At 39.2% G+C, this 230,686-nt stretch carries 186 protein-coding genes, 6 tRNA genes and 2 pseudogenes (2 of these 194 cut by a window edge); 64 read left to right on the top strand and 130 right to left on the bottom strand.

Annotated features, from left to right (window positions below):
- Positions 1–382, top strand: partial view of an LTA synthase family protein gene (locus tag FCS21_RS04755; protein WP_171035628.1) — the final stretch only. 1,595 nt of this gene lie to the left of the window's left edge; the window shows 382 of its 1,977 coding nt (coding positions 1,596–1,977); the start codon falls outside the window, past its left edge; the stop codon is at positions 380–382.
- A 157-nt stretch (positions 383–539) separates the two neighbouring features.
- Entirely contained in the window at positions 540–1,343 is an 804-nt protein-coding gene (locus FCS21_RS04750; RefSeq protein WP_138620909.1) for a DUF3108 domain-containing protein, read from the top strand.
- Between the two features lie 143 nt (positions 1,344–1,486).
- Here FCS21_RS04750 and FCS21_RS04745 read toward each other — a convergent pair whose 3' ends face one another.
- The 6 genes from FCS21_RS04745 to FCS21_RS04720 all read right to left on the bottom strand — a co-directional run bounded on the left by FCS21_RS04745 (position 1,487) and on the right by FCS21_RS04720 (position 9,604).
- The gene (locus FCS21_RS04745; RefSeq protein ID WP_138620907.1) at positions 1,487–2,383 is read right to left on the bottom strand and encodes a cation diffusion facilitator family transporter; all 897 of its coding nucleotides are present in this window, start codon (positions 2,381–2,383) and stop codon (positions 1,487–1,489) included.
- A 115-nt stretch (positions 2,384–2,498) separates the two neighbouring features.
- Positions 2,499–5,699, bottom strand: coding sequence for an efflux RND transporter permease subunit (locus FCS21_RS04740; protein ID WP_138620905.1), 3,201 nt, complete (start codon positions 5,697–5,699; stop codon positions 2,499–2,501).
- 11 nt (positions 5,700–5,710) lie between these two features.
- Complete coding sequence (locus tag FCS21_RS04735; RefSeq protein ID WP_138620903.1) at positions 5,711–6,901, bottom strand: efflux RND transporter periplasmic adaptor subunit; 1,191 nt, start codon at positions 6,899–6,901, stop codon at positions 5,711–5,713.
- A 45-nt stretch (positions 6,902–6,946) separates the two neighbouring features.
- Complete coding sequence (locus FCS21_RS04730) at positions 6,947–8,164, bottom strand: TolC family protein (protein ID WP_138620901.1); 1,218 nt, start codon at positions 8,162–8,164, stop codon at positions 6,947–6,949.
- A gap of 53 nt (positions 8,165–8,217) precedes the next feature.
- Entirely contained in the window at positions 8,218–8,580 is a 363-nt protein-coding gene (locus FCS21_RS04725; RefSeq protein WP_138620899.1) for a hypothetical protein, read from the bottom strand.
- 136 nt (positions 8,581–8,716) lie between these two features.
- Complete coding sequence (locus FCS21_RS04720) at positions 8,717–9,604, bottom strand: cation efflux transmembrane domain-containing protein (protein WP_138620897.1); 888 nt, start codon at positions 9,602–9,604, stop codon at positions 8,717–8,719.
- Between the two features lie 119 nt (positions 9,605–9,723).
- On the opposite strand from FCS21_RS04720, the gene cadR reads away from it, so the two are divergent.
- Positions 9,724–10,134, top strand: coding sequence for a Cd(II)/Pb(II)-responsive transcriptional regulator (gene cadR, locus FCS21_RS04715; protein WP_138620895.1), 411 nt, complete (start codon positions 9,724–9,726; stop codon positions 10,132–10,134).
- Positions 10,135–10,137: 3 nt separating this feature from the next.
- On the opposite strand, the gene FCS21_RS04710 is transcribed toward cadR, so the two are convergent.
- Positions 10,138–12,093 (bottom strand): cytochrome c/FTR1 family iron permease, encoded by a 1,956-nt coding sequence (locus FCS21_RS04710; RefSeq protein WP_246047005.1) that lies wholly within the window; start codon positions 12,091–12,093, stop codon positions 10,138–10,140.
- Positions 12,094–12,230: 137 nt separating this feature from the next.
- On the opposite strand from FCS21_RS04710, the pseudogene FCS21_RS16995 reads away from it, so the two are divergent.
- The 3 genes and pseudogenes from FCS21_RS16995 to FCS21_RS04695 all read left to right on the top strand — a co-directional run.
- Positions 12,231–12,523: pseudogene (locus FCS21_RS16995) on the top strand (hypothetical protein); the annotation flags it as partial.
- Positions 12,524–12,533: 10 nt separating this feature from the next.
- Positions 12,534–12,731, top strand: a complete 198-nt coding sequence (locus tag FCS21_RS04700; protein WP_138620893.1) for a hypothetical protein — start codon at positions 12,534–12,536, stop codon at positions 12,729–12,731.
- A gap of 83 nt (positions 12,732–12,814) precedes the next feature.
- Entirely contained in the window at positions 12,815–13,333 is a 519-nt protein-coding gene (locus FCS21_RS04695) for a hypothetical protein (RefSeq protein WP_371287207.1), read from the top strand.
- On the opposite strand, the gene FCS21_RS04690 is transcribed toward FCS21_RS04695, so the two are convergent.
- From FCS21_RS04690 to FCS21_RS04670, 4 genes are all read right to left on the bottom strand, one after another.
- Positions 13,334–13,894 (bottom strand): transcriptional regulator, encoded by a 561-nt coding sequence (locus tag FCS21_RS04690; protein ID WP_138620889.1) that lies wholly within the window; start codon positions 13,892–13,894, stop codon positions 13,334–13,336.
- Positions 13,895–13,928: 34 nt separating this feature from the next.
- A complete protein-coding gene (locus tag FCS21_RS04685; protein WP_246047003.1) occupies positions 13,929–14,120 on the bottom strand; it encodes a hypothetical protein in 192 nt (63 codons plus the stop codon).
- A gap of 259 nt (positions 14,121–14,379) precedes the next feature.
- Entirely contained in the window at positions 14,380–14,925 is a 546-nt protein-coding gene (locus tag FCS21_RS17570; RefSeq protein WP_442548484.1) for a cold shock domain-containing protein, read from the bottom strand.
- 256 nt (positions 14,926–15,181) lie between these two features.
- Positions 15,182–15,415 carry a helix-turn-helix domain-containing protein gene (locus tag FCS21_RS04670; protein WP_138620887.1) on the bottom strand — a complete coding sequence of 78 codons (234 nt, stop codon included), beginning with the start codon at positions 15,413–15,415 and terminating at the stop codon, positions 15,182–15,184.
- 132 nt (positions 15,416–15,547) lie between these two features.
- On the opposite strand from FCS21_RS04670, the gene FCS21_RS04665 reads away from it, so the two are divergent.
- The 3 genes from FCS21_RS04665 to FCS21_RS04655 are packed head-to-tail and all read left to right on the top strand — an operon-like array spanning position 15,548 to position 17,919.
- Positions 15,548–15,799, top strand: a complete 252-nt coding sequence (locus FCS21_RS04665) for a hypothetical protein (protein WP_138620885.1) — start codon at positions 15,548–15,550, stop codon at positions 15,797–15,799.
- Complete coding sequence (locus tag FCS21_RS04660; RefSeq protein ID WP_138620883.1) at positions 15,792–17,018, top strand: tyrosine-type recombinase/integrase; 1,227 nt, start codon at positions 15,792–15,794, stop codon at positions 17,016–17,018. The genes FCS21_RS04665 and FCS21_RS04660 overlap by 8 nt, the downstream gene beginning before the upstream one ends.
- Entirely contained in the window at positions 17,011–17,919 is a 909-nt protein-coding gene (locus FCS21_RS04655) for an HD domain-containing protein (protein ID WP_138620881.1), read from the top strand. The genes FCS21_RS04660 and FCS21_RS04655 overlap by 8 nt, the downstream gene beginning before the upstream one ends.
- A 108-nt stretch (positions 17,920–18,027) precedes the next feature.
- On the opposite strand, the gene FCS21_RS04650 is transcribed toward FCS21_RS04655, so the two are convergent.
- From FCS21_RS04650 to FCS21_RS04620, 7 genes are all read right to left on the bottom strand, one after another.
- Entirely contained in the window at positions 18,028–18,783 is a 756-nt protein-coding gene (locus FCS21_RS04650) for a hypothetical protein (protein ID WP_138620879.1), read from the bottom strand.
- Positions 18,784–18,795: 12 nt separating this feature from the next.
- The gene (locus FCS21_RS04645) at positions 18,796–24,300 is read right to left on the bottom strand and encodes a tyrosine-type recombinase/integrase (RefSeq protein WP_138620877.1); all 5,505 of its coding nucleotides are present in this window, start codon (positions 24,298–24,300) and stop codon (positions 18,796–18,798) included.
- A gap of 1,395 nt (positions 24,301–25,695) precedes the next feature.
- Positions 25,696–26,649 carry a hypothetical protein gene (locus FCS21_RS04640; protein ID WP_138620875.1) on the bottom strand — a complete coding sequence of 318 codons (954 nt, stop codon included), beginning with the start codon at positions 26,647–26,649 and terminating at the stop codon, positions 25,696–25,698.
- Positions 26,650–26,833: 184 nt separating this feature from the next.
- The gene (locus FCS21_RS04635) at positions 26,834–27,394 is read right to left on the bottom strand and encodes a hypothetical protein (RefSeq protein WP_138620873.1); all 561 of its coding nucleotides are present in this window, start codon (positions 27,392–27,394) and stop codon (positions 26,834–26,836) included.
- Between the two features lie 936 nt (positions 27,395–28,330).
- Positions 28,331–29,191: an EamA family transporter gene (locus FCS21_RS04630; RefSeq protein ID WP_138620871.1), complete on the bottom strand. Its 861-nt coding sequence runs from the start codon at positions 29,189–29,191 to the stop codon at positions 28,331–28,333.
- A gap of 176 nt (positions 29,192–29,367) precedes the next feature.
- Positions 29,368–31,242: a TonB-dependent receptor plug domain-containing protein gene (locus FCS21_RS04625; protein ID WP_138620869.1), complete on the bottom strand. Its 1,875-nt coding sequence runs from the start codon at positions 31,240–31,242 to the stop codon at positions 29,368–29,370.
- Between the two features lie 202 nt (positions 31,243–31,444).
- Complete coding sequence (locus FCS21_RS04620) at positions 31,445–32,665, bottom strand: MFS transporter (protein WP_138620867.1); 1,221 nt, start codon at positions 32,663–32,665, stop codon at positions 31,445–31,447.
- A gap of 357 nt (positions 32,666–33,022) precedes the next feature.
- Between FCS21_RS04620 and FCS21_RS04615 the strand changes: the two genes are divergently transcribed.
- Both FCS21_RS04615 and FCS21_RS04610 read left to right on the top strand, forming a co-directional pair.
- A complete protein-coding gene (locus FCS21_RS04615) occupies positions 33,023–33,523 on the top strand; it encodes a hypothetical protein (RefSeq protein ID WP_138620865.1) in 501 nt (166 codons plus the stop codon).
- Positions 33,524–33,555: 32 nt separating this feature from the next.
- Positions 33,556–34,506: a DUF808 domain-containing protein gene (locus FCS21_RS04610; protein ID WP_138620863.1), complete on the top strand. Its 951-nt coding sequence runs from the start codon at positions 33,556–33,558 to the stop codon at positions 34,504–34,506.
- Between the two features lie 103 nt (positions 34,507–34,609).
- Here FCS21_RS04610 and FCS21_RS04605 read toward each other — a convergent pair whose 3' ends face one another.
- Together FCS21_RS04605 and FCS21_RS04600 are read right to left on the bottom strand one after the other, a co-directional pair.
- The gene (locus FCS21_RS04605) at positions 34,610–34,975 is read right to left on the bottom strand and encodes a HopJ type III effector protein (RefSeq protein ID WP_138620861.1); all 366 of its coding nucleotides are present in this window, start codon (positions 34,973–34,975) and stop codon (positions 34,610–34,612) included.
- Positions 34,975–35,235 carry a DUF2999 family protein gene (locus tag FCS21_RS04600; RefSeq protein ID WP_138620859.1) on the bottom strand — a complete coding sequence of 87 codons (261 nt, stop codon included), beginning with the start codon at positions 35,233–35,235 and terminating at the stop codon, positions 34,975–34,977. The genes FCS21_RS04605 and FCS21_RS04600 overlap by 1 nt, the downstream gene beginning before the upstream one ends.
- A gap of 240 nt (positions 35,236–35,475) precedes the next feature.
- On the opposite strand from FCS21_RS04600, the gene FCS21_RS04595 reads away from it, so the two are divergent.
- Positions 35,476–35,985, top strand: coding sequence for a M48 metallopeptidase family protein (locus tag FCS21_RS04595; RefSeq protein WP_138620857.1), 510 nt, complete (start codon positions 35,476–35,478; stop codon positions 35,983–35,985).
- Between the two features lie 113 nt (positions 35,986–36,098).
- Positions 36,099–36,293, top strand: a complete 195-nt coding sequence (locus tag FCS21_RS04590) for a hypothetical protein (RefSeq protein WP_138620855.1) — start codon at positions 36,099–36,101, stop codon at positions 36,291–36,293.
- A gap of 179 nt (positions 36,294–36,472) precedes the next feature.
- On the opposite strand, the gene FCS21_RS16755 is transcribed toward FCS21_RS04590, so the two are convergent.
- From FCS21_RS16755 to FCS21_RS04575, 4 genes are all read right to left on the bottom strand, one after another.
- On the bottom strand, positions 36,473–36,640 hold the full coding sequence (locus tag FCS21_RS16755) for a hypothetical protein (RefSeq protein ID WP_171035627.1): 168 nt from the start codon (positions 36,638–36,640) through the stop codon (positions 36,473–36,475).
- A gap of 359 nt (positions 36,641–36,999) precedes the next feature.
- Positions 37,000–37,938, bottom strand: coding sequence for a universal stress protein (locus FCS21_RS04585; protein WP_138620852.1), 939 nt, complete (start codon positions 37,936–37,938; stop codon positions 37,000–37,002).
- Between the two features lie 103 nt (positions 37,939–38,041).
- A complete protein-coding gene (locus tag FCS21_RS04580) occupies positions 38,042–39,214 on the bottom strand; it encodes a vWA domain-containing protein (protein WP_138620850.1) in 1,173 nt (390 codons plus the stop codon).
- Positions 39,215–39,239: 25 nt separating this feature from the next.
- The gene (locus tag FCS21_RS04575) at positions 39,240–40,085 is read right to left on the bottom strand and encodes an AAA family ATPase (RefSeq protein WP_138620849.1); all 846 of its coding nucleotides are present in this window, start codon (positions 40,083–40,085) and stop codon (positions 39,240–39,242) included.
- A gap of 266 nt (positions 40,086–40,351) precedes the next feature.
- Between FCS21_RS04575 and FCS21_RS04570 the strand changes: the two genes are divergently transcribed.
- Positions 40,352–41,959, top strand: coding sequence for a methyl-accepting chemotaxis protein (locus tag FCS21_RS04570; RefSeq protein WP_138620847.1), 1,608 nt, complete (start codon positions 40,352–40,354; stop codon positions 41,957–41,959).
- A 133-nt stretch (positions 41,960–42,092) separates the two neighbouring features.
- Here the strand turns inward: FCS21_RS04570 and FCS21_RS04565 are convergent, their stop codons facing one another.
- The 6 genes from FCS21_RS04565 to FCS21_RS04540 form a co-directional block, all read right to left on the bottom strand.
- Positions 42,093–43,550 (bottom strand): aldehyde dehydrogenase family protein, encoded by a 1,458-nt coding sequence (locus FCS21_RS04565; RefSeq protein WP_138620845.1) that lies wholly within the window; start codon positions 43,548–43,550, stop codon positions 42,093–42,095.
- 291 nt (positions 43,551–43,841) lie between these two features.
- The gene (locus FCS21_RS04560) at positions 43,842–44,252 is read right to left on the bottom strand and encodes a hypothetical protein (protein ID WP_138620843.1); all 411 of its coding nucleotides are present in this window, start codon (positions 44,250–44,252) and stop codon (positions 43,842–43,844) included.
- 1,084 nt (positions 44,253–45,336) lie between these two features.
- The gene (locus FCS21_RS04555) at positions 45,337–46,671 is read right to left on the bottom strand and encodes a DEAD/DEAH box helicase (protein WP_138620841.1); all 1,335 of its coding nucleotides are present in this window, start codon (positions 46,669–46,671) and stop codon (positions 45,337–45,339) included.
- Between the two features lie 217 nt (positions 46,672–46,888).
- A complete protein-coding gene (locus tag FCS21_RS04550) occupies positions 46,889–47,758 on the bottom strand; it encodes a toll/interleukin-1 receptor domain-containing protein (protein ID WP_138620839.1) in 870 nt (289 codons plus the stop codon).
- Between the two features lie 81 nt (positions 47,759–47,839).
- Complete coding sequence (locus FCS21_RS04545) at positions 47,840–50,212, bottom strand: WD40 repeat domain-containing protein (protein WP_138620837.1); 2,373 nt, start codon at positions 50,210–50,212, stop codon at positions 47,840–47,842.
- A 93-nt stretch (positions 50,213–50,305) separates the two neighbouring features.
- On the bottom strand, positions 50,306–52,279 hold the full coding sequence (locus tag FCS21_RS04540; RefSeq protein WP_138620836.1) for a hypothetical protein: 1,974 nt from the start codon (positions 52,277–52,279) through the stop codon (positions 50,306–50,308).
- Positions 52,280–52,779: 500 nt separating this feature from the next.
- Here FCS21_RS04540 and FCS21_RS04535 point away from each other — a divergent pair, with 500 nt between their 5' ends.
- Positions 52,780–53,223, top strand: a complete 444-nt coding sequence (locus tag FCS21_RS04535) for an ASCH domain-containing protein (RefSeq protein ID WP_138620834.1) — start codon at positions 52,780–52,782, stop codon at positions 53,221–53,223.
- A 1-nt stretch (position 53,224) separates the two neighbouring features.
- On the opposite strand, the gene FCS21_RS04530 is transcribed toward FCS21_RS04535, so the two are convergent.
- Together FCS21_RS04530 and FCS21_RS04525 are read right to left on the bottom strand one after the other, a co-directional pair.
- Complete coding sequence (locus FCS21_RS04530; RefSeq protein WP_138620832.1) at positions 53,225–53,986, bottom strand: hypothetical protein; 762 nt, start codon at positions 53,984–53,986, stop codon at positions 53,225–53,227.
- Between the two features lie 224 nt (positions 53,987–54,210).
- Positions 54,211–54,915: an Eco47II family restriction endonuclease gene (locus FCS21_RS04525; protein WP_138620830.1), complete on the bottom strand. Its 705-nt coding sequence runs from the start codon at positions 54,913–54,915 to the stop codon at positions 54,211–54,213.
- A gap of 150 nt (positions 54,916–55,065) precedes the next feature.
- On the opposite strand from FCS21_RS04525, the gene FCS21_RS04520 reads away from it, so the two are divergent.
- Positions 55,066–56,307, top strand: coding sequence for a DNA cytosine methyltransferase (locus FCS21_RS04520; RefSeq protein WP_138620828.1), 1,242 nt, complete (start codon positions 55,066–55,068; stop codon positions 56,305–56,307).
- Positions 56,308–56,656: 349 nt separating this feature from the next.
- On the opposite strand, the gene FCS21_RS04515 is transcribed toward FCS21_RS04520, so the two are convergent.
- The 3 genes from FCS21_RS04515 to FCS21_RS04505 form a co-directional block, all read right to left on the bottom strand.
- Positions 56,657–57,655, bottom strand: a complete 999-nt coding sequence (locus tag FCS21_RS04515) for a nuclease-related domain-containing protein (RefSeq protein WP_138620826.1) — start codon at positions 57,653–57,655, stop codon at positions 56,657–56,659.
- A gap of 59 nt (positions 57,656–57,714) precedes the next feature.
- Complete coding sequence (locus FCS21_RS04510) at positions 57,715–59,580, bottom strand: class I SAM-dependent methyltransferase (RefSeq protein WP_138620824.1); 1,866 nt, start codon at positions 59,578–59,580, stop codon at positions 57,715–57,717.
- A 143-nt stretch (positions 59,581–59,723) separates the two neighbouring features.
- Complete coding sequence (locus FCS21_RS04505; RefSeq protein WP_138620822.1) at positions 59,724–60,128, bottom strand: hypothetical protein; 405 nt, start codon at positions 60,126–60,128, stop codon at positions 59,724–59,726.
- Positions 60,129–60,512: 384 nt separating this feature from the next.
- Between FCS21_RS04505 and FCS21_RS04500 the strand changes: the two genes are divergently transcribed.
- Positions 60,513–63,821: a DEAD/DEAH box helicase gene (locus tag FCS21_RS04500; RefSeq protein ID WP_138620820.1), complete on the top strand. Its 3,309-nt coding sequence runs from the start codon at positions 60,513–60,515 to the stop codon at positions 63,819–63,821.
- A gap of 665 nt (positions 63,822–64,486) precedes the next feature.
- Here the strand turns inward: FCS21_RS04500 and FCS21_RS04495 are convergent.
- From FCS21_RS04495 to FCS21_RS04450, 10 genes are all read right to left on the bottom strand, one after another.
- Positions 64,487–65,074: an isochorismatase family protein gene (locus FCS21_RS04495; RefSeq protein ID WP_138620818.1), complete on the bottom strand. Its 588-nt coding sequence runs from the start codon at positions 65,072–65,074 to the stop codon at positions 64,487–64,489.
- Positions 65,075–65,144: 70 nt separating this feature from the next.
- Positions 65,145–65,654 (bottom strand): PaaI family thioesterase, encoded by a 510-nt coding sequence (locus FCS21_RS04490; protein ID WP_306461457.1) that lies wholly within the window; start codon positions 65,652–65,654, stop codon positions 65,145–65,147.
- A gap of 115 nt (positions 65,655–65,769) precedes the next feature.
- Positions 65,770–67,020, bottom strand: a complete 1,251-nt coding sequence (locus tag FCS21_RS04485; protein ID WP_138620816.1) for a phenylacetate--CoA ligase family protein — start codon at positions 67,018–67,020, stop codon at positions 65,770–65,772.
- Between the two features lie 699 nt (positions 67,021–67,719).
- Complete coding sequence (locus FCS21_RS04480; protein WP_138620814.1) at positions 67,720–68,541, bottom strand: ABC transporter ATP-binding protein; 822 nt, start codon at positions 68,539–68,541, stop codon at positions 67,720–67,722.
- An 81-nt stretch (positions 68,542–68,622) separates the two neighbouring features.
- Positions 68,623–69,882, bottom strand: coding sequence for an ABC transporter substrate-binding protein (locus FCS21_RS04475; protein WP_138620812.1), 1,260 nt, complete (start codon positions 69,880–69,882; stop codon positions 68,623–68,625).
- 168 nt (positions 69,883–70,050) lie between these two features.
- The gene (locus FCS21_RS04470) at positions 70,051–71,124 is read right to left on the bottom strand and encodes a branched-chain amino acid ABC transporter permease (protein ID WP_138620810.1); all 1,074 of its coding nucleotides are present in this window, start codon (positions 71,122–71,124) and stop codon (positions 70,051–70,053) included.
- Positions 71,125–71,247: 123 nt separating this feature from the next.
- Positions 71,248–72,141 (bottom strand): branched-chain amino acid ABC transporter permease, encoded by an 894-nt coding sequence (locus FCS21_RS04465; RefSeq protein ID WP_138620808.1) that lies wholly within the window; start codon positions 72,139–72,141, stop codon positions 71,248–71,250.
- Complete coding sequence (locus FCS21_RS04460; protein WP_138620806.1) at positions 72,138–74,120, bottom strand: long-chain fatty acid--CoA ligase; 1,983 nt, start codon at positions 74,118–74,120, stop codon at positions 72,138–72,140. The genes FCS21_RS04465 and FCS21_RS04460 overlap by 4 nt, the downstream gene beginning before the upstream one ends.
- Positions 74,120–74,929, bottom strand: coding sequence for an ABC transporter ATP-binding protein (locus FCS21_RS04455; RefSeq protein WP_138620804.1), 810 nt, complete (start codon positions 74,927–74,929; stop codon positions 74,120–74,122). The genes FCS21_RS04460 and FCS21_RS04455 overlap by 1 nt, the downstream gene beginning before the upstream one ends.
- A 127-nt stretch (positions 74,930–75,056) precedes the next feature.
- Positions 75,057–76,145, bottom strand: a complete 1,089-nt coding sequence (locus FCS21_RS04450; RefSeq protein WP_138620802.1) for a DcaP family trimeric outer membrane transporter — start codon at positions 76,143–76,145, stop codon at positions 75,057–75,059.
- 425 nt (positions 76,146–76,570) lie between these two features.
- Here FCS21_RS04450 and FCS21_RS04445 point away from each other — a divergent pair, with 425 nt between their 5' ends.
- The gene (locus tag FCS21_RS04445; protein WP_138620800.1) at positions 76,571–80,125 is read left to right on the top strand and encodes a hybrid sensor histidine kinase/response regulator; all 3,555 of its coding nucleotides are present in this window, start codon (positions 76,571–76,573) and stop codon (positions 80,123–80,125) included.
- 130 nt (positions 80,126–80,255) lie between these two features.
- Here FCS21_RS04445 and glcF read toward each other — a convergent pair whose 3' ends face one another.
- From glcF to FCS21_RS04430, 3 genes are read right to left on the bottom strand one after another with little or no spacing between them, the layout of a single operon-like run.
- Positions 80,256–81,467: a glycolate oxidase subunit GlcF gene (gene glcF / locus FCS21_RS04440; protein ID WP_138620798.1), complete on the bottom strand. Its 1,212-nt coding sequence runs from the start codon at positions 81,465–81,467 to the stop codon at positions 80,256–80,258.
- Between the two features lie 9 nt (positions 81,468–81,476).
- Positions 81,477–82,703 (bottom strand): glycolate oxidase subunit GlcE, encoded by a 1,227-nt coding sequence (gene glcE / locus FCS21_RS04435; RefSeq protein ID WP_138620796.1) that lies wholly within the window; start codon positions 82,701–82,703, stop codon positions 81,477–81,479.
- Positions 82,700–84,178, bottom strand: a complete 1,479-nt coding sequence (locus FCS21_RS04430) for an FAD-linked oxidase C-terminal domain-containing protein (protein ID WP_138620794.1) — start codon at positions 84,176–84,178, stop codon at positions 82,700–82,702. The genes glcE and FCS21_RS04430 overlap by 4 nt, the downstream gene beginning before the upstream one ends.
- 380 nt (positions 84,179–84,558) lie before the next feature.
- Between FCS21_RS04430 and FCS21_RS04425 the strand changes: the two genes are divergently transcribed.
- The gene (locus FCS21_RS04425; RefSeq protein ID WP_246047001.1) at positions 84,559–85,347 is read left to right on the top strand and encodes an FCD domain-containing protein; all 789 of its coding nucleotides are present in this window, start codon (positions 84,559–84,561) and stop codon (positions 85,345–85,347) included.
- A gap of 145 nt (positions 85,348–85,492) precedes the next feature.
- On the opposite strand, the gene FCS21_RS04420 is transcribed toward FCS21_RS04425, so the two are convergent.
- Together FCS21_RS04420 and FCS21_RS04415 are read right to left on the bottom strand one after the other, a co-directional pair.
- Complete coding sequence (locus tag FCS21_RS04420) at positions 85,493–86,140, bottom strand: response regulator transcription factor (RefSeq protein WP_138620967.1); 648 nt, start codon at positions 86,138–86,140, stop codon at positions 85,493–85,495.
- Between the two features lie 239 nt (positions 86,141–86,379).
- Entirely contained in the window at positions 86,380–87,312 is a 933-nt protein-coding gene (locus tag FCS21_RS04415; RefSeq protein WP_138620792.1) for a LysR family transcriptional regulator, read from the bottom strand.
- Positions 87,313–87,460: 148 nt separating this feature from the next.
- Here FCS21_RS04415 and FCS21_RS04410 point away from each other — a divergent pair, with 148 nt between their 5' ends.
- Together FCS21_RS04410 and mmsB are read left to right on the top strand one after the other, a co-directional pair.
- Positions 87,461–88,963, top strand: coding sequence for a CoA-acylating methylmalonate-semialdehyde dehydrogenase (locus FCS21_RS04410; protein WP_138620790.1), 1,503 nt, complete (start codon positions 87,461–87,463; stop codon positions 88,961–88,963).
- Positions 88,964–89,051: 88 nt separating this feature from the next.
- Positions 89,052–89,948: a 3-hydroxyisobutyrate dehydrogenase gene (gene mmsB / locus FCS21_RS04405; RefSeq protein WP_138620788.1), complete on the top strand. Its 897-nt coding sequence runs from the start codon at positions 89,052–89,054 to the stop codon at positions 89,946–89,948.
- A 279-nt stretch (positions 89,949–90,227) separates the two neighbouring features.
- Here the strand turns inward: mmsB and FCS21_RS04400 are convergent, their stop codons facing one another.
- Positions 90,228–90,659 (bottom strand): GlcG/HbpS family heme-binding protein, encoded by a 432-nt coding sequence (locus FCS21_RS04400; RefSeq protein WP_138620786.1) that lies wholly within the window; start codon positions 90,657–90,659, stop codon positions 90,228–90,230.
- 106 nt (positions 90,660–90,765) lie between these two features.
- Positions 90,766–91,539, bottom strand: a complete 774-nt coding sequence (locus FCS21_RS04395) for an IclR family transcriptional regulator (RefSeq protein ID WP_246046999.1) — start codon at positions 91,537–91,539, stop codon at positions 90,766–90,768.
- A 369-nt stretch (positions 91,540–91,908) separates the two neighbouring features.
- On the opposite strand from FCS21_RS04395, the gene FCS21_RS04390 reads away from it, so the two are divergent.
- Both FCS21_RS04390 and FCS21_RS04385 read left to right on the top strand, forming a co-directional pair.
- Complete coding sequence (locus tag FCS21_RS04390; protein ID WP_138620963.1) at positions 91,909–92,913, top strand: catalase; 1,005 nt, start codon at positions 91,909–91,911, stop codon at positions 92,911–92,913.
- Positions 92,914–93,021: 108 nt separating this feature from the next.
- Positions 93,022–93,507: a MarR family winged helix-turn-helix transcriptional regulator gene (locus FCS21_RS04385; RefSeq protein ID WP_138620784.1), complete on the top strand. Its 486-nt coding sequence runs from the start codon at positions 93,022–93,024 to the stop codon at positions 93,505–93,507.
- Between the two features lie 112 nt (positions 93,508–93,619).
- Here the strand turns inward: FCS21_RS04385 and FCS21_RS04380 are convergent, their stop codons facing one another.
- Both FCS21_RS04380 and FCS21_RS04375 read right to left on the bottom strand, forming a co-directional pair.
- Complete coding sequence (locus tag FCS21_RS04380) at positions 93,620–94,456, bottom strand: bifunctional allantoicase/(S)-ureidoglycine aminohydrolase (protein ID WP_138620782.1); 837 nt, start codon at positions 94,454–94,456, stop codon at positions 93,620–93,622.
- A gap of 14 nt (positions 94,457–94,470) precedes the next feature.
- Positions 94,471–96,645: a malate synthase G gene (locus FCS21_RS04375; RefSeq protein WP_138620780.1), complete on the bottom strand. Its 2,175-nt coding sequence runs from the start codon at positions 96,643–96,645 to the stop codon at positions 94,471–94,473.
- 878 nt (positions 96,646–97,523) lie between these two features.
- Between FCS21_RS04375 and FCS21_RS04370 the strand changes: the two genes are divergently transcribed.
- The 3 genes from FCS21_RS04370 to FCS21_RS04360 all read left to right on the top strand — a co-directional run bounded on the left by FCS21_RS04370 (position 97,524) and on the right by FCS21_RS04360 (position 100,109).
- Positions 97,524–97,901: a YtoQ family protein gene (locus FCS21_RS04370; protein ID WP_222927942.1), complete on the top strand. Its 378-nt coding sequence runs from the start codon at positions 97,524–97,526 to the stop codon at positions 97,899–97,901.
- A gap of 122 nt (positions 97,902–98,023) precedes the next feature.
- Positions 98,024–98,911 (top strand): universal stress protein UspE, encoded by an 888-nt coding sequence (uspE, locus tag FCS21_RS04365; protein ID WP_138620778.1) that lies wholly within the window; start codon positions 98,024–98,026, stop codon positions 98,909–98,911.
- A 4-nt stretch (positions 98,912–98,915) separates the two neighbouring features.
- Positions 98,916–100,109: an MFS transporter gene (locus tag FCS21_RS04360; protein WP_138620776.1), complete on the top strand. Its 1,194-nt coding sequence runs from the start codon at positions 98,916–98,918 to the stop codon at positions 100,107–100,109.
- A 248-nt stretch (positions 100,110–100,357) separates the two neighbouring features.
- Here the strand turns inward: FCS21_RS04360 and FCS21_RS04355 are convergent, their stop codons facing one another.
- The 10 genes from FCS21_RS04355 to FCS21_RS04310 all read right to left on the bottom strand — a co-directional run bounded on the left by FCS21_RS04355 (position 100,358) and on the right by FCS21_RS04310 (position 112,608).
- Positions 100,358–100,768: a universal stress protein gene (locus tag FCS21_RS04355; RefSeq protein WP_138620774.1), complete on the bottom strand. Its 411-nt coding sequence runs from the start codon at positions 100,766–100,768 to the stop codon at positions 100,358–100,360.
- 257 nt (positions 100,769–101,025) lie between these two features.
- The gene (locus FCS21_RS04350; protein WP_138620772.1) at positions 101,026–102,384 is read right to left on the bottom strand and encodes a uracil-xanthine permease family protein; all 1,359 of its coding nucleotides are present in this window, start codon (positions 102,382–102,384) and stop codon (positions 101,026–101,028) included.
- Positions 102,385–102,551: 167 nt separating this feature from the next.
- Complete coding sequence (locus FCS21_RS04345; RefSeq protein WP_138620770.1) at positions 102,552–104,171, bottom strand: methyl-accepting chemotaxis protein; 1,620 nt, start codon at positions 104,169–104,171, stop codon at positions 102,552–102,554.
- Positions 104,172–104,483: 312 nt separating this feature from the next.
- Entirely contained in the window at positions 104,484–105,404 is a 921-nt protein-coding gene (gene puuE / locus FCS21_RS04340) for an allantoinase PuuE (RefSeq protein WP_246046997.1), read from the bottom strand.
- Complete coding sequence (locus FCS21_RS04335) at positions 105,401–105,910, bottom strand: ureidoglycolate lyase (RefSeq protein WP_138620768.1); 510 nt, start codon at positions 105,908–105,910, stop codon at positions 105,401–105,403. The genes puuE and FCS21_RS04335 overlap by 4 nt, the downstream gene beginning before the upstream one ends.
- Before the next feature lie 354 nt (positions 105,911–106,264).
- Positions 106,265–107,614: a uracil-xanthine permease family protein gene (locus FCS21_RS04330; RefSeq protein ID WP_138620766.1), complete on the bottom strand. Its 1,350-nt coding sequence runs from the start codon at positions 107,612–107,614 to the stop codon at positions 106,265–106,267.
- Positions 107,615–107,644: 30 nt separating this feature from the next.
- Positions 107,645–108,379, bottom strand: a complete 735-nt coding sequence (locus tag FCS21_RS04325; protein WP_138620764.1) for a nucleoside-specific channel-forming Tsx family protein — start codon at positions 108,377–108,379, stop codon at positions 107,645–107,647.
- Positions 108,380–109,373: 994 nt separating this feature from the next.
- Positions 109,374–110,027 (bottom strand): TetR/AcrR family transcriptional regulator, encoded by a 654-nt coding sequence (locus FCS21_RS04320; protein ID WP_138620762.1) that lies wholly within the window; start codon positions 110,025–110,027, stop codon positions 109,374–109,376.
- A gap of 69 nt (positions 110,028–110,096) precedes the next feature.
- Positions 110,097–110,798 carry a GntR family transcriptional regulator gene (locus FCS21_RS04315; protein WP_138620760.1) on the bottom strand — a complete coding sequence of 234 codons (702 nt, stop codon included), beginning with the start codon at positions 110,796–110,798 and terminating at the stop codon, positions 110,097–110,099.
- 115 nt (positions 110,799–110,913) lie between these two features.
- Entirely contained in the window at positions 110,914–112,608 is a 1,695-nt protein-coding gene (locus FCS21_RS04310) for an NAD-dependent malic enzyme (RefSeq protein WP_138620758.1), read from the bottom strand.
- Positions 112,609–113,187: 579 nt separating this feature from the next.
- Here FCS21_RS04310 and FCS21_RS04305 point away from each other — a divergent pair.
- Together FCS21_RS04305 and FCS21_RS04300 are read left to right on the top strand one after the other, a co-directional pair.
- The gene (locus FCS21_RS04305; RefSeq protein WP_138620756.1) at positions 113,188–115,068 is read left to right on the top strand and encodes a methyl-accepting chemotaxis protein; all 1,881 of its coding nucleotides are present in this window, start codon (positions 113,188–113,190) and stop codon (positions 115,066–115,068) included.
- A gap of 138 nt (positions 115,069–115,206) precedes the next feature.
- Positions 115,207–116,724, top strand: coding sequence for an EAL domain-containing protein (locus tag FCS21_RS04300; protein ID WP_138620754.1), 1,518 nt, complete (start codon positions 115,207–115,209; stop codon positions 116,722–116,724).
- Between the two features lie 122 nt (positions 116,725–116,846).
- Here FCS21_RS04300 and FCS21_RS04295 read toward each other — a convergent pair whose 3' ends face one another.
- From FCS21_RS04295 to FCS21_RS04285, 3 genes are all read right to left on the bottom strand, one after another.
- A complete protein-coding gene (locus tag FCS21_RS04295) occupies positions 116,847–118,199 on the bottom strand; it encodes an 8-oxoguanine deaminase (protein WP_138620751.1) in 1,353 nt (450 codons plus the stop codon).
- 330 nt (positions 118,200–118,529) lie between these two features.
- A complete protein-coding gene (locus tag FCS21_RS04290; RefSeq protein WP_138620749.1) occupies positions 118,530–119,201 on the bottom strand; it encodes a glutathione S-transferase family protein in 672 nt (223 codons plus the stop codon).
- A 184-nt stretch (positions 119,202–119,385) separates the two neighbouring features.
- Positions 119,386–120,195 (bottom strand): phytanoyl-CoA dioxygenase family protein, encoded by an 810-nt coding sequence (locus FCS21_RS04285; RefSeq protein WP_138620959.1) that lies wholly within the window; start codon positions 120,193–120,195, stop codon positions 119,386–119,388.
- Positions 120,196–120,404: 209 nt separating this feature from the next.
- Between FCS21_RS04285 and FCS21_RS04280 the strand changes: the two genes are divergently transcribed.
- Complete coding sequence (locus FCS21_RS04280; RefSeq protein ID WP_246046996.1) at positions 120,405–121,535, top strand: TDT family transporter; 1,131 nt, start codon at positions 120,405–120,407, stop codon at positions 121,533–121,535.
- A gap of 200 nt (positions 121,536–121,735) precedes the next feature.
- Here FCS21_RS04280 and FCS21_RS04275 read toward each other — a convergent pair whose 3' ends face one another.
- The 3 genes from FCS21_RS04275 to FCS21_RS04265 form a co-directional block, all read right to left on the bottom strand.
- Positions 121,736–122,509, bottom strand: coding sequence for an EAL domain-containing protein (locus FCS21_RS04275; protein ID WP_138620748.1), 774 nt, complete (start codon positions 122,507–122,509; stop codon positions 121,736–121,738).
- A gap of 520 nt (positions 122,510–123,029) precedes the next feature.
- Entirely contained in the window at positions 123,030–125,198 is a 2,169-nt protein-coding gene (locus FCS21_RS04270) for a TonB-dependent receptor (protein ID WP_138620747.1), read from the bottom strand.
- Between the two features lie 734 nt (positions 125,199–125,932).
- Positions 125,933–127,372: an aldehyde dehydrogenase family protein gene (locus FCS21_RS04265; RefSeq protein WP_138620746.1), complete on the bottom strand. Its 1,440-nt coding sequence runs from the start codon at positions 127,370–127,372 to the stop codon at positions 125,933–125,935.
- Positions 127,373–127,720: 348 nt separating this feature from the next.
- On the opposite strand from FCS21_RS04265, the gene FCS21_RS04260 reads away from it, so the two are divergent.
- The 6 genes from FCS21_RS04260 to FCS21_RS04235 all read left to right on the top strand — a co-directional run bounded on the left by FCS21_RS04260 (position 127,721) and on the right by FCS21_RS04235 (position 133,878).
- The gene (locus tag FCS21_RS04260) at positions 127,721–128,698 is read left to right on the top strand and encodes a flavin reductase family protein (protein WP_138620745.1); all 978 of its coding nucleotides are present in this window, start codon (positions 127,721–127,723) and stop codon (positions 128,696–128,698) included.
- Positions 128,698–129,486, top strand: a complete 789-nt coding sequence (locus FCS21_RS04255; RefSeq protein ID WP_138620744.1) for a fumarylacetoacetate hydrolase family protein — start codon at positions 128,698–128,700, stop codon at positions 129,484–129,486. Before FCS21_RS04260 ends, FCS21_RS04255 begins: the two co-directional genes overlap by 1 nt.
- Before the next feature lie 290 nt (positions 129,487–129,776).
- Positions 129,777–130,691, top strand: coding sequence for an acetaldehyde dehydrogenase (acetylating) (locus tag FCS21_RS04250; protein WP_138620743.1), 915 nt, complete (start codon positions 129,777–129,779; stop codon positions 130,689–130,691).
- Between the two features lie 11 nt (positions 130,692–130,702).
- Complete coding sequence (gene dmpG, locus FCS21_RS04245; protein WP_138620742.1) at positions 130,703–131,737, top strand: 4-hydroxy-2-oxovalerate aldolase; 1,035 nt, start codon at positions 130,703–130,705, stop codon at positions 131,735–131,737.
- Positions 131,734–133,044, top strand: a complete 1,311-nt coding sequence (locus FCS21_RS04240) for an MFS transporter (RefSeq protein WP_138620741.1) — start codon at positions 131,734–131,736, stop codon at positions 133,042–133,044. Before dmpG ends, FCS21_RS04240 begins: the two co-directional genes overlap by 4 nt.
- Before the next feature lie 66 nt (positions 133,045–133,110).
- Positions 133,111–133,878 carry an SDR family oxidoreductase gene (locus FCS21_RS04235; RefSeq protein ID WP_138620740.1) on the top strand — a complete coding sequence of 256 codons (768 nt, stop codon included), beginning with the start codon at positions 133,111–133,113 and terminating at the stop codon, positions 133,876–133,878.
- Between the two features lie 138 nt (positions 133,879–134,016).
- Here FCS21_RS04235 and rnk read toward each other — a convergent pair whose 3' ends face one another.
- The gene (rnk, locus tag FCS21_RS04230) at positions 134,017–134,430 is read right to left on the bottom strand and encodes a nucleoside diphosphate kinase regulator (protein WP_138620739.1); all 414 of its coding nucleotides are present in this window, start codon (positions 134,428–134,430) and stop codon (positions 134,017–134,019) included.
- Between the two features lie 721 nt (positions 134,431–135,151).
- On the opposite strand from rnk, the gene FCS21_RS04225 reads away from it, so the two are divergent.
- Both FCS21_RS04225 and alr read left to right on the top strand, forming a co-directional pair.
- Positions 135,152–136,408, top strand: coding sequence for a D-amino acid dehydrogenase (locus tag FCS21_RS04225; RefSeq protein WP_138620738.1), 1,257 nt, complete (start codon positions 135,152–135,154; stop codon positions 136,406–136,408).
- An 11-nt stretch (positions 136,409–136,419) separates the two neighbouring features.
- On the top strand, positions 136,420–137,538 hold the full coding sequence (gene alr, locus FCS21_RS04220; RefSeq protein ID WP_138620737.1) for an alanine racemase: 1,119 nt from the start codon (positions 136,420–136,422) through the stop codon (positions 137,536–137,538).
- Positions 137,539–137,711: 173 nt separating this feature from the next.
- Here the strand turns inward: alr and FCS21_RS04215 are convergent, their stop codons facing one another.
- The 3 genes from FCS21_RS04215 to FCS21_RS04205 form a co-directional block, all read right to left on the bottom strand.
- Positions 137,712–138,326, bottom strand: coding sequence for a LysE family translocator (locus FCS21_RS04215; RefSeq protein ID WP_138620736.1), 615 nt, complete (start codon positions 138,324–138,326; stop codon positions 137,712–137,714).
- Positions 138,327–138,351: 25 nt separating this feature from the next.
- Positions 138,352–138,909 carry a GNAT family N-acetyltransferase gene (locus tag FCS21_RS04210; protein WP_138620735.1) on the bottom strand — a complete coding sequence of 186 codons (558 nt, stop codon included), beginning with the start codon at positions 138,907–138,909 and terminating at the stop codon, positions 138,352–138,354.
- Positions 138,910–139,077: 168 nt separating this feature from the next.
- On the bottom strand, positions 139,078–139,446 hold the full coding sequence (locus FCS21_RS04205) for a group I truncated hemoglobin (protein WP_138620734.1): 369 nt from the start codon (positions 139,444–139,446) through the stop codon (positions 139,078–139,080).
- A 431-nt stretch (positions 139,447–139,877) separates the two neighbouring features.
- On the opposite strand from FCS21_RS04205, the gene FCS21_RS04200 reads away from it, so the two are divergent.
- A complete protein-coding gene (locus FCS21_RS04200) occupies positions 139,878–140,873 on the top strand; it encodes a catalase family peroxidase (RefSeq protein ID WP_138620733.1) in 996 nt (331 codons plus the stop codon).
- A 1,030-nt stretch (positions 140,874–141,903) separates the two neighbouring features.
- Positions 141,904–143,202 (top strand): nucleobase:cation symporter-2 family protein, encoded by a 1,299-nt coding sequence (locus FCS21_RS04195; protein ID WP_138620732.1) that lies wholly within the window; start codon positions 141,904–141,906, stop codon positions 143,200–143,202.
- Positions 143,203–143,358: 156 nt separating this feature from the next.
- Here the strand turns inward: FCS21_RS04195 and FCS21_RS04190 are convergent, their stop codons facing one another.
- Entirely contained in the window at positions 143,359–143,934 is a 576-nt protein-coding gene (locus FCS21_RS04190) for a phosphoribosyltransferase (protein WP_138620731.1), read from the bottom strand.
- 130 nt (positions 143,935–144,064) lie between these two features.
- On the opposite strand from FCS21_RS04190, the gene FCS21_RS04185 reads away from it, so the two are divergent.
- A complete protein-coding gene (locus tag FCS21_RS04185; protein ID WP_246046993.1) occupies positions 144,065–144,661 on the top strand; it encodes a phosphoribosyltransferase in 597 nt (198 codons plus the stop codon).
- Between the two features lie 93 nt (positions 144,662–144,754).
- On the opposite strand, the gene FCS21_RS04180 is transcribed toward FCS21_RS04185, so the two are convergent.
- The 3 genes from FCS21_RS04180 to FCS21_RS04170 all read right to left on the bottom strand — a co-directional run bounded on the left by FCS21_RS04180 (position 144,755) and on the right by FCS21_RS04170 (position 148,204).
- Positions 144,755–146,170 (bottom strand): YjiH family protein, encoded by a 1,416-nt coding sequence (locus FCS21_RS04180; RefSeq protein ID WP_138620730.1) that lies wholly within the window; start codon positions 146,168–146,170, stop codon positions 144,755–144,757.
- A 672-nt stretch (positions 146,171–146,842) separates the two neighbouring features.
- On the bottom strand, positions 146,843–147,304 hold the full coding sequence (locus FCS21_RS04175; RefSeq protein ID WP_138620729.1) for a MaoC family dehydratase: 462 nt from the start codon (positions 147,302–147,304) through the stop codon (positions 146,843–146,845).
- A 114-nt stretch (positions 147,305–147,418) separates the two neighbouring features.
- A complete protein-coding gene (locus tag FCS21_RS04170) occupies positions 147,419–148,204 on the bottom strand; it encodes an SDR family oxidoreductase (protein WP_138620728.1) in 786 nt (261 codons plus the stop codon).
- A gap of 259 nt (positions 148,205–148,463) precedes the next feature.
- Between FCS21_RS04170 and FCS21_RS04165 the strand changes: the two genes are divergently transcribed.
- Positions 148,464–149,444 (top strand): transposase, encoded by a 981-nt coding sequence (locus FCS21_RS04165; protein ID WP_138620727.1) that lies wholly within the window; start codon positions 148,464–148,466, stop codon positions 149,442–149,444.
- A gap of 198 nt (positions 149,445–149,642) precedes the next feature.
- Here the strand turns inward: FCS21_RS04165 and FCS21_RS04160 are convergent.
- Positions 149,643–150,305 (bottom strand): annotated as a pseudogene (locus tag FCS21_RS04160) (oxidoreductase); the annotation flags it as partial.
- Positions 150,306–150,527: 222 nt separating this feature from the next.
- Between FCS21_RS04160 and FCS21_RS04155 the strand changes: the two are divergent.
- Entirely contained in the window at positions 150,528–151,427 is a 900-nt protein-coding gene (locus FCS21_RS04155; protein WP_138620726.1) for a LysR family transcriptional regulator, read from the top strand.
- 131 nt (positions 151,428–151,558) lie between these two features.
- Here the strand turns inward: FCS21_RS04155 and FCS21_RS04150 are convergent, their stop codons facing one another.
- From FCS21_RS04150 to FCS21_RS04075, 16 genes are all read right to left on the bottom strand, one after another.
- Complete coding sequence (locus FCS21_RS04150) at positions 151,559–153,121, bottom strand: amidase (protein ID WP_138620725.1); 1,563 nt, start codon at positions 153,119–153,121, stop codon at positions 151,559–151,561.
- Positions 153,121–154,002, bottom strand: coding sequence for an SDR family oxidoreductase (locus tag FCS21_RS04145; RefSeq protein ID WP_138620724.1), 882 nt, complete (start codon positions 154,000–154,002; stop codon positions 153,121–153,123). The genes FCS21_RS04150 and FCS21_RS04145 overlap by 1 nt, the downstream gene beginning before the upstream one ends.
- Before the next feature lie 26 nt (positions 154,003–154,028).
- Entirely contained in the window at positions 154,029–155,180 is a 1,152-nt protein-coding gene (locus FCS21_RS04140; protein WP_138620723.1) for an acetyl-CoA C-acetyltransferase, read from the bottom strand.
- Positions 155,180–156,241 (bottom strand): acyl-CoA dehydrogenase family protein, encoded by a 1,062-nt coding sequence (locus FCS21_RS04135; RefSeq protein WP_138620722.1) that lies wholly within the window; start codon positions 156,239–156,241, stop codon positions 155,180–155,182. Before FCS21_RS04135 ends, FCS21_RS04140 begins: the two co-directional genes overlap by 1 nt.
- 8 nt (positions 156,242–156,249) lie before the next feature.
- Entirely contained in the window at positions 156,250–157,416 is a 1,167-nt protein-coding gene (locus tag FCS21_RS04130) for an acyl-CoA dehydrogenase family protein (RefSeq protein ID WP_138620721.1), read from the bottom strand.
- 34 nt (positions 157,417–157,450) lie between these two features.
- On the bottom strand, positions 157,451–158,203 hold the full coding sequence (locus FCS21_RS04125; RefSeq protein WP_138620720.1) for an enoyl-CoA hydratase family protein: 753 nt from the start codon (positions 158,201–158,203) through the stop codon (positions 157,451–157,453).
- 1 nt (position 158,204) lies between these two features.
- Positions 158,205–159,359: an NAD(P)H-dependent flavin oxidoreductase gene (locus FCS21_RS04120; RefSeq protein WP_138620719.1), complete on the bottom strand. Its 1,155-nt coding sequence runs from the start codon at positions 159,357–159,359 to the stop codon at positions 158,205–158,207.
- Positions 159,360–159,361: 2 nt separating this feature from the next.
- Complete coding sequence (locus FCS21_RS04115) at positions 159,362–160,231, bottom strand: enoyl-CoA hydratase (RefSeq protein WP_138620718.1); 870 nt, start codon at positions 160,229–160,231, stop codon at positions 159,362–159,364.
- Positions 160,231–161,046, bottom strand: coding sequence for a CoA-transferase subunit beta (locus FCS21_RS04110; protein WP_246046991.1), 816 nt, complete (start codon positions 161,044–161,046; stop codon positions 160,231–160,233). Before FCS21_RS04110 ends, FCS21_RS04115 begins: the two co-directional genes overlap by 1 nt.
- A 14-nt stretch (positions 161,047–161,060) precedes the next feature.
- The gene (locus FCS21_RS04105) at positions 161,061–161,936 is read right to left on the bottom strand and encodes a CoA transferase subunit A (RefSeq protein WP_138620716.1); all 876 of its coding nucleotides are present in this window, start codon (positions 161,934–161,936) and stop codon (positions 161,061–161,063) included.
- Positions 161,936–162,826 carry a VOC family protein gene (locus FCS21_RS04100; RefSeq protein WP_138620715.1) on the bottom strand — a complete coding sequence of 297 codons (891 nt, stop codon included), beginning with the start codon at positions 162,824–162,826 and terminating at the stop codon, positions 161,936–161,938. The genes FCS21_RS04105 and FCS21_RS04100 overlap by 1 nt, the downstream gene beginning before the upstream one ends.
- Before the next feature lie 190 nt (positions 162,827–163,016).
- Entirely contained in the window at positions 163,017–163,952 is a 936-nt protein-coding gene (locus FCS21_RS04095; protein ID WP_138620714.1) for a bifunctional OB-fold nucleic acid binding domain-containing protein/MaoC family dehydratase, read from the bottom strand.
- A 1-nt stretch (position 163,953) separates the two neighbouring features.
- Positions 163,954–165,165 carry a thiolase family protein gene (locus FCS21_RS04090; protein ID WP_138620713.1) on the bottom strand — a complete coding sequence of 404 codons (1,212 nt, stop codon included), beginning with the start codon at positions 165,163–165,165 and terminating at the stop codon, positions 163,954–163,956.
- Positions 165,165–167,027, bottom strand: coding sequence for a long-chain-acyl-CoA synthetase (locus FCS21_RS04085; RefSeq protein ID WP_246046989.1), 1,863 nt, complete (start codon positions 167,025–167,027; stop codon positions 165,165–165,167). The genes FCS21_RS04090 and FCS21_RS04085 overlap by 1 nt, the downstream gene beginning before the upstream one ends.
- A 62-nt stretch (positions 167,028–167,089) precedes the next feature.
- Complete coding sequence (locus FCS21_RS04080) at positions 167,090–167,728, bottom strand: nuclear transport factor 2 family protein (protein ID WP_138620711.1); 639 nt, start codon at positions 167,726–167,728, stop codon at positions 167,090–167,092.
- A gap of 9 nt (positions 167,729–167,737) precedes the next feature.
- Complete coding sequence (locus tag FCS21_RS04075) at positions 167,738–168,481, bottom strand: SDR family NAD(P)-dependent oxidoreductase (protein WP_138620710.1); 744 nt, start codon at positions 168,479–168,481, stop codon at positions 167,738–167,740.
- Between the two features lie 409 nt (positions 168,482–168,890).
- On the opposite strand from FCS21_RS04075, the gene FCS21_RS04070 reads away from it, so the two are divergent.
- The 4 genes from FCS21_RS04070 (at position 168,891) to FCS21_RS04055 (ending at position 174,304) form a co-directional block, all read left to right on the top strand.
- Entirely contained in the window at positions 168,891–169,745 is an 855-nt protein-coding gene (locus FCS21_RS04070; RefSeq protein WP_138620709.1) for an alpha/beta fold hydrolase, read from the top strand.
- Positions 169,746–169,889: 144 nt separating this feature from the next.
- A complete protein-coding gene (locus tag FCS21_RS04065) occupies positions 169,890–172,010 on the top strand; it encodes an oxidoreductase (RefSeq protein WP_138620708.1) in 2,121 nt (706 codons plus the stop codon).
- A gap of 51 nt (positions 172,011–172,061) precedes the next feature.
- A complete protein-coding gene (locus FCS21_RS04060) occupies positions 172,062–172,850 on the top strand; it encodes an SDR family NAD(P)-dependent oxidoreductase (protein WP_138620707.1) in 789 nt (262 codons plus the stop codon).
- Between the two features lie 347 nt (positions 172,851–173,197).
- Positions 173,198–174,304 carry a transporter substrate-binding domain-containing protein gene (locus FCS21_RS04055; protein ID WP_246046987.1) on the top strand — a complete coding sequence of 369 codons (1,107 nt, stop codon included), beginning with the start codon at positions 173,198–173,200 and terminating at the stop codon, positions 174,302–174,304.
- Positions 174,305–174,413: 109 nt separating this feature from the next.
- On the opposite strand, the gene FCS21_RS17105 is transcribed toward FCS21_RS04055, so the two are convergent.
- The 10 genes from FCS21_RS17105 to FCS21_RS04010 all read right to left on the bottom strand — a co-directional run bounded on the left by FCS21_RS17105 (position 174,414) and on the right by FCS21_RS04010 (position 184,072).
- Positions 174,414–174,545 carry a hypothetical protein gene (locus FCS21_RS17105; RefSeq protein WP_281279955.1) on the bottom strand — a complete coding sequence of 44 codons (132 nt, stop codon included), beginning with the start codon at positions 174,543–174,545 and terminating at the stop codon, positions 174,414–174,416.
- Between the two features lie 592 nt (positions 174,546–175,137).
- Positions 175,138–175,878: an SDR family NAD(P)-dependent oxidoreductase gene (locus FCS21_RS04050; RefSeq protein WP_138620706.1), complete on the bottom strand. Its 741-nt coding sequence runs from the start codon at positions 175,876–175,878 to the stop codon at positions 175,138–175,140.
- 81 nt (positions 175,879–175,959) lie between these two features.
- Positions 175,960–177,072 carry an acyl-CoA dehydrogenase family protein gene (locus tag FCS21_RS04045; RefSeq protein WP_138620705.1) on the bottom strand — a complete coding sequence of 371 codons (1,113 nt, stop codon included), beginning with the start codon at positions 177,070–177,072 and terminating at the stop codon, positions 175,960–175,962.
- Positions 177,072–178,271 (bottom strand): acyl-CoA dehydrogenase family protein, encoded by a 1,200-nt coding sequence (locus FCS21_RS04040; RefSeq protein ID WP_138620704.1) that lies wholly within the window; start codon positions 178,269–178,271, stop codon positions 177,072–177,074. The genes FCS21_RS04045 and FCS21_RS04040 overlap by 1 nt, the downstream gene beginning before the upstream one ends.
- A gap of 12 nt (positions 178,272–178,283) precedes the next feature.
- On the bottom strand, positions 178,284–179,453 hold the full coding sequence (locus tag FCS21_RS04035) for an acyl-CoA dehydrogenase family protein (protein ID WP_138620703.1): 1,170 nt from the start codon (positions 179,451–179,453) through the stop codon (positions 178,284–178,286).
- Between the two features lie 9 nt (positions 179,454–179,462).
- Positions 179,463–180,638 carry a lipid-transfer protein gene (locus FCS21_RS04030; protein WP_138620702.1) on the bottom strand — a complete coding sequence of 392 codons (1,176 nt, stop codon included), beginning with the start codon at positions 180,636–180,638 and terminating at the stop codon, positions 179,463–179,465.
- Positions 180,639–180,655: 17 nt separating this feature from the next.
- Complete coding sequence (locus FCS21_RS04025) at positions 180,656–181,120, bottom strand: MaoC family dehydratase (protein WP_246046986.1); 465 nt, start codon at positions 181,118–181,120, stop codon at positions 180,656–180,658.
- Positions 181,092–182,225: an acyl-CoA dehydrogenase family protein gene (locus FCS21_RS04020; protein ID WP_138620701.1), complete on the bottom strand. Its 1,134-nt coding sequence runs from the start codon at positions 182,223–182,225 to the stop codon at positions 181,092–181,094. Before FCS21_RS04020 ends, FCS21_RS04025 begins: the two co-directional genes overlap by 29 nt.
- Positions 182,225–183,235 carry an OB-fold domain-containing protein gene (locus FCS21_RS04015; RefSeq protein WP_187695294.1) on the bottom strand — a complete coding sequence of 337 codons (1,011 nt, stop codon included), beginning with the start codon at positions 183,233–183,235 and terminating at the stop codon, positions 182,225–182,227. Before FCS21_RS04015 ends, FCS21_RS04020 begins: the two co-directional genes overlap by 1 nt.
- 51 nt (positions 183,236–183,286) lie before the next feature.
- The gene (locus FCS21_RS04010; RefSeq protein WP_138620700.1) at positions 183,287–184,072 is read right to left on the bottom strand and encodes an SDR family oxidoreductase; all 786 of its coding nucleotides are present in this window, start codon (positions 184,070–184,072) and stop codon (positions 183,287–183,289) included.
- 192 nt (positions 184,073–184,264) lie between these two features.
- On the opposite strand from FCS21_RS04010, the gene FCS21_RS04005 reads away from it, so the two are divergent.
- On the top strand, positions 184,265–185,050 hold the full coding sequence (locus FCS21_RS04005; protein ID WP_138620699.1) for an enoyl-CoA hydratase: 786 nt from the start codon (positions 184,265–184,267) through the stop codon (positions 185,048–185,050).
- 382 nt (positions 185,051–185,432) lie between these two features.
- Here the strand turns inward: FCS21_RS04005 and FCS21_RS04000 are convergent, their stop codons facing one another.
- The 6 genes from FCS21_RS04000 to FCS21_RS03975 form a co-directional block, all read right to left on the bottom strand.
- Entirely contained in the window at positions 185,433–186,779 is a 1,347-nt protein-coding gene (locus FCS21_RS04000) for a Fic family protein (protein ID WP_138620698.1), read from the bottom strand.
- Positions 186,780–187,400: 621 nt separating this feature from the next.
- Positions 187,401–188,561 carry a helix-turn-helix transcriptional regulator gene (locus FCS21_RS03995; RefSeq protein WP_138620697.1) on the bottom strand — a complete coding sequence of 387 codons (1,161 nt, stop codon included), beginning with the start codon at positions 188,559–188,561 and terminating at the stop codon, positions 187,401–187,403.
- Positions 188,562–188,790: 229 nt separating this feature from the next.
- Complete coding sequence (locus FCS21_RS03990) at positions 188,791–189,882, bottom strand: alkene reductase (protein ID WP_138620696.1); 1,092 nt, start codon at positions 189,880–189,882, stop codon at positions 188,791–188,793.
- Positions 189,883–189,892: 10 nt separating this feature from the next.
- Entirely contained in the window at positions 189,893–190,663 is a 771-nt protein-coding gene (locus tag FCS21_RS03985) for an SDR family NAD(P)-dependent oxidoreductase (protein ID WP_138620695.1), read from the bottom strand.
- Positions 190,664–190,760: 97 nt separating this feature from the next.
- On the bottom strand, positions 190,761–191,846 hold the full coding sequence (locus FCS21_RS03980) for a ferredoxin--NADP reductase (RefSeq protein ID WP_138620694.1): 1,086 nt from the start codon (positions 191,844–191,846) through the stop codon (positions 190,761–190,763).
- A gap of 14 nt (positions 191,847–191,860) precedes the next feature.
- A complete protein-coding gene (locus FCS21_RS03975; protein WP_138620693.1) occupies positions 191,861–193,081 on the bottom strand; it encodes an acyl-CoA dehydrogenase family protein in 1,221 nt (406 codons plus the stop codon).
- Positions 193,082–193,358: 277 nt separating this feature from the next.
- Between FCS21_RS03975 and FCS21_RS03970 the strand changes: the two genes are divergently transcribed.
- The 4 genes from FCS21_RS03970 (at position 193,359) to FCS21_RS03955 (ending at position 199,970) form a co-directional block, all read left to right on the top strand.
- Positions 193,359–194,183, top strand: a complete 825-nt coding sequence (locus tag FCS21_RS03970) for an SDR family NAD(P)-dependent oxidoreductase (RefSeq protein WP_138620692.1) — start codon at positions 193,359–193,361, stop codon at positions 194,181–194,183.
- Positions 194,184–194,467: 284 nt separating this feature from the next.
- Complete coding sequence (locus FCS21_RS03965; RefSeq protein ID WP_138620691.1) at positions 194,468–196,795, top strand: TonB-dependent receptor; 2,328 nt, start codon at positions 194,468–194,470, stop codon at positions 196,793–196,795.
- A 499-nt stretch (positions 196,796–197,294) separates the two neighbouring features.
- Positions 197,295–197,879 (top strand): YqaA family protein, encoded by a 585-nt coding sequence (locus tag FCS21_RS03960; RefSeq protein WP_138620690.1) that lies wholly within the window; start codon positions 197,295–197,297, stop codon positions 197,877–197,879.
- A gap of 51 nt (positions 197,880–197,930) precedes the next feature.
- Positions 197,931–199,970, top strand: coding sequence for a response regulator (locus FCS21_RS03955; RefSeq protein ID WP_171035626.1), 2,040 nt, complete (start codon positions 197,931–197,933; stop codon positions 199,968–199,970).
- Positions 199,971–200,115: 145 nt separating this feature from the next.
- Here the strand turns inward: FCS21_RS03955 and dmeF are convergent, their stop codons facing one another.
- Complete coding sequence (gene dmeF, locus FCS21_RS03950; protein ID WP_138620688.1) at positions 200,116–201,045, bottom strand: CDF family Co(II)/Ni(II) efflux transporter DmeF; 930 nt, start codon at positions 201,043–201,045, stop codon at positions 200,116–200,118.
- Between the two features lie 135 nt (positions 201,046–201,180).
- Here dmeF and FCS21_RS03945 point away from each other — a divergent pair, with 135 nt between their 5' ends.
- Together FCS21_RS03945 and FCS21_RS03940 are read left to right on the top strand one after the other, a co-directional pair.
- On the top strand, positions 201,181–201,456 hold the full coding sequence (locus FCS21_RS03945) for a metal/formaldehyde-sensitive transcriptional repressor (RefSeq protein WP_138620687.1): 276 nt from the start codon (positions 201,181–201,183) through the stop codon (positions 201,454–201,456).
- Between the two features lie 24 nt (positions 201,457–201,480).
- The gene (locus FCS21_RS03940) at positions 201,481–202,020 is read left to right on the top strand and encodes a manganese efflux pump MntP (RefSeq protein WP_138620686.1); all 540 of its coding nucleotides are present in this window, start codon (positions 201,481–201,483) and stop codon (positions 202,018–202,020) included.
- 485 nt (positions 202,021–202,505) lie between these two features.
- On the opposite strand, the gene FCS21_RS03935 is transcribed toward FCS21_RS03940, so the two are convergent.
- Positions 202,506–203,486, bottom strand: a complete 981-nt coding sequence (locus FCS21_RS03935; RefSeq protein WP_138620685.1) for a transposase — start codon at positions 203,484–203,486, stop codon at positions 202,506–202,508.
- A gap of 213 nt (positions 203,487–203,699) precedes the next feature.
- On the opposite strand from FCS21_RS03935, the gene radD reads away from it, so the two are divergent.
- On the top strand, positions 203,700–205,550 hold the full coding sequence (gene radD, locus FCS21_RS03930; RefSeq protein ID WP_138620684.1) for a DNA repair helicase RadD: 1,851 nt from the start codon (positions 203,700–203,702) through the stop codon (positions 205,548–205,550).
- A gap of 111 nt (positions 205,551–205,661) precedes the next feature.
- Here radD and FCS21_RS03925 read toward each other — a convergent pair.
- From FCS21_RS03925 to FCS21_RS03845, 17 genes are all read right to left on the bottom strand, one after another.
- Positions 205,662–205,751 (bottom strand) — tRNA-Ser (locus FCS21_RS03925).
- A 130-nt stretch (positions 205,752–205,881) separates the two neighbouring features.
- A complete protein-coding gene (nadA, locus tag FCS21_RS03920) occupies positions 205,882–206,940 on the bottom strand; it encodes a quinolinate synthase NadA (protein WP_138620683.1) in 1,059 nt (352 codons plus the stop codon).
- A gap of 417 nt (positions 206,941–207,357) precedes the next feature.
- Positions 207,358–207,433 (bottom strand) — tRNA-Lys (locus tag FCS21_RS03915).
- 38 nt (positions 207,434–207,471) lie between these two features.
- Positions 207,472–207,547, bottom strand: a tRNA-Lys gene (locus FCS21_RS03910).
- A 174-nt stretch (positions 207,548–207,721) separates the two neighbouring features.
- A tRNA-Lys gene (locus FCS21_RS03905) sits at positions 207,722–207,797 on the bottom strand.
- Positions 207,798–207,833: 36 nt separating this feature from the next.
- Positions 207,834–207,909: transfer RNA gene (locus FCS21_RS03900), tRNA-Lys, on the bottom strand.
- A gap of 119 nt (positions 207,910–208,028) precedes the next feature.
- Positions 208,029–208,104: transfer RNA gene (locus FCS21_RS03895), tRNA-Lys, on the bottom strand.
- Positions 208,105–208,277: 173 nt separating this feature from the next.
- Positions 208,278–209,081: a tol-pal system protein YbgF gene (gene ybgF / locus FCS21_RS03890; protein WP_138620682.1), complete on the bottom strand. Its 804-nt coding sequence runs from the start codon at positions 209,079–209,081 to the stop codon at positions 208,278–208,280.
- 101 nt (positions 209,082–209,182) lie between these two features.
- Positions 209,183–209,728, bottom strand: a complete 546-nt coding sequence (gene pal, locus FCS21_RS03885) for a peptidoglycan-associated lipoprotein Pal (protein ID WP_138620681.1) — start codon at positions 209,726–209,728, stop codon at positions 209,183–209,185.
- Positions 209,729–209,789: 61 nt separating this feature from the next.
- Positions 209,790–211,139 carry a Tol-Pal system beta propeller repeat protein TolB gene (gene tolB / locus FCS21_RS03880; RefSeq protein WP_138620680.1) on the bottom strand — a complete coding sequence of 450 codons (1,350 nt, stop codon included), beginning with the start codon at positions 211,137–211,139 and terminating at the stop codon, positions 209,790–209,792.
- Positions 211,140–211,314: 175 nt separating this feature from the next.
- Entirely contained in the window at positions 211,315–212,277 is a 963-nt protein-coding gene (gene tolA / locus FCS21_RS03875) for a cell envelope integrity protein TolA (protein WP_246046984.1), read from the bottom strand.
- A gap of 1 nt (position 212,278) precedes the next feature.
- Positions 212,279–212,704 carry a protein TolR gene (gene tolR / locus FCS21_RS03870; RefSeq protein ID WP_138620679.1) on the bottom strand — a complete coding sequence of 142 codons (426 nt, stop codon included), beginning with the start codon at positions 212,702–212,704 and terminating at the stop codon, positions 212,279–212,281.
- Between the two features lie 9 nt (positions 212,705–212,713).
- Positions 212,714–213,400 (bottom strand): protein TolQ, encoded by a 687-nt coding sequence (gene tolQ, locus FCS21_RS03865; RefSeq protein WP_138620678.1) that lies wholly within the window; start codon positions 213,398–213,400, stop codon positions 212,714–212,716.
- The gene (ybgC, locus tag FCS21_RS03860) at positions 213,390–213,824 is read right to left on the bottom strand and encodes a tol-pal system-associated acyl-CoA thioesterase (RefSeq protein WP_138620677.1); all 435 of its coding nucleotides are present in this window, start codon (positions 213,822–213,824) and stop codon (positions 213,390–213,392) included. The genes tolQ and ybgC overlap by 11 nt, the downstream gene beginning before the upstream one ends.
- 198 nt (positions 213,825–214,022) lie before the next feature.
- Complete coding sequence (locus FCS21_RS03855) at positions 214,023–215,855, bottom strand: DEAD/DEAH box helicase (RefSeq protein WP_138620676.1); 1,833 nt, start codon at positions 215,853–215,855, stop codon at positions 214,023–214,025.
- 706 nt (positions 215,856–216,561) lie between these two features.
- Positions 216,562–218,979 carry a Lon protease family protein gene (locus FCS21_RS03850; RefSeq protein WP_138620675.1) on the bottom strand — a complete coding sequence of 806 codons (2,418 nt, stop codon included), beginning with the start codon at positions 218,977–218,979 and terminating at the stop codon, positions 216,562–216,564.
- A 212-nt stretch (positions 218,980–219,191) separates the two neighbouring features.
- Complete coding sequence (locus FCS21_RS03845) at positions 219,192–219,677, bottom strand: zinc ribbon-containing protein (protein ID WP_138620674.1); 486 nt, start codon at positions 219,675–219,677, stop codon at positions 219,192–219,194.
- A 397-nt stretch (positions 219,678–220,074) separates the two neighbouring features.
- Between FCS21_RS03845 and leuS the strand changes: the two genes are divergently transcribed.
- The 10 genes from leuS to FCS21_RS03795 all read left to right on the top strand — a co-directional run.
- Complete coding sequence (gene leuS, locus FCS21_RS03840; RefSeq protein WP_138620673.1) at positions 220,075–222,666, top strand: leucine--tRNA ligase; 2,592 nt, start codon at positions 220,075–220,077, stop codon at positions 222,664–222,666.
- Positions 222,667–222,746: 80 nt separating this feature from the next.
- Positions 222,747–223,265, top strand: a complete 519-nt coding sequence (locus tag FCS21_RS03835; protein ID WP_246046982.1) for an LPS-assembly lipoprotein LptE — start codon at positions 222,747–222,749, stop codon at positions 223,263–223,265.
- Between the two features lie 197 nt (positions 223,266–223,462).
- Positions 223,463–224,527, top strand: a complete 1,065-nt coding sequence (gene holA / locus FCS21_RS03830) for a DNA polymerase III subunit delta (protein ID WP_138620672.1) — start codon at positions 223,463–223,465, stop codon at positions 224,525–224,527.
- Positions 224,528–224,591: 64 nt separating this feature from the next.
- Entirely contained in the window at positions 224,592–225,281 is a 690-nt protein-coding gene (gene nadD, locus FCS21_RS03825) for a nicotinate-nucleotide adenylyltransferase (RefSeq protein ID WP_138620671.1), read from the top strand.
- Positions 225,282–225,373: 92 nt separating this feature from the next.
- Entirely contained in the window at positions 225,374–225,694 is a 321-nt protein-coding gene (gene rsfS / locus FCS21_RS03820) for a ribosome silencing factor (protein WP_138620670.1), read from the top strand.
- Positions 225,695–225,891: 197 nt separating this feature from the next.
- Entirely contained in the window at positions 225,892–226,362 is a 471-nt protein-coding gene (gene rlmH, locus FCS21_RS03815; protein ID WP_138620669.1) for a 23S rRNA (pseudouridine(1915)-N(3))-methyltransferase RlmH, read from the top strand.
- A 63-nt stretch (positions 226,363–226,425) separates the two neighbouring features.
- Complete coding sequence (mrdA, locus tag FCS21_RS03810; protein ID WP_138620668.1) at positions 226,426–228,390, top strand: penicillin-binding protein 2; 1,965 nt, start codon at positions 226,426–226,428, stop codon at positions 228,388–228,390.
- Positions 228,391–228,402: 12 nt separating this feature from the next.
- Positions 228,403–229,518, top strand: a complete 1,116-nt coding sequence (rodA, locus tag FCS21_RS03805; protein ID WP_138620667.1) for a rod shape-determining protein RodA — start codon at positions 228,403–228,405, stop codon at positions 229,516–229,518.
- A 54-nt stretch (positions 229,519–229,572) separates the two neighbouring features.
- Positions 229,573–230,445: a septal ring lytic transglycosylase RlpA family protein gene (locus tag FCS21_RS03800; RefSeq protein ID WP_138620666.1), complete on the top strand. Its 873-nt coding sequence runs from the start codon at positions 229,573–229,575 to the stop codon at positions 230,443–230,445.
- Between the two features lie 126 nt (positions 230,446–230,571).
- On the top strand, positions 230,572–230,686 hold the 5' portion of the coding sequence (locus tag FCS21_RS03795) for a serine hydrolase (RefSeq protein WP_138620665.1). It continues 1,100 nt past the right edge of the window; only the first 115 of its 1,215 coding nucleotides appear in the window; it begins with the start codon at positions 230,572–230,574; its stop codon lies beyond the right edge, outside the window.

Below are 230,686 nucleotides of genomic sequence, written 5' to 3'. Positions count from 1 at the left end.
TCATATTCCTGCTGTAATACTTAATTCAGGCCACGGACCTACTTCTGATGAAAGAGTTGTTAGCCAAATTGATTTGGCACCTACGCTATTATCTTTAATGGGTGTTACGAATGATTCACCTATGCTTGGCCATGATCTTAATAATCGTAATGCTCCTGGGCGAGCTATGATGCAATATGCCGATAACTTTGCTTATATGGAAGGTAATGAAGTCACTATCCTTCAGCCACAAAAAGAGCCACTTAATTTTGTTTATGATTTCAATGAAAAAAAACTAACATCTAAACAAATCAATCCTAGGTTAGCTGAAATAGCATTAGCGCATGTTTTATGGGGTAGCTTGGCTTACGAAAAGGAGTGGTATTCTAGTAAAGGTGATTAAGCCTTTGTGAAGCTCTCGCTAAATTCAATTTGCTTGAGCTTCATAGCTAAAAGCGCCATTCGTCAGATATAATATGTATTCTTTTTAAATTTAGCGATTACTAAACATTCTTCCATTGATAGTATATTCACCACTCAAAAATGGTTTTAAATACGACATGGCTATTTTCATAAAACACCTTCTTCTTTTATTCTTACTAGGTGTAAATCTACTGAATATCTCTTTGGCTCAACAATTACAGAAAGATGTATTGCAACAACCTATAAGTAGCGAGGAGTTTATTTCTCTTCACCAGTGTGAAAAAGAGTTCGAGTATGATGTGTTTTTAGCAGGTGCTAACGTTGGCAATTTTCATCGAGTAATAAAGTGGAACGGTATCGATAGTAAAATTAGTGCAGAAGTAAGCTCTACCGGACGTATTAGTATTCTTTGGCTCGATTCAACTTATATGCAAACAAGTTCGATGCTTTGGTTACCACAACATAATTATTTTATTACTCCTAATTTCACTCAAAAAATCACAGGTATAAGGGCAAGAGAAATGAAAGCTGTTACTTCTGATGAGGGAATTTTATCTACCGTTAACCTTGATGATGATATTAATATTTATCAGAATAATTACCCACTATATGACATTGATACTTTAGGGGCGCAGATAAGGGTTAATTTAATACAAAATAAAAAGAACTTCATACTATATCGTCAAGCAACTGATCAGATTAAAAAGTATCATTTTATAGTGGCAGCTAGAGAGGTTATTCACCATAAAAAGTGGGGGGAATTAAACGTAATTAAAATAAAAGAAGTGGGTGAATACAATAAAATGGTCTTATGGTTTTCTCCAAAACTTGACTATCAACTTGTTAAAGCAAAACTGGATGGATTTATTTCACCAATGATCTTTCTATCAAAATTCGCTACACAATGTGATATTAATAAATCATTACAGCATCAGCCTTAACAAGTCACACATAACTATTTTTCCCTGATGTAACCATCAGAACATCTCTATTATTAATAACAGTCGATTGCCCTCCTTTGAAATATGCACATTGATTATTGTAGAGTTATCATCTGCAAATTATATTCAATAAAACTGACTCACTACGGGTGATAACAACTATCTAAGCTTTCTTGATTATCGATATACCTTTCTATAGTCGAGTGGTCAATGCCATATTGGTTAACAAGAATTTTTTTAATTTGAGCTATACCATTATCGATTTGGTCTATCTCTAAAGTAACATGAGCTTCCAAGAATTTCTTATTGTCATCGAGTTGCCACACATGAATATGATTAACTTTTTTTACGCTAGTGATAGATTCAATCACAGTGCATAATTCATCAATATCAATGTCATCTGGTACTGCCTGCATTAGAATTTTAATAGTCTGTTTAGCCAATGATAAACCGTGGTATATCACATACATGGATATTGCGATTGTCGCGATGATATCAACAAAATACCATTGGTATAGAATAATAAGCGTACCTGCAACAATAACCACAATAGACGCAAAAGCATCTGACATGTTATGAATAAATACGGCTTTTAAATTTAAGTTGTTTTTCACCCCCGATCTATAGGTTAACCATGCTGTTACCGCATCTATTACCAAGGCAATTGTCGCAATCCAAACAACAATCCATCCATTTATCGGCTCTGGGTTAAAATATTTAGATATAGCTTCATAAATAAGATAAAAACCAACAATAATCAGCGTTGTACTATTGATTAACGCACCTATAATTTCAGCACGCTTAAATCCATAAGTCATATTACTATTAGCAGGCTTTCGAGCTATTTTTCTTGCGACAATGGCGATGAGAATAGCACCTGCATCGCTTAAATTATGTAGTGCGTCTGCTATAAGAGATAAACTACCTGATACAAGCCCACCAATTATTTGTACTACCGTTAGCAAAATATTAATAAAAACAGCAAAACTTAGTTTACCGTCATGTGTGTGGGAATGATCGTGACCATGGTGGTGCCCCATAAAAATAGTCCTTATTTGTTAACTTTACTTAAATTGTTGTAAGTATATTTAGCGTTCTAACCGAGGAAACAATCCCATAACTATTAAGAAATGGGATTGTTATTTATCTACCTCATTAACGACTTAACTCTTCTATTTTTTTCTTTGAAAACCAAGGATACAACACAGGTAAAACAAAGAGTGTCAGTAAGGTTGCAGTAACCAATCCTCCTACGATCACACTTGCCAGCGGTCTTTGTATTTCTGCGCCAACACCGTTAGACATTAACATAGGGATCAATCCTAAAGCCGAGGTGATTGCCGTCATAAGTACAGGTCTCAATCTTGAAGTGGCACCTTCAAATATTGCTTTAGAACTGTCCAAACCATCATTAATACGTTGATTAATACTTTCAACCATCACGACACCATTTAAAACAGCAACACCGAACAGCGTAATAAAACCAACAGAGCTTGGCACCGATAAATACTGCCCAGAGAGATAAAGCGAGAAAACACCACCAATAACAGCCAGAGGAACATTAACTAATATCAGCATTGCCTGACCCACCGAGCCAAAAGCAAAATAAAGCAGTAATGCGATTAGCGCTAAAGAAATAGGCACAACAATACCCAGTCGTTTTTGCGCTCGTTGCTGATTTTCAAACTGACCACCTACCACAATGGAATACCCGGTGGGTAGCTCAACCTTCTCTGCAATTGCCGTCCTAATGTCAGCAACGACACTGCCCATATCACGGCCTTGAACATTGGCCTGAATAACCACTCTGCGTTGAACATCATCACGTCTAATTTGCGGAGGACCCGATTGATAAGTCACAGTTGCCACATCACCTAAACGTACCCATGCACCACTAGGAGATTGCAGTCTAATATCAGCAATAGCCTCTATATTTTTACGATACTCCTCTGCTATGCGAACATAAATACTATAACGTTCATTACCGTTGATAATTTGTCCTGCTTCTATTCCACCAATACCATTTTGAACTACGTCCATAATGTCACCCACCGAAAGACCAAATCGCGATAATTGTAGTCTGTTTGGATCAATGACGAGTTGTGCCTCACCCACTATCTGCTCTAGTGCAACATCACGTGTACCATTAATAGTTTTGATTGCCGCTTCAATCTCTTGGCCTTTACTCGCCAATACATCGAGTTCTGGTCCAAAGAGCTTAATTGCCAGTTGCGCTTTCACGCCTGATAAAAGCTCATCGACACGTGTTGCTATGGGCTGAGAAAAGTTTAATAAAAGTCCAGGATGAACTTCTAATGCTCGTTCCATTAAATCTTGTAAATCATATCGATTAGAAGCGCTTGTCCATTGTGAAACAGGTTTTAAGCCGATGTAAATTTCAATGTTATTAACTGGCTCTGGATCTCCACCAATTTCCGCTCGACCAATTCGACTTAATGCATACGTTACTTCTGGAAACGCCATTAATTTTTCTTCAAGTATAGGCGCTACCGACAAGGCAGTTTCCAAACTAGATGATGGCGCTAACGTGGCTCTCAAGTTAATGGTGCCTTCCTCCAATTCAGGTACAAATTCAGTGCCTATTTGAGGAATAATTGCTAGCGCTGATATCACAAGCAGAACAGAGGTAATAATGACCAACTTTGTTCTGGTTAGTGCAATTTCAAGCCCTTTCTTATACCATTTATCTAACGGTTTAAGCACAAAGCTTTCCCGTTGTTTTACGCCTTTTTTAAACATAAACGTTGCTAAAGCCGGAACGACTAATAGTGCAACCATAATGGCAGAGACTACCGCTAATATTATGCTAATAGCCATCGGCTGAAATAGCTTAGCCTCAACACCTTCAAAGCTAAATAATGGCATAAAAACAACAATAATAATGGACGCTGCAAAAAAGACAGGACGAGCAACTTCTTTACCTGCCTGTTTTAATCGTAAGTCTATACCATGGTCATCTCCCTCTACTCGGTGAGGATCTTCATCTTCATGAGGGACACGTGACTCTACATTTTTTAGATGGGTCGCATCTGGCCTATTAAGATGGTTAAACATATTCTCAACCATCACCACAGAGCCATCAACCAACATACCAATGGCAACAGCGATACCACCTAAAGACATTAAATTAGCAGAAATCCCCCACCAAGCCATCACCATCAAGGCAATACTAATTGATATTGGGATAGAGATAAGCACTAGAAACGTAGCTCTTAAATTCATTAAGAACAAAGCAATTACAATGACAATGAAGATAAAAGCGAGTGCCAATGCTTCAACAACCGTATTAACTGCTTTTTCTATTAAGTCGCCCTGGTCATAAAATGCTTCAAATCTCACCCCATCAGGCAACGCTTGATTAATCAAATCAATCCGCGAGTTGATGCCATCAATAGTCGCCTTGGTATTGGAACCCATTCGCTTTAAGACAATACCTGAGACTACTTCACCTAGTTGCTCAACATTACCGTTTTCAGCTCGCCTGGTCATTGTGGCTGCACCTTGGCGAATTTCACTGCCTAACTCAACTTTAGCAACATCAGCTACCGTAACAACGGTTCCATCGACACTTTTTACAGGGACTTGTTTAATGTTTTCTATGCCTGCTTCACCACTTTTAAACCAACCAGTACCCCTAACGACTAACTGTTCTTGGCCTCGGTTCATATACCAACCGCCCACATTAGCATTATTGCGATCTAACGCTTGAACAACATCGTCTTGAGTTATTTGATAAGAAAGTAATTTAGAGGGATCTACATTGACTTGATATTGTCTAACATTACCACCAAATGACAGTACATCCGTGACACCATCTACTGGCATTACCAGTAATTTAACAATCCAATCATTTAAGCTTCTTAAAGACATTGAATCATATTCAGAGCCTTTGTCTGCGATAAGTAAGTATTGATAAACTTGGCCTAACCCCGATGTATTTGGCCCCATATCCGGTGTACCAACACCCTTTGGAATGAGTTCTTTTGCTGCTTGTAGCCGCTCAAACACTAGCTGCCTAGCAAAATAAATATCTGTGCCTTCCTTAAAGACAACAGTTACACCAGATAATCCTGTTTTAGATATAGAACGCACTTGCTCAACATCGGGTAAAGCATACATTACCGCTTCAATAGGATAAGTAATTAGCTGCTCAACTTCCTCCGCAGCTAACCCTGGAGCCTCTGTATTTACGGCTACTTGCACGTTTGTGACATCAGGAAAAGCATCTAAATTAAGCTTAGGGATAACCATAACCGCACCAATTAAGGTGACAATTAAAGCAATTAATACCAGTAGTCTATTATTGATAGACCAATCAATCATTTTATTAAACATATTGATTACTCCTAGTGATTGTGCGGATCAAATCCGCCTTTAGCTATTTCAGAAGCAACAAAGAAAGCACCTTTTGTCACCACTTTACTACCGCTTGGTAAACCAATAATTTCTCGGTAATCGCTGAATGTTTGCCCTAATTCAACCTCTATAGCGTTAAACTCACCTGGGTGGTCTTCAACAAAAACGGTCCAATCACCATCAGCCCCACGTATTAAAGCATCTTCAGGTACAGCCATCACTTGAGTATCAGTTTCAAACTGAAAATTTACTTTGACGAACATGCCTGAATGTAAATTGTCATCCTTGTTTTTGACCGATAATCTTACAATCCGTGTTCGAGTAATCGGATCGATAGTGTGTGCTTCTTGAATGACTTTAGCCTCATAATCCTGCCCATCTAAATTCACAATAGCAGGTGAATTTATAGATAAACTCAGTTTTTTGCTAGGCGCAACTTTAGCCTCTACCCACAAGTCATTTTCATCGGCTAAAAGCATAATTTCATCACCCGGTGCAACACGCTGTCCTTGAGAGAAATCATCACTTAACACAATACCCGCACGTTGAGCGGTTAAAGAATATTGCCCAAATGAAGTGGTATTACTCTTTGAAATGGTTTTAATCGCATCATCTGTTAAACCAAACGCAATAAGTCTCCCATAGGATGCATTAAACGTTGTTTCCGCATTCAGTAATCGACTCTCACTTATTGTTTGTTTTCCAAGCTTTTTAATACGCTGCCACTCAGTTGAAGCAATGAGGTAGTCAGCTTGAGCTTGAGCCATTGCTTCACTAAAAAGCGTAACTAAATTTTGATCTTTATTAACATGCTCACCCAATATTGCGTGTCTTTTTATGATGACAGACTCAGTTCGAGGCGATACAACATAGCTTTTATAACCATTAACTTTTATTTCACCTGGGGCATAGACAGTGTTGAAATGTACCTTAGGTAAGATCGACTCAACAAGAATGTTAGCTACCGACATTTTTTCTGGTGATAGCGTTATGCCTTCTTCAGACTCCGTATGCCCTTTATCTTCCGTTTCACCATTATGTTCCTCTTTCTGCACCGATGTGACTTGAGATTTCGGCAATGAAGCATCAATAGCTTCTGCCGAGTAGGCATTGCTAGTTACTCCCATAAAAACGGAAATAAGTGTAATAATTGATATTTTTTTTCTGTTAAATTTTTTCATAATTCTCACCAATAGCGTTATCTACTAATTTTAGATAACGAGGTTTTATATTTTTAAATGGGATATTTGGCCGATGCTTAAAAGAAAAGAAATTTCTCTTAACTTAAACTGCATCTCCAATTCAATACCTGAATAAAGGCCATCAGCTCGTTGAGATAAGCCAGTAAGGTAATCTGACGTACTAATGTCACCCGATTCCCAGCTAACGTTTAAAAGCTTGGCACTGTTATCTGCTCGTCCTGCCGTTAAAGTACGCCATTGTTCAAAGTACTTTTTACTCGTCAAGAGTGACTCGTAATTCGCCTTTGCAACAAAGGTTTGTTGGCGGTAGACAGATTGAAATTTTGCTTCAGCAGCTAACGCTTCACTATAGGAAGCTTTGATCTCATCAGAGTAGTTATTTCTAATATTGATAGGCATAGAGAAGGTAATACCGACAATATTTTCTCGGTCATTTTTCCCTGCACTTAACCCTATGGTTGGATCAGCCTTAGACGTTTTCTCAATGAGTTGAGTGGATATTTGTTTAACTTTCCACTCTGTTTTGGCCAACTCTACAACAGGGTGTTGAACAATCCAATTCGGATCGATTCTGTAATTAGAAAGACCTAAGCCATTTACAGGTATAACCACTTTCTCAGGAGTCCAATCAGGCAATAATTCCTTAATTTTCACTTCTGTTTCTTTCAATTTCATTTGGTTTTCTGAAATTGAGATGAGTGTTTTGGAAAGGTTCAGGTAGATTAACTCAACATCGAGAGGCTCTAATATGCCTGCCGATTTTTTTTCGTCAACGATGGTCAAAAGCCGCTGCAATTGGCGTTCTTGTTCAAAAGCCAACGCTGCATTCTTTTGAGCGAACTGCCACTTTATCAATGCAGTTAATGCATCAGCTTTCGTTTGTTCAAAAATTGCTTTGAAGCTGTTTTGATCAGCAACATAGGATAACTTTCCAATATTTTCATTGATGGATTTTTTATCATTTAAATCGATGGTTTGACTGAAACCGATTGAATAATTATTGCCATCACCTTCTCTTTCATAACTTGTTTCAAGATTAGGATTATAAATTGGCTGATTTAAACTTTTCGCTTTAAATGCTGAAGAATTTAATAATTCTCTCGCTTCTATTACTGCCGGATTTTTATTAACTTGGGAATCCACCCAAGTATCATTTTGGCGGTTTTGTGCAACCGATTCAAATGATAGAGCAGCAAAGCTCACAAGCAGGACAAAACCTGCATAAATTTTAAATATACACATATAATATTTTCTTAATTTGAATTAAAAATTTAGCCGAAAACGGCCCAAAAAAGTTAAGTCAAATAAAAAATGGGAGGACGGAACGTTGTTTCTATATATGTTGAAGGGGATTTCACAAGATAAAGAGAAGATTCAAAGGATTTAGCACTAAAAATTTCAATTGCGTTTTTAACCGTCATCCAGACTGAGTGAGAGGCACTACAATGGCCGCAGTGATGACAATCTTTAATATCATGTCCAGCTTCGTCTGCTTCCTGAAATGCATTATCGTTGGCATGTACATGCACAGATTGAAGGTGCTCAACATCTACTTGATGGTTTTCAGCAGGTGAAGCAATAGAAGCGAACGATTGTAAAACAATCGACACTAATAAGAATATGCTTACTAACAACCTATTTTTCAAAAAGTATTCCAATGAAATGTTATTTCCTAATATAGTCTGTCAAGCTATTAACCTAAAGTCAAAACTTAACGTGATTTTCAAGTATGATTTTTCAATAATATAATTTAAGAGAAATTTTTTACACCTTAAATGTTACAACAACATTAAGCTAAGATTTCAATTTCAAGATACGTCTTGCCCCGTTGAGAACCACCATAGCAATGATGAAACCAATGATAAGATCTGGATAACGTGAACCAGTAAACGCCACTATCACTCCCGCAATTATAACCCCGACATTAGCAATAACGTCATTGGCTGAGAATATCCAACTGGCTTGCATATGAGCACCTGTATCTTTTTTATTAAAAATTAAAAACAAACAAACGACATTCGCAAATAAAGCTAATAAACCAATGGTAATCATTAAGCTAGAAACGGGTTCACTACCATAAATAAAGCGCCTGACCACTTCGCTTAACGCGCCTAAAGCTAAAATAATTTGTAGCCAACCCGATGCATGGGCTATTGATAGTTTACCCTTAACACTTCGACCAACCGCTATAATGGCTAGACCATAAACCGCAGCATCAGCTAACATGTCAAGTGAGTCCGCAATTAAACCCGTTGATTGTGCTATCCAGCCCAGAATAATTTCTACAAAAAACATCAAACCATTAATGATTAACAACCAGCGCAATACGCGAAATTCTTGAGCTTCATTGTCTTTTGCTGCGTCATGTACCGCTAAAGTTTCTTCATGACTACTCTCTTTTGTGCTGGATAAGCTTGCACCATAAGAGAGTGATTCAAGCTTAGTTGTTATTTCTGCTAAATTATCATCGTGGTACACGGCAAGTTTTCGGTTAGGAATATCAAAGACTAACCCCACTTTTGGCACAACATCTTCAAGTATCAAACGGATCATTCGCTCTTCTGAAGGACAGTCCATTTTGGGAATAGTGAATTCACTGACAAATTTACCCGACAGTACTTCTTGAATATCATTTTCGGGTGTCATTTTTGTTTGGCATGAATCGCTACAGCATTTTGACATACTTAAATTCTCTGTTATTTCTCCGCCAAGGAGGAAGTGAAGCAATTAAAAACAATATTTGTCTAGCAAGTTACGCTAGCTTACACTCTATTGTTACTATAGAGTCAACAAGGTATTTTATGAAAATAGGTGAACTTGCAAAGTTGTCAGGTTGTTCAATTCAAACCATTCGTTATTACGAAACACAGCAATTATTATTTGCTGTTGAACGCAGTGAAGGTAATTTTAGGTTATACAACAAGCAAACAATTAAACAACTCTTATTCATAAAACAGTGTCGATCATTAGATTTATCGTTAACTGAAATTAGGCAACTTATTAGTCTCAGACAAGATGCCGACAATAGCTGTAATTCAGTTAATAGCATGATAAATACTCATATTGAACAAGTTGAACACCGCATTAATCAGTTACAAGGTTTACGCAAAGAATTAAAAGAACTCAGTATGAGCTGTTCAACAAACAAAGCAGTGAACGAATGCGGTATATTGAAAAATATAACCGCACATTCTTCTCTGAAAGATAGCTAGGCGTTATGCACTGCGATTTTTTAATTTATTTTGATAGTAGTAAACCATGAAAAAACCTACAACCGCTACTTGTGCCAATAGCCCTTGCCAAGTTGAACCTATACCAATCCAACTGATCTCAATATGAATGGGTAAAGGTGATATGGTCACTATCGCAGCCTCCTGTAGAGCTGATATCGCTTTTCCCATTAAAATAAACGCTAGGGCTAATAATAAATAAGTCGTTGTTGAGAAAAAACGCGCAATGGGTAATTTAATTGAATATTTTAATAAGCCCCAAGCAACAATCGCTAATAATCCACAACCGATTATAAAGCCCCCTAGAACGACTGAAAACTGTGTAGGTGAAGCTTGTGTTAACAGTGATTGATAAAATAGTACGGTTTCAAACACTTCTCGGTATACAGCAATAAATGACAAAGCTGCTAAGCCCCACAAGGTGCCTGTCTTTAGCTGACTATTAATATGTTTTTCAATATAAGCTTGCCACTGCTGTGCATTGGTTTTGCTGTGCATCCAAATACCTACATACAACAACATAATGGCGGCAATCATTGCTGCTACGCCTTCCATCACTTCACGGCTAGCACCACTTATGCTGATTAACGACTGGGCTGCTGCCCAAGTAATAACACCCGCCACTAACGCACCTAACCAACCAAAATGAACAAATTTGATGGCATCTTTACGCTGAGTACGCACTAATACGGTCATTAGCGCGATAATAACCAGCAAAGCTTCAAGACCTTCTCGCAGTAATATAATTAAACTCGCACTAAAGAGTGCTGTATTAGACAAGGATTGCTCTGATAACAGTTGTTCTGCTTGTGTAAGCTGATTAAATATTTTATCTGCAAGTTTGAAAAGTTGTGTTTCTTTATCTGCATTACTAATAAATTGGCGCAAAGCAATTAAATCTATTTCAATACTTTTTCTTAGTACAGGATCATAAGCATTTAGACTATTTTCAACTAACTCAAAGCCATCTAAATAGGCACTGATAGCAAGTGTGCTTGCTACGGAATAATTCTTATCTTTATATTCCCTTAAAGCCAGTTGTAACTGGCTTTTCGCAATTTCTATTGGGCTTTTCTGTTGGTCAAATAAAGTTAAGGGCTGTGCTCTAAGGAACTCTACTTGCTGCTGGGTTAATTGTTTTGAGTTTGCTTGGCTCATTTGAGCTATTTGGTTTGGGCTATAACGTACCCAGTTCATTATATTAGGTAAGTCATTAACCTTAATTTTTTTTTCGATCAGTTTGTTATCCCTAAACGCTAAGCTGCCTACATAAAAAGCTAAAGACCAACGTTGTTGCTCTTTTAACTGAGTAAAAGCAGGCATTGCGGTATTATCTAAACCATTGGAAATAGCGTCAAACAAGCCAAGTAATGAACGATTTTGTGCCCGTTCTTTATTGACAAAATTGGTGGGTTCTGGATTTAATTGTTTCGCTAAAGTGCCATCTCCTTGACCTGAAACGCCATGACAGCTTGCGCAATTTGTTTGAAATAGTGCTTGGGTATTTTCTAATGACATTAAATTTTGAGGTAATAGAGTGGCTGGCATAAACGTTAATAATGAGCTGCGTAATTTGGCGGCTAATTGCCTCACGTCAACTAATGCTGACTTTTCTGATACTGCTTGCTGTAACCTCTCTGCTTGCGGTAATAATAGAGGCTCATTTAGCGCTTTGAGTGCTGAAATTTTGTTCACTATGATGGCTGAAAACTCAACCATCTCTTGATATTCGTCAGTATTGATCACTTTGCCTTGATCAACTGCTGCTGCGTAATCGACACCAATATACTCGGCTAACTGACTTAATTGCCTAAGTTGTATTTGCTGACTTTCTTGTATAGCTTGCATGTTATCTTGAGACGTTTGGCTAACTTGTGAAAAGCTTGGCCATGAACATAAAAAAAAATAACTCAAAAATACTATTAATAAATAACGGGTCATTGAAGATCTCTTAAACATTAAATGATAACTATTCTCAATTATAAACTCTCTAGTGACTATAGTGTCAACTTAATTATTTATATTAAGCACAATTTAAGTTTATAAGCAGCAAGATCAAATGTTGATTAAGTTACCTAACACACCTAATAATTAACTATGCAGGAAAAGGTGATGTTTCACTGGATGTTGGCTTTTATTATATGGCTATGCAATAGGAAAATTAATTGATACAGTGCTTTCATGTTCGATCTATCAATAATATGGTTTAGAAGCCTGCTTATGGATATCAAGTGCGTTTGTGGCAATAATATCTCTATTATCATTAAAGCTTCTCGTTTATCTGAATAAAATAAATTATTCACTTCACCATAACTATTTTTTCCCTGATGTAACCATCAGAACATCTCTATTATTAATAACAGTCGATTGATCTTGATCTAATGGAACTAGCAGATTTTACGAACCCGAAAACAATAGTTAAAGAAATACTTAGCCAAAATCCAAATATCAAATTACCAATCCCATTAGAAGAAATAGCAAGTGCTGCCAGGATTAGCGAAATTCAATACCGGTCACTCGATGGTTTGGAAGGCGCTTTAGTTGCAAATAAAAAAAGAGTGAAGGTATTATTGCTATAAATAACAAAACAATACTATCAAAACAACGTTTTACTTTAGGACATGAACTTGGGCACTTCCTCATCCCTAGTCACGGACATAAAATGCAATGCACGGTTAAAGATTTGGGTAAAAAGACAAGTTCAAAGTCTAAAGTATTTTCATCACAATTATTAATGCCACCCCAACTACTGACAAAAAGAGGTTTATTAGATGCCTCTCCTAATGTTAGTAACATTATCCAGCTTAAAGATATTTGTGACGTTAGCTTTCAAGCTTGTGCTAATAATTATATTAATATTCATGGCGATTATTTAGCTGTTGTTTATTCTCATAATAGTATTATTAAGTACGGGTTAAATGCCGATGCTAACCCACTTTGGCTAAATGCCGACAGAGGTAAGGCACTCCCTAGAGGTAAGGCACTCCCTAGAGGTAGCCATACTTCAACAGTCGATCTTACTAAATATCAAAGCATTAGCTCCGATGAAGTAGATACTGAATTATGGTTTAGCCCCAATAACAACTTTGAATACCCTGATACATTGGTTGAAGAAACATACGTTCAAGAAGACGGTTGGGTTGCAACACTATTATGGATTGATGACATCGAAGAACTATAACTAAAGGTTAACCCAATCAACGTTAACCCTTTTATCAATTTCTGCTTTGTTACACCTTTGGACGTGTATAGGAAACACATCTACGCCAGTAACTTTAGCAATAGCGTAACGATGGTGTCCTCCTTGGAAAATAACCTCGCCATTATCGACAGACTTTACTAAAGGAGGCGAAATCGCTCTACCCTCTGATAAATATACGATTAAATTAGCTAAACTGTATTTACTGCCAAGTTCCCAAAGTTCACCATCATCTATGCGACTATAGTGGCATAATATTTTATCGAACTCCGACAATGAAACATAACCAAAAATAAATCCATCAGGATAATATTCTTTAAAGTCACCTTGAGTCACACCATCTAAAGAGAATCTTTGTGATTCAAGCGACACATCCCAATTAAAAATAATATCAGGCCATAATATTACTGGAGAATCTATATACTGCTCTGCTTCTTTTGATATTCTAGCCCTTAATGCAGCTTGTTTTTTTGCATCAATAGGGTCTTCTCCATCAATCAAAGTATGTAACTCTACTGTAGATAACTTAATAGATCCTGACATTACTCACCTGAGGCTTAACGGACTGACTTAATTTTTATTTGCTTTCGGATAAATGTTCGGCATTACTTTGTATACCAGTGGTTAATTGCACTGGCGTTTTAAATCTAACACTATATAGTTTATCTTCCGCTGTACTATTTTCTTGGTCAAAATGTAAATATACTTGTTCAGGAAATTCTCTAAACAAAGTTGCTTGCCAAGAAGACTTCTGTTCTCTTAACGACAATGTATTGAATTTTCAGCACTAAATTCTTCACGGGCCAATTTCCATGCGTGATTAATAGTGATAATGCGTTCTAAAATACAAGTAATACTGATTTATTAACAATAATTATATTCTCAACTTTCTATTGAGCATAGCTCAGTACATTGACATAACAGCACTTTACTAAACAATGCACCTATACAGATAAAACCATCCCCCTCCTGAGTTGGCGACAACTGTAAACCAGAAGAGCACTCTAAACTCTCTTTTTTATCAGACGTTAACTAACTTGTCCAGTCAGCCAAGTTAGTTGACGCCTAATACTTTTTTTGAGATTTGTGCCTAAGAAGCTGTTGTGCAATGACTGCTCCAAGCCATCCACCAATGAGTGAAAATAGATGTAATCACTTTCAGGTATTAGCCAAGCGGCTCGCTGAACTTTGGATTTATCAAATGCGTAAGCTAAAAAGGTAATAACGCTAATACCAAAGTAATCAACAATTAATTTTTGAGGGATATGATCAAGGAAATAAGCACTAGTCATCAGTACAAAGAATGAGACTGATAGGTATATCGAGAACTTACTGATTTTTTTAACCTGTTCTTTCTTTATTTTTTCACATGTAAATGTTGCATCATCAGCACAATAACGGCTCTGCCTCTCTTTGGATATTAAAAAGGTAACGCCATCATTTATTTTAGGTGAGCGACTTCGATTTGAAAATACGTTTTTATGAATAAAAACATGATCTCCCCCACCGTTGGGTGCAATAAAACCAAAAGCTTTAGCTTGATTCCATTTGATTAATTTCCCTTTTAACTGCACCTTAGTCCTCCTTGAACAAACACAAAAATATACCTTAACTCATTATTTTCATTTGTTAAACTTAATAACTAGTTACCCTTGATTTAAAGCAAAGTCTCCTAGTTAGCAGTTAACCAACTTTTTAACTACTTTTGAATAATACCTTAATGAATAGCTTAGAATAATTATACTCCTCATTTTTATTCACACTTATAAGATATATAAAAAAGCCCAAAAATTTCTTGAGCTATTTCAATAATAATTATACCACTACAAACTAATCATCTTGATCGAGTGGTACATGAAGAACTAAGTCTTCAATTTTACAATCGAAATAATTACACAGTTTATCTAAGTTATCAGTAACCGTGCTATATCCCTTTTGGTTGCAAATTTTAGTTAATGTCATCCTATTCATTCCGCAAGCCTCAGCAACCTCAGAGATTGTGACTTTTCTTTCTTCATTAAACTCTTTATCAGCAATAAGCTCTTTCACTTTAAAACGTAACACTATTCCCCCTAAGAAAACATTTATCCTAAAAATACATTGACAAACCTCATTGATTGATTGATTATATATTTAATCACAGTGATTAAATATATAATCAATTAACTCAAATAAACCAACTTAAAGGTGATTAATATGAGCATAGAAAAGTATAGCACTTATCTTACAACGGATCAGCTGTCTGACCGAATTCATTATACCGCTAGGACAATACGTAATGAATTACTTGATGCATGCCTGATAGAAGGCACTCATTACATTAGACCTTTTGGTCGTAGAAAAATCCTATTTATCTGGGAAGCAATTGAATCAGACATGCTTAGCATTGCTCACGATTCTTTAGCACTTGCATATGAAAATCAAAAGGAAATAACAAAACATGGCTAAATTATCCGCACGTAAAGATACCAACAAGCTCTATTTTGACTTTAGCTTTGATGGTCGTCGTTGTAGAGAAAAAACGAATTTAATTGATACAAAAATTAACCGCCGGCGTTTACAAAAAAAATTGGACCAAATTAATGCCGAGCTACTCACAGGGCAGTTTAGTTATTTAGGTCATTTCCCATCAAGTAAAGTAGCTTTGAAGCTTGAACAGACAGAGGCTGATAAATACGATGTGACCGATATGCCTTTATTTGTAGATTTTATTGACGAGTGGTTTGCCGAAAGTATTGTGAAATGGAGACCATCACACCTGAGAAACATGCTGAGTATGAAGAACAAATATTATCTGCCTAGCTTTTCAGAAAGAACGATCGACAGCATCACTCGCGCTGATTTACTTAAATTTCGAACCTCTCTCGCCAAAGAACCGGGTCGAAATGGACGCTTAACTCTGAGTAATAATCGCATTAATAAAATAATGGATCCATTACGAAGAGTTTTTGAGGAAGCCGCCGATCGATTTGATTTTAACACGCCTTTTGTTCGTATCAAGCCCCTTAAAATAGAAAAAACAGATGTAAACCCTTTTTCGTTTGAGGAAGTAAAAAAAATTGTTGATAAAGTAAGGCCAGATTACAGCCGCTACTATTTAGTGAGATTTCTAACTGGCATGCGAACCGGCGAAGTGGACGGGTTGAAGTGGAAGTATGTAGATTTTACTAACCGTTTGATAAAGATACGCGAAACGATTGTCGCTGGTACTTGTGATTATACGAAAAATGATTTTTCTCAACGTGAAATTTCGATGAGTGAGCCTGTTTTTAATGCTTTACAAGAGCAGCATGCTGCTAGCGCAGGTTTGTCTGATTATGTTTTTTGTAATCAAACAGGATCTCCAGTTGATCATAACAATGTTACGAAGCGTATTTGGTATCCCTTATTAAAACGCCTTGGGCTTGAAAAACGCCGACCTTATCAAACTCGCCATACTGCTGCTACATTGTGGTTAGCAAGTGGAGAATCGCCAGAGTGGATTGCTCGGCAGATGGGCCATAGTAATACGCAGATGTTGTTTCAGGTGTATTCACGCTTTGTTCCTAATCTTACCCGACAAGATGGCAGTGCTTTTGAGAAGTTATTAAAGAATACCTTTATTGAATGTAATAGTGAATTAGATATAAAGGTAGCGATAAAACTAGGTGGAGAATGTGATGAATAACCTTTCTGTAAATTCAGTAATACCGATGTCCGATCAGCCAAACTTAAACAACTTTGCTCATTTAAAGCGTTTTAAGGGATGTTACCGTTTGGTAGGTTTGTCTGCCAAAATTGATCGTAATAAACAACCTTACTGGGTTGTACAATTGTCTGATTTGCATCACTGCGTTGCGGCTTACCTTTTTACTGTACCTCTTAATATGCATGATTTTCATCATGGCGCTATGCTACAGTGTGAGATGACGATTAAACTTCATAAACACAATAAGTATTTACATTTAGTTTATATAGAAAAGGCGAGTAATGCGCTTTGCATCAAAAAATCGGGTTTACATTCATTACCTTGTGCATTGAGCCCTGATAAATCGCTATTACCCCTATTTTTTTCATTAGTTGAGTCTATAGAAAACAATGCACTTAAGGAATTTATTGCTGAGGTGCTTATGCCAAGTAATGTTTGTGTGCCTTTTATACAAGCGCCAGCGAGTTTAAATTATCACCATAACTACCCTGGTGGTTTGTTAGCACATTCTATCGAAGTTGCTCAAATTGTTTCAAATATCCCCTGGCAAGAGTCGAACAGCCGAGACTTAGCTATTACTGCAGCATTGCTTCATGACATTGGCAAAGTAAAAACATTAACCGCAAACATGCGCCGAACTCCTATCGGTCACTGGGTTGACCATGATGCGTTAACATTAGAAATATGTAGTAAGGCACTGGCAACGTTAGAACGACTTGATGAAAACAGTGCTACTTTGTTACGCCATATTTGGACTTGTGCATCACCTGGCGCGCGTTATGGTTATAAAGCGGCAACACCAATTGCAAGTGCAATTCAAGGTGCAGATAGATTAAGTGCCGATATGGCGAAACCTGCTAATGCATTGTGCTATCAGTAATGGATCATAAGTATTTATTGGCATATTTTAAAAACTCGGCCGTAAGCAAGCGACCGAGTTTTTTACAATAGTTCCAAACTTAAAAACTAGCACTTTAGCTTCACTATGTTAAAAATCTAGTTCAATATTCGTATCAATAATTTTTGATGCTTTTATTGAAGTGAGAGTACCGTTATATCGATTCGATTTTTTTAAATTTTCTGAATATTCAAATTCAATATCTACCTTCTTTTTATTAAAAGCCATGTCGCAAACAAGCTTTACATACTCCCGAGGTATAATTAATCGAGCAATAACTTTTTTCTTATCTATCGTCGCCCAAAACTCGGCCACCATTGTCCCAATTAATTCTGGCTTTGTGATACGACAACCTTCCAGTAACATTTTTTTGTAAGTACTGTTATTAATCGCTATTTTTCGAATTTTTGACAGTTTAACGCTAGCATTTTCAGTGACTAATTTTATATCGTTTTCTTCTAATTTACTTAAAAGATCAGCGGCTTTTGCTGGGAGTTCGTTGTTAGAGAAGTTAAACTCTTTCGCGGGCCCTACACCTTCTTCTTCGATGAGTTCATGATATTGATGCGCTTTTTTTATAGTTTCTTCCAGACCATTTATAAGTACTTGCTCTATGTTGTGTCTATCAAAATCATCTTGCCCATTACTATCATCATCGTACGTGACTAAAATCTTATGATTTTCAATGAAAAAAATTAGTTTATCTTTATCATGTAAGCATGACATTTGTAGTTCTAATAGGTTTTTTACCTGCAATGATACATGACTAAACTTATCACGGTCTATTTGATATCGTCCGTCGACATTTGCTTTATTAATGAAGTCAGCTTCTATTTCTATACTCATTTTCGTAATCCTTTAATATTGTTGTTGTGCTACATTCAAGACATTTAAAAGAAAAATAGCGTGAAGTATTTTGTGATCATTGTTGATTTTATTTTTGTCGTTCTTTTGCATTAATGTCAGTATATTCCCTCGTCTTTTACTGTATTGATCTCGAACTGTTATCGATTTTTCAGTGTCAATAACACTACAATGAATCAGTAATAGTAGTTTTTTGAATTTATCCCTCATGCTGCAATCAATTACAATTCCATAACGAGAGTTGTAACTTTTATTAAAAATGTCACTAATTTCCATGCGCTGGTGTGCATCTAATTTTGCTAGTTTTTCAAGTAGTTTTTGAAAATCTGCGTGCTTGATATATTTTGTTGAGGTAAATTGCTTTTTCTTACAAGATGGGAAAACTACATTTGATATATCTGAGCTGATGCTTGTACCTGTGTATCCTGTTTCAAGTTTTATTTTTCGAGTGGCTTTAATCACTGATAATACAAAGTTAAAGTCTAGTTGCAGCTGATAAGCGATTTCAGTGCTGATCTGTCCGTTTTCAGCCAATCGAATAATACGTTCGATGTTATTGAGTTGGTTGTAAATAGCACGTGTATCATTAGTTGAAATAGGCGTTAAGATAATCCCCATATCTTTACGCATACATGCTAATTGTTGATAACCTTGCCACGTTTTACCAATGTACGAACACAGTGGTAAGAAACCAAAACGGTCGCTATTACCACGAGCCAATATTTTATAAAAATGTGTTCTCTCTATGTTAACGATTGGCGTAATAGCTGACTTATCAACCGTATTAATGAGTAAGCTTTCATTTTCAGCGGCACTAATTAATCCCAGTATATGAATGTAACTGGAGAGAGTAGTTTTAGGACTCACGTGGCCGAGCAATAATGAAATAGCATTCAGAAATCGTTCTTTCGCATTTTGTGTTCCTAGAAGTTGAGTTATGACTTGCTGCGATAGTTCTACAATATCCTCAGTTCTACACCACGCTTGTAGTTCTTTGTACATCACTTGTGTGTAAACTATTTGAGACATTAACAACAACAGATAATTGGCAAAACTATGCCTTCCGTGATGCAGCTTAACGCTGTTATCACCAGTTGCAATGCGCAATGCTTCTATCACTCGACTGATATGATTATTAATAGGCACAAGGCATTTAGCAGACGTTTTATCACAGAAAAACCAAGGATTTTCACAGTCAGGATGAAATGATTTTATAAGGTTTATTTGTTCACAGATGAGTGCTTTTTCTTCGTCCGATAAAAAATATCCCACCGGAACTCTACGATTAGAGCGAACTGTTTTTGTTCTGTAAAAATAACTGGTTCGCACATGAATGACCCAGTTTATTGTATCAATATCCTTAATTTTTAGATGTGTTGCCTCACCAGAGCGAAGTCCTGCGCGATAGCATAATATTAAAATGAGCTGGTTAATTTTTTGCTCATAGGTAGTGACATGCCCATCATTTATCAATAACTTTAGGGCGCTATTATATTCGCGCATTGAAATAATATTAGCATCTGCTTCACGGTTTTTATTGCCAACACTTGGTTCAACATCGAACCAATCAACAGGTGCACAATAATAGCTACGCATAACAAAATTGTGAAAATTACGCATACTTTCAGCTCTGTGGGCACGGTCTTCTATATTTCTCGCATCTAACGCATCACTGTAAATTTCGCCTAACTCTTCTGACGATAAATTTAAAAATGAACAGCCGACAGCCTGCTCTACTAATGGTTTGGCTACATTCGACATGTAGGTTTTTAGCGTGCTTGCTGCTGTTCTTTTACGCCCTCCCCTCCCTGGCCTTTTAGAAACATCTATCAACCATTGTAAAATTAATATCATGATTTGATCTAACTGAGTAGAACCATCAATTAATTTATCGACTTGAGTTTCTCCGGACATATCGATAAATTTAGCCCAAGTTTCAATCACAATTTTCGTTGTATTAGAACAGCCTGCACCTTGTTGTTTTAATTTATTTAAATTCGTTTGTAACATCCGTAATAATAACCGCGATGCTTGGTAGTTTTCGTTAATATTAGTGCTTTGCTCAAAACTTAACTGAGCGGTACCGTGAAGGCTAATATCTGGCTGTTCAAGTATGGTCGGCTTAAATACCAATGGTATAGGCGACAACCATCTGCATAGCTTTTCCTTGGATAAATTGGTGGTTTGAATACGCCCATTTTGATATGCGTGAGTTAATGCGCTGGTGGAATCACTTCTTGCTTGGCGTAAATATTCACCTGTCGTATCAATATTTCTTAGCGCCTTTACTGCGTGAACATCAAGGATGTTTTGTTTACTGACTTTGTTTAATACGAACTTATAAATACTATTTTTAACGCCCTTGGCACTTTTTATCTCGACATCTTCAACATTATATTTTTGTATTAACAGCAGCGAAATAGAATCAATATGAATAACTTTAACTTTATTGGTTTTGCTGTCTATAATTTCAAAAAACGCCATACCGTTTTCATAAAATGGCGGTGATGTAATAACTTTCAAACTGTCAATCGTTGTTGGGATATTCATGGTGCTATTAATCACTAAGCTGCACCATATGTGGCCCAACTGATCTATCGCCGTTATTTTTTGACTGGACGTTTTTTTAGGTGCTAGTAACCATTTATTAATTTCATTTTTAATTTGAATGCCTTGACGCATATTTAAAAGTAAATTTGCATCAACGTTGAGTAGCTCTATTTCACTTTGTGTGCTGAACCATCGGCTACTGTTTGCCACTTTATCGATAAAGCGGTTGAGTAAGAATACCCGTCGTTTGAGTGTTATGCCTGATTCATGATCAGATACCGCTGCTTGCAATAACGTATCAACCATTTTTTCGTGTGTTTTTACATCATGTAAGGATTTTATATAAGGACTAACCAGTTTTCGAACCCAACGAAGTTGCTGGGAGCGCTCTGTCGACTCTGAACGTTTTAAATATGAAGGGCTATAGGATTGTTCAATTATTTGATCAGGTAACCTAAATGCAGGTCCTTTGATTATAGAAAACTCAATCGCTTCAATTCCGATTTCTTTTAATACTAGATCAATTTTATCCCCTGTCGCCCCCCTATCATTCAAGGCTATCAATGAATGATCTGATAAAATATGTTCCCCATTATCAACATGTCCCATCAAAAATTTTGCAGCGTCATACTCACCAAATTCTCGCATGGCAGAACAAAAATAGTGTCGTAAAAAGTTTAACGGTAGATTTAATTCGGGCGCTAGGTAATATTCAATATCCTTGTAGCCAACAGGGAATGTTTTCAGCTGATTTAGATCTGAACCTTTACTGACGTGATTACTGATATGAAAAAATACCGGCTCATCATTCAGGTTTAGTGTTGCAACTTTGGCTAATTTGGTTGCTACTTCGATGCTATAAGGTTTTATTGCTCTAGCTAGCTCTGCACAATGATTTTTGTATGCCTGTAACTGATGCTTAATCGTCATACATTGCGGGATTAACCTAACTGCACTATCCACAAAGTTAATTTTATCACTGAGCAAGACAAACCCATTGACATCATCAAACGTTGAAGAAGTGAAGCCAAATTCTGTTCGACTACGATGTCCTGTTCCTGCAACTAAGGTTAATAGCGTATAATTAACCCACTCATTATGATCCTCGACAAGCTGCTCAACAGGCAAGTTGTTTTGTGCTACAAAAGTTAATAGCTTGGCCCTTTTAGCTGTTATTACCTTAGCTATTTTGTCTTTGTCAATAGTTAACCGACTGCCTACAACTACATTATTATTATTTTCTGTTAAAGGGGTTACATCGATAAAATCATTGCCGTTGTTTATTGTAAAACCGAACGATGAAACGGCGAAGGCATAGTCATTTTTTAATTTATCAGCCTGTGCGGACAAATAGTATAAACTGGTTGTGGTATCAAATTCTGTGTTTGCCAGCATTAGCGCGGCATATCCCCCGTCAAACTTATGGGTTATTTTATCAAAGAGTGTTGCTCTTATAGAGGCAGCGGTAATTCTTCGGTTTACCAATTCACTGTTTTTCCAAAATGGTTTTAAGAAACGTGCTAATACACTACTAATAGCTTCACTTTTATGTAAACACATATCCTCCACTGTCATTACTGACTTTATTACTATCTTTGACCTTTGTTCTTTTATGGCATTAATCAACTCTATGGGCAGTGGCAAGCTTAACCATTCACTATGCGCTGCTAATAAATGCTTTTGTTCTGGTGCTGGTACAAAAGCGTTTGGCATTTCAATGCTTTTACGATTCCAAGTCCCCAATGTGAGGTCGATAAAGTCATGATGTGTTTTTGCTAAATCTGGCGTTTTGGAATAGATATCAATAGCTAATATGTCGGTAAAAGGTTTAGATGTTAAGAGTATTAGCGATGCAAAAATAGCTACTGGTTCTTCATTTTTTAATGTTAAATGCAAATATAAAACGAGCGCCGATATTTCATATTCTGTTAAAGCAATTGTTCGCCAACAAAGATGCATTTTTTCGATTAAATTTAACCGGCTACCGTATATTCCTGCAGCTTGCTTTGTTCTATGATCTAACTCAATATTACTTGGTGAATGCACTTCAACCAGATCAATAATTTCAGTTTCATCACCACTAACTGTATCCTCAGTAACCACAAAAAGTCGCTTTTCTTTTAGCTTTGTACCATTCCGGGTGGTGGTTATGTTTGTTTTCACATGTCCATTTTTTTGATCGGTGGGATTGATGTCGTGTTTCACAGGTATTGCTGTTTGACTTTGTACTTTTGTAGGGGCAGCTATACGTGTATTTTTTGCTTTTCTGACAAAAGGTTGATTTTCATAAAATTCTGACCATGCCCTTAAAAACTGCTCTTGAAAATCAATATGTCGTTCATTACTCAATAGCAACAATAAATTAGTTAGTCTCTTATAAGTGACGTTTTCAATGCTTAAGTTTATTTCAAGTCGAGCATTACAAGTGACTATTTTACGAAGTAAGTTTGCTGCATGAGTGAGTAATGCTGTTTTTTTAATTGCATCCCAATTATTGTGCTGTGAAATCTGGAGTAAAATAAAATGGAGTAAGTAAATTAGCAGTATTTGATTAGATTGAATATCGCTCCCAAAATTTTGACAAAACAATGCCGCAACAGGGTACTCTTCGAGGCGACCATATAATGGATTCAAGGCTGTGTGCCTTTCTTTTACTAATGTGTCTTTGAAGTGATCTGATTTTTCTATTTTCGTGAGAGCCGATAATAAAGCGACATTCGATTTTTTAATATTAGCAGGCCAATCAATTTCTTCTACTGTTTTTATAACATCGTGCAATTTTAATAATACGCTGCAAATATAAGTAAGCTCGATAGGGAAACCTACAGCCTTGATGATATTAATAAATGCTTCTGACTCACTTTCTTGATCTAAGCTAGTCATAAATTTTTTAATAATAGCGTTTGCTAAAAGTTTTTTTGTTGTCCAAATAGGTTCCAACATTTTCATTTTTTATCTCGGTTTTCAATAGTGTTTAATACGCTAAGATTTCTACGTAAAAATATTCGTTATAGGACATATGTAACGTTTTTTATAAAAAGGCGGTAAAATGATGGAATAAAATTAAATAATTTTATTCCTCTCTCTAAATTAGTATTTTATCATCCCTGATCAGAGTTCAAATGCTGATTCTTCTATGGTTAGTCCAGAATCCCCCCAAGCAAGCCCCTTTTCGAATATTCAACCCTTTAAGTTCTATATGTGTGCTTTAAAAATAAAAGTATGTAAATTTAGTAAATTATTATCACAATACAAATCGGTGTAAAAACACACGATAAAGCACTCTGTTAATAATTAAAGTTAAAAGTGATTATATGCTCAATTAGTTTATTGATTTGGCTTTAGCATAAGTGGATTTAGAAGGCGGTTTTTTTACTATATGTGTGACTTTTTGGAAGACGTTGGTGTTAATATCTTTTTCTTTCATGCCTATGCACTTTACTCAGAAAGTAATATAAATATGAGTTACCATGGCACTTAAATTGGTAATCCAGCTGATTTTTAGTATGCCATGCGTTAACAACTAAGGTTTGTAACCGCCTTGCTGTCTCTATGCGACACCACCTGAGTAAAGTGCATAGTGAAGTGGGCATGTTTTATTGTAATTTTTAATTTGAGGTGTATTACGTTATATCAAAGAAAATGTTATGGGGTATCAATAGCTTTTTAGTTACGCTTACAAATAATATATTTAATGATGCGTAATTATGTAAACAGAGTTTCATCGTGATTCAATATTTGTTGTAATTTTTAAGTTCAGCTTAAGCAAATAAACTTATAATATTTACTTAGAGTGAGGAATAGACTAAATGGGATAGGTAGACACAGTCAATATATGTCCGGCCTGAGCCTTAAAAGCTCATAGAACTTGTTAAATAATAATCATGAGGGGAAATATTTAATCTGTATTTACTAATTCCTGAATACCTGGTTTAAGCTCATTGCGGTCGTTAGCAAGTCATTTTGGAACGTTAATTATTACCACGCTGTTGACCTAAATTAGTCTCCAGAGTTAGGCAAGTTTATGTTTACTTAGAGCGTTCAACGGACGGTCAAGATAATATGATGTAATTGGTTAAATCCTACAAAACAGACGTCACCTAACTTATTTGTGCCTCTAAGCATATACGCACGTGTGCTTTGTAAAGCTTCTGATGCCTGTAGGAATGTTTCAAACGGCATAGGAAATCGGTATGAAATGATCGGAGAATCGACCCATGCTGATGCGATCCTAGATCGGCTTGAATGGTATTCACCGATCGGCATCATAGTATTACGCATCGGTCCCGAAAATCAAAAGCACGAAAGGCTAAAATGTGTTTATTCATATCAGGCTTCCCCCATTTATATGTTTAACGATTTTAGTTTTTCTTTAAACATCGCGCTAAACGAATGCATGTATTGTTTATGGATATTCACTTGCGGTGCATCAAATTTTGTGAAACTGCTTTCAAATTTTCTTAACTCAATTTGAATGGCAGCATGCTCGTTATTAACAACAAGAATGAAATATCGCTCATCACGGTTATCATTTTCTAAGCGTATACTGATTGATGCAGGCTCAGTTATTAGTTGCTGATGATATTGTTCGGTTAGCTGCTTTATACTCTCTCGGCAAAAACTTTCTAATTCAGCTAATTGTTGTTCTTTTCCATGGGCATTTACCGTTATATTCATTTCTGTCGCTTCTTCACCTTTTGTATTTTCCAATCCCTCCACATCGGTAACCGTATCAAGCTCAGTCATATCAATACTGTGAGGAATAACTTGCTCAACCAATGCTCGGGCGTGGTCTTCCAGCAGCCAGTACAAATCTATATCGGCTGAGCGCAGTGTGCCGTAAACCAGTTCATGATTTTTGTTTATATAACGGATCCAATAATCACAACTAAAGGCGTAAGGTCGTTTGTTATAATTATCACTATGTTGAGCAAAACATTTTTCTTGATAAGCATGATCACGTTGGCAGTAATCATTCAGTGTTTTACTTTTCCTAATATCTTCAATAAGCGTACTTTCGTTAAAGAAAAAATGATTATCGCCAATGCCTTGGAAAAATAATTTATACGTATTTAATGCATTAACGTGCTCATTACTAAGCTCATCGTCAGCATCATAGGGCTTATTAAACAACACCAGCGAAATAGCGTTATCTAAATCCTGGCGATCTTCAAATAAATAATAAAGCCGTGTATTCTCATCTGACTCGTTAAGCAAGCCATTTATTTTTACAGGTTTCGTTAGTTTTTCATTGATACTTTGCAGGTGTTTTTCAGACAATTTTATTGGGGGTAACATGGCCTTTTCCTTATTAGGGTTATGCTCAAACATTAATGGTTCATTACAATTAAACGAATAAAAATACATATCGATTTAAGCCATATGAATTCAGAAATACATTCTCTCTTTCATGTTAACTGCCCTTATTTTATATCAATATTTAGTGATTGAATCGTAAATTATACGCATTTGTTATCACGTGCTATTCATCATAAGTATATTCGTCATTCACTCTATTTTCTTCTTCGGCAATTAAATAAATCTCATTATAAATACTATTGCCGATACTCCAGTAACACATGCCATGCGCTTTAGCGAACGCCAAAACATTTAGATCATCGATGTCTTGGCCTAACTCATCAGGTACATCGTAAATTTCATCAATAGAGTCATCGGCAAAAAGCCAAAGCAGTGTTTTAATTTCAATCGTTAGTTTGTAAGTATACTTTTCTATTAAGCTATACAGACAGTTACTGAACGTTTCACTCATCATCATTGGGCCATTTCGCTCTTCATCGAGTATCGTCAACCAAGCATCTTCATCAAAACATTGAGGGTGTTTATTGTCGCTCAGTACTAAACCAATAGAATGGGCGATATTATTTTTATATTTGCTGGCAATAGTACGGGCATTTTGACTCTTTTGGTAATTAGAGTGCTTGAATGATTCTTTATAAACTTTGAAGGTTAAATCACTAAAAAAATTATTTATTGCGAGTTTATCTTCAAACTCTGTATTTTCTAAAAATAATGGGATAGTCATAAATATGTCCTTAATATGTTTTATTTTAAATAGGTATATGAGAGCATTATTTTGCTGTCATCATTAATATACCCCTTTAAATTTATCCTGCAGAAAAACCCCCTACCTTGAAGGCCTCGTAAAATAAGGATCCCTTATAAACCCTAAAAATAATTACAAATAAATTCTCAGCTAAGAGAGTAAATCTTACTGCTTTATCACAACTTTATATTAGAAACGCCTGAGGCATATTAGCTAAGGTAATAGAGAGAAATTATTGGAGTAATTGATGTAAACATGAAAAAAATTTGAAAATTGACAATAAATAATTATCTTTTTCCGCACTACTTATTTTAGATGAAAATATAATAGTCTATCTTTTACTATTATTAACTAAAAAAAACTGGTAAAGTGCGCTCCGAATCGGGTTAAGGTCGTTTATAGGTTGAAAATTGAATAAAGTAATAGTTAGATTTTGTGACAATTATTTTATTTAACTTCGGTACAGTAAAGTTATATTTGTCACTAAATTACTATACAAAAAGCTTATTAAACAAATGGTTGACATAAATACTTATTTTAAGGTACATTAGAGTAAGTTAAGAACTTGTTGAAAAATAAGCCTCATAACCCGAAGGTCGTCAGTTCAAATCTGGCTCCCGCAACCAACTTGTTTATTACAAATATATAAGTATAAAATTAGGTCGTCAGTTCACTCTCTTCAGAAAAGTGGCTCCCGCAACCAATCTACATAGTTAACCCCCAATACTATCCAATACTATCAAAGCTTAGCTCGTCGTGCTGTCTCTTATAAATAGCCGAAAGTCGTCATTGTCTTTTTCAAATATGGCTCTCGCAAGCAATTTATTTTGCAAATTTAGTCCTGCTTTTTATCATCTTGTCTTTAAGGCTTTACATTCTCACTAAGTGATCACTTTAATTGTACCTATTGAACCATTATTTACGTTTGGCTATCAACAACGCAATGACAATAAGCAATGAGCCAATAGCAAGTCTACTAAGCTCTTCCGCCGTTCCGCCTTTTGCTTCACTAAAAATAAATAAAGAGGTAAACATCCCCAGTGGTACAACCGCATTGTTAAACGTTGCTAATACCCCTACGCTGGTTTGAGTTCCGCCTTTATTCCAAAGGAAGAAACTAACCCCTGAGGCAATAACGCCCATATAAATTAACACCAACCACTGTGTTACTGTGGCATTAATTACCATGGGTGGCTCGTTAGTAATGAATAGTGTCGCTAAAGTGGTAAAGATGAGTGCACCCAAATATAAAAAACCAAATACGGAACTATCGCTAATATGTGGTCTCGCTAGCTTCCAATCTCGATAATAGACTTGTCCAAAAGCAAAAGCGACATTAGCTATTTGCATCAGAGCAAACCCTAACCAAATTTCATTGGAGTCTATCTTGCCCATTTTTATAATGGCCGCACCACAAACAGAAAACACAGTGGCCAATAGATACCAAGGGGTGAAGCAACGTTGCCTAAGATCGTTAATAATAACGATATAAAGCGGCGTTAGTACGCTAAATAGCGCAACTAGATGAGAGGGTAAAAAATTAAAAGCGGAAAGATAACAGGTATACATTATCCCAAACTGAACCGCACCAAGCAGTATGAGTTGCCATCTTTCCTTACCATTGGTATTTGCTAGCTTAATGAAAGGAAGAAAAACAATGGCTGCAAATAATAGTCGAATATCTGCTACCTGCAGTGGATCAATACCTTTAAGTATATTACCAATCAAACCAAAAGAAAAAGCCCAAATCAGTGTGGGAATGAGTAGATAAATCATGAAAAACTCTAATAATTAGTGGCAATTTATGCAAAGAAACAGCAATAGCAATTAAAACAAACAGAGTAATAACCTAACCCCATAAACTGAAATCATTGAGCGATTAGGTTCACTGTTAGGATGTTACTCTGATGCCTATCTTTTTAAGGGGCTTATTTTTAAGGCGCTTTAGAGGGTTACCAATGATAACTAGCACTGATAGTATATTGCTCACCTCTACCTGGCGTACCTGGTATTTCTTCAAAAGCTTCATCCCAAAGGTTATCAGCCGCCAGCATAATATCTAAACCGTCAAACTGCGATGGAGAAATTTTTAGCGTTAAGTGGGTAAATAAAGCATCATCATCGCCATTGCGTAGCGCATTTTCTTCTTGTTTACGCCATTCGTTATCAACACGTACTTCAACAATATCAAAAGGACGCCAAATAAGGCCCAATGTTACTCGGTGATCGGGGTAATTTAAGGCATAAAAACTAGCATCTATATCAGCAGCGCCATACTCTTCAGATTTTTCAAGAAAGGTATAACTGGTAATAATGTCTAGGTTATCAAAGTGCTTCACCGCTAGTAACTCTACACCTAAGGTGTCAATATCAACCGCATTTGCCGAGCGAGCAGACGTTGAATCAAAGCTATAGGTCCAATCAGTTAAATCATCATCTTGTCGATAAAAAATAGCCGAATCAAGACGCCAGCTTGCCCGATCAAGTGTAAAACCTAGTTCAATATTTTCAGTACTTTCGCGACCAAGATCATAGTTACTTCTAAATAAACCGCCAGTTTCACTTCCGCCTATCGCGGTATAACCCGGTACTTGGCTCGCTTGTGCGTACGACAAGTAAAATGTTTGAGAGCTGTTATCTGTATTTATTTTATTCCAGGTTATATCACCAATCAGTGACACCTGTGAATGATCTCGATTGGTGTCGTCAAAGGCTGCACCAAGACGAAAAGTTAACTGTTGCTCATTTTGTAGCGCCATCTGGTATTCAGGTAAAACACTCAACTTATAATAATTACGTGAGGTAAAGTTATTTTCAAGCGTGGTTGAGGTAATCTCATCCGTAATAAATTGTGAAGAGTAATTTACTGCAAAAGCAGCCGTTTGAGCATGACGACCAGATAATGCTATCGATTTAACCTCAGTTTCGTGAAAAGCTTGAAACATACTAGGGTTTTCACGAGACAACACATAGTCGTCATTGTGACGACGATAATAAGTAGAAACTTCAAAGGTGCTATCTTGCCCATAATATTGTTTATGATTAAGTATGAATAGTTTTGTTTCAAGGTCTTCTGTTTCATTAAAATTAAAAGGCGTGTACATATTTGGCCAGCCAAAGAATTTTTCTTGCGAGCCATAAAACAAGTCAGTCTGTGATGAAGGGCCAACTAACTGAATACGCCCAGAAACACGTTCAAAGTCGTGATCACCGTTTTCTATAGTACCGTCACTTTCAGAGCGTGAATATTCCCCTTCTAAACCAAGCGTCCAATCGCTAGCATCTCCCAGTGCCACACTGACGCCACTGTATATTCGTTGTAGATTGAAGTTATTATTACCTGCGCCAATGGCAGCATTACCTGCTGTTTTTATTTCTTTCCAGTCACGCGACACTGTACCTACCGAGCTATTAACGCCCATAAGCGCATTATCAACGCCAGTAAGTACATCAGCACTACTTAACATTTCCTGAGCAATAGGAATTTCAGCAGAATAATGCCCGGTTTGCGGATCAAATAACGTTGCGCTGCCTACCCTAAAGCCTGTGCTTTCGAAAATACCACCACGAATGGTGACATCGGCTTGCGCTTCAGCCATATTACGAGATTGTAAATCAACACGTGGATCATATTCTAAATTCGATACAGGCGAGTCAAAGGTGCCTACTGGCTTAGTATTAGCGGTCGTTGAACTCTTAACAGTAATTTTTTCAATAGCATTGGTTGCTATCTTAGTCGTTTGCTGATGACTCTCATCAGCAGCCAATAAACTAGGTGATATGCTAAGCAATAACGTAGGCAAAGCACTGTATAAAACTCGAATCATGTCGTTTCTCTATTTAGTTTTTCTATTTTATTGAACGATAGAAGCAATCATACTTACCTTGCTAAAAGGTAGAATGGCTATAATAATCAATATTGTATAGCAGCAAGTAACATATTGCACATGATAACCATCCGTAATGGAAAGGCGTTTTGATGTAAACCGACTACCGTAACTAAGGAATTGCTGGGGTATCACTAAGGCATTATTTACCTACCACAGGTTTAAGTATTTCAGGTAACACAATGCCTCGCGAGGCAACATAGGCAATGACCACACTAAATAACCCGATAGTAATCAAGGTAAAGGAATAACCCATAACATCAGTTAACACACCAAATAACAAACCACCTAATGCGCCACCGCCAACATTAATAGAGCCCCACAAACTCAGCACCCTGCCCCTAAAAGCACTGTCTACCGAAACTTGAATAAGTGATTGCGTACCTACGCCGCATATTGTGGCACAAAAACCTAAGCCACCAACAATCAGTAGTCCTAATTCAAAACTACTGGTGTAACTAAACATAATCAGCAATAAGCCCGAGCTAATGATCCCCAAACGCGTGGCAAATAATAATCGTTTTGAACTCGACGCAGATAAAATAAAGCCCGCAATAATAGCGCCAATACCCGCTGCTGAATTTAGCCAAGCTAAGCCCTCTACTCCTCGGCTATAAAGAACATCAACCGCGGCAGGTAAAATCTCTAATAAACCTCGCCCTAAAATAGCAGAGACCGCAATCAGCATTAATAAACGCAAAATTAAATCGTTATTAAGGGCGTAATGAAATCCTGCCTTAATGTCCATAAAAAAAGTAAATTGCTTGGCTACATCACGAGGTTGATAGGGTTCAAGTTTTAATAATAAATAAGCAAAAACTAAAGGGATATAGCAAAAAGAAACCACCATAAAAGCAAAAGCGTTACTTTCATACTTAATTAACAGTCCCGCAAGAATAGGGCCGATAAAGCGAGAGGTATTATATAAAATAGCGTTAATAGCAACGGCTCTGGGTAAGTTAGCCGAACTAACTAAATCAGGCACTATTGATAATCGTATTGCTTGATAAGCACTATTAGCAATACCAATAACAAAAGCAAAACACACTAATATCAATTCATTCACTAATTGTTGCCCGGCTAATACAGACAACAACAGTGATACTAACGCAAGTATCACCGTGGTAATAACCGCAGCCGTTCTGCGATTAATACGATCGACCATAACGCCAAACAACGGCCCGACGACAATAGAGGGGAAAAACATTAAAAAAGCCAGTATGCCTAACCAGGTTTCTGAGTGAGTTTGATCCCACATCATCCAACCCAGTGTCATTCGCTGTACCCAAACCCCTTGAGTAGAGAATATACTGCCACATAAAAAGGTTAGATAATTACGTTCAGAAAAAATAGAGCGTTGCACAGTTTTTTAGTCTCCTTAAAAATGTCGACATCATACAGTAAAATAATCCCGTGATTTACTTAACGCGTATTAAATTGCCTAGTTTATCCGGATCGGTTGGTGTTTAAAGGTTACTTTTTTGCTTTTGTTGGGGTATTCAGGACAAGAAATATAGCATGGTCGACATAAGCTACATGCTATTGGGCGTGATTAAAGCCCTACTCTCGTTTGACTCGCTATGATATAAAAGGCAAACAGATATAATCTCGACAGTTCAACAGCGCCTAGAGATGAGGTTTAATTTTATCCTATTATTTATAAAATATATCACCTACTTTTACATCAGTTAATAAATACATCAATAGGGAGTTAACAAACATGAAACGTAAATTTATTATCGTATCACTGGTTACATTACTGATTAGCAGCCGCGCTTTTGCAATAGATGCTCAGTTTTCTAATGCAAAATGGGAAGGTAATCATATACCACAAGGACAACAATGCTTGAAATTTGGTGGCGTAAACCCGTCAACACCTGAGTTGCTTATAACCAATATTCCTAAAAATACCAATGCCTTATCATTTGAATATAGTGATCGTGATTATAAAAAAATGGATAATGGCGGACACGGCATAATACGTTTAGCATTACCGACTTCAACAAATAAAATAGTCGTGCCGCAAGTACCTGGCCATAGCTTTGAACTCCCTGATAACTTTACAATGACTAGCCCGCACTTAAGCCCCGCTTGGGATAAAGCCGGCGCTTATATGCCACCTTGCTCTGGTGGTAAGGGGCATGCTTATTATGTCACTATCAAAGCCATGCAAGACAATAAAACCATTGCATCTACCGTCTTAGAGCTCGGTAAGTATTAGCAACTAGTGACTGATAATTTACAAGGATTTATATGGCCGGTGCAAGTTTACTCACCCTATTAGATGATATTGCTATGCTCCTCGATGACATAGCCGTTTTATCTAAAGTTGCCGCTAAAAAAACGGCCGGGGTTTTAGGTGATGATTTAGCGGTAAATGCCGAAAAACTCTCAGGCGGGATAAAAGCAGACCGAGAGTTACCCGTTGTTTGGGCGGTATTTAAAGGCTCTATGCTTAACAAAGCTATTTTAGTGCCTATTGCGTTATTACTCAGTTACTTTTTACCTATGCTCATCATGCCGTTACTCATGCTCGGTGGTGCTTATTTATGTTATGAAGGCTTTGAGAAAGTATGGCATAACCTCTCCCATAAAGAGGAAATATCACAGCAACATGCCGCGCGAATGAACGCACTTCAAGATAAAAACATCGATATTACCCTTATGGAAAAAGATAAAATAAAAGGGGCTATTCGTACCGATTTTATCCTCTCAGCAGAAATTATTATTATTGCCTTAGGTACTGTTGCTGATAAACCGATAACAACTCAAATATCAGTGTTAATTTTTATTGCGGTATTAATGACAATAGGCGTTTATGGTTTAGTCGCCGGTATTGTAAAAATTGATGATGGTGGCTTGTTACTTATTAAAGATAAGTCTGTCAGCCTTTGGGGCACAGCAAAACGTGCTTTAGGATACTTTATGATTGCTTTTGCACCTAAACTAATGAAGTTTTTAGCTGTTGCTGGTACCCTTGCTATGTGGCTTGTCGGTGGTTCACTTATTACCCATGGTGTTTCATTTTTGCATCACACGATTGAAGCCGCTACCAGTTTTGCCGGTAATGTAGCACTATTTCCGGGGTTATTCGTGGTGATTACACCGTTACTCATTAACTTATTCGTTGGCTTTATGTTGGGAGCAGTACTGGTATTTACCGCGTTAGCGTTTATGAAAGTAACAAAATTAATTGCTAAATAAATCGCTAAGTCATTACAAATACGAGCCTATACCGCTAATGAATACTTAAGGCTATCATAGTTAACTGACTAATAGCCTTAAGCAATTCAACACTTGAAAGACTTTAGTTAAGGGCCGTTAACGCCACAGAATTAAAGTCAAGCTTACTCCAGCCACTTACCATAAAGTTACGAATATTACCGTGGTCTGTACCTGTTGGGTTATTTAGCACATCACGAAAATACTGGCCATAACAAACTAACGTCTGCTGCTCAGTTAAGTGATTCAGCTTAGCAAAATAAAATATCTTACATGAGCCTTCATTCGTGCCTGCTTCATTAACTAAATCACCATTACTAAATGTTGCGGGTACATAGCGATAGTGTTCGCTAATCACTTGCATCGTTTGCTCAAAGCTGACCTTTTCAGGGGCTGAACTTAACTGACTAATGAAGTCAGTTAAGTGACTTGTTGTTTTTTGCGCTGTCATTAAGCATCACCTGCTTTTAATCGCGCTTTAGCTTCTTCTACTTTAGAAAAATCTAAACCAAGTTCAACAACCGCTTGTTCAATAAGCCCAGGGTCTGCCATCACTAAACTCATAATAGATTGTAATTTTTCTGGTGGGATCTCAAGCTGTGCAATATAAGCCATTGCCATCATAGGGTTTTCGGTGAGCGCCTGAAACAACTCATTAATTTTTTCATCGCTGATATTTAGTTCTTTTAACGTTTCAATGATCGGGTTCATTAATTATCTCAATGTAATAGTAGGGTTTGTAATAAGCTGGCTGGATTAATAAACAACCTTAAAATAAGGCTGATTATAATATCAAATAATGAATACTTTTACAGACTGCTATCGATGAATAAATAAAATAATTACTGAATTAAAACCACATAACAACTTCACTCACGTAAAAGAAAAAGTATAATAGCGCGCAATTAACGTCATTTTATTTAATGAACTATCACCATTGATACCCTATTTATGTCAGCCAAGTTAAAATACATTGCTCATTATTCTGCACAAATACAAGTACAAGTGCAGCAAATGATTGAACAAAAAACCTTAGCGCAGTATTTGTTAAAAAAATATCCAAGTACTCACGAAATCACTAGCGACAAAGCTTTACGTGGTTATGTTATGTCACTGAAGAATCAATATTTAAAAAAATCAGCGCCGTTAAGTCAAATAAAGTATGACGATAAAATTCATGTTATTAATAATGCTTTAGGCTTACACACTTATGTTTCTCGCGTACAGGGCAATAAACTTAAAAGTAAGCATGAAATTCGCATTGGTAGTTTATTTAAAAAATCCCCTGAAGCATTTCTAGCCATGATAGTAGTCCATGAATTGGCCCATTTAAAAGAAAAAGAACATAACAAAGCGTTTTATAAATTATGCCAAAGCATGTTGCCTGATTATCACCAGTTAGAACTAGATTTACGGATTTACCTGACCCAATTAGCGTTAGTTGGCCCAATTTATAACTAGTTGTTAGTACAATGTGATCCTCCATTATCTAATAAGCTAGCTCCTTGTAGTGTTAATAAATAAATCAGCAAACCAAAAACATAAACGCCAATCATTACACATGGAATATTAAGATGTCAGACACTGAAAAGAGTACTCAGGTTAATACCAAAGTTACCTTCGAACTTGAAAAAGAAAATAAAAATAGTGTGCGCTATAAAGAAGTGCCTAAAGACGGTATGCCGCCTATTTTAGGATCTATTTATGTACAAAAATGGTATGCGGGAAATAGCAAATACCTAGAAGTGACCCTAACTAAAGTAGAGTGATAGGTACAGTGACAAAGTAGATTACGTTTAATACCATTTCGTATAAAAAAGTGATCACTTGCTTAGAAAAATTGGGATAACAACGGCTTTAAAAACTAAAAAACCAGAACTCCTTATTAAGGATATTCTGGTTTTTTGTTTAACCGCGAGTAAAACTCGCGGTTATGATTTCTGGCTTGTTATGCTTGATATAACATAGCTAGAAAATCTTTAGACTCATTCAATTGGGTAAATTTAAACAATTTTGAACCAGTTTGATCTTTAACAACAACATTTAATTTGTTGATTGAAATAGATTTTACAGGTGCTTTAATAGCGTAAACCTTACCTTGATAAGTATAAGACATAATATAACTCCTTTAATCGCGTACAAACACGATATTAAAAAGCCGGTAACTGCATATACATATGGTAATAATACTATGAAATGGTCGAGAACTACTCGAGATTTCATGCAGTAAAAAGCTTTAAATAAATAACTTTTTATATAGGGTATTGGCTGACTGTGAAAGGGAAAGACAAAACACGAAAAAATCACTGGGGATGAACGTTAACCTACTGAGTTAATACTTTATTAGTACCTACTAACAAGTTAACGACGACAATATACCTAGCTTCATAGTAGAAGTAAACACTTATCTAATAATAAAGTGAAAATAGTGTGAATCAGGCTTTCTGCTGGGCTCCCCCTACTAGACAACAGGCCCTAGCTATCGTGTTTAATAGATAACACATCACACTTAACATTATCGAGTATATTTTCAATGGTATTGCCAATAAACTTACCATTATTACTCATTCCCATTACTAATAAGTCTATATCATGCTCTTTTACCAACTCTGGTAACTTATCTTCTGCTGTTCCTATGACTAGGTGCGTTAAGTCTTCTTCAAAGTCAAAGCCACTAAGTAACTCATTAAAGGCCTCTTTATGGTGGTTTTTTATTGCGTCTTTGTAGTCATTAAAATCACCGTTAACTAAGCTATAATTCATGCCTACCGAGCTCATGCCAATTGAACTCATGCCTTGCCATAATTCTATGCCAATAGGTTGAAAGCAATGACAAACGTGCGCGCTAGCATCAAATAATTCTGCCATTGCTACGCCTTCTTGTAATACCTTAATATCTAACTTTTCACCATTATCATCCACTTTATCAGGTTCAACGGCCGCCATAATATTATAATATGAGTGCTGCTTAATATTTTTAGTCAGTAATAAAGGAATAGAGCAATGCTCAAGCAACTGCCAATCACTGGGAGTAAAAAATATTTTATTAATGGTCGAATCTTTTTTGGTCGATTTAATAACCATAGAAAAATCATTACTCGCTATTTTAGCTAATATTGCGCAACTCACATCAGAATGCCAAACCACATCAATCTTAACCACAATATCTTGTGCTTTTATTTCTGGTAAATAACTTTCTAACCAACGCCTTTTAGAAGCAATATATTCTTCTTGTAAAGCAGCTAACTGCGCTTGGCTAAAACTCCAATGACTGACAAAATCACTATGATAAGCGACTAAAAAAAGCTCCAACGTGGCAGAGGTTTTCTCGGCAATATTAATTGCTTGCACTAATGATGCTTGATGATCAGTGCTAGAGTCCATCACCACTAAAATTCGTTTAATTGCTTCCATTAAAATCTCCTCATCAAAACATCTATTATGCAGTTATAAAATGATAACTTACTTAAAAGTAACGCTATAGTTACCCTACTCAAAAGTCAGGGTAATGGCAACGTTATAACAGCGTTTTTATTCCCTGAGTTAAGCCCTCAAGTGTCAACGGATACATCTTGTTCGTCATAATATTTTTCATAATATCAATAGAGGCATAATAGCGCCAATCGCTTTCTTGCTGTGGGTTTAGCCAAATGCATTTATCAAAGTGCGATAACAGCCTTTTCATCCAAACACTGCCAGGCTCTTCATTCCAGTGCTCAACACTGCCACCAGGGTAAGTGATTTCATAAGGTCCCATAGTGGCATCGCCAATAAATATTACTTTATAATCACTACCATAAGTATGAATAACTTTTTGTATATCAACCGGTTCACTATTACGGCGGTTATTGTCTCGCCATACCTGCTCATAAATACAATTATGAAAATAAAAAAACTCTAAATGCTTAAACTCGGTGTGAACAGCTGAAAATAATTGCTCACAAACGCGAATATGATCATCCATTGAGCCGCCAACATCAAAAAACATCAATACCTTAATGGCATTATGACGCTCAGGTTTCATCTTAATATCAAGATAACCAGCATTACGGGCAGTCGCGGCAATAGTATCGTCTAGTGCTAATACATCACTGGCGCCACTGCGGGCAAACTTACGTAATTTTCGCAAAGCGACTTTAATATTACGGGTACCAATTTCAACATTATCATCTAAATTTCTAAACTCGCGCTTATCCCATACTTTTACCGCTTGGCGATGACGAGAATTTTCTTGGCCAATTCTTATTCCTTCAGGATTATAACCATTAGCGCCAAAAGGTGAGGTACCGCCAGTGCCTATCCATTTATTGCCGCCTTCATGGCGTTTTTCTTGCTCTTTTAACCGTTCAGCCAAAGTTTCCATTAACTTGTCTAAACCACCTAACGCGGCAATTTTTTCTTTTTCTTCCGCTGAAAGCATTTTTTCAAAATGTTTCTTGAGCCAATCTTCTGGTATTGCTGATAAATCAAGCTCAATGGTTGACACACCTTTAAAATAATCGGCAAAAGCGCGGTCAAACTTATCAAAATAACTTTCATCTTTTACCAGTACCGCACGACTAACAATATAAAAGTCGTCAATATTGGCAAACACAACATGCTGCTCTAATACGCGAATTAAATCTAATAACTCACGTATAGTACAAGGCACCTTGTAGTCTCGTACTTTGCAAAAAAAATCAATTAACATCTGTTATAACCTCTAATGATGTTATTTATCGGTGTGAACGATGCATAAAAGCGAGTTTTTCAAACAAATGTACATCTTGCTCATTTTTCAATAAAGCGCCATGTAATGGTGGTATCACTTTTTTAGTGCGGGTTTCGCGTAACACGTCAATATCAATATCTTCAGCGAGTAATAATTTTAACCAGTCAATCAGTTCTGAAGTCGATGGTTTTTTCTTAAGGCCTGGCATCTCGCGCAGATCAAAAAATAAGGCTAACGCTTCATCAAGCAACCTTTGTTTAATATTAGGAAAATGAACATCAACAATGGCTTTCATCTCTTGTGCTTCAGGAAAACTAATATAGTGGAAGAAACAACGACGTAAAAAGGCGTCTGGCAACTCTTTTTCATTGTTTGAGGTAATAATAATAATAGGTCTTTGCTTAGCGACTACTTTCTCTTGCGTTTCATAAACAAAAAATTCCATTTTGTCTAATTCTAATAACAGGTCATTTGGAAATTCAATATCCGCTTTATCAATTTCATCAATTAATAACACCGGTCTTTGATCTGCCTCAAAGGCATGCCACAGTTTCCCTTTTACAATATAGTTACTAATATCATGCACTTTTGCATCACCTAACTGGCTATCTCTAAGACGTGACACCGCATCATATTCATATAATCCTTGTTGAGCTTTAGTGGTTGATTTTATATGCCACGGAATTAATTCGGTGCCCAAACTTATCGCTAATTCTTCAGCCAACATAGTCTTACCCGTACCTGGCTCACCTTTAATCAACAAAGGTCGCTCTAGTGTGATGGCAGCGTTTACGGCAAGTTGTAGGGCTTTAGAGGCAATATAATTACCCGTGCCATTAAATGATTTCATGTTTTTCTCACTTATTATTTGCAATGTAGATCAAGATATTGTTTAGATATACCATTTTTTTATATAAAAAGGAAAATAGCATTTATTTTTTATTAACTGTCACAGACTCTTGAGTAAAGTAAGTTAACGTTATATGTTAGAGTCGTTTGTTACATCAATTCATAACTCGCTAACTAACGGTTATGTTTATATTTTATAGCTAAGTACCATTGCATTGATGCGCAGGAGCTTAGAAAATATTTATTGTTATATTAGGAAAGGTCAATATGTTAAAAAATGTGTCATTAGCTAAAAAAATACACCTCGCTCTTACCTTGATTGGGGTCGTATTTTTAAGCACCACCGTTTTCGTTTTTTATCATGACGAGAAAGATTTAGCAGAGCACTTTATTGAGCGTAACCTTGAAAACTTAGCACTGACTTATTTTGACTCTGTTAATACTATGATGCTTACCGGCACTATGGCTAATAGACAGCTAATTCAAAAGAAAATTCTTAGCCAAGACGATCTAGTAGAAGCAAGAATATTACGCAGCCAAGCAATTATTAATGTTTTTGGTGAAGGTTTTGCCGATCAAAAAGCAAAAAACAGCTTTGAAGAAGCAGGTCTAACAGGGACGAAAGCATTTGAAAAATTTACCCTCGATGGTAAATCAATGATGAGCTTTATTATCCCCATTAGAGCCAGTGAAGATTATCGAGGCACTAACTGCTTAACCTGTCATCAGGTCAGTGAAAATGAAATATTAGGCGCAGTAAAACTGACCTACGACTTATCAACGGTAAATAAAGAAATTACCAGCTCTATTACTCATGCGGCAATTTTGCAACTGATCATCACCTTGGTCAGCTTTATCCTGTTAAGCCTTATCTTAAAGAAACTTATTTTTAATCGTTTAAAGTTACTAAGTAGTACTATTAAAAGTGCGGCACAAGATCTTGATTTGAAAAAAGAAATGGAAGTCACTCATCGCGATGAATTAGGCTCGGTAAGCATAGCGCTTAATGAAATGATGAATAAATTTAAAATGAGCTTTATGTCCATAGCTCAAGCAAGTAGTCAATTAACAGAATCAGCTAAAGAAGTAGATGATATATCTACGCTAACACTGCAAGCCGTATTAGAGCAGAAAAATGGTACTGACTCGGTCGCTGCCGCCATTAACGAGTTAGATGCTTCAGCTAATGAAGTACAACAAAATACCCAAAGTGCAGCTGATAAGTCGGTCTCTGCTAATGAAAGAACTTCACAAGGTTTAGTGTTAGTAGAACAAGCAAGAATTGGCATTAATGATCTAAGAGATAAGGTCATTGAAAACACCGCGATGATCACCGACTTAAGCGATAAAACTAATGAAGTCAGTAGCGTATTAGAAGTGATTACCGCCATTGCTGAACAAACCAACTTGTTAGCGCTAAATGCCGCGATAGAAGCAGCAAGAGCCGGTGAACAGGGCCGAGGCTTTGCGGTAGTAGCCGATGAAGTACGTTCATTAGCCACCCGTACCCGTGAATCTATTGAAGAAATACACGCCACTATGAGCCGTTTACAAGTAGGTGCAAAAGGTGCTGTGGAGTCAATGAATATTGTTAGCCAGCAAGCCAGTGAAAAAGCAGAAGACGTGTCTAATGTTGCTGACTTATTAACCGACATTAGTGGTCAAATTCGCGAGTTAGACGATCTTAACTGTCAAATCTCTGATGCAGCAATGCAGCAAAACATAGCCGCTGATGAAATTAATGTTAATGTGGTCAATATCAGTAATGTCGCTGAAAAAGCCAGTGATGATGCACTACGAGGTAAAACCATCAGCGAGAATTTATTGTCACTATCTTACGAATTAAATACTCAGTTATCAAAATTCAAACTGTAGAATTCAAACTGTAGTGAACGGCTATCACACTATAATTTAGTGCTAGCAAAATAGTCATAGCAAAAAGGTCAACATAAGTTGACCTTTTTTTTGCTCGTAAATACCAAGCTAAATAAAACTATAGCTCAATAAACTATAGCTTAATCACCGCCATTTTATCTTGCGACATATCCTGCATAGTATACGCAATACCGCCTGTGTTATAGCCAGAATGTTTACGCCCAGCAAAAGGCATCCAGTCAACACGAAAAGCGCTATGGTCATTGACCATAACCGCAGTAGCATCTAAAGCACGTATTGTTTTCATCGCCACATCAAGATCTTTAGTAAACACCGAAGCTTGAAAGGCATAGTCTAATGAGTTTGCTTGAGCAATAGCCTTGTTAATATCGCTATAACCATACACACAAACGACCGGACCAAAAATTTCCATGGTAGATACTTTGGCATCAACAGGTGGATCAAGTAATACGGTTGGCGCATAAGTGGTATTACTTAAACGTTTACCACCCGTTAATAGTTTTGCACCTGCCGCTACGGCTTCATCAACCCAGGCTTCAACGCGGTCAACTTCTTTAGGACGAATAAGCGGACCACACTCGGTAAACTCATCAATAGCATTACCAACAATCAATTTTGCTGCACCGTCAGCGAGTAATTGGGCAATGGCTTTTACGTTACTTTTTGGCGCAAAAATACGCTGCACCGAGACACACACCTGACCAGAATGATAAAAGCCCCCTTTAAGTAAACTTGGGATCATCTCCTCAATGTCTGCACTTTCGTCAATAATAACTGGCGCAACACCGCCATGCTCTAACGCACAACGCGTACCGGGGGCTAACTTAGCGCGCAACATCCAACCTACGTTAGCTGATCCAATAAAGCTGAAAAAAGCGACACGGGGATCAGTAATCATTTTTTCAGACGTAGCGGTATCACAAACAACAAAATGACACCACGGTGGTGGTAAGCCAGCTTCATGCAACATATCAACAAAAACCTTACAGGATAATGGTGTATCGCGCGCCGGTTTAACTAACACCGGACAGCCAGTAGCAATAGCAGGAGCCACTTGGTGAACAATTAAGTTTAACGGATGATTAAACGCAGAAACCGCAACGACCACACCAGTAGGCTCTTTAGTGCTATAGGCTATCCTACCCGCCCCTGCTTGGGTTAAATCCATCGGGATTTGACTACCCGTTAAGTGAGCAATTTCTTGTACACAAAGCCCTACCCCATCAATAGCGCGAGCTACTTCAACGCGTGCATCGGCAAGTGGTTTCCCCCCCTCGTTAGCAATTAACAACGCTAACTCATCCGCTCTTTGTGACATTAATACGGCTGTTTTTTTAAGAATACTTATTCGTTCAAAAGCGGGTAACCACTGCTCTGTATCTTTATGTAGCTGATAAGACGTTGCTAAAAGCTTGTCAATATTATTCCAGGTTACCGTAGGCACCGAGCCGATAATAGATTGGTCAAAAGGATTGACCACATTGAGTATTTTCGAGGCTTTAGCTGCTTTAGGCACTTTTTTAGGGGCTGTACTTTTTTCAGCGGCACTACTTTTTTTCGAATCAGTCATAATATTACTCATTGATAAATTAAATGCGTTTTACTCTTTGTTCGCTGACGTTTATTTACTAAGCTTTAGACAACTAAAAGCTTTACCTCAACATAACAAGAGCGATAACCCCATTCTAGTTCAAAAGCAGTGCGCGCACAGCCCATTAGGGTAAATCTTTAGTCTACAGCACGTATAAAAACGTTAAGAAGGGGGATATATCAATGGGTTATTATTTACGGCAACGAATAACAGTAGTAATACTAAGAATGTGAAGAGGCAAGAGAAGTGAGCGATAACATAGCAAGACGATTAGCTTTTTTGATTAGGCACAGTCCACACATCAACATTAAGTTTATTATCAACAATGGCTTTATTTAAACGCTTTAAAAAGCGTTCTTTGGTTCTTGGGTTAACAATTAACACAATGCCGGCTTTTTTACCGGTCATCGCCGAATAAAACAGTGCTTGGCCTAACGATTCAGCCCACTTTTTGCCCCAATCATACTCAATGGCATGTGTATCGGTTAAACAATCTACCCGCGTTCTATCGGGCAATATATGCTCAATTTCACCTGAACAATAAGCCTTAACAAAATCAGCCTCATGCCACTTATCTGGTACTGCCAACTCAGTAGGCTTAGCTTGTGCCAAGCTGTTGCTAGATAAAAACACAAGTAAGGTTAATAACGCCATAGGCATTGAGGAAAGCGGTTTAATCATTTATCTGTGTCTAATTTATTATTGTTATTGGTTTAAAAATCAGCTCTTTGTCGAGGCAAGCATCAATCACACTTTCAGCAAAAGCCACAACCTACGCCTTGTGTAGGTCGGCCTTTAGGCCGTCATGGTAACCATTCCAGTCTTTGACGGGGTAAACCCCGACCTACAAAAAACAACGAACAACGTCATCCTGAACAAATCTCCATCACCTGAATATGCATTACCACGCGGAGCGTGGGAACGAGACACCTGATCTACAAATATCACAACCGTCTGCACAGCCTTGTGTAGGTCGGCCTTTAGGCCGTCATGGTAACCATTCCAGTCTTTGACGGGGTAAACCCCGACCTACAAAAAACAACGAACAACGTCATCCTGAACAAATCTCCATCACCTGAATATGCATTACCACGCAGAGCGTGGGAACGAGACAGATTTTGACGGGCTAAAGCCCGACCTACAAATACCACAACCGTCTGCACAGCCTTTGTAGGTCGGCCTTTAGGCCGTCATGGTAACCATTCCAGTCTTTGACGGGGTAAACCCCGACCTACAAAAAACAACTAACAACGTCATCCTGAACAAATCTCCATCACCTGAATATGCATTACCACGCGGAGCGTGGGAACGAGACACCTGACCTACAAATACCACAACCGTCTGCACAGCCTTGTGTAGGTCGGCCTTTAGGCCGTCATGGTAACCATTCCAGTCTTTGACGGGGTAAACCCCGACCTACAAAAAACAACTAACAACGTCATCCTGAACAAATCTCCATCACCTGAATATGCATTACCACGCGGAGCGTGGGAACGAGACAGATTTTGACGGGCTAAAGCCCGACCTACAAATACCACAACCGTCTGCACAGCCTTGTGTAGGTCGGCCTTTAGGCCGTCATGGTAACCATTCCAATCTTTGACGGGGTAAACCCCGACCTACAAATACCACAACCGTCTGCACAGCCTTTGTAGGTTGGCCTTTAGGCCATCACGGTAATATTATTTTTGTCTTCTCGGTGAGCGCAGCCTCTGTGACCTTGGTGGTTTAACCTTTAAGCTTTAAAAAGCTAAAACTTTAATGGCTATTCTGACTTAGAATATCCTGACCAAATATCGGCATTAACACTTGCTTTCTTTTTACGCTTTTTCTTACCTGTACCTTCAGGCTTAGCCATGGGTTTTTCTACCGCTAAAATTGAATCTTCGGTAATTTCATCCACTTCAAAGCCTTCAACCTGCTCACGTTCAAGACGAATTTTATTTTTCTTTTCGATCACTGTAAAGTGATGATAATCTTCATGATCAATTAAAGACAAAGCCAAGCCCACCTCACCAGCACGGCCACTTCGACCAATACGATGCATATAATCTGCCGGGCTTCGGGGTAAGTTAAAGTTAATTACCACCGGTAGTTTTTCAATATCTAAACCACGCGCGGCAATATCCGTGGCAATTAACACATCTATCTCACCCGCTTTAAAACCATCAAGTACGCGACTACGTTCGCTTTGGCCTTTATCACCATGAAAAACCGCGGCGGTAATACCACGTTTAGCCAGTTTTTCTGCCAAATGCTCACAATGATGCTTAGCATTAACAAAAATAAGCGCTTGTCGCCATTGATGTAAAGTGATCAAATGCGCTAATAATGCGGTTTTCTCACCTTTATTAACGGTAAAAACTCGCTGTACTAGTGTACTAGCATCACTACTTTGTAACTGTATTTCAACTGGGTTATTCAGTAACTCTTGCGTTAAGCTTTGTACTTGCTCAGGAAAAGTCGCAGAAAACAATAAAGTTTGTTTTTTCTTTGGGCATAACGCTAACAACGCCGACAACTCTTCAGTAAAACCTAGACTTAGCATTCTGTCGGCTTCATCAAGCACTAAGGTTTGCACCAAATCAAGCTTAATAGCGTTACTCGCAATTAAATCGAGTAATCGTCCTGGCGTTGCCACCAAAATATCAGCACCACCGCGTAAAGCAAGCATTTGCTTATTAACGGATACCCCACCAAACACAGCAACGGTTTTAATAGCACCGTTAAAATGTGCCGAATACGATTGAATACTATCAGCCACTTGCTTCGCTAATTCACGGGTAGGCACCAAAATTAACCCAGCAACATAATTACCTTTACTGCCTTTACTCGCCAATGACTTATCAGCCGATTGTTGACCAAAAAGTTGCTGTAACAGCGGCAATGCAAACGTAGCTGTTTTACCCGAGCCAGTATTGGCGCCAGCAATTAAATCACGCCCCGCAAAAACACTTGGAATAGCTTGTGCTTGAATAGGCGTTGGCTGATGGTACTCCAGCTCAGTTAGTCGAGCTAATAACGGGGAAATAAGGCCTAACTCGCTAAAGGAAGTGGCAAAAGAAGTGGTAAAGTTTGCAGGGTCGGTAACAGAGGTCATCAAATAAAAGGGCTCAAAAGGTAAAAATTACCGCTATTTTAACGTAGTTATGGCCTGTTAGTTAGTTAATTCTATCAACAAAAAATTATCACCAGCCCTTTGCCCTGTTAAACACATGAACAATAAAAAAGCCTAACTGTTTATTAATACAATTAGGCTTATGTTTTTAATACGTTTACTACTTACGATACTATTAAGTTGTTTACCTTAAAAGTAACTATATCAACCATTCAATAGCAAACTGACTATCTGCCGGTAACAATTTATCGGCAACAAAGCGATATTTAACCTCAATAGGTTCAAATGATTTTACTGAATTTTTTAATGCAGAAAAATCCTCAATGGTATTTTTAAAACCTTTAGGTTGGTAACAAAAGAGCTTCAATATTGCTAACATATAGGCTGCCGACGAGGCCATTTTAGTATGACGTAATCGCTCGAACTCAGCAGTAAACTCGTCTGCTTCACTAATATTAAGATTTTTTATACCTTTACGTAATAAATTGGCAATTAACCTAATAAACTCTACTCGCGCAACATGCTTATCGGCAAAACTGTATTGCCCTAGTGCACGAATAGATTGCTCAAAATCACCAATAATCAAATCTCTCTCTGCTGTTTCTATATATTGTAAATCTAAACTTTTAGTCTCAATGGCATCTGCTGTTGCTATGATTTTTTCAATAATAGGGGAAAAATCACCTGAGTCTAATGAAACGGCGATATCTATGCGTTGTTTACGACTAAAATGATAATTATTTCCGCCTTTAGCGCCTGACACCAAGCTATTATCCAATGTTAACGGAATTATTTTTAACCCTTTATCTTTAGCTAGTTGTATTTCATTACCGACATCTTCAGATGCTTCTACCTTTAATAATTTATTACCAATAGAGTGCTTAGAAGCAAGTAGAACAAAAAGCTCACATTGTTCAATGCCCTCTTCAATATTTTCAGCGTAATTCTCACCACCTAAAATATTTTTTGGCGCAAACCACACTTTATGGCCAGCAACTTTTAATCCGTCAAAAATTTTGACTGCTGCGGCTGAATCTTTAGAGCTGTAACTTAAAAATATATTTTTCATCTGTCATTTTCCGTATATAAATTTTTAACATGTTCCGCTGCGATTAGCTTCACCTTGGGTAATAACTTAATAGACTGGCTATTAAGCTAAAGCCGCTTCAGATCTTTTATGACTTTCTATTTGACTACGAATATTTTTATAGGCTAAATCAACTAAACTATCTTTAGACTGAGCCGTAGCGATTAAATCACTGGCATCATAGTTGTTAGCAATACCCTTTTGGTCTTCGATATAACGCATTAACTTTTCTTGGGTTAGGTCTAACACTTTCACTAAATGACTATTATTGACTTCTTCAGCATGAGCGACGTCGTCTTGGTAGCTTGCCGTTAGCACTGCAGCTTCTGCTGCAAGTAAGTCTTTAACCGCATCGATAGCGCTGCTAGAGCCTGATTCAACTTCACCATTGCCATGCTCGGCTAAGGTTTCAGAAAACTCCCTAATACTTTCATCATTCATCAGTGTTAAACTAATTTTTGCGCCACTAGTCACTGACAGTGTAATTTCACTGCCAGTTAACTCTTGGTCTAAACGATGGCGGTGAACATCTTTACGAGTCACATTACTGACATCTTTGTAGTAAAAAGAGTTTGACTCACGACCAATGTATTTATCCGCAATAAAATCATAGTAAGTTGAAAACACATCAACTTTTTCTTTGGTTAAGAAAATATACTGTATTGATCTTACTGCATAAACTAATTGTCCATTACCGTCAAAACGAACCGCTTGTTCATTTTGTTTATTAAGGCGTGGATGCCTATTTTCTTGAATGAATGACCAATCTTGCAAGATAAACGGTTCACTATTTTCGCCATCACTACGTTGATAAGTAATGTCTGACTGAGCGATATTACATTCTTGCATAGCCGCTTGTTGAATTTCATTGTTAATTTTGTTCTCAATAAGCGCATTGACTTTAGCACCACTAAAGAGCTGGTTATCTCGATAGCTAGGTAAACTATTGAGTATCTCAGAGCGATGTGACTTAATCGTTTCAATTAAATTAGCGTAAGTCGTCAAAACCACCTCAATAATCGAAAGATTACCAACGTTTTTCAACTGCTTACTTTTTTGGCGACGGTTACGAATGAACCACAGTAAGGAAATAAATAATATCACGCCGGTGACTACGGCAAATATCCGTTGTAAATCTAAGTGAGTTATATGTTTAAGGGTATTTTTTGATTCAAATACTTTATCTACAACAGGACCTATTGTATTGACTAACAGATCAAAATTATCCGTTAAATGCAGCGCCACTACACCAATTGCGCCAATAACAGTGGCAAACAGGAAGAAGAAAAATGCTGAAAATTTAGCAAATTTTCGCTTACTGCTATGCTGTTTAATACGTTTTTCTGTGTTAGTTTTTTCGAGTGTTAACGCTTCTTCTGCTTGACGCGCCAAATCAATATTTTCTTTTAATGCCGTTTTTATATTTCTTTCTATTGGTCGATAAAAGAAGTCCCAAATAGTACGATTGCTGCTGCTTTTCTTGAACAATAAGTCTTGTTTTTCAATCTCTTCTTTACCACTCTTTAAACGGTAATCTCCTAACTCAAAACTATTACAGGTTAGCGGGTAATCATCGGCACTATTATGTGACTCAAGCCAATCTTCGGTCTTCTTGTTAGCAGTGACTAACTTATCAAAGTAATCTGTCATACTACTGTCTTTGACATGTTTTTCTAACAATTGCCCTTCTTTTGACCACAACTGGAGTATATTTTTAGTATCTTTAATTAACAGCTGAAAATTATCTAACTCCAGTACATCGGTACGAGGAGAAAAAGAAAATTTAAACTGATGAAGTAATTCACCTTTACCTGACCATTGGCTCGGGTTTTCTTTCTCAGGCTTAACAATCCAAGTGTCTGATGTAAATTGCTTAATGTACTCTATCGGTTTAGTAAATCCGGTTAATTCAACCAGTAACTTGCCGGTTAACTTCCATAATTTAGTATCCGACTTATTCTTAGTGATCAGTGTGGTCGCATTAGCAAAATCAACATCATCTAAACAGCTAACATCAGCTTCAATAGTGGCAATACATTTATAACTTTTCATATCCCAATGTTTAATTGTTCCATCTAAGCTAACAGACAGTAAATTACCTTTAGGAAGTTCAATGAGTCCGACAATTTTTCCGCTATGGCCAGTTAACTTTTTAACTAATCGCCCATCTTTATTATTGGAAATTTGAATAACATGCTCTAAGTCTACCGTCAAAAAATGGTTTTTATAACCTTGATTGACTAACGCCATTGCCCCAATAATACGTTCATTGTGGCGAGTAATAGTTTGCCTTTCATCTTGTTCCTGACAAACCCAATCAAAACTATGCTCTTCACCCCATTCAATTTCATAGATACCTAAATCTAGTCGTTTAACGTTTTGTGTTTCTAGCTCTTTATCGGTAAGCGTTTTATAGCGCTGGTAACTATTTGCCATTGAATTAGTGTCCTTTGTTATTCTTTATTATGAATTCGTTATTGTTGGATTTATTATTATTGAATTTTTTATTATTGGATTATTGCTATAGCACTAGTTGCGATTTTTAATATCGTTATTCGATTCAGCGTTTGACCAATTGACATGCTCAAACATAGCCTCTCTCGCCAAGGCTAGCAGCATTAACTCTTTAGCTAATGTCATATCCCCTTTTAACAAAGAGTGAGCTCGACCATAAAGCTCTTCCATGCTGGCATATCCGTTTGCTGTAGTTTCATAACCACATAACTCACTCCATAACGCGACAACGCCACCTAACATAAGGCTGTACTGCACAATCATCATCAACATATTATTCGCTTCATTCAACGTAGAAAAATGAAAAAGTTGCTGAGCGAGCATAGACAATAAAAGCATTGCGCCAATGCCTATCGCTAAAATAAAACACTTTTTTGAAAACGAGGCGCACAACGAAGCGGCATAACGGGGGCGCTTATAAAGTAATTCAGTAACATTTTTAGCACTCAATTGTAATCGGCTTTGCAAAAAGCTGCGCTGATCACCTATCCAAGTATCTCGAATTTCATCTAAATTTTTATAACTGGATGCGCGCCACCAATCTATTTCAGTTACGGCAACGGCATGATTTAATAAAGGTAAGTGGCTTCGGTATCGTCGTGGAATAATAGGCTCACCAGAGGGAGGAATATTAGACAAATTTAAAAAACCTCGAATACGCATTGCTTCGGCAACACCGCGAGCAAGCTGATACTTCCATTTCAAGTCATGGTTACCGGCGTAACGAATAACGCCCCAACACGCCATAATAGATAATAACGTCACTAAAACGACCCAACTCCCCTCCTGTGAATTGACTAAATTACCGGTTAACTCATAACAAGCAAAACCGATAATAGCGAACCAGAAAAACAACTTAATTAATTGTCGATATTTTTGTTGGCCAACTAACGCAATATTATCCGCTAGGGTAAATATTGGCTTGGCAACTAAAAGTCCATTATCTATATCAATATCATGACCAACACTCACCGCCGGACTGGCTACTAAGCTATCAACAACGTTAACGGACTCTTCGGTGCTATAACTATTATAAAAACGCAGTTCAGACAACAATTGAATAAACTCGGTGGAGATAAAATCTGTTAAGGCATGTTCATTGGCCGCATAGCTATAAGCATATAACTGACCCACTTCGGGTGCTATAGCAGCTAAGGCTTCACTTGGGGGGGAATCGGGTAACAATAATGGCGCAGTATTAGTGGTTGTGTTTATCCTGTTAACCTGAAGGTGGTGCACAATACCTGACACTTGACCATCAAATTCAGAAACGGCTTTTAAGGATAAATTTTCGGTATGACTCGGCCAACTAACATCCATACCTAACTTGTACTTTACAATGTCAGCAGTACCACCGCAGCCTTTAGCATCACAGCCATCCCAAAGGGCAAGTAACACATTGGCATATTTGGCAATAAATAAGCCTTGATTCAAATACAAACTATTTCTGAGATCGCCATAATTGCTATCATTTATCGCAAACTGATAATCGTCATCAGACAAGGCATGTTTAATCTCAAGTAATTCATTACCGTTTTTTTGCAGCGCTGACACCACATTGGTAAGCTGCTGGTAGCTATCACTGCGTGGTTGAATACTGATGGGTTGAAAGTCTTGTTCGAAATTTGTCAGCGGCATCGGCAAACAGCCAATAACTTTTATCGCATCACAACCTAATTCCGTTTGTAATGCTAGCGCCACTTCAATAGATAATAAATCTGCGCCTTGAGCAAGACCTGACATAAGCCAAATAGGTGTGACTATTTTTCGCTCGTTAACAGCCTTGGTAACAGTATTAGGGTTGGCTTCAATATTTAACTGATGATGCCAATGCAGTAACGTGGCACGAATAGTGGCTTTAAGTGTTGCATTGTTGCCATTAACATCGAAATTAGCACTGCTGACATCACTAGCTAATATATCTCTGTGGCCTGTAACACCAATGATAAAGGGTAATTTTGATGTTAAATGATTTGCGGGTAATTCCACTTTGTACACTCATACTTTCCATGTTATATGACTGGAATAATAGCAATTAAATTAACAAAATCAAATACCTTATCTGAAAACAACTTGTACAACTGTTAGCACATGACTTTTTCAAGACATTAACAGCAGAGGTTATAATGATGGACAACTTGAACTAGTTAAATGAAATAGAAGACGTAAAAACAAAATATCTATATAAATGCCACTTATGTATAAGCAACATTAAAAGTGTATCTGACTCCATTTATTTCAATCAATCACAATGCTCTGAGGGAACTCAAATTTATTTTTAAAAAATTGTGACTTCATAATATCTACCTAAAAATATTTTCAAAGTTAATTTTAATTGCTGAAGTTTTAAGAGGCTTTTAAACTTCTATCAACTAAAGGAAAAAGCCCTTAAAAGAGCTTTGTAAAATTGATTTATTTGATTGATAGCCATACGTTGCTAATAATTATAATATTCATTTTAAATAAGTACTTAACTAATAAGAAAATTCATGCCTGCGGAAAAATATATCCTCCTTTCAATTCAGCCAAGAATTGTCGAAGAAATAATTAATGGCACTAAAAAATTTGAATTTAGACGAAAATTCCCTGATTTAGATAATTCAAACATAAGCCGAAAAGTAATTATTTACTGCTCATCACCAGTCATGAAAATAATCGGTAGCTTTGTTGTGAAAAATTTTTATCACTCAGATTTTGATACGTTAATGAAGAAAGTAAAAGCCGATGATGCTTATAATAAAAGAATTTCAAAATACCTAATTGATAAAGCATCATGTTTTGCGATGGAGATATCAGAGCTTAATATTTACGATATTCCGCTTACTCTAGAATATTTAAGAAAGACGTACTCCGGCTTTTGTCCAGGACAAAGTTACCGTTATCTAAGCGAAGAAATAAAATCAGATTTAACAGCTAAGAATAACGGTCTTTAAATCACCTTAAAACATTTGAATAAAGTTCAGTGAATACATCACTATTACTTAAATCAAAAACATAACTACAAGACGAATGCCCACTTGTATAAAGTTGGTTTTTATCGTTTGAATACCCTTTTGAAGTAATATTTTTTACACTATAACTATTATGATCTAAAAGCCGAGGTTCAAAATTTATTAACTCATTAACCCAAACGTTATGTTGTTCATCCGAAACTGAATATTCTGGAGGTTTTCGGAATGGTTCTTTGTACCAGTGTATAGGTGGTGGAGATTTTAATTCATGCTCTCTTAAGGTTGAAAATGGTGTTCTCCATACTCCTGCTAATTGTTTAACACGATATTGATTATATTTTGTTTTCATAATCATTGCTTCCCACTTAACCCAGATATAAATAGTTATATCTGTTCCATTATTAAGTAGTCGCTCATAATTAAACGAATCCTTTAAATCCATTGTTAAAGCAAACTGAGGATTAATACCGTAGGTATTTGCCATAAACAATGGTGAGTTTTTTGTTTTGACTTCACCTATAAATTGGTTGTTTATTATCAGATCTGGGTGATAAGGGTTACTATGTTTACTCGGATGAATAGCCAGTATTTCATCACTTTTAACTCTTTTTTGTTGTTGTAAAGAAGTAAACGCTTTAATAAATGCTTCTTCTTGTTTTTCTCCATGTCTACACCAAAAAGCCTTATTGTCCAAATCTCCAAAAGTAATTGGCTGGTTTTTAAAATCAAATAACTCAAATGCCACTCTGCGCTCCTTATTGGCTTAACCTAACGGCTCCCCACAAGTGGAGAAATCGTATGATACCGATTCAAATAATTTATTTAATCGTCCCGTGAATATGCAATTTCCATCGTGTTTCCATTCTAAATCGGCTCCCGTTCTCAAAGCTAGCTGTCTTGATGTCATTATTACTTATCATTTATTGAACCTCGATTATCACAAATTAGGCTTTTGAAGAAGATTTAGAATTAACCATATGCTTTCGAAAAGTTTGTACCAAAGAGTGTAGAGCTTGTAACTCGATCTGCGCTCAACTTTTGGTTGAACTCTTCTTGCACTATTTCAGCTACAATGTTTGGCAAGACAGTATAAAGCTCTTCTAGTGCATTTTCATTACCAGTCAATAGTGCATAAAAGGACTTGCCATCAATAACTCTAATATCTTCTCTAGCTGGAAGTTTAGTCTTAGTTTGGTTATCAGATGGAGAAAAAGGGGTGTTGTACGCTTTTGCACCTTTTGGCAAAATCTCTACGTAATAACCAGTATACCCTTGAAGTTCATCAAGCTTTTGAGCTAGATCCCGATAAATTTGAACTTTGTGATTACCTTTAGTGGTATTGTGTTTATTCTTAACTTCAGCAACTAATAATTTTTCATTAGAAATGATATCTATTAAATTACCTACAGGAAGACTTTCGACACCAGCTATTGAGCCCATAATATCTTCATGCAGAGAGCCTATAGCATTTTGTTTAGTTTTCTGAACTTGCCTTTCTTTTTCTTGTATTAGCCAATCTTCCATTGAAATATTTTGTATCAGAGCATCAATAGAAGCTGAAAAACAATCAAGCGTGTTTCTATATAAATCTAAATCTGAATTTTGTGCAGTATATAATCTAACTACGGTTCCTTTGATGGCTGACTTTAAGTGATCTCTATTAAACGAATCCATATTAACTCCTTGAGAAAAAAGAATTATTATTGATCAGCTCATGACAATAGACAATTTATTAAAAATAATTATATAAACTTATGGACCTAGCCTGATTTTAACTGTACAATTGAACAGTACTTGAAATAACAATAGGATTGGAAGCGTCATATGATTGATGTCCAAAAAAAAGCAGAAAGCCACATAAGCTTAGAACTCTTAGCAGATATATTATCTTTACCTAAACGTTCGATAGAATCAAAAATTAAAAAAGGAGAATTAACTCCTTGTGAAACTTCAGGGTTGATTCATAAGGATCAAATTGCTCATTACCCTCAAGTTAAAAATATCAACGAGTCAAAGTGGGATGAAGAGCTTAAAGTTAAGCCTAAAAGAAAATATAATCTAGTAGAGCTTTTTGCAGGTGGCGGCGGATTAGCTTTAGGTATGGAAGCTGCTGGTTTTGAAAGTGTGATGTTAAATGAGTGGGATAAACACGCTTGCTCGACACTACGCCATAATAGACCTAACTGGAATGTAGTTGAAGGTGACATTTCTAAAATTGACTTTACTCAAATTAAAGAAGACATAGATATATTAACCGGAGGTTTTCCTTGCCAAGCATTTTCTTATGCTGGAAAAAGTCTTGGTTTTGAAGACACTCGAGGTACCTTATTTTTCGAAATGGCAAGAGCAATAAAAGAGACTCAACCTAAAGTTTTTATGGCTGAAAATGTTCGAGCGTTATTAACACATGAAAATGGAAAAACATTAGAAATAATTAGAAATGTCATAGATGAATTAGGATATGACTTAATCGTTGAGCCTAAAGTATTAAAAGCAATTTTTTATAAAGTTCCTCAAAAAAGAGAGCGCCTTATACTAATTGGAGTTCGAAAAGATCTTGCAGGAAAAGCAAATTTTAACTGGCCTTCTGTATATAAAAAAGTAATGACTGTAGGCGATGCTTTATATAAAGGTGAGCTATATAGTTCAGATGTAGAAAAATCAGCAGGACAACAATATCCGGAAAGAAAAAAAGAAATTATGAGTAAGGTACCTCAAGGAGGTTACTGGCGAGACTTACCAGATAATCTTCAAAGAGAATATATGAAAGGAAGCTACTTTCTTGGTGGTGGTAAAACGGGAATGGCGCGTCGTTTATCCTTATCTGAACCTAGTTTAACTTTAACTACATCTCCAGCTCAAAAACAAACTGAACGTTGTCATCCAATAGAAACAAGACCGTTAGAGTCCAGAGAGTATGCCAGGATTCAAACTTTTCCAGATAACTGGGAATTTCAAGGGCCTATATCTGCTGTATATAAGCAAATAGGAAACGCTGTTCCGGTTAATATGGCTGCAGCTATTGGTAGATCTTTAGTTCGCTTTTTAAATGACCTAGAAGCTTAACCTCAACAAAAAAGACCAAGTTCCTTGGTCTTTTATTATCAAGCCTTCAAACCTAGTTCACTAAATTGGCTAATCGGCCAACTCAAGGCGCTATACCAAGATCGATACTTTTGATTGGTGAATATTTCATACATTTTAAGTTTCTAATAGCCGTATTAATGCCGCTAGAATAGCTTATCGTGCCACCTATAATAGTATTTTTCTATTTTTAACCTGTTAATCTATTAAAGTAATTGATGATGAAACTCTGTATCAGTCCTTCTTTATTTATGGGCTGTAGCAGCTTCGGTTAAAGATCAGCCAAGATAGCCTTCTTGCACAAGTTATCTCGCTGCTATTTAGATTATATTTAATCTGCATAGCTTAATGAGCTACGTACTTCACAATCTTGACAAATAAGTGTGTAACACTCTTTTTTCTTACTCACTTTAGTATTTTTACTATTACAGCAAGTGCATGGTACTTTCATCGGTGTATTTACAGCACAATTATTACACCTGACAAAATAGCCAAACTTCCCCCATCTTGGCTCTAACATATCTTGTTTATGACACTCTTTACATGTAATTTTCAATTCAGTTAACACGTTACATGCAGTATCTGCAATAACCGTAGCTTCGACTTTAACAGCTGTATTATCAACTTTTTCTAATAATACCTTACTAGTTGCTTCCTCTACTTTTTCTTCTACCGTACTGTTTTGTAAAATAAAGTCACAAATTTTAATCATTTCATCGCTATTAAACCAAGGTCTAGTTTCGGCTTTAAAAAAACTCAATGGACTAGGCTTTGCTGATGATAATTTCATAAGCTGTAAAACGGTATCAACAATAAACTCTGATTTAATCAATTTTTTTGCAATATGCTTTGGTGTATTTTCTCTATTAATGATCGCATTACTCGAAATGGCGCAAAGTTGCTCCCACTGGCGACCACCAAAACCTTTTTGCAATGTCTCAAGCCCCAAAATTTTATCAAGTAATGTTGAGTCATGCTCTCTTAGTAATTGCTTTAATAAATCCTTTTGTAACTCTACCTGCTTGATAGGGGATGGCATACCATACCATTTACCGTTATAACTTCTGCTCCACTCTTCGTACTGATTAACCGTTACTTCACCGGTAATACTTTTAGATTCAATTAAAATAAAACCAAAAGTATGTACTATAAGGTGATCTATTTGAGCTGTTTCATCATTGTGTAACAGCTTAATATCATTGAAGACAAAAACTTGATCGTGGTCTTTAAAAGCGCGACGTAAGTAAAAGGCAACATCAAGCTCTTGCTTTTGACCCGCTTGAACCATCGGGCTTGAACTATTTATTTTCACTTTATCTTTTATGATCATAATATTCTCTTACAATGGCCCTTAAAAAATTGAAATGTTGTTAGCAAAACAAATACACTTCACCACTCTCTCAACTGCTGCATTTCTTTCAATCGCCCGCGTTGCATCATCAAGGCTTCAAATAAATCATCTATTGACGAGTTATCTGAACTTAACCCCGGTAAAGCAATGTTTGCCTCAGCAAAAAAGCGTTTCTGCATATTTTTTAAAAACGCTGAAGGCTCTGCTTTTGCTCTTAAAAGAGAAGCTGATGGCTCCACGGTTGAATACTCATCATCCAGCCATGCGACTTGCCACCAGTGTTGAATTCTTTCTTTAGCTTGTTTTAGTTTTTTCTCTGTAGGCAGTCGGTCACTTTTTTGATTATTTATTTGGCTGTCGGTTGGCAGTAAGTTCCATAAATCATTATTCGGCCAACGCGAAAATGGCATGCTGTGATCAATAGCGTAGTGTTGTTTTAATGATTTTTTTGACCATACACAGCGTATTTGTTCTTGAGGAGAAAGTTGTTTTTTTAGTTGCTCAAAACGCTTACGCACATCAGTAGTGCTGCGTTTAGGCTCTTCCCAGTTTAACGCTTGATATAAAAAGTATTGATTTTCGGGGGCTGCGTATTCCGCATTACCGGCGTAACTTGCCATGGTTTTTACCCATTCATTGACTAACACGGGTTCAATCCAACAGGCGTAACGGTTAAACGCTAACCAGATTGATTCGGGCAAGGAAAATTCGCCCCACTGCTCCAGTGTTGGTAAATCAAGAAACAAGCTGTCTTTAGCTTTTACTGTTTTACTGGCGACGTCAAAAACAGTGCTGTTATTATTGGCTGCGCTATTAGGAAAAGTGATATAACGACATGGCATGGTTTTAATATTACTCACCGCTGCCGAGAGGGTTTTATGTAACGCTATGGCTGTCTCACCACTAAATAAGTTACCTATGCGAAAATCAAAAGATTTGAAGTCACCTAATTCATTTAATTTATGCCATCCATCCGCTTTCATAAAACCCATGTTGGGGTTTTTATTGGGTGTTTGAAACAGTTTATGGCTATCTATTAAGTCTTTGTATTGGTGACACCAATACAGCGCCACTAAGCCAACAGGTAATATCACGCGATCACCGCCTGCAGCTGATTCTCGGCGAAGTACTGCGCCGGGATGACCGTCAGCAATGCGCAGTAATACTCTTAATAAAGCCAGTTTATGAGTGGCCGACTTACCATCATTTAAGGCAACATGGCGAATAAACGGGAAAGCCCCGGTGCCGTCGTCTGGCATTTGCAAAACCACGGTTTGCCACGATACGTGACTTCTACCGAGTTTATCGTCTTCTTTTTCGGTTTCTAATACCGGGAATAAACCAACTTCTTTGCCGAGCTGCTTTAATTCATCAGCGCACACAGTATGCATTTTACGTTCGCTGCGCTCTTGCTCTGCCTGTTCACTCCCTGAAGAATAGCGCAGTGAAATAACCAGTTTGCCACCGGGTTTGAGTAAGTTGGCGAGTTTACGCAGTGAACGGGGGCGATCGCTAACGGGAACGTGCATCCAAACCGCGCTTAACAGTATTAAATCAAAACTGACTTCTTGTTTGCTGATATTAGTTAATGCGGGCAGTGAATCGGTGAGCCATTTAACGTTAAGGCCTTGGGTTTGTTGTGCGCCAAGCGCTGCTAATAGGTTTGCTGGTTCTACGGCAAACACTTGTACATTATTATCAGCGCCATGCTTGCTAACCGCTAATTCAGCCAAGTATTTAGCATCGCGGCCAGAGCCAGCACCTAAGTCAAGAATACGCGCCTGAGGTTTTTCTATCATTGGCTCAACAAGATGTGACCAACTTTGATGTACTTGCTCAAAGGTTTTTGACAGGTATTGCTCGGCTAATTCGTTAGCATGTTGGTTATAAAATGTAGCGGGCAAGCGCAGGTTCCTTTTGCGTGGTTTTTATATGGCTATTTTATCATAAGACAATCTACTAATACTTGTTCTTTGTCAATAACTTGTAATAAATATGACGCTTCGATTAGACACGTCAAAGATGACAACAACAACAAGGCTGTTGCTTATTGCTGGTGTGTTAGCCCTGTTTCATCGTTTTCAAAACCATGGCAGACATAACCGGCTATTTTTCGTTTTTTCTTCGCCACTTGATGAAAGTGTTCATAGCCTACGGAGAAGGCAAAGGGGTTGGCATTATAATCAGCATAAGATTGATCAGCGCCATTGGCTGCTTCTCTTACACCTGCGGCAAAAGAACTTAAAAAATCATCTCGATTATTAAGTAAAATAGTTATTGGACCATTGCCGCCGTCAACCAGCTCTAGCGCGCCTAAGTCAATATACTTATTAACCACTGCGCTATTGAAAAAGCCGCTGTATTGTTCGGTTTCAACATCATAAGACACGGGCGAGTCGTCTGATGCTTCCATTAATGATACAAATAATTCTCTTACTTTTTTTGAAATCACAGTGTTTCCTTGTTGGCTACTTTTGGCGTTAACTTAGCGCTTTGTGTTAAGGCTTTGTGCTAAGGCTTTGTTTTAGTGCTTTAACATAAACAGCTATTTTACCTAGCTATGCTGTTATTTTACATAGCTAATCATAATGCTTAACGCGCTGATAATGATTAGGACAAGATAGTAATAAGTATTGTACTAAGTATTGATATCAAATAGATGAATCACTCTGCGTTCATGCTAAAGTGAAAGTCGTTGATCGTATTCGATTTAAAAGCGTTGCCGCCCTTATACAAAAGCAGCCGTTATGATACTATTCTAAACCGATCGTTCTACATTAACAGTTATCAACCAACAATCTATTAACTTACATGAACTCAGAATAATTAAATACTTATGGCAAAAAACACCTTTACACCCGATTTGCTCGAACAACATTTCACCAAAAATGAATGGAAAAAAGGCACAAGGCTTTTTCAAGCGCAAGGCGTTAAAAATTGCGCGCTTGATGGTGAAACAATTCGCGGTGTAGTGTCAAGTGAACGCGCTAATCAGTCAAGTTACCTAACGCGGTTAGTGTTTGAGGGTAAATATGGCGATATTGGTAGTTATTGTGATTGTTACGTTGGCCGTAATTGTAAGCATGCTGCCGCGTTAGCACTATGCTATATTGTTGAACATTTTGATAAAAACAGTGTTGCCTCTCCCGAAAAATCCATTAGTAAATGGCTAAATAATTTTCAAGCGCAGCCAAGTAGATACCAGCCTAATACACAACAAAAGTCTTTACTGTATTTTTTAAAGCCTAACACTTATAACGATGACGATTTTTTAAGCGTAGAAATTAAATCAGCTAAACCCAAAAGTGATGGCAGTTGGAGCCAGTCGTTTAGTAATGAATTTTCTGCTAATGCCTTAATTAATAGTGCTTATGCCACTAACGAAGATGTGGCGGTACTTACCGAGCTTATTCGTACTAATCAGTTTGGCGATACCATTAAGTATTTTGATTTATTTGAACGTATTATAAAAACCAATCGTTGTTTTTGGCATAACAGTTACGATTTAAGTGAGCCTGTCACCTTAAGTGAGCCATTAGAGGCGCAGTGGCAATGGTTAGCGTTAGGTAATAACTTACACACGCTACAACTAGTATTAGCAAAGCCTTCAGCCAGTATTCAAATTATTAAAGCACAACCTTTATGCTTCTATGATGAGCAGAAAAACTGCTTTGGCGTCATTAATACCAATACCCAGTGTGACTTTGAAGCGGGTTTACTCAACTCTCCTATTTTTGAAGAAGACTCACTCCCTTGGGTGATGAATAAGTTGTCTATGTCGCTTGGCGATGCGGTGCAGCGTTTACCTAAACCTAAAACACAATTCTCGCAAGCGTTGTCAAAACCCGAGGTGCATTTACACTTCTCTACGCCAGTGGCCTCTAATCGACAAACGGGCTATGCGCGCGTGAATTTTTCTTATCAGGGTAATCTAGTTAATCCCTATGATGAGGGCGTGACTGTTACGCCAGCAATAGAGCATAACGAAGCAAGTCAAATAAAGCTTTATCGCGATTTGGCCTTTGAGCAAACCGTTATTGATAAACTTACCACGCTAAAATTTATCGCTCAGCCTAAACCTAAGCGTTACACTTATGCCACGCAAAGCGATGTTGACCGAGATAAAACACCAGAATTTGCCATGCTGATGCAGGGCAGTTTTTTATGGCATCGTTTTTTACATCAAGAAGTACAATCACTTCAAGCACTAGGCTGGCATATTAGCTTTGCCGATGATTTTTATTATAAAGCGCTCGCTACCGACAGTATTTTTGATGCTGAGGTAATGGAAACGGATGATCACGACTTTTTCTCTTTAGGGTTAAACTTAACCATTGATGGCAGAAAAATGCCGGCCTTCCCTATTTTGTTAAGCGCTATTGAACAATTACCCAAATCGGCGTTAACCGATAGCACTAAAGAGCAGCTTATTGCTGGCGACTCTCCTATTTATGTCGATTTAGGTAAAGGTGAGTTTATTGCCTTGCGCTATCAAAGCGTACGGCCAATATTAAAGCAATTTATTGAGCTGTTTATGCCCAATGCCTTAAATGAAGATGGCACGTTAAAGCTGTCGCGTTTTCAAGGTCACCAAACCTTATCTATGTTAGATGATCAAGGCATGATAGCCAAAGGTACCGATAAGTTAAGAGTACTGGCCGATAAGTTGAAAGACTTTCAAGAAGTCACTACCGTGCCCGTACCTGAAGGCTTAAACGCCACGTTACGTACTTACCAACATCAAGGGCTGAATTGGTTGCAGTTTTTACGCGAGTATCAATTAAACGGTATTTTGGCTGATGATATGGGCTTAGGTAAAACCATTCAAACCTTGGCACATTTGTTAATTGAAAAACAGCAAGGGCGCTTAACCAAACCAGTATTAATTGTTGCGCCCACTAGCGTTATTTTTAACTGGGCGAATGAAATAGATAAGTTTACGCCGCAATTGTCGTATCAAGTATTACATGGCAGTAAACGTAAAGAGCAGTTTGATTGCCTTGAAAGACCTGAACTACTTGAGAGTAAAGTAGATATTATTATTACTAGTTATGCCTTAATTACTAAAGATTTAGCGCATTATTGTGACCAAAGTTTTTACTATCTTATTCTTGATGAAGCGCATTATATAAAAAACACTAAAACCAAATTATACCAAGCGTTTTTAACACTAAAAGCGCAACATAAACTGTGCTTAACTGGTACGCCAATGGAAAACCACTTAGGTGAGTTTTGGGCGCAGTTTAACTTTTTACTACCTGGCTTTTTAGGCGGGCAACGACAATTTACCAAACTCTTTAGAACGCCAATAGAAAAGCACGGTGAGCTAGAGCGTAAGCAGTTATTAAACCAACGAATTAAGCCCTTTATTTTACGTAGAACCAAAGACAAAATAGCCACTGAGTTACCACCAAAAACAGAGATAATTCAAAAATTACGTATTGAAGGTAAGCAAGCTGAGCTTTATGAGTCGGTACGCTTAGCCATGGATACCCGTTTAAAAGATATTATTGCTGACAAAGGTTTAAAACGCAGTCAAATTGAAGTGTTAGATGCGTTATTAAAACTAAGACAAGTGTGTAACCACCCACAGTTATTATCACTTGAAGGCGCTCAAAAAGTAGAGCAATCGGCTAAGTTAGACTATTTAATGGAAACATTACCTGAGCAAATTGCTGAGGGCCGTAAAATACTGATATTTTCACAGTTCACCACCATGCTTGCTTTAATAGAGCTAGAGCTACTTGAAGCCGGTATTGGGTATGTGAAATTGACCGGTTCAACCACCAAAAGACAAGAAGTTGTCGATAAATTTCAGCGTGGTGAAGTACCGGTATTTTTAATTAGCTTACGCGCAGGTGGTGTGGGATTGAACTTAACCGCCGCCGATACGGTTATTCATTTTGACCCTTGGTGGAATCCCGCGGTAGAAAACCAAGCAACCGACAGGGCTTATCGCATTGGTCAAGACAAGCCGGTATTTGTTTATAAGTATATTATTGAAAATTCGATAGAAGAGAAAATTCAAAAAATACAGCAAAATAAAGCTGAATTAGCTAAAGCGTTATTGTCTGAAGAAGTCAGTGATAATAAGTTAAGTTTAACCGATGATATTCTAGGCTCGCTACTGTCACCGCTAAGTTAATGCTAAATTAATGAGTTTTAGACCTTAAAAACATAAAGATTTTGAACCACCAAGGACACAGAGGCTGCGCTCACCGAGAAGACAAAAAAATATTACCGTGATGGCCTAAAGGCCAACCTACAAAGACAGTGCAGACGGTTGTGGTATTTGTAGGTCGGGCTTTAGCCCGTCAAAATCTAGGTACTGAAACCGTCATGAATATGCATTACCACGCAGAGCGTGGGAACGAGGCTATTTAAACGTGTAAAGATTTTGAACCACCAAGGACACAGAGGCTGCGCTCACCGAGAAGACAAAAAAATATTACCGTGATGGCCTAAAGGCCAACCTACAAAGATAGTGCAGACGGTTGTGGTATTTGTAGGTCGGGCTTTAGCCCGTCAAAATCTAGGTACTGAAACCGTCATGAATATGCATTACCACGCAGAGCGTGGGAACGAGGCTATTTAAACGTGTAAAGATTTTGAACCACCAAGGACACAGAGGCTGCGCTCACCGAGAAGACAAAAAAATATTACCGTGATGGCCTAAAGGCCGACCTACAAAGACAGTGCAGACGGTTGTGGTATTTGTAGGTCGGGCTTTAGCCCGTCAAAATCTAGGTACTGAAACCGTCACCCTGAATTTATTTCAGGGTCAGCATGACGAAGAGCGTTGCGAGGGTTTTATTTGATCAGGTTAAGTATTTCTTTAAACTCGTCATTTCGACAATCTTGTACCAGTTCAAATAAACACATTTCTAAACCGGTTAGCTCAACGCCTTGATTAACCAATTTTGTGATGGCTAACTCTTTATTAGCCAGTGTGCGTGAAGACACACAGTCAGAGACTAATTGCACATTAAAGCCCATCGATTTTAGGCTTGACGCGGTTTGATACACACAAATATGCGCTTCAATACCACACACTAACCAAGTATCTATCTGACTGGCTTTAATCGCGGCTAAAAACTGCGCGTCGGCACAAGCATCAAAGGTAAACTTTGTTATCGGTGAACTTGCATGGGCAGCATCTTGTGAGTGGTCTCTAGAAAGTCGGTTAGAGCGAGTTGCCAGTATCGACGCCAATTCTTCAACCGTTGAGCCAATTTTATCCGGATTTTGCTCAAGCCATAATATGGGTAAGCCCAACGATTGCACACCTTTAATTAGCTTTTCACAGTTAGGAATTAACGTACTACTGTCATCTACCAAGCGTGCTAGCTTGCCTTGTATATCAACGACAATAAGACCCGTTTTTTCTTTTGTTAACATAAAATAGCTCCTTAAGTTTTAACTAAAAAATTTTAGCTTAAAAATTTTAACTCAAGACCACTCTACCCTTTTATTTACTAGGTGTCATGCTGTTAGGCATTAATACCGCAATAACCTGCGCGGTTGAGCAAACAACGTCATTCGCTGATAGTGTTATATCAACAACAATCTTTCTGTCTTTAACTTCACTAAAGCGACCGATAAGCGTTAACTCAACTCCCTGTGGTGTTGGCGCTAAAAAGTTAATGTTTAATGCGCCCGTTACAAAGCGCAATGGCGGCAAGGTGCCCATTTCACGCTTTTGCGCTAAAAAAGCCATCGCCGATGCACTGCCCGTACCATGACAATCAATTAATGAGGCCGTCATGCCGCCATAGACAAAACCCGGAATAGCGGTAAAAATATCAGAGGGAGTAAAACGCGCCACCGTAACACTGGCTAATAAATCATCTTCATCAATATGCTGCCAGTAACTTTTTAACTGATGGCCGTGAGGGTTATTTTTACCACAGCCATAACAATGGCTTAGTTCTTCAGGGTAACAATCTTGAAAAGCAGTATCGTTAATATTTTTCATCATAGTCCTTATCTATTTTATTATTTTTTGGTAGATGTTTTGTATCTGTTTGGGTCTGTATTTTTTGTTTCTGTCGTTTACGTTGGTCGCTTTAGCGCTAACGAGTTAGCCAGTTAACCTAACCAATAGGTCGTAAATCATCAATCACTTTACCATCATCCGCTAGTGTGCCTATGGCAACTAACTCAACCACTCCACTTAGCTTGGTTATTTTTTTCAAGCTATCGCTAATACGCGCAACTTCACTGGCAATATCTGCTTGCGTGAACCCCTTACTATTTAACTCCGCTTGTAAATGCATTTGATCATTGTAATTAGTTTGTGTAACCGACAAGCGCATTTTTATAATATGGGGATGTGCTTGCCTTACCTGCTCTACTTGCTCTGCATGAACAAACATTCCTTTAATTTTAGTGGTTTGGTCAGCGCGGCCTAACCAACCTTTAATGCGCATATTGGTTCTACCACAAGGACTGCTGCCAGGCTGAAGCGCCGATAAATCGCCCGTAGCAAAACGAATAAGTGGGTAATCTACATTAAAACTAGTGACCACCACCTCACCTATTTCACCTTCATTAACCGGCTCTAAGGTACCAGGTCGAAGAATTTCTACCAATAAATCTTCAGCAATAATAAGGCCTTCATCAGGGTGAGATTCAAAGCCTATAAGGCCAACATCAGCGCTGGCATAAGCTTGTAACACCTGAATACCCGCAGCATCAAACTCTGCTCTTAAGCCTTTAGGTAATGCTTCTCCGGTGACCAGTGCTTTGCTGATACTGCTTATGTCTCTTTTTTCAGCGTGCGCTTTATCTAACAGAATTTTTAAAAATGATGGCGTGCCACTATAACCTTGCGGTTTTAAATGCTCAATAACATCAAGTTGTTGCTCAGTTTGCCCTGGTCCCGCGGGAATAACCACACAACCGCACGCCCTAGCGCCTGAATCAAGAATAAAGCCGCCTGGGGTTAAGTGATACGACAAGCAGTTTTGTACCACATCGCCAGCTGTAAAACCTGCGGCATAAAATGCTTGCCCCATACGCCACCAATCATCGCTGGTATTTTCAGGGTCGTAAATAGGCCCAGGTGATTGAAAAATTCTCCCTATGTTAGCCGCTTTAGCATTTAAACCACCTAAAGGCGCGTTGTTACTTTGTATCTTCATTAAGTCAGCTTTTCGGGTAACTGGTAGTTGTGCTAATAGTTGTCGACTGGTAATTTTGTCAGCATCAATATGTTTTAATGTTTCGCTATAATGCTGACATTCTTGTTTAGCATAAGTAATAAAAGCGGGTAAACGTGCTAACAAAGACTGTTCACGTAGCTCTGCGCTTTGGCATTCTTTTTCGTAATAATATTTTTTCATGGGGACTCGATAATTAAAAATTATGTTATTGATAAATAAAACAAAATCTGATGGGCTAAAGCCCAACCTACATACCTACATACCTACATCTACGTCATACTGACCCTGAAATAAATTCAGGGTGACGATCTTATGTAGGTCGGCCTTGAGGCCGTCAAATTTCTACACTGCAATAATGACAAAAGCTGATGGGCTAAAGCCCAACCTACATCTACATCTACGTCATACTGACCCTGAAATAAATTCAGGGTGACGATCTTATGTAGATCGGCCTTGAGGCCGTCAAATTTCTACACTGCAATAATGACAAAAGCTGATGGGCTAAAGCCCAACCGACATACCTACATCTACGTCATACTGACCCTGAAATAAATTCAGGGTGACGATCTTATGTAGGTCGGCCTTGAGGCCGTCAAATTTCTTCACTGCAATAATGACAAAAGCTGATGGGCTAAAGCCCAACCTACATACCTACATCTACGTCATACTGACCCTGAAATAAATTCAGGGTGACGATCTTATGTAGGTCGGCCTTGAGGCCGTCAAATGTATCCGCTGCAATAATGACAAAAGCTGATGGGCTAAAGCCCAACCTACGAAAAAATATTATGTGCTTTTCAGCAAGCCGCCAGTTCGTTTGAGTTTTAGAAGTTCGATAACAAAATCAAGTGAAATGGCCATCTATTGAAATGCACAAACTTATAACCAACGTTTACGGCGTTTATACGATTTTAAGTTTTTAAAACTTTTACGCTCTTCGTTGCCACCACCTAAGTAAAACTCTTTAACATCTTCATTATTGAGTAACTGTTCTTGCGTGCCATCAAGCACTATTTTTCCCGATTCCATAATATAACCATAGTCCGCGGCTTTAATGGCGTAATTGGCATTTTGCTCAACAAGTAGCATGGTAATACCTTGGTCTTGGTTGATCTTTTTAATAATACCAAACACTTCTTTGACTAATAACGGTGACAAGCCCATTGAGGGTTCGTCTAAACAAATCATTTTAGGACGCGCCATTAATGCTCTACCTATAGCAAGCATTTGTTGCTCACCGCCCGATAAATACCCGGCTAAACCGGTACGTTCTTTTAAGCGCGGAAAGTAATTAAAAACCATTTCCAAATCTTGATTTATTTGTGAGTCATTACGGGTGTAAGCGCCCAGCTTTAGATTTTCAATTGAGGTCATGTCTTCAATAATACGTCGACCTTCCATAACCTGAAACAGTCCACTGCGTACCACATCTTCAGCATTTTTTTTATCAATGCGCTCGCCCATAAAGGTAATGTCACCTTTGGTCACTTCACCATATTCACTACGCAACAAACCTGAAATAGCTTTTAATGTGGTTGATTTACCTGCGCCATTAGGGCCAAGTAAAGTGACCACCTCTCCTTCGGGTACGTCTAAAGACACACCACGAAGTACTTGAATAACTTCGTCATACACCACTTCAATATTGTTAACCGATAACATAGGTGAAGCTGTTTGAATTTTTACTGCCGCCTGTGACATAACTAAATACTCCGTTGAAATTTATATCTGCTTATTAGCACTACAGCGGCGACAATGCCGCCACTGTATTAATAACAAGAATTAATAACCTAACCAGTCATCACGACGCTTCAGCGTTACTTCTGATACTTTGTCAATTTTAATATCGCCCTCGTTATAGTTACCTTTATAAATATTAATTTGGTTGATACCGCGATGATCTTCAACAGTCCAGTTCGCCGCTAAACAAACACCTTCTAACCCTTTAGGTACCCAGTTTTTATGCACGTACATGCCTTTTTTAATGTTTTCACCGGTAATGCCGCCATTTTCTTTAGCCCACTCCATTGCTTCTTTCATAAAATAGGTTGAACAAACACCACGAATGTAATGATGAACGCGCTCTTCTTCGCCTGAGCTATCTGACATTTTTGAAATTTCGTGGACAAGTTTCATGCCAGGGACATCGTCATTCCAAAATGGGGTCATGGTTGGGAAAATATAATCTTTAATACCCTCACCAGCCGCCTGAAATACGTCTTTATCGCCGCCCCAAATGTTTGACATAAATTGAATATCAACACCGACGGTATTACACGATTTAACTAACGATTGTACTGAGCCACCTAAGTTACCAATATAACCGTAGTTTGACTCTGAGCTTTTAATACTTAAACATTGTGCTTTAAAATCACCGGGTTTCATTGAAATAACTACCGGTGGTAACACGTTAAAACCTAACTCTTGGGCATATTCAGCACAGGCTTCTTTAGGGGCATTAGGGAAAGGATGATTAGCACCTATATGAGTAAATTTAGGCTTGCCTTGACCGCCTTTGTTTTTCCAGTCTTCTGCGGCCCATTGCACTAAGCCACGACAGGCATCAGAGTAAGATGCACCATAAAAAAAGTTATAAGGCGCTGGCTTTTTGGTATGGGGGTTTTTACCGGTAGGGTCTGTTAAATGTCCTGAATAAGAGGCAGAGAAAACCGGTGTTTTGTCACGCGCTACAAACGAGATTAACGCTTCGGTATCGGCAGTGCCCCAACCTTGCATTGCTACCATGTTGTTGCGTGATTTCCATTTTTTATAAGCGGCAATGGCTTGGGGTACTTTATAGGCGTAATCGATTGTTTCAGATTCAAGCTTAGTGCCGTTAATGCCGCCATGGGCATTGATATAAGCAAGGGAGTCACGAACACCATTGGCATAGTTTTTTCCTACAAACGCGGTAGGACCTGACATGTCGGCTAAGTGGCCGACAAAAACAGAGTCTTGTGCTTGTACATGGCTAGTAAAACTTAACGCTATACAGGTAGTAATTGAACTTAGTAATAATTTTTTATGTTTAATGCTATTCATTTGAACATTCCTCAATTTTTATGTAGTACCCATGTAAATAACTGGGTAGCTGTATTATTTTTATGTTTATGTTCTTGTTGCAGTTACCTAGCATTATGCTGAGTAACTGCGCTTTATTCACCGTTCATTTACTAAACACTTTAATTAACGTATTTTTTATTAAAGGGCTTAGTAAGCAAATGGGTAGAATTTCCAATAATTTTTTATTTGTGTCCAACGATGTGACAAGCCTTCTGGTTCAAAAATTAAGAAACAGATAATCACCACGCCAATGGCCATTTCTTTGATATAAGCTAAGCCATCAACCACCATAGGAATATTACCCCAATCCGTCATTTTCATTAGCCCTACACCACTGGCTAACACTTCAGGTAAAAACACCATAAAGATAACGCCCATTAAGGTGCCTTTTATTGACCCTAAGCCACCAATGATGATCATCGCTAAAAACTGAATAGACATCATAATAGTGAAACCTTCAGCCGATACATAACCTAAGTAATGGGCATATAGCGCGCCACCAATACCGGCATAAAAAGACGAAATACCAAAAGAAAGTAAACGGTATTTATTGAGTTTAACGCCCATAATTTCAGCCGATAAGTAATGATCTCGCACGGCAATAAAGGCACGACCATCGCGACTGCGCATCAAATTACAACCCCAAATAAACATAAATACTAAGGCAAATAGCGCCACGTAGTAAAAGCTTTGGTCGGTATTAAAATCAAAACCAAATAAGCTTACTGGGTTGGCCATTGACCCTGAGGCACCACCTGAAAACCACTCTGCACGAGCAAAAAAATCTTCAATAATAAATTGCGAGGCTAAGGTTGCGATAGCTAAATACAAGCCTTTAATACGAGCAGCTGGCGCACCAAACATCATGCCAACCCCCATGGTTAAAAAGCCTGCTAGCGGAATACAAAGCAGCACAGGAATATTAAAGCTGGTGTTTAGCCAAGCCGAAGCGAAAGCGCCAAAGCCAAAGAAAGCACCATGACCTAACGATATTTGCCCGGTATAACCCACTAAAATATTTAAGCCAAGCGCAGCAATACCTAAGTATGAGATTTGAATAAGCAGGGTAATAAAATAGCCATCAACAAGCATAGGCGCAAAGCACAGCGCAATGATGGTAAAAATAGTTACCCAACGAATAGTTTTTGTTTCAAAAATTGTATTATCTTGTTTGTAGCTAGTACGAAAGTCTCCGCACGGACGCATTGATAAACTAGACATAAGTCACTCCTAATAATTGTTCGTTTTATCTGTGTTGTAGGTTGGGCTTTCGCCCATCAGTTTTGCTTATTGACGGCATAACGCTCGATCGACAAGTACCGACCTACAAGTAAACATGTCATGCTATATGCGCTCAATGTCTTTAGTGCCAAATAAGCCGTACGGTTTGAACCAAAGAATAATTAACAGCACGTAAAATGGTGCAATGTCGTACATGTTGCCGATGTGTAGGTATTGGCTATCAAAAAACTCAGCAACGTTCTCTAAGACACCGATAATAATACCGCCAACAATAGCGCCAACAATGGAGTCTAAGCCGCCAAGGATTACCGCTGGGAATACTTTAATCCCCATAATAGACAGTGAATCTGATACCCCATTAACCATACCTAACACTATGCCTGCGGTTGCTGAAACAGTAGCCGCAATACCCCAACTCATCGCAAAAACATGCTTAACGGATATGCCTAAACTTTGCGACACTTGTTGGTCAAAAGCAGTCGCTCTCATGGCTAAACCGTGTTTAGAGTGTTTAAAGAATAAGTAGAACGCGACCATAATGATTAACGCAATCACGGTACTCATTAAGTAGGCCATTTCTATATTTAACCCTAAGAGGCTAATGGATTGATCATCAAATACTTGCGGGTAGCTTTGAGGTGACACACCAAATATCCATTTCATTAACGCTTGGAAGAAAATAGACAGACCGATAGTGACCATGATCACTGAGATAATGGGCTCACCAATCATTGGACGTAGTACTATCATTTGCAAAAGCACGCCAAAACCTGCCATAAACACCAGTGACAAGATGAAACCTAGAAAGAATGGCAGTTCTAAGTAAATAAGTGATGCCCAACAAACCCAAGCGCCAATAAGCAAAAACTCACCTTGAGCGAAGTTAACGATTTGTGTTGATTTATAAACCAACACAAAACACATACCAATAACACCGTATAACAAACCAACAATGAGGCCATTGATAATTAATTGCGTTAAGAGTTCAAAATTCATGATGCTTTCCTCTGATGTTGATTACTGGTTGATGAATAACTATCACCGTTAGTTTCAGCATTACCCTCAATGACAGTAGCCACTTTAAGTTGTGTTTGAATACGTGAGCTGCCACCGTCTTGGAAGGTGATCACGGTATCAATATCAACCATAGGTTGGTTGTCATAAATAGAGTCAATAATGTCACCATACTTATCAGCAATAACCGTACGTCGTACTTTACGGGTACGGGTTAATTCGCCGTCATCGGCATCAAGCTCTTTGTAAAGTAAAATGAATTTATTGATTTTTTGTGCATCAGGTAAGGTCGCATTCACTTTTTCAACTTCTTCAGTGAGCTTGTCATACACTTGTGGCAACGCTGACAAACTGGTGTAGTTAGTAAAGCCGTAACCTTGTTGCTCTGCCCACTTAGAAACAATGGAAAAACGAATACAAATAATGGCGCTTAAGTAAGGTTTGTCTTTACCTAAAATAACGGCTTCACCAATAAAAGATGAGAATTTCAATTTGTTTTCAATGTACTGTGGTGAGTACTGCACACCATTACTGGTTTTGGCTAAATCTTTAATGCGGTCAATAATGACCAAATGTCCTGAGGGCTTAAAATACCCGGCATCACCCGTGTGCATCCAACCATCAATAACATCTTCATCATAGGCAGCTTGATTATCTAAATAGCCAGTAAACATACCGACTGTTTTAGCAATAACCTCTCCAACGCCAGCTTTATCAGTATTAATGACTTTGACTTCAGCGCTATCAAAAGCAACGCCAACACTGTCGTAATCAACATCATTTTCATTATGTACTGTGTATGCGCCACATAACTCGGTTTGACCATAAAGTTGTCGCAGTGGTACACCTATCGTTTGAAAGAACCTAAACGTATCGGGTCCCATTGCTGCCCCACCCGTGGCTGCTGATTTTAAATTAGTAAAACCTAACCTATCTTTTAAGGCGTTCATCAGTAAAAAATTGGCAAAGGTTGAGCGTTTTCCTTCTAGTTGAGCTTTTTCAGCAATGGCAAAAGCATAATCAAATAACTTTTGTTTTAGTGGCGTTGAGTCCATCATGCGAGCTTTAACGTCGGCTAAAATGCCTTCCCATACGCGTGGCGCAAGTAACACAAAGTTGGGACCTATTTCGCGTAAATCGGCCATTAAGGTTTCTTGACCTTCAACAAAGTTTACTATTTGACGGGCAATTAACGCTTGGCCAACGGCGTACACTTGCTCCATGATCCATGGCAGTGGTAATACCGACACATAGTTATCGCCTGCCTGGCGAGGATCAGCACGTAAGTAAGAGCTACAGTGCTTAACAAAATTTCCCCCCGCTAAAAAGGCTATTTTAGGCTTTGACGTAGTGCCGGAGGTAGTACAGTAAATAGCGGTTTCATCGGCATGCGTAGCGTCAACATAATGGTTGTATAAATCAGGCGATGCTTTTTCTATTGCTTGGCCTTGCTTATATATATCTTCAATACTAATTAAGCGTTTATCGTCATATTTACGCATACCGCGTGGGTCGCAATAAACAATAATTTTTACCGTATCAATGTCTTCACCTAGCTCAAGCAATTTATCGCATTGCTCTTCATCTTCAGCAATAACCACAGTGGCATTACTTTTATTGAGTAAATAAACCACTTCTTCATGTAACGAGTCTTGGAAAATGCCAATGGAGTAACACCCCATTGCATGCGCAGCAACTTCACCCCACACCCATTCAGGTCGGTTATCACCTAATAAAGCAATTGCGTCTTTTTGGTTTACCCCAAGCTTAACTAATGCCAGTGATAACCATTTAACGCGGTTGTTATAGTCTTGCCAGGTAAACTCATTCCAAATACCAAACTCTTTTTCACGCATGGCAATATCGTTAGGCCAGTTATTGGCGTTATGCCTGAGAATTTTGGGGAAGGTGTCAAGCGCACCCATTTCATAATCTTTTGTTACTGCTTGTAAGTTAGCCATTAGCTCGCCTCCCGCTGTTGTTCGCTATTGATTTCTTCATCTTCGATACCAAGATAAGCACGTTTCACATGGGGATCAGCCATCACTTCATCAGGTAAACCAGACATGAGTTTTTTACCAAAATCGAGCACCATCACTTGATGTGAAATATCCATAACAACGCCCATGTCATGCTCAATCATTACCACGGTAATGCCAAACTCTTCATTTAAGTCGAGGATATAACGCGCCATATCTTCTTTTTCTTCTAAATTCATCCCCGCCATTGGCTCATCAAGCAGAATTAATTCCGGTTTTAATGCCATGGCACGTGCGAGTTCAACGCGTTTACGTAACCCGTATGACAAGGTGCCTGCAACCGATTTTCTGATGTGAGATATTTCTAAAAAATCAATAATTTCTTCAACATAACGACGGTGAGCAAGCTCTTCTTTTTGTGCATTTGATGCCCAATACAAAGGACCTGTTAACCAGTTATTGTTCAGTAGGTGATGACGACCAACCATGATGTTGTCTAGTACCGACATGTGACCAAATAAGGCTAAATTTTGAAAGGTACGTCCCATACCAAGATCAGCTCTGTCGTTAGGACGTAAATTAGTGACATTTTTATTATTAAAAATAACGTTGCCAGAATTAGGTTGATAACGCCCAGAAATGCAATTAAGCATGGAGGTTTTACCAGCACCGTTAGGCCCGATAATAGAAAATACAGAGCCACGGGGAACTTCAAAGCTAACGTCAGTTAAAGCTTTTACGCCACCGAACGCTAATGAAACATGCTCTACTTTGAGTATTGACTCAGTCATACTCACACTCCTAAATTAATGAAAAATATATGTGAAGAAAATGCATTTAAAAAAAGAAGGGGGAGTCCACCCCCTTCAAAACGTAACAACAAAATGGGAATTGTTACGTGTAAACAGTAAACAATATTTACAGCACGTATTGCATGCTTAGCTGTGCATAATTCGAATCGGCGTTTTGCTCGTCTATTTTGAATTGCCCTACTTCAAAACCTACCGCTAATTGCTTGGTTAAGTTTTCAAATATGTTAATACTCCACTGGCTACGCTCTAACCCTGAAACATCGGCTTTAGCTGAACCATAAAGTACGGTAGAGCGTAATGTTTCGTTCCAGTAATGGCGGTAAGCAGCAAGGTAAGCGGTGGTTTCTTCAACTTTTTCACCAACCATATCTTTAGTAAAGCCAACCCCGACATAACGACCTACTTCACCTTGATGAAATTGAAATCTAAAATCATCTTTACCAATGGTGTTAATACGACCGGCAATTGAACCACCAATTGCCGTTTCAGAATTAGAATCCACACAGTTGTTCATTGTATTGATATTCATATCCGTAGAGTCTTTAACACAAGAGTTTACTTGACGACCTAAAGCAGAAAATGACACAGAGCCCCAGTCACCTTTGAGGTTATAACGGGCAACCACATCAGGTACGTTGTCATTAGCGGTATCGCCGCCCCAGGTTTCTGGGTTTTCTAGGGCGACTTGAAAGTTACCCATGGTATAGCGAACTTGGCCTTGACGAATAAAGACTAAGCCTACCGTGGCGCCAGCAAAGTCAGCCGACTCTGGAATAGCACTGGTATTCATAAAGGTTGACCACGTTTGTCCTGCCACCACATCTTTATACTTAATAAAGGCATGACGAATACGAGGGTTAGCCGAGTTTGAAACAATTTCGTTACCGCCACCGCCCCAAAAATCCATTTCAATAAAGCCCATAACATCGCCATGGGTGTATTTCATGTTGAAGCGTGTTTCATTAGCAAAAATATTAAATTGTGATGCATCTTGAGCAAGCTTAGTACCTGCACCAGTCCAAAACGGCTTGTAAGCGACATCGCCATCAACATAGCGTGCATCTACTTTGATATAACCACCGAATGAAATTTTATCTTCATCACTTAATTCAATGTCGTAACCTGCCTGCGCGACACTGGTTGCGGCAAGTAATGAGGTAGTGAGTAATAATTTTTTGAATTTATTGGTAAACATTGCTATTTCCCTTATTTTTTATTTGCTTATTGTCTAGCTACTTATGTCGTTATTTACTACGACTTTATATTTACTACGACTTTTATGGCGAGTTAACGTGATAAAAGGCAACCTAACTGAAGCTACTGACAGCGAGTAAAAGCTAACTACATTGGTTTCAACTTGGCTAAAGCGCATTAAAAACAAGGTGTGTTAAGTTTTTCTTTATCCGTTTGTTCACTTAGGTGGCTTAGCCATCATAGGCTTGTACAAAAATGTAACAATCGGTAATAAGACTTAGCACCTGACACCTAGCACAAAGCAACTAGTCCTTAAGTCGTAGAAGTTATATCGATTTTTATCCTAAAAAATGTGGTAAATTTGATGGCACAAAAGCGGTTAAAACGCGTGTTATAAATTACGTCTTAAAAGTCTTAGAGAATTATATGTTTGCAAATTGGTTACTCGTTAGCGTGAGTATTGGCTATATAGGCTTGTTGTTTCTTATTGCGCATTTAGGGGGGAAATACCGTAATAAGTTAGCCATAAAGCAACAAACCATTATCTATGCCTTATCGTTAGGGGTGTATTGCACCTCTTGGGGTTTTCTAGGGACGACAGGCCAAGCCGCTAATTACTCTTTTACTTTCATCTCGGTGTATTTAGCGCCTATTGTGTTATTTGTTGTTGCTTGGCCGTTTATTCAACGTATTATTAAAACCAGTTTACAGCTGAGGATCACCTCCATTGCAGATTTGCTCTCAGCACGCTTTGGTAAATCGCAAGTTCTAGCGATTACAGTGACCTTAGTCGCCTTAATAGGCACCATGCCTTATATCGCGTTACAGTTAAAAGCGATTGTTAATTCTTATCAAATATTACAACAAACCCCTGATTTACCGGTGTGGCAACTGGGTTTAATTGTGAGCATTATCCTCGCCGTTTTTACCATTATTTTTGGTATCCGCACTATCGATATCACTGAGCGACACCCAGGGGTAATGATAGCGATTGCCTTTGAATCATTGGTCAAGCTTATTGCCTTTCTTGTGGTTGGCTTATTTGTCTGTTTTGTTATTTATGAATCGCCTATGGAGATTTGGGCGTTATCTAAAGATCAGTTCGATATGACTGAGCAGTTTGAATTTAGCAGCCTGTTTGGTTTATTTGGCATGCTCATTATCGCTATGTCGGCTTTTTTGTGTTTACCCAGACAGTTTCAAGTGATGTTTGTTGAAATAAAAGATAAAAAATCAAGCACTATGGCAAGGTGGGTTTTACCGGTATATTTATTTATCTTTGGCTTTTTTGCTTGCTTTTTGGGGTTAGCTGGTAATTTAAATTATGGTAATTCATTATCAGCCGACGCTTATGTGCTTTTTTTACCCGCTTATAATGGTCAAGTGTGGTTGTCTTTATTTGCTTTTTTAGGCGCGGTTTCTGCAGCAAGCTCTATGGTTATCGTGTCGACTATTGCTTTAAGTACCATGCTTAGTAATGAAATTATTTTTCCATTAATGTTTAATTTTTCGCGCCAGCAAAAACAAGATTTTAGCCAATTTCAATTACAACTATTATTCATTCGCAAGGCCATAGTAACCCTGGTTATCTTTTTAAGTTATGGTTTATTATTACTATCGCCCCCCGATACTTTATCGTCACTAGGTGAAGTAGCTTTTGGCGCTTTAGCGCAAATAGGCCCAGCGTTATTTGTGGCCTTTTATTGGCGTAAGGCAACGTTAGCAGGCGTATTAGCCGGTATAAGTAGTGGTTTTATTATTTGGTCTGTCTTTAACCTACTGCCTCAATTAGGGCTATATGCTCATCCGTTTGAACACACTGATTTACCTAAAACAACCGTCATAACCCTTATTGGCCTACTGGCTAATATTATTGTGCTGTGGCTGGTGTCTTTAATCACCAGACAAAGTATTCGTGAACAAATGCAAAGTGAGTTTTTTTATCAAGACCGCAAAAAAATACAATGGAGTTTACCCAACCAAGCTAAAGTCAATGTCGTTGAATTAGAATACTTAGTGGCACGATTTATCGGTAAAGAAAAAGCCAGCCGCTGCTTTGAACAATTTCATGCCATGAATCAAAGTAAGAGTAATAAAAAATTTAATGAAGCAATATTACTGCATGCTGAAAACACGCTTGCCCGTGTTTTAGGCTCGGCTTCGGCTAAATTAGTTACTTCGTTAGCGATTAGTAGCCAAGGTATGGCTTTTGATCAAGTGGCGAAGTTGGTAGAAGATAACTCGACCCAGCAACTTGAGTTTAGTCGCACCGTATTACAAAGCGCCATTGAAAATGTTAGCGAAGGTATTTCGGTGATTGATAGTGAACTCAAGTTAGTCGCGTGGAATAAACAATACCTCGATATTTTTAATTACCCTGAGCGGTTAATTTACATTGGTAGCCCAATCAGTAATTTAATACATTTTAATTTAAGTCAGCAAGGCTATTTTGCTAAAGATATTGATTCACGCGTTAAAAAACGCTTGCAGTATATTGCTGAAGGTAGTCGTCATAACACCGAATATAAACTAAAAAATGGTAAAAACATTCGTATTGAAGGCAGTCCAATACCTGGCGGCGGTTTTGTGATGATTTTTTCTGATATTAGCCAGTACCGACATACTGAAGAGGTGTTAAAAGAAGAAAATACCGATCTTGAATCAAGAGTTAAGTACCGCACTGCTGAGCTTGAACAAGCCAACAAAGAGTTAGCTCTTGCTAACCTTGAGCTCATCGAGGCACAAAAAAAAGCGGAGCAAGCCCACATAAAAAAAAGCCAATATTTAAAAGCTTGTAGTCATGATTTACTGCAACCCTTATCAGCAGCAAGATTGTTTTCATCGGCAATCTCCTTAAGCCCAAGAGTTAGTCATGATGAACGCCAGCAAATTAAACAAATCGATAACTCTTTAGAAATAGCAAACAGCTTATTGCTTGATCTTAATGAAATAGCGCGCATTGAAAGTGGTAATATCACCCCGACAATTGAGCCGATTGAGATTAAAAAGCTTTTTAGCCGATTAACCAATGAATTTAATGCGTTAACCGATGAGTATCATGTCGATTTTCACTGTAAAATGAGCAAGCTGTACGTAGCTAGCGATATCACCTTACTGACAAGGATTTTACAAAATTTTATTAGTAATGCTTTTCGTTATGCCCATAAAAGCAACAATAACGATAATAACCCAAGCAAGGTATTGTTAGGTTGTCGCAGGCAAGGTAATGAGCTGTCGATACAAGTTTTTGATAATGGCCCTGGTATTCCCATAGACAAGCAACAGCAAGTTTTTGAGCAGTTTATGCAATTAAACAATACCAATGCTATCGGTCATAAAGGTTTAGGTTTAGGGCTTAATATTGCGCAAAGTTTGGCGACATTACTAGGACACGCCATAAATTTAAAATCACAACCCGGTCATGGCTGTCTGTTTAGCGTTAAGGTACCCTTAGCTAACAAGCCATTAGCGTCGAAAAAAACCTTACCTGCCGCGAGTATGAATTTACAAGGTGTTGGCGTGTTATGTATTGATAATGAGCCAGCAATACTCGAGGGGATGTCAACGTTATTAACGGCGTGGCAATGCCAAGTTTTTACGGCGACTAATGCTGAACAAGCGAGAAAAATCTATGCTAAACATGAAGATGAGATAGATATTTTACTGGTGGATTATCAGTTAAGTAGTAACTCAGAAGAGCGTAGTACCATGAGTACGGCGATGAGTTCAGCGATAAACTCCGCTTCGCTAAGTCATGACATAAATGGCATTACGTTAATTAAGCAACTACGGGCAATAAGCTACTATAGTTTGCCCGCAATACTTATTACCGCAACCACCAATGAAGACCTGATGATGCGAGCGGCACAAGATAATATTAGTTATTTACGCAAAATTATTAAGCCGTTAGCGCTGCGCTCATTAATGAGTTCATTATTGACCGAAGACTTAGCCAAAAACTACTCACATAACCTTACATAATTAGCGCTGCATAGTACCTTAGGCTAACACCACGGTTTTTAGGAAGCCGTGGTGTGAGTCATGTAGCAAATACTACTCAACTTTACGCCGTTATCGCCTTTGTCATGTGGAACAACAGCCCCTAGCAGCATTATTCTTTTGGTTCGAGTAATTCTATCCAATGTTTAACGGGTACCTTTGCTTTGGTTTCCAAGTGCATTTGGCAGCCGACATTCGCTGTAACTATCTGCTCTGGTTGGTCGATTGTTAACGCCGTTAATTTGTTAGCTAATAATTTCTGGCTAGTTTCAGGCTCAAGAATAGAATAAGTACCGGCAGAGCCACAGCATAAATGTTTATCCTTTGTTTTAGTCAGTGGTACCCCCGCCTTTTCAAGTATTGCTTCTACACCTCCTGTTAATTGTTGTCCGTGCTGTAAGGAACAAGGGCAGTGATAAGCCGTAGGCTTTTGCTCTTTAATGGTTAGTTGGCTAAGGTCTTCGTTAGCTAAAATCTCACTAATGTCTTGGGTAAGCTCAGTAACTCTTTGGGCTTTGTCAGCATAGTCAGGGTCGCCTGCGAGTAGTTCGCCATACTCTTTTACCATGACACCACAACCTGAAGCAGTCATGACAATGGCCTCAGCGCCAGCTTCTATTGCTGGCCACCATGCATCAATATTTTTACGCATAGCGTTCAAACCATCATCATGTGCCGCTAAATGATAGTCAACAGCGCCGCAGCAGCCTGCTTTAGGTGCTTCGACTAAGGTAATACCTATTTTATCTAATACCTTAGCACTGGCTGCATTAGTATTAGGCGTTGTTAAAGACTGCGCACACCCCGCTAAGGCAATCATTTTACGTGGGTGGCTAGACGCTGGCCAAGGCGACGGTTTTTGTTTTGGTGGAACTTTTGCTTTTAATTTACCTGTTAATACAGGTCTACATAACTGTCCCAAAAATAATAAAAAGCCGAAGCGCTTAGGGTAAGGTAATATTTTACGTATTGACCAACGTATAAAGCGATCGCGGGGTGAACGAGATAATTTTTTTTCTACAATACCTCTACCTATATCGACCAAACGGCCATATTTGACTCCAGAGGGGCAAGTAGTTTCACAACTACGACAAGTTAGGCAGCGGTCTAAATGGGTTTGGGTTTTGTCAGTCACCTCATTGGTTTCTAAGAGTTGTTTAATAAGATAAATACGGCCTCGAGGACCATCTCGTTCATCACCAAAATATTGATACGTGGGACATGTGGCCGTACAAAAACCACAGTGTACACAGGAGCGAAGAATGTCTTGTGCTTCACTTACATTAGGCTGCTGTGCTATGTCTGGGTGAATATTTGTTTGCATAATATAACCTTAGCTCCAATGATATAAACGACCAATATTTAGAATACGGTTAGGATCGAATGAATTTTTTATATTAGTTTGAATTCTTTGTATAACTGGGTTTATCGGCGGTAATGTAATTTGACCCGCACCTGTAAAATCATGTTCATTTTGACTGTCTCTTTGGCTTTGTTTTTGGCTTTGAGCAAATAAAGTAACTTCTCCGCCGTGTCGTTGAGCCCAATCACTGAGTTTTTCTTGGTTAAAGTCACCTTTTAGCCAGCGTAATGCACCGCCCCAATCGGCTAACCAAGCTTTATCATCAACATTGTTACTAAAGTCATCCCAAGCAGTAGGGTTAATAGAAAAGCGCCAAAGAGATTCATCCGCAGCCAGGTTATTAAAAAAGTCTAATTGTTGATCGCGTAGTTGTGTCCAAAAATCGCTAGCCTGCTCGAGACTTAATATTTCACTATTGTTGTATTTACGAGAGGCTGTGGTGAATTTTTTATTAACCGTCCCACTAACTAGACTATTTACCGCGTTTTCTACGGCACTTTGCGCACCTGAAAACTGTAAATATAAATAACCATTCACCCAACTCGCTGCACTTAGCGGTGTCGGTTGCCCTGCTAATAAGTTCATATTACTAATGGCTTCAGCCTGAGATAAAGCTTGTCGCACCGTCATGCTAGCGCTAGCAAACGGTAAGACTTTAACACTAATTTCAGTCATTAATCCTAGTGTCCCCATAGCACCCGCTTGTAATCTTGAGACATCGTAACCAGCAACATTCTTCATGACTTTGCCGCCAAAGCGTAGGTATTCACCTTTACCATTAATAAGGTTTACGCCCAGCACATGGTCACGTAAAGAGCCTAGCCAAGGTCTTGAGGGGCCAGCCTGATTGGTTGCCAACGAACCGCCAATAGTCGCTTGCCCATTAAAACGAGCGGGATCGCAAGCTAGTGTTTGCTGATTTTCTGCAAGTACTGCATCAATTTCAGCCAGTGTTGTACCTGCACGTGCGGTCATGACTAGTTCAACAGGGTCATAATTAATAATACCGCTGTGTGCACGCGTAGAAACAACGGCGTGATTACTATTAATACTGTGGCCTAATTGGCGTTTAGTACCATTACCCTCTATTCTAATCGGCGTTTTATTATCAGCAGCCTGCTTAATTTGGTTAATGAGGTTGTTAGTATCATCATTCGCTTTGAAGTCAGTGGGGGATTTTTGTTGTATGCTACTCATGCGTGATTTTCTCCGGTCGACTGATGCGCGCAGTCTTTACGCTTATCTTTATACTTGCCTAATGAACGATACTCTTGACAGCGCTTTAACATAGGAATGCCTTTGCCTGGATTAAGTGTTGTTTTGGGGTCGAAAGCCGATTTAATAAGGTGAAATTGCGCTATTTCTTTATCGTTAAATTGCGTTGCCATTTGACGTATTTTCTCTAAACCTACGCCATGCTCTCCGGTAATACAGCCACCGACTTCAACACAAAGTTCTAAAATTCTTCCGCCAAACTCTTCGGTCTTTTCAAATTCGCCAGGGGTGTTTGCATCAAATAAAATGAGCGGATGTAAATTACCATCACCGGCATGAAAAACATTGGCTACCCGTAAATCATACTCTTTCGATAAACGATTAATTTCTGTTAACACGTAAGCAAGCTGACCTCGAGGAATGGTGCCATCCATACAATAATAATCAGGTGATAAACGCCCAACAGCAGGAAAAGCTGACTTTCTTCCTTTCCAAAAAAGTGCACGTTCTGTCTCGTTTTGGGATATGCGGACACTGGTAGCGCCTAGTTTAGTAAATAACTCGGCTACCTGTTGGGTATTGGCTTGTACTTCGTCTTCAGTACCGTCGAGTTCACACAGTAACAGTGCTTGGGCATCTAAAGGGTAGCCTGCATTAGCAAAGGCTTCGGCAGCTTTTATCGCATAAGAGTCCATCATTTCTAAACCGCCAGGGATAATACCTTGAGAAATAACACGACCTACGGCGTCTCCTGCGGTTTGTACTGAATCAAAACCAGCCAATATCACTTGGGCTTTTTGTGGAATAGGTAATAATTTAACCGTAATTTCGGTGATGACACCTAACATACCTTCAGAGCCGTTAATTAAGGCAAGTAAATCCATGCCATAATTATCAAGACCTTCACTACCTATTGAAATTAATTCACCTTCGACTGTAAGCATGTTTATTTTTAAAACATTGTGCACGGTTAAACCATATTTAAGGCAGTGTACGCCTCCTGCATTTTCCGCCACATTACCACCAATAGAACAGGCAATTTGTGACGATGGATCCGGCGCATAATAAAGGCCATGCTCTGCTGCTGCTTCACTAATAGCAAGGTTACGTACGCCTGGTTGCAAACGAGCCGTACGTGCTTTAGGGTCTATGTGCAGAATATTTGTAAACTTGGCAAGTGATAGTACAACACCTTCTTTATGAGGGGTTGCACCCGCAGATAAACTGGTGCCAGAGCCACGAGCTACCACAGGGATTTCATATTGATTAAATAGTTGTAGAGCGCGCTGTACTTGTTCTACTGTTTCTGGCAAGACAACTAGCATAGGCATTTCACAATAAGCGGCAAGACCATCGCATTCATACACTTTTTGTGTCTCAGCATCACTTATCACATAATCTGGGTTAATAAATGATGTTAACTTCTCTGATAATTCTACCGGTGTTATTTTTGTCATAGTACAACCTGTTTTTAGGGCTGGTATTCATTTAATTAGGGGCTCATTGTTTACTAAAAAGACTTTATTGTGCTTAAGCACCTCACCGCTGTTGTTGTCGACTGCTCGCGCTAGCCGTTTTCTTATTGGTAAAGTTCTTATTACTCTGTATTGGTCGTATTGCTAAGCAATGAGTAAAAAAACATGTGCTTCACAATAGTGTTATTGCAATATATTTGTCTAGCTCAATAGTTACTGGTAATACCATTAATATTTACCCTGCACTTCATTAATGACTTAAAATTTTGTTTTTTATAAATTATTATCAGATAAATTAGCGACCCTTACTAAACCATATTACTGGTATTACCACTATTTACGCTATAACTAAGGAGACATTGGTGAGTACAGACAGCATTGTTGAAACCCATTCGATGAGAGTTTCTCGTCATTTAGAAGAGCTTATTTTGGATGGTACCTTACAACCCGGTGATAAAGTGCCTTCAGAAAGGCAACTTACCCAGCGGTTAAAGGTGTCTAGACCTACAATTAGAGAGGCGTTAAAAAATCTACGAGGTCGTGGTGTCATAGAAACTCGCCATGGTCAGGGCTCATTTGTGGTTGGTATGCTAGATGACGTGAACAATGAAACACCGTTAGCGCGTTTATACTATAGTCACCCTCGCCTACTTTATGATTTGCTTGAAGTAAGAGAGCTATTGGAGTGTGAGGCAGCTCAATTAGCTGCAGAAAGAGGCACCGAGAAAGATTTTTATAAAATAACAAAAGCTTATAATGCGATGAATGGTAAACCTGAACCTGTGAATCAAGACATAAAAATAGCAGGCGATGTTGGCAAGGCTAATCTACATATGGCGCAACTAGATCACGCTTTTCATCGGGCGATCTATGAAGCTTCTCATAACCCGGTGTTAGTACATACCTTACAAAATTTAATGCAACTTATGCTCAATAGTGTCGTGGCTTCGGTAACTAATTTGTATCATCGTGATCGCCAAAAACAACAGATTGATAAGCATCATCAACAAATCTACAATGCGATTATGAATCGCCAGCCTGAAACAGCGAAAAAAGTAGCTAGCGAACATATTCGTAATGTACGTGATCGCATACTAGAAATAGAGCGAGAAGAGCAACGCGAAGAACGTGCAAAAATATTGAGGCTGTGAGCTGGTCTATTAACCACTATAGGGTACACACATCAATAACTTTATAATGAGCGGCAAGCACTATTGCGCTCATTTTCAATACCACTGCGGTCGCAATAGTATTCGTGCTACTCGTGGTATAACGAGTGATTAATTGGCCGACTGATTACCCAAAAGTGTTTTGGTTCAATTGTAATTCATTTAAAGCGATAACCGCTTGCGTGCGATTACGTACCCCCAGCTTTAAGAAAATAATACTGGCATGACTCTTAATGGTTGATTCAGACGTGCCTAACTCATAAGCTATTTGCTTGTTGAGTAAACCGTCAGCAAACATTAATAATATTTGATGTTGTTTAGGCGTTAGTGACGCTATTTTATCGTGGATATGAGTCGTGTTTGTCTCGGGATTAAACTCGCCATCGGGCGTCCATAGTGTGCCATTAAGTACTTCTTTTATCGCCACTACCATGCTGGGAACCGGAGTAGATTTAGGAATAAAACCTGCCGCGCCAAAGCTCATTGCTTTATGTATAGTTTCTTTATCTTCAAAACCAGAGATAATGACAATACCTAATTCAGGGTGTGAGCGCCTAATATTAATTAAACTGTTAAAACCGTGTGCACCGGGTATATCCAAATCTAGCAATAATAAGTCGGCTTTTTCTGGGCTTTTCAAGTGCTCTTCAAGTTCAGGAATATTTTGCGCGTCAACAATTAACGCGCCGGTAAAGTGCGATGTTAAGGTAATGGTTAACGCCTGACGAAAGAGAGGATGGTCGTCTGCTAGTATTATTTTCATGTTATCAAACATAGGTAAACTCATCGTTAAACTCACCGCTTAATCGACTATATTTATCAGTTGAATGGCTAATATAACAGGCACAAACCGCTTGTATATTAACCATAAATTACTCACAAGTTAGACAGATCGATTGCTTTTTATTAAGTGAAGACTTTCAAGGTAAAGACACATTAGCAAAGTATCTATAAAGCTGCTAGCGAGAACTTGGTATTTATTTTTGCTAATTTATTTTATCTGTTTGCTGCACATTAGCTTTGGGGGTTGAGTAACTCAGCCTGATTTAATACAAGCTCTTTCAAGTATTGCCATACGGTATTTACGTGTGTCAAACGCTTACTCTCTGGGTGAGCAACTAACCAAAAACTGCGCTTGATGCAGATTTCTTGGCTATGGAGTTTAATCAAACTTTTGTCTTGTTCGGCTAAAAAGCACGGCAGGATACCCATACCTAAACCGCTTTTAATGGCAAAGTACTGACTGATAATACTGGTACTACTAAAGCTTGCTGTAAATTCGTCACCTAAGTAGCGACTTAGTTCCTTGGTATAAGATAATTGATCGGTAAAAATTAAATTATCTACGTAACTAACCCACTTATGCTGAGCTAAGTGTTCAAGTGCTATGCTGCTATTATCGGGCTTAGCTAAGCCGTTATCCACGCTTTTATCCAAGTAATCTTGATGGACATAGAGCTGTAATTTATAGTCACACAGCTTAGAGACTATCATAGAGGTACTTTTCGGTCGCTCCACCGCAATAGCGATATCTGCTTCATTTCGACTAATTTTTACGTAACGGGAGAACAATAATAAATGTACGTTAATATTAGGATAGTGTTGCTGTAATGCCACTAAGTTAGGTGAAACAAAGAAGTTACCTAATGCCTCGGTTACGCCAATACGTACCAAACCACCATTATCTTGATTGTTATTTTGTATGCTAGATAGTGCATGCTGGGCATCTTGTTCCATTTTGCATGCTACATGCAGTAACACGTCACCATCAGGAGTAAGTACATGACCGTCTTGTGTACGGTCAAACAACTTGGTACCTATGCTTTCTTCTAGCTTATGTAAGCGCCTAGACACAGTAGAAGCGTCCATGATTAGACGTTTAGCTGCTGTTGAAAGTCGCTCGGCTCGAGCCACTTCAAGAAATATTTTTATATCATCCCAATTCATTACTAATATCTCAATTCATCCATAGTTATATCTATATCACAAGGACTTGCAATAATACAAGGCGCATTGCATTTATGCTTATTGTGACTCTATCAATAAAAGCCTATCTTGCTTATAGGCTTTTATTATAAATTTAAATGAGGTTGCTATGAGTATCACTGAAGTTCCGCTAATTATTAATGGTAAAAAAATTCGTTCGCAAACGAAACAATGGTTAGATGTATTAAACCCAACAAACCAAGAAGTGGTTGCCCGTGTACCGATTGCAACCCCAGCAGAAATTGAGTTAGCCGTACAAAGTGCACAAAACGCTTTTAAAACGTGGTCTAAAACTTCATTAACGCATCGTATGCGCATTATGGTGACTTTTGCCCATTTGGTGCGTGAACATACCCAAGAATTAGCCGAGCTAGTGACTTTAGAGCATGGTAAAACCTTACCCGATGCTGAAGGTGAAGTAGGTAGAGCCTTAGAAGCTATTGAAAATGCTTGTTCGGTTACCCGTTTACAACTAGGTGATATGGGTAATAACGTTGCTTCAGGTGTCGACACTTATACTTTGCATAAACCTCTTGGCGTTGGCTTAGGCATTACCGCGTTTAACTTTCCACTGATGTTAGCTGCCTTTATGTTTCCGCCTGCGGTGGCTTGCGGTAATACTTTTGTGCTTAAGCCATCAGAGCAAGCACCTTCTTCTACAGTGCGCTTTGTCGAACTGGCTATGCAAGCAGGCTTACCTGCAGGTGTGATTAATGTTGTCCACGGCGGTCCTGATGCGGTGAATGCCTTAATTGAACATGAACATGTAAAAGCAGTATCTTTTATTGGCTCAACCCATGTTGGCACGCATATATATAATCACGCCAGTAAACACGGCAAGCGCGCCCAAGCGATGATGGGCGCTAAGAATCATATGGTTATTATGCCTGATGCCAATAAAGACAGAGCGATTAATGACTTACTCGGCTCAGCTTTTGGCGCAGCAGGTCAACGCTGTATGGCAAATCCCGTCACTATTTTAGTGGGCGAAGCCCGTAACTGGTTACCTGAAGTTGTTGAGCGCGCTAAATTAATGAAAGTGGGCCCTGGCTCTCAGCGTGATGCCGACTTAGGTCCGGTGGTTTCACCGCAAGCCAAAAAACGTATTATTAGCTTACTTGATAGTGGTGTTGCTCAAGGTGCTACGCTGTTAATTGACGGCAGAGATTGTCAAGTAGAAGGTTACCCTGAAGGTAACTTTGTCGGGCCAACATTATTCACCGATGTGACCACTGACATGGACATTTACACGCAAGAAATCTTTGGTCCTGCGTTATGTGTACTAACCACTGATACGTTAGAACAAGCGATTGAGATAATTAATGCTAATCCTAATGGTAATGGCACCTCACTATTTACCTCGTCAGGTTGGCATGCGCGTTTATTTGAAAATGAAGTAGATGTTGGTCAAGTTGGTATTAATGTGCCTATTCCTGTACCCGTGGCTTTCTTTAGTTTTACCGGTTCAAGAGCGTCTAAATTAGGTGATTTAGGACCAAATGGTAAACAAACAGTAAGCTTTTGGACACAAACAAAGTCGGTAACTACGCGTTGGTTTGAGCCTGATCATCAAGATGGTGTTAACGTGCATACCACGATTAGTATGAAATAACAGCTAAGATGAAATAACGATCACGTTACTTTTATTTTACCTTTGCAGAAGCTTTTACAGAAAGCTTTTAGCCCAATAGGAGAATATCATGGCGAATATTGCCTTTATCGGATTAGGAAATATGGGTAGCCCTATGGCTATCAATTTAATTAACGCTGGCCATCAAGTTTGTGTGTTTGATTTATCTGAGCAAGCCATTGCTCAAGTGGTAGCACAAGGCGCAACTACACACGCAAAAGCCAGTGATTGTGTTAAAGGGGCTGACTTTATTATTTCAATGTTGCCTGCAGGCAAGCATGTAGAAACGGTATATTTATCAGAAAATGGTTTAATCAATCATATTGCTAAAGGCGCGTTAGTGATTGATTCATCTACCATTGATTCTGCTACCTCAATTAATGTCGCTAATGGCTTGCTTGAAAAAGACATTAACTTTATTGATGCACCCGTGTCGGGTGGTGTTGGTGGTGCAATTGCCGGTACGTTAAGTTTTATGGTTGGTGGTAGTGAGACTGATTTTAATCAGGCAAAAGCTATTTTAGATGCGATGGGGAAAAATGTTTTTCATGCCGGTGAACATGGTGCTGGTCAAGTAGCAAAAGCCTGCAATAATATGTTGTTATCAGTACTTATGTTAGCAACTTCTGAAGCATTACAGTTAGGTATTAGTAATGGTTTAGATGCTAAGGTGTTATCAAATATTATGAGCAATAGTTCGGGTAGTAACTGGACGCTTGATGTATACAACCCCTGCCCTGGCGTGATGGAAAACGTGCCTTCGTCTAATGATTATCAAGGCGGTTTTATGGTTGATTTAATGGCGAAAGATTTAGGTTTAGCGATGGACACTGCGATAAAAAGCCATTCTTCAACACCCATGGGAGCGTTAGCGCGTAGTTTATATGCTATGCATGCTGCCAATGGTAATGGTGCTAAAGACTTTTCCAGTGCCTTTGAACTTTTTAGCCAAGTAAGCACTAAGTAAGTACCAAGTAAGAAAAGTAATACCAGTTTCATTAATTAGGTGATCTACTTTATACGCAGGAAGGACAGCCAAATACAAGGCGTTTATTTTAATAACTAGTTGTTCTAATTATAAAATAAATAACGCAGTAGTTGGTTGTTCTAACCAGTAGAAATGATCACATAGTTAGTGAGATTGGTATAATACTCTTTCTTTTTATTACTGGCTCATGTAAAAGGCCGACACATAATGTGTCGGCCTTTTTTAACGTTAAAAATATTTGCTTAGCTTCTTTGCTTATTAAGAACTTAACTTATCAAAAACATCAACGCCTGCTTGCGCACACGCTAAGTCTTGTGCTGGTGAGCCTGAACTAATACCAATACCACCAACAACGTTGCCTTGATAGCTAATAGGTAAGCCACCACCGACAACACACATTCTGCCGCCTAATGCCGTATGAATACCAAATAAGTTATTTTCATTACCTGGTACGCAGGCTTTATTTAATTCATGAGTACCTTTACGCGCAGATGCAGCAGTAAATGCTTTATCTTGCGAAAGCGTAATACTGTGTATTTTACCGCCATCCATGCGTTCAAACGCAATTAGATTACCTGATTCATCAACCACGGAAATACACATTGCTACGCCTAATTCGGTTGCTTTTTTAACTGCCCCATTAATTATTAATTTAGCCTCTACTTGGTTTAATCTATTAATTGTTAACATGTTTAACACCCTTTAGTTTTTAAAATTTTTACTTCTCAAACAAGGTTTAGTGATTGTGGAAAATAGGAGAGTTTGAGAATTGGTACTGCTTATTGCTCTTTTGTTGTTAGTCTTTCGCTTTTATGTAACCAAGCTTGGCTGAAATTGCTTTGCCAGCTTTAACCAGAGGTTTTATCCACTCATCTCTTCGGCGTTGAATAGGCGCTGAAACAGAGAGTCCTGCGACAACCTCGCCGTATTTGTCATATAACAGCACGCCAATACAGCCTACGCCAATTTCAGCTTCTTCATTGTCATAAGCATAGCCTTGCTCAAGGCATAATTTACTTTCTGCCGCCAAAGAGTCTAAGTTTGAAAAGGTTTTGCGTGTATAACTGGGTAAGTTAGTACGTTGTACATAACCACGTATACCTTCTAACCCTTCTCTACCTAGCATCATTTTACCGACACCCGTTACATGCAGTGGCGCACGACTACCAATAATTTGCTGTACGTGCATCATTCTATCTGGAATAGCTTTTTCAACATAAATAACCACATCGCCCTCACGGGTTGTTAGGTTAATGGTTTCACCAAATTGATCTCTGAGCTTTTCCATGTAAGGGATGGCGACTTTACGAAAATCTATCACTGCATTTTGATTACTACTTAATCTGATTAACCGACCGCTTAATTGATATTTTCCTTTGCTGTCTCGTTCAACAAAATGATTAGCAATGAGCGAATGTAAAATTCGAAAGGCGGTAGAAGACGCTAAGTTTGTATCTGCGCTGAGTGCTTTTAGACTAACTGGCATGGAATAACGTGATATCGAATCTAACAATAATGCCGCTCGGTCAATCACTTGAATTCTGGATTCTGATTTAGTTTTTTTAATCATACTTTTCTAAGAACTTTACAATAACCCAATACCTATTGTCCCAAATAGTACAGTACAAAAATTTCAACACAAAACACTATTATTTTCACTATATGAAACATAGTAAATTAAAAGTGATCCTTTCAATCGTTAATTTCATATTATGAAAACAATAACGCTTAATATAAAGCGTATTGCAGATAGTTGATATTTTTTGAAAGTTTTATATACCTTACCCTGTCTAACTAAATTAACCGCTAAAACGTATGCTATAACCTAAACTGTTTACTTAATTATTACTTAAATAATCACTTAAAAAAGTCATGTAAAGTCGACCTAAAATATTAACTAAGTTATTACCTAAACTATCACCTAAGGAATGGAGTCATGATGACTAACTCACAATTCACCTTGCTAAAAAAAACCTTTTTACTGTCTTCTTTATCACTGTTAGCACTACCCGTATTTTCTGCAGACAACTCAACACAGCACACTATTGCTGAACTTGTTGATGCGGTTAATGGCACGCCTGATAAAGCCAGTAGAGAAGCAGGTAAAAAAGTAAAATTGCGTAACCACGCTAAAGGCTTTTGTACTTCAGGAAAATTTGAACCTAATATGGCGCTGCAAGAAACGTTAAATATTCCTTTTTTTAAGCAAGAAGAAATAAATGTCGTTGCACGTTTTTCGCTTGGCGGTACCAATATTAATGCTTCAGATAAAGGCTCAGGACGTTTTATGTCACTTAAAATTGATGGCGATGCAGGTAGCATTAATTTTGTTACTTCCAATGCTCAGCCTTTTTTTGCTAACAACCTTGATGATTTTTTTATCTTTCAAAATAAGGTAAAACAAGGCGCTGCCGGTAAGCAGTGGCTAAAAGATAATAAGCCGCATGCAAAAGCCTTTTTTGACTATGTTGAACAACGCCCAACGAGTGCTAGCTTTGAAAATAATCGTTACTTTGGTGTCAACAGTTTTCTTTTTAAGACACAAAAGAATGATATAGCGCCAGGACGTTGGTTTTTTGAACCGGTTAAAGGTGACAACAACTTATCTAAAGCAGAGTTAGCGAAAATGCCTGATGACTTTTTAAAAGAGACACTATTATCAAGCATCGAAAAAGATCCGGCTGTATGGAATTTATACATTAAACTGGCTCAAGCAGGTGATGAAATTAATGATCCTACTATTGTCTGGCCAGAATCACGTCAAAGACTATTGGTAGGTCAGCTTATAATCAACGGTGAGCGAGATAAAGCCCCTTTAACACAGCAATGTGGTGATACTATCTTTAACCCAGTATTGTTACCTGAAGGTATCTCTGTTTCTGCTGATCCTATTCTCAATGCAAGAACTCCCGCGTATGTAGAGTCGTTTGTTAGACGTTTATAATACTAATTTATATAATCCATTTGGTATAATACCAACGAGTGTAGTAGCTACTATTGAAGCAAACGTTATAATAGTCGCTACTAACGATTTGAGCTCAGAGTGAATTGAATGGACGAAATAGATAAAAAAATTGAGCAGTGGCTAAGTCAAATGCCACAGCTTGATACTCAGCCGATGGCGATTACCAGTCGTATATTGCGTATATCAAAATACATGAATGACCAATTATCTAGCTCTTTTGATAAATACGAAATCACCAGCGCAGGTTTTGATGTACTAGCAACCCTACTTCGCTCTGGGCCTCCCCATACGCTTTCCCCAAATCAATTACTTGAACAAATGTTAATAACGTCGGGCACGATGACCAGTAGAATAGATTTACTTGAAAAAAGGCAACTCGTTAAGCGTCAAATCAATAAGGCGGATAAAAGAGGCGTTGATGTTTCACTAACCCCCAAAGGCTTGATTTTAATAGAAGAGATGATTATTAAACATACTGAGCATCAACGAAATTTGGTTTCCGTGTTTTCAGACGAAGAACAAGCGCAAATTGAACAGTTACTGAGAAAATATTTAACTAGGATTAATTGTTAGTGAAAGATTTACTTAATAGCTAAGTCATCATAAAAAAAGTAAAAAAAATGCGTATAAAGAATTTTTATCTTTTATACGCATAGTTGCTTACTTAATCAGTATAAAGAAAAGCTTACTTTTCAGGTCTGATAAATGGCATATGTCTATTTACATCTTTGTATAGTAAATATCTAAATTCGCCTGGACCACCGGTGTAACACGCTTGTGGACAGAAAGCACGTAACCACATGAAGTCACCCGCTTCAACTTCAACCCACTCGCCATTTAGATGGTAAACTGCTTTACCTTCTAGCACGTATAAACCATGTTCCATAACATGCGTTTCGTCAAATGGGATTACGCCACCTGGTTGGAACGTTACTACGTTAACATGCATATCAAAACGCATATCTGTAGGGTCCATAAATCTTGTAGTACTCCAAACACCGTCAGTATCAGGCATATCAGTACGACTTAAGTCTTGATCGCTTGTTACGAATGCTTCTGGTGCTTCAAGACCTTCAACATATTGGTAAGCTTTACGGATCCAATGGAATGTTACATTTTCATCGCTATTGTTTCTAATGGTCCAGTTACAACCCGGTGGTAAGTATGCGTAACCACCTGTATCTAAATGATGGGCAACACCTTCAATAGTGATGTCCATTTGACCGCCAACAACAAAAAGAACGCCTTGCGCTGCATCATCAAGTTCAGGCTTTTCAGAGCCACCTTTAGGGGCAACTTCAACAATGTATTGTGAAAAAGTTTCTGCAAAGCCACTAAGAGGGCGTGCAATAACCCACATACGCATATCGTCCCAGAAAGGTAAGTAACTAGTAACAATATCAGACATAACGCCTTTAGGAATAAGTGCGTAAGCATCTTTAAAAATAGCGCGATCTGCTGTTATTTGTGTTTGTGGTGGTAATCCGCCTGTAGGCGCATAATAAGTGTTGTTATTTGACATGGTTAGTCTTTCCTCTATTTCTGGGCTTCATTAAATTTTGCTCGGTATTCATGAAGCAATGGTTCAGTATATCCATTTGGTTGTGTTTTGCCTTTAAACACTAAGTCTAGTGCTGCCTTAAAGGCCAAGCTATTGTCAAAGTCCTTAGACATGGCTTGATATTTTGGATCATGTTCATTTTGCTGATCAACAATAACAGCCATTTTTTCTAAAGAGGCTCTTACTTGTGATTCAGTCAAAATATTATGCTCTAGCCAGTTACAAATATGTTGGCTAGAAATGCGTAACGTTGCTCTATCTTCCATCAAACCGATGTTATCGATATTAGGTACTTTAGAAGCGCCCATACCTAAATCAACCCAACGAACTACATAACCTAATAGTCCTTGTGCGTTGTTGTTTAGATCTTTTTCAATCGCTTCAGGTGTTAACTCTGCAGGGTTTTTCAGTAGTGGTACTGTTAATATATCATCGACATTAGCCCGTGCTCTCTGCGCTAAATCAGCTTGTCTACCATAAACATCCACTTGGTGATAATGAATAGCATGTAACGTTGCTCCCGTTGGTGACGGAACCCATGCGGTATTAGCACCTGATAATGGATGTGCTATTTTTTGTTCCATCATATCAGCCATTTCATCAGGAATGGCCCACATGCCTTTACCAATTTGCGCTACGCCTGAGAAACCACAAGCAAGACCAACATCAACATTCCAATCTTCATAGGCTTGGATCCACGGCTGTGATTTCATTTCACCCTTAGGTACGATTGGACCTAATAGCATACTAGTATGTATTTCATCACCCGTTCGGTCAAGGAAACCTGTATTAATGAAAACGATACGACTTTTAACCGCGCGGATACACTCTTTTAAGTTTACTGTGGTACGGCGTTCTTCATCCATAACACCAATTTTAATGGTATCTCTTTTAAGACCTAAGGCATCTTCAACCGCATCAAATAAGGTATTAGCAAAAGCGACTTCTTCAGGGCCATGCATTTTAGGTTTAACGATGTAGATATTGCCGTTAACTGAGTTACTGTGAAAACTGGTTTTATTAATATCATGTAAAGCAATTAAGCAACTTACCAGAGCATCCATGATGCCCTCTTGTATTTCAAGACCATCTTTATCAATTACTGCAGGGTTTGTCATTAAATGACCAACGTTACGACAGAATAATAAACTACGTGCTTTCACGCTAAAGTCGTTGCCCGTTAGATCAGTATAAATTTTGTCTGCTTTTAAAATACGTTGCGATACTTTACCGCCTTTTTCGATAGTTTCACTTAAATCGCCTTTCATTAAGCCAAGCCAATTGCGATATACGTGAATTTTTTCGTTAGCATCAACAGCAACAACAGAGTCTTCAAAATCTTGTATGTTAGTCAGCGCAGACTCTAAGGTAATGTCTTTGATACCTGCAGCATCAGATTTACCAATAAGTGACTCTCTATCAATTTCAATGGCGACACGCAAATGATTATGATTAATTAGAATTGAGCTAGGTGCGCTCTGCTCACCTTGATAGCCTAGTAATTGCTCGGCATTAACCAGTTGCGTACTTGTACCATCAGCAAGTTTTGCCGATAATTGCTTGTCGCTAATTTCATAGCCAGTTACTTGCTTGTGTGAAGCATTGGCTAAAGGAAAATGAGTGTCTAAAAAGTCACGACCGTAGGCGATAACTTTAGCGGCTCTGATAGGGTTATGCTTAGCTGTTTTTTCAGCACCACCTTCATCACTAATCACATCTGTACCATATAATGCATCGTATAAACTACCCCAACGCGCATTAGCTGCATTAAGAGAAAAACGAGCATTAGCGGCAGGTACAACTAATTGTGGGCCTGCTTTAGTACTAACTTCTTTATCAACATTACGAGTGGTAATTTTAAAGTCTTCACCTTCAGGGACAAGATAACCAATATCCATAAGAAAGCTTTTATATTCAGCTACTTCAAACTTACCTTGATGGGCTACATTCCACGCATCAATTTGTTCTTGTAGATTGAGTCGCTTTGCTAGCAAAGCTCGGTTTTCTGGACCAAACTCATGGGTTATTTTTGATAAAGAATCCCAAAAGTGAACTTCTGAAACTTGTAAGCCAGGTAACACTTCTTTTTGTATAAATTCAACTAGATCAGCATTTACCTTTAATAAACCTTTTTGTATATAGACTGTCATCTTCTTATTCACTCATTTCTTATGGATACTTAATGGATACTTAATGGATACTTAAAGCTCAATTCTCCTAAATGTAAACAAATGCAAGACACCTGTCAACAACGACAGGTAATTGTAAACATAATTGTTGACAATTACTGATGGATTATTCTACAGTGACTTGAGTTACTTATTGAGCAAGTTACCTTAACTTTTTTATTATCGCTACCACTGAACTATAGTCGCTATTATAGATTTGTGGAGGGGCTTGCTTTCATAGGTTATAGATACAATTAACTCGGTTATTTATCAGCTAATACTAATTTAACTAAACTTGCTCAACGTCAATAAACAGATAGCTTTTACTGGTTAATATAAGTAGCAATAGTTATTAATGAGAAATACGCTTAGCGGTAACTGGTGTTATAGAGAGTAGAAGTAGTTTTATTTGAGTGACTTACCGCTATATAGGGTATTGTTAATAGATAACTTAGTCGTTAGCTGATCATGTTACCGTGAGTTAATTAGGTAGAATAAGTGTTTGTTTAGCTGTCAGTACCGCCGGCTATTTGATGATTTTTAATCACTATCATTAAGTGATAGTGATGATTACTGAACTTATTGAGTAAAGTATTAGCGCTATTATCTCTACCGTCATCGTTTGATAAGGCTTAATTTGGCGATAACTTGGCGATACTTTAGCGATAACCTAGGTATAGCTAAACTGTTATTAAGGTTACCACCGAACACAGTATTGTTTAAAATAACGCCGTTAATGAGTGCTACACATCCCGCGATGTGGAATGCTTCTCTAGGTGGATATCGTAATAATTTGTTAGAGTCATTACACTCTGATATAAATAAATCTCGGCTGGTCTACTAACTAAGAAGGCATGACTATGAAGCGATGGTATATTTACCCATTAGAGGTAATAAGGTCTGATTGCCGACAACAAAAAGCCCTAGTTTGTCGTTATTTCCCTACTTTGCTCTCGCTTGAGCATGTCGGTCAGTTACTCGCCAGTGTATACCATTTTATTTATCGCTTTATTATTTATAACAATGTCTTTAATAGCCATAACGCATATTGGCCTGCTCACCTATATTCCCATGTTACTTCCTTAACGGCGCACACGCTTACCTCTATTTATAATGTCGCTGTTATGGTCTTAGGTGATCAATACAAACAATGGAATGCAGAGTTTACTACTGTTTACTGTACTGCTTTAGGTAAACCTAGTAATACTTTGCACGGTGGCAATATTGTCAGCCATTAAAAGAAGTAGATGCGATGACTTTCGCATAGGTAAAAAGCCTACTGACGTAATTAGAATTATTGAATATGTCGCCCAAAAATAGTCAACCTAACTGTTAAACATAAAAAAAGGAAAATAATATTATGACAGATTATAAACGTATACTAGTCGCTATAACACCTCACAGAGAAAAACAACCTGCACTTGCGCGTGCGGTATTCTTAGCAAATAAATATAATGCTGAGTTAGTATTAGGAACTTCGATGTACAACCGAAGCATTGAAAAAGCTTCCGATGTTGCCGCTCAGCTTAAACAAGACCTTATTGACGATCAGATGAAGGTATTAGAAGCCTTAGCTGCGTCGCTTGAAGTAACAACAAAAACAAGCTGTGTTGTTACTTGGCATAAAAAATGGTACGAAGGCGTTATTAATTTAGCCACAAGCAATAACTGCGATTTAATTATCAAAGAAACTAAGCAGTATGAAAAATCAATTCGTAACTTATTTACTCCTGACCATTGGAACCTACTCCGATGCAGTCCAATTAATGTCTTGATGGTTAAAAACCATAAGTGGACAGAAAATGGCGATATTGTTACGGCGATTAGCTTAGATAGTGGCGATAAAAAACATGAATGTTTAAGTGAAAAAGTAGCGGCTGAGGCAGCATCAATGGCTAAAATGTTTGATGCCAACTTACATTTTGTTAATACAGTAAGTAAAGCGCCTATTCATATTACCGTTGATAAGTCTGCTTTTGATCCTGAAAAAATCAATGCGAAAGTGATGGCAAAACATAAGCAAGATTTACAAAGTCTCGCTGATAAATTAAATATACCTAAAGTAAATATTATCGTTAAAGAAGGCTTACCTGGCAAAGTGGTTCCTCAGGTTTGTGCTGATTTAGAAGCTGAATGTTTAATTTTAGGCTCTGTTGGGCGTAAAGGTGTTGATGCGGCGTTATTAGGTAATACGGCTGAGTATATTATCGATAAGTTAGACTGCGATACGCTTGTTATTAAAGGTTAATAACTTGAGTTCAACGACTTTAAGGGCTAGCCTTTTTTGGCTAGTCCTTATACTTATCTCTATTAACTTACGCCCTGCTCTGACCTCTATTGCTCCTGTAATGGAGCGTATTGTTGAAGAGCTATCTATTAGCCGCGCTAGTGCTGGCTTAATTACTACCATTCCTGTTTTATTGATGGGGTTATTTGCTCCCCTAGCACCGATGCTTGCGCGTAAATGGGGACAAGAAACGACGCTAACGGCCACCATGGCAATACTAACGCTGGCTTTTTTATTACGCTACTTCAGCCAATCTAGTTTTACCATACTGTTAACTTCTGCGTTTATTGCCGGCAGCGCCATTGCCATTGCTGGTCCATTAATGTCTGGATTTATTAAACAGCATTTTGCTAATAAAATGGCTAGTGCTGTCGCCATTTATTCGGTCAGTATTTCATTGGGCGCATCAATAGCTGTGGCGTTAACCATCCCTATTATAAACGTGAGTGGTGGTGCTTGGCACTTCGGCTTAGCTATTTGGGGCGTTTTAGCGGTAGTAGCTTTTATTGTCTTAGCGGTATTTTTGCCTAAAGCTACCGGTAAAGTATCAACATTGCTTAACCATCAAAAGGTGCCGTTACGTTCACTTAAAGCCTGGTTACTGACGCTATTTTTTGCTGCTCAAGCAGGAATATTTTATGCGTTATCAACCTGGATAGTTGCGCATTATGAGCAGGTAGGTTTTAGTACGGATCAAGCGAGTATATTTGCTGGCGCTTTTATGGGCTCAGGAATGATAGGTGCTTTAGTTATCCCGTTACTATCAACACGTGTGGCCGATAGAAGAAAGTTAATCGCTGGTGTAACCATGAGCTCTACCTTGCTGTTATTAAGTCTTACTTGGTCACCGCAATGGTACCCTCTTATCGTGCTGCCACTCTTAGGCATAACAACCTCAGGTACTTTTGCACTGGCACTAGCCCTGCCCGTTTTAGAGACTGACTCACCACACGCGGCTTCGCAACTTTCGTCAATGATGTCATTTTTTGGCTATCTATTAGGTGGGATCATGCCATCACTTATTGGTATCGGTCGTGATATAACACAAAGCTTTGCCTGGCCATTTACTTTTTTAACCTTATTAAGTTTAAGCATGGTAATCATCGCGCTGTTTTTACCTAATGCTACCACTAAAAACATTGTTCCAGAAAAAATATAATGTGTCGAGACAAGCATCGACCTAAAGGGCGACTAACACCGTCACCCTAAATTTATTTCAGGGTCTGTATGACGAAGATCGAACTATCCGATCGTCATTTATATTTTCAACTCAGAGCTGTATTAACCAGCACAAACAAAAACACCGGCTAACTGCCGGTGTTTTTTATTTTATAGCTAAGCATCGTTAGCTTAGTGGTGTCTGCTTATCTCTGTGTTAAGTTACAGTAGACACTACAACAGCGTTAACTAACGAGGTACCACTAGTACGCTCACTGCAGAGTTATGAACAACTTTCGATGTTACCGAGCCAAGAAGAATACGGTTCAATGCACTTTGCCCTCTTTTAGACATAATGATCAAGTCAAAATTCTCTTTTGATTTTTTCAAAATTTGTTCGCAAGCATAACCTACAGTGTAAAATTCTGTCGGTTTAAACTCAGCAATAAATTCAGCGGCATCATCTAACATACCTTGACTCTTTAATTTTGAACGTCTTATTTTATCTTCACTTAAATCCGCACCCGCGTAAAGTAGCGTTGTATTAACATACATTAGTGTCACCTGAGTCGTTTCAGGGTTATACATGTTTTTTAATACTTGTAGTGTTTTTTTACAGTCGTCTGTACCATCTATTGGCATTAATATATTTAGATTCATTATAATTAATTCTCTTTATTTACACACATTGAGATTGTTTCAATATGTTGTTTATTATTATTATTTACTTATGTAGCGTTATCATAAACTTGTGCCGCTATGATAAGCGCCTTTAACGCGGTAAACGATGCGCTAGATCAAAAATAGCGCTCTCATGTTGTTTTATTTAACGGCTTGTATCATTTACGTACTATCAGTAGATAATACTTAACTAGGGGGGATATCCCCCCTTTATCATTAAGCTATTAGACTATCTATTACGCTTCGTTCATTTGAATTTCAGTTTGACGACGCTCGTGCTCTTCGTCTGCCAAAGTTTTCTTTGGTAGCAATAAATTCAAGGTAAAAGAGATAAAAGTAGCAACAACAATAGGAGAACCACCAATAACAAGGTTAAGTACGTCTGGTAATTGTGCAATAGAATCTGGCACCGCATAAATACCCATACTTAACGCAAGAGATAAACTTACGATAGTCACATTACGTGATGACATTTCGTCTTTGGTAATTAACTGCACACCCGTCATAGTGATCATACCGAAAACGATAATCGTTGCTCCACCTAATACCGGGAATGGTATTGTTGTCATGATTGCGCCAAATTTTGGAATGAAACCCGCAATCAGCATAAAGATAGCAGCTAAGGCAAGTACATAACGACTAATGACTTTAGTCATTGCAACAATACCGACATTTTGGCTATAAGACGATGTTGGTAAACCACCAAATAATGAACTTGTCGCAGTACATAGACCATTACCTAGTAAACCACCAAATAATTCTTTATCGCTTAACTCGCGATCCATACCACCAACGGTAGTCGCTGATAAATCACCAATAGTTTGTACTGAGTTGATCACACAAATAATGACCATAGAAATAATGGCAGCGGCATGAAACTCTAAACCGTATTCTAAAAATGTTGGTGTACTAAACCAAGGCGCCGCACCGACAGGGCTAAAGTCAACCATACCAAAGTACATAGAAAGTAAGTAACCAGCGCCGATACCACAAATGATTGAGGCTAATTTTAAAAAGCCAGTAGCAAATTGTGACACTAACAAAACAACGAGTAAGGTCACAAGAGAAACGGCCCAGTTTTCCATTGAACCTAAGTTAGGGCTACCAACGCCACCAGCCATGTAATTTACGGCAATATCATAAAGCGAAAGACCAATGACCAGAACCACAGTACCGGCAACAACGGGTGGAAATAAATAACGAATACGTTTGATAAACAGCCCTACAATCATCATGACAATGCCACCGATTAATTGTGCGCCAAGAATACCACTTAGCCCGTATTGAGCGCCAATAGCGGTAAGTGTAGGTACATAAGCAAAACCTACGCCGAATATGGCGGGTAATTTAGCCCCTAATTTACCTATAGTGTAAAGTTGTAATAACGTTGATAATGCTGAGGCGACAAGTGCAATTTGAATTAAGGCCATTTTTTCTGCTAGTGAACCATCTACGGTGCCAATGACAATAATTGGTACCGTAACAGTACCCATAATCATTGCTAGTATATGCTGTAGAGACAAAGGCAAAGCCTTTAAGAATGATGGTTTGCCGTAGAAGTCGAATACAGACTTGCTGGTATTAGTGCTTTTCATTAAAAAATTATCCTGACTTTATTTATTTATTTATTATAATTATATTGGTTAGAAACAACGAATTTAACTTCAATAGCCCAACAATAAGTTAAGCTGCGAGTGAGTCTATCTTCAGGCCTTTTATTACCTAAGATAATTACTTTTGGACAAGCAAAGTAAGCTTTTTCTTAGTATTTAAAATAGTTAACTTTGTCTTGCACTTGCTGACTTGCTTGGTTCATTTCACAACTTTTCTCCTTTGATTGATTAACTAACATAACGTTACCTTCAACTAATGTTTTGATATTATGCATATTTGTACTAATTTCTAATACCACAACACTTTGCTCTTCGGCGGCAGTTGCAATTTGATGGGATTGTTCATTAACGAGATCGATTTTAACTTGTATCTCTTCAACTAAGTTATTACTTTGGGCTACTTTTTCTTGTAGTGATTTGGCAGTATCTGAGCTTTCAAACATTTTCTTAACCGCTTCATCACCCGCTTGCGTTAGGTTACCTAGTAAGCTTTCAATTTCATTAACTGATACTTGTGAGCGCTGTGCTAAACCTCTCACTTCATCAGCAACAACAGCAAAACCACGACCTTGTTCGCCTGCTCTGGCCGCTTCAATAGCTGCATTTAAGGCCAGTAAGTTAGTTTGCTCAGAAATACCTCGAATCACGTCAAGGATTTGTTCAATATTAGAGGTCTCAGATTTAAGTTGCTCTACTACATTGGCAGAAACATTTAGAGAATTGATTAATGAGTTAATCTCTTGGACGGATTGGTTCGAAGACTCTAAACCCTGCGCGGTTAGGGCTTGAATTTCTGAGGTGAAGCTTGCCGATTCTGTCGTACTTTTAGCAATACTATCACTAGTTAACGACATTTCTTCAATGGCAGTTGCCACTAAGTTAGTATTGTCAGTGATAGCGTCAGTACTTTCTGACATGTCTTCGTTTAAGCCAATAATATCATTGCTGTTTTTATTAACTAAATGACCAGACTCACTAATAGCAATAATCGTTTCTTTAATACTATCGATGGTATGGTTAAGGGCATCACTTAGCTCTAATACTTCATCGTTACTGTTAACCGTCGCTTTTTCTAGCAAAGAACCCTCAGCCATTTTTCCCGCGGTATCTCGAACATTACGGATACCGGTACTTATTCTTTTGGCGATAAGGAAGCTTAACAGCAGTGAAACAATCACCGCAATGATAATACCAATATAAAATACCAGGGTACTGTAATTAATATTACTAACAATTGATTCGCGTGTGTTCTCAGCAGAAGCACTGACTTGTTCTTTAAACTCACTTAGAAATAAACTTAAGTCATCATAAGAGATGGTAAAAGCTTTATAGACGGGAAATGGCGCTTTGTTATCTGGCGCATTGCTCATTGCTGAAACAAACTGAGCGGCTTTATTTTGAAAATCTAAGCTAAGGCGTTTTAATTTATTTAATTCATCTGACTGACCAGAAAAGTGTTCAGCCATAATTTCAAGTAATTGGGGTGTTAACTGCTCATTATTTTTAATGGCTGTTAGGTAGTCTTGGGTTTGATCATTAAGTGAAAGCAAATAACTTATCTGCAGTCCTCTAATATTAAGCATTGTATCAAGCTGTACTTCTTTTACACGCTCAAACTGCAAAGATACTTGGTAATTTTTTTTATAGAAAACATCAAAGTCATTAGCGATCACATTGCTATTGGCACGAATAATTAAAATAACTACTGTAAACAAAATCATAATGGCTAGTGCCATTAGCTGTAATTTTCGTAAGATATTAAATGACATATATTGCTACTCTTTCACATGGAGGTAGTTAAACTATAATACCGGTTAACTAAAAATGCTGTTGCGATATAAAATTTATCGAAAACTACAAAAACATAACGACAGTAATTTTCGATAAAATATAACGTATGTTAAACCCTAGTTACCAACAAATGATCTTTGTAGAGCAAGTTCATAGTAAAGAAAATGCCTTAGCACTAAATCAATACCGGTTTAACATCGTTATTACGGTATTCACTCCATTGAAACATAGCGGCTTAAATAATAGATAAACATAGTATTTAAGCCTTTTTATTAACAGCTATCCGGCTATTAACTTGGTTTGTGATGCTTTAACCAATGTTCAGCAATATCTTGTCTTCTACATACCCAAACATCATCAAATTGCTCAATGTAGTCAAGGAATCTAACTAAGCTTGCAAAACGACCTGGGCGGCCAATAATGCGACAATGTAAACCAATAGACATCATTTTAGGCGCATCTGCACCTTCAGCATATAAGGTATCAAAAGAGTCTTTTAAGTAGCTAAAGAATTGATCACCTGAGTTAAAGCCTTGTGGGCTTGCAAAACGCATGTCATTAATATCAAGCGTGTAAGGCACAATTAAATGTGGTTTTTCATTACCTTCAACATAGTAAGGTAAGTCATCAGCATAGCTATCTGCATCATATAAAAAAGAGCCTTCGTCAATAACAAGTTGACGAGTATTTTCACTCATGCGACCAAGGTACCAGCCTTTAGGCTTTTCACCGGTCATTTCTTCATGAATAGCAATAGCCTTTTTTAAATGCTCACGTTCTGTTTCAATAGATACTTTTTGGTAATCAATCCAACGGTAACCGTGACTAGCAATTTCCCAATCAGCTTTTAACATAGCGTTAACGGCTTCTGGGTTACGTTGCATTGCCATAGCTACGCCAAATACTGTTACGGGTAAGTCGCGATCAGTAAACAGTTTATGTAAACGCCAAAAGCCAGCTCTACTACCAAATTCATAGAAAGACTCCATGTTCATATGGCGTTCATTAACAAAAGGTTGTGCACCTATTATTTCTGATAAGAAAGTTTCAGACGCTGCATCACCATGTAGAATGCAGTTTTCTGCACCTTCTTCATAGTTAATAACAAATTGAACGGCTACTTTTGCTTTGTTAGGCCAAGTTACTTTTGGCGTTTCTTGGCCATAGCCTTTCATATCTCTAGGGTAATCATTCATGTTTACTTTGCTCATGGTAGTATCAACTCAATAGTTTCGTTTTCAATAATATATTCATCACAGTTATCACCCGGGCCTGATCTATCGACAACGACAAATAGACGGTCTTTTACTTCTGATACTAGTGGCATATGCCATACGCCAGTATGGAAGTTAAAACCTTGCTTGCCGTTAGTAACGAATGCTTTTAAATCAGCACCAGTAACAGTTTCACCTTTAGGGGCAACCACAATAACAACAGGCGCATCAAACATAGGAATGAATGCTTGGCTAGCTTTAGGGTGTCGCTCAATTAAATTGAAGCTATGCGGGAATGTTTTTGCTTCATTAATTTTAAAATAGCTAATAATCGCTTTGCCACCTGACTCTACATCAATCTGTACGTCAGCTAAGTCGTGATATCTTTCTACACCACCTTCATTAATACTAAAATGCGTGGCGTTGTCGACTTCTATTACATCACCAAACTGGGTAAATGCCTCTTTAGTTAAGGGCTGTGCAACTAGTTTAAGCGGTTTCATGCTCTTCCTTTCTGTTAAATTTAAAACGGGTGAGTAAAGGTTACTCTGGACGTGAATGATAAATACCAAACACTAAAATATAATTTCACTCATATTTCAAACACAGTTAATAGTAACTACTTACTAAGTAAGAGTAGTACGACTTGTGCTTTATACTGTGATGTAAGTTGGCAAGAAGCTATAGTTAACTGAATTAGTCTATTTGACTACTCTAAAATGAGTATGCTCATTAACCATTGCGGTCAAAAAGCAGTATTTTCTGAATCTTAATTTATACTGGTTATAGGCAACTGATGAAGCGATAACTAGCTCATTATGCTGAACTAGTTATCGCTAAACTGATTATATTTTTAGTTAGTCTTCTTCGTCCGGCACTATCAAGTTAAGGATAATTGCCAAGAACGCAGCAGGTAATAAACCTGAGCCAATCAATGCTTTCGCAGTACTCGGCATATGCTGTAAAGCGCCTGGTTCAAGCATTAAGCCAAAGCCTAATGAAAGCGATATCGCAAAGATAACCATATTACGACTGGTCCAATTAACATCAGCTAGCATTTTCACACCAGAAGACGCCACCATACCAAACATTAAAATAACACCACCGCCTAATACTTCAATTGGAATCGTTGAAATAACCGCACCGACTTTAGGAATAAATCCACATACGATTAGGAATATCGCACCAATAGTCGCTACATGGCGACTCATCACTCGAGTCATGGCAATTAAGCCAACGTTTTGTGAAAACGAAGTGTTAGGTAAACCACCAAAGATTGCTGAGAAAGATGAACCTAAACCATCAGCGTAAGTTGCGCCTTTAATTTCAGTATCGGTTGCTTCTCTATCTGCACCACCTTTAGTTACACCTGATACATCACCAACGGTTTCAATAGCGGAGATAAACGACATTAACGTAATACCAAGTACCGCAGCAACAGTGAACTCTATGCCAAAAGGAAACACTTCAGGTGCAGCAAAAACAGCAGCTCGACCTACGTTATCAAAGTTAACCATACCTAAGCCGTAAGCGACGGCATAACCGGCCATTAAACCTAGTAAGATAGACGATACTGATAAGAAGCCTTTAGTGAAAAATTTCAAGCCAAGGGTAACCAATATAACCACAAAAGCGACACCCCAGTTTTGTAACGAACCATATTCTTCAGTACCGATAGCAGGTACGCCACCAGCGGCGTATTGAATACCTACTTTTAATAACGACAGACCGATCATGGTTACAATCAACCCAGTTACTAACGGGGGTAAAGCAAAACGTAAACGACCAACTAATGGACCCAAAGCCGCTTGGAACAAACCACCCACTAGTATACCACCGGTAACAGCAGCCATTCCTTCAACGCCTTTACCAGCAACTAATGGAATTAAAATTGGGATGAACGCGAAACTTGTGCCCTGTACTATGGGTAAACGTGATCCGATTGAACCTACGCCTATCGTTTGTAACAAAGTTGTTGCACCAGCCAATAACATACACATTTGCATCATGTATAGCATCATTGGGAAGTCTGGTGAATTAGAACCAAAGCCAAAGCCAGCTGCACCGGCAATAATAATAGCAGGGGTTATGTTAGCTACAAACATAGCTAAAACGTGTTGAATGCCAAGAGGTATCGCTATACCCAACGGTGGCATATAGTCTGGATCTTTGCACTGCTCGGGCGTACCCACAGATAAGTTAGACATTTAAATCTCCTAGGTTAGATGAATGGATTATTAAAAAGTCCAACGTGCCATGATTTGTGGCACTGATTCATCACGACCATCAATACCTAGACGGTTTTTCCAGTATTGATACTCAATACCTACTGCCACACTTTTATTAACATGCCATAACAATTGTGGTTGCATCAGGAAGTTTGCTTTATTTCCTGTTCCTTCACCTGAAGTCCAGTCAGCGAAACCTTCGAAAGAGAAATCTTCTTCACCTAGTTTAAATGAGCTGTTCCACACTAGGTTAAATTGTACAGAGCTACCATCTAATGTTGGATCATCACGATATTGTAGATGTGTTTTGAAAAATTTAAAGCCTGGTACAGCCCAGTCTAAACTGGCACCACCCATAGGTACTATTTTACTTACAAACTTATTAGAAGTGATATCGGCTTGTGCAATACCATAAGCGCCTTTGACGATGCCGCCATCGGCAGCTTTCCAAACATTGTAACGAGTGCTGAACTCTAAGTGAGTACCACCAGTGTTTTCATCATCGTTAATACCGGTAACATCAGCGAAAAAGTAGCTATCACCCCAAGTAAAACCTGTAGCATTGGCAATGGTAAAAATAGCTTCATCTTTATCTGCGCCGTTAAAGCCACGCGCATAGTTTTGACCATATAATACTTCAACTTTAGTAGAGCTAAAGGTAGCGGCATGAGCAGTTTGACCTACAGCTGTTAAACCCATTAGCAAAGTTGAGGCTGCGGTTATAGCAGTAATTGTTTTTTTCATTATATGTTCTCTCTTATGTTGTGTTGTTATAATTATTTTGTATTTTTATTTTATTTATTATTAACCGTTTACTGTTAATCGTTACTCACCGTTATTTATTATCAGTTATTTTATATAATAACAAGTGAGTAAATTAACTTTGACTGTCCTAGTCAAAATACACTTTCCTTAAACTTTCACACTCACCAATAATATCATCGATATTTTCATGGGCCTTACTTTGTGCACAACTGCCAAATACTATTTTATTACAGCGTGTGCCTTAACCTTATTACTTAGAAAATTCACTTAAATAATCAAGGTAACGTTTGGTTATCTAATCAGCCCCCTCCCTAAGAGTGCTAATTGACGTGGCCTTTAAGAAAAGCGACCTTGTTCAATACTTTATTGTCGTTGTACAAAGAGTGTCTTATCTACAGATAAATTAACGACTTTACTAAACTGCAATGTTAAAGGAGTTACTCTTAAAAATTTACTGGCGCTATATCTTCAGATATAGCGTTAAAAACATGGTTATTCCTTAAAAAAGCTAACTTAGCATATGCAACAAAAAACACATTGTCAACAATATTGTTAACAATAATCAGGCGGTATAGACAGGTTAAATTAAACGCTAAATACCGTGACTATGTATTAAAAAAAAGTGAATGCTATGAAGTTTTTTTAAATATAAATAAGGGGTTAACAAGGTAAAATATCACTGTAAGAGCTCAAAAGCGCATATTAAGGGCGTAAAAACAATTACGGTAGTATTTTATAAAATACAATAAAAGTCTTTTAATAGAGCGCGGAGAGTGCCTTGAAGGTGACTAAAAAATGAAAATTATTTTAGGAGCTGTTGAACTTTCGAGGCTAAATTTTGTGGTAAAGAAGTTGACGGGGATTAACGTATACGACCAAAGTATAAGAAACTAAAGCTTAGTAAAAACCAGTAAAGGCTTATAGAAAATATTTTTTCACTATTATTTATACGCTACAGTAATAATTATTAAGGCTAAGGGGTTAATGACATACCACAACCTTTTAAAATAATATGCTTTATCGTGGTCTTCGCTTCATCAAAATCTTGTTTATTGAGCGGTCGCTCTAAAGCCGCTTCAATCTCTACTGAAAAATTAGCGTAATGTTGCGTTGCCCCCCAAATAGTAAACAATAAATGATAGGCTGATATGTTGTCTATCTTACCTTGTGCTTGCCATTCGTTAATCACCTTGGCTTTTTCAGCAATCCACTGTTTAAAGTCTGTTTGTAAATAACGACTTAAGTAAGGCGCCCCATGTAAAATTTCACTAGCAAATATAATAGAAGCCGTTGGGTTAGTTCGAGAGTAATCAAGTTTGGCATCTATATAGTTGGCAATCGCCTCGGCTGGATCATCCGTTGACTTAATATCAGCAAACGCTTGATTCCATAATTGTATAATATTAGTTAGCACGGCTCCGTAAAGTGCCAGCTTATTAGTATAGTAATAGTGGATATTGCTTCTTGGCAACATGGCTTTTTCAGCAATTCTCGCAATAGAAGAGCCATTGAAACCATATTTTTTAAATTCTTCTCCGGCCGCTGTTAATATTCTATCTTTATTAAGTAACCGTGTTTTTTGCTGTGAGCTAATTAACGCATCATTAGTAATTTTAATTTTTGTCATACATCAATCCATCTACCTAAATTCACCTACTTATCGTCAATTAGGTGTTGTGTTAACTAACACCTTGAACTAGCGCCTTTTAAATATATCGATGAGATCACTGTTGACCTCTTTGTCATCTAACTTTAAGCGCGTTTCAATGCCTTGAATGTGTTCATGCATCAATGCTATAGCCTTATCTACTTTCCCAGCTTGCATAACATCAATGAGATCAAAGTGCTCACAATGTGAACACTTGGGTGCATCAGGATTTTCATAAAGCACAATCACTAAAGAGGTTTGCGGTACCAGCGCGGTAACAATGCGCTCTAAAGTGGTGTTTTGCGATATTTTTGCCAACATTAAATGAAAATCGCCACCTAATTGTAGTCCTTCAACCATATGTTCATCATCAATATTATCTTGCTCTGACTTTACTATTTGACGTAGTAATTGATAATCACTTTCTGTGGCATGCTTAATGACATCTTTAACGATAGCAACTTCAATAATTTTTCTAGCCGCCAAAATATCTTTCGCTTGTTTAATGCCGGGACTGGCAATAAAGGCTCCTTTATTAGGTCTGATTTCAATGATGTGATCTTGTGATAGTCGCAATAAAGCACTACGAATAGTAGTACGCCCTACGTTAAAAATTTTTGATAAATTTTCTTCTGTTAAGCGCGTACCTGGCCGCAGACGAAACGATAAAATAGCATCAAAGATTTCTTGGTATATTTCTTTATCACTGATCTTTTTTTGTTTTTTGTCAGCTTTTGGCTTATCTTTCATTACATTCCTAACTACATAGAATAGGTTAACTACTTGTTTAACCAATATTTTAACCACTTAGCGCTAAACGTACCTGACAGTATATAGCTTTAATACTGTCTGCATTAAAGAAAAATTATACTGATACTCGTTTATAAGAGCGATAGCTAGGCTGCCAGAAATTCGCATCAATTTGCGCCCGTAAGGCATCATCTGATATCGGTAAAGCTAATCCTTGCTCAATGGCCACTTTAGCAACAGCAAAAGCAATATCTCGACTCAGCTTACTTAATTCTGTCATTGGCGGTAGTAATTCAGCATCAGCTTGCCTTGCTTGTGGAGAGGCATCAGCTAAAGCGTTACTCGCCGCCATTAACATATCATCATTAATAATTCGAGCTTTACAGGCGATAACACCCAGACCAATACCAGGAAAAATATAACTATTATTACACTGGGCAATATGAATACTTTTGCCATTATGCTGTACTGGTTCAAACGGGCTGCCAGTGGCAATAACAACCTCACCATTAGTCCATTTAATAATGTCACTAGGCGTGGCTTCAACTTGTTTTGACGGATTACTCAACGGAAAGATAATAGGTAGAGCACAATGCTTTTTCATACTACGTACTATTTCTTCACTAAAAAGTCCGGCTTGACCAGACACGCCAATTAACACATCCGGTTTAGCATTGTTAATAACGTCGTTTAACGTGGCAAATTCACTACTATATTGCCAATCTGAAATAGATGTTAACGGCTGTGTCAATGCACATTGAAAATCACGTAAGTCTTGCATACCTTCGGTGAGTAAGCCATACCTGTCTACCATAAAGATATGCTGACGCGCTTGTGTATCACTAAGCCCTTCAAAGCGCATTTGTTGGATTAGCATTTCGGCAATACCACACCCTGCTGAGCCACTACCGACAAAGACAACATTCATCGTCGATAACTTGGTACCTCGGGTACGACACGCGGCTAATATTGTACCTAGCGTAACCGCTGCAGTACCTTGAATATCATCATTAAAGCAACATATTTCTTCACGATATTTATTAAGCAATGGCGTCGCATTAGGTTGAGCAAAATCTTCAAATTGGAGCATAATTTCAGGCCAACGGCGTTTAGTCGCCTGAACAAACAGCTCTAAAAACTCATCGTATTCTTTTTGGCCAATACGCGGGTGTTTAGCCCCCATATACATAGGATCGTTTTGGAGCTTTTTATTGTTAGTACCAACATCTAACATCACCGGTAAAGTATAAGCTGGGCTAATACCACCACAAGCGGTATACAGTGAAAGTTTACCGATTGGAATACTCATACCACCAATGCCTTGGTCGCCAAGTCCTAATACACGTTCACCATCTGTTACCACAATGACTTTTACGTTGCCTTTCGTTGCATTACGTAAAATATCATCAATCATATGGCGGTCTTCATAACTAATGAATAAACCTCGAGAAGAGCGGTAAATATCAGAGAAATTTTCACAAGCATCACCCACCGTGGGCGTATAAATAATAGGTAACATTTCTTCAATGTGAGTTTGTAATAAACTAAAAAACAAGGTTTCATTATTATCTTGAATAGCCCGTAAATAAATATGCTTGTTTATTGGTTCTTCAAAACTTTGGTATTGTAAATAAGCTCGCTCTACCTGTTCACTGATGGTTTCATAACGCGGTGGCAATAAACCCAGTAAATTAAAATCCTTTCGCTCTTCTTCAGTAAATGCACTACCTTTATTTAACAGCGGCGTTTCAAGTAAAGAAGGGCCTGAATGGGGAATATATAAATGGCCTGAAAGGTTGTAATCATTCATGATGGTATAACTCTTATTTAGGTAGTTTTTAAGTAGAATAGAACTGAATTATTCTAGGAATATCTTGACTCCAAGATATTCCTAGAATATCTTGGAGTCAAGATTAATATTAATAACATCAATCCAAATGCTTTCTATGTATTTGAAAAACTGTCTTATTATTATCAATCATAACTTTTCAAAGTAATACTTAACAGTAATTTTAAAGCATTACTTTGAAGTGAATTTTCAAATATTATGATGAACTCGTTTTGCTCTATATAGCACTTTAACGTTATATAGTAATTTAATATAGATAATTTAATATAGATAATTTATCTAACGACTGGCATCTAATGCTATCAACAAGTGTAAACAACACGCTATTTTATAAGTTTTAATCGGTAATTCTCCTAGATTTGATCAAATATGTCTTTGCTAACTTTTATAAAAAAGCTAAGGTTACATCAAGTTACAAATTGAGTGACCTTTATAAAAACGCTATGGCAATGATAATAAATAAAAGTGTCATCTGACCCATGATGATAATACAGCTAAATACTACTGCTCAGTATTAGCGTATAAGTTAGGAGAACACCTGTGTTACTAAAAAGTAAAGTCTATATAAGTTTAATTCTTGCAATAGTATTACCTCTGACCATTTCAACATTATTATTTTCTAATAGTATTGAATCTCATACTGAAGAAAAACTAAAAAAGAACGACTTACCCTCCTCCTTAAATGAAGTAAGAAATGCGATTGAATTAGAATTATCGACCCCGCTAATCGTTTCTAAGGACATTGCGCAAAACTCTTTTGTCGAGCGTTGGATAAAAGAAAGTGAACCTGAAGAGCAACAACAAGCATTTATTGATTATTTAGCGACCATTAAAAAAGATAATGAAGCTATTCGTACTTTTATCGTGTCTAAAGAGTCGCTTAACTATTACACCGACGAAGGCGTTATTCGTAAAATAAATAGTCAAAATGATCAGTGGTTTTATAACTTTTTAAATTCAAACAAGAGCTATGAATTAAATTTTGGTATTGACGACAGCACAAATGAAACAGCGATATTTATCAACTATGCCTTAGAAGTTGATGGTAAAAGAGCCGCTATTGCCGGTATCGCTCGGTCATTAGAGTCTATGGTTAATTTAGTAAAAAACTATAGAATTGGTCAGTCAGGTATTGTTTATTTAGTCTCAAATACTGGCGAAATAATGCTACACAGTGAGCAAGCTAAAATCGGCACCTCGATAGACTTATCTGCTATAAAAAATGGCCAAATCGCTGTAAGTGAAGTAAATAATGAAAGCTATATTATTTCAAGTACCCCGCTACTTTCGCTAGACTGGCATTTAGTTGCTGAAATCCCCCATGAACAATTATACGGTCCTTTAAATGACGCCATCAATAAAAACATCATAGTAGGTCTTGTCATTGCCATCATAGGTTTTGCTTTGGTTCGCCTACTAGCCACACAAATTTTCAGACCCATAGAACAAATAACCGATGCTGTGAGTGCGTTAACTGAAAAAGATGGTGATTTAACAGCAAGATTACCCGTTACTGAAAACAATGAAATAGGCGCGCTAGCCAATAAGTTCAACTTATTTTTAGAGCAGCTTCACGATATGTTCAAACAAGTTTCTGTTTCTGCCATACACGTTAAAGAACTCTCCGACTTAGTGCAAACACAGGTGCAAGAGGCAACGACATTAGCAGAAATACAATCATCGAGTACGCAAACAGTGGCAGCGGCGGTTACTGAAATGGAAGCGACAGTGCAAGATATTTCCAATAGTGCTTCTGGCGCTTCTGATATTGCCTTGTCTACCGAAAGTAAAACATTAGAAGGCTCAAAATTTGTTAATAACACCATAGTACAAATGGGGCAGCTTGAAGCGTCTATGGCATCATCGGTTAATTCAGTGATTGAACTGTCAAGCGAGATAAAGTCCATTTCACATGTTTTAGATGTAATTAAAGGTATTTCTGAACAAACCAACTTATTGGCGTTAAACGCCGCTATTGAAGCGGCCAGAGCTGGTGAGCAAGGTCGTGGCTTTGCTGTGGTTGCCGATGAAGTAAGAACACTAGCGAAAAGAACCGCTGAGTCAACAGAGCAAATAAATGACATGATAGCGTCACTTAACGCCAAAGCATCAACGACTGTCGATGCTATTGAACTAGGCAGTAAAAATACCCTTGAAAATGCCGAGCGTTTAAAACAAACGGGACTGACCTTAGACGATATTGCAAAAGAAATTGTTGCTTTAACAGAAATCAACGCCACGGTAGCAACAGCAACTGGTGAACAAGCATCAGCAACCTCAGAGATAAGTCAAAATGTAGTGATGATTTCTGATTCATCAGAGCACACCAAAGAAAATATGATGAAATCAACTGAGCTATGTAATGGTTTACATAAAGAGTCAAACGCATTAAAAGAGTTAATGGGGCGATTTACTATTTAATTGAGCTACTATTGAAAAGCAACGGAAAGAGTACTTCCTATTTTATCACTATAAGTATTCATTAACGAGTAGGTGTAGTGTGCTTATCCGCGTTAAGTTAAGTTAACGCAGGCAGCTTTAGTCAATAAGGACTTTAATTTGAATATAAGAATACGTTCATTGCTATTAAGCACGCTCTTTGCTCTCGCCTTTATCTATCTCTCATTAGTAGGGTTAAAGAAGGATATAGGTAATCAGCTAGCAGCTACCGCGTTAATTCATGTTGATATTATAGAGTCCATATATACCGATACCTTTAACACGCTTAACGAATTAAATGCTAAGTCACCTAACAGTTGTAATGAGACAACGTTGCTCAATATGAGTAGAGCGATGTTTAAATCAGCGTACATAAAAAGCGTAGGCTTTATTTCAGATGAGGGTATGTTGATATGTACTACAGGTTTAGGAGTATTAGCAGAGCCACAATTACAGTCAGGTGCTGACTACACCACAACGTCAGGTTTTAAAATTTGGATTGATAAAGAACTGTTATTATTTGATGAGCTTTATAAGTCATTAATTATTGAAAGTAAAAACTTCAACGCTGTCCTTGATAGCCATAATACCTACAAATTATTTCCGCAAAGTTTTGATTGGCAAATTATTTTCATGGGAAATAACCGTCAACTGCATGTCTTAGGCGATAAAAACTTATTTATCAACAAAAAACTTATCGATGAAAATTCTTTATTTGAACAATCGTACACCTACTGTAGCCTACTATCTGCTCACTGTGTGTACTTAACATTTAATAAGCAACAGTATTATCAACGCTACAGCATAGTTATGATGATGATAGTCGTTGCCGCTGCGTTACTGGCTTATAGTAGTTACATAACCCTAATTAAAATATGGAAAAGAAGACGCTCTACTAAGCAAAGAGTTAAAAAAGGCTTGGCTTCAAATGGTTTCTATCCCTTATTTCAGCCTATTGTCATACTCGAAACAGGTGAAATTGTTGGCTGTGAAGTATTGGCCAGATATCAAGATAGTATGGGCGATATTTTTCCAGATACCTTTATCCCTGTTATTAAAGATCTTAATGCTACTTGGGCTTTTACCGACAAACTTATCACTAAAGCGTTAACACAAATTAATGACGTAACGCTCACTAACTTCAAAGTTAATTTTAATATATACCCTCAAGATATTGGTAATGAGAATGTGCTGAAATTGCTAACTAATCACATGATTAAGCAAACTAAACATAATATTTGTATTGAAATTATTGAAGATGAAGCATTATCGGGGTCAAAGGTTTTACATTGTTTAGAGCAACTCGTCGCTAACGGAATGACCATTGCCATTGATGACTTTGGTACGGGTTATTCCAATTTAAAACAGATCTCAAGTATTCCGTGCCAAATTTTAAAAATTGATAGAAGTTTTATTAATGATATGGAAGCTGGCTCAATAAAATCGACCTTGATACCACATATAGTCTCAATTGCAAAAAAACTGTCGATGGATGTCGTTGCTGAAGGCGTTGAGAACTCTATGCAACATGATGCGCTATTAAAAATAGGCATAAAGTATGGTCAGGGATGGGGATTTGGTAAACCAATGACAGCTGAAGACTTTATACAAAAAGTGACGGAGCAAAAAAAGGATTAGCCGGTGCTTAGCTTGAGTAGTTATTTTGACTAGTACTTCGCTGAAATAACGACTAAAAACCACCTATTATTATAGTAATAGGTGGTTTTTATCCATAATACTGGCAGTAAAGTACCCGTTACTTACACACCCGCTAATTGTGCCGCTAAACTAATTTGTTGCGCCATTAATTGCTTGATATCAACCCCGACTATTTCCCCTGCTAACACCCGCCATTTACCGGCAACCATAACCTTATCTGCTTTAGTTGCTCCGCAAAGTAGCAACGCAGCCGCGGGAGAACCTGCGCCAGCAAAGCGTATTTCATCGAGCTTAAATAAAGCAATATCAGCTTGTTTACCTACCGCTATTTCGCCAATATCATCACGACCTAAACACCCTGCTGAGCCTTTGGTTGCCCACTCAAAGGCTTTTTGATGAGTAATATCTTTAGCGCCATAACGTAAGCGTTGCAGTAATAACGCTTGGCGAACTTCACCAATCATATTTGAACCGTCATTTGAGGCGGAGCCATCAACACCAAGACCAACCGCACAGCCTGCTTGTTGTAATGCAATAGTAGGACACTGCCCTGACGCTAGTAACATATTTGATGATGGACAATGAGCAATACCTACATTAGCTGTACCTAGACGTACTATTTCATCATCATTAAAGTGAATACCGTGCGCTAGCCACGTACGGTTAGTTAACCAACCAACGCGTTCAAGGTAGTCGACCGGGCGTACACCAAACATTTTTATACAAAAATCAGTTTCATCATGTGTTTCCGCTAAATGAGTATGTAACCTAACATCAAGATCTTGGGCTAAGTCAGCCGTTGCTCGCATTAACTCTTCACTAACAGAAAATGGCGAGCACGGTGCTAAGGCAATACGCGTCATAGCTCCCTCTTCGTATTGATGATAGGTTTTAATCAGGCGTTGACTATCATCTAATATTTCACTGTCGGTTTGAATGGTCGTTCTAGGAGGTAAGCCGCCTTGATCTTCGCCTAAACTCATTGAACCTCGAGTAAGGTGTACGCGAATACCTAGCTTTCTTGCCTGCTCTACCTGAATATCAATAGCGTGCTCTAGGCCATCAGGAAATAAATAATGATGATCACTGGCAGTAGTACAACCCGAAAGTAACAATTCACAAAGTGCAATTTGAGTAGACGTTGCTATCATTTCAGGCGTAAGCCTTGCCCACACGGGATACAAGCTTTGTAACCAAGGAAATAAATTTTTATTTAACGCGGCGGGAAAAGCACGTGTTAATGTTTGGTAAAAGTGGTGGTGGCCGTTAATTAAGCCTGGGATAAGTACGTGTTCGCGTGCATCAACAACCTCATCAACAGCTTGTAATGGTTGCGCGCCTGCCTGTATTAGTTCAACAATAATATCATCTTGAACAACAATACCGCCAGCATAAGCGGTGTCTAAACAGTCGAGGGGATTTTTAATCCAAATTCGTCGAGATTTAACCTGCATAGTAACTCCTAATCATCAGGTTTAGAAAAAATTAAGAAGGTCTTAATCACTTAAACCCGGATGTAGAAGCCAATAATACACAAACCGGAAAGGTATATTATTAGTTGGTTAAAAAACCACAGCTACTTGATGATCGCCTTCAAATCATATTAATAAACGTATTACAAAAGCTAATAAGTACAACAACGTTCATAATTGTACCGTTTATCAACACTTTTAGTTAAACAATAAAATATCGTAAAGTCAATATTAAATAACTTATCCTTTGAATTGACCACAGCTAATTAGCTACTTTTTTTTAATCGTTCAATAAGCACTGAACTAGACGCTTCATAGAGTATAGTCATAGTGCCCTCCTGTATCTAAAGCTCGTTGATAGGCTGCGCGCTCTTGAAAACGCTTAACATAAGCCAATATATTAGGATATTGTTGATTAGTTGAATTTTTTGACGCCCAAGCCTCTAACGGAAAACTCATTTGAATATCTGCACCTGATAACTGCTCGCCAGCGAACCAATCATTGTTTTTCAAATGCTCTTCAATAAAGTTTAAGTTAGTGGTTATATTAGGACCAACGTAACCAGACATAACTTTTTGTACAATCGCGTTAGCAATAGGCTTAATGAAAAAAGGCGATGCGTTGCTTTTTATTTTGTTTAAAATTACGCTAAATAACAGCTGCGGCATCAAGCTACCTTCTGCGAAATGTAACCAATAAATATACTGACGATGTCCTTCAGTATTGCGCTCAGGAATAAAATTACCTTTGCCATAGCTTTGACAGAGGTACTCAATAATCGCGCCAGATTCTGCAATCGTGATATCGCCATCGCTAATCACTGGAAATTTACCTAGGGGATGTACTTTTTTAAGACTCGATGGCGCTAAGTTCGTTTTTAGGTCACGTTCATATCGTTTTATTTCATAAGGTACGCCAAGCTCTTCTAAAGCCCAAAGCACTCGTTGAGAGCGAGAATTATTGAGATGGTGTACAACAATCATAGTGATTTCCTAAAATAAGTAACCGAGCATTAAGCATATATGACTATTAACCTAATCCTAATATAGTTAAGTCTAGGTTATTAAATATCATGTTATTTATAACTATACGATAGTTAACTTACTATGGTTCACTTATGACAGTTCTCTTATACCAGATCACTTATAACGGTTCACACATAATGGCTCATTCACTAAGCGCCATGCCATGAAGTTCAGCTTGTGCTTTTAACTTGAGTGTATTAACAAATAGCCTTGGATCGTTTATATATTCAAGCATTGCTGCACTGGGCAAGCAATCATCATCAACATAATCAACAAAATCACCTGCCGAATCAAACACTAAAATATCTAATGCCAATCGATCCATGCCATATAAACCACGATGGATCATATCCGCCGAAAAAACTAATAAATCGCCTGCCGCTAGCTTAATTTGCTTGCCCGTTGAAAGGCTTTCATTACTCAATCGACCTTGTTCTTCTTGGCGTACATTAAACTCTTCTTCACTGTCCCAGCGTTTATGAGTACCTGGCACCAGCTCCATACCTAGCTCATCAAATAAAGGCACTCTACAGTGCACGACTTGCGTTTCATGAATAACCATTTTTTGTACGTCAACATCGTGATCATATTGACAATCTCTATGCCAAAAATCTTTAAGCGCTGGATTAACTGGATTAAAAAATAATTGCGTATTCATAAAAGCAGGATTCGTTTTTATCACGGCATCTACAACCGCCATTATTTTTGGTGAACTGATAAAGTTAAAGAGCTTTATTCTATCATCGTACCCTAGATACTCACTGCCAGTAATTAACGAAGAGTTAAAAGCAACCTCTTGATAAAAGGCGGCGTTATCTTGTTTCCATAATTGATGAAAGGTTAAAATAATCTGTCTAAGTGAGGCTATTTCAGTGGTATTAAAATAATTTCTAATAACAAAGTAACCTTGCTCTTGATAGAGGGTATCCATGTCGTGGTCTGTCAGCTTCATTGTACTCATAAACGATAACTCAAAAAGCGCTGACTCAGTTGCTGTAGATTTTTTACCATTAAATACCTTAACTCCATTTTTCTATACAAAAAATATAACCTAGACTATATTTTACTGCTGCACACTATTGATGGCAATTAACTATTACTGCAAATAAATGCGACTAGGCGTAGTTGTATAAGTAGCCTGAACGCTCAAAGGAGAGTACTGTGCTAACAAGCCCTACAAATGAACAACCTGAGTTAAATACCGAGCTTGGTCCCAATTGGTTCGCCTCAGTAATGGGCACTGGCATTATTGCTAACGCGGCTGCAGGTTTACCGATAATTGGTCAGTATTTAGATAAAGTAGGCCTTATTATTTGGGTTATTGCTGCACTCATGTTAATCATAATGCTGTTATTAAAAGTAATACAAACGGTTGTAAAGCCCCATATTATTAAACGGCAATTTAACGATCCTGTGATGGCGCAGTTTTTTGGTGCCCCGCCAATGGCACTCTTGACTATTGCAGGTGGCACCTTATTATTTGGCCAGCATTTTTTTAGCCAAGATACGGTCATGATAATCGCCTGGAGTCTTTGGTTAACCGGCACTATTACCGGTTTAATAACCGCCGTAGTGATCCCTTATTTGCTGTTCACGCATCATCAAGTACGTGGTGATGCGGCCTTTGGTGGTTGGTTAATGCCTGTCGTTCCGCCCATGGTATCAGCAACAATAGGCGCCATGATTATTCCTCATACGCAAGACCTTCTACTGCAACAAACACTACTCTATGCCTGTTATGCCATGTTTGGTATTAGCTTAATGGCTGCGTTTATTATTATTAGTTTAATTTGGGGAAGATTAGCACATTCAGGTACGTCAAGTGGCGCACGTGTGCCAACATTATGGATAGTGCTAGGGCCTCTAGGACAATCGATTACAGCAGTAGGTGCGTTAGGGACTGTTGCATTAAGCGTTATTGAGCAACCCCTTGCCAATAGTTTAGATAATATGGCTATTTTATATGGTGTGCCTGTTTGGGGCTTTGCTTTTTACTGGTCAATTTTAGCGACGTTGCTAACATTGCGTGCGCTGCGCAGAAAAATGCCTTTTGCATTAACCTGGTGGGCCTTTACTTTCCCGGTAGGAACTTGTGTGACAGGGACGACGCAGTTAGCGTTACATACTGGCTTACCCGTATTTGAGTGGGCTGCACTAATATTATTTATGTTTCTAGTCGCTGCTTGGGTTATCGCCGCCTGGGGTACCATTAAAGGTATTAAAACAGGTAATATTATTAAAAACCCAACTCGTTCACCTATTATCATCTCAAATAAAGGGCCACAATATTAGCGGTGGTTGCGCGCTTGGATTTTTCTACAGCTTTTATTAACTTTTCATGCTTATTCATACAATACAGCGCTGTTTTCGCTGATTATTCAACATAAGAAGTATTACATTATCTAATCAGCGTCCTGCAACAATTAGCATAAAAAGCTAATAACACCGTAAAGTGATTAACAAACGCTGACCAAAGTGACTATGAAAATTGACTATACAAAGTCACTAAAATTAACCTCTGGTAATCGTTCAAAACCAGGTTTTGCAAATAAATAACCTTGCATTAAGTCAATACCAAAAGCACGTAAACAGTCAAACTCTTCTCTTGTTTCAATGCCCTCTGCTAACGGCGTTATATTAAGATCATGAAATATATTTAAACAGTTTTTGACGATTGATTGACGAGTTGTATCTTGATCGATATTACGAATAAGTTCCATATCCAGTTTGACGATATTAGTTTGAAAATCAGCCAACAAGCCTAAACCCGCGTAACCTGAGCCAAAGTCATCAATTGCTGTCTTAAAACCAATTTTATTGTAATACTCAACAATGTTTTTAATAAATGTAGTATCCTCTATTTTTTCAACTTCAGTAAACTCAAACATGATCCTTTCTGCAGGAAAGTTATACTTCTGCGCAGCATCTAAGGTGGTACGTATGCAGCGCTCTGGCTTATATATAGCATTAGGCAGAAAGTTGATGCTAAGTATTGAGTCAAGTTTAAGCTTAGATGCTAACGCTATTGCTTTAACGCGACAAAGTTGATCAAATAAGTAACGATTATCATCATTTACTTGCGATATTATCGAGAAGGCAGACTCATTATTTAAACCTCTGACTAATGCCTCATAGCCATATACCTCATTGTTCTTACTACTGATAATCGGCTGAAAAGCCATGGTAAAATCAAAAGCAAGACTACCTTTATCTGCGCAGTTACTACATGATGAAAACCTGTCGTAAATTATCGTTTTTTCTTTCATTAGCCAATCTCATTGAATAACGTTACATAAAAATAATCAAAATCACCGAATTTACCGAATTTACCGTTATTCAAAATAAAATGAACAGAAACGATACTTGGTTACTTGTTGTAACTAATTTATATATTATACCAAATCTATTAAGCTATTTCGCTCTCAGCGAGCATTAAAAGGCTTAAAGGTAAGACATTATCTAATAAGCTAACTCCGTGTAGCATCTTTGTCAAAATCAATAACGTCGAAGATAAATTTTTTTACTTGTTCTACGCTAGCTCTAAGTAAAAAATAAAGTTAATAGAATGGTGTTACTCAGTACTTATAGCACTACAGTCATGAGCATTATAGGGGTATTAATTTACTTATAAATAAAAGAGTAGAATAAATGACTAAACCTGCTATTTAATTATAATGAGCTGTACTTAAAAAAAGACCAATAGCAAAAACTACTGGTCTTTAATTAAAGCCATAAGCTATTTTAGGGCTTTTCATACTATGGTGATATAAAGCCCCAAAATAAAGCCTAAAACGTGTACGTTACTTCAACACCATACGTTGCTGGATCGCCATAATAATTTATACCACCAATAAAATTACCCGTTGCATCTCCCATAGGAACGCCATTAATACGGTACTCTTCATCGGTAATATTTTTACCCCAAATTGACAAATCAAAATTTGTGCCGGCAATTTCTTTTAACGATATACGAGCATTGAACACGTTATAGTTTTCAATACGAGTAAAATCAGCTGACGGTTGATTATGATAAGCAAAGTGATCATCAACAAAACTATAGTCACCACTAATACTAAATTCACCCAACTCGGTATCAGTAATATAATGTAATCCTAATGACCATTTATTATCGGGGCTATAAGGAAACTCTGCACTGTTAGTGACATCGTTTGGCGCGCCAGTGTAAACATCGTAAGTAATAAACGAGTCATACTTAGGGTCTAGCATGCCATAATTGAACGTCAATAATAAATCGTCTGTTATCGCGGCCACTAATTCAAACTCTATCCCCTTAACGGTAGCTGCACCGGCGTTTTGTACATCTGAATAAGCCCCTAAGAACTCAGACATTTGCATATTGGTTATGTCATTGTAAAAAACAGCGACATTAGCCTGAATACGTTGTGCTAACCAGCGCGATTTAAGACCCCATTCATACGCTATCACCTCTTCAGCTTCATACGGTTTTACCGCTAACTCAGCCGTAGGTGCTTCACCATTAAAGCCCCCTGCTTTCCAACCTTGCGAGACTTTAACATAGGTTTGTACATTATCTGCTAACGCATAATTAAGTGACGCCATAGCAGAGGTATTATTCCAAGTATCGCCTGCGGTGGTAAAAGGTAAAGGGAAAAAATAAGCAAAACTGTAATCATCAGGATGTTCTATATAGAATTTTTTTTCTTCCGATGTCCAGCGTAAACCACCTGCTAGGGTCAATTTATCATTGAGCTGATACTCGACATTAGCATAAGCAGCTATTGAGGTTGACTCAACACCATAAGTATTATTTACCGTACCAAAGCCTAATATATAGGGGTTATTAACATCGGAGTCTTCGGTAAAATAAAACAAACCTGCTACGTAATTAACATTATCAATATCACCAATAAACTGTAGTTCTTGTGAGGTTTGCTCATGCTTTACTTGGCGAATAGTATGAAAGCCAAGCATGTCAAAACCGTCATAATCACTACCATCTTCATAGTCAATTTCACGTAATGCGGTAATAGATTTAATGGTTAAATGATCGCTTTGCTGCCAGGTAACGGTTAATGAATGACCTGAGCTTGTCGAGCGATCAAACTGAACACCATCTAACGCGGCACTGTCTTGACGGCTTTTAGTATCTTCTGGCATAAGGTCAGCAATATACACTTGTCCCATTGAAGGGCTATTATCTTTATCACTATAATCATAGGTATAGTAAAACTCGAGCTTATCACTGTATTCATACAAGGCGCCAAAACGCATTGAGCTAGAATCAAGTGCTTTAAATTCTTTCACTTTTGACGTTACTGACAAGTTATCGTAAAAGCCATCTCGTTCTTTTTTATTACCAGTAAAGTTAAAACTAAGGTTGTCGTTAATCAGATCAGAGTCAGCGGTAACATAAATATCTGTCATATCATAATTACCGGCACCAACACGTACTTTCCCCCCTAACTCACCACTAGGTTTACGGGTAATGATATTTAACGCTCCACCAATGGTGTTCTTACCATAAAGCGTACCTTGAGGGCCACGCAATACCTCAACGCGGTCTATCGCTGCGACATCAAATAAGCCACCGACATTTTTTGACACGAAAACACCATCAATATACACACCCGTGGTAGGCTCCCATGTGATGGCGGGATTAATGGTAACCGATCCACGAATAGCTATAGTGGCGCCAGTACTACCACCGGGTGTTTCTGATATTTGCATATTAGGCGTATAAATACTGAGATCTTCAACATCAGTAATACCTTTTTCATCGAGTGCTTGCGCATTAAAAACGGTAACCGCGGTCGGTAACTCTTGTAAATTTTGTACGCGTTTTTGCGCAGTCACTTCAATGACTTCCAAGCCTTTTTTAGGCACGTCATTATCTGGCGCTGCTACTGCCGTATTGGCCATGCTCATTAGCGCCAATGATATAGCGATATTTAGTGGTTTTTTATTAGTATTCACTTTTTTAGTCCTTGTTTAAATTTAATTTACTGAAAATTAACCAACATAAATACCGTCAATAACTGGCGTTGTATTTATGCAAAAACGAACATTTCATTACGATAATGTGAAACGAAAACACCTAACTTTTACAAACGCCAACACTGATTATTTTTCAAAAAAATCTTCAAATAAAACAGTATCAACAAAGATTGTAAGGCTTTATCGTCGCACACCATGTGTAAAACTAAATAGTCCACATGAACGAGTAGCCATTAAGAAAGTCAAACAAACTAAGGAAGGATCCGCTATTAAGACACGGTAATAATTGCACATAATATTGACGAACGAGCAAAGCGAGCGGTGTAATACCAATTCTATTAAATTTATTCCCAACTCAGAGCTGTATTAGCGAGCTTAGAACAAGCAAAATTTGTTAAGTATAGTGAGTCTATATTTCATAAATTTTGTGCTGTTATCAGTTTGCTAATAAGCTCCCAGGGGCCATTTTAAAAGGCTTACATGCGGCGTTATTGATTTTGACAAGGGAATAACCATTCTCTTCAATCAATGTCTTGCCTCTAAGCCTTTTAATTCTCGCTGAGTGGGAAATAACTTAATAGACTTGGTATAAATAAAGACTAAAAAATAAAAAAGACCCTGTCATCTTAATATCAATGACAAGGTCTTTTTATGTTTTGCTTCGCTTTTTTATAGTGTTTTATTTTTTCTAAGTGTGAGTGTTGGTATTAGTGTTAATCCGCGTTAACTTGCGCTGCCATCATCGCTGTAAACTGGTCATGGTGTGGCGGTAGTAATCCCCACTCTTGGCGCGGATCATGCTCGGGCGCAACAAAGACTGTTCGTTGGTGACTAAAAGCTAAAAAACCTTCTCTACCATGATAATGTCCCATCCCTGAGGCACCAACACCACCAAATGGCGCGTCATGTATTGCCGCATGTAGTAGGCAGTCATTCACAGATACACCACCAGAGCTGGTGTTAGCCAACACATGATTAAGCTCGCTTTCATCTTCACCAAAATAATAAAGCGCTAAAGGCTTTGCTCGACTATTAATATCACTAATAACGTCATCAATATCATCGTAAGGTAAAAGAATAAGTGCTGGACCAAAAATTTCTTCCTGCATAATACGCTCTGCTTTACTTGGCGAGACAATCAGTTGCAGTGGTAAACGCTTATCGGCATCAATTAGCGCAGATAAACTAGCAACCTCATGACTACTAAGCACTTCGCAACCGGCTTGACGCGCTTGCTCAACCAAGCTAACAACGCGCTGACAATGCTGGCGATTAACAATGGGTACAATGTCTGCATTATTGCTAACTTCAGGAAAAAATTGACGAAAATTTTCTAATAATAATGTTGCTGCTTGCTGTAGTTTATTTTTTGGAAAGTAAACAATGTCAGGACTCACACACACCTGTCCACCGTTATTACTTTTGGCGATTGCTAAACGTTTACACGTTTCGACTAAATCACAATCGTTACTAACCACTACTGGCGATTTGCCGCCAAGCTCTAATGTTACTGGCACTAAGTTTTGTGCTGCTGCAGACATAATTTGTTTACCTACCGTGGTACTCCCCGTAAAAACAAGGTGATCGAATGGTAATGCGCTAAAAGTAGCGCCAACTTCTGCTCCACCAGTGACTACACTGACAAGTAATGGATCGATATGTTGCTCAAATAAAGTATGCAGTAACTCGGCAGTTTTTGGCGTCACTTCAGACGGTTTAAGTATCGCGCGATTACCTGCGCCTAACGCACAAGCTAGCGGCGCAAGTAGCGTATACAAAGGTGCATTCCAAGTACCAATAATACCAATACTGCCTTTAGGCTGATATTCAACGCGTGCAGTACTACCCAGTTGATCATAGGGAGAAAAAACCTCACGTGTTTGACTTTCAAGCCATGGCTCAAGATTATCTCGGGTGTACTTAAGGCTAGCGAGTGAACCTAGCACATCATTCATGATGGAAAAACCTTGGCTGCGACCTCCAAAATCTTCTTCTATCGCCTCAACAAGTATTTGATGGTGATCAACCACTAGATTTATTATTTGTTGAATCCTCTCTCGTCTTTGCGCCGCACTAACGGTCATGTTTTGTGTATGCGCCATTTGCTGGTGCTCAAGCAAGGTTGCCATAGCGTCTGAGTTATTGCTATTCATGCGATATCCTTCGTAAGTTAATGGTGTGCTTGCCTAACGGCACTAGCATTTTTATTGCTTCAAGTAGCGCAATAAAGCGATGTAATAAGGTTATTTAATCGTCTTATTTAACTAACGTATCTATTAATACCTTAGTTAATAACCTTGTCAACTGAGTCTTTTCTACCTGTTTTTATCATAAGTTACCTCGTCCAATCGGACGAGTGGCAAACGACTCTACGACCGAGATAAACCACCAAAAAATCTAGTAAAATAAAATAGAATACACGGTTTAGTCCATTAAGACGATGATGAAAAACAGCCTTATCATAATACTGAGCATATATTAGCAAAATAAGGATAGTTAACATGGCAAAGACAGAATTTGATAACCAAGCATTTAGGCAAGCTCTTGGCAGCTTTACCACTGGTGTGACTATTATCACGGCCACGGCCCCCGATGGCACTCCCGTTGGTCTTACCGCAAACAGTTTTAATTCTGTTTCTCTCGACCCTCCAATGGTGTTATGGAGTTTAGCCAAAACATCGCTCAGTGTAGACGCTTTTAATAAAACTGAGCACTGGAACGTACATGTGCTATCTCAACATCAACAGGATTTATCAAATAAATTTGCCGCTAAAGGTAAAGATAAATTTAAAGATATTAACCTAGAAGATGGTATTAGCTCTGCACCATTAATCAAAGATTGTAGTGCGCGTTTCCAATGTCGTAACATGGTAACGCACGATGGCGGTGATCATCTCATTTTTATTGGTGAAGTATTAGGTTTTGATCAACAACCTTTACCACCATTAGTATTCCAGCAAGGTCAATACGCCATGACCGCACGCAAGCCATGGGAAGACGTTAATCTCTCTTCTGAGCCCGCAGCTCCACAGTGTAGCTATAACGAAGATTTATTAGGCTATTTACTTGGCCGTGCACATTTTCAAATGCTTTATCGTATGCGCAAAGTACTTGATCAACAAGCACTTGAAGATTCGCACTTTTTTGCTCTATCCGTAATGAATATTCAACCAAAACAAACACTAGAGCAATTAAACACTCACCTTGATTATACTGGCCACAGCTTATCTGAAGAAGATATTGACTTCTTAGAGAGCCAAGCACTTATTAGTAAAATAGATAACGATAGTTATCAGTTAACCGACTCGGGTCGAGTAACCTCGCTACATCATATTGCTCAGGCTAAAGCCATTGAAGAAGAGCTTATTGAAGAGCTTGGTGCTGGCGACGTTATGGCACTTAAATTAATGCTCAAGCGCCTTATTCATAAAACAGATCCAGGCTTGCCTGACCTTTGGTCAACACAGGAACAACAATAATGAGTGAGTTACATAACCAGTTAGCGCAAGAGCTTTTTGATGCACAAAAGAAAAGGTTAGCGGTAGCGCCGCTAATCGCTCGCTACCCAGAGTTAACCATTGATGATGCTTATCAAATTTCATTAAAAACCTTAGCGCTACGCACCCAAGCTGGCGAAAAAGTTATCGGTAAAAAAATTGGTGTTACCAGTGAAGCCGTACAGAAGATGTTGAATGTTCATCAACCGGATTTTGGTTTTTTAACTAACACTATGCATCATCCCGATGGCAGTAGCATTAGTTTACAAAAGTCGCAGTTAATTCAACCGCGCGCCGAAGGTGAAATCGCCTTTTGCCTTAAACACGATTTACAAGGCCCAGGCGTTACCGCCGAGCAAGTATTAGCCGCTACTGAGTGGGTTGCCCCTTGTTTTGAGATTGTTGATTCTCGTATTGAAGATTGGCGTATCACCATAGTCGATACTGTTGCTGATAATGCTTCATGTGGTGTTTTTGTTATTGGCGACAAGCATACCGACCCGACAACACTTGATTTATCAACGGTCAAAATGGCCGTACATCATAATGGTGAGCCCGCGGTAACCGGTATTGGCTCTGCCGTACAAGGTCACCCCGCTCAAGCGGTCGCTTGGCTAGCCAATACGCTAGGAGAATATGGCATTGAGTTTAAAAAAGGTGAAGTGATCTTATCGGGAGCTCTTGCACCTCTAATCGATGCTAAAAGCGGCGATCACTTTAGTATGGAGATTGAAGGTCTCGGTACATGCTCAGTCAATTTCTGTGACTAATACCAATCTGCATAAGAAAGTGATCTCTTAGCCAGAATTTAAAGGCTTAGAGGCAAGGCATTGATTGTAGGCAAGGGTTGTTCCCTTGTCAAAATCAATAACGATGCATATAAGCCTTTAAAAATGGCCCTTTGGGAATACTTGGACACCATGATAACGTCATAAAATTTACTTGATGTAGAGTGACTATATCGGCATAAATTTTATTTGTTCTACTGTCGTCCATGCCATTCTAAGTGAACACTTCTTTATGCAGAATGGTATAATATCAATATCACAAGGAAAAAAAGATGAAAAAGATAAAATGCGCTCTGATCGGGTCAGGTAACATTGGTACCGATTTACTTTATAAGCTACAACGCAGCAATGTACTAGAGCCAGTATGGATGGTCGGTATCGACCCAGATTCAGAAGGCTTAGCTCGCGCACAAGCATTAGGCATTAAAACCACGTCAGAGGGTATTGATGGTTTAATCCCTCATATTGAAGCCGACGAAATTAAAATAGCGTTTGATGCTACATCGGCCTATGTACATGCTGAGAACTCGGCCAAAGTTAATGCTAAAGGTGTCTTGATGATAGATCTTACGCCGGCGGCCATTGGTCCGTTTTGCGTTCCTCCCGTTAACCTAAACCAACTTAACGCTGATATTCAAAACGTAAACATGGTGACATGTGGTGGTCAGGCAACTATCCCAATGGTGGCTGCGGTATCACGTGTACAAGCAGTAGAGTATGGCGAGATTGTTGCGACGGTATCGTCTAAATCAGTCGGTCCAGGCACACGCCAAAATATTGATGAATTCACTCGTACTACCTCAGGTGCAGTAGAGCAAATTGGTGGCGCTAAAAAAGGCAAAGCCATTATTATCATTAACCCTGCTGAGCCACCACTGCTGATGCGTGACACTATTCATTGTTTAACGGAAACAGAGCCAGATCAAGCGGCTATTACCGCATCAGTCCTTGAAATGATCCGTGAAGTTCAAAAGTATGTTCCTGGTTATAAACTCAAAAATGGCCCCGTATTTGACGGTCGTAAAGTGTCTATTTTTCTTGAAGTAGAAGGACTGGGTGATTACCTACCTAAGTATGCCGGTAATCTTGACATCATGACCGCCTCTGCCGCCCGTACTGCTGAAATGTTTGCCGAGCAAATGCTTGGTCACACTCAACCTAGCACTCAATCTGACAGTCATTCTTAAGGAGTAATAATATGAATTTAAAAGGTAAAAAAGTTACCCTGCACGATATGTCATTACGTGATGGTATGCATGCTAAACAGCATCAAATTAGCCTAGAACAAATGGTGTCAATCGCCACTGGACTCGACCAAGCCGGTATCCCATTAATTGAAGTCACCCATGGTGATGGTTTAGGTGGTTCTTCTCTTAATTATGGTTTTCCTGCCCATACCGATGAAGAGTATTTAAGTGCTGTTGTCCCTAAAATGACACAAGCTAAAATATCAGCGTTACTCATTCCTGGTATAGGTACCGTTGATCACTTAAAAATGGCCTATGACCATGGCGTTAGTACTATTCGTGTTGCGACTCATTGTACTGAAGCAGATGTATCAGAGCAGCATATTAGTGCCGCTCGTAAAATGGGCTTAGATACCGTCGGCTTTTTGATGATGGCACATATGATCAGCCCTGAAGAGTTAGTTGCGCAGGCTAAATTAATGGAGTCTTACGGAGCTAATTGTATTTACTGTACAGATTCAGCAGGTTATATGCTGCCTGATGATGTATCATCGCGCATAGGATTACTACGTAGTGAACTTAAACCTGACACCGAAATTGGTTTTCATGGTCATCATAACTTAGGTATGAGTATTTCTAACTCGCTTGCTGCACTAGAGATGGGCGCTAACCGTATCGATGGCTCTGCTGCTGGTTTAGGTGCTGGCGCAGGTAATACACCGCTAGAAGTCTTTAGCGCAGTACTTGATCGCATGGATGTTAATCACGGTGTAGATCTCTATAAAATAATGGATGTAGCCGAAGATTTAGTTATTCCTATGATGGATCAGCCTATACGTATTGATAGAAACTCTTTAACACTTGGTTATGCTGGTGTTTATTCTTCATTCTTGCTGTTCGCTGAACGGGCCGAGAAAAAATATGGTGTACCTGCTCGTGATATTTTACTTGAACTTGGTCGCCTCAAAACCGTAGGAGGACAAGAAGATATGATTGATGATACCGCAATGAGCATGGCTAAAGCCTTAAAGGCGGCTAACGCTTGAACATAACCCCATCTTACTGGCGCCAACATGCTTTATTGTTGGTGCTTACTTTACTCTATATTGAAAGCTTTATTGGCCGACAAATTATGGCAGTGATGATTGAACCCATCAAAGCTGAGTTTGGCGCGTCTGATACACAGATGGGTTTATTAACCGGGCTTGGTTTTGCGATTGTTTTTATCTTCACCGGCTTATTAGCAGGTCGCCTAGCCGATAAGGTTAATCGTACCCGCTTACTGGCTGCTAGTGCACTTGTTTGGTGTGTCATTACCGCCTTAAGTGGCTTGGCAACTGGCTTTTTTACCCTACTACTAATGCGCATGATGATTGCTGTTGCTGAAGCGCCGGTAACCTCGGCGTCATTATCATTACTCTCTGATAGCTACCCTATTGAGCGGCGATCATTTGCCATTAGTTGTTTTACTTCTGGTGCTACCTTTGCCGCTATTATAGCGCTCACTGTGGGTGCTTATTGGGTAGAGCAATATGGCTGGCGACAAACCTTTTTTATTATCTCTACGCCTGCATTATTTATCTCCTTCGTGCTTTTTTTTATTATGCCAGAGCCATCTCGTGGTCAGTATGATGAAGCAAACACTTCGGCGACTGAAAATATACCAACAGTACTGGCTACAGGTTTTCGCGCCTCAATAAAAACATTACTTAAACGAAAAGATTATTGTTTATTAGTCAGTTCAAGTGCAATTGCCACCTTAGGTGCTAATGCTTTTGGTATGTGGAACGCCACCTTTTTAGTGCGTAGTCATGAGCTCACTATTAGCCAAGCAGGCATGATGGCTGGTTTTTTCGGCGGCGGCGCTGCTGCCATTGGTATTTTGTTAAGCGGCTATCTGGCCGATAGAATTGCCAAACGAAAAGGCGTGTTATGGTTACCAATACTGGGTCATATACTTGGCTGGATATCAATTGTCATTTACTTCCTTTGGCCCAAGGGCCTAGGCGATGAATTGTCTTTTTCAGGTATTCCCTTTGCGATGCTATTTTGTACCTTAGCGAGTTTTTTCTCGGTGTGGTGGGTCAGTCCATGCCTAACATTATTAACCGGTATTGTACCTAGTAGCCAACGAGCGTTAGCCATCTCTATACAAACCGTCATTATTACTTTTGTCGGTGTTGGTGTAGGCCCTATGCTAGTAGGCGTGATCAGTGAATTATTGAGTGACCAAATGGGGACTGAATCTTTACGCTATGCCTTGTTAATTAGCAGTGGTACAACGCTAATGTCTGTTTTCTTACTTTGTAAACTAAAGGCTCATCAAGCGCTAGCGAAAGCCAATATAGTTTAAGCACTTTTCAACCATGTATTAACGTTTTTTAATTTTCTTTAAGTGAATAAAACCTAGGAGTTTATTATGTCAGTCACTGCAGTTACAGGTTCAGCATCAGGTATCGGCGCGGCCGTTTGTCAACAATTACGCGCAGCAGGGCACACCGTTATTGGCATAGACCGCCATCAGGCAGAAGTTATTGCCGACTTATCATCTAGTGAAGGTCGTGCTAACGCTGCAGAGCAAGTGATTGCGCTAGCACAGGGTAAACTTGATGGTTTAGTGTGTTGTGCTGGGCTTGGTGTTACAGCGCCGAGCAGTAGTTTAGTGGTTTCCGTTAATTATTTTGGTTCTACTGAACTCATTGAATTGCTTAGCCCTGCCCTTAAAAAAGGCACAAAACCCGCTATTACCATTATCGGTTCAGTTGCCGCAAGTCAACAAGCTGCAGATCCACACCCAATGATTGATCTCATGCTTAGTAATGATGAGCAAGCCGCTCGCGCTCTAGCTGATGAGTTGGGTCAACCACACATCGCTTATGCTGCTTCTAAATATGCACTCACGGTACATTGTCGCCGCTTAGCGGTTAAAACAGGTAGCACGGGTATCCGTCTTAATATCGTCGCTCCAGGTGCGGTTGAAACACCACTACACGAGGCATCTAAAAATGATCCTCGCTTTGGTGAGGCGGTACGTAATTTTATTGCCCCTATCGGACGTAACGGTCAGCCCAGTGAAATTGCCGATGCGGTAAGCTTTTTACAATCACCGCAAGCCGCTTTCGTCCACGGCAGTATTATTTATGTAGATGGTGGTATGGATGCAATGATGCGTAATGGTAGCTTTTAATATTCTTATGGTTGTTGATTAGAAATAATCATTGATAATTAATAAAAAAACCGATTGTTAGCTATAACAATCGGTTTTTTAGTTTATCCACCTGAGTTATTCAAACGTCACTGGTGTGGTAAGTATTTGTGCTAAATACTATCGATGAAACTCGCCAGCTCTTTCAGGCTGATAGGTTACTTCTTTAATAGTCACTTTGATTAGACCGCCACCTGGCTTTGGCCACTCAATTTCATCGCCTTGAGAAAGCCCAAGTAAGGCACTTCCCACTGGCGCTAAAATTGAAATTTTATTGCTGTTCGAATCCATATCTTTTGGATAAACAAGCGTTAACTCTGACTCTTCTTTAGATGATTCAACAGAAAATTTTACCGTTGAGTTCATTGTTACTATAGTAGGTGGAATATCTTTAGAATCGACTATCTTGGCGCGGTCAAGTTCTTCTTCAAGCGCGCTTATCCCCGGCAAACTATTCGCTGGTAATGCCTCTATTAAGGCATAGAGCCTATCTGAATCTAATGATGAAATAATTATTTCAGGTTTTTTGTTCATTTGAATTCTCAATATAATAATAAATCTCTCGTGCTAACCTTTCTTTTCAGCCAGAAAAATCACCAACTGAATAGGTAAGATCAACACCACATTTTATACCAAATAGTTCAATTAACCGCTCACTTAACATGTTATAACGTACTTAAAAACAAAAAATGCAGCAACCATAGTTAACCTATGTTTACTACATTTTATGCTGTTATATGGTTATTTTTTAAAGTGAAAGTTTACTATGCTGGGTATAATAAAAATGAAATCAGATATTTTTAGTTTTTCTCCTACAACAACTCACACCACAAAATAAGAGTCTATAAAATATCAATCATTCATCTAAAGTAATAGATATAAGATAGCCAGACTAAAAAGGCAAGTATTAAATACTTTAGTCCGATAAAATCGATGAATTGTCATACAAAGTCACTTGCTAAATAACGTCGGTTGACGTTGATAATAACATTTGAGTAAAGAACACCTAAATATTTACTATGTTTTAAGCACCGCGCATTCTAAAATAACAACTTGAGCCGGATAGACTAAAAAAGGCTTGTTTAGTCGAGTACTTCTACAAACTGGTTAGACCATGCAGCCATTTAGATTAAAACGCTAACTTTTGTTTAATATTAGTTTTTTATTCTGAAATATCGCTGAAATAGCATCATTAATTATTGTGAATATAAACTACTATAGCGCTTTAAATTTAGCGTTGTTTTTGGGGTGAGAAATGAAGGTTTTAGTCTTAGGCTCTGGTGTAATAGGTGTAACAAGCGCGTGGTATTTAGCTAAAGCGGGTCATGAAGTGACTGTGATTGATAGACAACCTAGTGTTGCCAATGAAACCAGCTTTGCCAACGCAGGGCAAATATCGCCAGGATACTCTGCTCCTTGGGCAGCTCCAGGTATTCCGGTAAAAGCGATGAAGTGGTTAATGCAAGAGCTAGCACCGTTAAAAATTAATGTTAAGGATATAGATACTGAAACATTAGTTTGGATGACTAAGCTGGTGGCAAACTGCAATACCAAAGACTACCACCTTAATAAATCGAGAATGATGAGAGTCGCAGAATATAGCCGCGACTGCTTAAAAGCACTTAGACAAGAAATTAATATTGAATATGATCATAGAACCTTAGGCACCTTGCAAGTATTTCGTACTCAGGGTCAAGTACACAGTGCTAAAAAAGATATTCAAGTATTAACCGAGTGTGGCGTTGACCATAAAGTACTTACCGCTGAGGATTGTTTGACCTATGAGCCAGCACTGCACCATAGCATTGATAAAATTGTTGGTGGTATTCATTTGCCCAATGATGAGACGGGTGATTGTCACAAATTTGTTACTGAATTAGCAAAAGCGTGTGAAAAACTTGGCGTTACCTTTATTATGGACACCAGTATCGATAAGTTAACTAAACAAGGTAACGACATAACCAGTGTTTCAACCAGTAAAGGTGAGTTCACTGCTGATGCTTATTTAATGGCTTTAGGATCGTACTCTACGCATATGCTTGGTGATATTGGCATCAAAGTGCCTGTTTATCCTATTAAAGGCTATTCACTGACTTTACCAATAGAAGACTATTCTGCCGCACCACAGTCAACGGTAATGGATGAAACCTACAAAGTTGCTATTACCCGCTTAGGGGATCGCATAAGAGTAGGTGGTACAGCAGAAATTACGGCTTATAACCTGGCCTTATTAGAGAAACGTCGTAAAAATATAGAGTTCTCTATTGCCGACTTATTCCCTTACGCAGGTGATTTAGCCAAGGCTGAATTTTGGACGGGGTTAAGACCAATGACACCTGACGGTACACCTATTTTAGGTAAAACAAAGATTGATAATTTATTTCTCAATACCGGTCACGGTACACTAGGTTGGACTATGTCGTTAGGATCAGCGAAATATGTGAGTGATATTATTAGTAGTAAAACACCTGATATTGATGGCTCTGGCTTATCAATTGCACGCTACGCATAGTCGAGGAATATATGGCTAGAACAGCAACAGCCGTTATTAAATTAACCGCCATTAAAAAAAATTACTTATACGCTAAATCTCTTGCTGCGCCCGCTAAAGCAATTGCAACAGTTAAGGCGAATGCCTATGGCCATGGTGCTATCGAGGTGGCAAAGGCATTAACCGATGTGGCAGATGCCTTTGGTGTTGCTTGTATTGAAGAAGCAAAAGAGTTGCGTGATGCGGATATTCAAGCGCCTATTTTATTACTAGAAGGTTTTTTTACTGCCGATGAGTTAACTTACATCAGTGAAAACAATCTATGGTGTGTAATACATAGCCAATGGCAACTAGAAGCACTACAACAGGCAAGACTAACTCAGCCAATTAATGTCTGGTTAAAAATGGATTCAGGTATGCACCGATTAGGCTTTTTACCTGATGAGTATGCTAAGGCTTGGCATCAATTAACCGAAATGAGTCAAGTAAATAACATTGTTCATATGAGTCACTTTTCATCTGCAGATGATATAAATTCATCATTCACGGCACAGCAAACAGTATTATTTATAGAGACTATTAATAATTTACCTGGCGATATTAGTATTGCTAACTCACCTGCTGTTTTAACTAAAGCGCTAACTAAAACCCTAACAGAAAAGTTAACCCAAGAGCTCACGAGTAGAGAGCAATGGGTACGCCCGGGTATTATTCTTTATGGCGCCTGCCCTATTGATGATGAAGTGTTAGCACAACCCTTAATCCCTGCGATGACCTTTACGGCAAAAGTCATCTCACAACGGGTCATTAACAAAAACGACAGTGTCGGTTATAACGCCTTATGGACGGCGGAAAAAACCACTAAAATAGGTACTGTTTCTATTGGTTATGCTGATGGTTACCCTAGACATGCCCCTAACGGTACGCCGGTATATATCAATGGTAAACAAAGTCGCGTATTAGGTCGGGTTTCTATGGACATGATGATGGTTGATTTATCAATGTTTACGCAAGAAGATTGCATTGGTTTTGAGGTAGAACTTTGGGGAGATAACATTTTAGCTAGTAAAATTGCTAAGTGCTGTGAAACGATTTCTTATACCTTATTTTGCGGGCTAACACGTCGTGTTAGCCGGCGTTATATAACCTAATTTGTTCATTCAGTAATCTATGTTAACCCGTAGAAATAATCAGGTAATTAATGAGATTACTCTAATCATAGCTTCATTGGTAGTAAGTATTTACTACCAATGAAGCCTTTATTTAGCGTGAGTTATAACTTGTTTATCGTGTTTATTATCACAAACTACCAACACCAAATCGGTTAATTAACAACCACCCGAACTGCCAGTAATATTAATACCACGCCAGTAATCTTATCAACCATACTGCTATTAGCTTTTAGTTTAGCCAGTACCGTACCTCTAGATAAGCCAAAAACCACCAGACAATACCATAGCGTATCAAGTACTCCAACGGTCAAAATCATGATTAACTTGTGAGTTATACTCGCATTAACATCGACAAATTGACTGAACAAGGCTAAAAAGAATATCGCTAATTTAGGGTTGAGGAAGGCTAATAAAAAACCATCACGCCAGCCATTTATTGGCTTATTACTGTGTTTTTCTTTGACATCAAGATCAATGTTACTGCCATTACTTTTAAGCGCATTAAACGCTAAATAAAGTAAAAAAGCGGCACCTGTATACTGAATAAATTGAAAAATAACCGGTGACTGCACAATAACAAGACCAATACCTGTTACGGCAATAGCAGCATATAAACCGACGCCAAAACCATGACTAATAGCGGTGGCTAACCCGGGTTTTTGACCACCTATGATGGTGTTACGCACCACAAGCGCTAATGAAGGTCCTGGCGATAAAGCCCCTAAAATACAAATAACAACTAACGATAACCACAACTCTAAAGACATACAGATTCTACTCTTTGATTGAAAACTATAACGCTATTTTTATGATTGCAGGCCGATAAAGAAAACCAAGCAGCCCACTAAAAAAGTTTTTATACAGTGCTTCTATTTCTTGTTTACTGATATCGCCACCCAATATTAATATCTCAAGTCGTTCTTGAGGCTCTTTAACCACATAGCCAGAAGTACTAAAACCATTCTTTACATAAAACGCTTTTCGCTTAATTCTTTGTTGATAGTTTTTTTGCTTTTCTTCAAGTTCTTCAATATTGAGGACTATTCGCTTGTCGACATATTTTGCTTTCATTGCATCAATGACTTTACTACCATAGCCTAATGAACGACTACATTGAGCTATCGCAAAAAAATGCACGAACACAATATCTTTGTGCTCAGTAACATAAAGTAAGCCAATCCAAGTATCATGTTCATACAACACACTAAAACCAGGTTTACCTTTGCGCATCTTGTAGCGAAGCAGCCATGAGGGGACTCGTCTAACGGTAGTAAAAGCTTCCTTGTAGAGATCGATTACATTGGAATAGTTAACGTCATCTTGCGTAAGCGGAATGAATTTTATGCACATATATAGTATTTAATACCTGCTAAGAAAACAGCTGTTAATCTCGAGGTAATGGTTAATGCCTAATTAAATAAATTCAATATTTTAAAATTAAATGGGCTCTAAAGTAAAGCGAGACCATCATTAAGTCAATCTAAGCTAATTTTGAGCGACAGTAGCAGTCACTACGACTTATAAACCTAATACGTCATCGTGGGTGCTAGCAACAATTACCATGACTTCGTCAATTAACGCTTGTTCGACATCTAACTCTTGTAATGTGGCCACTAAATGATCTACCACGGCAATAAAGTGTGACTCATTTAAACCTTTAGCGATCAAGGGGGCATGGACTTTGCGCATATCGTTACCTGAATAGTTGTTAGGTCCACCAAATGCCATGGTTAAAAATCTTTTTTGCTTGGCCATTTGATTGTTCATATTAACAGTATTGAAAAAAGGCGCTATAGACTTATCCGTTAATACCTTACGGTAAAAGATATCAACTGCAGCATTCACTGCAACTTCACCACCTAAACGTTCAAATAAAGGCTTGGTCATAATACTTCCTATTTATCGTTAGTTATTAATCCTATTTTTTCATTTAACTTGTTCAATTAATTTTTTAATTGAGCTAACCCTTAATACAATTTAGCCGTTACTCACAATGAAGGGTGCAGGTTACGTGTGAGAATTACTCTTAACTATAATAAAGATTACAGTAAACGGCGATAATTCGACAGATCTAACATATTAGGCCTCTCAACTTTTTTCTACCTCGAGTTAACAGGTATAAGCTATCATTATTTAAGCTATCATGCTTAGCAACAAGCATTAAACCTATTAAAGCGATTAAACCTAAGTGCTACTATTTATTATCCTTTTTACTGATATTGCAGATAATATTATGATCTTAGATCTAAAGAGTTTCGTATAGTTTTCTATTAATAGTTAATAAGTTACATATTTATCAATAAGGTTAAAAAATACCAATGAAGCATAACCTAATCACCTCATCTATCACCACATTTTTACTCATTGTAGGTGCTGCTACAACGTCGAATGCAGTAGCTAATGACAAAACTATTCAAGCAAATGATTTTATTGAACTGTTTGGCAAGCTTGGTGGGCAACATCCTGGCTATCGAAAGGCACACGCTAAAGGCTTGTGTGCCTCTGGTACTTTTTTGCCAGCGCCCAGCAAGTATTTCACCGGTTCACAGCTGCTGTCAAACGGGGAATTGCCGGTAACTATGCGTTTTTCTGTAGGTGGCTCTAACCCTAATAGCGATGAAAAGTCGCCTGGTGCTCGTGGTATGGGCATGCAAATTCAGTTACCTAATGGCTCTTTACATACTTTTACGGGTAACAATTTCCCGGTATTTGCAGGTAAGGATCCAGAAACTTTCTATGGCTTTTTATCGACATTAATTCCTGATGAAAATGGAAAATCTGATCCTGCTAAAACGATGGCCTATATCAAACAGCACCCAAGTGTCCAAGCGAATGCTCTATGGAATAAAACAGCTAAAACAGCCGCATCATTTGCTAACACTGAGTTTTTTGGCTTACACACCTTTTACTTTGAGCAAACCAATGGACAGAAAACTAAATTTCGTTGGCATATTGAGCCAAGCTTAGGTGTGAAAACACTAGAAAAGTCTGAGGCGGATAAGATGCCAACTGAGTTTCTAGTTGATACTTTTGCTAAACAGCTTAAAAATGAAACGATTAGTTTTACTATTATGGCAAGCTTAGGTGAAGCCCAAGACAGCGATATTGACCCATCACAGCAGTGGCCAAGTGAACGTCCTCAAGTAGCACTTGGCAAAGTAACTATTAAAACCAGTGGCGGCGAGGCCTGTAAAAACATTAACTTTGACCCTAATGTAATATCCGCTGGTTTTACACCAAGCGCTGACCCGGTATTAAAAATGCGTTCTCAAGCCTATGCTATTTCTTTTGGCAAAAGATTAAGCGGCCAATAAGTGCTTAACTAGTCAGTTTATTCTAGAACATTACTTATATATTAATGAGCATAGCCTGGGCCTAAGCTATGTTCATTAATTCAAACATATAAAAGGTAATCTTATTACTCGTCATAGTGAGCTCTGCAATCACTTAAACTTAAGTTTACGCTTATAACCACTTATCGATATACCCTCTGAGAATAGAACACTTGTTATTGTTTTTAGCGCTAATAAACCTTTGATAGTTTTATAAACCACTGAATAATATATTCATTAACAAATATTGGTCGTGTGTTCTTTACATGATTTACGCCTGATTATTGAGACGTTTTACTATTGCTGTAAATATCAAAACGCTTATACGCTAAAATTAAGTTTGAACAGTCTACATTAACTTTGTATTATGCCGCTTTCTCAGAACACTTAACTTGGTTTACACTGTGTGGTTAGGCATAATTTTCCACATGATAGTGGCTTTATACGTTAAAAAGTGAAGCAATAACAAGCTAACCTATATCGCTTATATTGCTGAGTCAGTGAGTAACCATAATGTGGAATTAAAGCCAGAGACAAATATAGACTTACTCATAATGTCTAGACTATAGTCGACCTGTTTTTTTGCTATAACGGATCATATCAATGATATTTAGCTTAAAATAATAACTATTAATGGCAAAACGGCACTTTACCCACCCTGTAAGTTATTGTTCCTCATAATATAAATATACACATAACCCTATTTTACACCTCAAGATAAACGGCACGATCTTGACAGGGCAACTGATTTTACTTCACCTCTTTAGGTGAGTAAAAAGAGAAGTAAAGTTACACGGTACTTACTTTTTTATCCGTCGTCATTACCAAGTAGCTAAGCAAATACCATGCTTGGTAAAATATCGACATTAAATTTTAATAGCTCTGCACGGTACATCCGGCGGAGCTATTTTAATTATACCGTGACACCGAGCTAGTTAAAGACACGGTTCATCCGGTCAGTAGCTAGCTCAAAAGACAACTCAAAAGATAATATTAAGTTAGGTAAAGTTCTATGGAATTATTGTATAAAGTGGAAGATAAGCCACCTGTTGGCACCTCTATTTTACTGGCCGCGCAACATTTATTAGCGGCTTTAGGCGCAATTATTGCTGTGCCTTTAGTGGTAGGTGGTGTGCTCGGTCTTTCAACTGAAGATATGGTGGTGTTAGTTAATGCTGCTATGTTAGTCTCTGGTGTTGTTACTATTATTCAATGTCGTGGCGTTGGTCCTGTTGGTATTAAATTACCCGTAGTAATGGGCACAAGTTTTACTTTTGTTGGTGTATCCATTGCTATTGGCTTTGAACATGGCGTCGCGGGTATTTTAGGCTCTGCGTTAGTGGCTTCTTTAGTGATGATTATCGGTAGTTTCTTTATGCCGACCATTCGTAAGTTATTTCCGCCAATTGTTACCGGTACTGTGGTAACCCTGGTTGGTTTATCGCTTATTCCTGTTGCTGTTGACTGGATAGCGGGCGGACAAGTGGGTAGTGAAGGCTACGCCTCAATAACTAATTTATTAATTGGTTTATCTGTGTTGGCTATCGTGATTGCTTTTGCTCAATTTGGCAAAGGCATTTTTTCTGCCTCTGCTGTAGTGATGGGTATGGTCATTGGCTTTGCTGCTTGTGCGGCATTGGGCTTAGTTGATTTTGCTCCCGTGCATCAAGCATCATGGGTTGCTTTACCAACACCGTTACACTTTGGTTTAAGCTTTCCGATCAGCGGTATCATCGGTATGTCAATCGCTTACCTAGTGACTATTATTGAATCTACTGGTGACTTCTTTGCGTTATCGACCGTGACTAAAACAAAACTTACCGGCAAGAAGCTCTCTCGCGGTATTTTAGCAGACGGCGTTGGTTCGGCGTTAGCGTCTGTTTTTTCTACTACACCTTTTTCTTCGTTTTCGCAAAACGTCGGTATTGTTGGTATAACCGGTGTTGCTAGTCGTTATGTCGTCACTATCACTGGCGTTATGCTCATTTTAGCGGGGCTTTTCCCCGTATTAGGCGCACTAATCGTTATTATTCCATTACCGGTATTAGGTGGTGCTGGCTTACTGATGTTTGCGATGATTATTACTGCTGGTGTTAATATTCTTTCAACCACACAACACACTAAACGTAATGGTCTTATTATTGCGATTAGTATTGGTGCGGGTATGGCAGTTACTGTTCGCCCTGAACTGTTAACTAATCTTCCTGAGTTTTTAAAAGTCATCTTAGCGTCAGGTATTACCACAGGCTCGTTAATTGCGTTGTTTCTTAACTTATTATTACCTGGACGTGAAAAAGCCACTGAGCAATAACAGCTTAGCGATAACAACAGTGCAAAATAAGCGCTAAATAAAAGAATAAAAAAAGCCAATGCTAGTAATAGCATTGGCTTTTTTATTAATACTTATTTGATTAACTAATCCGATAACTAATGAAATAATTGAGCAGGTAATACACCGCCGCTAACGTTATTCTTCAGCAGGTAAAAAATCTTTGATAATTTCATATAAACGAGGACGTTGTTCCGCTATTTCACTCGCTGATAATCCTTCAAGCGAATGTGGGTATTTAAGCCAAGCACTGGTTTCATGAATGTAATAGTCTGGTACACGGTCAGTTACATTACGTGACGGCTTGTAATAAGGCACTGCAATTCTGATATCTTCAGGCATATTAAGACGAGTTTGTTTTTGTAACTCATTAATAATCGCGTCAATTGAACGCCCTGTATCAAAGACATCATCAACCAATAATAGCTTATCGTGGCATTGAAGATTATTAACCAAGTAATTAATACTGTGCACTCTAACTTCTTTTTGTTGCTGATCTATTTTTGCTGCGTACGAAGACGTTCTAATGGCAATATGGTCAGATTTAATACCATGTACAGCTAAGAATTCTTGCACAGCAATACCAATAGGTGCACCACCTCGCCAAATAGCGACAATAAAAGTCGGTTTAAAGTTACTATCTAACACCTTACGTGCTAATTCATAAGAATCTTCTAATAAAGATTGTGCTGTTAAGTAGAGTTTTTCTGCCATGTGAATCCCAAGTCGAATATTAAAATCAAGCTATTAAATCAAGCGACTAAATATTGAATCAAAAGAACTTTTATGTTCTAATTTAGTGCTAGATAAATTATACAATATAATACACTAAGTTGGTGATTTCTTGGCTACATATCCTGAAAAAAAATTTTTAGATGAAGACTCGTTAATTGAAGAGTCCTTTCAATTAGCAACCCAAATAATGGAAAGTGGCTTTAAACCAACGTTTATCGTTGGGCTTTGGCGCGGTGGCAGTTCTGTGGGTATTTATGTACAAGAGTGTTTACAAACGCTTGGTGTACAAACCGACCATATTTCAATTCGTACTTCTTATGCTGGCTTTGAACGTTACCAAGAGCAAGCGCACAGTCAACAACCTATTCGTGTACATGGACTTACCTATTTAGTGAATAAACTAAATATTGATGATAAATTACTTATTGTTGATGATATGTATCGCTCTGGTAGTAATGTTAATGCCACTATTAACGAGCTGAAAAAAAGACTAAGAAAAAACATGCCAACAGACGTTCGTGTAGCTACGGTGTGGAAAAATGCGTCATTACCTGAGAACACAGGTCCTGACTACTTTATCCATCAAACCGATGACTGGGTTGTTTTTCCTTATGAATTGCAAGGCTTATCACTCGCTGAAATTAAACAACATAAATCATTTGCCTATCAATCAATTGATCCAGCGTTATTTATTACCAGTGAATAGCCTCTAAGCTAATCCCACTATTTCTAAAAGCACACCTTACAGAAATAAAAAAGCCCTGATTTTCAGGGCTTTTTTATATTTATCACTTACTCGCTAAGCAACTAACCAGTGCGCCATTAGCGCAATAACCGGTAAAGTGATCACCGTTCTAAGAATAAAAATAATAAACAACTCAACAATATTAACCGGTATTTTACTACCGAGTAAAAGTGCACCCACTTCTGACATATAAATAAGTTGCGTGACACTCATTGCCGCAATAATAAAGCGAGTTAAATCACTTTCAATTGTCCCTGCTGCTAATATTGAAGGAATAAACATATCAGCAAAACCAACCATAATAGTTTGTGAGGCAAGCTCAGCCTCTGGTATTTGTAACAACTCTAAAAAAGGAATAAACGGCATACCTAAATACTGAAAAATAGGTGTGTACGTAGCAATTATTAACGCAAATGTACCTACTGCCATGACCACTGGTAATACTGCAAACACCATATCAAAAGCATTGTGTAAGCCTTCTTTTAACGTGCTTTTAAACCCTGGAGAACTATGTGCTTTAGCTAATGCTACATCTAAAGAATGACCAAATAATGTTTTGCCACTTGGTACAGATTCAGCATGTTCAGGGCGTTTAGTGCCATCTATAAAGCTATCTTTTTTGAAGCGTAATGGTGGCAAACGCGGCACAATAATCGCAGCGACTAAACCAGCTAAACACACCGTTAAATAAAACGGTGCAAAGTACCTTTCTAAGCCCACTTGTTCAATGACCACTAAGCTAAAGGTAATCGAAACCGCCGAAAAAGTAGTGCCAATGATGGCTGCTTCTCGCTCAGTATAATGTTTTTCTTCATACTGGCGTGCGGTCATTAAAATACCTACGCTACCATCACCTAACCACGACGCCGCACAGTCAACCGCACTGCGCCCCGGTACACCAAATAAAGGCCGCATAAGTTTAGTAAACAAGGTACCCACTAGTTCTAATAAGCCAAAATTTAATAACAGCGGCAGTAATAAACCCGCTAAAATAAATACTGAAAACAAAATAGGCAATAAATCGTTTAATACCAAGCCACCTGTGTCTGGGGAAGTAATGGCATTTAATATCGGTAATAAAAACTCAGGCAACAGCGGTTTAATATCTATCTCCGCTTGGCTTAAAAATGTTAAAACAATAAACAGCATACCCACTAAACGAATACCTAGCCAAAGCCAGTTAACATCAAATAAGTGTTTTAATATAAAAGATTTTTTAATAAAGCTAGGTTTAACAACTTTAGCTAATAGCGAGAGCACAGCCGTTAAACAAATAATGAATGTCAGTAACTCAATCATCATCGAGCTAACGCCCTCTTTAATTGCTTTAGCCATGAGTGCAATGGGAATGGTCATCCCGTCACCAATAGCGACTGGCGTCATAAATAAAAATAAACCAATTAGCGATGGAACTAAAAAGGTAAGCCATGTACGCATATTATACTGCGACGAAGTGGGTAGCTGAGACATATTTTTAACCTATAAAAACCACAAAAAGAGCAAGGTGCTCTTTTTGTGGTAACGTTTATTATTAACTTTATACCAAGTCTATTAAGTTATTTCCCACTCAGCCAGAATTAAAAGGCTTAGAGGCAAGGCATTGATTGAAGAGAATGGTTATTCCCTTATCAAAATCAATAACGCCGCCTGTAAGCCTTTTAAACTGGCCCTTGGGAGCTTATTAGCAAACTGATAACAGCACAGAATTGATGAAATATAGAATAACTATACTTAACAAATTTTGCTTGTTATAAGCTCACTAATATAACTCTGAGTTGGGAATAAATTTAATAGAATTGGTATTACAGTTCTAATTGGGCTGTCTGGTTGTGCAATACTCACCTGTGTTAACAAAAGTAAGTAACAAATAGACACATTGGCGCTATGGTACTTTCCCATACCTGTAAAAACAAGGAACACTGTACTTTAAACTGCTAAATAAATATTCTCCGTTCATACCAATAGGCAGAAGGAGTAATGGATATGTATCGTTATTGATTTTGACAAGGACGCTACACGGAGGTAGCTTATTAGAAAAGGCAGGGGGCACATTCTTCTGCCTCCCTTCTCTACAATCAATGCCTTACCTCTAAACCTTTAAATTCTAGCTAAGAGAGCACTTTGTTATACGGATTAATGGTATTACGCAAAAGTATAACGACTAATGGTATCAACCACGCAAGCAGGCCTTTGTTGATCAGCCACTTCAATAGTCACTCGGGTAACAACCTGAACGCTTTCTTTAATCGCTTCAACACTCACTATTTCTGCTCGGCCTCGAATATCACTTCCTGCTTTGACTACCCCTGGAAAACGCATTTTGTCGCAGCCGTAATTAACGCCCATACTGATATTTTGTACATCAACCAATTGTGGTAAAAAATAATTAACCAGTGATAACGTTAAATAACCATGGGCAATACAGCCACCAAATGGACCCGCTGCAGCCTTAACGGGATCAACATGAATCCACTGATGATCGCCCGTCGCTTCAGCAAACATATCAATACGACTTTGCTCTAATGGTATCCAGTCGGTTACCCCAAGATCTTGACCGGCCGCCTTAAGTAATTGTGCTTTACTGCTAAAAGTTTTATTCGCCACGCTACTCTCCCCTACTCACTTTTTGTTGGCCACTTGGCTCTAGCCCTTGCTTCTAAAAATTATTTTCGAATGAGTTATCTACTTAATAATCAACTATATTTTTCATAACCGCTCTTAAGCACGTTGAGAGCTGACCGAAACAACTTCACCCGTCATGTAAGAAGAATAATCACTGGCAAGAAACATCATCACATTAGCAATTTCCCACACTTCTGCAGCGCGACCAAAGGCTTCTTGCGACGTTAATTTATCGAGTACATCTTCACTAGAGGCTTTTTTAAGGAATTCATGTAATGCAATAGAAGGTGAAACAGCATTAATTCTAATACCATGCTCCGCAGCTTCTAGCGCCGAACAACGGGTAAAAGCCATGACACCGGCTTTAGCAGCAGCATAATGCGCTTGCTCTTTTTGCGCTCTCCAACCCAGTACTGAAGCATTATTAATAATAACGCCAGCTTTACGTTTTTGCATATACGGCAGCATAGCGCGAGTCATACGGAACGTACCGGTTAGGGTAATATCCATTACGCGGTTCCACTGCTCATCGGTCATATCAACCACAGAGGTTTGCCCACCAAGACCTGCGTTATTAATCAACACATCAACACCAGCAAGTTTTTCCTCTGCCGCACTGATCAAGGTTTGTACCTGATCTTCTTGACTAACATCGCAAAGCTGACCAAAGACTTCTGTTAGGCCAGTTTTTTCTTTAATGTTAGCAACTGCTTCTTCCAAACGGCGCGGATGAATATCAGATATCATCAGCGCACGACAACCTTCCTCTGCCGCTCTCAGTGCTGCAGAAAAGCCAATTCCGGCGCCAGCGGCAGCCGTTACTAAAACAGATTTTCCGCGTAAAAGGTTATGTCCTTCAACGTATTGAGGTACTGTGGTCATTTTTTTCTCCGAATATGACTTGCTAACAATGCTTATCCGATAGCATAAGTCGATTCTTAAGCTGCAATCATCGTCAAAGTGGACTAACTTAAAAAACTTAATGAGAAACTTAATGAGCCACCCATAAAACTTAATGAGCCACCCATAATAATTCTCTCAACTTTCTTCCCAAAAACTTAATGAGCCACCCATAATAATTCTCTCAACTTTCTTCCCATAAACTACACTTATATGACTCTTTTTAAGTGTAGTGATTATTATGCCTAAGCCTCGTTCACAACAAATTAGTTTATCTGATACCCCCTATTATCATCTTTGCAGCCGAACCGTTAGAAAAGCCTTTTTATGTGGCGTAGATAAAGAAACCGGTGTGAGTTATGAGCACAGGCGCAGCTGGATTGAAAAACGTATTTTTCAATTATCTCAGGTATTTTCCATTGATATTTGTGCTCATGCTGTAATGCATAATCACTTGCATTTGGTATTACATGTTGACGTTGAACAAGTAAAAAATTGGACGACACAAGTAGTAATTACCCGTTGGCACAAATTGTTCAAAGGCACCATCTTAACCAGAAAATACCTGCAAAAGCAGGCATTAAGTCAGTTTGAATTAGCCACTGTTAAAGAATTTGCAATGGCCTATAAGCAGCGCTTAATGGATATCAGTTGGTTTATGCGCGCGTTAAACGAGCCTATTGCTAGGCAGGCAAATAAAGAAGATAACTGCACGGGCCACTTTTGGGAGGGTCGTTTTAAATCTCAAGCTTTATTGGATGAAGGTGCATTACTGTCGTGCATGGCCTATGTAGATTTAAACCCTGTACGTTCGGGGATTGCCCCAACTCCTGAACAATCTGATTTCACGAGTATTCAACTACGTATCAAAGCAGCCATAAAAGGCAAGCAACCCAGCGTCTTGTTACCTTTTACTGGCAATGAACAACAAGACAAAGCATCTGGTATATCTTTTAATTTAAAAGATTACTTAACATTAGTTGATGAAACAGGTCGAGTGCTCACAAAAGACAAGCGAGGTGCAATATGCGCTAAAACAACCAAGATACTCTCAAGGCTTCACATCAGTGATGAGAGTTGGCTAAAACTTACCACTAATTTTGAAGGTATATTCACAGGTGCGGTTGGTACTGCGGAGCATTTGTGTGAATTTAGTGGACACGTGGGTTTAAAACGGACACACGGTATAGCGAATGCCCAAGCTTGTTTGAATAGCGCTTAGCACCTTAACTACATGCCCAAGAGTTATCTTTGTATAGCAGAATAAGCTTGCCTGAAATTCACTGCTTGCATCACAATACATAATAATTAATGTGAAAACGTTACTCTGTTAAATAAATGAGTCGATTAACGATAACAACATTAGGTTATTAGTGTTTTGTTGTTCTTCATAGTTAACATGGGTGGCTTAATAGTTTTCTTGAGTTATTTCTTTTAAAAAACGTAAACGATTCTCTAAACTACCACCATATTTATCAGTTCTATCATTAGTATGCTCAGAAATGAATTGATTCACTAAGTAACCATTAGCGCAATGTAATTCAACACCGTCAAAACCGGCTGCTTTCGCATTGATTGCTGCTTGTTTATACATTTTTACTAGCGCTTCAACTTCTGATGTTGATAGCGCACGTGGCTCACTTGGATCAGCCAATTCGCCTTGCTCAGGGGCTGTTTCAATAAACACCTTAACCGCGTCAGCTTTAATTGCCGATGGGCTAACTGGTGCTGCTTGATTTGGTTGTAACGAAGTATGAGAAACGCGGCCAACATGCCACAACTGACAAAAAATGATGCTGTCTTGTTCATGTACTGCTTTTGTTACTTGCTTCCAACCTTGCACTTGCTCTTCACTGTGAATGCCTGGCGTCCACGCATAACCTTGCCCTCTAGGTTCAATTTGTGTGCCTTCCGTCACCATAAAGCCTGCTCCAGCACGTTGTGCGTAATAGTTAGCCATTAATTTATTAGGCACATTACCTGGTTGTGAGCTTCTAGAGCGGGTTAATGGCGGTAATACAATGCGGTTTTTAAGCGTATAAGGGCCAAGCTTAGTGGTTTCAAATAAAGGTGAAAATGTCATGCGTTACTGCTCCAAAATAAAGTTAATCTCATCGTAGCGGTGATGAATAAAACGACAGCTTAATCCAATATTGACAAGCATTTGCCGATCTTTATTCACAGTAATGAATGAGATATACAAAAAACCTGAAATAAGTTGGCAATATTGAATAAGCTTAAGGGATGTATGCTAAGCTCTTCACAATACAATTAAAAACAACATTTACTTGTTAAGGATACAAAGATTATTGGTATCAATAGGCTAGACATTAAACAACTACGGGTATTGCAGTTATTACTTCAAGAAAGAAACTTGTCGAAAGTCGCTGATATTATGGGCTTAACCCAACAAGCGATCAGTGAACAACTGAAAAAGCTTAGATACTGTTTTGACGATGAAATGTTTATACGCACCAGTAATGGTGTCATTCCAACAAAAATTGCAGAAAATATGGAGCATCGCGTAAACCAGATACTGGCAGATATCAATAATTTAATAACCGGTGAACAATTCAATCCAGCAGAGCTTTCAGGAACGTTAAAGATAAGCTCATCAGACTATGCTCTTATCACCATTTTGCCAATGCTATTAACACAAGTAAATGCTTTAGCACCCAACTTAAAGATTATCATTAGGGATTTTGAGTCAGATAATTTACACCAACTGATGGTGACGGGTGAACTCGACCTTGTGTTTACCTTCCCTGAGTTCATCCCTAACAATTACCCAAGTAAGCGGTTATTTGAAGATCATCACGTTTGTGTAACGGGTAAGCACTCAATATACCAAGGGAAAAAATATAGCTTAGTCGAAATAGCACAGCTGCCACAAATTATTATTTCACCTTCAAGGCCTAATTTAAAGGGCTCGCATGAATCTTGGTTTGCAAAAAAAGGAGTTAAAAGAAATGTATTAATGTCGCTACCCAGCTTCTCTGCGGCATCTAGCATTATTGAAGCAACTAACACCATTGCATTTTTACCGTCTAGACTATTACCTGATCCAAAACTAGTAACGATTGAACTTGAACAAAACCCACCAAAATTCGATGTTATTGTTGCCTGGCATCAGCGATCGAACAATAACCCATTACATCAATGGTTACTGAGCTTGATGGATGATATTTTTTGCTCTGCTAAATAAGGCTTTCTTTTGTGGTAGGGGTAATGTGGGATGTCTTTTTGAATACTAATGTGGGTGTCTTTTTTAATATCTTTTTTAATAATAAAAGAGGATCTGCTATAAACAGATCCTTAATGTCGTATCAACGCACCTTAACTTAATTTAGGTTTTTTATCTGCCCAAGGAGCGGCTTGCTCAAGCTGACTCGCCAAAGCAATAAGTCCGGCTTCACCACCATAAGCACCAGCAAATTGCACGCCGATAGGTAAACCGTCTTTATTCCAATGCAGCGGCATCGACATCGCTGGTAGACCTGTCATGTTGAACAATGCACATAATGGCGATGCCTTTAGCACAACCCTTACAAAAGACTCATAAGATTGGTTTAAGGTCAGTTCACCAATTTTAGGGGGTGGTCCCGTTGTAACGGGTGTTAAAATTAAGTCATAATCATTAAAGAAGTGAGCATATGCTTGACCACCTTGGTCAAATGCGGCTCGTGCATTTAGCATCTGTTGTGCGGTAAATTTTTTAGCATTTTGTAGATGCCCCCAAACAAGTGATTCAAACTCATCCTCTCGCGCCATACGGCCGAGCTTTAATTCACGCGCTTGCACGGCATTAAGCATGCTGCTAGAAGTAGCGACTCCCATCCCTTTAAACATTTGCTCAAGTGGTAGTGTCGGTTGAGCCAATTCTACAATATGTCCTAAGTCGGTTAATAACTTAACCGTTTTATTTAGTGCATCTTTACTGTCTTGCTCTATTGGATAGCCAAAGGGATGATTGTCCATTAAGGCAATTTTAAGTTTCTTTGGCCTGGCCGTTAATGCTGCGACCATATCTGCATTAGGTAAAGCTACCCGAGAGCCAGGCTCCCCCCCTTGAGTTAATTGTAATAATAATGCTGAATCACGCACGCTTCGGGTAAGCGCATGATGAACCGATAATCCCATGGAGCTTTCTAGGTTAGTTGGCCCTGAAGCCACCCTGCCACGGCTTGGTTTAAGTCCAAATAAACCGCAATGTGAGGCAGGAATACGAATAGAGCCACCACCATCACTAGCATGAGCGGAGGGTAAAATTCTCGCCGCTACGGCAGCTGCCGAGCCCGCTGATGAACCGCCACTACTGTAGCGTTTATCCCAAGGATTGAGCGTATTGCCGTGTAAGGTAGACTCACCTGTAGGTGTTTGACCAAACTCTGGGCTGGTAAGCTTGGCCATAATATTAAGACCAGCGGCTTGATAGCGGTTTACTAGCGTTGAGTTTTGTTCAACAAGGTTATCTTTAAAAAATTGGCAACCATTAGTGGTAATAGTGTTAGCTAAACCAACACCTAAATCTTTTAATGCAAAAGGCACCCCCAATAAAGGTGTGTTTTGCATTTGCTTAGCCCGTTGACTAATACTTAACTTACTTAAATTTTTGGCAAATTCACGTGCCATATCAAAGTGATTAACCGCAACAACATTTAAATCGGCATTTTTTTCAAAACGACTAATTGCCGCATCAGTTAATTCTAATGGACTGACTTCTCCAGCGCGCAACATGCCCGCCATTGCAGACATATCCCAGTTTTCATAATCGCTCAATGGCAAGCCAGGTGTTTTAGTGGCAGCTTGGCCATTTAAAGATAAACCTAGCATAGACACACTACCTATCGCGCCACAAGCCTGCATTAGTCGTCTTCTCTCTAAATTTACCTCAGTCATTATTTACTTCCCCAAACCTTTTGTGGTGCTATTGCTTGCTTATTTAATTGTCCAATAACATCAGCAATTTCGTTAACATCCAATCGTGCGCCTTTATCTATAGTTGGGCCAGTGCGCCAGCCATCACATAATGATATACGACCGCCTTGTGTTTCAAACACTTGGCCAGTAACGTCTCCAGAGGCTTCACTACCAAGCCACACCACCAAAGGTGCAACATTTTCTGGTGACCAGGCATCAAAACTATCATCTGTTGGCTTTTTCACTAAATCTGGCATGGCTGATTCTGTCATGGCAGTTCGAGCCGCTGGTGCAAGTGCGTTCGCAGTGATACCGTAGCGGCCAAGCTCTGATGCTTGCACTAACGTTAACGTTGCCACGCCCCCTTTAGCGGCAGAATAGTTAGATTGCCCTACCGATCCCTGTAAACCTGCGCCCGAACTAGTGTTAATAATACGCGCCGCCACAGGATTACCTGCTTTAGCTTGATCACGCCAGCGACGACTAAGAATATTAGCTAAACAAAAATGACCTTTAAGGTGCACCTGCATCACCATATCCCATTCGTCTTCAGTCGAGTTAACGAACATACCATCACGTAGTACACCAGCATTATTAACCAGTACATGCACTTCACCAAACGCAGCAATGGCATCGTCGACTATCTGCTGTGCGGTTGCCGTTTTAGTAATATCGCTACTGTTTGCAATCGCCTTGCCGCCAGCAGCATTAATTTCATCAACCACTGCTTGTGCAGCATCTAATCGGATATCGTTAACGACTACATTAGCGCCTTCTTGTGCAAAAGCGAGCGCATAAGCGCGACCTAAACCACCACCACTACCAGTAATAATAACGGTACGTTCTTGGCAAATTGCCATAACTTTTCTCCTTACCTTATATTTAGTTATAATCGTTCAATGATGGTGACATTAGCTAAACCACCGCCTTCACACATTGTTTGCAAGCCATAGCGGCCGCCTGTTCTTTCAAGCTCATGCAACAAACCCGTCATTAATCTTACGCCTGTTGCACCTAAAGGATGACCTAGTGCTATAGCGCCACCGTTAACATTGGTTTTTTTATGGCTGTAACCCGTTTCTTTTAACCATGCCATGACTACCGAGGCAAAAGCTTCGTTGATTTCAACTAAATCAATATCATCAAGCGTTAAGTTAGCTTTAACTAATGCTGCTTTGGTGGCTGGAATAGGTGCGCGTAGGTGCCAAATAGGATCATCGCCGAGCACACTAATATGATGAATTCTCGCTCTTGGCGTTAAATTATATTTTTTCAGCGCACGCTCTGAAACAATTAACATCGCCGCTGATGCATCGCATACCGAGCTTGATACCGCTGCAGTAATACTAGGATAAGTGGGGTCTACTGGCTCTAACTCCGCCATTTTAGCCAAACTGCTTTCCCTAGGTGTTTCATCGTGACTTAACCCTTCGCACGGCACTATTTCACGGTCAAAATGACCTTCAGCTGTTGCTGCTAACGCACGGCGATGACTTTCCAGCGCAAACGCTTCCATATCAGCGCGACTAATGTCCCAATGGTCAGCAATGCGCTGCGCGGCATAAAACTGATTAACCGGTGCCTCACCAAAGCGTGCGTCCCATAACTTACTTTCGGCAAAAGGTGTGCTAAAACCAAGTGGTTGTCCGGCTAACATCGCCGATGAAATAGGTATTTGGGTCATGGTTTGTACACCACCCACCGCAATGACATCTTGTGTGCCACTCATCACCGCTTGTGCAGCAAAATGAACCGCTTGTTGTGAAGAGCCACATTGTCTATCAACCGTAGTCCCTGGAACATTCATCGGTAAACCTGCAGCTAACCAGCTGGTACGGGCAATATTTCCTGCTTGTGAACCAATAGTGTCAACGCAACCAAAAATAACATCATCATAATCTTCTGCTGGAATATTATTGCGCTCAACTAACGGCTTTAACACCGCAGCGCCAAGATCAATGGCATGAACATGCGCTAAGCTGCCCTTGCGTCTTCCTGTGGGTGTACGTAATGCATCTACAATATAAGCTTGAGTCATTATGCTTCCTCAAAAGTACTAGCAGGTGCTAGATCAACAGTAGAGTTGAGTACATAGTCTTGCACACGCGCTTGATGAAAAATATTATCGCCCCAAGTATTACTTAATGCCCAGCTACGCTTCATAAACATTTGTAAATCTACTTCCCAGGTATACCCCATAGCACCATGTACCTGAATAGCATGACGCGCGGCTAAGGCTGACGCTTCATTACAAAAGTTACGTGCTTGTGAAACATGGATATCCGTTAACGGATGATTATTTTCCAGCGAACAAGCTGCGCGATATAAAACGGGTTTAGCCATTTCAATTTTGCCAGCAACATCAGCTAAATGATGTTTCACCGCCTGAAAACTACCAATTGCTTTACCAAATTGTTTACGCTGTACGCTGTAATCTACGCTAAGATCTAACATACGTTGTGCCAAACCAAGTAATTGCCCCGCCACAGAAAGTGCGCCACGGTTTAATGTTTGATTCCACAGTGCCGCCCCAGATTCACCACTTGCGATACAAGTTTCACTTGTTGGCTGCCAAGTCACTTGTGAAAGGCGACGCGATGAATCAATACTGGGGTTAGTCACCTCATCAATTTGAGCGCGCGGCACTAGGTGTACTTCATCACCGTGTTGCATTAATAATATTTCAGCAAGGTGTGCATCACTAACCAGTTGGCTGCTTTGATGGCCAATGGCTAGGCGCAACTCACCATCACAAATTCGAGTGAGGTACTCTCCTTTTCCTGCGACGTTATCATCAAGGGCAGAAAACAAGCCTGCGCCTACATAAGCGGTATCGGCAAGCGAGTCAGGAATACCATAATAACCAAGCTCTTGGGTCATTAATGACCAAGCTATATCGCCCATGCCTAGGCCACCGTTATCTTCTGGCACTGATAATGCGGTTAAGCCTTGCATCGCCATTTGGTTTCTAAGTTCAGGGGAACGACCTTCATCAGTTTCCCAAATTTCACGTAATGTTTCAGGGGCAGCTTCTGTCATTAAGAAACGGCTGATAGCTTCTCGAAACAATAATTGATCTTCAGTAAAAGTAAAATCCATAATTACACTCACGCTCTAGGTAGGCCAAGCATACGCTCAGCAACAATGTTACGTTGAATTTCATTAGCACCAGCATATATTGGCCCTGCTTGGGCAAATAAGAAACCTTGCAGCCAATATGCACGTTCTTCAGCAAGTGGTGCCGATGTTAATAACTCACCAGTGCAGCCAAGAATATTCATCGCTGTTTGGTGAATTAATAAATCTAACTCAGACCAGAAAACTTTATTAATGCTTGATTCCGCACCAATTTTATCGCCGTTACTAAGACGACCCACAGTGTTGTAGGCAGATAACGCATAAGCTTCAGCATCAGACCAACACTTAGCTACTGCTACGCCAATAGATGGATCGCGATCAGCACTAACTTTGTTATCACGATAGAGCTTAATAAGTTTACGTACCGTTTGCTGAAAACGCGCAGGTGAGCGTAATAGTAAACCACGCTCAAAGCCCGCCGTTGCCATAGCAACATGCCAACCTTGACCTTCCTCGCCAATACGATGCTCTACAGGTACTTTAACGTTATCAAAGAATATTTCAGCAAAGGCATCTTCGCCGTCTAACGCTTTTATTGGACGTATAGTGACCCCCTCAGCGTCAAGTGGCACCATTAAGAAAGACAAACCGTGATGACGTTTAGAGCCTACTTCAGAGCGGAATAAACCAAATGCCCAGTCGGCATAAGTCGCGCGAGTAGACCAGGTTTTTTGCCCATTAAGCACGTAATGATCACCATCAAGGATCGCTTTACTACTGATATTGGCCATATCTGAACCGGCATTAGGCTCTGACCACGCTTGCGCCCACATGTCATCACTCGAGGCCATTCTGGGCAGAAAATGTGCTTGCTGCTCTGGCGTACCAAACTCTAATAAGGTTGAACCAAGTAATAGTTGGCCATTTTGATTAACACGCAGTGGCGCGCCAGCACCATAATATTCTTCTTCAAAAATAAGCCAGTCAATTAAATCACAACCACGACCGCCAAATTCAGTTGGCCACATCACCATTGATAAGCCCGCTTCATGTAATTTGCGTTCCCATTGGCGATGTAATTCAAAGCCCTCCTTGGTATCGTAAGTTGGTAATTTTTCTTTAGGCACATTAGCTGCCATCCATTGGCGTACTTCTAATCGAAAAGCCTGTTGTTTAGGTGAATAAGTTAATTTCATAATTATCTCGACATAATGGCTTCAAAAAAGCGCCTTAAAAAGTGGCTTCACGTTTATCAACAAACGCACGTCGTGTTTCAGCTGAATCTGGGCTGGTGTAAGCTTGCAAGGTAAAACCTTGTTCCCAGCGATATTTAGCTTCTAAATCACCGTCTTCAATACCATTAAGGCTTTCTTTGGCGATTCGGATCATGTCTGAGCTTTTAGCGGCAATTTTACTGGCAATATCTAGGGCATGCTCGCGTAACTCATTTTTTGGCACAATACGTTCGATAAAACCATATTTGTCCGCGTCTTGTACCGTGATTGCTTCACCCGTAAAAAATAAATAGCGTACTTTTTGTACCGGAAATAAACGCTGTAAATGTGCGCCGCCACCCATCGCGCCACGATCAACTTCTGGCAAAGCAAAGGTAGTGCATTCAGAGGCAATAACAATATCTGCTGCGCCCGTGATGCCAATGCCGCCGCCTAACACATAACCGTGTAATGCGACAATCACCGGAATAGGACAAAGGTGCACCGCCTTAAACGTTTCATAGTTACCGGCATTAACGCTAACAATACGCTCTGGGTATTGATCGAGTTCTTTAATATCAACACCTGCACAGAAACCACGCCCTTGTGAGCGAATAATCAATACCCGTGCTGCTGGGTTTTTACCAATACTATCAATAAGGTCTGCTAGCGCCAACCATTCAACACTATCGAGTGCATTAACAGGGGCTTTATTGATAACAATTTCGGCGATACCATGTTCAATATGGCTTTTAAATGCTTGATTCATATTAAGATGCCTCCTTATTCGGCTGACCGGTTGTCCGGCGGTTTATCAATTGCTCAAGGCAGTTATCTGCCTCAGTAATAATCTCGTCAATTAGTGTCGACACACTGGGTAAATTATTAATACTGGCAGCAACTTGCCCACTGGGTAAAATACCTTCATCTGGCTTACCATCTACCATAGATTTTTGTATTAATACCGGTTGATTAGCTGACATGATAAGGGTTGCTGCTGCTTTAGGGTCCTCACGTAACCCTTTAACAAATACCTTCAACATATGAAAGTATGTCATCCCCATCTCTTGTTGCCATTGACGGGCACTGGTTAGCGCAAGCCACAAGCGTTTTATGCCACCGGCACGTTCAAGTTCTGTGATAAATGGCGTATTGATCATACGATGGCGCATGCCATCAACCGCGGTAGATATACTAATTTCGCTACTATCTTGGGTGTCAATATAACGTTGTTGAGTGTTTTTTGGCGTTGGTGCATCTGAGGTTAACAAAAAGCGTGTGCCCATCGCCATACCCGCGGCTCCCGCGCCTAACACTGAAGCTAGACCACGACCACAAGAAAAACCTCCTGCAGCAATAACTGGCACCGACACCGCGTTTAATACTTGTGGTAATAAAATAGAGCTTGGTACGCTGCCGGTATGACCACCGCCTTCACTGCCTTGAATAGTGATCATATCAGCACCTAATTCAACCGCTTTTATTGCATGCTTAACCGCGCCAACCGTTGGAATACACAATACGCCAGCGGCTTTAAGGCGAGCAATAGTCGCTTGGTCTGGACCACGGCCATAACTGACCGCCCGTAATTTATAGCTAATAGCTAAATCAAGACATTGTTGCGCATTTTCTTGGAACATATGAAAATTAAGACCAAAGTTACTCGTCCCCGTTGCCGCGATAACTTTCTTAATTTCGCTTTCTACTTGCTCAGTGTCCATGGTCGCGCCAGCCAAAAATCCAAAGCCGCCGGCACGCGTTGTTGCAATGACTAGGTTTGCATCAGAAACCCAGCCCATCGCTGTTTGAATAATGGGATAACGACAACCCAATGCTTGCGTTAACGGTGTATTCCAACGACCATCGGCATTAACATCAGTATTAATATCGGCATTACCATTAGCAATATTGTGTACTGTACTCATCGTTATTTTTCCTTGGCTGCAGACTTATTCGCATCAGCCATCGCTTTAGCGTCAAAACCGCCTAATCGATCGCCTGAAATAGTCTCATTATGGGCATGAGCAAAATGATGTAAGCCAAAGGCCATATCCATAGTTGAACGTTTGCCCATTAAATCTTCTGCGTTATTAATAACTTGTTTAGTTAATTGCAAACCCAGTCGCGGCATTTGTGCAATACGGTCGGCTAAGGTAAATGTTACTTCGCGCAAGTTCTCGGTTGGCACAACCCGATTAACCATACCCATTTGATAAGCACGATCAGCAGACATGCGATCACCCGTGAATAAAAACTCTTTCGCTATACGGGGATTAAGCTCGTGTACATGGGCAAAATATTCCACTCCAGGAATACCCATACGTACCACAGGATCAGAGAAAAAGGCTTTATCGTCAGCGATAATTAAATCACACACCCAAGCGAGCATTAAACCGCCTGCTACACAAGCGCCCTGCACCATAGCAATAGTCGGTTTAGGTAGATCACGCCAGCGACGGCACATACCTAAATAAACCTCATGCTCTCGGGCATATAAAAACTCGCCACCGGGCTTATTGGCATGGTCGTAAAAAAGTGTTGTGCGCTCAAAGCTTTTATCTACATCACGACCAGGGGTGCCAATATCATGACCCGCAGAAAAGTGCTTACCATTGCCCGCAAGGACAATCACTTTAACGTCATCATCGTTAGTTGCTAGCTGAAATGCCTTATCTAACGCGTAAGTCATCTGTGAATTCTGAGCATTATTATAGTCGGGGCGATCCATGGTAATAATTGCCAGCTGATCACGTACTTCATATAGCACCACGTCGTCTATTGTTTGAACTTCGCTCATTATAAATCCTCAGTAGCAACCACCGCACGAATACCTGGAGGGTTGTCTTTAAGTTGTTTAGCACGAATATTGTGAGGATCAAATTTAGCAATCACAGCTAACTGTTCTGCTGTTGGTGCCACCGTAGTCGGTGTATTGTCATCAACATGAATAGAAAAACCGGTTTTTTCAATCACCTCTTCAACGCTAACACCTGGGTGTACGCTCACTAAACGTAATTGATGGTTCGGCCCTTGCCAATCCATCACACAGATATCTGTAATCACTAAACGGATATCAACGTCATCTAATTGGTAACCTTTAGGCAAACGATCAGGGTTGTAACCAATAGAACAAACAACGTCACACTCATTCGCGACAAATACACGTTTGTTATGACTAGGTACAAAGAACGAGTTCGCATGGCTTATCGAGTTACCTGGCAAGCCACGCACACCTAACATTTGAATTTTGGGTTTATCGTAGTCACCACCTAAGGCTGAAATATTACTTTGCCCAAATTGATCTATTTGCGTTGGACCAATCATCGCATGGCGTTTACGACTCCAAACGTTGTCAAAAATACGAGAAAAACCCATCCACGTTTCATTACGTTGAATAAAATCATCACCGCGTGCGCCAATAGGGTTAGGCTCACTAAGTAAATAAGCTTCTGAATCTGTCATCATCAAATCAGGGTTTTTGGTGCTCATTGATAACGTTGCCGCTAAACGTGGTATTACGCCGATGCCTGTAGCTAAAACTTCACCATCGTTATCAAAAGCGGTGGATGCGGCACAAATCATTAATTCTGCCAAGCTGTACTGAGTTGTCATGATAATGTCCTGCCTTAATAAGTCGTTTGTGGGATAGCGCGAATAGCAGCAAGTCCACCAAGAAGTTCTTGATATTCCTGCTCTGTTTTATTGCTGATAAACTCATCACTGTAGGCACTAAAACCACCTTCTTTCGCGCATTTGTTGTAATGCAATAAGTGCTTATTATCAATACCATTAAACGGTGCGCAACTCGTTGGATGGGCGCCCCCAGGAATATGACAAACGGCAGTAGTTAAGCTACGCTCCCAAAAAACCTGACGTGAAGCTTCTGGACTATTAAAGTGATCACTTGTCACCAATTCATCACAACTGACGTAGCTTTTCTTCGCCGCGCGAACAAACCAGTCATCCATGTGATGATCAGGAGCCGAAATCTGACATACGCCACGCTCATCGGCGTGGTCAACATGAACGAGTGCCGCATCAAGCTTAATTGCCGGCATGGCTAGCCACTCTTTCTCATCGTATGGACTATCAATAACTTTTATATCCGGGTTATGTTTAATTACGTCAGTACCTAAACCAACTTGTGTTGGAATATACGGACAGCCCCAAGCCGCTGCGCGAAGACCTAGCAATAGCATGCCTTCATCTATTTCCATGAGTTCAAGTTCACCTTGCTCACGCGCTTTGCGAAAGAATGGCTCTAATGGAATGAAATCAAGCGAGACAAAAGCAAAAATTAATTTTTTAACTTTTCCAGCAGCGCAGAGCATGCCAACATCAGCACCACCATAAGCAACAATAGTGAGGTCTTTAAGATCTGAACGTAAAATCTCACGAATTAACGCCATTGGCTTACGACGAGGGCCCCAGCCGCCTATACCTATGGTCATACCATCAGATAATTGAGCAACCATCTCGGCTGCTGTTTTTAATTTATTCATTATTTTTGTCCTACTGAGAAATCATGACCCCAAAGGCTCACTCGGTTAAACTCAAAAGCGCAATGTTCTTGCCAGTTATCAACTTGTAAACCACCGTAACCGTACTCTAAATCAAAGTCAGAAGGTGTTTTCATATAAAACGAGGTCATTTTGTCATTAAGATGCTGACCTAAGGTCGCTGAAAGTTTGACATCGTGCTGTTGTTGTCTGTCATGAGCACGACCTACTTCTGTCATATTGTCGACTTCAACCATGGTATGCACACAACCGCTCGGTACAGGAAACTCTGCAATGGCTAAACTATGATGGCGTGCATTGGCACAATGCATAAAATAAATGCGAATAGGATCAGCATCTGGCGTAGGTTTAAAGTTGAATAAATCTGAGAGTTCAAAACCCAGCACATCGGTTAAAAATTGAAATGTTTCATCAAAATTTGGCGCGGGTAATACTGTATGACCAAGCCCCATGTCTCCGGTAACAAACGTAGGTACCCCTTGAGGAGAAATAAAAGGCTGGCAGTCTGACACATGACCCCAATAAAGTTCGTGGCGATTGCCTGCGGGGTCATTAACAATGAGTATGTTTTGTACACCGCGCAGCTGACATAAAGCGCTATCAGCTTCTTCAAAGGCGACATTTTTCTCTACTAATGTTTGTTTAGCATCATTAAAAGCAGCAGCGCCAGAGAGTTCCCAACCTGAGGCAAAGTAACGCTTTTCTTCACCGGGAACAATAAGCATGCGATATGGACGTTCATCCATTTTTATGTAAAAACCACCTTCTTCAGTAGGTGAGGTCATCATCCCCAAAACCTGCTCGGCGTAGTCTTTCCATTCTTCTGGTTTGTCCGATTGTGCAACGAAGTAACCTAATGCGCGAATATCCATGAACCCTCTCTTACAAAATTGTGATTGGACTCATTATCAAAGTAAATGACTAGCGCTTCATCGTCCATTAAGACTAACAATCAATAGTAAAAAAAGCATTAATAGTCATTAACTTACAGATAAAAAAGAAAAACCGCTTAACAATACACTTGTTAAACGGTTTTTGTGAACATAGGTGAGTGATTAGCGGTTAACGATATAAAATAACCAAATCATTAATGACACTGGGCTTATCGCTACCAACCACATGGATATGCACTTCTAACGTTAATTGCACTCCTTTGTGAGAAACACTAATATCTTGTACCTTACTACGGCCATAAATCGTTGAACCTGCAGGTACTGGTGCCGGAAAGCGTAAGCGATTTGAACCATAGTTAACCATGGTTTTAAAACCAATGATTTCAAAAGGTAGCGCAATAGTTAATCTTGATTGCAACACTTGCACTAGCGAGCCATGAGCGATAGTGGTTTTAAAGGGACTCTCTTTTTTCGCGCGCTCAGGGTCGGTATGCAACCAATAATCATCGCCTGATAGCTCAGCAAAGGCGTTAATCAACGCTTGATCAACGACTATTTGATTGCTCCAATCAGTGAATTTATTATCTGCTAAGGCAGAAAGTGCCGTAAGGTTACTTACTGGAACTTGTACTTGACCCTGGTCGTTGCGAGTAAGATCTTTAAGGGGGTCAATATAATCACGCACTCCACCGACATTTTCTGTCGACGTAAAACGTAATAATGTTTCGCCATCAATACTGACCTTATCAAAAACAGGTTTTACTGCCATACCAATGGTAATATCTTGCTCTGCCACATCAATTAACGTGGTATTAATGCGCACGCCTTGTGCTAATTCAACAACAGCTAAAGCTTGTGGCATTTCATCACTAAACTCAGGCATGGTTGGTATGCGTGTTAATGTGTAAGAATATAAAACGCCTTCACCGCTAATTTGTTTCCATTGCAGATCATGGGCAAAACAATGCGTACAATGATTACGTGGATAAAACACCCAACCATCACAGCTATTACACTGCTGTATTTTTAATTGATTCTCTTTAAGCGCTTGCCAGAATGGCGCTGAAATTTTTGTTGCTACTGGCATAGGTTTTAACGTTGCCATACTAGCCTCCTTGTAATATCAATGCACCCTGCTCACTCATCACGCCACCCGTGCCGCTAACAAATATATTATCGCAGCCTTTGAGTTGACGCCCTTCGGCAGAGTTAGAAATTTGATCAAACGCTTCAATAACTTGTGAGAAGCCACCCGCTGCTGCTGCTTGACCGAAACTGAGCTGACCACCATGGGTGTTTAATGGAAAATCACCTTTCCATGTCAAGTTATGTTCTTTAATAAAACGCTGCCCTTCACCCTTAGGTACAAAACCGGCATCTTCAAGTGACAGTAATACCGTAATGGTGTAGCAATCATAAATTTGTGCTGCATGGATATCTTGTGGCGTAAGCCCTGCCATAGCAAAAGCGCGTTTTGCCGCCTCAGCGACCGGGGTTACTGTCATATCTTTAGCATATGACGGTGATTTAAATGATAAACGCTCACCAAAACCAGTGACAAATGCAGGACGTTTTTTCGCGCGTGCCGCTAGCTCTTTAGAAGCAACAATCACTGCGGCACCACCGGCTACTGGCATTACAATTTCAAGTACATGTAATGGATCAGCAACTAATTTGGAGGCGAGTACTTCTTCAACCGTTAACTCTTTACCTCTAAAAATGGCATCTTTGTGATATTGCGCATTAAAGCGCTGATCTACCGCAATTTTAGCCATCGCTGACTTGTCATAACCATATTGCGCTGCATAACGCTGAGCAATCATCGCATAGCCAGTGTTTTGACCCATGTGACCATAAGGTAAATCAAATTCAGCTTCAGGTGCGCCATAGGCGGTACTGTGACCTCCAAAACGCATCGCTTGCGCCATCCATGCGGGATCTTCATCGGGCCCTAATGGTGCCATTCTTGCTGGTATAACACACAGTACTGCCTGACATAAGCCCATTTCAATAGCCGCTGCTGCGCGCCAAATTTGAGCAACGGCAGTACAGCCACCTAAATCGACAACTTCAGCAAAGTTAACTTCAATACCAAGGTATTCGGCAGCCATCGCTGGCACAAAAACAGAAGCTTCATGAAAATGAGGGCCGTTGATCACTAGGCCGTCTAAATCATCTTTATGTAAACCAGCATCGAGTAGCGCTTTATGTGCTAAGTCGGCAACTTGCTCCAAATGAAACATTTGTGGTGCTGTTTGGTACTTTTCGGGTTTGTATTGCGCCGCACCTACGATAGCGGCGTTTCCTGATAATCCCATTATTTCTCCTTGGTATGAGCAAACGGTAGAAAACCTACCGCGTGTAACACACTTTCACTGTATGGTTGATAAGCGCATAACTTATCATTGCGAACATAAATTGGTTCATTGCACGCTACTGGGTCATAGCCTTGCTTTTGTAAATCGACTTTACGCAACTTATAGGTTGATGTCATGTCAGCGGCTTTACTTACCCGCACAAACTGTGGCGCGGCATAGTTGGGCACTTTAGCGGTAGTTAACGCATAAAATGCCGCAGGATCAAACTGACAGCCTTCTTGCATAACAATAGCCGCCATACCTGCACGTCCTTCATGCTCAGGCACTTGAACTCCATAAACATTAATAAGCTCTGCGCCCTCATACTCTGCTAATGCGTTAGCGACTTCTTGTGATGATACATTCTCGCTTTTCCAGCGATAAGTATCACCAATGCGGTCAACAAAATAGAAATAACCATTGTCGTCATAACGTAGTAAATCGCCTGAACGCCAGTAAGCGTCATTTTCTTGGAAAACATTACGCAGAATTTTTTGTTCTGTCCCTTCTTTAGAGGTATAGCCTTCAAATCGGCCCCCCCCAAAATCGGGATGATTAATAATCATACCTAAGCCTTCACCAACTTCACCGGGTTGACACAAAATGTAGTGACCATTTTCATCTTTACTGTGCATTTCGGTTTCAGTGTCAAACTTTACTAACCTGAAATTGGTACGATCCCAGCGTGGTACACGACCACAAGAGCCAATGTGATTATCTACATTGAGTAAATTAGTATTAGCTTCGGTAGAGCCCCAGCCCTCAAGAATATCCATATCACCAAAATATTCAATCCAGCGACGCCAGCTAGTTTCTGTTAAACCTGCACCTAACATGCAACGTAATTGATGATCTTTAGGCTTATGACCAGTCGCCTCAGCATAATTTAATAAGTAACGACAAATTTCACCAATATATTGGCAAACAGTGATGTGATATTTTTCAATATCAGACCAAAAATTACTAACACTAAATTTGCGCCTAATCACGATACTTGCCCCTGCAGCCAGTGCTGTTGACGTAACTGAAGTCGCAGCAGCACCGTGATATAATGGTAGGCAACAATAAAATATATCATCAGGGGTGGCTGAAACCGTTTCAACCATCACATCACCCGACGTTAACCAACGCATATGACTATAAATAGCGGCTTTTGGTAAGCCTGTAGTCCCTGAGGTAAAAATAAGAAGTGTTGGCGTTTCTCCATCAGTAGCGCCGCGGGCCAATAAACAGCTATCGCCGTTTTGCGCCGCAACATCTGCGTCAAACGTATTATCAATCCAACTAGGTAAAACAGGTTTTTCGGTTAATTCTGTATCGGCCACTAACCATAGTTTTTTGTTTGCTAGCGCTGGCGTTTCAATAAAACGGGCGGCACACTCTTCACCGACAATCACAACATCAGCGCCACTGGTGTTAATGGCATGTTCAAGCGCATTACCTTGAACTTGTGAATTAATAAAAGCCACCACCACGCCTAATTTGGTTAGACCAAACCAAGTAAAAAAGAATTCAGGACGATTTTCCATTGCCATCGCACAGACATCTCCTTCCATCAAGCCACGCGCTTGTAATGCCTTAGCAAACTTACTCGCCTGAACATTCACTTCACTATAACTAAAGCGTTGATCTTGATAAACTAAAAACGGTGCTGCACCATTTTTTTTTGCATGCTCTTCTAAACGATCGGCAATTGAATACTTTTGAGACGGACTAACCGAACGCGCAGCTAATGCACGCTTGTCCATTTTGGTTTGCGTGACCGACCTTGGTACAGGTGCGTTATCGAGAGCACCTGCTTGATTCACTGTGTTATTATCCACTATCTATCTCCTATGTTTATTAATCAGTTTATTAATCAACTACTCTCAATTAACTAGCGTAATCAACGCACGCGAATTTTAGGTGCGGGGGTATCGCCACGCATGGTACGCAAAAAGTGCTCAAGTGGTGCTGGAGCAGCAACGTCAGGTAAATCATCAGCAGGTGGTCTGTTTTGCCAAAAGGTTTGCCATGAGGGAAATAAGTCATGAAAGGTACCGGTATAGGGCTCTCTACCTGGCCAACGCATTTTCATATCACCAACGGGGGCTGAATTAATATCGCTGGCATACCAGTAACAGGGTAAACGACGACGGAAATACCACACGCCATCAACACGTTCATAATCATCCCAATACAGCATCTGCATTAGCACCCATTCGCGCCCTGTTTCATGTTCATTTTTAGAGTAGACAACACCAATAGCATGATTTTCATCAACCATTTCTATAATATGTTGTCCCAAGTGATGACTAGTACCGGTAAACTGATCGCGCAAGGTTGAATCAACCCAGGCTTTGAGATGAGCACGTCCGGTTTTACCTCCGCCAACGCGAACATCTGGCGTAAATAAGCCAACGTGAGCATCAATATCTCGCATATCCAATGATAGTGAGTACTTACCTGCTAATTGTCTAATAGACTCAATAGACTCTAGTCGGTCAATACGCTGGGTTAGTGTCATCGTGGTTAAATCCGTCATCATCTTTCCTTAGATAAAGGCCATACCGCCATTGACAGCGATATTTTGACCGGTAATAAAACCAGAGTCATCGCACGCTAAAAAACTAGCTACTTTGGCAATATCATCACTTTCGCCCATACGACCCAGTGGAATAGCATCAATCATCTGCTGGGTCCATTCTTCAGGAATATCTGCCATCATCGGGGTATTGGTAGGGCCTGGCACTATGGTATTAACACGAATACCACTGCTGGCTAACTCACGGGCAATGCTGCGAGTTAAGCCCATAACACCTGCCTTTGATGCGCAATAATGACTGGGGCCTTCACCTGTTAAGGCTGCAGTACTTGAGATGTTAATAATGCTACCTGAACCTTGGCTTTGCATTACTTTGGCGGCTTCACGACAACATAAAAAAGTGCCGGTTAAGTTAACACCAATAACCTTGTCCCAATGAGCATCAGGTGTATCAATAAAAGTATCAATAGAGCCAACACCGGCAACATTAATAATAACGTCAAGTCGACCAAATTTTTCAACCGTAGTAGCAATGGCATCTCGCACCGAATCACTCTGTGAGATATTCGCGGTAATGGCGATTATTTGACCCTCTATCCAGCCGTTAAGCTCATCAACGGTGGCAGCTAACGCTTGAGGATTTATATCAACAGCTGCTACATTGGCGCCAGCATCGGCAAAGTGGCGTACTATAGATTGCCCCATGCCTTGCCCTGCTCCGGTTATTAACACAACTTGATTTTGGTGTTTCATCTTCATATCCCCATGTTTATCTGTATTTTTAAAAACAGCTTGTCAAAAACAGTGTTCAGAGTAATCGGCACTGCTAAAGTAAAATTTACTGCTGCAACAACATTTATGATTAATACGTTTTATATAACAAATAATGGAATAGCTGCCCTACAGCAGCATCGTCCAACAAGACTAACCATAGAAAACTAATTCTGGTCTAAATGGACGATGTTTTTGGCGTTGTAGGAATGCAAGCTCATATTGGAATTTTTTCTAATAGATATCACTAAAACGTCACTAACTTAGTCGCTAAATAGACTGAAAAGAGCGAAGTAGATAGCTAACACAGAGAACGAAAAACACACAGTAATAGACAGGGGTTGTGATTGGTTCATGACTTTCTAATAAATAGTCAATAGGAGTAAGCGTTTTGAATCACCAAGCAAGCAACTCAGCTAAAACACAAGATTTACCATTACCAACAGGTCATTTTGTCACCCTAGAGAGTGGCTTAACATTGCATTACCTCGACCAAGGTCAAGGACCGGTTATTATATGGCTTCATGGTAGTGGCCCAGGCGCCAGTGGCTTTAGTAATTTTAAAGGTAATTACCCTGAATTTGCTAACGCTGGTTATCGCAATATTATTCTCGATCTACCGGGGTTTGGTCGCTCAGATAAACCCGACGATGTAAATTATGACCTCGACTTTTTTGTTACCGCACTAAACGGCTTAATCAACGCCCTTGGTTTATCCAAAGTCACCCTATTAGGTAATTCTTTAGGTGGTGCTATTGCCTTAGGGCAAGCATTAGATTATCCAGAAACAGTGGCGCGATTAATTTTGATGGCGCCGGGCGGTGTTGAAGAACGTGAAACTTACTTTCAAATGGAAGGTATTGTGCGCATGGTCGACGTTTTTGCCAAAGGCCCTATGGGTGTAGAGGAAATGCGTGAGGTGATGAGCTTACAACTTTTTGATTCATCTATTCTTTCTGATGATATATTAGCAGAGCGTTCTGCCGTTGCGGTTACCCAACCTGCTAACTTATTTACCACCATGATGGTCCCTAACATGACAGAGCGCTTAACTGAACTTACCTGTCCTGTCTTAGGATTTTGGGGTACTAATGATAAATTTAATCCGCATGAGGGCATGCATAAATTTCTAGATAATGTAGCAACGGCTCGTTTTATTATGCTAAATCGTTGTGGTCACTGGGTACAAGTAGAGCACCAACAACTATTTAACCGCAGCTGTATTGACTTTTTACAGCACGGATAATTAATCTATACCTGTTTCATTATTGGCTAAACGGCTTGCTATACAGAAAAAGTGGCCTGTGTAGTAGTGAAATGGGTATTTTCATCTCAACCAATACCAATACCAATACCAATACCAATAAATAATAATAATAGGTTGTAATCTATGTCAAATTATCAGCATTTGTTAAAACCAGGAAAAATCGGTGGACTCACTTTACGTAACCGTATCATCATGGCACCTATGGGCTCAAACTATGCAGAACCAGATGGGCATTGTGGCGAACGTATTCAAGCTTTTTATGAAGCACGCGCAAAAGGTGGCGTTGGTTTAATCACTATGGGCTCTATAGCCATTGCTTTTCCAGCAGGCACAGCAGAGCCTTATCAAGTAGGTATTTCTAAAGATGAATTTATTCCTGGTTTAAAAAAATTAGCCGATAGGGTTCATGCCCACGGAGCAAAAATTTCTTTGCAATTACAACATGCCGGTAAAACTGCAGTGCGCGATCTTGCTGAAGGTCGTGAGCTTTGGGTACCGTCAATGCCACCTGCTCCACCTAAAAATGACATAATGCAATCAGTCACTAATAAGGAGCTAAGTACTTTTGTACGTCCTGCTGCAGATAAACCGATAAAAATACGTGTGATGGATAAAGCAGATATTGCGCAACTCATTGAATGGTTTGCCGCTGCGGCAAAACGTGCCCAACAAGCGGGCTTTGACGGTATAGAATTACATGCCGCGCATTCTTACATTTTAGCGGGTTTTTTATCAAATTATTACAACAAACGTGACGATGAATATGGTGGTAATATCGAAAATCGTGCCCGTATATTGCTTGAGATTATTGCAGCAATACGTCAACGGATAGGCGATGATTTTCCTGTTTGGTTAAGACTTGATGCTCAAGAGTTAGACACTCCTGGCGGCATTACTCTTGAAGATTGTATTGCCGTCACACAGATGGCTGAAAAAGCTGGGTTTAATGCGGTTAGTATTTCTGCCTATTCTACGCTAACTAATGGCTCTTCTTTTACTGCTGCGCCTTTAGTGCATAAACCTGCAGGCTTTTTAGATTGGACAGCAAAGGTTAGTAAAGCCGTTTCTATTCCAGTCATTGCCGTTGGCCGATTAGAGCCTGATGTTGCCGATAACGCCATTGCTACTGGTCAATGTGATTTTGTCGCTATGGGCCGAAAACTATTGGCTGACCCAGAATTGCCTAATAAGTTAATGGCCAATCGCGAAGGTGATATTCGCCCTTGCATCTATTGTTATGTTTGTGTCAGTCAGGTCTTTATTAATCAACGAGTAAAATGTGCGGCTAATCCTAGCACAGGTAAAGAATTTGAATTAAACGTTATCATGACCGATAAACCTAAAAACATTATCGTTATTGGTGGCGGCCCCGCAGGTATCGAAGCCGCAATTACTGCCAGTAACCGAGGTCATCACGTTACGCTATTAGAACGAAGTAGCCGATTAGGCGGCACCTTATTTTTTGCAGCATTAGCCTACCCTGAAAATGCGAAACTACTTGATTTTCAGATAAAACAATTGGCGCAATCAAAGGTTAAGGTAAAGCTCAATACTACCGCTACACTTGAATTACTTCATTCACTTAACGCCGATGAACTCTTTATTGCCACAGGCGCAAGTCGAGAGATGCCTGATATTAAAGGTGCTACGTTAAAGCATGTATGGTCTGGTGAGCAACTAAGGCAACTATTAACCGGTGAAGTCAGCGCTAGTACTCGCTCACAACTTAACCTACAACAACGATTCATGATGGCTTCAGGTAAATTACTGGGGTTAACTAAGCAACTTGGTGCACTACAAAAATTATCACACTTATGGATGCCACTTGGTAAGCAAGTAACCATAGTCGGTGGTGGCTTAGTCGGCTTAGAGCTGGCTGAATTTTTAGCAGAGCGCGGCCGACATGTAACGGTACTTGAAGCGAGCAGCAAACTGGGTGTTGAATTAAGTATTGTTAGGCGTTGGCGCGTATTAGATCACCTTAAACAACTTGGTGTTACATTAATCACCAAAGCACAAGTCACGGCTATAGATGACAAAACTGTGCATTATCAAGCTCAAGAAAAACACCAAAGTGTGCTTGCTGATACTGTTGTTATGGCAAGTGGTATTGCAGCCGATAGGCGTTTTGCAGATACGTTGATCAACGCAGGACATAAGGTTACGGTTATTGGTGACAATAACGAAGTAGCGTATATAGAAGGTGCTCTAAACAGTGGTTACCGAGCGGGATTAAGTTGCTAAACACTTAACATTACCGATAACTTAACATTACCAAAAATAGAGGTCTTCATCATGAAAAATTCTGTTACGCTAGATCATAAAGTGGCAATTGTTACCGGAGCCGCACGCGGCATTGGTAAAGCAATATGCCAAGTATTCGTTGATGCAGGTATGACGGTCATAGCAACCGATATTCTTACTCAAGAACTTAATGAAATGGCGTTAGCCCTTGGTAAGGCCGTTACACCGGTAACCCATGATGTAACTGACCAAAAACAATGGCAAGCGCTTGTCGATATGACGCTATCGAAACATGGCAATATTGATATTTTAGTCAATAATGCTGGCATATTGTTATTCTCTACGCTTGAAACGACCGATGTGGAAAAGTTTCGTCAGTTAATAGACATTAACCTCACGGGCACTTTTTTAGGTTTACACAGCGTAATACCCAGTATGAAAAAGGCGGGCAGCGGCGCCATTGTTAATATCTCATCAGCGTCGTCAATATTGCCTAACAACGGTACCAGTGCCTATGCCGCAAGCAAATATGCCGTGCGAGGTTTAACCCGAACCGCTGCGCTTGAATTAGGCCCCTTTGGTATTCGCGTTAATAGTGTTCACCCTGGTGCGGTCAATACGCCCATGACAAACCCTCAAGGGCTATCGGGTGATGCACTTAATAGCCGTTTTACCTTTATCCCCCAACAACGCGGTTGTGAACCTGAAGAAGTGGCTAATATGGTGCAATTTTTAATCTCAGAAAAGGCGTCATATTGTAATGGCGCTGAAATGGTTATTGATGGTGGTTTAACTGCTGGGCAATATTATTACGGCGTACCTGGCGCGCCAGAGCGTTAACTTTTGCTAGGTTAACGCGAGCACAGCAAAGCCAGACAGCTTACACCTTGTTCCCACGCTACGCGTGGGAACAATACGAGATTTTGTCGAGGCAAGCCTCGACCTGCAGGTTTATTAAGCGGCGCCTTTGATATGACTGACCTTCTCCCCTCCCCCTAAAAAAAATTAGTTTATTAAGAAAATCAATCATTACTGACATTAATTATCCGTTTTTTTAGGTATTTGAGTTGGCATTGAATACATTAACGCGATAACCTATTCACTACTATTTTGATACTAAATAGCGGTGAAGTTCACTCAAGCATCACGTCTGCCTTTATAATTTTAACCTTAACAGTTGAGTTTTTATGCTAAAAAATAAATTTCATACACTACTATACGCCTTAAGCATAATGGCTTTGGCAACCTTATCAGCACATGCACAAAATGTTGTCCACAACGATGGCGTTAATACACCGCTAATCGTTGCCGTTGCCGGTGATGCTCCTTTTGTTATACACAACCGCGCTGATGATTCATTAGAGGGTATATCATTGTCAATTTGGGAAAATGTCGCTCGTGAAAAAAGATGGCAGTATCAATATAAGTATTTCGAAACCGTTGATAAAGCGTTAAATGCTTTGCAGCAAGGTCAAGTCGACTTACTGGCTGGACCCATTAGTATTACTTCAGATCGCGTAAAAGACTTTCGCTTTTCTCAACCTTATTACCAGTCAAGCCTGACTATTGCCTCTCGCGATGAAAACTCGACGATTTGGGCGAAAATAAAACCGTTTTTTAGTATGCAATTATTAATTGCTGTCAGTATATTTTTATCCTTATTAGCGGCTGTCGGTCTATTATTTTGGTTGGCCGAACGCCACCACTCCCCTGAGCAATTTCCAGCTGATGCTAAACGAGGTATCGCTAACGGTATGTGGTTAGCTATTGTGACCATGAGTACCACAGGTTATGGTGATATGGCGCCAGTAAGCTTAAAAGGTCGAATTGTTGCCGGTTGCTGGATGGTTATTTCATTAATATTTGCCACCTCAATGATTGCAGGTATTGCTAGTACGCTAACATTATCAGGGTTTAGTAGTTCAAATATCACCCAAGTAGAGCAGTTTCCAGGTAAGAAAATTGCCACTAAGTCGGGTTCACCTGCCATCGACTTTATTGATGAATACCAAGGTAAAACTGTCTTAGTAACCACGCTACCTGAAGCAATGGAAAAGTTGAAAAACAAAAGTGTTGATGCCGTCGTTTTTGACCGCCCACAATTAATGTTTTATAAAAACAACCATAAAGCAGATAACATTCATATTCCCAACGCTGAATATTACAAACAAGGTTATGGCTTCGCGTTTAGAGCTGACAGTGAGCTAATTAATGACGTTAACTTAATTTTATTAGAACTTGCTGAAGATCAGAAAATTGAACGTATTACCGCAGAATACTTAGGGAAAAACTAAACTTATAAGCCTTTATTACTAGGGGCGCTGTAGCTATAACAAGTTATTTTTAATAGTACTTTTATTAACAGCCTCCCTAGCAATACACTTAATACTTAATACTTAACACTTAACTCCCTTTAACTGCTGCAACAGATTTACCCAAGCCTTTCATCAACACATCAAACATCGGTTCAGCAAAACCTTTGGCAACGGCTTCGTTTGATAACACCTTCATTGCCATGTTTTCATGTACGCCCATACTTTATATTACTGTATAGGCTTGAAGTTAATATTTAAGCTGCTATATTAGGGCCATGAAAACACCTACACCAGCCGTTTATTCGGTACTTTATTATATTTTATTTTTAGGGAGCTTCGCCCTAAAATTCCCCGCTTAAGCAGGCGTACCCTTACGCCCATCTGTGAGCTCACAGATAAACGTTATATTCAGCAATAAACTTAGTAAGTGGTAATTTATAAGCAGTATATTAATGCCATGGTAACACTGATGGCTGATACCTTTAGTTATTCAAAAAGCTACATTATTCATTAAGCATAGTTAAGGAGGCGGATGGTTTATTTTTCTATAACTTCTAATTTAATTTGTTACAAAAAACACAAACATAATTAATCTGTTATTTATTTTAAGGTGATGAAGATGTCTAAAAATGATAAGAAAAAACCAGCGTTGTCGTTAAAAGAAAAACGTAAATTAAAGAAAGAATCTGCAAGTACAGAAGTGGTAAAACCGAGAAAGAGAAAAGGTTAACTTTTACTGGGCGCCAATAGTATTGGCGCCCTTTTTTATATAATAACCTCGTAAAAAATAACGTTATAAAGTCGCCTATGCTTTACGCTGTACAAGAACCACCATTGAGTGCAATGGTTTGCCCTGTCATCCACGATGCTTCGTTTGACACTAAATATGCCGCCGCCGCACCAACATCTTCAGGGGTACCGGCACGTCCTACTGCCGTTACTTTGGCAGCAATATCATCATAGCCATGGTTATTCATAGCCCCCAATGACAACGCATTAACAGTAACACCTTTTTTACCCACTTCAGCTGATAAAGTACGCATAAAACCAATGGTTGCTGCTTTTGATGAGGCATAATCACTTAAGCCTAAAGATTGTCCTAAACGCCAAGACTCTGAAGATATCATGACAATTCTGCCATGGCCGCGTTCAATCATGGCCGGTAACACAGCTCGCGCCAGATTAACCACTGCATAAAAATTCAAGCTAAATTGACGTTCATAGTCGGCTGCCGTTAATTCTTCAAAAGGACGTAATGCCCCTGGCATCCCCACAGGTACGCCAGCATTATTAACCAAAATATCAATACCACCTGAGCAAGCTATTATCTGCTTTATCCAGTCAGGATCGGTAATATCCCCTGCTGCAGGTTTAACGTGATAGCCTTTAGCTTGCATAGCCGCTACTTGAGTATCAACACGCTCTTCAAATAAGTCATTTAAATAAACACAGGCGCCCTGTCGAGCTAATGCTTCAACAATTCCCGTGCCCATTCCCTGTCCTGCGCCTGTCACTAAGGCGGTACGTCCTTCAAGATTAAACATAGTTGACATTACAAATATTTCCTTTAATAAAGCCTTTAATAAAGTAAGTAGTCACAATAGCCTTACTTGGTAAGACTATTGTTTACATAATCAAGCCATTAACGCGGAAAAACGCGCTTGATGAAAATCGCTATCACCAAAGCACATTTGTGCTACGCGGATACGCTTAAGGTATAAACCAATATCTAGTTCATCGGTAACACCAATACCACCGTGCATTTGCACTGCTTCACCACTAATAAGATCAGCGACTTTCGATAATTTCCATTTCGCTAAACTGACACTAGCCGCTAGGTTTTCTGGTGAGTCATTGGCGGTCGAAAGCGCCGTAGTCACACAAGATTGAGCTAGCTCTAATTCAACAAAGCATCTTGCAGCGCGGTGCTGTAAAGCTTGAAAAGTACCAATTTTTACGCCAAATTGTTCACGTACTTTTAGGTACTCAACGGTCATGTTAAATAACGCTTTCAAACTACCGAGCATTTCACTACTTAAACATAAACGGCCCAAATCTAATGCATGTTCGAGTGCTTTAAAACTGTCACCCGCTTTACCTAATAAAGCAGCTGCTGGTAACTTTAAGTCACTAAAGGTAAGTTCTGCATAGTTACGAGAGTCGATAAGTTTAAGGCGTTTAACCTTAACTTGGTCACTAAATGGTACGATAAACAAACTACATCCAACTTCATGTTGTGCCGAAACAATCCAACCATCAGGGCTAACACCATCGATAACCATGGTTTTTTTACCGCTAAGGATAAAGCCATCATTCACGGTTGTTGCTGTGGTATTGATAGCGTCTGGCTTATGCCTTGCGTGTTCATCAACCGCTAATGCTAGACGTTTTTCACCACTGATAATGGCTGTTAACCACGCCTGTTGTTCTGTATTGGCTAGTTGTTGTAGTAAGGATCCGCATAAAGTGACCGACGATAACATAGGTGAAGCGGCAAGGTGTTTACCCATCGCTTCAAAAATGGCGCCCATACCTTTATAGCCAAAATCTAAACCACCGAGCTCTTCTGAAAAAGTAATAGCGCCCCAACCTAGCTCCATCATTTGTTGCCAAATGTCAGCATCATAATTAAGTATCGCGCCATTATCACGTAGCGCACGCTGTGCCGATACCGGGCTTCTTGCACTAAGAAACTCTTCAGCCGTATCAGCCAACATGCGGTCGTCTTCGCTATACACCATACTCATCAGCTTACTCCTTTATTTTCAGGTAGTTGTAACACACGTTTAGCTATCACGTTTAGCTGAACTTCAGAGGAACCACCGGCAATGGTTTGAGAAAAACTGTTTAACCAAGCACGGTTAATCGCTTGCTCTTGTTCGGTGAAATTATCATCTTCCCAGCCTAAAGCGCGATAACCCATGGCATCAAGTAACAATTCAAACTTTATTTTTTCTTGCTCGGTATGCACTAATTTCATAATTGACATTAAACCAAAACAGCTTTGTCCTGCCTGCATTTCTTCCCCTAAACGTTGTACGGTTAGGTTGTAGGCCTGCTCTTCCATATTGACAGCCACGGCTTTATCAAACAGTAGCGCTTCACTGGCACTGTGAGGCAACGGCAGGTAGTCGCTCATCAATGACATTAAGTCAAAATGCGTGGGTAATTGAAACTCACCAAATTTAGACATAGCGCTGCGTTCATGTTGTAATAATTCTTTCGCTAACTTCCAGCCACCATTAAGCTCACCAATCAGGTTTTCTTTAGGGACAACGACATTATCGAAAAACACTTCACAAAAAGATGATTTACCACTAATTAAATCAATAGGTTTTGCTTGCACGCCTTGGCTGTGCATATCTAATAGCAACAAACTAATGCCTTGATGTTTAGGCGCTGTAGCATCTGTTCTTACTAGTGCATACATCCAGTCTGACTTGTCGCCGTACGAAGTCCATATTTTGCTACCATTAACTAAGTAATGATCGCCTTGGTCTACGGCGCTGGTACGAATACTGGCTAAGTCTGAGCCAGCATTGGGCTCACTAAAACCCTGACACCAGCGTACTTCGCCGCGTGTCATTGGCGTTAAAAATTGCTGCTTTTGTTGCTCGTTAGCATGCTGTAAAAGCACCGGGCCGAGCATCCAAATGCCTAAATTGATTTGTGGTGGTCGACATTTTAATCGACGCATTTCGCTTTCTAATATGCCATTTTCTTGAGCCGTTAAGCCACCACCGCCGTACTGCGTTGACCAACTAGGACAAAACCAATTTTTGTCACGCATTCGGTCAAACCATAACTTTTGATCATCAAAAGTAAAATTAACGTCACTTCCGCCCCAAATAAGTTCACCATCAGGGGTTGGTGTACGCAATGACATAGGACAATTAGCCTCTAGCCAAGTGCGGACTTCTTGGCGAAATCCATCTAAATCACTCATATTTTTCTCCTGCTAACGCACTGCTCTTGGCATACCGATACCAAACTGGGCTATCAATTCACGTTGAATTTCGTTAACACCACCACCAAAGGTTAGTGTTACTGATGCACGTACTTCATATTCAAGTTCACCCAGTAAAAATGCGGCTGCTGAGTCTTCTCGAACCATGCCATTCATACCAACAATATCAATCAGCTTACGTAAAATTTCTACTGAGCATTCTGAGCCATAAACTTTAGTGATTGACGCTAAGGCGATATCCATTTTTCCTTGCTCTAAATCAGCAGCAATTCTAAAGTTAATTAACCGCATGGCTTCAAGCTTGGCGTAACACTCTGCCAGTGCTGCTCTTACCCACGCAATATCGGTAGCTCGTTTACCTTGCTCGTCAGGTGTATTAGCCCAAAGATAAATGCGACGATACAAGCCAACGACTTTATCTGACCATGAACCTAAACCTAAACGCTCATGGTTTAACTGTGAGGTAATTAGTCTCCAACCACCATTTAGTTCACCTACTAGCATTTCTTTAGGGACTTTAACATTGTCATAGTAAGAGGCTGCCGTTGGGTTTGAGCAGGTTGGAATAACCGTACTACTAAAACCTTCGCTTTTGGTATCTAAGATCATGATAGAGATACCCTTATGACGCGGTAAGTCTTGATCTGTTCTCGCGCCAAGCCATATATAATCAGCTGACTCTGCGCCTGAAGTCCACATTTTATTACCGTTAACAATAAAATGATCACCTTCAAGCGTTGCTTTGGTTTTTAACGTGGCTAAATCGGAGCCAGCATTAGGCTCTGAATAGCCAATAGCGAAGTGAATTTCACCACTAGCAATACCCGGTAAAAATTTTTCTTTTTGTAAATCAGTACCAAACTCCATTAGCGCAGGACCAACCGTGCTGATGGTTACAAACGGTAATGGTGCGCCAGCGATATTAGCTTCTTCAAAAAAGATAAGTTGTTCGGTCGCTTGGTAGCCTTGACCACCATGCTCTTTTGGCCAGCCTACGGCTAACCAACCATCTTTACCAATTTGACGAACAACGTTGCGAAAGTTATCGCCGCCTTCTTTACCCCTAAGTTGCTGGCGCAACTCAGGTGTCATTAATTGCGTAAAGTAATCTCTAACTTCTAGGCGTAATGCCCTTTGCTCTGGTGTTAAATCAATGAACATAATGCACTCCTATTCTGCGCCTAAAATCAAACCACTCGTTGGCACACCTGTACCTGCGGTAACGAGTACATTCTCAACATCGTCAACTTGGTTTACTGAAGTGCCACGTACTTGTCTTACCGCTTCTGCTACACCATTCATACCATGGATGTAGGCTTCACCTAACTGTCCGCCGTGGGTATTAATAGGTAACTTACCACCGCGTTCATGATGACCCGCTCGAATAAAGTCTTTTGCTTTACCGCGATCAGCAAAGCCAAACGCTTCAAGCTGTGGCAGTACAAACGGGGTAAAATGATCATAAATAATGGCGGTTTGAAAATCATCTGGACCTAAACCTGATTGCGCATACAATTCTTTAGCGACGATATCCATTTCCGGTAAGCCGGTAATATCTTCACGGTAATATGAGGTCATAATTTGTTGACCTTCAGCGATACCTTGCGCGCCTGCTTTAATGATCACCGGTTTTTGTTTTAACGTTTTAGCACGGTCAACACTGGTGATAACCATAGCAACAGCACCATCAGATTCTTGACAACAATCAAGTAAGTGCAATGGTTCACAAATCCATTTTGACGCTTGATGATCGGCTAAGGTAATTGGCTTTTGATAGAAGAAAGCTGCCGGGTTAGTCGCAGCAAAATCACGTGAAGACACAGCCACACGACCAAAATCTTCTGAGGTAGCACCAAACTCATGCATATAACGCTGAGCAAACATACCCACCCAACTAGCCGGGGTGTGAAAACCATGGGGCATATAGTAGCCATAGTTAACATTTTCAAAAAATGGTGACGCCGCAAAACCGTAATCGCCCGTACCAAAACGATACCAAGAGCGTTCATTCATCGCACGATAAACAACCACTGTTTTTGCCACACCCGTTGCTACCGCCATAGCGGCGTGCATAATGGGTCCACATGCCGCACCACCACCGTGAGGGACTTGCGAGAAAAACTTCACTTGATCACAACCGAGTAAGCGGGCAATTTCATATTCTGGTACTTTATCAACAGAATAACTACTGAAGCCGTCGACCTCACTTGGGTCGATACCAGCATCTTCTAATGCCGCTAAAGTGGCTTCCATCGCTAAGTGTAATTCAGTACGACCAGAGTTTTTAGAAAACTCGGTGACACCTAGACCTGCAATGGCAGCTTTACCGCTAATTGACTCATTCATCTTGTCTCTCCTAAGTGTTATGGCAATACCAATCGTACTGTGCCAGTGACATGCATGCCGTATTGATTTTTACCTGCTAAACCGACCTCAATAGTGCGATTATCAGGGTTTTTAGCGGTAACTTCTCCCATAAATACCATGGTATCACCAGGGTAATTAGGCATGCCTAGTTTAATATCTATGTTTTCGATAATGCTTTGTGGGCCGCTCCAAGCTTCAACAAATCCTTGAACTAAACCATTAGTGGTTAAAATATTCATAAAGATATGTGGTGAGCCTAGTGCAATTGCCGCATCTTTATCGTGGTGGCCCGGGAAAAAGTCACGGGTTGCTAACGCACCATTAGAGATTAGCGCTACCGTAATTGGGATAGACTTTTCAGGTAACTTATCGCCTACCTGAACGTCATCAAATTGCTTTGTTTTGGTGTTAGTTTGCACGTTTTTATTTTGCTTAGATTGCATAATTTTCATCCAGGTCATATTTCCAGCCAAGCTTATCGTTTTGGGCCAACGCATCGCCAAGTTTCGCTAATAGTGCGGGACTGCCGCCTAAATTTAAGCTAATTGCACGACTCCAATAGAGGTATCTGTAAATGATGTAACTCACATCAACACCAAAACCACCATGAACATGTTGCGCTTTATGACCAATAGCATGGCCCGCTTCACAAGCTTGCCAAGCCGTGGCAAACGCTTCATGTTCACAACCCAAATCGTTATCAATGCGGTAACAAAGTTGCCATACACTACTGCGTAATGCTTCTAGAGCAATTTTAGCGTCTGCCATGGTCATTTGTACCGCTTGAAAACTACCTATAGCGCGCTCAAATTGCTTACGTTCACTCACATACTCAACCGTTTTAGCAATTTGAACGTCACTTACGCCTAATTGCAAAGACGCTAATGAAGCAAGAATACGTGGTACTAACCAATGATTTGCGCCAGGTTCAAGTAATGATGTTGCTGAAATAACCACATTATTAAAATGTAAATCAGCAACTTCTTCACCTTGGGTCATTTGTCCTTCAACAAGCGATAAACCTTCAGTGTTACTCGCCAATAATGCCCAACGTGTTTCATTGTCTAGCGCTAACGGCACTAATACATAATCAGCTAAACCGGCAACCGCAACAGACTGAATTAAGCCGTTAATTGTTAATTGGTTATGGGTGTGTTCAACGCTGACTTGCGCTTCACTGAAGTTATTAACTAGATTAAAAGCCAAGGTTAACAAGTTAGTGCCTGCTGCTGCGGCTTCTGCCGTTGAGATAAGTTCTGCGTGTCCAAACTTAGCAATGGCAGTAGCAGCGACTTGATGTCGCCACAGTGGTACTTGTCCTAATGCGCCACCTTGTGCTTGCAGAACCAGACTGAGCTCAGTCATACCTAAATCAATACCACCGATGGCTTCAGGGATAATAACCCCTTGTAGTCCCGTGTCGATACAAGCCTTCCATAAGTCAGACATAGTGCCTTGACCAGCCTCATCGTAATTTCGAAGAAACTCGTCAGTACAAGTATCGGTAAAAAGGCTCTTCGCCATGTCAGCAATAGCCGACTGCTCTTCTGTTAGATTGAAATCCATTACGACTCCTTAGTAGGTACAAGTCTAAATTGCGGCAAGGTTAATTCACCATCAAAGGTGTGAAATTCCACTTGCACTTTTTGGCCTATTTTCGGCGATTCACCTTCCTCAAGACCGATTAAACCAGCAGGGATACGAACACCTTCTTCTAATTCAATAAGACCAATTGGGTTTGGGCTATCAAATGGTGCTACATGTGGGTAATGCATAACAACGAATGAATATAACTCGCCTTTACCACTGGCAACTTGGTACCCTAAATCGAAGGTATGACAGTGCATGCACACTGGTGCTGGTGGGTGTTGTAACTTTTTACAGCGGTTACATGCTTGAATACGCAGTTCATTCTCTGCAAAACCTTCCCAGAAAAAGCGGTTATCATCACTGATTGCAGGCTTAGGACGTTTACGTACTGCTGCCTCTTTGTTAACTTCTGTTTTGTCTTTTTTTTGTTCTGATTTTTGATCTGCTTTTTGAGCCGGCTTGAATTTAATGACGCGAAACATCATGTCACCAACTTTTTCATCCTCTAGGCCTTCAGGCTGTTCAGAGAAATAAGTCATCTTTAATGTCACAAAAAAACCGGTACCAAGCGCCGTTGTTTTCTCTTCACTCACGCTATCTAAAACCGTGGTGTAATAAAGTTTCTCACCCATTGTTATGTAACGATCAAAGGTTAAGTTTGAGTTAACCGCTACCACCGCTGGGTAACCATGCTTTTCAAGCACTTCAAGAACGCCATAAGGGTTTTCATCGGTAGAGCCTGGTGCCAATTTTTTATCACCAAAACCTGCCAAACACCAACCTTGTAGCATTGCTGGCGGCGCAACTAACTGACCATGTTCTGTCGTTGCTGCGTATTCGGCGTCGGTATAAAGTGGATTATCCACCCCCATTATTTCGCACCATTGTCTAACCATGGCTTCATTAATTCTGTCCCACGCGTAGATACGACCATATTGTCGCCCTACCATCGCTTCTATTTCGGATAACCATTCATATTTAGCCAATGTTCGTCTCCTACACTTATCAAGATAAATCTATAATTTGAAAGAAAATAACTATTTACTTTCTTCGCTAGCATTGAGAAAAGCGGGCATTTCACCACCGCCATTTATCAGTAAATTACAACCACTGGTATAACTCGCTTCTGGTGAAGCTAAAAATAGACAAGCATTAGCAATGTCTTCAGGCTCTGCCATACGACCAGCAGGGATAGTTGCACTAACAGCGGCAATGCCCTCATCATCACCATAATGAAGATGCGAATTCTCTGTTTTTACCAAACCAGGACTTACCGCGGCAATACGCACTTTAGGTGCCCACTCAACGGCTAATGATTTAACTAAGGATAAAACACCAGCTTTAGCCGCACCGTAAGCTGCTGTGCCCGGTGAAGCACGCATTGCACTGATACTGCTAATAAAAATAATACAGCCAGCATTATTTTCTTGCATAATTTGATTGGCTTGCTGCGCCACATTTAACGGAGCAATCAAGTTAAGCTTGAGAATCGCTTCATGAAAACGAGGTGAGGCTTTATCAGCTAACGCAAAAGGACTGCCACCGGCATTGTTAATTAGCACATCTAACGTGCCATACTTTTGCACTATTGCGCTGAACATCTCGGCAGTACTGTCTATGTCTTTGACATCGGCTTGTATAAAGTGAGCTTGCTTAACTTCTCCGGCTACGGTGACCTGCGGCAGTGCCTCAACCGTTTGACGACCACAAACAACAACAGTAGCACCTGCCGATAAAAAACCTTTAGCAATACCCAAACCAATACCTTTGGTGCCGCCAGTTACTAGTACCACTTTACCTTTATATTTTTCACTAGGGAGCATAGCTCAGCCTCATCATAAAATTAATTCCATGAAAACAGTGTACATTGAGCTTTAGATAAACAGCTTCGTCTAAATGGACGATGCTGGTGCGATGTGCAAACAGTGATAATGCACAAATATTAGCTTTGTACTGTGCTGAAAAAAATTGTTATTCCAGTCAGTATGTTACAAGTAAATGTTTTGGAGAAAATAATGACGGATAAAAATGAACCTAGCGTACTGTTAAGCTTTCCTGAAGAGGGCGTGGCAGAGTTGCGCTTAAACCGACCGCATGCAACTAATGCCTTAAGTTTGGAACTACAAACGCTGTTATCTAAATATTTTACTGAATTAGCCAGTAATGATGATATTCGCTGTGTATTATTAACTGGCGGTGACAAAGTATTTGCCGCAGGCGGTGATATAACGGGGCTAATAGATGCAGATCCGATTGAAATTTATCAGCGTCATACCGAACGTTTATGGGCACCTATTGAACAATACCCTAAACCGGTTATCGCGGCGGTTTGCGGCTATGCCTATGGCGGTGGTTGCGAACTTGCCATGCTCGCCGACATTATTATTGCCGGCAAAAGTGCTAGTTTTTGCCAACCAGAAATCTCCATTGGCATTATGCCTGGTATTGGCGGAACACAACGGTTAGTTCGCGCGGTAGGTAAGGCCAAAGCAATGCAAATGGCACTTACTGGTAAACCTATTAGTGCACACGATGCTTGGGTTGCTGGCTTAGTTAGTGAACTGTGCGAAGATGAAGACGTCTATAAACAAGCATTAGCCAATTGCCGAAGAATAGCGCGAATGCCGCCGTTAGCAGCAGAGCAAATTAAAGAAGTTATTCTGGCGGGGATGGATGCGCCACTTGCTAGTGCAATGGCATTAGAGCGCAAGGCTAATGCATTATTATTTGCCTCGCAAGATCAACGCGAAGGTATGGCAGCGTTCTTACAAAAACGTCATCCAGAGTTTAAAGGAAAATAATAAAAATCAGTAACTTGTTTTTATTTACTGCTTTGTACTAAATTAATGAATGAATCAACATAAGTTAAGTTGATACCCCTAACTCCCTAGTTTGCTTTTCGCCAGCGTCATGCTGGCTTTTTTTTGTCTTTTATTATATTGGATTTTTTTAGTTTACTACCTATAAACACAGTAGAGCTAAATGTCGATAGTTCTATGCGCAACCTAAGCTATATGCATCATCTAAATATTAATGAACACTTTGTGCGCAATGGAGACATTATATTTTGGTATCGATAACGCCCTTGTTAACTAGCGCGTAGGTTGGCTTTGTTTTTGCGGTTTTTCTTTTGCAAAAAAAAGCCAACCGTTATGCGTAATCTTCCGCCGGTTGAACGTCTTGTTATACCTTTCCGCTATTTAGTTTAGAAAGCAAATCGGAAGGGGCTATATATATTAGGGTTTTACCATCTTTGGTTGTGAGGAATAATTTAAGCTCAGCCAACTTTGCTAAATACGCTCTAGCTGTGTTTGCAGAAATAGTATAAGAGTTGGAAACCTCTTTAGCACTAAATATCCTACCGGGCTCTTTAACTGCCTTTTTTATTAAATCTTTTTGAATGAAATTAAGTTTACTACCCCAGGTGGTCTTCTCTAATATCTCAGCAATTTTCTTAAACTCATTGGTCTTATTACCTAAGTATGATTTCAATTCATCAAAAGCATGAAGGATAATATCTAATTGAAAATAAATGAAATAAGTTAAATCATTAGAGTCTTTTTCGGTGTACATATAAGACATTCCGTACTCTTTTGGCTTTTCTTTTAATAGCTTACTAATAGAAACAAATTTAAATAGAGTATATTCACTTTTAAGCATGAACCAATAAAATAATGCTCTTGCTACTCTACCGTTTCCATCTCTAAATGGGTGTTCATAACCCATCATAAAGTGAAGGATTATTGCTTTAATAATTGGATGAACAAAATCACAGCCATTCAAACCAGTATGGTCTTCATTAGCAAAGTCACCTAGTTTCTTAAGCCTTTCGTCAATCAAATTAAAATGAGGTGGTTGATGGGCAATATTCCCATCGCCATCTTCTATATATATATTATTCGCTTCTCTAAACTCTCCTGGAATAACATTATTCTCAGTAGTGCCTTTTGTGGCTATCCGATGAAACTCTAAAATAAGATCTAAAGTTAACTTCTCTTTTTTATTTTGTTCCGCAAACCTCAATAGAAGATAATTATTTAATATCATTCTCTCATCTTCATCTATCGGCTCTCTTTCATCTTCCAACATTTTTTTAGCTACTTCACGAGCCGTAGAGGCTCCTTCAAGCTGCGCACTTGTAATCGCTTCTTCCATAATTAAAGATGAAACTAAAAATTTACTTTGTAAATTATCGCTAGCCGCACTGTCAGATATTGCTCCTACATTACCACCTGCTATTTTTACTAGTTGATACAGCAAAGCTTCCATAGAATGGGGAGTACAATATAGAAAAGGTTCGTTATCTTCACTTTTAATAGGAAGTGCTTTGTACTGTGACATTCTTTTGAATTTTACAGTTTTCCATATATTTTCAGCATCCGCCTTAGGCACTCTCCACTTAAGTTGGCTCCAATGAAGATATTTACCTTCATTATCAGTGACATCATATTCATTAAGAAAAGGAGTTATCAGTTCAAAATCTTCAGGAAATTTTAATTTAGGAGCTTTTTCTACTCTAGGCTTAGCCATGTTCCCTACTTTAATTATATGCGTTTTATATAATTAAAGTAGGCCATAACCTCCGCTTAACGCAAATTTTTAATTTTGAGTTTTATAGAGGTGTCGGAAGAAATGTAATGTATAGACACAATGACTCACCACGAGGTGCTAGCCTCTGAACGTGGGTTATTTTTACAAACCAGAGCCATACTTTTCATTGTTAGATACCCATAAAAAGTTTACTGAAGTCGCTTTCACTGAAGACCAGCGAGGTGCAAAGAGAAGTGTTCAAGTAACATTAGCCAGCATTCATCTGGGATTTTGAGCCCCATTGATAGGTGGCTTAATTAAGAAACACGTATTTTTCTGTTTGTTATTGAGGTAGCAAAAGGCGAACATAAACTCTAGGGCACTTTGTGCCCCGAAGCGCCATAGCACCATAGAACCCTGATGAAATTTAGCACAATTCTATTATCTGACGCAGGACTAATGTGTACCAGTTAAAATGTTGCTAGATAAGCTCGAGATTAATAGGTTTGACGGGGATAACTAGCGTGATAAACGACAAAAGCCATACCTAAAATATTTATTTAAAGGCATAGCTTATTTTTATGGGTTAAAACGACTTAGTACACCGACTTACCCAAACCACTATATATTACTACTCGCATCGTAGCCTAATGCCGCCACACTATTGAGAAACAAGCGTACTAACTCTGTTTGTCGGCGCACGCCTGTTTTAGAAAAAATAGAGCGAAGATGTGCTCTAGCGGTATTGCGACGAATATTGAGTGCTTCTGCCGCCTCTTCAAGTGATAAGCCATTAGTTAGCTGTAATGATAAAGCAGTTTCAGCGGGGGTCAAACCAAAGAGTTTTTTAGAAATGTCGGTACTGGTCGTTGATTTTCCTACGGCATCACGTATGTAAACCACCGCTTTCTTTTGACCTCGACCATCGGCCCAGCCCAAAGAAGGAATAACTTCGATCACCACCCCGAGTGCAATTTCACCGGAAGGACGCGTTATAGACATCGCCTCAGGTATCGTTTGTTGTTCTCCGGCTTGTGAAAAAGCCACTTTAATAAGCCGTTTGAGCTCACGATTATCATTTTGATAATGTGCGGTAAGCTTTCCCGCCATTATTTTAAGTCCGTCACCTGCTTCAAGAATTTCACTAGCGAAAACATTTTTATCAAGTGCCCGTCCATGTTCATCAATAGTTACGGTAGCAATAGATAATCGTCCGATAGCACGAGAATAAAGAGAGCCAATAGACGCGCCATTGTAGAGCTGTAAAAAAGTAGAAATTGCCCGCCTAAAATGCGGTATTAATAAGTTGCAAAACTCTTTATCTGATTCCGAAAAGTCTTCTTGAGCCTCGCCTCGTGTTACCCTAAACCGTAAATTACCGACATCGGGCGTACTAATATCGACAATCATGACGTGATAAACGTCATTAGCAGCACACCAATGTTTACGATAAGAGCTCTCCTGCCACTCTGCATCAAACATAAAGTCGCTAACAGTTAATACTGTGTCTGCAGGTTGGTCAGAAAAAGGCGTGATGTTGTGTTGATAAGGTAAATATTGAACGCTTTCTTCTCCTTCTAAATTGCCGCCTACGGCAATCATTAATCCTAAGTCATCTTCTTCTGGTAATTTTAAAATCAAGGTGACGTAATTAGCGTTAAACAGTGTTTGTAATAATTTAAGCGGGTTGGTCCAACTTTGAGTATTGGTGTCTTTGGCTGCTTCATATAATGAATTAACTAACTCATTATATTGTTCTAGCGCTATATTTATTGGTGACATATATTCGACCTATTATTATTTTTTTAATTCGAAGCTTAAAGAAAAACAAAAAATAAGCAGTTAAATATTATAAGCTTACGCTGTCATTTAATGTTTCAGATACCACTATCTATTTTATTTACGAGCATTGCAAGTCACTCATTAATATTAATATTCGTATTAATATTCGTATTAATGATACTGCTGGTAATTTACACACCTAGTGGTATTGCTGTTAACATTATTAGTATTAGATAAACCCATAGTCGGTATAACCAGTAGCACCTGGCGTATAAAGCGTATCACGATTAAATTGAGTTAATGCTAGGTTTGACTCGATACGTTTAACTAAATCTGGGTTGGCAACATAGTGTCTCGCAAAAGACACCGCTTCGGCTTGTCCTGCGGCAATAGCATCAGCAGCTGACTCTGGGCTAAATCCGTCGTTAATAATAAGCGCGCCTTTAAACGCTGTTCGACCCATTTTAAAAGCGTCTATCTTGTCTATTGGAGCGCGCATGATATGTAAATAGGCTAAATTAAGATCAGCGATAGCGTCAAGTAATGCCAAATGACTTTCTTTGGGAAACTCGTCGTTAGTATCATTAAAACGATTCCCAGGGTTCATTCGTAAACCAACACGTCCAGCACCAAAAACGTCTGCCATAGTACGTAAACATTCTGCAGCAAATTTAGCTCGCCCTTGAACGCTGCCACCAAATTCATCACTACGTTGGTTTGAGTCTGAACATAGAAATTGCATGGGCAAGTAGCCGCTAGTGCAGTGTAATTCTACGCCATCAAAACCTGCTGCTTTGGCATTTACCGCAGCTTGGCGATGCTCTTCAATAACTTTCCATACGGCTTCGTTACTCAGTTCTGTCGGCATATCAAAAGGCTGCATACCAGCGCTGTCGGTATAAACTTCACCGCGCGCTTTAATAGCAGAAGGAGCTACCGTGTCAACATTACGCCCTTTGATATGGTGAGAGCCAATACGACCTGCATGCATGATTTGCAAGACAATTTTACCGCCTTGCTGATGAACTGCGTCGGTAACCGCGCGCCACCCTTGAATATGTTTTGGCGTTTCAATACCAGGTTGGCGGTTATAAGCTTGCCCTGCTGCCACTGGCCAAGTACCTTCAGCCACAATAAGTCCGGCTGTTGCTCGCTGACTATAATGATCACGCATTAAACTGTTGGGTGTACCATCTGCTTCAGCACGATTTCGCGTCATAGGGGCCATCACCACCCGATTAGCCATTTGTATATCACCAAGCTGACAACTTGTAAGTAATGCGTTATTTTTTATTTGAGTGTTACTTTTACTGTTAAGCATAATAATTTCCTTAATCCATGGCGGTAATAAGTACCGCAGCACGGCCGCCATCAACAGGCAAGCAAGCACCAGTAACATAAGAGGCGTCATCACTGGCTAAAAAGGCAATAGCACTGGCGAGTTCATCACTGCGGCCAACACGTCCCATGGGGATCAATCGAGTGGTTTTTTTATGGGTTTCGTCATCGCTAAGCATGCCTGCTGTTGCAGGCGTATCGACAATGGCGGGTATAACAACATTGACTCTAATATTATTTGGTGCGCCTTCAGCAGCAGCGGCGCGTGAAAAATTAATCACTGCTGCTTTAGCTGCGCTATATCCTGCCATCATTGGCGTACCTAGTTCACCACAAATAGAGGCTAAATTAACAATAGCACCGCCTTTGGCTTTCATTAATTTAATCGCGGTACGTGTACCCCAAAAGGTACCATCAACCGAGGTGCTAAAATTGCTGTGCCAATCTTGGGTGCTCATCTCTTCGATACTGCCATAAGAGAAAGCCATGGCATTATTAACCAAGATGTCTAAGCCGCCGTACTGCTTTGCTGTTTGCTCAAGTGCGCCAACAAATGCCTCTTCATTACTCACATCAACTTGCACGGCATGAGCGCTGCCGCCCTGCTGGCGAATGCTCTCAACAACATCCTCTAATGGCGCTTGGCTACGACCACAAATAATAACATTGGCCCCTTCTTGCGCTAATCGATGTGCGGTGGCTGCACCAATGCCGCTGCCACCGCCAGTAACGAAAGCGACTTTGTTTTTAAAACGTGATTGCATTGCTTAATCCTTATGTCTGTAAAGTACAACAGTGCTGTACGTGAAGAAGAAGTGGTTGTAACGCACGGTAGCGTTTAGTTGATATTAGGTGTTTTTATTAAGTATATTTAAGCTTAACTTCAGCAGTCAGTGGTACCGCTTGACAACTTAATGTTAAGTTATTGGCAAGGTCTCTTTCATCTAGCACGTCGTTATTATTGAGTTTGACATTACCTTCAATGACTTCACACATACATGAAGCACACATGCCTTCTCGACAAGAGTAAGGTAATTCGATACCGTTTTTTTCAGCGGCATCAAGCACTGTCTGTCCAGATTCACACGAAATAACATGATGCTCACCATCGAGTTCAAGTAATATGGTTGCACTGGGTAAATCAGCATTATCAACAACAAGTGTAGGCTGTGCTTGACTTACCACGATAGCTTCTACACTCGCGATTTGTTCTGCGTTAACTGCCGGTGACTTCACCGGAGCAGCGCTAACAAAACGTTCAATGTGAATACGGCTATCAGGAAATTTAGCTTGTTGAGCAGCCTTTTCCATCGCATCCATGAAAGGGCCAGGGCCACAAATAAACGCCCTACCCTGTTGCATCCCCTCAGCCAGTGAGGTTAATAATGAAAGGGACGGAATACCTTGCAGTGAATCGAGCAAGTGAATAACTTCAAGTCTCTGTGGGTATTGTGCCGATAACGCTTTTATTACGTCTTTAAAAATAACCGATGATTCATCACGATTAGCGTAAATAAATCGTACTTTACCGGTACCATGCGTTAACACATGACGTAAAATTGAAAGTACTGGTGTAACACCACTACCACCTGCACATAGCAGGTGGTCTTCGGCTAGGTCTTTGGGGACAAATAGCCCTGAGGGCCTCATCACTTCTATTTCACTACCAGTAACAAGGTTGTCGCATATCCAGTTGGACCCACGCCCGTCAGGTACTCGCTTAACCGTCACTCTTAACCCAACATCAAGTGTCGGAGTGCTAGACATTGAATAACATCGTGGCAAGAAGCCATCTTCGTAAGGCAGTTTTAAGGTAACAAACTGCCCTGGCTGGTAACTATATTGCTCAATTAAAGAAGCGGGTAAATCAAACAATATAGAATGCGCATCAGAAGTTTCTTTTATTACTTCAATCACTTTGAGTTTATTATAGCGACTACTTGACATAAAAACCCCTCAGTTTATACAAACGGATCTGCATTAGGTAAACCTAACATCACAGTGCCATGTGCACGCATATAAGCGTCAGCATTATTAGCGATATGACCTCTAGCCTGATGTAAATCACGGAAAGTTCTTTCAATGGGATTACTACGGTATAAGCCAGAAGCGGCACAAGCACGTAATATCTCACTCACTTTTTCTGCTGCTAGCTTAGATACAGAAGCTGATTGTGCTCGATGTAACAGACGCGCTTCAACAGGCATTAATTCACCTCGGTTAGTGTATTTAACCACTTCGGCAAAGTTTCTAAATAAAACCAACTTTAATTGGTCGCTCGTCATCATGGCTTCGGTGACGGCCATTTGAGCATTGACATCTTCTGCTGTTTTCGCACCGTGCTTGCCAACATGTTCTTCACAACGTTGACGAAATCCTTTAATTGCCCCGTCAAGTGCACCAATACAAGCGGTAGAGACTGCTCGTTGAAAGATTTGTACAAAGGGAATTTTATATAAAGGATTGTCGTTAATAGCACGACCTTTACAGGCGGCGTCACTGTAATCATTGGTTTGATGGGTACGATACTCAGGGACAAAAGCACCTTTGACAACAATATCATGACTACCTGTACCACGAAGTCCGTGTACATCCCAATTTTTTACAATGTCAAAATCTGACTTAGGTAATAAGAAGGTTCTATGTTCTAACTCTTTACTATCAGGTGATTTAGGCACTAAGCCACCTAAGAAAATCCATTCACAGTGCTCAACACCGCTTGAGAAACCCCACCGACCAGAGAAAGTAAAGCCACCATCAACGGCTTCAACTTTACCAACAGGCATATAAGTAGAAGCGATTAATGTTGCTGAGTCTTCACCTAACACTTCAACTTGTGCTTTTTCATCAAATAATCCTATTTGCCAGTTATGCACACCAATAACACCGTATATCCAAGCTGTTGACATACAACCTTGTGCTAGAGTCATTTGAATAATGTAAAATACACGCGGGTCAAGTTCATAGCCGCCCCAGCGCTTAGGTTGTAAAACACGGAACAAACCTGCATCAGTCATTTCTCTTACCGTGTCATCAGATATTCTACCTGCTTCATCGGTAGCTTGCGCACGTTCAAGTAAATTAGGGACCAGTTGTTCTGCAGCTTCTATTAGACGAGTTGCTTCTGGTGTAAGAAAATCATCAGCGATACCTGTAATATCAATTTTATGTGGAACACTCATGGTAGTTATCCTTTGTGAGGTTATTTTACTATTCAAGCTGGTTAACACTACTCAACCGCTTAACTACCTATGAGATTTTCATAATCCCCGCCCGCCCTCATCGTCAATACGGACTAAGTCATTAGGTGCCTTATCAGTACTCTTGATGGGAGGAATAACATTAATTTACCCCTTAACTGAGCAGGGATGTTAGTCCAAACAAAGGTTGCTGCTGATATAGCAGCGACTAAAATAACCTCATTAAATTAATTATTGAACATAACAAAATGAGGCTGTAATGAAAAAAATCGCATTTATTACTGGTGCTAGCCGGGGAATTGGACGAGCGACGGCCATCGCTTTTGCTGGTGCTGGTTTTGATATAGCCATTAGTGCTAGAACGGTAACCAGCGGTGACACTTTCGACCATAGTGTCCGTAAAGCTGATGGTCAACCACTTGCTGGTTCACTCAATGCAACCGCAGCTGCAGCAGAAGAACTAGGCGCGAAGGTGTTGGTGATAGGCATGGATTTACTCGATAGTGATTCGGTGATTAATGCCGCACAACAGGTAGTAGACCACTATGGCCGAGTGGATGTATTAATCAATAATGCTATCTACCAAGGCGCTGATATTAATCATACCTTCATGGAGTTGCAACCTGAAACTCTTCAGCGTGTCGCTCAAGGCTATCTTTTAGCTCCCTTCATATTAACGCGTAAATTGATGCCTACCATGCTCGAACAAGGCGAAGGGGTGGTGATTAATATTACCTCTGGTGCTGGAGAAATGGATCCTCCTTTTGCAGCAAATAAGGGTGGATGGGGCTATGGCTATGGTGCGGGTAAAGCGGCAGTCTCTCGTTTGTCTGGCGTACTAAGTCGAGAACTAGGCGACCAAGGAATACAAGCATTCACTGTTAACCCTGGCGTCACGCTTACTGAAACATTACAAGCGACTATTGGCGATAAAGGCGTTTTAGCTTTGAGCAATTGTAGTGCTGCACCTGAGGTACCTGCTGCTGTTTTAGTATGGCTAGCAACAGATGCTAGTGCTAAAAATTATCAAATGCGTACCATCAATGCGCAAGCCTTGGCTATTGAAAAAGCTATTAACGGCTAACTCTAGGCTTTGTTGCTCTTGCTAGGTTAAGAGCAACAGCTCTATTTTGATGGAATTATTTACCACTATTTACTACTAGTCCAAATGCGTGATGCTCAAACCATCACTTCTCGATACTTTCAATAGGCGTTTAAAAATTAGGCGTTAAAAAAACAACAGTGTAAATAAAAATTTTTAAGTATTTACCTTTTTATAAAATAATTTTAACTACTAAAAAGGAACGTTGTAACAACAAAATGCTTAGAACTAAAAATAAAATAATTAGACCCATCATAGGAACTGGCATGAATATTAATGATAATAATAAGTTAGCATCCAATATAAGAATTAAACCCTTAGCTTTTGCTGTTGCATGCGCTATTTCTGGTCAGGTATTGGCGGCCGAAGAACAAGCTGCAGTAACAGAGGATCACAGTAAAGGTGTTGAACGTATTTCTGTTACTGCGCAAAAACGTGTTAGTACATTGCAAGAAACACCCATTGCCATTACTGCCTTTAACGCTGAGTCACTTGAAAATCGTGGTATTGAAAACATCAGTGATGTAAATAGCCTCTCACCTAACCTGCAAGTTTTTGCCCCCATTGGTAGTGCCTTTAACGTGGGGATGAATATTCGAGGTTTAGGCACAGCAGAGCCTTCCTTAGCTATTGACCCTAAGGTGGGTATTTATTTAGATGGTGTTTATTTAGCCCGTAACGCCGGCGCTATTTTTAATATTGTTGATTTAGAGCGTATGGAAGTTTTACGTGGCCCACAAGGAACACTTTGGGGTAAAAACACCACCGGTGGTGCGTTGAATTTAGTGACCACTAAGCCGTCTGATGATTTTGAATTTAAACAAAAATTTACTGTGGGTTCAAATAACGAATTTAACTCAACAACCTCTATTGATACTGGCGCTTTCGGTAACTTAACGGCACGACTCACTTATATGACCGGGGGTCATGACGGCTGGGCAACCAATACCTTTGCAGGAGCAAAGGAAAAAGATTTGGGCGCTGAAGAGGTTGATGCAGTGCGTGTAGCACTGCGTTATGCCGGTGAAACTTTTACGGTAGATTACAGCTATGATAATACCGATGGCAGCTCGGTATCTATTCCCGTACAAATAAGTAATGTACGCCCGCAATTTACTAATGCCTCTACAACGGTCAATGTCGCGACAGGAAAACCCTATGCGGGTAATGTCTTTGCCATGATGGCAGCTAATGAACATGACTCAAGCCGTCAAACCGAATTTGAATTAGATAATCAAGGTCGTGAATATGTTGATATTGAAGGTCACAACCTAACCTTTGAATGGGACTTTTCTGACAATCATACGCTTAAATCTATTAGCTCTTATCGTAGTTACGATTCAGATTTGAATGAAGGGGCGGATACCGATGGCGGCGCTTATTTTGCAACCGCCTATGACAATTCTGACACTATCGCTATTCCTGCTTTTCACTATACAGGGACAAAGTCTCAAAACCAAACATCACAAGAGTTTCAACTGTTAGGTGAATTCTTAGGAGGTGATTTAAAATATGTAGCAGGTTATTACTACTTCACTGAAGAAGGTGAAGAAGATAACCCGTGGAGTATAAGCATTCCAGCATCAGCTACTGCTAACCTTTTATTCACCGACCCATTACCTTGGGGGACATTCTATAGTGTAACGGCCGATTCTACTGCGTTATTCTTTAATGTTGATTACAAATTAACTGATGAACTTAATGTTGTTGCCGGCATACGCTACACCGAAGATGAAAGATCATTAACTCAGCGTGCCGCAAATGATGCTATGTTAAGAGAAGACATTACGGCAAAAGAAGATTGGTCAAAAACAGTCGGCTCATTATTATTTAATTATGTATTCGACCAAAACCTAACAGTTTATACCAGTATCTCACAAGGTTATGCCGCAGGTGTTTATAACCCAGGTGCAGTAGAAAGGTTTGCTTACCTTGACCCTGCAAACCAAGGGCAAGCTAATTACGAAGGTTCGCTTACACCTGCTGATCCTGAAGATACCACTGCTTATGAGTTTGGTGTTAAAGCCATGCTATTTGAAGACCGCTTAATGCTTAACTCCGCTGTATTTTTAAATGACAATACTAACCTACAAAAGACTGTAATAGGTCAGGATAGAGTTCGTCGTTCAATTAATACCGGTAAATCAAAGAGTATTGGCTTTGAAGTAGATGCCAATTTTGCCGCCACTGACAGTCTATTTTTCACCGCCAGCTTCGGTTATATAGATACTGATTACTCTGAAGATGACATATCTGATACAAGCAATTACTCAGCATCTTTAGCCATGAGCTGGACAATAGCTGAATTAGAGTTTGGTGATCTTACTTTACATACCGACTATGTCATGGTTGATGAATTTCAGTATAATTTAACAGATCCAAGTCTAATCGGTGATAGCTATGAACTACTTAATGCCCGTTTAACGTTATCTGATATCCAAGTTGGCGACCGTTCAAGTCTTAAAGTATCGCTTTGGGGCAAAAACATTGCCGATGAAGATTACGTAGTCCATGGTGCTAATTTCGGTATGTATAATGCACAAACCTACGGTGCTCCAGCAACTTATGGCGTAGATGTTAGCTTTGAGTTTTAGTTAACCTTCATTAAAAAACAATAAAATAAATGATAAATGCCGAACGGGTAATAACTGTTCGGCATTTTTTTCGCCCACTTTCAACAACCCTTTTAACCTTACAGCTTAAAATAAACATTTTCGCTGAGTCAGTAATCAATTAAAGTACTGTCATTCTCTAAATATCATTAGACCGTAAAATAACACTACTAAAAAATTTTAATAAAAATGATACCCGTGTTGAAGCTGATGCGTGAAGTTTACTTGATGAAGCATGACTCGAAGCACCAGTAATTGAGCTCGCAGTAAATGAAGTTGCTAACCTTACTTATCCGCCATGATTTCTAATGAGGTGCTAACCGTTTGACGTAATTTATCTTCAACAACTGATATATGTTCAACCAAAGAGTCTCCATAACAATTAGGCTATACAATAGCACCAGACAATATACGCCCACTTAACGTAAAATTTTAATACCCATAATAACAATGAAACGAAAGTAAAATGAAAGGACGCTCAATGGTCATTCAACACAAACTAAAACAAAAAACACGCCAGTTTATAAAATCAAAACATATGCTTAGTGGCATTACGATCGCATCATTTTTAGAATCCACCATAGTACCCATTCCTTTAGAGGCGATATTAGTCCCTTTAATGCAAGCACGCCGTGAAAAGTTATGGCTTATTGCGCTAATGGCGACAGTAGGCTGTATTCTGGGTGCATTATTGGGTTATGCCTTAGGTTATTATTTATTTGAGACCGTGGGTAATTGGGTTATTAACAACTTTTTTAGCGCTGAACAATTTGAAAATGTTAAACAAAAAATGCACGAACAAGGGTTTTGGTTTGTGATCACGCTAGGTATTGTGCCTATTCCTTTTCAAATCGCCATGCTTGCTGCGGGTGCAACCAAATACTCACTGACGTTATTCTTAATCGCCTCGGCTATTTCTCGTTCTATTCGTTATTTTGGTTTGGCCATTGTGGTGTATTACGCAGGTAATCAAGCTGAACGTATAATAAGTCAACATAAAACCAAAACCATAATTGGCTTAACGATTATAGTGCTTGGCGCATGGGCGCTTTCTTTGATGGCATAACTTTATTTTAAAAATCCACACACATAAACCGTAACAATGAGTAGGCAAGCTATGGCTAAATTAATTACCCGTATATTATTGGTTGAAGATAACGAAGATGATTATATTCTGACTTGCGACTATCTTCAGCAAATGCCTAATCACCACTTTGCGATTGACTGGGTTGATAATTCAAATGAAGCATTAACCTTGTTAAAAACAAATACCCATAATATTTGTTTATTAGGCTATCAATTAGGTGGTTTAAACGGTTTAGCTGTACTTAAACAAGCCAGTAATGGTGGCTGCACTGTACCTATTATTATGCTAACGGGACAAACAAATACCGCAGTAGATAATAGCGCACTTGATGCCGGTGCTGTTGATTACTTAGTAAAATCTGAGCTAACTAGTACTCTCTTTAACCGCTCTATTCGTTACGCGTTAGCCAGAAAAGATATTGAAAATAAACGTCTAGAGCGAATAAAAGCTGAAACAACAAGTCGCTCTAAAGATAAATTTTTAGCACATTTAAGTCATGAGTTACGGACACCACTGACTTCAATACTTGGTTACACTGAGTTACTACTTAGTGATGATAACAACAAAAAAATACAGCCCGAATTAACCACTATATTAAACAACGGTAATCACTTATTGGGACTACTTAATAACGTACTCGACTTGTCTAAAATTGCTGCAGGAAAATTTGAGCTTAACAACAAAACCTTCTCTCTGGAGCGTTTTATTACTGATGTCTATACGCTTATGTCGATGGCCGCACAAAATAAAGGCCTTAGCTTACACTTAAGCGCACGTTCTGTATTACCGGTTCAAATTACCGCAGACACACTTAGGTTACGCCAAATACTGATAAATATTATTGATAATGCGATAAAATTTACTAACCAAGGTTCTGTTAGTATTGACGTTTACTTAGATAGTCCCAGTGATAAAACTTTACTGTATTTCTCGATTACTGATACCGGTGTAGGTATCCCTGACACCTTATTATCAACCATTTTTAAACCCTTTGAACAAGTTCAAGATATAGTCTCTCGAAGCGAGCAAGGGACAGGGTTGGGCTTATCTATTTGTAGTGAGCTAATCAAGTATATGGGTGGCTCTATTACTGTTGAATCAACCTTAGCTGTGGGTAGTACATTTATTGTCTCTATCGACCCAGGACAACTCGATAATATAGAACAAAAAAACTTTAGCTTTAAGCCTAGTGACTACAAATTAAACACTCAAGTACTCAGTAAGTTAACGGGGAAAGTTCTCATTGTTGATGATATTGATGATATTAGACGCTTAATCGGTTACACCTGTCGATCTTTTGGTCTTGATGTGAGTTATGGTAATAATGGTCAGCAAGCTATCACTAAAATAGTGTCTGCTTATCAATCTGACACCCCCTATGATGTGGTATTAATGGATATTCATATGCCGGTGTTAGATGGCAAAAAAGCTATATCGAAATTAAGAACGATGAATATTACCACCCCCATTATTGCGATAACCGCAGCAACGATGCAAGGCGTACAAAAAGAGCTTTACGATTTAGGTTTCAATGAGGTTGTTGCTAAGCCTATAGATAAGCATGAGTTACACCAAAAGCTTACAAAGCAGTTAATTAATCGCCCAGCTATCACGCAAAGCTTTCGGTCAATAACTAAAGCAACAGCACAAGCAGATAACAATCCTAATAACATTACCGTAAATAATAGTACCGCTAATAAGAAGCATATTGATAACAACGCCGCTGAACGTGTGTTACTTATTGAAGATGATATTGAGGCAGCAGAAGTTACCGCATTATTACTTAACAACCTAGGTAAAAAAGTGCAAATAGCGCACAATGTTAAGCAAGCCCAATGTATTATTACTATGGATACTAACTGGCAATATATGTTAGTTGATATGAATTTACCTGATGGTAATGGTCTTGAGTTAAGTACAGAGCTGAAAGTTAAAAGCCCCGATGCCATGATTACTATAGTGAGTGATCATAAAATATTTTCTCAAGATTTAGACGGGTTTGGTGCGAGCAATTCGCTACTTAAACCGATTAATTTAACGATGCTACAACAACTTTTTAATAAAAGCTGAGTACAGCTCGCCCGCTCTTCATTCTAAGGGTGAGAGCAACAGTGACAGCCACTAGGCAAGTACTACACAAACACCTGCGGCTGTCGCTGTACAAAGCCTTATATTGACTCGTTGTGCCTTCACATAACATAGCTCACTTAATTAACTAAACAGGTATTACTTCAATAGTAATATGGGATAAATTGGGTAAGTGTTGTTGAACTAACTGTTTATAGTAACTAGGCTCAAGTGGCTTTTTAGCCGCTATTGATAGAATCATTACTTGATGCCCAGAAGCAACCTGCCAAAGGTGAATGTCGCGAATGATGGTTTCATTTTCAACGCTAATGGCATTAATAGCCTTAGTTAAGCTGGCGGTATCGACTGACTTATCAAGTAATACTCGACTTGACTCTTTAAGTAAACCATAAGACCAGCGCAGGATAACCACAGCCCCAACAATGCCCATTAACGCATCCATCCATATCCAACCAAAGTACTTACCCGCTAATAGCGCGACAATGGCAAGTAATGATGTGAGTGTATCGGCTAATACATGAAAATAAGCAGCCTTTAAATTATGATCATGGTGATGCTCATCATGGTGGTGTTCATGACCTTCATGATGATGATGATGGTGATGATCATCATGTAAAACAAAAACGGACACTATATTAACAACAAGCCCGATAATAGCGACAGCAATAGCCTCATTAAAATAGATAGCTTGAGGGACCATTAAGCGATGGACTGACTCTAACGCCATCATTAAGGCAATAATGGCCAAAGCGATAGCACTAGCAAAACCACCTAAGTAATTGACTTTCCCGGTACCAAAACTAAAGTCTTTGTTATTGGCATTTTTTTTCGCATAAGAATAAGCAAAAATCGTGATCAAAAACGCCGCAGAATGTGTACCCATATGCCAACCATCAGCCAGTAGCGCCATAGAGCCTGACCAAGTTCCTGCGGTAATTTCTAGTATCATGATCACCGTGGTTAACCAAAAAACAATTTTTACTTTGCTTTTATTACCTTGGTTATCTATAGCGAAATCATGTGAATGATCCCACTGAATATTATTCTCGTTATACATGGTAACCCCTACCTCAAGTGATATGTTTGTCTATATGGTATTGCGTTTATAAAATAAGTATAATGCGCCCTAGTATATCGCCCCGGAAATATACTATACCCCAGTATACTACCAATAAATATTAAGGGAATAAAAATGTCTCATACCATCGCAGACAAAAAAAAACTACTAAGTCGTGTACGTCGAATAAAAGGCCAGTCAATCGCATTAGAAGCGTCACTTGAAGCTGAGCCTGACTGCATGAAAGTACTTCAACAGATCGCAGCGATTAAAGGAGCTGTAAACGGTTTAATGAAGGAGGTTTTGGAAAGTCATTTACGAGAGCATCTTGGCGTAGAAGATATTTCACCAGAGCAGCGTACACAAGAGATAGAGCAAGTCATCGCTGTCTTAAAGAGTTACTTAAAATAAAAATCAGTCAATAGAGAGTTATGTATGATAGAAGTATTAATTTTAGCAATAGCACTAAGTATGGATGCTTTTGCTGTATCCATTGGCCTAGGTGCAAAACACAACAGTAGGATTTTACACCTTAGCTTAATGTCAGCCGTCTATTTTGGACTCTTTCAGGGGGTGATGCCATTAATTGGTTACCTTGGCGGTAAAGGTGTTTTAGGCTGGATTGAGTCTTATGCTTCATGGTTCGCCTTTTTATTGCTGCTACTGATAGGCATTAAAATGATTTACGAGTCTTTCTCTGACAATGTAGAAGAAGTGATTAGCAAAATAACTCATCGAGTTATGTTAATACTTGCCATTGCTACAAGTATTGACGCTATGGCTGCTGGATTTTCCTTAACCGTTTTAGATGTAAACCCATTTATTGCTTGTGGCATCATTGGTAGTATCACTTTTTTATTTAGTTGGTTAGGCGTATTTATTGGCGCTAAAACTGGCACTTGGCTAGAGAGTAAAGCGGAGTTTTTAGGTGGGGTAACGTTAATCTTAATTGGCGTAAAAATCTTATTGTATTAAGCCCTACTGACCTTATCAGTTCGCAGTTTAACGACTTATATTGGTATATTATGCAACACGCCAATATAAGATCGTTATGCAAGCGTATAGAAAAATTAAAAAAATTAATATGCAAAATTAATATGCCACCCATGATAAATAAAATTAATATGCCACCCATGATAAAAACTCGTCACAATAACACACTGCTGTTGTCTATTTTGCCAAGTTCACCGCTTATTGAGTGAGGTTTTGACTCAACAACGCCTTTTGTCCGATTAAAAATTAATATGAAAATTAATATGCCACCCATGATAAAAACTCGTCACAATAACACACTGCTGTTGTCTATTTTGCCAAGTTCACCGCTTATTGAGTGAGGTTTTGACTCAACAACGCCTTTTGTCCGATAAATTGTCCGAAACTGACTAACTTATTGAATTTTACTCGTAGAGAGATTGTTACGGATAACGTAACCTTAAATTGGCTAACATTAATAAAGAGAGTTATGCGCTATTCAAGCAGGCTTTAGCATTCGCTATACCATGAGTGCGCTGCAGACCCACATGCGCACTAAATTCACATAAGTGCTCGACAGTACCTACCGCACCGGTGAAGGTAGCTTCAAAGTGAGTCGTCAAGGTTAACCAACTTTCATCACTGAGGTGAAGTCTGCTTAGAATATCAGTTACCTCTGCATTGATTACGCCGCGTTTATCTTCTCTAAGTACTCGCCCTGTTTCATCAACCAGTGTTAAATAGTCTTGTAAACTAAAACAAATACCCTTGCCTTGGGTTTGATGTGCATTACCAACAAAGGGTAATAACCTTGCTGGTTGCTTGCCTTTAATGGCGGCTTTGATACGTAATTGAATACTGGTGAAATCAGATTGCTCTGGCGTCGGCGCAATCGCTGCCCGTACTGGGTTTAAATCAACATAAGCCATACACGATAATAACGCCCCTTCATCAAGCAGTGCTTGGGATGTAAAGCGCCCTTCCCAAAAGTGCCCTGTACAGTTATCTTCTCGGTTCGCTTGGCGTGCTATCGGCTCATTGAGTGAGCGCATAAACCAGCTGATATCAATTAACCGCTGCTTGTAAACCTTCGCAGTGCTTTCAACCATGGCGAGTTGAAACTTATCAAGGGCTTGTTTTTTAGCATATTGTTGGGTGAGTAATGTGCCCTTAAATAGCTGATGCCAGCGCATTAATACTTCATCAATTGACCAACTTTTCACTTGCTCACTATCCACATGCAACACTAAATGTAAATGATTATGCATCACCGCATGAGCACAAATATCGATAGCAAAGACTTGAGATAATTGAAACAGTCGCTTTTCAATCCAGCTACGCCTGTGTTCAAAACTGACACCCGTCTCCTTATCTACCCCACATAAAAACGCCTTACGTACCGTGCGACTGCAAAGATGATAATAAGGCGTATCCAATAAACTAATTTGTTGTGAACGAGGCTTCGCCATGACAATCACCAAGCTAAGTAAGAAAAGGTAAAGTAAGTCTAGTGCATTGAGTGAAATATAGACAGGTTGTTATGGGTGGCATGATACGCAGTTATGGGTGGCATGATACGCACCTCAAGCTAATAAAGGTTTAAAGTTGGCTTAACATTTTAGAATTATCCACTCTTTTGCTATTATGACTGCTTTTCTTTCACTATAAGGCAGCAGCACTGCGTGGCAGTTTTTCAACTTAGAGATTATCAACAAGAAGCCGTTTCTGCGGTGCTCAAACACTTTAGAAAAACCAACGAATCTGCGGTGATTGTTTTACCTACGGGCTCAGGTAAAAGTCTGGTAATTGCTGAGCTTGCTCGCTTAGCAAAACGAAAGATACTCGTGCTAACTCACGTTAAAGAATTGGTCGAGCAAAATCATCAAAAATATGAATGTTATGGTGTTACTGCCGGTATTTATTCTGCGGGATTAAAGCTTAAAGAAACTCAGCACCAAGTTACATTCGCCAGCATACAATCGGCGGCCCGCAATCTAGATGATTTCAATGAGCCTTATTCCTTAATTATTATTGACGAATGTCATAGAGTTAATTTAGACAGTGCTGAGCTGTCTAAAAAGGAACTAAAAGAGCAAACACAAGAAACAGCAAGCAAGCTACCCAATAGTAATCAATATCAACAAATCATTGAAAGGTTAATGCAAGTTAATCCCGAAGTAAAATTACTAGGTTTAACCGCAACCCCTTATCGTTTAGGCATGGGCTGGATTTATAAAAAGCATTATCGTGGTTTTATGCGAAGTGAAGAAAAGCGGCCTTTTGAACACTGTATTTATGAACTACCGCTAAATTATTTAATTAAACGCCAGTATTTAACCGAGCCCAATGTAGTCGATGCCACCATAGAACACTATGACTTTAGTAGCCTGCGAACAAATGCTTCTGGCGAATATAGTCCTACAGATATTAATCATCTACTAAACAAAAATCCCCGGGTGACTCAAGGCATTATTGAACAGGTCATTGAGTTGGGTCATAAACGTCAAGGTATTATGGTATTTGCCGCTACCGTTGAACATGCAAAAGAAGTATTTAGTTATTTACCTGCCAAATTGAGTGCGTTAATTACCGGAGCTACCGACAACAATGAGCGCGATAAGTTAATTAAGGCATTCAAACGTAAAGAAATAAAATACCTGGTTAATGTTTCAGTATTAACCACTGGTTTTGATGCGCCCCATGTCGATATGATTGCAATATTACGTCCAACACAATCGGTTAGTCTCTATCAGCAAATCATCGGTCGCGGTCTGCGTTTGAGTGATAACAAAAAAGATTGCTTGGTGATTGACTATACAGGCAATGATTTTGATCTCTATCATCCTGAAGTCGGTGAGAAAAAGCCCAATAGTAAAAGTCAGCCGGTTCAAGTTATTTGCCCAAGTTGTGAATTTCCCAATATATTTTGGGGTATTTGTGATGATGATGGTTATTTAGTGGAGCACTACGGCCGACGATGCCAAGGTCTGATTGATGCTACAGATGAAGAGCAAGCTAGCGAGAGTCAATGTGACTATCGCTTTGTATTTAAAGAATGTCCTCACTGCGGTGGTGAAAATGATATAGCTGCTCGTAACTGTTTACAGTGTCTTGAGGTCTTAGTCGACCCCGATGATATGTTAAAAAAGGCACTACAACTTAAAGATTCAAAAATTATTCGCTGCGCTGGTCTTAATTTAACAAAAGTGAGTGATAAGGGAACTGATAAGTTAAAAATCACTTACCATGACGAGGAAGGCGCTGAACTCAACGAATTTTTTGACTTTGCTAAGCCGAATCAAGTCAAAGCGTTCAATGATATCTTCTCTAAACACCTTAGCGTTAAAATCAGTGTTCAACTGGGGTCAACTGAGTCCTTTGAAGTGAATAATCTACAACAAGCATTACAGCTAGCTAACATATTACCATGCCCGGATTTTGTCATTGCAAGAAAACAAAAGTACTACTGGCGCATTAGAGACAGACTTTTTGACTATCAAGGTAAATACAGAAAAGCCAATGAGCTTAAATAAACTCAATAACCAAATAAAACGGAAGTGATAGTCGCTAAGATGAAATGACTTAATACTATTTCAGAAACAAAAATGGGCACCTCAATAGAGGTGCCCATTTACGTATCAATATGGCGGTGAGCGAGAGATTCGAACTCTCGAAAGGGATAAACCTTTACACGCTTTCCAGGCGTGCGCCTTCAGCCACTCGGCCAGCTCACCAGATTTTACTGCGCTATGGTAAAAAAAAAGCCTCGCAGGTGCAAGGCTATTTTGAGTTAATCGATAAAAAAGGGACTGATTGCTGTTTATTTATTCGTAAAGTGCTTTAAAAGCAAATAAGCTACGAATATTAAGCATTACCTTTTACTTTTAGTTTATTTTCGGCAGCAAAATTAAGCATTCTATTTAAAGGGATTAATGCTTTTGCGATTAAGCTTTCATCAACGTGTATTTCTTTACCCACTGGGCTTACAAGAGCATCATGAATCGATTTAAGACCGTTCATTGCCATCCAAGGGCAACTAGCACAACTTTTACACGTTGCGCCGTTACCGCCCGTTGGGGCGGCTAGAAAGGTCTTGTCTGGATTAGCTTGTTCCATTTTATAAAAAATGCCTTTGTCGGTCGCCACAATAAAGTGGCTATTAGGCATTTCTTGACTGGCTTGAATTAGCTGGCTAGTTGAACCAACGGCATCAGCCATGGCCACAACGTTAGCTGGTGATTCTGGGTGAACAAGTACGGCCGCTTCTGGGTATTGTAGCTTTAACTCACGTAGTGCATTTGCTTTAAATTCATCATGTACAATACAAGCACCCTGCCACATAAGCATTTTGGCACCAGTTTCTTTTTCTATATAGGCACCTAGATGACGGTCAGGCCCCCAAATAATAGGTTTACCCTCACCATCAAGCATATCAACAATTTCTAGCGCGATACTCGACGTTACCACCCAATCAGCGCGTGCTTTAACAGCTGCTGAAGTATTGGCATACACCACGACGGTATGATCAGGGTGAGCATCACAAAAAGCGGAAAATTCTTCAATAGGACAGCCTAAATCTAGTGAACAAGTCGCTTCAAGCTCTGGCATTAAGATACGTTTTTCTGGTGTAAGTATTTTAGCGGTTTCACCCATAAACTTAACACCAGCAACAATTAACGTTTTTGCTGGATGTAGCTTACCAAAACGAGCCATCTCTAGAGAGTCTGCAACACAACCACCAGTTTCTTCAGCAAGCGCTTGAATTTCTGGGTCGGTATAATAATGTGCTACCAATACCGCATTTTTTTCAATTAAGAGCTGTTTTATTTTTTCTTTATATTGTGCCTTCTCTTCAATGGCTAAAGGTGTTGCCATGGCTGGAATTTGATAATCAAAATCTACCGCAATATTACTTACACTCATGGATTCTCTCTAATTCAGGACACGTAAAAACCTAGCAATTATAAGGTAAACTAATGCTAATGTGTAGTAGAAATAATTATAGCTATTTTATTGAAGTGATTACCCTTGCAGCGCTCTATTAGTAAGCTATAGCTACGTACCAAGTTAAGGCTTCTAAGGTGACTTAATGTGTAACAGAGCAATAAATAATAACTTTCATCAGCAATCTACCCGAAGTATTTAACGCTTCGAATAACTAGACTCGTGGTTAAAAGCCTCGGCTATTTCTAGAGAATTACATAGGATATAAAGATTATTTTTTATCAGGAGTGGTCGGCCGTGAAGGATTTGAACCTTCGAATAACTAGACTCGTGGTTAAAAGCCTCGGCTATTTCTAGAGAATTACATAGGATATAAAGATTATTTTTTATCAGGAGTGGTCGGCCGTGAAGGATTTGAACCTTCGACAAATTGGTTAAAAGCCAACTGCTCTACCAACTGAGCTAACGGCCGTTCCTGATAATGATAAGTAAATAATAGTGTTGTTGAATTGGTCGGCCGTGAAGGATTTGAACCTTCGACAAATTGGTTAAAAGCCAACTGCTCTACCAACTGAGCTAACGGCCGATTCAAGCGAACTATTTTTCTATTTACTTGCTCCATTATTTATTGGTAATAGTATTCTATAAATAACTCTAAATAAGCTGATATATAAAAAACTTTTACAATAAACTATCATCATAATAACAGTTATTATGGAGACTTTTATTAAAACAATAAGTATTACTTAAAGTTTTGAATTGGTCGGCCGTGAAGGATTTGAACCTTCGACAAATTGGTTAAAAGCCAACTGCTCTACCAACTGAGCTAACGGCCGAATGCATAATTTGAGTAAATTGTAATATTCTTGAATTGGTCGGCCGTGAAGGATTTGAACCTTCGACAAATTGGTTAAAAGCCAACTGCTCTACCAACTGAGCTAACGGCCGATTCAAGCGAACTATATTCAATTTACTGCTCAATTACCTTCATCAATACGCCTTATGCTAAAACGATTGCGATAACGAGTCTTGCTATTCAAGCGTAAGTCAATACTTAACATTTGAATTGGTCGGCCGTGAAGGATTTGAACCTTCGACAAATTGGTTAAAAGCCAACTGCTCTACCAACTGAGCTAACGGCCGACGTTGCATTGAGTTACTGCTTCAGTGCGGGGCATATAATACTTATAATTTTTTCAAGTGCAACAATAAACTCTGTTTTTTTTAATATTATTTTCTGTTCGCATACTTTCCCAGCAATACGCTAGTTTTATACACAACAAAGTGGCGATTATTGCAACAGATTCATCAGTGGCTTAATTCGTTAAACTACTTAAACGAGGTTTTGCCAGTTTCCCCGCGGTCGAATCTGGATATTCTTTTAATAGTTGTTGATAAATAGTAATGGCTTTTTGGCTATTATTTTGTTTTTGAGCAATCATAGCAAGCTTCAATAAAGCATCAGGACGCTTAGTTGAGGCTTTATGTTTAGTAACGACCACATCAAAAGCTTGGTTAGCTTGGTCAAGTTCGCCTTGATTAAACAATAATTGACCTAACCAGTAATGAGCATTAGGTGCATAACTAGAGTCTGGAAAGCTTTTATTAAAGGCTTCAAATTCAATAATGGCTTGCTTATAGCTTTTATCTTTTAACACTAAGTTCAGTGCGCGATCGTAGCTTTCGTTTTCAGTAAGGTTATCACTGTAACTTGTCGTACTTACACTACTGTCTGCAACGACGCTAACTCCAGTATTGATGTTGCTAGCTGAGGGAGGTGTTTTAGCCGTTAGCTCAATGACTTCATTAACGCGTCTATCAATTTCTTGATAAATTTCTCGCTGGCGCGCTAATACTTCGCTTAATTGGTGGCTATGTAATTCGGTGACACCGCGAAGCTCATTAACTTCTGTGTGTAGTGAGTCCAATTGACGTTGGATATTAACTTGTGCCTTATTACGAGAGTCTAACTTACGTGATAAGGTGTTCAACTGCTCAGTTAACGCGGCAGAGTCAATAGCATTGGCGTTAACATCTATCACTGGCGCTTTAGCTACAGCTAACGCACTAACTGTGCTAGCTGTAAACATCATGCCAAATAAAACTTTTTTGAGTTTCATTTAGTTACCTATTTAATTACTGTAGTTACCTACTAAGAGACACATAGTTTACTAGCTATAGTGCCTCTTAGTAGGTATATCTTAGTAGGTACTAATACGTACTAGTAAACCAGTACCGCACGACGATTTTTAGTGAAAGCATCTTCACTACGATCTTTAATCATTGGTTTTTCTTCGCCATAGCTAACAACCGTTAATTGGCTAGCTTCAACACCCATGTTTTCTAAATAGGTTACTACAGATTTAGCACGACGTTCACCTAACGCAATGTTGTACTCAGGTGTGCCACGTTCATCAGCGTGACCTTCAACTAATACTTTGACACCTGGATTAGCGTTTAAAAATGTTGCGTGAGCATCTAGTACCGCAGAGTACTGTTGGTTAACATTTGACACGTCAAAATCAAAATAAATAATATGTTCAGAGCGTAAATTTTCTAATTCTTGGCGTTTTTGCTCTTCAATTTCAGCGGCACGTTTTGCAGCTGTTACTTGTACGCTATCTTGTGCTTCTTGAGCATTTTGAGTCACTTGAGCATTCGTATCTACTTGGCTGTTCTCATCAGTATCTGAGTTTGAGCTACAAGCTGATAAAACGGTAAGAGGTAAAGCAATTGCTAAGCATTTTACTATGTTATTAAAGCGCATTTTATTTTTCCTTTGTTCGAAATTTTAAGTTAAAAATCAATTGTTTTTTCATATCTTATTATTATAAAAATGGCGACCAAGCAGGCGCTTTCACTTGACCATCAAGTGCAGGCAATCTTGCTTTAAATCGACCATCTACCGACACTAAACCCAATACTTGTCGATTATTATGTAAAGTACTGTATATGATCATACCGCCATTGGGCGAAACACTTGGTGACTCATCTAAACGAGTTTCGGTTAGCACTTGAAATAACCCTGAGGCTAATTCCTGTTTAGCTAAACGATATTGGCCACCCGTTCTGTTGACCATAATCAGTTGTTTACCATCAGGTGTTATCGAACCTCCTAGGTTCATTTCGCCGTCAAAGGTTAAACGTCTTACTTTGCCCCTTGCTAAATCTACGCGATATAGCTGTGGTTTTCCACCCCGTTCTGAACTAAATATCAATGATTTACCATCTGGAGTCCAACTTGGTTCAGTATCTATGGCTCTATTGCGAGTAATACGACGTAATGCTTTGGTTGCTAAATCCATTATATACAAGTCAGGGTTACCATCTTTTGATAATACCATGGCCATACTTTTACCATCAGGCGAGAAACGTGGCGCACTATTAATGCCGGTAAAGGAGCTAATTAGCTTTCTCTCACCCGTATAAATATCAATAGTATGAATTTGCGCTTGTTGATTTTCAAATGAAACATACGCTAATTGTTCACCGTTAGGACGCCAAGATGGCGACATCAATGGTTCTTTTGAACTTAACAGTACATGCTCATTAAAACCATCGTAATCGGCAAAAGCCAATTGATAAGGATATGTTCCTTGATCCCGCACAATAACATAAGCAATTTTACTTAAAAAAGCGCCTTTACTGCCGGTAAGCTTTTCATAAATAACATTACTGATACTATGCGCATAACGACGCGTTTGACTCAGCTCAATATTGGCACTACTTTGCGCCAATATATGATCTTTAGTGTTAACAAGTTCGCCATTACTGAGCATTGAGGTTTCTCCGCCAGTAATTTGTCCACGTATTACATCAACAAGTTGATAACTGACTTGATATCGACTCGGCGCAATTTCACTAATTTTACCAATAACTACTGCCTCTGCCCCTAAAGTTGCCCAAGCACTGTAATCGATATTTTTAGCATCAGAGAGTGTTTGTGGAAATTTATCTTGGGCAATAGGGCTGAATTTTCCGCTGCGTAGTAAATCATCACTGATAACTTTAGATAACGACTCTGGACGTTCGCCTACCCCCTGCCATTGAAAAGGAACAATGGCTATGGGTCTAGCGCTATCTACGCCACCTGTAATAACAATTTCTAATGCGGCTATTGCGTTCGCTGAGCTTAATGCAATAAAGGCACTTAACACAACTTTTGATAATAATTTCATAGTTCTTAGTACTTCCTTTAAGTAGTTTTTTGTAAAAACTACTTGGATTAAACGAGTTAATAAGCAGTAAGTAAAAATAAAGCCTGTATGGTTAACACGCTAACCTTAACATTCTGGCTTTAAGGTTATTACTTTAAAAAGGTTATCTTAAAACGATTACTTTAAAAGTGTCATTTTAAAATTCTGGTATTACCGTTACCGCCAGTTTACGCATTGCTTTAAAGACTTCAGGGTCTTTCGATACGGGTAAATTACCGGCTTTACCAATCGCGATGGTCGCAGCATCACACACCACTTTATCACCTTGAGCTATCTTAACATTGATAACAAAACCCGAAGGCGCCAATGTAATAGTTAACCGACACGATTTACCTGCCATGGTACTGCGGTCTTTAATCATACGTTGATTAATACTTTGGGTGATCAAGGCAGAGTAACGCTCTATTTCCGTCATAACCTGTTGCGTTCTTGCTTGATTACGACGCGCCATTTCATCGGCCATTTGTTGTGCTAACATAGCATCTTGTGCCGCTTTTTCTTTTGCTGCAATTTCAGCTCGTTTACGTTCTTCAATTTTTTTCAGACGTAATGCTTCTGCTTCTTTTGCTGCAGCCTCTTCTTGTAAGCGTTTAGATCTAGCATTGGCAGCGGCTTCTTCAGCTTCTTGTTTTTCTTGCTCTTTTTTCTTACGTATTGCTTCGGCTTTTTCGGCTTTAATTTTAGCTGATTTAGCTTCTGCGTCTGCTTTAACTTTTTCTTGCTCTTTTATCTTACGCTGTTTTTCTAGTTTTTTAATGCGAGCTTCTTCATTAGCGCGACGCCTTTTAGCTTCGGCAGCTCGATTTTCAGCGGCTTTAATACGTTTATTTTCTGCATCAAGCTGGTCGGTTTTTTGTTGCTTTATTTTATTAACTGCGCGATCAAGTGTTGCCTTATCAATAACAACGGCTTTAATCGGCTCACCTGGTTGCTTTGCTGGCGTAGGCTTAGGTTTAGGCGGGGAAGAAAAGTCTCCCGCCAGTAAACCAATGACTAAAAGCGCATGTAAAGCAATACTTAGTCCTAACGCTTTAGAATAAGGCACAGTGTTTTTTTTACTTGCTGTAGCTGTAGTAGGTACCGTAGATTGCTCAGTCACACTAATTCTCCACCGAGTCTGTCATTAAACCAACAGACGGAACACCTGCTACGGTTTGTAGTAACACCATCAGCTGTATAACAGCGTCGTATGATACCGCGCCATCACCATTAACCACAACCGGCGTTCCAGGTTCAACAGCTAAATGTGCTTTAACTAATACCGCGACTTCTGTTGCAGACATTGGCTCTTTATCATTAGCACCCACCGTTAAGTAATAACGACCTTGTGCGTCAACACTCGCAACTAAAGGAGGTTTACTGTCCTCATCAAGCGGCTCTGCTTCTGCTTGTGGTAAATCAACTTTTACCCCTTGTGTTATTAATGGTGCGGTTACCATAAAAATAATTAATAACACCAACATGACATCAATGTAAGGAACAACATTTATTTCAGCCACTTTGCGGCGCCTAACTCTTTGGTACATAATAACGTCCTATTTAGTAGATTGCTCAGTAGCTGATTGACGTTGTAAAATACTTGAGAATTCATCCATAAAGTTACCGTAACTATTTTCTAGCTTTTCAACTTTATGACTAAAACGGTTAAACGCAATAACCGCTGGAATAGCGGCAAATAAGCCCATTGCTGTGGCGATTAATGCTTCAGCAATACCTGGGGCAACCATAGCAAGCGTTGCTTGTTTTACTGCGCCCAAGGCAATAAATGAATTCATAATACCCCATACCGTACCAAACAAACCAATATAAGGGCTAATAGAGCCCACGGTAGCCATAAAAGGTAAGTGGGTTTCTAAACTATCAATTTCACGAGATAAGGCAACGCGCATCGCTCTGTTGGTACCATCAACAATGACTTGTGGGTTATCTATATGACTACTTCTTAAACGGGCAAATTCTTTAAAACCAGCAACAAATAAACTCTCAACGCCTTGTATTACTGGTTTGGCACTGGTTTCACTGTAAAGTTTACCTAGATCAGCACCACTCCAGAACTTATCTTCAAATACTGTTAACTGGTTCTCTGCGGTCTGTAAAATTTTCCGACGTTGAAAAATCATCGCCCAACACACGACAGAAAAGGTAAGTAAAATAAACATAACAAATTGCACTAATATGCTTGCTTCTAAAAATAAATCTAAAATAGAGATTTCAGCTGACACGTTTAAACGCTCCTAGTATTAATTCGGGTATAGCACAGGGTTTATGTAGACTTAAATCAACGCAAGCAATGCGTATTGTCGCCGTACATAATACTTTTTGGTCATGATTGATGACTTGTTGTTGAAACACTAAACTGGCCCGTTTCAACTGTATAATGCGTGATTGAACCATCACTAAATCATCGAGTTTAGCTGACGCAAGATGCTCCATATCGACTTTTTTGACCACAAAGCCTAGTTTTTGTTGCAAAAATGCTTCTTGGCTGACACCTATTTCTCTAAGCCACTCTGTTCTAGCTCGCTCAAAAAATTTTAAATAATTGGCATAATAAACTATCCCCCCTGCATCGGTATCTTCGTAATAAATACGAACAGCAAAATTATGGGGTATTTTCTCGCTAAAAGTAGTGGTGACTTCGGGCATTATTCTTAGGTCAGTGGCTAGGTTATTAAGTGCCTCTATAGTAATAGATAAAGCCTTAAGCAAACAAGCTAGCAGAGATAAAAATTTAGCTTTTTAGGTTAAATAACCGATTGTTACTAACAAAAAACAAAAAAAGCGCCAAAAGGCGCTTTTTTATAGTAAAACTATTAACATAAATTAATGTTTAGTTAGTTTTAATTAGTTATGACGTGGTGCTTTTTCAGTACGACGAGCCGGACGAGGTTGATTAACCACCGCTTCATCTGACGTAGTGATAGCAAGCGGTTGACGACGAACACGCACACCTTTTAATTGATTAAACAAGTCCGTTGGAATACCTTTAGGTAATTGAACAAAGCTGTGTTTATCATGTAAGTTAATCGCACCAATATAGCTGCTATCTAAAGAAATTTCATTGGCGATTGCGCCAACGATATCACCTGGACGTGCACCATGCTCTTTACCTACTTCTAGTCGGTATGTTTGCCAATCAACATCGCTGCGGTTCACTTTAGCTTTACGTGGTTTTTCTTCACGGTTGCTACGGTTGTCACCACCACGTGTATCTCTGCGGCTCTCATTACTACGGCTATTACGATCATTGCCGCGACTATTACGGTCATTGCGGTCATTGCGCTCACTACCACGGTCGTTACGTTCACGAGCATCGCGACGAGGTTTAGGATCTTCTTTTGGTTGTAATGGTTGCTTCATTTGCTTTTGGAAAAGTAACGCTGCCGCAAGGTCAATCATCGATACTTCAGATTCAGCAGCCATACCTTCAACAATCTCACGCATCGCTGAGATATCTTTATCAGCAATAATACTTGCTACTTCAACGCGAGTACGCTCAATACGTATTTTACCAATTTCTTGAATATTTGGTAAATCGTAGTTAAGTACTGTACCCGATGTTAAGCGCTCATAATGACGAATTGAGTACATTTCACGTGGGCGTACAAAAGCAATTGACGTACCTTCACGACCAGCACGGCCTGTACGACCAATGCGGTGAACATAAGCTTCATTATCACCTGGTAAGTCATAGTTAATAACCAATGAAATACGTGGAATATCTAAACCACGGGCAACAACATCAGTCGCGACTAAAATAGAAGACTTACCTGATTTCATTTGATCAATACAACGTTCACGTTGTGCTTGGTTCAAATCACCATTAAGTGCTAATGCTGGGTAACCAGCACGCTCTAATTTTTCAGCAATATCAACGGTGTCATTACGAGTACGCACAAAAATAATCATGGCGTCGTATTCAACAACTTCAGCAATACGTTCTAAAGCGGTCATTTTAGTAATGCCACTCACTTTCCAAGCGTATTGAGTAATGTTAGCTTTTGCTTTTTTAACCGCAGCCACTTTAATGTGTTCTGGATCTTTTAAGAAGCGGTTAGCAATTTTACGAATTGCTGGTGGCATAGTCGCAGAGAACAAACACATTTGGCTGGTTTTTGGTATATGATCCAAAATCCATTGAATGTCTTCTAAAAAGCCCATGTTTAACATTTCATCTGCTTCATCAAGCACACAAACACGTAATTCATCTAATTTAAGGCTTTTGCGACGTAAGTGGTCCATTAAGCGACCCGGCGTACCAACAACAACTTGTGCTCCACGCTCTAGTTGTTGAAATTGTGGTCCATAAGATTGACCACCGTACAAAGTAGCAACACGTAAACCTTTCATGTCTTTACCAAACGATTCAATCGCTTCTGCAACTTGCATGGCTAATTCACGTGTTGGTGCTAATACCATTAATTGTGGTTTTCTAATTGATGTATCAATTTTTGCTAACGCTGGTAAGCCAAACGCAGCTGTTTTACCGGTACCCGTTTGTGCTTCACCTAAAACATCTTTACCTTCAAGTAAAGGTGGAATAGTCAATGCTTGAATATCGGTAGCAGAGGTAAAACCAATAGAAAGAACAGCGGATAATAAGTTTTCAGGTAAGCCTAAAGAGGCAAATTCTACAGGTACAGGTACAGTTTCAGTTTCAGTTTTTTGATCGGTCATAAATAATTTTCATCTTCGCAAGGCAGGCGTATTACTTGGGCGTAACTACTTTTTGGGCGTTATTATAAAAACCAATGGTAAAGCTACCGCTAAGTTAACTATTAGTTAATTAACTGTGCTCATACAACAATTGATTTAAATTGCTAAGTCTTAACCTGCGTAAATATATACGAGGAAACCACCAGGAAGACTTTAGGCGCATAGCGTTCTGTTGACGCTACATTTCTTGCTAATTCTAGGAGTGAATCAGCTGGCAAGTCTATTGGGCGGTAAAACCCCACTCATTTCGATATACTTATACGTCCGTTAAACTATGCTAATAACTATCATTGATAGCGCTAGCTAGTAGGTATAAGTAAGCCACTTTTAGGCTAGTGTTAGTTGAATTACTAAGCAGTAGATTGAATAGTTTACTAAGTATTTATTAGATAATACTAAGTATTGGCTAATAAAGTAGATTACGTTCATTCAATCTATCATCGAGGCGCGCATTATACAGAGATCAGATGAGTAGGCAAGGTTTTTATAATATAAACACTAAATAATCTCACTTGGCTAGCGTTAAGTTTGTTGCTGAGTCTGTATTAATTGGATTAACTTTACTTAAGTCAAATGGTTATTACTTTATTGGAATAGCACGACACGTTATCAATGTGTCGTGCTATTTTTGACTTTATGCTAAGTGGTATTATATAACTAATAGCAATTACTCGTCATCGCCTGCCAGTATATCGGCAAATTTTTCGAGCTTATCTAATGCTAAGCCATGAATTGATTTACGTGGATAACGCCCTGTTTTGCTGATAACACCCGCCTCGGCATTCATTAATAGCTCTAATGCTTGATCAATAGTTTCAACAGCATGTATAGCAAACTCTCCACGTGATACTGCATTAATCACTTCATCATTAAGCATTAAGTTGATGACATTCGTTTTCGGGATAATAACACCTTGCTTACCCGTTAAGCCTTTGTCTTGGCAAAGTTGAAAGAAGCCTTCTATTTTTTCGTTCACACCGCCAATAGATTGTACTTCACCATGTTGGTTAATAGAGCCTGTTATCGCAAGGCTCTGATCTATTGGTAATAAAGTAATAGAAGAAATAAGCGCACACAGTTCAGCCATAGAAGCACTATCACCATCAATATGGCCATAAGACTGCTCGATGGCAATATTAGCAGAAATACTTACCGCAAAGTTTTGTCCATATTTATGCCCTAAATAACCAGTTAACAATAAAACGCCTTTAGAGTGAATAGACTTACCTAAATCTACTTCGCGTTCAATGTCTGTCACCCCTTCACTCCCAGCGTAAACCGTTGCGGTTATACGAGCAGGCGTACCAAAAATACTATCGCCAATTTCAAGTACTGTTAAGCCATTAACCTTACCGATAAATTCACCTTCGGTATTAATTAATACTTGTTGCTCTTTAATTTCGCTAAGCCAAGTTTCACTTAATCGGCCAATGCGACGTTTTTTCGCTGCCTGCGCTAAAGCAATGTGCTCTGAAGTTAGTAAGCCTTTACCCCCTTGTTTTTCCCAACAGTAATTGGCTTCATCAAGTAAATCATTCACTTGGACAATATTGGCTGAAATTTTATGTTTATGCTCGCCTCGTCTAAGTGCGTAACGTACTAAAGCTAATACGGCATCGTCACTAACCTCTGGGTAATTATTTTTGGTAGCACGCAGCCTAATAAGTTCACCAAAAGCGATTAAGTTACTATCAGTTTTATCGAGGTGGCGATCAAAATCTGCTAACACTCGAAAGAGCTCAGTAAACTCTTGATCATAATCTTGTAAGGTATAATAGATTTCAGCATCGCCGAGTAGAATGACTTTTACTTGTAACGGAATTTTACTCGGCTGTAAGCTATAACCACTTGAGGGGCTAAATTCAGCATACGGGTTTTCAATGGTAATTTGTTGCGTTTTTAATGCTAACTTCAAACGTGACCAAACTACAGGTTGGCTTAACAATTTTTCTGCATCTAATAATAAATAACCACCATTAGCTTTGTGTAATGCGCCAGGTCTTATTAACCGATAGCTGCTATAACTACCGCCTTGAAAACTGGTCACGTCAACATGACCAAACAGATTTTGATAGGTAGGATTTTGCTCATAAACAACGGGCGCACCTTGGGTACTGTTACGAGGTACCAATAAATTAGGCAAAAAATACTCTACCATTAATTTACGTAACTCTTTATCTGTTGGCGCATCATCAGCTTCAGTAACCAGCACTTCTAGCGCCACATCAATAACATGACCTTTGACTTTAGCTAAATAATCTATGATACCTTTATTGTCACTAAACTCTTGCTCTAGCTCTTTAATGTAAGGCTCTATTGCTTTTTCAGCGGTGTCATTTTTAAGCTTTTTTAATTGTTCAAAAGAAAGGCGTTTCCATAAAGGCAGCTCTAATAATTGCTCTGACAATACATTTTCTAATTCATTTAACGATTGATAAAAATTAGTACGATCGGTTTCAGATAAATTAGTGAAATCTTTATCACTTAATGGTTTGCCGTCAACTAAAGGTGAAAAGCCAACTTCACCATTTTCTTCATATAAAATAACATTTTTCTTAAGTGCCAGCTCTTCTACCACGGCAATCGCTTGATCGTATTTTTGATTAAACTCTCTATCGATAGCCGATTTTTGTCGTTGATAGTTAGGGTTATCAAATATCTCTGGAAATAAGCTCAGTAAAACATCAATAAATTTGTTCATACTCTGTAATAGCTTTTTACCGCCACCTGGTTTAACAGATAACGTTAAAGGAATATGGCTTTCATCAAAGTTATTGGTATAACACCATTCATCAGGTGAGGCTTGCTCGCTGGCAAGCGAAGTTAACATTTGCTTGATTAATGTTTGTCGCCCGGTGCCATGCTCGCCCAGCGCAAAAACATTAAAACCAATAGCAGACATAGACAAGCCAAACGCTAAAGCCTCTTTTGCTCTTTCATGACCAACAAAAGTTTGTTTAGTAACATCATCTTCTTTATCGGCTATTATTTTGTCCGGTGAAAATAATGATGCTGATAAAGGAGAGGTGAGTTCATTAACACCAAGGCGAGTTTTATCTGCAAGGCAAGCAAGAGTTTCTGTCATGTAAATCCTTTAAGGAGCGTTATTGCGTATCGCTCCTACTAATGAAGTATCGAGTTATGTCGAAAATATATGGTCTAAATTTTGGCGCTAGTGTACTTGCTAGTATTTATACTAACAAGTTGATTTTATAAGCGTCTACCACAAATGCCTACAGAGACTTTTACAGTAAACAGGCATAAATGCCGTGCGAAACGACGTAAAGCAATACAGGGTTAAGGATTAAGAGGTAGGCGGATAAAATCTTTTGAGCCACAGTGAGCGCAATCAGCAATTTCACTAAAATGCATCACGGTGGTTATTTCATCACACTGTTCGCACTGTAATTCGCCAAAACCAATAAAATCACCACTTTTATAGACACCGTCATGATTAAAATCATCAACAAGCTCAGCCCACTCTACTTGTGATTTATCGGTTAATTTAGCGAGGTTATCCCACAAGGTTTCATTTAATAACCCTAAGTAAACCGAGTCTTCAACTTGTTTTCTATTTAACTGATAAAAGTCATGTAAATCATATTTTAAATTATCAGTAAATTGCTGCAGTTTTTCTTCAGACATAGTTTCAGCTGCCTCTGCATATAACTTAGCTTGCTTAATAAATTCATCAATGTGTGGTTTTTGCTCAACTTTTACTTCCGTTAACCAATCATTGAGTTTTCTATAAATATCAGCAAAGTAATCATTTTGTGGTGTCATTAATATTCTCCCTTACACGTTGAACTTCTCTATAGGGTAAGTATAGGAAAAGTTATGGCTTATACCTAAACGACTTCAAGATGCACAATTACGCTGCACTTAGAAATTTTTCTAACCCAGCCCTTGGGTACACCTGAGCAAAACATGCCCCTGGTTGCCCCTTTTTATAGGGGAATGCCCGCCAATAAAAAAAGCCACCTTGATGATGATTCGCTCGACCATCCTTAAACTCACATCTGGAAGTGGTTTGGGTATGTATATAATTATACTTGTTGTTACCCCGTCACATAAGGTATTCTACTGCCATAATATAACGTCTGTTTGACTGCTATTTATTCAATTTCACACCAGCGAGCAAACAAATTAAAACACCTTAAAAGCATTAGAGAAAACCTTAATGGAAGCCATTTATAATCCCCAAGCGATTGAAGCTACAGTACAAAAATTTTGGACTGATAACAACACCTTTCAAGCCATTGAAAACCCAGATAAAGAAAAATATTATTGCTTAGCCATGTTTCCTTATCCAAGTGGCCGACTACACATGGGTCATGTACGTAACTACAGCTTAGGTGATGTTATTTCTCGCTACCAACGTATGCAAGGCAAAAATGTTATGCAGCCTATGGGATGGGATGCTTTTGGCTTACCGGCAGAAAACGCAGCAATTAAAAACAAAACTGCACCAGGTAAATGGACTTACGAAAATATTGATTACATGCGTAATCAATTGCAATCACTTGGTTTTGGCTATGACTGGAACCGTGAGTTAGCAACCTGTAAACCTGATTACTACCGCTGGGAACAATGGTTTTTCACACAACTTTTTGAAAAAGGTTTAGTTTACAAGAAAAATGCCACGGTAAACTGGGACCCGGTTGATCAAACCGTGTTAGCCAATGAGCAAGTTATTGACGGTAGAGGCTGGCGTTCAGGCGCCATGGTTGAACGAAAACAAATTCCACAATGGTTTATTAAAATTACTGACTATGCGGAAGAGTTACTTGAAGATTTAGACAAACTAACCGAGTGGCCTGAGCAAGTAAAAACTATGCAACGTAACTGGATTGGTCGTTCTCAAGGTGTTGAGATGACTTTTGCTGTTGCCGACTCAACTGATAGTTTTGATATTTACACCACCAGACCTGATACCTTAATGGGCGTTACTTATGTCGCCTTAGCGGCGCAACATCCATTAGCGCTTGCTGCAGCAGCAGATAATGCCGAGCTAGCGGCATTTATTGAAGAGTGTAAAAGCAGTAAAACCACCGAAGCTGACATGGCTGCCATGGAAAAGAAAGGTGTTGATACCGGCCTTAAAGCAATTCACCCACTTACCGGTAAATTAGTCCCGGTGTGGGCGGCAAACTTTGTGTTAATGGATTATGGCTCAGGTGCTGTTATGTCAGTACCTGCACACGATCAACGTGATTATGAGTTTGCACTTAAGTATGGTTTAGCCATTGAGCAAGTGGTTGCTGGACAAGAGTCTGATGATATTAATAAGGCTGCTATTACAGAAAAGTCAACCTTGATCAATTCAGGTGAATTTGACGGTTTAGATTTCGATCAAGCTTTTAAAGCGATAAGCGATAAGCTGATTAGTGAAAATAAAGGTAAAACCACCACTAATTACCGTTTACGTGATTGGGGGGTTTCTCGTCAACGTTATTGGGGCACGCCAATCCCAATGATTAACCTTGCTAACGGTGAGTCGGTACCGGTTCCGGCCAGTGAATTACCGGTTGTACTGCCAGAAGATGTGGTCATGAATGGTACCACTTCCCCTATTAAAGATGATCCCCAGTGGGCAAAAACCACTTATAACGGTGAAGACGCGTTACGGGAAACCGATACGTTTGATACCTTTATGGAATCTTCTTGGTATTACGCTCGTTACTGTTCACCTAATGATGACAGTCAAATGATTGATCCCGCTAAAGCAAATTATTGGTTACCTGTAGATCAGTACATTGGTGGTATCGAGCATGCTATTTTACATTTACTTTACTCACGCTTTTTCCATAAGTTATTACGTGATGTCGGTTTAGTTGATTGTGACGAACCCTTTAAAAAGCTGTTATGTCAAGGCATGGTGTTAGCAGAAACCTATTATCGTGAAGCGGACAATGGCGCACAGGAATGGATTGCCCCCGCAAATGTCACGGTAGAGCGTGATGACAAAGGCCAAATTATTTCATCAATCAGTAAAATTGATGGTCAACCTGTGTTATCTGCAGGTATGAGTAAAATGTCAAAATCGAAAAACAATGGTATTGACCCACAAGAAGTTATTGAGAAATACGGCGCTGATACGGTGCGTTTATTTATCATGTTCACTTCACCACCAGAGCAAACGTTAGAATGGTCTGATGCTGGCGTTGAAGGCGCTCATCGCTTTGTTAAACGTGTTTATAAATTAGCCCATGATTTTGTTGAAAGTACTCATGATTCCGCTGTTGTGGATATGAACTCATTAACGTTAAACGCTGGTCATAAAAAGCTACGTCGTGAATTACATAAAACGATTGCTAAAGTAACTGATGACATTGGTCGTCGTAATACCTTTAATACTGCTATTGCCGCGATTATGGAATTAATGAATCATTTGGGCAAAGCTAAATTAACCAGTGATGAAGACAAAGCGGTTATGCAAGAAGCGGTTCGTGCTGTGGTATTAATGTTAACCCCAATTACCCCGCATTTATGTCACCACTTATGGCAGTTAGTGGGGAATAGCGAGTGTCATGTTGAAGATGCTAGCTGGCCTATCGTTGACGATAGCGCATTAGTCGAAGATGAAAAGCTTATTATCGTACAAGTTAATGGCAAAGTCCGTGCAAAACTTACCGTCGCTGCTGATGCCACTAAAGAAACTGTTGAAGCACTGGGTTTAGCGGATGAAAGTGTGTTGAAATTTACTACGGGAAATACCATACGCAAAGTTATTTATATTCCAGGTAAACTACTTAATATTGTTGCCAACTAGTTGTTTGTCACTTATGTGCCTGCTACTAATGGGCTTTTGCTATTAACGGTAACTAATCAATGTATACATTAAGCCTAATAATGAAGCGTTTAACGAGTAAGCGCTTCACGTTAATGTTAAGAAAATTAGCTATCGCAGTGCTGACCACAAGCTTGTTATCCGCTTGTGGTTTTCAACTGCGCGGTGATTATTTACTCGATGACAAATTACAAACCTTGTATGTTAGTTCAAGTGATGTTCACGGTGAACTAACACGGTTAGTAAAGCTTAACTTATCGCACAACCAAGTTAAGGTGTTACAGCACTCAGCGGTTGACGTGCCTGAATTACGTATTGTTTCTGATAAATTAGATAGGCGTACCTTATCACTTTTTTCCAATGGTCAAGTAGCTGAATATGAGCTGATATATTCAGTGCAATATTATGTGCGCTTTGCGGGTGAAGAGGCAAGGAAGTTTAACTTTGAACTTTATCGTGATTATCAAGATGATCCTAATCTTGCGTTAGCAAAAAGTAGAGAGTTAGCTTTATTGTTAAGTGAAATGCGAACAGCCGCGGCCGATAAAATATTACGTGATTTAGCTAGAGTACAACACTAGCCCTAATCGGTAATCGGTAATGGGTAATGAGATTTATTCAATATCATTACCCTCTTTAACACTAGTGTGTTTAACGTGATTCACCTATCACTGCTTTTTTACTTATTCTTTGCCGCTAATATTCGATAGCCACTATTGAGCTGCTACCATTAAGCAACTCATATTTAGTAACCACTCGCTCCCCTTAAAAGGTTTTCATGAAAATTTACCACAACCAACTCAATAAAACGCTCCAACAAGGTTTTAAACCGGTATGGTTGGTTTTTGGCGATGAACCTTGGCAAAAAAACAACAGTTTAGCCGCGATTAAAAACCATGCAAAAAACCAAGGTTTTAGTGAGGTTATACGCTTTAGCAGTGATAGTAGTTTTGACTGGCAACTGCTATTAGATGAGTATCAATCATTAAGCCTTTTTGCCAGCCAACGTATTATTGAAGTTGAATTAACCACAGTAAAAGTTGGTGATGCTGGTAATAAAGCCTTGCTAGCGTTAGCTGAGCGCTTAGCACAAGACATTGCTAGTGCTCACTTCCCCCACGATGTTATCTTTATATTTCATGGCGAAAAATTAGATGCTGCTAGCGCTAACAAAAAATGGTTTAAAAACCTAACGCAGTTAGGCTGCTATTTGCCATTGTATGATATTGAGCTCAAGGCGATGCCTCAATGGTTGAATAACCAAGCAAGACAATTACAGCTAACTATTTCTGCTGAATTAAACGCACTACTTATTGCTTTATTTGAAGGTAATTTACTCGCACTTGCCCAAGAGCTAGATAAACTTGCCCTCTTGTTTGGCTCACAGCCAATAGGTATTGAACAAGCCGAACAAATAATTATTAAACAGGCTAAATTTAACCCTTTTCAGGTGATTGATGCTTTATTACTGGGCGATTGTGCTAAGTGTATTACCATGCTTGATCAACTACAGCAAGAAGGTATGGCACCGGCTCAGTTAATGTGGGTATTCCATAAAGAGATACAGCAACTATACGCCATGTTAACTCAATTATCACAAGGCGAAAATATTGCCACTATTTATAAACAGTATCGCATTTGGGATAAACGTAAACCTTTATACCAACACGCCTTAACGCATATACAGCTAGGTAACGTAAAACGTGCCATGGTGCGTATTGCTGATATTGATTTATTAAGCAAAACCAGCAGTGAATTTAATATATTTATCTTATTAGCTGATTTGTGTATCACTTTATACCATGGTGAAAAAACCGCTGGTTTGAGTCTTAACTATGGCTAGTAGTCTGTGGCTAACGAAGCATAACTAATTTAACTGTCGCTAATTAAGCAGTGGCTAAGTAAACATGACAACTAATAATACATCTATTGCTAAGAGCAAAAACATGAATAACGGTATTGGCATTTTAGGTGGCACCTTTGACCCTATCCATTTAGGTCATACTCAATCAGCACAAGCCGTTGCTAATGAGCTAGGATTAACGAAAGTATTACTCATACCCGCGCATATTCCTCCTCATAAAATATCGCCAGAATTAGTGCCCCATGCTAGTGCTAAGCAACGTGCTGCTATGGTTGACATAGCTTGTCAACAAAGTAGTTTATTTAGTGGTGATCACCGAGAATTAGCCCGCCCAGGGCATTCTTACACCGTTGAGACACTTACAGAGTTAAAACAGCAATACCCTAATCAGCCCTTATACTTTATTATTGGTATGGACTCATTGCTCACCTTTACTCAGTGGCATCAATACCAACAAATCTTATCCTTATGTCATTTAGTGGTTAATACACGACCGAACTATTCTATTAATCATATGAATGATGCCACAAAAAACTTATTAGATAATTATCAAACATCTGATATTAATGAACTAAGTCAACTTGATTCAGGCAGAATATTTTTTGCAAATGATTGCCGCTTTGATATTTCATCAACCCATATACGCCAGCGTTTGGCGCAAAAGCAATCTTGTAACGGTCAACTATTACCTAGTGTTGCAGAATTTATTCACAAAAATAAGCTTTACCGTTAACCCTGAGCGTAAAAAGTGTTAATATCGTACCATTATGTTTGTCGCTCGAGCAGAGCGCAGCAACAATTACGATTAATGATAGGAATAACACCTTGGAAACTGAACAACTTAAAGCATTTGTTATAGAAAAAATTGAAGACATGAAAGGCAGAGATATTGTTGCCCTTAACATTACCGATAAAGCCAGCTTTGCTGATTATATGGTAATTTGTTCAGGGAGCTCTAATCGCCATGTAAAATCTATTGCTAATTCTGTTGGTATGGAATGTCGTGCTAAAGGTTTAGAACCGCTTGGCATGGAAGGTAATGATGTGGGTGAATGGGCCTTAGTAGATTTAGGCGATATCATCGTACATGTGATGACTGACGAGCAACGTGATAAATATAACCTTGAACAATTATGGGCTGAATAAGTTAATTACGTCTATTGAGTAAAAAGTCAAAGTTACCTTTGCCTTTTTACTTTCTTAGTTTACTTACATCAATAACCTTTACTTAATCAATTTTGTTAGTTTTATTACGATTATATGCCTTTGCTAGCGAGCGATATGGTATCAATAGTAAGTTAGATATAACTAACATGTCACTAATAAGAAATTAATAGTCCTTTATGAAACTCACCTTATATGCCGTAGGTAGCAAAATGCCTGCCTGGGTTAGCCAAGGTTTTGCTGAGTATAGCCGCCGTTTCCCACGTGATTTAAGCTTTAATTTAGTAGAAATCCCTGCTGGTAAGCGCGGTAAAAATGCCGATATAAGTCGTATTCTCGCTAAAGAAGGCGAACAATTACTTGCCGCCATTCCTAAAGGAAACCGCATTGTCACCCTTGAAGTTGAAGGGCAACCTTGGACAACGCCAAAACTTGCTAAACAGCTAGAAAACTGGCAACTCGACGGTAGAGATGTCGCTTTACTCGTTGGTGGTCCTGAAGGTTTATCGCCTGCTTGTATTGATGCCGCAGAACAAAAATGGTCGCTATCAGCATTAACACTACCTCATCCTATGGTACGTATACTCATAGCAGAGAGTTTGTACCGTGCTTGGAGCGTAAACACTAACCACCCTTACCATAGAGAATAATTTATTAATGACTATCTTAGCCATACTTTTAGTAAATAATTCTCTTTTACATCGCCTGCGCTAATGACAAAACGTCGTATTGTTATTCGAAACCAATCTGCGGAAGCAAACCTCTTTGCACGCCGAGCTTTTATTGCCTTTGCTGGTGTTGTATTGGTATTACTAATTCTTTTTGGTAATATTTTCAGCTTACAAGTCGACTCATTTGAAAAATATAAAACACGCTCTAACTCCAATCGAATTAAGTTATTACCCGTTGCGCCCAATCGCGGCTTAATCACCGATAGAAATGGTGTTTTACTCGCTGATAACAAACCTGTTTATAGTTTAGAAGTTATTGCTGAAGACGTAAAAAACCTTAAGGAGAGTATTGCGCAGGTTAGCCAATTACTTGATATAAATACTGAGCGACAAGAAAAATTTTTCAAATCATTAAAGCAAAAGCGGCGATTTAAACCGGTAGAGTTACATTCTCGCTTAAGCGATCAGCAAGTGGCTTTATTCTCTGTCAATCAGCATAAATTCCCGGGTATTTTTGTCAATGCTCGTTTAAAGCGTTACTACCCTTTTTCTGACTTAACCACCCATAATTTGGGCTATGTGGCACGAATCAACAGAAAAGATTTAAATAAGTTAGAGCGAGAGGGTAAATCTGATAATTATGCGGCAACCTACGGTATTGGTCGGTTAGGCATTGAACGATATTATGAAGAGTTGCTGCACGGCACAATTGGTCACCAAGAAGTCGAAATTAATAATCAAGGGCGCGTTATTCGTACCCTTAATTATACGCCACCCGTACCAGGTAAAGATCTAAAACTGACCTTAGACATAGAGTTACAAATGATTGCTAAACGTGCCTTATCAGGACATCGGGGTGCCATAGTGGCTATGGATCCTCGTACTGGGGAAATACTTGCTATGTATTCAAACCCCAGTTACGACGGTAACTTATTTGTGCATGGTATCAGTAGTAAAGACTATAAAAAGTTACTTAATTCAAAAGATTTACCACTCATTAATAGAAGCGTACAAGGCTACCCGCCCGCCTCGACCGTTAAACCATTTTTGGCATTAACAGGCTTAGAAGAAAATATTGTTACTGAGAAAACAGAAATTTACGACCCAGGTTGGTATCAACTTGAGGGCTTACCCAATCGCTACCGTGACTGGAAGCTTTGGGGACACGGCAACGTTGATTTAAGTAAAGCGATAGAGCAATCGTGTAACACCTATTTTTTTGACCTCGCGTTTAAGTTAGGGATTACTCGAATTAGTAATATGATGTATCAGTTTGGTTTTGGTGATTATACCGGAATTGATATTCACGAAGAAAGTAAAGGTATTATGCCCAGTATTGCTTGGAAGCGTGCTCGCTATAATAAGCCTTGGTATACTGGTGAAACACTATCAGTTGGTATTGGACAAAGCTATTGGACAGTAACACCGCTGCAACTAGCGCAAGCACTCACCACATTAGTAAACCATGGTGAGCGCAAAGTACCGCACTTATTAAAAGCTAATAGTGAATTAGTTATTGAAAGCAATGGTAATACTTATCATCAAATAACGCCTACGTCTTATGAACCACGCCCACCGTTAACGCTTAAAAAAGACAAACATTGGGATGTAGTACTAAAAGCTATGCATAATACCGTACAAAAAGTGGGGGCTACCGCTTATACGCCTTTTAAAGGCGTTACCTATGATGCCTCAGGTAAAACGGGCTCTGCACAGGTAGCGGGGATCAAGCAAGATGAGAAGTATGACGCTGAATCTAGAACAGAAAATGAACGTGATAACGCGATGTTTATTGCCTTTGCTCCTTTTGATAAGCCTGAAATAGTTGTTGCTGTGGCTATTGAAAATGTTGCGAAAGGCGGTGGTGCGACCAACGCTGCGCCAGTGGCTAAGCAAATTATGGATCAATATTTTGGTGATAGAGTTATTACTAGCAAAACGCATCAGGTTGCGACAACATTACCGTTAAAAGCTAAAACTCCCTCCACTATAGCAACAACACACTGAAGAGACTAACTCATGCGTAGTAGCGGACAAGATCAACAAAAAAGTCGTAGTATATGGCAAAGGCTTCATATCGATGTGCCGCTATTAATCGGTATATTAGCCTTATTATTTTTAGGCTTGTTTCTTGTCTATAGTGCCGGCGGTCAAGAGTCCGCCATCGTTTATCGCAAAATAAGAAGTATTGGTGTTGCCCTCTTGGGTATGTTTATTATCGCGCAAATCCCTCCATTGGCTTATCGAAAATGGGCTGTACCTGTGTTTATATTGGGTTTACTGATGCTGAGCAGCGTCTTGTTGTTTGGTCATGTTGGTAAAGGAGCACAGCGTTGGCTTGATTTAGGCGTAATAAAGTTTCAACCATCAGAAGTAATGAAGCTTATTGTCCCCATTATGATTGCTTGGTTTGTTAGCCAAGAAAATTTACCGGTAAAAATATCGACGGTAATATTAGCCTTCATCCTAGTACTGTTACCGACATTACTTATTGCTAAACAGCCTGATTTAGGAACGGCTTTACTGATTGCTAGTTCAGGTATTTTTGTTATTTTTCTTGCAGGTGCAAGTTGGCGCCTTATTGGTGTATGTGTTGGCTTAGCCTCTGCTTTTGTCCCCATACTGTGGATGTTTTTGATGAAAGATTATCAAAAACAACGGGTAATGACTTTTTTAAATCCTGAGCAAGATCCACTCGGCTCAGGCTATCATATCATTCAATCTAAAATAGCGATTGGCTCTGGCGGTATTCAAGGTAAGGGCTGGCTACAAGGCACACAATCGCAGTTAGAGTTTTTGCCAGAGCGTCATACCGACTTTATCTTCTCGGTATTTAGTGAAGAATTTGGTTTAATTGGCGTTGCCATTTTACTGGCCGTATACTTATTTGTAGTCATGCGCGGCTTATGGATTGCAGTTAATGCCCAACATGCTTTTACTAAGCTGCTAGCAGGCAGCCTTACGCTCACTTTTTTTGTTTACGTTTTTGTTAATATTGGTATGGTATCAGGACTGTTACCCGTGGTAGGTGTTCCCTTACCTTTGGTGAGTTATGGGGGTACTTCCATGGTGACATTATTATTGGGGTTTGGCATCTTAATGGCTATTAGTACTCACAGACGCTTTCATGTTTAACTTAGCATTAACCTAATAATTGACTATTGACTTTAGCTGTGAAATATAAAATTTATGAATATTAGTAAGCAAACTATCAACTACCTTGGTATTATTTCATTAATCTTATTGTTAGGTGCATGTAGCTCTGGTCGTTACCAACAAAAGCATGATAGTACCCCAACGCGTTTACCTAGCGAAGCTGAACTAAAAGACGCCATTGCCCGAGCAGAGCCATATAGCCGTGGCGGTAATAAAAATTATCAAGTTTTTGGTAAACATTATAAGGTATTAAACTCTGCTCAAGGTTTTGAGCAAAGCGGTATAGCCTCTTGGTATGGTAATAAATTTCATGGTCACCTCACTTCTAACGGTGAAATTTACGATATGTATACCATGAGTGCAGCACACAAAAACCTACCTTTACCCACCTATTTAAAAGTAACGAATACCGCTAATAATAAATCTGTTATTGTACGCGTTAATGACCGTGGTCCTTTTCATCACTCACGTATTATTGATTTATCTTATAGTGCAGCTTATAAGCTCGACATGTTAAAAACAGGTACTGCGCATGTTAAAATAACCGCTATTACCGATTTTGATACACAAACAGCTCAGATAAAAGCACCGTTCAAAGAGCCTACTTTATCTAGTAATACTGAGAAGATTAACGATATAGCTCAAAAGGAAGCGCAGCCCCTAGCAAGAAGCCTAGGCATTGCTACGCCATATATTCAAGTCTTAGCAACCCGCAATAAAGCCCTTGCTATTGAAAAAGCTAAGCTACTAAAAGATAAATATAAACAACAAACAAGTTACCCTGAACATCAGGGCGTTTATCGCATCCAAATAGGACCTCTTGAAGATATTGCTACCCTAAACGCGTTATTATTAACCCTAAAAAGCAATGGTTACCCTAATGCGTACCCAAGAAGCAGCCAATAATGTTACATTTAGTAACTTTCACGTGAAATTATAAACAATCCCTTTGCTGCCCATAGCCAAGCTTTTTAGACATGGTATACTTTCGCACAGTCCATTTTCCTTAATTCCCGATATATGACTAAAACTATGACCCAAGTAATAACTAAAGCAATAAAACGTTCAGACAATCATTATCCTAAAAACAAGCTATTAAGCTTTTTCAGTGGTGCACTATTTAGTGCAGCAACTGTGTTTATACCCG

The sequence above is a fragment of the Colwellia ponticola genome (genome assembly GCF_005885605.1).
In the GTDB taxonomy this organism is placed as follows: Bacteria; Pseudomonadota; Gammaproteobacteria; order Enterobacterales; family Alteromonadaceae; genus Colwellia; species Colwellia ponticola.
Note: the sequence above shows the minus strand (reverse complement) of the source record. Positions and strands in the feature narration are given on the sequence as shown.

What these genes read in the sequence shown, in the direction of transcription:
- FCS21_RS04495 (WP_138620818.1), bottom strand. Translation starts at nt 65,074, where the DNA reads ATGTTAACAAAAGAAAAAACGGGTCTTATTGTCGTTGATATACAAGGC.
- FCS21_RS03845 (WP_138620674.1), bottom strand. Translation starts at nt 219,677, where the DNA reads ATGACACCACAAAATGATTACTTTGCTGATATTTATAGAAAACTCAAT.
- FCS21_RS04635 (WP_138620873.1), bottom strand. Translation starts at nt 27,394, where the DNA reads ATGACTATCCCATTATTTTTAGAAAATACAGAGTTTGAAGATAAACTC.
- FCS21_RS04310 (WP_138620758.1), bottom strand. Translation starts at nt 112,608, where the DNA reads ATGAATGATTACAACCTTTCAGGCCATTTATATATTCCCCATTCAGGC.
- FCS21_RS04455 (WP_138620804.1), bottom strand. Translation starts at nt 74,929, where the DNA reads ATGACTGAGTCAATACTCAAAGTAGAGCATGTTTCATTAGCGTTCGGT.
- FCS21_RS04020 (WP_138620701.1), bottom strand. Translation starts at nt 182,225, where the DNA reads ATGGATTTCAATCTAACAGAAGAGCAGTCGGCTATTGCTGACATGGCG.
- FCS21_RS04500 (WP_138620820.1), top strand. Translation starts at nt 60,513, where the DNA reads ATGGCAAAAAACACCTTTACACCCGATTTGCTCGAACAACATTTCACC.
- alr (WP_138620737.1), top strand. Translation starts at nt 136,420, where the DNA reads ATGGCTAGAACAGCAACAGCCGTTATTAAATTAACCGCCATTAAAAAA.
- FCS21_RS04065 (WP_138620708.1), top strand. Translation starts at nt 169,890, where the DNA reads ATGTCAAATTATCAGCATTTGTTAAAACCAGGAAAAATCGGTGGACTC.
- FCS21_RS04560 (WP_138620843.1), bottom strand. Translation starts at nt 44,252, where the DNA reads ATGATTAAACCGCTTTCCTCAATGCCTATGGCGTTATTAACCTTACTT.
- FCS21_RS04140 (WP_138620723.1), bottom strand. Translation starts at nt 155,180, where the DNA reads ATGACTCAAGCTTATATTGTAGATGCATTACGTACACCCACAGGAAGA.
- FCS21_RS04735 (WP_138620903.1), bottom strand. Translation starts at nt 6,901, where the DNA reads ATGAAAAAATTTAACAGAAAAAAAATATCAATTATTACACTTATTTCC.
- FCS21_RS03955 (WP_171035626.1), top strand. Translation starts at nt 197,931, where the DNA reads ATGGCTAAATTAATTACCCGTATATTATTGGTTGAAGATAACGAAGAT.
- FCS21_RS04295 (WP_138620751.1), bottom strand. Translation starts at nt 118,199, where the DNA reads ATGCAGGTTAAATCTCGACGAATTTGGATTAAAAATCCCCTCGACTGT.
- glcE (WP_138620796.1), bottom strand. Translation starts at nt 82,703, where the DNA reads ATGAGTAGCATACAACAAAAATCCCCCACTGACTTCAAAGCGAATGAT.
- FCS21_RS04740 (WP_138620905.1), bottom strand. Translation starts at nt 5,699, where the DNA reads ATGTTTAATAAAATGATTGATTGGTCTATCAATAATAGACTACTGGTA.
- FCS21_RS04335 (WP_138620768.1), bottom strand. Translation starts at nt 105,910, where the DNA reads ATGAAACCGCTTAAACTAGTTGCACAGCCCTTAACTAAAGAGGCATTT.
- FCS21_RS04545 (WP_138620837.1), bottom strand. Translation starts at nt 50,212, where the DNA reads ATGGCAAATAGTTACCAGCGCTATAAAACGCTTACCGATAAAGAGCTA.
- FCS21_RS04005 (WP_138620699.1), top strand. Translation starts at nt 184,265, where the DNA reads ATGACGGATAAAAATGAACCTAGCGTACTGTTAAGCTTTCCTGAAGAG.
- FCS21_RS04590 (WP_138620855.1), top strand. Translation starts at nt 36,099, where the DNA reads ATGTCAGACACTGAAAAGAGTACTCAGGTTAATACCAAAGTTACCTTC.
- FCS21_RS04350 (WP_138620772.1), bottom strand. Translation starts at nt 102,384, where the DNA reads ATGAAAAGCACTAATACCAGCAAGTCTGTATTCGACTTCTACGGCAAA.
- FCS21_RS04120 (WP_138620719.1), bottom strand. Translation starts at nt 159,359, where the DNA reads ATGAGTACAGTACACAATATTGCTAATGGTAATGCCGATATTAATACT.
- FCS21_RS03835 (WP_246046982.1), top strand. Translation starts at nt 222,747, where the DNA reads ATGAAGCGTTTAACGAGTAAGCGCTTCACGTTAATGTTAAGAAAATTA.
- FCS21_RS04515 (WP_138620826.1), bottom strand. Translation starts at nt 57,655, where the DNA reads ATGATCATAAAAGATAAAGTGAAAATAAATAGTTCAAGCCCGATGGTT.
- FCS21_RS04400 (WP_138620786.1), bottom strand. Translation starts at nt 90,659, where the DNA reads ATGTTAACAATTAATAGATTAAACCAAGTAGAGGCTAAATTAATAATT.
- FCS21_RS04720 (WP_138620897.1), bottom strand. Translation starts at nt 9,604, where the DNA reads ATGTCAAAATGCTGTAGCGATTCATGCCAAACAAAAATGACACCCGAA.
- FCS21_RS04190 (WP_138620731.1), bottom strand. Translation starts at nt 143,934, where the DNA reads ATGGCAGAAAAACTCTACTTAACAGCACAATCTTTATTAGAAGATTCT.
- FCS21_RS04660 (WP_138620883.1), top strand. Translation starts at nt 15,792, where the DNA reads ATGGCTAAATTATCCGCACGTAAAGATACCAACAAGCTCTATTTTGAC.
- FCS21_RS04570 (WP_138620847.1), top strand. Translation starts at nt 40,352, where the DNA reads ATGTTAAAAAATGTGTCATTAGCTAAAAAAATACACCTCGCTCTTACC.
- FCS21_RS04370 (WP_222927942.1), top strand. Translation starts at nt 97,524, where the DNA reads ATGAAGCGATGGTATATTTACCCATTAGAGGTAATAAGGTCTGATTGC.
- FCS21_RS04525 (WP_138620830.1), bottom strand. Translation starts at nt 54,915, where the DNA reads ATGGATTCGTTTAATAGAGATCACTTAAAGTCAGCCATCAAAGGAACC.
- FCS21_RS04045 (WP_138620705.1), bottom strand. Translation starts at nt 177,072, where the DNA reads ATGAGTATGGTGTATAGCGAAGACGACCGCATGTTGGCTGATACGGCT.
- FCS21_RS04460 (WP_138620806.1), bottom strand. Translation starts at nt 74,120, where the DNA reads ATGGCTAACTTACAAGCAGTAACAAAAGATTATGAAATGGGTGCGCTT.
- FCS21_RS04565 (WP_138620845.1), bottom strand. Translation starts at nt 43,550, where the DNA reads ATGACTGATTCGAAAAAAAGTAGTGCCGCTGAAAAAAGTACAGCCCCT.
- FCS21_RS04445 (WP_138620800.1), top strand. Translation starts at nt 76,571, where the DNA reads ATGTTTGCAAATTGGTTACTCGTTAGCGTGAGTATTGGCTATATAGGC.
- FCS21_RS04285 (WP_138620959.1), bottom strand. Translation starts at nt 120,195, where the DNA reads ATGAAGCTGACAGACCACGACATGGATACCCTCTATCAAGAGCAAGGT.
- FCS21_RS04745 (WP_138620907.1), bottom strand. Translation starts at nt 2,383, where the DNA reads ATGGGGCACCACCATGGTCACGATCATTCCCACACACATGACGGTAAA.
- ybgC (WP_138620677.1), bottom strand. Translation starts at nt 213,824, where the DNA reads ATGCCCGAAGTCACCACTACTTTTAGCGAGAAAATACCCCATAATTTT.
- FCS21_RS04750 (WP_138620909.1), top strand. Translation starts at nt 540, where the DNA reads ATGGCTATTTTCATAAAACACCTTCTTCTTTTATTCTTACTAGGTGTA.
- FCS21_RS04615 (WP_138620865.1), top strand. Translation starts at nt 33,023, where the DNA reads ATGAAACGTAAATTTATTATCGTATCACTGGTTACATTACTGATTAGC.
- FCS21_RS04030 (WP_138620702.1), bottom strand. Translation starts at nt 180,638, where the DNA reads ATGAATGAGTCAATTAGCGGTAAAGCTGCCATTGCAGGTCTAGGTGTC.
- FCS21_RS04380 (WP_138620782.1), bottom strand. Translation starts at nt 94,456, where the DNA reads ATGTCAAATAACAACACTTATTATGCGCCTACAGGCGGATTACCACCA.
- FCS21_RS04730 (WP_138620901.1), bottom strand. Translation starts at nt 8,164, where the DNA reads ATGTGTATATTTAAAATTTATGCAGGTTTTGTCCTGCTTGTGAGCTTT.
- FCS21_RS04550 (WP_138620839.1), bottom strand. Translation starts at nt 47,758, where the DNA reads ATGAAAAATATATTTTTAAGTTACAGCTCTAAAGATTCAGCCGCAGCA.
- FCS21_RS04315 (WP_138620760.1), bottom strand. Translation starts at nt 110,798, where the DNA reads ATGAAAGATAAGCCAAAAGCTGACAAAAAACAAAAAAAGATCAGTGAT.
- FCS21_RS04195 (WP_138620732.1), top strand. Translation starts at nt 141,904, where the DNA reads ATGGAATTATTGTATAAAGTGGAAGATAAGCCACCTGTTGGCACCTCT.
- FCS21_RS04420 (WP_138620967.1), bottom strand. Translation starts at nt 86,140, where the DNA reads ATGTTTGATAACATGAAAATAATACTAGCAGACGACCATCCTCTCTTT.
- FCS21_RS04125 (WP_138620720.1), bottom strand. Translation starts at nt 158,203, where the DNA reads ATGAATCAAGCATTTAAAAGCCATATTGAACATGGTATCGCCGAAATT.
- dmpG (WP_138620742.1), top strand. Translation starts at nt 130,703, where the DNA reads ATGAATTTAAAAGGTAAAAAAGTTACCCTGCACGATATGTCATTACGT.
- dmeF (WP_138620688.1), bottom strand. Translation starts at nt 201,045, where the DNA reads ATGTATAACGAGAATAATATTCAGTGGGATCATTCACATGATTTCGCT.
- FCS21_RS04585 (WP_138620852.1), bottom strand. Translation starts at nt 37,938, where the DNA reads ATGGAAGCAATTAAACGAATTTTAGTGGTGATGGACTCTAGCACTGAT.
- FCS21_RS03980 (WP_138620694.1), bottom strand. Translation starts at nt 191,846, where the DNA reads ATGTCAAGTAGTCGCTATAATAAACTCAAAGTGATTGAAGTAATAAAA.
- FCS21_RS04415 (WP_138620792.1), bottom strand. Translation starts at nt 87,312, where the DNA reads ATGAATTGGGATGATATAAAAATATTTCTTGAAGTGGCTCGAGCCGAG.
- FCS21_RS16755 (WP_171035627.1), bottom strand. Translation starts at nt 36,640, where the DNA reads ATGTCTTATACTTATCAAGGTAAGGTTTACGCTATTAAAGCACCTGTA.
- FCS21_RS04645 (WP_138620877.1), bottom strand. Translation starts at nt 24,300, where the DNA reads ATGAAAATGTTGGAACCTATTTGGACAACAAAAAAACTTTTAGCAAAC.
- FCS21_RS04110 (WP_246046991.1), bottom strand. Translation starts at nt 161,046, where the DNA reads ATGACAACTCAGTACAGCTTGGCAGAATTAATGATTTGTGCCGCATCC.
- FCS21_RS03935 (WP_138620685.1), bottom strand. Translation starts at nt 203,486, where the DNA reads ATGGCGAAGCCTCGTTCACAACAAATTAGTTTATTGGATACGCCTTAT.
- FCS21_RS04625 (WP_138620869.1), bottom strand. Translation starts at nt 31,242, where the DNA reads ATGATTCGAGTTTTATACAGTGCTTTGCCTACGTTATTGCTTAGCATA.
- FCS21_RS04605 (WP_138620861.1), bottom strand. Translation starts at nt 34,975, where the DNA reads ATGACAGCGCAAAAAACAACAAGTCACTTAACTGACTTCATTAGTCAG.
- uspE (WP_138620778.1), top strand. Translation starts at nt 98,024, where the DNA reads ATGACAGATTATAAACGTATACTAGTCGCTATAACACCTCACAGAGAA.
- FCS21_RS04375 (WP_138620780.1), bottom strand. Translation starts at nt 96,645, where the DNA reads ATGACAGTCTATATACAAAAAGGTTTATTAAAGGTAAATGCTGATCTA.
- FCS21_RS03990 (WP_138620696.1), bottom strand. Translation starts at nt 189,882, where the DNA reads ATGCTTAACAGTAAAAGTAACACTCAAATAAAAAATAACGCATTACTT.
- tolB (WP_138620680.1), bottom strand. Translation starts at nt 211,139, where the DNA reads ATGAAATTATTATCAAAAGTTGTGTTAAGTGCCTTTATTGCATTAAGC.
- FCS21_RS04430 (WP_138620794.1), bottom strand. Translation starts at nt 84,178, where the DNA reads ATGACAAAAATAACACCGGTAGAATTATCAGAGAAGTTAACATCATTT.
- FCS21_RS04095 (WP_138620714.1), bottom strand. Translation starts at nt 163,952, where the DNA reads ATGGCAACGTTAAAACCTATGCCAGTAGCAACAAAAATTTCAGCGCCA.
- FCS21_RS03945 (WP_138620687.1), top strand. Translation starts at nt 201,181, where the DNA reads ATGTCTCATACCATCGCAGACAAAAAAAAACTACTAAGTCGTGTACGT.
- FCS21_RS04090 (WP_138620713.1), bottom strand. Translation starts at nt 165,165, where the DNA reads ATGGGATTATCAGGAAACGCCGCTATCGTAGGTGCGGCGCAATACAAA.
- FCS21_RS04105 (WP_138620716.1), bottom strand. Translation starts at nt 161,936, where the DNA reads ATGAATAAATTAAAAACAGCAGCCGAGATGGTTGCTCAATTATCTGAT.
- FCS21_RS04170 (WP_138620728.1), bottom strand. Translation starts at nt 148,204, where the DNA reads ATGACCACAGTACCTCAATACGTTGAAGGACATAACCTTTTACGCGGA.
- FCS21_RS04355 (WP_138620774.1), bottom strand. Translation starts at nt 100,768, where the DNA reads ATGAATCTAAATATATTAATGCCAATAGATGGTACAGACGACTGTAAA.
- FCS21_RS04035 (WP_138620703.1), bottom strand. Translation starts at nt 179,453, where the DNA reads ATGTTCATTGATTTAACACCAGAGCAAAGGGCATTACGCCTAGAAGTT.
- FCS21_RS04290 (WP_138620749.1), bottom strand. Translation starts at nt 119,201, where the DNA reads ATGATTGTTGTACACCATCTCAATAATTCTCGCTCTCAACGAGTGCTT.
- holA (WP_138620672.1), top strand. Translation starts at nt 223,463, where the DNA reads ATGAAAATTTACCACAACCAACTCAATAAAACGCTCCAACAAGGTTTT.
- FCS21_RS04700 (WP_138620893.1), top strand. Translation starts at nt 12,534, where the DNA reads ATGGAACTAGCAGATTTTACGAACCCGAAAACAATAGTTAAAGAAATA.
- tolR (WP_138620679.1), bottom strand. Translation starts at nt 212,704, where the DNA reads ATGTACCAAAGAGTTAGGCGCCGCAAAGTGGCTGAAATAAATGTTGTT.
- FCS21_RS04330 (WP_138620766.1), bottom strand. Translation starts at nt 107,614, where the DNA reads ATGTCTAACTTATCTGTGGGTACGCCCGAGCAGTGCAAAGATCCAGAC.
- FCS21_RS04080 (WP_138620711.1), bottom strand. Translation starts at nt 167,728, where the DNA reads ATGACGGATTTAACCACGATGACACTAACCCAGCGTATTGACCGACTA.
- FCS21_RS04260 (WP_138620745.1), top strand. Translation starts at nt 127,721, where the DNA reads ATGGCAAAGACAGAATTTGATAACCAAGCATTTAGGCAAGCTCTTGGC.
- FCS21_RS04010 (WP_138620700.1), bottom strand. Translation starts at nt 184,072, where the DNA reads ATGCTCCCTAGTGAAAAATATAAAGGTAAAGTGGTACTAGTAACTGGC.
- mmsB (WP_138620788.1), top strand. Translation starts at nt 89,052, where the DNA reads ATGGCGAATATTGCCTTTATCGGATTAGGAAATATGGGTAGCCCTATG.
- FCS21_RS04200 (WP_138620733.1), top strand. Translation starts at nt 139,878, where the DNA reads ATGAAGCATAACCTAATCACCTCATCTATCACCACATTTTTACTCATT.
- FCS21_RS04390 (WP_138620963.1), top strand. Translation starts at nt 91,909, where the DNA reads ATGACTAACTCACAATTCACCTTGCTAAAAAAAACCTTTTTACTGTCT.
- FCS21_RS04480 (WP_138620814.1), bottom strand. Translation starts at nt 68,541, where the DNA reads ATGTCACAGGCGGCAGTAAAAATTCAAACAGCTTCACCTATGTTATCG.
- FCS21_RS04235 (WP_138620740.1), top strand. Translation starts at nt 133,111, where the DNA reads ATGTCAGTCACTGCAGTTACAGGTTCAGCATCAGGTATCGGCGCGGCC.
- FCS21_RS04150 (WP_138620725.1), bottom strand. Translation starts at nt 153,121, where the DNA reads ATGACTGAGGTAAATTTAGAGAGAAGACGACTAATGCAGGCTTGTGGC.
- FCS21_RS04600 (WP_138620859.1), bottom strand. Translation starts at nt 35,235, where the DNA reads ATGAACCCGATCATTGAAACGTTAAAAGAACTAAATATCAGCGATGAA.
- FCS21_RS04575 (WP_138620849.1), bottom strand. Translation starts at nt 40,085, where the DNA reads ATGAAATCATTTAATGGCACGGGTAATTATATTGCCTCTAAAGCCCTA.
- FCS21_RS04610 (WP_138620863.1), top strand. Translation starts at nt 33,556, where the DNA reads ATGGCCGGTGCAAGTTTACTCACCCTATTAGATGATATTGCTATGCTC.
- puuE (WP_246046997.1), bottom strand. Translation starts at nt 105,404, where the DNA reads ATGAGCAAAGTAAACATGAATGATTACCCTAGAGATATGAAAGGCTAT.
- FCS21_RS04075 (WP_138620710.1), bottom strand. Translation starts at nt 168,481, where the DNA reads ATGAAACACCAAAATCAAGTTGTGTTAATAACCGGAGCAGGGCAAGGC.
- mrdA (WP_138620668.1), top strand. Translation starts at nt 226,426, where the DNA reads ATGACAAAACGTCGTATTGTTATTCGAAACCAATCTGCGGAAGCAAAC.
- FCS21_RS04640 (WP_138620875.1), bottom strand. Translation starts at nt 26,649, where the DNA reads ATGTTACCCCCAATAAAATTGTCTGAAAAACACCTGCAAAGTATCAAT.
- FCS21_RS04050 (WP_138620706.1), bottom strand. Translation starts at nt 175,878, where the DNA reads ATGTCAACTATGTTTAATCTTGAAGGACGTACCGCCTTAGTGACAGGC.
- FCS21_RS04465 (WP_138620808.1), bottom strand. Translation starts at nt 72,141, where the DNA reads ATGAATTTTGAACTCTTAACGCAATTAATTATCAATGGCCTCATTGTT.
- FCS21_RS04210 (WP_138620735.1), bottom strand. Translation starts at nt 138,909, where the DNA reads ATGTGCATAAAATTCATTCCGCTTACGCAAGATGACGTTAACTATTCC.
- FCS21_RS04320 (WP_138620762.1), bottom strand. Translation starts at nt 110,027, where the DNA reads ATGACAAAAATTAAAATTACTAATGATGCGTTAATTAGCTCACAGCAA.
- FCS21_RS04535 (WP_138620834.1), top strand. Translation starts at nt 52,780, where the DNA reads ATGCCTGCGGAAAAATATATCCTCCTTTCAATTCAGCCAAGAATTGTC.
- FCS21_RS04475 (WP_138620812.1), bottom strand. Translation starts at nt 69,882, where the DNA reads ATGAATAGCATTAAACATAAAAAATTATTACTAAGTTCAATTACTACC.
- FCS21_RS04410 (WP_138620790.1), top strand. Translation starts at nt 87,461, where the DNA reads ATGAGTATCACTGAAGTTCCGCTAATTATTAATGGTAAAAAAATTCGT.
- rlmH (WP_138620669.1), top strand. Translation starts at nt 225,892, where the DNA reads ATGAAACTCACCTTATATGCCGTAGGTAGCAAAATGCCTGCCTGGGTT.
- FCS21_RS04325 (WP_138620764.1), bottom strand. Translation starts at nt 108,379, where the DNA reads ATGAAAAAAACAATTACTGCTATAACCGCAGCCTCAACTTTGCTAATG.
- FCS21_RS04630 (WP_138620871.1), bottom strand. Translation starts at nt 29,191, where the DNA reads ATGATTTATCTACTCATTCCCACACTGATTTGGGCTTTTTCTTTTGGT.
- FCS21_RS04165 (WP_138620727.1), top strand. Translation starts at nt 148,464, where the DNA reads ATGCCTAAGCCTCGTTCACAACAAATTAGTTTATCTGATACCCCCTAT.
- FCS21_RS03940 (WP_138620686.1), top strand. Translation starts at nt 201,481, where the DNA reads ATGATAGAAGTATTAATTTTAGCAATAGCACTAAGTATGGATGCTTTT.
- FCS21_RS04265 (WP_138620746.1), bottom strand. Translation starts at nt 127,372, where the DNA reads ATGAATAGCAATAACTCAGACGCTATGGCAACCTTGCTTGAGCACCAG.
- FCS21_RS04485 (WP_138620816.1), bottom strand. Translation starts at nt 67,020, where the DNA reads ATGAAAAAATATTATTACGAAAAAGAATGCCAAAGCGCAGAGCTACGT.
- FCS21_RS04555 (WP_138620841.1), bottom strand. Translation starts at nt 46,671, where the DNA reads ATGACCTCTGTTACCGACCCTGCAAACTTTACCACTTCTTTTGCCACT.
- FCS21_RS04100 (WP_138620715.1), bottom strand. Translation starts at nt 162,826, where the DNA reads ATGGATATTCGCGCATTAGGTTACTTCGTTGCACAATCGGACAAACCA.
- nadD (WP_138620671.1), top strand. Translation starts at nt 224,592, where the DNA reads ATGACAACTAATAATACATCTATTGCTAAGAGCAAAAACATGAATAAC.
- FCS21_RS04385 (WP_138620784.1), top strand. Translation starts at nt 93,022, where the DNA reads ATGGACGAAATAGATAAAAAAATTGAGCAGTGGCTAAGTCAAATGCCA.
- nadA (WP_138620683.1), bottom strand. Translation starts at nt 206,940, where the DNA reads ATGAGTGTAAGTAATATTGCGGTAGATTTTGATTATCAAATTCCAGCC.
- FCS21_RS04655 (WP_138620881.1), top strand. Translation starts at nt 17,011, where the DNA reads ATGAATAACCTTTCTGTAAATTCAGTAATACCGATGTCCGATCAGCCA.
- FCS21_RS17105 (WP_281279955.1), bottom strand. Translation starts at nt 174,545, where the DNA reads ATGGGCGTACATGAAAACATGGCAATGAAGGTGTTATCAAACGAAGCC.
- FCS21_RS04450 (WP_138620802.1), bottom strand. Translation starts at nt 76,145, where the DNA reads ATGTTTACCAATAAATTCAAAAAATTATTACTCACTACCTCATTACTT.
- FCS21_RS03985 (WP_138620695.1), bottom strand. Translation starts at nt 190,663, where the DNA reads ATGCAATCACGTTTTAAAAACAAAGTCGCTTTCGTTACTGGCGGTGGC.
- FCS21_RS04650 (WP_138620879.1), bottom strand. Translation starts at nt 18,783, where the DNA reads ATGAGTATAGAAATAGAAGCTGACTTCATTAATAAAGCAAATGTCGAC.
- rnk (WP_138620739.1), bottom strand. Translation starts at nt 134,430, where the DNA reads ATGAACAAAAAACCTGAAATAATTATTTCATCATTAGATTCAGATAGG.
- FCS21_RS03855 (WP_138620676.1), bottom strand. Translation starts at nt 215,855, where the DNA reads ATGACCGATCAAAAAACTGAAACTGAAACTGTACCTGTACCTGTAGAA.
- FCS21_RS04710 (WP_246047005.1), bottom strand. Translation starts at nt 12,093, where the DNA reads ATGACCCGTTATTTATTAATAGTATTTTTGAGTTATTTTTTTTTATGT.
- FCS21_RS04395 (WP_246046999.1), bottom strand. Translation starts at nt 91,539, where the DNA reads ATGATTAAAAAAACTAAATCAGAATCCAGAATTCAAGTGATTGACCGA.
- FCS21_RS04520 (WP_138620828.1), top strand. Translation starts at nt 55,066, where the DNA reads ATGATTGATGTCCAAAAAAAAGCAGAAAGCCACATAAGCTTAGAACTC.
- glcF (WP_138620798.1), bottom strand. Translation starts at nt 81,467, where the DNA reads ATGCAAACAAATATTCACCCAGACATAGCACAGCAGCCTAATGTAAGT.
- FCS21_RS04205 (WP_138620734.1), bottom strand. Translation starts at nt 139,446, where the DNA reads ATGACCAAGCCTTTATTTGAACGTTTAGGTGGTGAAGTTGCAGTGAAT.
- FCS21_RS04595 (WP_138620857.1), top strand. Translation starts at nt 35,476, where the DNA reads ATGTCAGCCAAGTTAAAATACATTGCTCATTATTCTGCACAAATACAA.
- FCS21_RS03995 (WP_138620697.1), bottom strand. Translation starts at nt 188,561, where the DNA reads ATGTCACCAATAAATATAGCGCTAGAACAATATAATGAGTTAGTTAAT.
- FCS21_RS04695 (WP_371287207.1), top strand. Translation starts at nt 12,815, where the DNA reads ATGCAATGCACGGTTAAAGATTTGGGTAAAAAGACAAGTTCAAAGTCT.
- FCS21_RS04040 (WP_138620704.1), bottom strand. Translation starts at nt 178,271, where the DNA reads ATGAGTGATTTAGATGGATTTCGCCAAGAAGTCCGCACTTGGCTAGAG.
- FCS21_RS04055 (WP_246046987.1), top strand. Translation starts at nt 173,198, where the DNA reads ATGCTAAAAAATAAATTTCATACACTACTATACGCCTTAAGCATAATG.
- FCS21_RS04115 (WP_138620718.1), bottom strand. Translation starts at nt 160,231, where the DNA reads ATGAGCGAAGTTCAAACAATAGACGACGTGGTGCTATATGAAGTACGT.
- FCS21_RS04225 (WP_138620738.1), top strand. Translation starts at nt 135,152, where the DNA reads ATGAAGGTTTTAGTCTTAGGCTCTGGTGTAATAGGTGTAACAAGCGCG.
- FCS21_RS03965 (WP_138620691.1), top strand. Translation starts at nt 194,468, where the DNA reads ATGAATATTAATGATAATAATAAGTTAGCATCCAATATAAGAATTAAA.
- FCS21_RS04275 (WP_138620748.1), bottom strand. Translation starts at nt 122,509, where the DNA reads ATGAAAGAAAAAACGATAATTTACGACAGGTTTTCATCATGTAGTAAC.
- FCS21_RS04145 (WP_138620724.1), bottom strand. Translation starts at nt 154,002, where the DNA reads ATGGCAATTTGCCAAGAACGTACCGTTATTATTACTGGTAGTGGTGGT.
- FCS21_RS04000 (WP_138620698.1), bottom strand. Translation starts at nt 186,779, where the DNA reads ATGGCTAAGCCTAGAGTAGAAAAAGCTCCTAAATTAAAATTTCCTGAA.
- FCS21_RS04135 (WP_138620722.1), bottom strand. Translation starts at nt 156,241, where the DNA reads ATGGATTTTACTTTTACTGAAGATCAATTATTGTTTCGAGAAGCTATC.
- FCS21_RS03975 (WP_138620693.1), bottom strand. Translation starts at nt 193,081, where the DNA reads ATGAGTGTTCCACATAAAATTGATATTACAGGTATCGCTGATGATTTT.
- FCS21_RS04025 (WP_246046986.1), bottom strand. Translation starts at nt 181,120, where the DNA reads ATGACCTGGATGAAAATTATGCAATCTAAGCAAAATAAAAACGTGCAA.
- FCS21_RS03800 (WP_138620666.1), top strand. Translation starts at nt 229,573, where the DNA reads ATGAATATTAGTAAGCAAACTATCAACTACCTTGGTATTATTTCATTA.
- FCS21_RS04130 (WP_138620721.1), bottom strand. Translation starts at nt 157,416, where the DNA reads ATGAAATTAACTTATTCACCTAAACAACAGGCTTTTCGATTAGAAGTA.
- FCS21_RS03970 (WP_138620692.1), top strand. Translation starts at nt 193,359, where the DNA reads ATGAAAAAAATCGCATTTATTACTGGTGCTAGCCGGGGAATTGGACGA.
- FCS21_RS04060 (WP_138620707.1), top strand. Translation starts at nt 172,062, where the DNA reads ATGAAAAATTCTGTTACGCTAGATCATAAAGTGGCAATTGTTACCGGA.
- FCS21_RS03850 (WP_138620675.1), bottom strand. Translation starts at nt 218,979, where the DNA reads ATGACAGAAACTCTTGCTTGCCTTGCAGATAAAACTCGCCTTGGTGTT.
- rodA (WP_138620667.1), top strand. Translation starts at nt 228,403, where the DNA reads ATGCGTAGTAGCGGACAAGATCAACAAAAAAGTCGTAGTATATGGCAA.
- pal (WP_138620681.1), bottom strand. Translation starts at nt 209,728, where the DNA reads ATGCGCTTTAATAACATAGTAAAATGCTTAGCAATTGCTTTACCTCTT.
- FCS21_RS04665 (WP_138620885.1), top strand. Translation starts at nt 15,548, where the DNA reads ATGAGCATAGAAAAGTATAGCACTTATCTTACAACGGATCAGCTGTCT.
- leuS (WP_138620673.1), top strand. Translation starts at nt 220,075, where the DNA reads ATGGAAGCCATTTATAATCCCCAAGCGATTGAAGCTACAGTACAAAAA.
- FCS21_RS04250 (WP_138620743.1), top strand. Translation starts at nt 129,777, where the DNA reads ATGAAAAAGATAAAATGCGCTCTGATCGGGTCAGGTAACATTGGTACC.
- FCS21_RS04345 (WP_138620770.1), bottom strand. Translation starts at nt 104,171, where the DNA reads ATGTCATTTAATATCTTACGAAAATTACAGCTAATGGCACTAGCCATT.
- FCS21_RS04215 (WP_138620736.1), bottom strand. Translation starts at nt 138,326, where the DNA reads ATGTCTTTAGAGTTGTGGTTATCGTTAGTTGTTATTTGTATTTTAGGG.
- FCS21_RS04470 (WP_138620810.1), bottom strand. Translation starts at nt 71,124, where the DNA reads ATGTCTAGTTTATCAATGCGTCCGTGCGGAGACTTTCGTACTAGCTAC.
- cadR (WP_138620895.1), top strand. Translation starts at nt 9,724, where the DNA reads ATGAAAATAGGTGAACTTGCAAAGTTGTCAGGTTGTTCAATTCAAACC.
- ybgF (WP_138620682.1), bottom strand. Translation starts at nt 209,081, where the DNA reads ATGAAACTCAAAAAAGTTTTATTTGGCATGATGTTTACAGCTAGCACA.
- FCS21_RS04255 (WP_138620744.1), top strand. Translation starts at nt 128,698, where the DNA reads ATGAGTGAGTTACATAACCAGTTAGCGCAAGAGCTTTTTGATGCACAA.
- FCS21_RS04690 (WP_138620889.1), bottom strand. Translation starts at nt 13,894, where the DNA reads ATGTCAGGATCTATTAAGTTATCTACAGTAGAGTTACATACTTTGATT.
- FCS21_RS03960 (WP_138620690.1), top strand. Translation starts at nt 197,295, where the DNA reads ATGGTCATTCAACACAAACTAAAACAAAAAACACGCCAGTTTATAAAA.
- FCS21_RS04490 (WP_306461457.1), bottom strand. Translation starts at nt 65,654, where the DNA reads ATGATGAAAAATATTAACGATACTGCTTTTCAAGATTGTTACCCTGAA.
- FCS21_RS04580 (WP_138620850.1), bottom strand. Translation starts at nt 39,214, where the DNA reads ATGTTAATTGATTTTTTTTGCAAAGTACGAGACTACAAGGTGCCTTGT.
- FCS21_RS04180 (WP_138620730.1), bottom strand. Translation starts at nt 146,170, where the DNA reads ATGTCTCAGCTACCCACTTCGTCGCAGTATAATATGCGTACATGGCTT.